Origin of the sequence: Agrococcus jejuensis (assembly GCF_007679035.1) — a bacterium.
GTDB lineage: Bacteria > Actinomycetota > Actinomycetes > Actinomycetales > Microbacteriaceae > Agrococcus > Agrococcus jejuensis_A.
This window is the reverse complement of the sequence record NZ_VEFR01000006.1, coordinates 1-167,400: the sequence shown is the minus strand read 5'-3', so window position 1 is coordinate 167,400 and position 167,400 is coordinate 1. Positions and strand designations below refer to the sequence as shown.

The 167,400-nt window shown below is 72.1% G+C and carries 167 protein-coding genes and 3 tRNA genes; 83 read left to right on the top strand and 87 right to left on the bottom strand.

The genetic code is table 11. The features are described from left to right. Positions 1–473: 473 nt before the first annotated feature. The 5 genes from FS793_RS15590 (at position 474) to hemG (ending at position 4,836) form a co-directional block, all read left to right on the top strand. The gene (locus FS793_RS15590; protein WP_144721996.1) at positions 474–1,025 is read left to right on the top strand and encodes an RNA polymerase sigma factor; all 552 of its coding nucleotides are present in this window, start codon (positions 474–476) and stop codon (positions 1,023–1,025) included. A 2-nt stretch (positions 1,026–1,027) separates the two neighbouring features. After that, entirely contained in the window at positions 1,028–1,852 is an 825-nt protein-coding gene (locus FS793_RS15585) for a hypothetical protein (RefSeq protein ID WP_144721994.1), read from the top strand. Then, positions 1,849–2,148 (top strand): hypothetical protein, encoded by a 300-nt coding sequence (locus FS793_RS15580; protein WP_144721992.1) that lies wholly within the window; start codon positions 1,849–1,851, stop codon positions 2,146–2,148. Before FS793_RS15585 ends, FS793_RS15580 begins: the two co-directional genes overlap by 4 nt. Positions 2,149–2,221: 73 nt before the next feature. Beyond that, positions 2,222–3,319, top strand: a complete 1,098-nt coding sequence (gene hemE / locus FS793_RS15575) for a uroporphyrinogen decarboxylase (protein ID WP_144721990.1) — start codon at positions 2,222–2,224, stop codon at positions 3,317–3,319. Further along, positions 3,316–4,836, top strand: coding sequence for a protoporphyrinogen oxidase (gene hemG, locus FS793_RS15570; RefSeq protein WP_144721988.1), 1,521 nt, complete (start codon positions 3,316–3,318; stop codon positions 4,834–4,836). Before hemE ends, hemG begins: the two co-directional genes overlap by 4 nt. A gap of 4 nt (positions 4,837–4,840) precedes the next feature. Here the strand turns inward: hemG and FS793_RS15565 are convergent, their stop codons facing one another. Both FS793_RS15565 and FS793_RS15560 read right to left on the bottom strand, forming a co-directional pair. Then, a complete protein-coding gene (locus FS793_RS15565; RefSeq protein ID WP_144721986.1) occupies positions 4,841–5,293 on the bottom strand; it encodes a MarR family winged helix-turn-helix transcriptional regulator in 453 nt (150 codons plus the stop codon). 1 nt (position 5,294) lies between these two features. Then, on the bottom strand, positions 5,295–5,588 hold the full coding sequence (locus FS793_RS15560) for a hypothetical protein (protein ID WP_144721983.1): 294 nt from the start codon (positions 5,586–5,588) through the stop codon (positions 5,295–5,297). Positions 5,589–5,717: 129 nt separating this feature from the next. Between FS793_RS15560 and FS793_RS15555 the strand changes: the two genes are divergently transcribed. From FS793_RS15555 to FS793_RS15540, 5 genes are all read left to right on the top strand, one after another. Next, on the top strand, positions 5,718–6,287 hold the full coding sequence (locus FS793_RS15555) for a MarR family winged helix-turn-helix transcriptional regulator (protein ID WP_313959379.1): 570 nt from the start codon (positions 5,718–5,720) through the stop codon (positions 6,285–6,287). A 59-nt stretch (positions 6,288–6,346) separates the two neighbouring features. After that, positions 6,347–7,078 carry a hydrogen peroxide-dependent heme synthase gene (gene hemQ / locus FS793_RS15550; protein ID WP_260980214.1) on the top strand — a complete coding sequence of 244 codons (732 nt, stop codon included), beginning with the start codon at positions 6,347–6,349 and terminating at the stop codon, positions 7,076–7,078. Positions 7,079–7,173: 95 nt separating this feature from the next. Further along, positions 7,174–8,409, top strand: a complete 1,236-nt coding sequence (locus tag FS793_RS16435) for a ferrochelatase (RefSeq protein WP_222123783.1) — start codon at positions 7,174–7,176, stop codon at positions 8,407–8,409. Next, on the top strand, positions 8,406–9,332 hold the full coding sequence (gene hemC / locus FS793_RS16430) for a hydroxymethylbilane synthase (protein ID WP_222123781.1): 927 nt from the start codon (positions 8,406–8,408) through the stop codon (positions 9,330–9,332). Before FS793_RS16435 ends, hemC begins: the two co-directional genes overlap by 4 nt. Next, on the top strand, positions 9,329–10,087 hold the full coding sequence (locus FS793_RS15540; RefSeq protein ID WP_144721980.1) for a uroporphyrinogen-III synthase: 759 nt from the start codon (positions 9,329–9,331) through the stop codon (positions 10,085–10,087). Before hemC ends, FS793_RS15540 begins: the two co-directional genes overlap by 4 nt. A gap of 43 nt (positions 10,088–10,130) precedes the next feature. Here the strand turns inward: FS793_RS15540 and FS793_RS15535 are convergent, their stop codons facing one another. After that, on the bottom strand, positions 10,131–10,622 hold the full coding sequence (locus tag FS793_RS15535) for a MarR family winged helix-turn-helix transcriptional regulator (protein WP_144721978.1): 492 nt from the start codon (positions 10,620–10,622) through the stop codon (positions 10,131–10,133). 148 nt (positions 10,623–10,770) lie between these two features. On the opposite strand from FS793_RS15535, the gene FS793_RS15530 reads away from it, so the two are divergent. Both FS793_RS15530 and FS793_RS15525 read left to right on the top strand, forming a co-directional pair. Next, positions 10,771–11,094, top strand: coding sequence for a DUF7882 family protein (locus FS793_RS15530; RefSeq protein ID WP_144721976.1), 324 nt, complete (start codon positions 10,771–10,773; stop codon positions 11,092–11,094). 103 nt (positions 11,095–11,197) lie between these two features. Then, positions 11,198–11,716: a hypothetical protein gene (locus FS793_RS15525; protein WP_144721974.1), complete on the top strand. Its 519-nt coding sequence runs from the start codon at positions 11,198–11,200 to the stop codon at positions 11,714–11,716. Positions 11,717–11,742: 26 nt separating this feature from the next. Here FS793_RS15525 and FS793_RS15520 read toward each other — a convergent pair whose 3' ends face one another. The 3 genes from FS793_RS15520 to FS793_RS15510 form a co-directional block, all read right to left on the bottom strand. After that, the gene (locus FS793_RS15520; protein ID WP_144721972.1) at positions 11,743–12,009 is read right to left on the bottom strand and encodes a hypothetical protein; all 267 of its coding nucleotides are present in this window, start codon (positions 12,007–12,009) and stop codon (positions 11,743–11,745) included. Positions 12,010–12,198: 189 nt separating this feature from the next. Beyond that, positions 12,199–12,393 (bottom strand): hypothetical protein, encoded by a 195-nt coding sequence (locus FS793_RS15515; RefSeq protein WP_144721970.1) that lies wholly within the window; start codon positions 12,391–12,393, stop codon positions 12,199–12,201. A 125-nt stretch (positions 12,394–12,518) separates the two neighbouring features. Then, positions 12,519–13,559, bottom strand: a complete 1,041-nt coding sequence (locus tag FS793_RS15510; RefSeq protein ID WP_144721968.1) for an Lrp/AsnC family transcriptional regulator — start codon at positions 13,557–13,559, stop codon at positions 12,519–12,521. Positions 13,560–13,727: 168 nt separating this feature from the next. Here FS793_RS15510 and FS793_RS15505 point away from each other — a divergent pair, with 168 nt between their 5' ends. Genes FS793_RS15505 through FS793_RS15485 form a run of 6 tightly spaced genes read left to right on the top strand, consistent with a single transcriptional unit; the run spans position 13,728 to position 19,976 of the window. Then, the gene (locus FS793_RS15505) at positions 13,728–14,627 is read left to right on the top strand and encodes a polysaccharide deacetylase family protein (protein ID WP_144721966.1); all 900 of its coding nucleotides are present in this window, start codon (positions 13,728–13,730) and stop codon (positions 14,625–14,627) included. A 28-nt stretch (positions 14,628–14,655) separates the two neighbouring features. Continuing rightward, positions 14,656–15,969: an MFS transporter gene (locus FS793_RS15500; RefSeq protein ID WP_144721964.1), complete on the top strand. Its 1,314-nt coding sequence runs from the start codon at positions 14,656–14,658 to the stop codon at positions 15,967–15,969. Beyond that, entirely contained in the window at positions 15,969–16,754 is a 786-nt protein-coding gene (locus FS793_RS15495) for an SDR family NAD(P)-dependent oxidoreductase (protein ID WP_144721962.1), read from the top strand. Before FS793_RS15500 ends, FS793_RS15495 begins: the two co-directional genes overlap by 1 nt. Beyond that, complete coding sequence (locus FS793_RS16425) at positions 16,751–17,758, top strand: ketopantoate reductase family protein (RefSeq protein ID WP_222123780.1); 1,008 nt, start codon at positions 16,751–16,753, stop codon at positions 17,756–17,758. Before FS793_RS15495 ends, FS793_RS16425 begins: the two co-directional genes overlap by 4 nt. Further along, positions 17,755–18,912 carry a M20 family metallopeptidase gene (locus tag FS793_RS16420; protein ID WP_222123779.1) on the top strand — a complete coding sequence of 386 codons (1,158 nt, stop codon included), beginning with the start codon at positions 17,755–17,757 and terminating at the stop codon, positions 18,910–18,912. Before FS793_RS16425 ends, FS793_RS16420 begins: the two co-directional genes overlap by 4 nt. Further along, positions 18,909–19,976, top strand: coding sequence for an oxidoreductase (locus FS793_RS15485; protein ID WP_144721960.1), 1,068 nt, complete (start codon positions 18,909–18,911; stop codon positions 19,974–19,976). Before FS793_RS16420 ends, FS793_RS15485 begins: the two co-directional genes overlap by 4 nt. A 68-nt stretch (positions 19,977–20,044) precedes the next feature. Here FS793_RS15485 and FS793_RS15480 read toward each other — a convergent pair whose 3' ends face one another. Then, positions 20,045–20,857, bottom strand: a complete 813-nt coding sequence (locus tag FS793_RS15480) for a hypothetical protein (RefSeq protein WP_144721958.1) — start codon at positions 20,855–20,857, stop codon at positions 20,045–20,047. Further along, positions 20,854–21,411: an RNA polymerase sigma factor gene (locus FS793_RS15475; RefSeq protein WP_144721956.1), complete on the bottom strand. Its 558-nt coding sequence runs from the start codon at positions 21,409–21,411 to the stop codon at positions 20,854–20,856. Before FS793_RS15475 ends, FS793_RS15480 begins: the two co-directional genes overlap by 4 nt. A gap of 142 nt (positions 21,412–21,553) precedes the next feature. On the opposite strand from FS793_RS15475, the gene FS793_RS15470 reads away from it, so the two are divergent. The 9 genes from FS793_RS15470 (at position 21,554) to FS793_RS15430 (ending at position 32,407) form a co-directional block, all read left to right on the top strand. Beyond that, entirely contained in the window at positions 21,554–21,958 is a 405-nt protein-coding gene (locus tag FS793_RS15470; RefSeq protein ID WP_144721954.1) for an arsenate reductase ArsC, read from the top strand. A 300-nt stretch (positions 21,959–22,258) separates the two neighbouring features. Continuing rightward, positions 22,259–23,848, top strand: coding sequence for a peptide ABC transporter substrate-binding protein (locus tag FS793_RS15465; RefSeq protein WP_144721952.1), 1,590 nt, complete (start codon positions 22,259–22,261; stop codon positions 23,846–23,848). A 108-nt stretch (positions 23,849–23,956) separates the two neighbouring features. Continuing rightward, the gene (locus tag FS793_RS15460) at positions 23,957–25,414 is read left to right on the top strand and encodes a M14 family zinc carboxypeptidase (RefSeq protein ID WP_260980213.1); all 1,458 of its coding nucleotides are present in this window, start codon (positions 23,957–23,959) and stop codon (positions 25,412–25,414) included. Beyond that, positions 25,411–26,343, top strand: a complete 933-nt coding sequence (locus FS793_RS15455) for an ABC transporter permease (protein ID WP_144721948.1) — start codon at positions 25,411–25,413, stop codon at positions 26,341–26,343. Before FS793_RS15460 ends, FS793_RS15455 begins: the two co-directional genes overlap by 4 nt. Beyond that, positions 26,340–27,233 carry an ABC transporter permease gene (locus tag FS793_RS15450; protein WP_144721946.1) on the top strand — a complete coding sequence of 298 codons (894 nt, stop codon included), beginning with the start codon at positions 26,340–26,342 and terminating at the stop codon, positions 27,231–27,233. The genes FS793_RS15455 and FS793_RS15450 overlap by 4 nt, the downstream gene beginning before the upstream one ends. Continuing rightward, positions 27,230–28,747, top strand: a complete 1,518-nt coding sequence (locus tag FS793_RS15445) for a serine hydrolase domain-containing protein (RefSeq protein ID WP_222123778.1) — start codon at positions 27,230–27,232, stop codon at positions 28,745–28,747. Before FS793_RS15450 ends, FS793_RS15445 begins: the two co-directional genes overlap by 4 nt. After that, on the top strand, positions 28,744–29,331 hold the full coding sequence (locus tag FS793_RS15440; RefSeq protein WP_144721944.1) for a GbsR/MarR family transcriptional regulator: 588 nt from the start codon (positions 28,744–28,746) through the stop codon (positions 29,329–29,331). The genes FS793_RS15445 and FS793_RS15440 overlap by 4 nt, the downstream gene beginning before the upstream one ends. Next, positions 29,328–30,941: an ABC transporter ATP-binding protein gene (locus FS793_RS15435; RefSeq protein ID WP_144721942.1), complete on the top strand. Its 1,614-nt coding sequence runs from the start codon at positions 29,328–29,330 to the stop codon at positions 30,939–30,941. The genes FS793_RS15440 and FS793_RS15435 overlap by 4 nt, the downstream gene beginning before the upstream one ends. 191 nt (positions 30,942–31,132) lie before the next feature. After that, positions 31,133–32,407 (top strand): D-alanyl-D-alanine carboxypeptidase family protein, encoded by a 1,275-nt coding sequence (locus FS793_RS15430; RefSeq protein ID WP_186329563.1) that lies wholly within the window; start codon positions 31,133–31,135, stop codon positions 32,405–32,407. An 11-nt stretch (positions 32,408–32,418) separates the two neighbouring features. Here FS793_RS15430 and FS793_RS15425 read toward each other — a convergent pair whose 3' ends face one another. Further along, positions 32,419–32,874 (bottom strand): SRPBCC family protein, encoded by a 456-nt coding sequence (locus tag FS793_RS15425; protein WP_144721938.1) that lies wholly within the window; start codon positions 32,872–32,874, stop codon positions 32,419–32,421. A 148-nt stretch (positions 32,875–33,022) separates the two neighbouring features. Here FS793_RS15425 and FS793_RS16345 point away from each other — a divergent pair, with 148 nt between their 5' ends. The 4 genes from FS793_RS16345 to FS793_RS15410 all read left to right on the top strand — a co-directional run bounded on the left by FS793_RS16345 (position 33,023) and on the right by FS793_RS15410 (position 36,221). After that, positions 33,023–33,193, top strand: a complete 171-nt coding sequence (locus FS793_RS16345) for a hypothetical protein (RefSeq protein ID WP_186329562.1) — start codon at positions 33,023–33,025, stop codon at positions 33,191–33,193. A 175-nt stretch (positions 33,194–33,368) separates the two neighbouring features. Continuing rightward, positions 33,369–34,355: a LacI family DNA-binding transcriptional regulator gene (locus FS793_RS15420; protein ID WP_144721936.1), complete on the top strand. Its 987-nt coding sequence runs from the start codon at positions 33,369–33,371 to the stop codon at positions 34,353–34,355. Between the two features lie 28 nt (positions 34,356–34,383). Further along, positions 34,384–34,839, top strand: coding sequence for an RpiB/LacA/LacB family sugar-phosphate isomerase (locus tag FS793_RS15415; protein ID WP_144721934.1), 456 nt, complete (start codon positions 34,384–34,386; stop codon positions 34,837–34,839). 44 nt (positions 34,840–34,883) lie between these two features. Continuing rightward, entirely contained in the window at positions 34,884–36,221 is a 1,338-nt protein-coding gene (locus tag FS793_RS15410) for an MFS transporter (RefSeq protein ID WP_144721932.1), read from the top strand. Between the two features lie 102 nt (positions 36,222–36,323). Here FS793_RS15410 and FS793_RS15405 read toward each other — a convergent pair whose 3' ends face one another. Both FS793_RS15405 and FS793_RS15400 read right to left on the bottom strand, forming a co-directional pair. Further along, positions 36,324–37,241 carry an SRPBCC family protein gene (locus FS793_RS15405; RefSeq protein WP_186329561.1) on the bottom strand — a complete coding sequence of 306 codons (918 nt, stop codon included), beginning with the start codon at positions 37,239–37,241 and terminating at the stop codon, positions 36,324–36,326. Continuing rightward, positions 37,238–37,603, bottom strand: coding sequence for an ArsR/SmtB family transcription factor (locus FS793_RS15400; RefSeq protein ID WP_144721928.1), 366 nt, complete (start codon positions 37,601–37,603; stop codon positions 37,238–37,240). Before FS793_RS15400 ends, FS793_RS15405 begins: the two co-directional genes overlap by 4 nt. A 162-nt stretch (positions 37,604–37,765) precedes the next feature. Between FS793_RS15400 and FS793_RS15395 the strand changes: the two genes are divergently transcribed. Together FS793_RS15395 and FS793_RS15390 are read left to right on the top strand one after the other, a co-directional pair. Continuing rightward, on the top strand, positions 37,766–38,584 hold the full coding sequence (locus FS793_RS15395; RefSeq protein WP_144721926.1) for a DUF4397 domain-containing protein: 819 nt from the start codon (positions 37,766–37,768) through the stop codon (positions 38,582–38,584). A gap of 64 nt (positions 38,585–38,648) precedes the next feature. Continuing rightward, positions 38,649–39,341: a class F sortase gene (locus FS793_RS15390; RefSeq protein WP_144721924.1), complete on the top strand. Its 693-nt coding sequence runs from the start codon at positions 38,649–38,651 to the stop codon at positions 39,339–39,341. A gap of 21 nt (positions 39,342–39,362) precedes the next feature. Here FS793_RS15390 and FS793_RS15385 read toward each other — a convergent pair whose 3' ends face one another. Then, positions 39,363–39,947 carry a TetR/AcrR family transcriptional regulator gene (locus FS793_RS15385; protein WP_260980212.1) on the bottom strand — a complete coding sequence of 195 codons (585 nt, stop codon included), beginning with the start codon at positions 39,945–39,947 and terminating at the stop codon, positions 39,363–39,365. A 58-nt stretch (positions 39,948–40,005) separates the two neighbouring features. Here FS793_RS15385 and FS793_RS15380 point away from each other — a divergent pair, with 58 nt between their 5' ends. Together FS793_RS15380 and FS793_RS15375 are read left to right on the top strand one after the other, a co-directional pair. Beyond that, positions 40,006–41,076, top strand: a complete 1,071-nt coding sequence (locus tag FS793_RS15380; protein WP_144721920.1) for an SDR family NAD(P)-dependent oxidoreductase — start codon at positions 40,006–40,008, stop codon at positions 41,074–41,076. A 909-nt stretch (positions 41,077–41,985) separates the two neighbouring features. Beyond that, positions 41,986–42,990 carry a DUF4062 domain-containing protein gene (locus FS793_RS15375; protein ID WP_186329560.1) on the top strand — a complete coding sequence of 335 codons (1,005 nt, stop codon included), beginning with the start codon at positions 41,986–41,988 and terminating at the stop codon, positions 42,988–42,990. A gap of 331 nt (positions 42,991–43,321) precedes the next feature. Here FS793_RS15375 and FS793_RS15370 read toward each other — a convergent pair whose 3' ends face one another. Both FS793_RS15370 and FS793_RS15365 read right to left on the bottom strand, forming a co-directional pair. Then, positions 43,322–43,960, bottom strand: a complete 639-nt coding sequence (locus tag FS793_RS15370; RefSeq protein WP_144721916.1) for a restriction endonuclease — start codon at positions 43,958–43,960, stop codon at positions 43,322–43,324. Positions 43,961–44,026: 66 nt separating this feature from the next. Beyond that, a complete protein-coding gene (locus FS793_RS15365; protein ID WP_144721914.1) occupies positions 44,027–44,605 on the bottom strand; it encodes an ankyrin repeat domain-containing protein in 579 nt (192 codons plus the stop codon). 467 nt (positions 44,606–45,072) lie between these two features. Here FS793_RS15365 and FS793_RS15360 point away from each other — a divergent pair, with 467 nt between their 5' ends. The 7 genes from FS793_RS15360 to FS793_RS15330 all read left to right on the top strand — a co-directional run bounded on the left by FS793_RS15360 (position 45,073) and on the right by FS793_RS15330 (position 50,507). Further along, positions 45,073–45,924, top strand: coding sequence for a phosphatase PAP2 family protein (locus FS793_RS15360; protein ID WP_144721912.1), 852 nt, complete (start codon positions 45,073–45,075; stop codon positions 45,922–45,924). A gap of 127 nt (positions 45,925–46,051) precedes the next feature. Continuing rightward, positions 46,052–46,870, top strand: coding sequence for a DUF4397 domain-containing protein (locus FS793_RS15355; RefSeq protein ID WP_144721910.1), 819 nt, complete (start codon positions 46,052–46,054; stop codon positions 46,868–46,870). Positions 46,871–46,964: 94 nt separating this feature from the next. Further along, positions 46,965–47,654 (top strand): class F sortase, encoded by a 690-nt coding sequence (locus FS793_RS15350; RefSeq protein WP_144721908.1) that lies wholly within the window; start codon positions 46,965–46,967, stop codon positions 47,652–47,654. Positions 47,655–47,679: 25 nt separating this feature from the next. Then, a complete protein-coding gene (locus FS793_RS15345; protein ID WP_260980211.1) occupies positions 47,680–48,252 on the top strand; it encodes an RNA polymerase sigma factor in 573 nt (190 codons plus the stop codon). Then, positions 48,233–48,967 (top strand): anti-sigma factor, encoded by a 735-nt coding sequence (locus FS793_RS15340; protein ID WP_144721906.1) that lies wholly within the window; start codon positions 48,233–48,235, stop codon positions 48,965–48,967. Before FS793_RS15345 ends, FS793_RS15340 begins: the two co-directional genes overlap by 20 nt. 56 nt (positions 48,968–49,023) lie before the next feature. After that, positions 49,024–49,506: a hypothetical protein gene (locus FS793_RS15335; RefSeq protein ID WP_144721904.1), complete on the top strand. Its 483-nt coding sequence runs from the start codon at positions 49,024–49,026 to the stop codon at positions 49,504–49,506. Between the two features lie 542 nt (positions 49,507–50,048). Beyond that, positions 50,049–50,507 carry an Hsp20/alpha crystallin family protein gene (locus tag FS793_RS15330; RefSeq protein ID WP_144721902.1) on the top strand — a complete coding sequence of 153 codons (459 nt, stop codon included), beginning with the start codon at positions 50,049–50,051 and terminating at the stop codon, positions 50,505–50,507. Between the two features lie 186 nt (positions 50,508–50,693). Here the strand turns inward: FS793_RS15330 and FS793_RS15325 are convergent, their stop codons facing one another. The 5 genes from FS793_RS15325 to FS793_RS15305 form a co-directional block, all read right to left on the bottom strand. Further along, the gene (locus FS793_RS15325) at positions 50,694–51,629 is read right to left on the bottom strand and encodes a diacylglycerol/lipid kinase family protein (protein ID WP_144721900.1); all 936 of its coding nucleotides are present in this window, start codon (positions 51,627–51,629) and stop codon (positions 50,694–50,696) included. Then, positions 51,626–53,683: a glycogen debranching protein GlgX gene (gene glgX, locus FS793_RS15320; RefSeq protein ID WP_144721898.1), complete on the bottom strand. Its 2,058-nt coding sequence runs from the start codon at positions 53,681–53,683 to the stop codon at positions 51,626–51,628. The genes FS793_RS15325 and glgX overlap by 4 nt, the downstream gene beginning before the upstream one ends. Before the next feature lie 334 nt (positions 53,684–54,017). Further along, on the bottom strand, positions 54,018–54,551 hold the full coding sequence (locus FS793_RS15315) for a YbhB/YbcL family Raf kinase inhibitor-like protein (RefSeq protein WP_144721896.1): 534 nt from the start codon (positions 54,549–54,551) through the stop codon (positions 54,018–54,020). Between the two features lie 25 nt (positions 54,552–54,576). Then, complete coding sequence (locus FS793_RS15310; RefSeq protein ID WP_186329559.1) at positions 54,577–55,257, bottom strand: SDR family NAD(P)-dependent oxidoreductase; 681 nt, start codon at positions 55,255–55,257, stop codon at positions 54,577–54,579. Then, positions 55,250–56,683, bottom strand: coding sequence for a sodium:solute symporter family protein (locus FS793_RS15305; protein WP_144721892.1), 1,434 nt, complete (start codon positions 56,681–56,683; stop codon positions 55,250–55,252). The genes FS793_RS15310 and FS793_RS15305 overlap by 8 nt, the downstream gene beginning before the upstream one ends. A gap of 171 nt (positions 56,684–56,854) precedes the next feature. Here FS793_RS15305 and FS793_RS15300 point away from each other — a divergent pair, with 171 nt between their 5' ends. After that, the gene (locus tag FS793_RS15300; RefSeq protein WP_144721891.1) at positions 56,855–57,337 is read left to right on the top strand and encodes an Lrp/AsnC family transcriptional regulator; all 483 of its coding nucleotides are present in this window, start codon (positions 56,855–56,857) and stop codon (positions 57,335–57,337) included. Between the two features lie 13 nt (positions 57,338–57,350). Here FS793_RS15300 and FS793_RS15295 read toward each other — a convergent pair whose 3' ends face one another. The 9 genes from FS793_RS15295 to FS793_RS15255 form a co-directional block, all read right to left on the bottom strand. Further along, the gene (locus FS793_RS15295; RefSeq protein WP_144721889.1) at positions 57,351–58,445 is read right to left on the bottom strand and encodes a C45 family autoproteolytic acyltransferase/hydolase; all 1,095 of its coding nucleotides are present in this window, start codon (positions 58,443–58,445) and stop codon (positions 57,351–57,353) included. 304 nt (positions 58,446–58,749) lie between these two features. Continuing rightward, positions 58,750–59,841, bottom strand: coding sequence for a C45 family autoproteolytic acyltransferase/hydolase (locus FS793_RS15290; RefSeq protein ID WP_144721887.1), 1,092 nt, complete (start codon positions 59,839–59,841; stop codon positions 58,750–58,752). Beyond that, positions 59,838–60,578 (bottom strand): FMN-binding negative transcriptional regulator, encoded by a 741-nt coding sequence (locus tag FS793_RS15285; protein WP_144721885.1) that lies wholly within the window; start codon positions 60,576–60,578, stop codon positions 59,838–59,840. Before FS793_RS15285 ends, FS793_RS15290 begins: the two co-directional genes overlap by 4 nt. Position 60,579: 1 nt before the next feature. After that, entirely contained in the window at positions 60,580–61,644 is a 1,065-nt protein-coding gene (locus FS793_RS15280; RefSeq protein WP_144721883.1) for a P1 family peptidase, read from the bottom strand. Beyond that, positions 61,641–62,372 carry an ABC transporter ATP-binding protein gene (locus FS793_RS15275; RefSeq protein ID WP_144721881.1) on the bottom strand — a complete coding sequence of 244 codons (732 nt, stop codon included), beginning with the start codon at positions 62,370–62,372 and terminating at the stop codon, positions 61,641–61,643. The genes FS793_RS15280 and FS793_RS15275 overlap by 4 nt, the downstream gene beginning before the upstream one ends. Continuing rightward, positions 62,369–63,292, bottom strand: a complete 924-nt coding sequence (locus tag FS793_RS15270; protein WP_144721879.1) for an ABC transporter ATP-binding protein — start codon at positions 63,290–63,292, stop codon at positions 62,369–62,371. Before FS793_RS15270 ends, FS793_RS15275 begins: the two co-directional genes overlap by 4 nt. Next, positions 63,289–64,161 (bottom strand): ABC transporter permease, encoded by an 873-nt coding sequence (locus FS793_RS15265; protein ID WP_144721877.1) that lies wholly within the window; start codon positions 64,159–64,161, stop codon positions 63,289–63,291. Before FS793_RS15265 ends, FS793_RS15270 begins: the two co-directional genes overlap by 4 nt. Continuing rightward, on the bottom strand, positions 64,158–65,105 hold the full coding sequence (locus FS793_RS15260) for an ABC transporter permease (RefSeq protein ID WP_260980210.1): 948 nt from the start codon (positions 65,103–65,105) through the stop codon (positions 64,158–64,160). The genes FS793_RS15265 and FS793_RS15260 overlap by 4 nt, the downstream gene beginning before the upstream one ends. A 19-nt stretch (positions 65,106–65,124) precedes the next feature. Next, positions 65,125–66,729: an ABC transporter substrate-binding protein gene (locus tag FS793_RS15255; protein WP_144721873.1), complete on the bottom strand. Its 1,605-nt coding sequence runs from the start codon at positions 66,727–66,729 to the stop codon at positions 65,125–65,127. 222 nt (positions 66,730–66,951) lie between these two features. Here FS793_RS15255 and FS793_RS15250 point away from each other — a divergent pair, with 222 nt between their 5' ends. Continuing rightward, a complete protein-coding gene (locus FS793_RS15250) occupies positions 66,952–67,962 on the top strand; it encodes a LacI family DNA-binding transcriptional regulator (RefSeq protein ID WP_144721871.1) in 1,011 nt (336 codons plus the stop codon). A gap of 158 nt (positions 67,963–68,120) precedes the next feature. Then, positions 68,121–68,987, top strand: a complete 867-nt coding sequence (locus FS793_RS15245; protein ID WP_186329558.1) for a phosphatase PAP2 family protein — start codon at positions 68,121–68,123, stop codon at positions 68,985–68,987. Between the two features lie 22 nt (positions 68,988–69,009). Here FS793_RS15245 and FS793_RS15240 read toward each other — a convergent pair whose 3' ends face one another. From FS793_RS15240 to FS793_RS15225, 4 genes are all read right to left on the bottom strand, one after another. Next, positions 69,010–70,200, bottom strand: a complete 1,191-nt coding sequence (locus FS793_RS15240; RefSeq protein WP_144721868.1) for an FAD-dependent monooxygenase — start codon at positions 70,198–70,200, stop codon at positions 69,010–69,012. A gap of 152 nt (positions 70,201–70,352) precedes the next feature. Then, positions 70,353–72,833, bottom strand: a complete 2,481-nt coding sequence (locus FS793_RS15235; protein WP_144721866.1) for a glycoside hydrolase family 65 protein — start codon at positions 72,831–72,833, stop codon at positions 70,353–70,355. Then, a complete protein-coding gene (locus FS793_RS15230; RefSeq protein ID WP_144721864.1) occupies positions 72,830–73,585 on the bottom strand; it encodes an HAD family hydrolase in 756 nt (251 codons plus the stop codon). Before FS793_RS15230 ends, FS793_RS15235 begins: the two co-directional genes overlap by 4 nt. Before the next feature lie 265 nt (positions 73,586–73,850). Beyond that, entirely contained in the window at positions 73,851–75,218 is a 1,368-nt protein-coding gene (locus tag FS793_RS15225; protein ID WP_144721861.1) for an aldehyde dehydrogenase family protein, read from the bottom strand. A 121-nt stretch (positions 75,219–75,339) separates the two neighbouring features. On the opposite strand from FS793_RS15225, the gene FS793_RS15220 reads away from it, so the two are divergent. Beyond that, positions 75,340–76,524 carry a CaiB/BaiF CoA transferase family protein gene (locus tag FS793_RS15220; RefSeq protein WP_144721859.1) on the top strand — a complete coding sequence of 395 codons (1,185 nt, stop codon included), beginning with the start codon at positions 75,340–75,342 and terminating at the stop codon, positions 76,522–76,524. Positions 76,525–76,592: 68 nt separating this feature from the next. Continuing rightward, complete coding sequence (locus FS793_RS15215) at positions 76,593–77,750, top strand: acyl-CoA dehydrogenase family protein (protein ID WP_144721857.1); 1,158 nt, start codon at positions 76,593–76,595, stop codon at positions 77,748–77,750. A 123-nt stretch (positions 77,751–77,873) separates the two neighbouring features. Here FS793_RS15215 and FS793_RS15210 read toward each other — a convergent pair whose 3' ends face one another. The 4 genes from FS793_RS15210 to FS793_RS15195 form a co-directional block, all read right to left on the bottom strand. Next, positions 77,874–78,452: a hypothetical protein gene (locus FS793_RS15210; RefSeq protein WP_144721855.1), complete on the bottom strand. Its 579-nt coding sequence runs from the start codon at positions 78,450–78,452 to the stop codon at positions 77,874–77,876. 286 nt (positions 78,453–78,738) lie between these two features. Next, positions 78,739–79,884: an AI-2E family transporter gene (locus FS793_RS15205; protein ID WP_144721853.1), complete on the bottom strand. Its 1,146-nt coding sequence runs from the start codon at positions 79,882–79,884 to the stop codon at positions 78,739–78,741. Between the two features lie 91 nt (positions 79,885–79,975). Beyond that, a complete protein-coding gene (locus FS793_RS15200; RefSeq protein WP_144721851.1) occupies positions 79,976–80,737 on the bottom strand; it encodes a methyltransferase domain-containing protein in 762 nt (253 codons plus the stop codon). 29 nt (positions 80,738–80,766) lie between these two features. Further along, entirely contained in the window at positions 80,767–81,111 is a 345-nt protein-coding gene (locus tag FS793_RS15195) for a YciI family protein (RefSeq protein ID WP_144721849.1), read from the bottom strand. 100 nt (positions 81,112–81,211) lie between these two features. On the opposite strand from FS793_RS15195, the gene FS793_RS15190 reads away from it, so the two are divergent. Together FS793_RS15190 and FS793_RS15185 are read left to right on the top strand one after the other, a co-directional pair. Then, entirely contained in the window at positions 81,212–81,658 is a 447-nt protein-coding gene (locus FS793_RS15190) for a GNAT family N-acetyltransferase (RefSeq protein ID WP_260980209.1), read from the top strand. Positions 81,659–82,055: 397 nt separating this feature from the next. After that, positions 82,056–83,654: an ATP-binding cassette domain-containing protein gene (locus FS793_RS15185; RefSeq protein WP_222123777.1), complete on the top strand. Its 1,599-nt coding sequence runs from the start codon at positions 82,056–82,058 to the stop codon at positions 83,652–83,654. A gap of 90 nt (positions 83,655–83,744) precedes the next feature. Here the strand turns inward: FS793_RS15185 and FS793_RS15180 are convergent, their stop codons facing one another. Beyond that, positions 83,745–84,359: a TetR/AcrR family transcriptional regulator gene (locus tag FS793_RS15180; protein WP_144721845.1), complete on the bottom strand. Its 615-nt coding sequence runs from the start codon at positions 84,357–84,359 to the stop codon at positions 83,745–83,747. A gap of 180 nt (positions 84,360–84,539) precedes the next feature. Between FS793_RS15180 and FS793_RS15175 the strand changes: the two genes are divergently transcribed. After that, positions 84,540–86,024: an MDR family MFS transporter gene (locus FS793_RS15175; RefSeq protein WP_144721843.1), complete on the top strand. Its 1,485-nt coding sequence runs from the start codon at positions 84,540–84,542 to the stop codon at positions 86,022–86,024. A gap of 89 nt (positions 86,025–86,113) precedes the next feature. Here the strand turns inward: FS793_RS15175 and FS793_RS15170 are convergent, their stop codons facing one another. After that, complete coding sequence (locus tag FS793_RS15170) at positions 86,114–86,494, bottom strand: winged helix-turn-helix transcriptional regulator (RefSeq protein WP_260980208.1); 381 nt, start codon at positions 86,492–86,494, stop codon at positions 86,114–86,116. Positions 86,495–86,576: 82 nt separating this feature from the next. On the opposite strand from FS793_RS15170, the gene FS793_RS15165 reads away from it, so the two are divergent. The 3 genes from FS793_RS15165 (at position 86,577) to FS793_RS15155 (ending at position 89,128) form a co-directional block, all read left to right on the top strand. Beyond that, on the top strand, positions 86,577–86,987 hold the full coding sequence (locus tag FS793_RS15165; RefSeq protein WP_144721839.1) for a RidA family protein: 411 nt from the start codon (positions 86,577–86,579) through the stop codon (positions 86,985–86,987). Between the two features lie 131 nt (positions 86,988–87,118). Continuing rightward, positions 87,119–88,180, top strand: coding sequence for a zinc-dependent alcohol dehydrogenase family protein (locus FS793_RS15160; protein WP_144721837.1), 1,062 nt, complete (start codon positions 87,119–87,121; stop codon positions 88,178–88,180). A 69-nt stretch (positions 88,181–88,249) separates the two neighbouring features. Then, on the top strand, positions 88,250–89,128 hold the full coding sequence (locus FS793_RS15155; RefSeq protein ID WP_144721835.1) for a helix-turn-helix transcriptional regulator: 879 nt from the start codon (positions 88,250–88,252) through the stop codon (positions 89,126–89,128). Here the strand turns inward: FS793_RS15155 and FS793_RS15150 are convergent. From FS793_RS15150 to FS793_RS15125, 6 genes are all read right to left on the bottom strand, one after another. Beyond that, a complete protein-coding gene (locus tag FS793_RS15150) occupies positions 89,125–89,730 on the bottom strand; it encodes a DapH/DapD/GlmU-related protein (RefSeq protein WP_144721833.1) in 606 nt (201 codons plus the stop codon). The two genes, FS793_RS15155 and FS793_RS15150, sit on opposite strands and share 4 nt — an antisense overlap. A gap of 82 nt (positions 89,731–89,812) precedes the next feature. Next, positions 89,813–90,220 carry a (R)-mandelonitrile lyase gene (locus tag FS793_RS15145; RefSeq protein ID WP_260980207.1) on the bottom strand — a complete coding sequence of 136 codons (408 nt, stop codon included), beginning with the start codon at positions 90,218–90,220 and terminating at the stop codon, positions 89,813–89,815. Continuing rightward, on the bottom strand, positions 90,217–91,218 hold the full coding sequence (locus tag FS793_RS15140) for an aldo/keto reductase (protein ID WP_144721831.1): 1,002 nt from the start codon (positions 91,216–91,218) through the stop codon (positions 90,217–90,219). Before FS793_RS15140 ends, FS793_RS15145 begins: the two co-directional genes overlap by 4 nt. Positions 91,219–91,581: 363 nt before the next feature. Further along, complete coding sequence (locus tag FS793_RS15135; RefSeq protein WP_260980206.1) at positions 91,582–92,076, bottom strand: GNAT family N-acetyltransferase; 495 nt, start codon at positions 92,074–92,076, stop codon at positions 91,582–91,584. Positions 92,077–92,114: 38 nt separating this feature from the next. Then, positions 92,115–92,792: a GOLPH3/VPS74 family protein gene (locus FS793_RS15130; RefSeq protein ID WP_144721828.1), complete on the bottom strand. Its 678-nt coding sequence runs from the start codon at positions 92,790–92,792 to the stop codon at positions 92,115–92,117. A 176-nt stretch (positions 92,793–92,968) separates the two neighbouring features. After that, positions 92,969–93,052, bottom strand: a tRNA-Leu gene (locus tag FS793_RS15125). 122 nt (positions 93,053–93,174) lie between these two features. On the opposite strand from FS793_RS15125, the gene FS793_RS16340 reads away from it, so the two are divergent. From FS793_RS16340 to pknB, 7 genes are all read left to right on the top strand, one after another. After that, positions 93,175–93,852 (top strand): FhaA domain-containing protein, encoded by a 678-nt coding sequence (locus FS793_RS16340; RefSeq protein WP_186329557.1) that lies wholly within the window; start codon positions 93,175–93,177, stop codon positions 93,850–93,852. After that, positions 93,849–94,412, top strand: a complete 564-nt coding sequence (locus FS793_RS15115) for an FHA domain-containing protein FhaB/FipA (RefSeq protein WP_144721826.1) — start codon at positions 93,849–93,851, stop codon at positions 94,410–94,412. The genes FS793_RS16340 and FS793_RS15115 overlap by 4 nt, the downstream gene beginning before the upstream one ends. 1 nt (position 94,413) lies before the next feature. Continuing rightward, a complete protein-coding gene (locus FS793_RS15110) occupies positions 94,414–95,652 on the top strand; it encodes a PP2C family protein-serine/threonine phosphatase (RefSeq protein WP_144721824.1) in 1,239 nt (412 codons plus the stop codon). Beyond that, entirely contained in the window at positions 95,649–97,268 is a 1,620-nt protein-coding gene (locus tag FS793_RS15105; RefSeq protein ID WP_260980205.1) for an FtsW/RodA/SpoVE family cell cycle protein, read from the top strand. Before FS793_RS15110 ends, FS793_RS15105 begins: the two co-directional genes overlap by 4 nt. Beyond that, the gene (locus FS793_RS15100) at positions 97,265–98,743 is read left to right on the top strand and encodes a peptidoglycan D,D-transpeptidase FtsI family protein (RefSeq protein ID WP_144721822.1); all 1,479 of its coding nucleotides are present in this window, start codon (positions 97,265–97,267) and stop codon (positions 98,741–98,743) included. Before FS793_RS15105 ends, FS793_RS15100 begins: the two co-directional genes overlap by 4 nt. Then, positions 98,740–100,461, top strand: coding sequence for a protein kinase domain-containing protein (locus FS793_RS15095; protein WP_144721820.1), 1,722 nt, complete (start codon positions 98,740–98,742; stop codon positions 100,459–100,461). The genes FS793_RS15100 and FS793_RS15095 overlap by 4 nt, the downstream gene beginning before the upstream one ends. 73 nt (positions 100,462–100,534) lie before the next feature. Then, on the top strand, positions 100,535–102,304 hold the full coding sequence (gene pknB, locus FS793_RS15090) for a Stk1 family PASTA domain-containing Ser/Thr kinase (protein ID WP_144721817.1): 1,770 nt from the start codon (positions 100,535–100,537) through the stop codon (positions 102,302–102,304). 30 nt (positions 102,305–102,334) lie between these two features. Here the strand turns inward: pknB and FS793_RS15085 are convergent, their stop codons facing one another. From FS793_RS15085 to FS793_RS15080, 3 genes are read right to left on the bottom strand one after another with little or no spacing between them, the layout of a single operon-like run. Then, on the bottom strand, positions 102,335–102,976 hold the full coding sequence (locus tag FS793_RS15085) for an anthranilate synthase component II (RefSeq protein ID WP_144721815.1): 642 nt from the start codon (positions 102,974–102,976) through the stop codon (positions 102,335–102,337). Then, positions 102,973–103,131, bottom strand: coding sequence for a hypothetical protein (locus tag FS793_RS16335; RefSeq protein ID WP_186329556.1), 159 nt, complete (start codon positions 103,129–103,131; stop codon positions 102,973–102,975). The genes FS793_RS15085 and FS793_RS16335 overlap by 4 nt, the downstream gene beginning before the upstream one ends. Then, positions 103,131–103,856 carry a class E sortase gene (locus FS793_RS15080; protein WP_144721813.1) on the bottom strand — a complete coding sequence of 242 codons (726 nt, stop codon included), beginning with the start codon at positions 103,854–103,856 and terminating at the stop codon, positions 103,131–103,133. Before FS793_RS15080 ends, FS793_RS16335 begins: the two co-directional genes overlap by 1 nt. Before the next feature lie 41 nt (positions 103,857–103,897). On the opposite strand from FS793_RS15080, the gene FS793_RS15075 reads away from it, so the two are divergent. Further along, positions 103,898–104,131, top strand: a complete 234-nt coding sequence (locus FS793_RS15075) for a cell division protein CrgA (protein ID WP_144721811.1) — start codon at positions 103,898–103,900, stop codon at positions 104,129–104,131. Positions 104,132–104,578: 447 nt separating this feature from the next. On the opposite strand, the gene FS793_RS15070 is transcribed toward FS793_RS15075, so the two are convergent. Together FS793_RS15070 and FS793_RS15065 are read right to left on the bottom strand one after the other, a co-directional pair. Then, positions 104,579–105,430: a rhomboid family intramembrane serine protease gene (locus FS793_RS15070; protein ID WP_260980204.1), complete on the bottom strand. Its 852-nt coding sequence runs from the start codon at positions 105,428–105,430 to the stop codon at positions 104,579–104,581. 40 nt (positions 105,431–105,470) lie between these two features. After that, the gene (locus FS793_RS15065; protein ID WP_144721807.1) at positions 105,471–106,010 is read right to left on the bottom strand and encodes a peptidylprolyl isomerase; all 540 of its coding nucleotides are present in this window, start codon (positions 106,008–106,010) and stop codon (positions 105,471–105,473) included. Positions 106,011–106,141: 131 nt separating this feature from the next. On the opposite strand from FS793_RS15065, the gene FS793_RS15060 reads away from it, so the two are divergent. Next, a complete protein-coding gene (locus FS793_RS15060; protein ID WP_144721805.1) occupies positions 106,142–106,660 on the top strand; it encodes a hypothetical protein in 519 nt (172 codons plus the stop codon). 62 nt (positions 106,661–106,722) lie between these two features. On the opposite strand, the gene FS793_RS15055 is transcribed toward FS793_RS15060, so the two are convergent. Both FS793_RS15055 and FS793_RS15050 read right to left on the bottom strand, forming a co-directional pair. After that, a complete protein-coding gene (locus tag FS793_RS15055) occupies positions 106,723–108,126 on the bottom strand; it encodes a threonine/serine ThrE exporter family protein (protein ID WP_260980203.1) in 1,404 nt (467 codons plus the stop codon). Then, on the bottom strand, positions 108,105–108,551 hold the full coding sequence (locus tag FS793_RS15050; protein ID WP_144721803.1) for an NUDIX hydrolase: 447 nt from the start codon (positions 108,549–108,551) through the stop codon (positions 108,105–108,107). Before FS793_RS15050 ends, FS793_RS15055 begins: the two co-directional genes overlap by 22 nt. A 47-nt stretch (positions 108,552–108,598) precedes the next feature. On the opposite strand from FS793_RS15050, the gene FS793_RS15045 reads away from it, so the two are divergent. Then, a complete protein-coding gene (locus FS793_RS15045) occupies positions 108,599–109,255 on the top strand; it encodes an LON peptidase substrate-binding domain-containing protein (protein WP_144721801.1) in 657 nt (218 codons plus the stop codon). A 21-nt stretch (positions 109,256–109,276) separates the two neighbouring features. Here FS793_RS15045 and FS793_RS15040 read toward each other — a convergent pair whose 3' ends face one another. From FS793_RS15040 to FS793_RS15010, 7 genes are all read right to left on the bottom strand, one after another. Beyond that, positions 109,277–109,831, bottom strand: coding sequence for a histidine phosphatase family protein (locus FS793_RS15040; protein ID WP_144721799.1), 555 nt, complete (start codon positions 109,829–109,831; stop codon positions 109,277–109,279). Beyond that, a complete protein-coding gene (locus FS793_RS15035) occupies positions 109,828–110,895 on the bottom strand; it encodes an ABC transporter ATP-binding protein (RefSeq protein ID WP_144721797.1) in 1,068 nt (355 codons plus the stop codon). Before FS793_RS15035 ends, FS793_RS15040 begins: the two co-directional genes overlap by 4 nt. Positions 110,896–110,897: 2 nt before the next feature. Further along, a complete protein-coding gene (locus FS793_RS15030; RefSeq protein ID WP_260980202.1) occupies positions 110,898–112,589 on the bottom strand; it encodes an ABC transporter permease in 1,692 nt (563 codons plus the stop codon). Position 112,590: 1 nt separating this feature from the next. Next, a complete protein-coding gene (locus FS793_RS15025) occupies positions 112,591–113,607 on the bottom strand; it encodes an ABC transporter substrate-binding protein (protein ID WP_144721795.1) in 1,017 nt (338 codons plus the stop codon). An 8-nt stretch (positions 113,608–113,615) separates the two neighbouring features. Continuing rightward, the gene (locus FS793_RS15020; RefSeq protein ID WP_144721793.1) at positions 113,616–114,419 is read right to left on the bottom strand and encodes a metallophosphoesterase family protein; all 804 of its coding nucleotides are present in this window, start codon (positions 114,417–114,419) and stop codon (positions 113,616–113,618) included. Beyond that, positions 114,416–115,093, bottom strand: a complete 678-nt coding sequence (locus FS793_RS15015; RefSeq protein ID WP_144721791.1) for a tyrosine-protein phosphatase — start codon at positions 115,091–115,093, stop codon at positions 114,416–114,418. Before FS793_RS15015 ends, FS793_RS15020 begins: the two co-directional genes overlap by 4 nt. A 362-nt stretch (positions 115,094–115,455) precedes the next feature. Then, on the bottom strand, positions 115,456–116,274 hold the full coding sequence (locus tag FS793_RS15010) for a MurR/RpiR family transcriptional regulator (RefSeq protein WP_260980201.1): 819 nt from the start codon (positions 116,272–116,274) through the stop codon (positions 115,456–115,458). Between the two features lie 244 nt (positions 116,275–116,518). On the opposite strand from FS793_RS15010, the gene FS793_RS15005 reads away from it, so the two are divergent. Beyond that, a complete protein-coding gene (locus tag FS793_RS15005; protein ID WP_144721789.1) occupies positions 116,519–118,090 on the top strand; it encodes an amino acid permease in 1,572 nt (523 codons plus the stop codon). Between the two features lie 75 nt (positions 118,091–118,165). Here FS793_RS15005 and msrA read toward each other — a convergent pair whose 3' ends face one another. The 17 genes from msrA to dnaA form a co-directional block, all read right to left on the bottom strand. After that, the gene (gene msrA / locus FS793_RS15000; protein WP_144721787.1) at positions 118,166–118,711 is read right to left on the bottom strand and encodes a peptide-methionine (S)-S-oxide reductase MsrA; all 546 of its coding nucleotides are present in this window, start codon (positions 118,709–118,711) and stop codon (positions 118,166–118,168) included. Between the two features lie 345 nt (positions 118,712–119,056). Next, positions 119,057–119,797: a dihydrofolate reductase family protein gene (locus tag FS793_RS14995; protein WP_144721785.1), complete on the bottom strand. Its 741-nt coding sequence runs from the start codon at positions 119,795–119,797 to the stop codon at positions 119,057–119,059. Positions 119,798–119,901: 104 nt separating this feature from the next. Then, positions 119,902–120,834: a dihydropteroate synthase gene (gene folP / locus FS793_RS14990; protein ID WP_186329554.1), complete on the bottom strand. Its 933-nt coding sequence runs from the start codon at positions 120,832–120,834 to the stop codon at positions 119,902–119,904. A gap of 137 nt (positions 120,835–120,971) precedes the next feature. Next, positions 120,972–121,044 (bottom strand) — tRNA-Ala (locus tag FS793_RS14985). Positions 121,045–121,055: 11 nt separating this feature from the next. Beyond that, a tRNA-Ile gene (locus FS793_RS14980) sits at positions 121,056–121,132 on the bottom strand. A gap of 69 nt (positions 121,133–121,201) precedes the next feature. After that, positions 121,202–121,603, bottom strand: coding sequence for a DUF3566 domain-containing protein (locus tag FS793_RS14975; RefSeq protein ID WP_144721781.1), 402 nt, complete (start codon positions 121,601–121,603; stop codon positions 121,202–121,204). Then, on the bottom strand, positions 121,600–124,251 hold the full coding sequence (gyrA, locus tag FS793_RS14970) for a DNA gyrase subunit A (RefSeq protein ID WP_144721779.1): 2,652 nt from the start codon (positions 124,249–124,251) through the stop codon (positions 121,600–121,602). Before gyrA ends, FS793_RS14975 begins: the two co-directional genes overlap by 4 nt. 140 nt (positions 124,252–124,391) lie before the next feature. Further along, on the bottom strand, positions 124,392–126,374 hold the full coding sequence (gyrB, locus tag FS793_RS14965) for a DNA topoisomerase (ATP-hydrolyzing) subunit B (RefSeq protein ID WP_144721777.1): 1,983 nt from the start codon (positions 126,372–126,374) through the stop codon (positions 124,392–124,394). A gap of 216 nt (positions 126,375–126,590) precedes the next feature. Next, a complete protein-coding gene (locus FS793_RS14960; protein ID WP_186329553.1) occupies positions 126,591–128,018 on the bottom strand; it encodes a GntP family transporter in 1,428 nt (475 codons plus the stop codon). A gap of 3 nt (positions 128,019–128,021) precedes the next feature. Continuing rightward, the gene (locus tag FS793_RS14955) at positions 128,022–128,921 is read right to left on the bottom strand and encodes an NAD(P)-dependent oxidoreductase (protein ID WP_144721776.1); all 900 of its coding nucleotides are present in this window, start codon (positions 128,919–128,921) and stop codon (positions 128,022–128,024) included. Further along, a complete protein-coding gene (locus tag FS793_RS14950; protein WP_222123776.1) occupies positions 128,918–130,360 on the bottom strand; it encodes a four-carbon acid sugar kinase family protein in 1,443 nt (480 codons plus the stop codon). Before FS793_RS14950 ends, FS793_RS14955 begins: the two co-directional genes overlap by 4 nt. Before the next feature lie 114 nt (positions 130,361–130,474). After that, positions 130,475–131,176, bottom strand: a complete 702-nt coding sequence (locus FS793_RS14945) for a FadR/GntR family transcriptional regulator (protein ID WP_144721774.1) — start codon at positions 131,174–131,176, stop codon at positions 130,475–130,477. Positions 131,177–131,250: 74 nt separating this feature from the next. Beyond that, the gene (locus tag FS793_RS14940; RefSeq protein WP_260980200.1) at positions 131,251–131,748 is read right to left on the bottom strand and encodes a DUF721 domain-containing protein; all 498 of its coding nucleotides are present in this window, start codon (positions 131,746–131,748) and stop codon (positions 131,251–131,253) included. Next, positions 131,745–132,911 (bottom strand): DNA replication/repair protein RecF, encoded by a 1,167-nt coding sequence (recF, locus tag FS793_RS14935; RefSeq protein ID WP_144721772.1) that lies wholly within the window; start codon positions 132,909–132,911, stop codon positions 131,745–131,747. Before recF ends, FS793_RS14940 begins: the two co-directional genes overlap by 4 nt. 13 nt (positions 132,912–132,924) lie before the next feature. After that, the gene (gene gnd / locus FS793_RS14930) at positions 132,925–133,812 is read right to left on the bottom strand and encodes a phosphogluconate dehydrogenase (NAD(+)-dependent, decarboxylating) (protein WP_144721771.1); all 888 of its coding nucleotides are present in this window, start codon (positions 133,810–133,812) and stop codon (positions 132,925–132,927) included. Between the two features lie 17 nt (positions 133,813–133,829). Next, positions 133,830–134,972 (bottom strand): DNA polymerase III subunit beta, encoded by a 1,143-nt coding sequence (gene dnaN / locus FS793_RS14925; protein WP_144721769.1) that lies wholly within the window; start codon positions 134,970–134,972, stop codon positions 133,830–133,832. A gap of 777 nt (positions 134,973–135,749) precedes the next feature. Further along, positions 135,750–137,159 carry a chromosomal replication initiator protein DnaA gene (gene dnaA, locus FS793_RS14920; protein WP_144721767.1) on the bottom strand — a complete coding sequence of 470 codons (1,410 nt, stop codon included), beginning with the start codon at positions 137,157–137,159 and terminating at the stop codon, positions 135,750–135,752. A gap of 298 nt (positions 137,160–137,457) precedes the next feature. Here dnaA and rpmH point away from each other — a divergent pair, with 298 nt between their 5' ends. The 8 genes from rpmH to FS793_RS14880 all read left to right on the top strand — a co-directional run bounded on the left by rpmH (position 137,458) and on the right by FS793_RS14880 (position 144,312). Then, a complete protein-coding gene (rpmH, locus tag FS793_RS14915; protein WP_092504007.1) occupies positions 137,458–137,595 on the top strand; it encodes a 50S ribosomal protein L34 in 138 nt (45 codons plus the stop codon). 6 nt (positions 137,596–137,601) lie between these two features. Next, a complete protein-coding gene (rnpA, locus tag FS793_RS14910) occupies positions 137,602–137,928 on the top strand; it encodes a ribonuclease P protein component (RefSeq protein ID WP_144721765.1) in 327 nt (108 codons plus the stop codon). Between the two features lie 8 nt (positions 137,929–137,936). Beyond that, positions 137,937–138,218, top strand: a complete 282-nt coding sequence (gene yidD / locus FS793_RS14905) for a membrane protein insertion efficiency factor YidD (protein WP_313959378.1) — start codon at positions 137,937–137,939, stop codon at positions 138,216–138,218. A gap of 16 nt (positions 138,219–138,234) precedes the next feature. Then, positions 138,235–139,215 carry a membrane protein insertase YidC gene (yidC, locus tag FS793_RS14900; protein WP_144721761.1) on the top strand — a complete coding sequence of 327 codons (981 nt, stop codon included), beginning with the start codon at positions 138,235–138,237 and terminating at the stop codon, positions 139,213–139,215. Beyond that, the gene (locus FS793_RS14895; protein WP_144721759.1) at positions 139,212–139,685 is read left to right on the top strand and encodes a Jag family protein; all 474 of its coding nucleotides are present in this window, start codon (positions 139,212–139,214) and stop codon (positions 139,683–139,685) included. Before yidC ends, FS793_RS14895 begins: the two co-directional genes overlap by 4 nt. Before the next feature lie 38 nt (positions 139,686–139,723). After that, positions 139,724–140,353, top strand: coding sequence for a 16S rRNA (guanine(527)-N(7))-methyltransferase RsmG (gene rsmG, locus FS793_RS14890; protein WP_144721757.1), 630 nt, complete (start codon positions 139,724–139,726; stop codon positions 140,351–140,353). A 2,133-nt stretch (positions 140,354–142,486) separates the two neighbouring features. After that, a complete protein-coding gene (locus FS793_RS14885; RefSeq protein WP_144721754.1) occupies positions 142,487–143,329 on the top strand; it encodes a ParA family protein in 843 nt (280 codons plus the stop codon). Next, positions 143,326–144,312: a ParB/RepB/Spo0J family partition protein gene (locus tag FS793_RS14880; protein WP_144721752.1), complete on the top strand. Its 987-nt coding sequence runs from the start codon at positions 143,326–143,328 to the stop codon at positions 144,310–144,312. Before FS793_RS14885 ends, FS793_RS14880 begins: the two co-directional genes overlap by 4 nt. A 67-nt stretch (positions 144,313–144,379) precedes the next feature. Here the strand turns inward: FS793_RS14880 and trxA are convergent, their stop codons facing one another. The 5 genes from trxA to FS793_RS14855 are packed head-to-tail and all read right to left on the bottom strand — an operon-like array spanning position 144,380 to position 149,884. Further along, entirely contained in the window at positions 144,380–144,691 is a 312-nt protein-coding gene (gene trxA / locus FS793_RS14875; RefSeq protein WP_144721750.1) for a thioredoxin, read from the bottom strand. Positions 144,692–144,706: 15 nt separating this feature from the next. Then, entirely contained in the window at positions 144,707–145,645 is a 939-nt protein-coding gene (trxB, locus tag FS793_RS14870) for a thioredoxin-disulfide reductase (RefSeq protein WP_144721748.1), read from the bottom strand. A gap of 52 nt (positions 145,646–145,697) precedes the next feature. Beyond that, positions 145,698–146,081, bottom strand: coding sequence for a hypothetical protein (locus FS793_RS14865; protein ID WP_144721746.1), 384 nt, complete (start codon positions 146,079–146,081; stop codon positions 145,698–145,700). Positions 146,082–146,099: 18 nt separating this feature from the next. Then, positions 146,100–147,863 carry a murein biosynthesis integral membrane protein MurJ gene (murJ, locus tag FS793_RS14860; RefSeq protein WP_144721744.1) on the bottom strand — a complete coding sequence of 588 codons (1,764 nt, stop codon included), beginning with the start codon at positions 147,861–147,863 and terminating at the stop codon, positions 146,100–146,102. Next, entirely contained in the window at positions 147,860–149,884 is a 2,025-nt protein-coding gene (locus tag FS793_RS14855; RefSeq protein WP_144721742.1) for a DUF6049 family protein, read from the bottom strand. Before FS793_RS14855 ends, murJ begins: the two co-directional genes overlap by 4 nt. Positions 149,885–149,957: 73 nt before the next feature. On the opposite strand from FS793_RS14855, the gene FS793_RS14850 reads away from it, so the two are divergent. The 7 genes from FS793_RS14850 to rplI all read left to right on the top strand — a co-directional run bounded on the left by FS793_RS14850 (position 149,958) and on the right by rplI (position 155,468). After that, on the top strand, positions 149,958–151,418 hold the full coding sequence (locus FS793_RS14850; RefSeq protein ID WP_144721740.1) for a CCA tRNA nucleotidyltransferase: 1,461 nt from the start codon (positions 149,958–149,960) through the stop codon (positions 151,416–151,418). A gap of 129 nt (positions 151,419–151,547) precedes the next feature. Further along, positions 151,548–152,588, top strand: coding sequence for a hypothetical protein (locus FS793_RS14845; RefSeq protein ID WP_144721738.1), 1,041 nt, complete (start codon positions 151,548–151,550; stop codon positions 152,586–152,588). 48 nt (positions 152,589–152,636) lie between these two features. Continuing rightward, positions 152,637–153,653: a hypothetical protein gene (locus tag FS793_RS14840; protein WP_144721736.1), complete on the top strand. Its 1,017-nt coding sequence runs from the start codon at positions 152,637–152,639 to the stop codon at positions 153,651–153,653. 143 nt (positions 153,654–153,796) lie between these two features. Next, positions 153,797–154,165, top strand: a complete 369-nt coding sequence (rpsF, locus tag FS793_RS14835) for a 30S ribosomal protein S6 (protein ID WP_144721734.1) — start codon at positions 153,797–153,799, stop codon at positions 154,163–154,165. After that, on the top strand, positions 154,165–154,713 hold the full coding sequence (locus FS793_RS14830; RefSeq protein ID WP_144721732.1) for a single-stranded DNA-binding protein: 549 nt from the start codon (positions 154,165–154,167) through the stop codon (positions 154,711–154,713). Before rpsF ends, FS793_RS14830 begins: the two co-directional genes overlap by 1 nt. A 34-nt stretch (positions 154,714–154,747) precedes the next feature. Then, positions 154,748–155,002 (top strand): 30S ribosomal protein S18, encoded by a 255-nt coding sequence (gene rpsR / locus FS793_RS14825; protein WP_092503972.1) that lies wholly within the window; start codon positions 154,748–154,750, stop codon positions 155,000–155,002. Positions 155,003–155,015: 13 nt separating this feature from the next. Further along, a complete protein-coding gene (gene rplI, locus FS793_RS14820; protein WP_144721730.1) occupies positions 155,016–155,468 on the top strand; it encodes a 50S ribosomal protein L9 in 453 nt (150 codons plus the stop codon). A 342-nt stretch (positions 155,469–155,810) separates the two neighbouring features. On the opposite strand, the gene FS793_RS16415 is transcribed toward rplI, so the two are convergent. Further along, positions 155,811–156,524, bottom strand: coding sequence for a response regulator (locus FS793_RS16415; protein ID WP_144721728.1), 714 nt, complete (start codon positions 156,522–156,524; stop codon positions 155,811–155,813). Continuing rightward, on the bottom strand, positions 156,521–157,792 hold the full coding sequence (locus tag FS793_RS16410; protein WP_222123775.1) for a sensor histidine kinase: 1,272 nt from the start codon (positions 157,790–157,792) through the stop codon (positions 156,521–156,523). Before FS793_RS16410 ends, FS793_RS16415 begins: the two co-directional genes overlap by 4 nt. Before the next feature lie 137 nt (positions 157,793–157,929). Between FS793_RS16410 and FS793_RS14805 the strand changes: the two genes are divergently transcribed. The 3 genes from FS793_RS14805 to FS793_RS14795 are packed head-to-tail and all read left to right on the top strand — an operon-like array spanning position 157,930 to position 161,106. Then, positions 157,930–158,949 (top strand): tripartite tricarboxylate transporter substrate binding protein, encoded by a 1,020-nt coding sequence (locus FS793_RS14805; RefSeq protein WP_144721726.1) that lies wholly within the window; start codon positions 157,930–157,932, stop codon positions 158,947–158,949. Continuing rightward, entirely contained in the window at positions 158,946–159,584 is a 639-nt protein-coding gene (locus FS793_RS14800) for a tripartite tricarboxylate transporter TctB family protein (RefSeq protein ID WP_144721724.1), read from the top strand. Before FS793_RS14805 ends, FS793_RS14800 begins: the two co-directional genes overlap by 4 nt. A 1-nt stretch (position 159,585) precedes the next feature. Next, entirely contained in the window at positions 159,586–161,106 is a 1,521-nt protein-coding gene (locus FS793_RS14795) for a tripartite tricarboxylate transporter permease (protein ID WP_144721721.1), read from the top strand. Positions 161,107–161,414: 308 nt separating this feature from the next. Here FS793_RS14795 and FS793_RS14790 read toward each other — a convergent pair whose 3' ends face one another. From FS793_RS14790 to FS793_RS14770, 5 genes are all read right to left on the bottom strand, one after another. Next, complete coding sequence (locus FS793_RS14790) at positions 161,415–162,335, bottom strand: hypothetical protein (protein ID WP_144721719.1); 921 nt, start codon at positions 162,333–162,335, stop codon at positions 161,415–161,417. A 182-nt stretch (positions 162,336–162,517) separates the two neighbouring features. Next, positions 162,518–162,922: a hypothetical protein gene (locus FS793_RS14785; protein WP_144721717.1), complete on the bottom strand. Its 405-nt coding sequence runs from the start codon at positions 162,920–162,922 to the stop codon at positions 162,518–162,520. Positions 162,923–163,402: 480 nt separating this feature from the next. Further along, complete coding sequence (locus tag FS793_RS14780) at positions 163,403–163,756, bottom strand: iron chaperone (RefSeq protein WP_144721715.1); 354 nt, start codon at positions 163,754–163,756, stop codon at positions 163,403–163,405. A gap of 43 nt (positions 163,757–163,799) precedes the next feature. Next, positions 163,800–165,224, bottom strand: a complete 1,425-nt coding sequence (locus FS793_RS14775; protein ID WP_144721713.1) for an ATP-binding protein — start codon at positions 165,222–165,224, stop codon at positions 163,800–163,802. Positions 165,225–165,232: 8 nt separating this feature from the next. Continuing rightward, positions 165,233–165,961, bottom strand: coding sequence for a response regulator transcription factor (locus FS793_RS14770; RefSeq protein ID WP_260980199.1), 729 nt, complete (start codon positions 165,959–165,961; stop codon positions 165,233–165,235). 160 nt (positions 165,962–166,121) lie between these two features. Here FS793_RS14770 and FS793_RS14765 point away from each other — a divergent pair, with 160 nt between their 5' ends. Then, a complete protein-coding gene (locus tag FS793_RS14765; RefSeq protein ID WP_260980198.1) occupies positions 166,122–167,312 on the top strand; it encodes a DUF3500 domain-containing protein in 1,191 nt (396 codons plus the stop codon). Positions 167,313–167,400: the final 88 nt, after the last annotated feature.

Genomic DNA, 167,400 nt, shown 5'->3' with positions numbered 1-167,400 from the left:
ACGTCAAGGACGCCGCCAAGGACGTCTTCGGCGACAAGCAGTAACGACCCGCACACGGTCGCCGGTCGACGGCCGCGATGCATGCCGAGCAGGCGAGCACCGCGGACGTCGCCGCCATCGCCGCGGCATCCCTCGCGGTTCGGCGGTCGACCCGTCGGCGACGCCATCCCTGCGTCGCCGACGGGCTCGCCCGGATCGCGCGACCGCCGTCCCATCCTCGAAGGAGACACCATGCGCAGCACCCCACCCGTGGCCGGTGGCGCCGCCGTCGGCGTCGTCCTCGGCACGCGGACGACCCGATCGGTCGTCCGCGAGCCCACCCCGTGTCGCGCTCTGCGGCGCGCCGCCCGGCGCAGCTGATCGCCGGCATGCACGATGTCGACGACCAGACCCCACGATCGGCTGGACGTCGACGTCCGAACCCCTCCGGCGGCCCGACACGGGTCACCGGCGAACGACGAGAGGAGGTCCGGATGCGGCTCGAGGATGCACCCGATGCACTGCTCGCGCAACGATCCGCAGACGGTGACGACCGCGCCTTCGCGGTGCTCGTGCGCCGTCACGCCCCCGCGCTGCGAGGCTTCGCGACGCGCTACCTCGGTTCGACCCTCGAGGCGGACGACGTGGTGCAGGAGGCGCTCGTGAACGCGTGGCGCCGCATGGGCGAGCTGCGGGACCCCTCGCAGGTGCGCTCGTGGCTCATGACGGCCGTCGCGCGACGCGCGACCGACGTCATCCGCACCCGGGCGCGCCGACGCACCGACGGCGGCATCGAGGAGCGCGAGATCGAGGACGGCCGCGACGGGCCCGAGCGCACCCTCGAGCGCCGTGAGGCGACTCGCGAGCTGGGTCGCGCCGTCGAGGCGCTGCCCGAGGAGCAGCGCGAGGTGTGGATCCTGCGACAGCTCGGTGGGCTCTCGTACGACGAGATCGCGGAACGGACCGGGTCGACACCCGCGACCGTCCGCGGCAGGCTTGCGCGAGCGCGCCAGAGCGTGCTCGCCACGATGGAACAGTGGAGGTGACCATGCACGACGACCCCACGCCCCGCGACGACGCTCGCGCGGCACCCGATGGAGTGGACGACGCCTCCGCGGCGCCGATCGAGACGATCACCGACGACGTCGTCGCCGAGGTCGAGGCAGAGGTCGCGGCGCAGGATGCCGTGGAGGCGCTGGCGTCCGAGCACGACGAGCTCGCCGCCGGACCCGTCCCCCCGGCCGACGCGACCGAGGACGACGCCGCGACGGCCGCCGACGTCACCGACGACGAGGTGGACGAGCAGGACACGGATGCGCCCGAGACGATCGGCGCCACCGGCGTGACGCTCGAGGAGCTCTCCGCGTACTTCGATCGCGGCCGGACGCCGAGGATCGCCGCGCTCGAGCACGACGCGGAGGCGCGGGCGCTGCTCGACTCGATGGAGCGGCTCGACCGCCTCAGCGCGACGATGGCGAACGAGGATGCCGCCGCGGCAGGCGATCTCGACGAGCAGTGGCTCGACGGGCTGCTCGGCGTCATCCGCTCGGAGGTCCGCGCGGGACGCGACCTGCCGATCGAGGATCCCGACGAGCGCACCTCGACGACGATCACCGAGGGCGCGCTGCGCGAGATCGCGCGCAGCGCGGGCGACGGGATCGAGGGCGTGCTGGTCGGGCGCGTCCACCTGCGCGAGGACGCCGGCGTGCTCGACGTGCGCGTGTCGATCGGCGTGCGCTACGGCAACGCGCTCGTGCCGACCGCCGACGCCGTGCGACTCGCGGTGCACCACGCGCTGCTGACGCATGCGCCGATGACGCTCGGCACGATCGACGTCGTGGTGGAGGACGTGCTGATGGGAGCCACGCGATGACCGATCCCACGCAGGTCGCACGACTCGTCGACCTCGCCGTCGCCACGATCGACGGCGTCGCCGACGTCTACGTCGCCGCGCCGGCGATCGCGCAGATCGCCGAGGCCGGACGCCGAGAGGTGCTCGCCCATGTCACGCCGCTGCCGCAGGCCGTCCGCGTCGCCATCGGCGTGCACGAGTCGGCCGACGTGCGCGCCGTGACGCGAGCCGCGGCGACGGCGGTGCGCGAGGCGCTGCCCGACGACTGGACGGATGCGAGGCTCACGGTGCAGGTGCGACGCATCGAGCGCGGCTGACGGTCGGCGCTGCGGTAGCCGCCCGCCTCCACGCCTGCCGCGCGCCCGCGCGGGGTGGGAGGATGGAGGCACGATGACGACGCTGCCCCAGCACCACCCGCTCCACTCGACGACCGCCGACTCGCGGCTCATCCGGGCCTACCGGGGCGAGCGGCCCGAGGTGACGCCCGTGTGGTTCATGCGGCAGGCGGGCCGATCGCTGCCCGAGTATCGCGAGCTGCGCACGGGCACCGACATGCTCGACTCGTGCCTCGACCCGGCGCTGTCGAGCGAGATCACGCTGCAGCCCGTCCGCCGTCACGGCGTCGACGCGGCGATCTTCTTCTCGGACATCATGGTGCCGCTGCTGCTCGCGGGCGTCGACGTGCGCATCGAGTCGGGCGTCGGCCCCGTCATCGGCACCCCCATCCAGACCCCCGACGACGTCGAGCGGCTCGTCGCGACCGACCCTGCCGTGCTCGACGACGCGCTCGAGCCGGTGCGCGAGGGCGTGCGTCGCACCGTCGCGGGCCTCGCGGGCATCGGCGACGGCTCCACGCCGCTCATCGGCTTCGCGGGCGCCCCCTTCACGCTCGCCGCCTACCTCGTCGCCGGCCGCCCCTCGAAGGATCACCTCGCGGCCCGCACGCTCATGCGCGCGCATCCCGTCGCGTGGGCGCGGCTCACCGACTGGTGCGCCGACGTCACGGGCCGCTTCGTGCGCGCGCAGGTGGATGCGGGCGCCTCGGCGGCGCAGCTGTTCGACTCGTGGGCCGGCTCGCTCCCGCTCGACGCGTACGTGCAGCACGTCGCGCCCGCGTCGTCGCGCGCGCTCGACCACGTGCGCGGGCTCACGGCCTCCGACGGCCGCCCGCTGCCGCTCGTGCACTTCGGCGTCGGCGCCATGGAGCTGTACGGCGCCATGCAGCTCGACGTCGACGCGATCGGCGTCGACTGGCGCACGCCGCTCGACGTCGCGCACGCCCGCATGGGCGGCGACGTGACGGTGCAGGGCAACCTCGACCCCGCGCTGCTCGGCGCCCCGTGGGAGACGATCGCCGCCGCCGCCGACGAGGTGCTGCGCCAGGGCTCGTCGGCACGCGCCCACGTCTTCAACCTCGGCCACGGCGTGCCGCCCGAGACCGACCCGACCGTGCTGACGCGCATCGTCGAGCACGTGCACGCGGCATGAGCGAGCCGACGTCGCCCCAGGGCGGGGATGCGGACGCCGGCCTCGGTCGGCAGCCGACCGCGACCGGACACGAGCCGAGTGCGACCGGTGACGAGCCGGAGGCGCCGCAGCACGAGGTCGTCGTCGTGGGCGCGGGCGTCGCCGGGCTCGTGATCGCGAACGACCTCGCACGGCGCGGCTACGACGTGCTCGTGCTCGAGGCGCGCGATCACGTCGGCGGCATCGTCGCGCGTCACGAGCTCGCAGGGCTCGCGCTCGACGCGGGCGCCGAGTCGTTCGCCGTACGGGGTGGCGCCGTGGCCGAGCTCGCCGAGCAGCTGGGGCTCGGCGACGACCTCGTCGACCCCGAGCCGGGCGGCGCGTGGCTGCGGCTCGCCGACCGCTCGGTGCCGCTGCCGAAGCGCACGCTGCTCGGCATCCCGTCGGTGCCGCTCGCCCAGGACGTCATCGCCGTGCTCGGCTGGCGCGGCGCGCTGCGCGCCTACCTCGACCGCCTCATGCCCGTGCTCAAGGTCGGCAAGGACGAGCGGCTCGGCCCGCTCGTCGAGCGCCGCATGGGCACGGCCGTGCTCGAGCGGCTCGTCGCGCCCATCTCCGGCGGCGTCTACTCGTCGAACGCGCGCGACCTCGACGTCGCCGTCGTCGCGCCCGGCCTCAACGAGGCGATGACGCGCGCCGGCTCGCTGTCGGGCGGCGTCGCGCTGCGCATCGGCGACGGCGCACGCCCGGGCTCGGCCGTGCGCGGCATCCGCGGCGGCATGCACCGCCTGCCGGAGGCGCTCCGCGCCGAGGTCGAGCGGCGCGCGACGATCGTGACGGATGCGACGGTCGACCATCTCGAGCGCACCGACGTCGGCTGGTCGGTGCAGGCGGGCGAACGCCGCTGGACGACGTCGGCGCTCGTCGTCGCGACGCCCGGCGCACCCGCGGCGACGCTGCTCGCGAGCGCCGGCATCGACGTCGAGACGGCGCCGGCGACGACGGTCGAGCTCGTGACGCTCGTGCTGCCGCATCTCGACGGCGCCCCTGCGCGCTCGGGCGCGCTCGTCGCCGAGGACGCCGGCATCGCCGCGAAGGCCCTCACGCACGCGACCGCGAAGTGGGGCTGGCTCGCCGACGCGGCAGCCGACCGCTCCGTCCTGCGCGTCTCCTACGGTCGTGCGGGCGAGGCGCCTGCGACCGCCGAGCTCGCCGACGCCGACGCCATCGCGCTCGCGCGACGCGACGCATCCGCGATCCTCGGCATCGCCGTGCCCGAGCCGATCGCCGCCGATCGCGTGCGATGGGAGCAGGCGCAGCCGTCGTCGTCGGTCGGCGCGCGCGCGCTGCAGCGACGCGTGCGGGATGCGGTCGCGGGCGAGCCGACGCTCGAGGTCGTGGGCGCCTGGATCGCGGGCACCGGGCTCGCGCAGGTCGTGCCCGATGCACGCGAGGCGGCGCTGCGCATCCGCCGCGAGCGCTTCGGCCCACGCGACGAGACCGCGGACGCCGCCGACGAGGACGCGGCCGAGGCGTGACGGCCTAGCGCGCCTCGCGCTCCACGGCCGCCGCGACGCGGTCGAGGAAGCCGACGATGAGCAGCCGCGAGCGGGTCGAGAGCTCGTCGACGAGCTCCTGCACGTGCGTGTCGAGCGCGTCGGCGGCGAGGGCGTCGGCAGTCGGGGCGATGACCTTGCGGCGACGGTCGGTCGGGTGGGGCGTCGTCTCGATGAGCCCGGCCCTGCCGAGGCGGTCGACGAGCGACGTCACGGCCGAGGTGGTGAGCCCCAGGTGCGTCGCGATGTCGGTCGGCGTGACCGGCTCCTCGTCGTGGCGCTCGACGATGAGCCGCAGCGCGGCGCCGTCGGACTCCCCGAGCCCCTGCATCGCCTGGCGTCGCCGCATCATGTGCGACTCGGAGGTGCGCAGCCGCACGAGGGCCTGCACGACGTCGGTCTCGGGTCGCCCGATGAGCGGGTCGATGACGTAGTCCACGTCAGCGCTCTCGCATCCAGATCGACGGCGCGAGGGTCGTGGCGACGGCGAGCGCGACGGCCGACTGCGCGACCGCGAGGTCGTCGAATGCACCGATGCCCGCACCGAGTCCGTCGACCGCGAGGTACCGACCGCCGACGAGATGCACGAATCCCGCTGCGACGTGCCGGTGGGGTCCCGGCTCGGTCGCAGCCCAGACGCCCGCCTCGGCCACCCTCCACTCGAGATCGTGCGCGTCGGACGACGCGGCCGACGATCGACGGTCGGCGGTGAACGTATCGAGGAGCGAGGTCATGGTTGCTAGCCAACCTAGCAACTCGCCCGGCGAGAAGCATGTCGACTTGTCGACATGCTTCCTGGCTGAGTATCCTTCGACGATCGAGGCGTCGAATCGACGCCCGACTCCGGATCCTGGAGGCCCGTCTTGGAGCACTCGCGCATCGCCCTCGCGCACCCGGCGGACGCCACCCCGGGCGGCGACCGTGCGTCCGCGTCCTCGGCGTACTGGTACCCCGACGGCCACACGCCGTCGGCGGTCGACGTGCTCAACCTGCTGCGCCGATATCGCACCGCCGAGACCGCGATGCGCGCACGCACGCGCTCGTCGATGCATATGAACGAGACCGACCTGCTCGCGCTGCGCCACCTGCTGCGTGCGCAGCAGCGCGGCGATCTCGTACGCCAGCGCGACCTGTCGACGCTGCTCGACATCTCCTCCGCGTCCGTGACGGCGCTCGTCGACCGGCTCGAGCAGTCAGGCCACGTCGAGCGGAGGCCGCATCCCTCCGACCGTCGATCCGTCGTCGTCGTGCCCACCGCCGACACCGACCGCGAGGTGCGCCACACCCTCGGCGACATGCACCAGCGGATGATCGCCGTCGTCGACGGCATGACCGGCGAGCAGCTCGTCGCCGTCGGCACGTTCCTCGCCGGCATGGTCGAGGCCGTCGAGGAGTCGAGCACGCCCCCCACCCGCTCGGCGCAGACCCGCTGACGACGGTCGCGGCTCGCCGCGATGTGACCGCAGCACGAGGAACGCGAGAGGATGGTCGGGTGAGCGACGACAAGATGGCACCCGTCGTGCCCATCGGCACGGCACCCGTCGAGATCATCCGGCACCCCAGCGGCCGCGACCTGGAGGAGCCGCAAGGCTTCGCCACGTGGATCGTGCTGCGGCGCACGGAGTCCTCGGGCACCGCGGGCAAGGAGTCGATCGAGGCGGCCGCCGCCGACCTCGGCGACGTCACGCTGCGCGGCATCTACGACCTGACGGGCTTCCGCGGCGACGCCGACCTCATGCTGTGGCTGCACAGCCCCGACGCCGCAGCGCTGCAGCACGCGGTGCGGCGCCTGCGCCGCACCGCCGAGCTCGCAGGCACCGAGCAGACGTGGGCGGCGATGGGCGTGCACCGCGACGCAGAGTTCAACAAGCGCCACGTGCCCGGCTTCCTGCGCGGCGTCGACCCTCGAGCCTGGGTGACCGTGTACCCGTTCAACCGCTCGTACGAGTGGTACCTGCTGCCGGCCGAGGATCGTGCGCGCATGCTCGCCGAGCACGGCCGCAGGGGTGCGGCGTACACGGGCGTCATCGCGAACACCGTGAGCGCGTTCGCGCTCGGCGACTGGGAGTGGATCCTCCCGCTCGAGTCCGACGACCTCGTCGAGCTCGTGGACATGATGCGCGAGCTGCGGGCCGTCGAGGCGCGCATGCACGTGCGTGACGAGATCCCGTTCTTCACGGGACGCAGGATCGAGACGACCGACGTGATGGAGGTGCTGGCGTGAGCTGCTGCGGTGGAGGATGCTGCGGAGGCGGAGCTGCGGAGACGACGCAGGACGTCGTGATCGACGCGCCCGTCGCGCAGCTGCGCGAGCAGGAGATGCAGCAGCAGGCCCAGGCCACCGCTGCCGCACCCGAGCGACGCGAGGTCAAGCCGGCAGCGGCGACGAGCGTGCATCTCGAGCCCGGCGCCGCCGTCGCGAGCGCGACGCCGGCCGCGCAGGCCGGCCCCGCGCACGTCACGGAGCCGACGCGCTACGACGCCGTGCTGCTGTCGGGCTTCGGCGGCCCCGAGGGGCAGGACGACGTCATCCCGTTCCTGCGCAACGTCACGCGCGGCCGAGGCATCCCCGACGAGCGCCTCGAGGAGGTCTCGCACCACTACCGCCACTTCGGCGGCGTGAGCCCGATCAACGACCAGAACCGCGCGCTGCTCGACGCGCTGCGCGCGGCCTTCGCGGCCGCGGGTCTCGACCTGCCGATCTACTGGGGCAACCGCAACTGGGCGCCGTACCTCGACGAGGCGCTGCAGCAGGCCGCCGCCGATGGCGTGCGCACCATGCTGGCGATCCCGACGAGCGCGTACTCGTCGTACTCGTCGTGCCGTCAGTACCGCGAGGACTGGGCGGACGCGCTCGAGGCGACGGGCCTGCAGGGCACGATGCAGATCGACAAGACGCGCCAGTTCTTCGACCACCCCGGCTTCGTGCAGCCGTTCATCGAGGGCGTCGAGGCGGCGGTGGCGGAGGCGCGCGGCGCCGGCCACGCCGACGACGCCATCGAGGTGCTCTTCGCGACCCACTCCATCCCCACGGCCGACGCCGAGCGCTCGGGTGCGCCCGACCTGTTCTCGTGGGGTGCCGGTGGCGGCTACGAGGGCCAGCACCTCGCCGTCGCGGAGCACGTCATGCAGCAGACCGCGCCCGAGGTGGCGTGGCAGCTCGTGTACCAGTCGCGCTCCGGCCCGCCGTCGCAGCCGTGGCTCGAGCCCGACATCAACGACGCCATCGAGGCGCTCGAGGGTCGCACGGCCGTGATCATCGTGCCGCTCGGCTTCGTGAGCGACCACATGGAGGTCATGTGGGATCTCGACGAGGAGGCGCTCGAGACCGCCGAGGAGCACGGCCTGTGGGCGCGGCGCACGCCGACGCCGGGCACGCATCCCGCGTACGTGTCGGCGCTCGTCGACCTCGTGCAGGAGCGCATCGAGGGTCGCCCCGTCGACGAGCGCGGCTCGGTGACGAGCATCGGCCCGTGGTTCGACGTGTGCCGCCCGGGCTGCTGCGAGAACCCGCGCCTCGGCTTCAAGCCCGCCATCGCGGGCCTGCAGCCGTGAGCGTGCTGCGGGTCGGCACGCGCGGCTCGGCGCTCGCGCTCGCGCAGACGACGGCGCTCGCCGCGCGCTTCGCCGGCGAGGTCGAGATCGTCGAGATCACGACGCAGGGCGACGTCGACCGTGCGCCGCTCGCGCAGATCGGCGGCACGGGCGTCTTCACGTCGGCGCTGCGCGAGGCGCTGCTCGCCGACGAGGTCGACGTCATCGTGCACTCGATGAAGGACCTGCCGACGGCACCGCATCCGGGCATCGCGCTCGCGGCGGTCGCAAGGCGCGAGGATGCGCGCGACGCGCTGTGCGCCCGCGACGGCCTGGGCTTCGACGACCTGCCCGAGGGCGCGAAGGTCGGCACGGGATCCCCGCGCCGAGCCGCGCAGCTGCGGCGCGTGCGCCCCGACCTCGACGTCGTCGACATCCGCGGCAACGTCGAGACGCGCCTCGCCCGCGCGCAGGGGCCGGACGCCGACCTCGACGCCGTCGTGCTGGCGCTCGCGGGCCTCACGCGCCTGGGTCGCCAGGACGCCGTCACCGAGGTGCTGAGCCTCGGGCGCTTCCCCACCGCCCCCGCGCAGGGGGCGCTCGCCGTCGAGACGCGCGAGGACGACGCCGCCTCGATCCGCGCCGTCACGAAGGCCGACCATGTCGTCACGCGTGCGTGCGCCGACGCCGAGCGCCTCGTGCTCGCGGGCCTCGAGGCCGGGTGCTCGGCGCCGATCGCCGCGAGCGCCGAGGTCGACGACGGCATGCTCTTCCTCACCGCGACGGTCTACGCGATCGACGGCTCGCGCCACCTCACGGCGAGCCACGCGTACACGCTCGACGGCCAGGGCGCGGCCGAGCTCGCCGCGGCCGCGATGGACGTCGCCGGCCGCGCGGTGCGCGAGCTCGTCGACGCCGGCGCCATGGAGCTGGATCGGGCATGACGCGCGTGCTCATCCCCCGCGGGGGATCATGGGGAGAGCGGGTGTCGTCGCTCGTCGCCGACGCCGGGCTCGAGCCGCTCGTGCTGCCGCTCATCCAGATCGCGGCCGCCCAGGATCAGGATGCGCTGCGCGCCCAGCTCGACGACCTCGGCGCCGGTCGCTTCGACTGGCTCGTCGTGACGTCGCAGTCGACCGTGCGGTACCTGCCGCGCGTGCCCGCGGCCGTGTCCGTCGCCGCGGTCGGCAACGTGACGGCGGCTGCCCTGCGCGAGCGCGGCATCCCCGTCGCCTTCGTGCCGCGCACGCAGTCGGCGGCGGGGCTGGTCGACGAGTGGCCCATCCCGTCGGGCCGCGTGCTGTGGCCGCGATCGGAGGATGCGAAGCCCACGATCGAGACCGGCCTGCGCGCGAAGGGCATGGACGTCGTCGACGTCGTCGCATATCGCACGGTGTCGGTGCTCGACGCCGACGAGCACGAGCTCGACGACCTCGGCGTGCTCTCGGGCGACGACCAGGCGCTGACGGCGTTCGAGCCGCGCGAGACGCCCATCGACGCCGTGCTCGTGACGAGCGGCTCGGTCGCGAAGCAGGTGCTGCGCCTCGGCCTGCCCGAAGGCACGACGGTCGTGGCGATCGGCGAGCAGACCGCGGAGGACTGCCGCCGTGCCGGCCTGCACGTGTCCGCGATCGCGACGACGCCGACGCCCGAGGGCCTCGTCGCCGCGCTCGTCGCGGCGGCACCCGTGCGCAGCTGAGGCGCTGCCGAGAGGCGTCAGGATCGCGCGGGGCTCGCGTCGGCTACGTGCACTCCTCGTCGACGATCGCTCGTACGCGATCGAGGAAGCGCGCGACCGCATCCGCGGATGCGGGATCGAGGTCGGCGGCCGCCTCGACGATGCGGGCATCGAGCGTGGCAGCGAGCTGCGCGTCGCCGAGCTCGGTGGGCAGCACGGTCTTGCTGCGCGCATCCTGCGGCGAGGGCGTGAACGAGACGAGGCCCTCGAGCGCGAGGCGCTTGAGGACGGGGGTGATGCCCGAGCCGGTGAGGCCCGTCTGCCGCGCGATCTCGGTCGGCGTGATGAGCTCGTCGCGACCGGCTGCCTCGACGACGAGGCGCAGCACGTCGAGCGTCGTCTGGCTCGGGCCGCGGTCGTCCTGCGAACGGCGCCGTGCGAGCTGCGCCTCGGCCATGCGCAGGTCCTCGATGGCGCGCACGGCGCGTGCAGCGCCTGCGTCGACGGGCGTCGGGGTCGTCGCAGTCGCGGCCTGCGGCCGCTCGGTCTGCTCCACGCTCACCCCCTACCATCCGTCGGGCGTCTCAGTCCACACCCAACCGTCGTTCCTGTCGTACGCTAGTTTGCTAGATGAACTAACGATGTGCTCGTCTAACGATCAAGCACAGCGTATCCGATCGACCAGCGAGGACGGGAGCCACGACATGGGCACCATGCACTACGGCAACGACGATGCCGGCATCCAGATCGACGACGACGTCCTCGCGCACGTCGCGGCAGTCGTGGTCGCCAAGCTGCGTCGCCGCGAGCCGTTCCTGCTCACGACGCTGTCGGCCGGTGGTCGCGAGTCCGTCTGGATCCACGAGGCGAGCACGCTGCGCTGGGCCTACGAGTCCGGCGACGCGATCGCGCTCGACAAGGGTCGCCTCGAGGCGATGGTGCGGGACACGAACCGCCCGTCGGGCCTGACGGTCGAGTGCCTCGGCCGGCCGCTCGCCGCGGTCGAGCCGCTCGAGGTGGCGGCATGAGACGCCGGTCGGCGCCAGCCAGCAGCCCGTGGAGCGCCGTCGGCGCGACCGTGCTCTACCCGCTGACGCTCGCACAGGCCGATGCCGACGCCGAGGCGTCGTCGTGACGGCCATCGCGCTGCACGGTCCGCTGCGCACGGCGTCTGCGCACCTGGCGACCGACGTCGATCTCATCCAGGGCTCGACGCGACGGCTGCTGCTCGCGCTGCTCGAGCTCGACGAGGCGGACCTGGCGGCTCCCGCCTCGAGCGGCCTCGGCACCAAGCGCCACGTGCTCGCCCGCCTCGTGCGGCAGAGCGACCGCGCGACGGCGGCGCTCGAGCTGCGCACGGCGCCGATCCCCGACGACGCGCTCCTGCGCGCACCGCTGCCGGCCGTCGTCGATGCGGTCACGTCCTCGCTCGGCGCCACGCTCGCGGCGCTGACGACCATGGCACCCGGCTCGCCGATGCACGCTGCGATCGGCATCGCCACCGAGCACCTCGCATGGCTCGAGCTCACGCACGTCGACCTCGCCGACGACTACGCCGTCACGCACATCCCGAACCCGGCGCTCGACGCCGTCGCGGCGCATCTCCACGACGAGCCGAACAGCCCGTTCGCGCCGCTCGTCGCCGCCTGACGCGCCAGACGCCTCGATGGCGTCGCTCAGCCGTGGCCGCGCGCGACCGTGATCGCGACGACGACGGCGGCGGCGCCCATGAGCACGGCGAGGATGATGGGCCGCTGCACGCTAGCCCGCAGGGCGCGGCGATGCCCGCGCTCGGCGGCCGCGTCGCTCTGCTCGTCCCCATCCGCGCGAGGCTGATGCCTGCCGATGCCCCGGAGCCCGTCTGCGAGGGTGTTGCGCTCGGGCGCATCGTCGCCGTGCGCGGTCGTGTCGATGCCGTCGGTGTCGAGGGGGTGCCTCTGCATGGTGTTCCTTCGTCGTGGTCCACGCTCCTCGCATCCGACCGTCGCCGCGACGGGTGGACGCGGCGCGAGGGATGTGCAGCCGCCCCGCGCGGCAGGCCAGGGCGCATCGAAGCCGCACGAGCGCGAGCCGTGGAGTGCAGGGGGCACCTCAGGGTGCCGTGGCGTGCAGATTCGACGGGGCGTGCACCGTCAGCTCGCCGCGCGCTCGTCGACCGGCGGCATCGCGAGGCCCGCGAGCCTCGTGAGCCGGTCGAGCGCATCCTGCGCGGTGCGCACCGATGCGACGTCGCCGCTGCGATAGGCGATCTCGAGCGCCGTCGTCCAGCCGCGCAGCGAGTCGATGACGCCGCGCCGATAGGCCGTGAGTCCGATGGTCGTGTGCATGGTCCACCTCCGTTCGAGGCGGAGCAGCCCAGCTCGGTGCGGAGGTCCGCCCGTGGGCTCCACGCTAGGCGGTCCGCGTTTCCGCGGCGTTGCGGTCGTGAGAACCCTGGGCGTCGAAGCGAGGGTCAGCGGCGCAGCACGTCGGGCACCTGCGCGCCGAGGCGCAGGCCCTCGCGGTCGATCCAGTAGCGGCGCTCGAGCCGGAGGCCCGCGACCGACTGCACCGAGCGCACGCCCGGCATCGAGCCGAGGTCGTCGCGCACGAACGCTGCGAGCGCCGCCGGCCCCTCGAAGACGCCGGCGAGGCTGACGGGCGCCGACCCCGTGACCGTCGACAGCAGGCGCACGCTCGGATGCGCCGCGAGCGCGTCGAGGGTGCCGCGGAGGTCGCGGGGGCGCACGTCGATCGTGACGATGCCGTTGAGCGGGTAGCCCATGAGGTCGGGCTGCATCTCGACGCGCGGCGAGACGGCGCCGGAGTGGATGAGCAGGCGGATGGCGCGCGCGGCGGTCGACGCCGAGACGCCGAGCGTGCGGCCCACCTCCGCGGCGGTCACGCGACCGTTGGCGCCGAGCAGCCGCATGGTCTCGAACTCGAGCTCCGACAGCTGATGCAGATCCTCGATCGGCGCCTCGGTCGCGACCGACGCGTGGGCCTCGAGCGCGGCGGTGCGCTCGGCGTCGAGCCTGCGGTAGCGCCACGACTGGCCGACCTTCGCGGGCTCGAGGATCATGCGGCTGTCGATCGCGCGGATGCCGGGGATCGACGGGATGGTGACGGCGAGCAGCTCCTCGTGGTCGGAGCCGAGCAGCGGGAACAGGTTGACGTAGAGGTCGGCGGCGCCCGAGGTGTGGATGACGAACTGCACGTCGGGGATGCGCAGCAGCTCGGCGAGCACGGCGCGCGACTGCCCGGGCGCCGACGTGATCCACAGCTCGAACGGGTTGCTCGAGGTGATGAGCTCCCACGCGAAGCGGCCGACGACGTGCAGCAGCCGCTCGTCCTGCATGCGCGTGAGGCGCCGCGAGGCGGTGCTCGTGGGGATGCCGAGGATCTCGGCGAGCGCCGCGGTGGGCACGCGGGGCGCGATGTGCAGGGCCGCGACGATGTCGAGGTCGGTCTCGTCGAGGAGGGGCCGACTCGCACGGGGAGCGGGGCGATGCACGGCCTCAATCTACCGACGTGGGGCTGGACGCGTGGGCGTGACGGATTCACCCGTTACAAGACTGAAACGTGACGGATATGCCCATCTCACTTGCGCATGGTTGCGTATCTTCCTACAGTGGCCTGCATCGGTGACGCAGGTGTCACCGATCACGCCGAGAGGGATCGCATGGACCAGCAGCAGCCGTGGCAGTGGACCGAGGACGTATGGCGCGGTCACGTGGAGCACGTGCGCGCCGGACGCCGCCTCGTGCACGACGACCCCTCCCTGCGATGGCCGACCGGCGCCCGCGTCGCCGTGCTGCTGTCGTTCGACTCCGACCATGAGACGCCAGCGCTGCGTGACGGCGAGACCTCGCCCGGCCGGATGGCGCAGGGCGAGTTCGGCGCGCGCTTCGCGGTGCCGCGCATCCTCGACCTGCTCGCCCGTCACGAGGCGCCGTCGTCGTTCTACATGCCCGCCGTCTGCGCGCTGCTGCGTCCCGACGAGGCGCCCGGCTACGTCGCCGCCGGGCACGAGGTCGCCGTGCACGGCTGGATCCACGAGCGCAACACGGCGCTCGGCCACGACGACGAGCTCGAGCTCGTCAGCCGCGCCCTCGACGTGCTCGAGCAGCAGACCGGTCGGCGGCCCACCGGCATCCGCACGCCGTCCTGGGACTTCTCGGGATCGACGCTCGCCGTCATCCGCGAGCTCGGCTTCGCCTACGACTCCTCGCTCATGGCCGACGCCGAGCCCTACGAGCTGCTCGAGCGCGGCGAGCGCACCGGCGTCGTCGAGATCCCCGTCGAGTGGATCCGCGACGACGCCCCGTACCTCATGATGGATCGCTTCGGCGGCCTCCGCCCCCACATGCCGCCGCGCGACCTGCTGCAGATCTGGATCGACGAGTTCGACGCTGCCCGCGAGGAGGGCGGTGTCTTCCAGCTCACGATGCACCCGCACATCATCGGCCACCGGTCGCGCCTGCGGATCCTCGACGACCTCCTCGCCCACATCCGCTCGTTCGACGACGTCTGGATCGGCACGCACGCCGATCTGGCGACCCACGTCCGCACCCTCCTCTGACTCCCCCACCCTCGAGAGAGATACGCACATGACCACCACCGCACCCGAGACCGTCCACCGGACGAAGCTCAGCAGGAAGGGCAAGAAGGCGATCGTCGCCGGCTCGATCGGCAACGCCGTCGAGTTCGTCGACTGGGCCGTCTACTCGACGTTCTCGTCGATCTTCGCCCACCACTTCTTCCCCGCTGGCAACGACATCGCCGCGCTGCTGTCGACGCTCGCGATCTTCGCCGTCGGCTTCATCATGCGACCCATCGGCGCCGCCATCATGGGCTCGTACGCCGACCGCTTCGGCCGCAAGAAGGGCCTGCTCTTCACGATCACGCTCATGGCGGTCGCGACGCTGGTCATCGGCCTCGCACCCACCTACGAGCAGGTCGGCATCGTCGCGCCGCTGCTGCTCGTGCTCGCCCGCCTCGCGCAGGGCTTCGCCGCCGGTGGCGAGTTCGGCTCGGCATCCGCGTTCCTCGTCGAGTCCGCGGCGCCCGAGCGCCGCGGCTTCGCCGGCTCGTGGCAGCAGGTGTCGGTCGCGGCCGGCGTGCTCATCGCGTCGGCGCTCGGATTCACGATCACGACGGCGCTGCCGCCCGAGGCCGTCGACAGCTGGGGCTGGCGCGCCGCGTTCATCTTCGCCGCGTCGCTCGGCTTCGTCGGCCTGTGGCTGCGCCGCGGCATCGAGGAGACCGAGTCGTTCGCGACCGGCAAGCAGCGCGTCGCCGCCGAGGCGACGCCCAAGCAGCGCAACGCCTTCGTGCGCATGGTGCGCGAGCACCCCCGCGCCTCCCTGCGCGTCTTCGGCATCACGATCGCCGGCACGCTGCTGTACTACATGTGGGTCAACTTCATGCCCACGTACGCGGCCGTGACGACGGGCATCCCGCTGAACCAGGCGCTGCTCGCCAACGTCATCGCGATGATCATCTTCATCTGCCTGCTGCCGTTCGGCGGCCTGCTCTCCGACAAGATCGGCCGCAAGCCCACGATGGCGGCCTTCGCCGGCGGCTTCCTCATCTTCGCGTGGCCCGCCTTCCAGCTCATCGGCGGCGGCTTCTGGGCGCTGCTCGCGGTCGAGATCATCGGCAACGTGCTGCTCGTCGGCTACTCGGCCAACTGCGCCGTCATCATGGCCGAGCAGTTCCCGCCCGAGGTGCGCGCCACCGGCATCGGCCTGCCCTACGCGCTCGCCGTCGCCTGCTTCGGCGGCACCGCGCCGTACATCACGACGTGGATGAACACGAACGGGCTGGGCGGCTGGGTGTGGCTGTACGCATCCATCGCCGCCGCGATCGGGCTCGTCGTCTACCTGACGATGCCCGAGACGAAGGGCAAGGAGCTCGACTGATGCGCCACGTGCTCGTGACCGGCGCCGGCTCGGGCATCGGCAGGGAGGTCGCCCTCGCGTTCGCGCGCGGGGGCGACGCCCTGACGATCGCCGACCTGCACGCCGAGCCGCTCGCCGAGGCCGCGACGCTCGCCCTGGAGGCGGGTGCGGCGTCGTGCGCGACGACGACGGTCGACCTGCGCGGCCCCGACGCGCACGAGACGCTCATGGCGGCAGCGTGGGCGACCGCGCCCGTCGACGTGCTCGTGTCGAGCGCCGGCGTCTACCCGGCGACGCCATTCCTCGAGCTCGACGCCGCGACGTGGGACCTCGTGCTCGACGTCAACACCCGGGCCCCCGTGCTGCTGACGGTCGCGCTCGCGCGCCGGGCCATCGCGGCCGGCCGCGGTGCGAGCGTCGTGAGCATCTCGTCGGGCGCCGCCCTGCGGGCGCGCCCCGGTGCCGCGCCGTACTCGACGTCGAAGGCGGCGCTCGAGGCGGCCACGCGCGCATCCGCCCTCGAGCTCGGACGGCACGGCATCCGCGTCAACGCCGTCGCCCCCGGCTTCGTCACCGTCGACTCGACCGTGAACCCCGTGACCGAGGAGTACGCGAACGCCGTCGGCGACACGCCCCTGGGCCGCCGCGGCACCCCCGCCGACATCGCCCGCGCCGTCGTCTGGATCGCCGGCGACGAGGCGGAGTGGATCACCGGGGAGGTGCTGCGCGTCGACGGCGGATCGTCGACGGGTGCCTGGCACCTCCCGCAGCACTGGACCGCCACCACCAAGGAAGAGCAGGCATGACCTCGCAGTACACGATCGTCGGCGCAGGAGCGATCGGCGGCACCCTCGCCGTGCACCTGCACCTCGCAGGTGCCGACGTGCACCTCGTCGACGCCGACCCCGAGCACGTCGCCGCCATCGCCGAGCACGGGTTGCGCATCGAGCACCCGGCCGGCGAGCTCACGGCACGACTGCCGATCTCGACGCCCGACGAGGCACCCGCCGACCTCGGCGCCGTGCTGCTCGCCGTCAAGGCGCAGGCGACCGATGGCGTCGCGGCCTGGATCGCGCCTCGCCTCGCCGCCGATGGCTGGGTCGCGTCGATGCAGAACGGCCTCAACGAGGCGACGATCGCGCGCCACGTCGGCGTCGACCGCACCGTCGCCGCGTTCGTCGACCTGTTCGCCGACGTCATGGCGCCCGGCGTCGTGAAGGACGGCGGCATCGGCGACATCGCGCTCGGCGAGCACGCCGGCGGCGCGAGCGATCGCGTGCGCACCCTCGCGCACGACCTGCGCCACTGGGGCGAGCCCATCGTGTCCGAGAACGTGCCCGGCTTCCTCTGGTCGAAGCTCGGCTTCGGCGCGATGCTCGTCGCATCCGCCCTCGCCGACGACGACATGGGCGACCTCATCGACCGCCACCGCGTCGGCATGCACGCGCTCGTGCGCGAGGTGCTCACGGTCGCGACCGCCGAGGGCATCGCGCTCGAGGGCTTCGACGCCTTCGCGCCGAACGACTACCTCGGCGACGCGGCCACGGCCGACGCCGCGACCGACGGCCTCGTCGCGTGGCTCGGCAGGCAGACGAAGAAGCGCTCGGGCATCTGGCGCGACATCGCCGTGCGCGGCCGCCGCACCGAGGTGCCGACGCAGTACGGCCCCGTGCTCGAGGCCGCCGCACGCCACGGCATCCCCACGCCGCTCGTGCGATGGATGGTGGATGCGATCGTCGCGCTCGAGACCCACGAGACCGCGATGGACGAGGCGCACCTGGCCGAGCTCGACCGGCTGGCGACCGCATGAGCGCGCTCGTGCAGGCGGCGGAGGCCGCCAGGGAGGCGCTCGTCGCCGACGTGACGGCCTACGCGGAGCAGGAGACCCCCTCCGACGACCTCGCCGCCCTCGCAGCCGGGCTCGCCTGGGTGCGAGCGTACGTCGAGCGGCACCTCGGCGCCCCTGCCGCGGAGCGCACCGTCGCAGGCGGCACGCAGGGCGACATCGCGGTGCTCGACTGGCCGGCCGCGAACGGCGGCACGGGATCCATCGCCATCCTCTGCCACTACGACACCGTCTGGCCGCTCGGCACCCTCGCCGACTGGCCCGTGACGATCGACGGCGACCGGCTCACGGGTCCCGGCGTCTTCGACATGAAGGCCGGTCTCGTGCAGGCCACGCACGCCATCGCGATCGCCCGTGCCGAGGGGCTGCCGCTGCCGGCCATCCGCCTCGTGCTCAACGGCGACGAGGAGATCGGCTCGCTCGCATCGCGTCCCGTCATCGAGGAGGCCGTCGCCGGTCGCGACGCCGTGCTCGTGTTCGAGGCGAGCGCCGAGGGCGCCCTGAAGACGGCGCGCAAGGGCGTCGGCATCTTCTCGGTCACGACGCGCGGCATCGAGGGCCACGCGGGCCTCGACCCCGAGCGCGGCGTGAGCGCCATCGACGAGATGGCCCGTGCGGTGCTGACCCTGCACGCCTCCGCGGACCTCTCGGCGGGCACGAGCGTCAACGTCGGCACGATCACCGGCGGCTCGCGCTCGAACGTGACGGCGGGCCGCGCGCACGCGCTCGTCGACGTGCGCGTGGCCGACGCCGCCGAGATGGATCGCATCGACGCCGCCCTCGCCGCCATGCGGCCGCACCGCGACGGCGCCGGCCTCGAGGTCGACGGCGGCTGGAACCGACCCGTCATGCCGCGCAGCGAGGTCACGGCAGCGCTGTTCGCGACCGCGCGCGCGGTGTCGGTCGAGCAGGGCTGGACCGTCGAGGAGATCTCGGTGGGCGGCGCGAGCGACGGCAACTTCGCCGCAGCGCTGGGCCTGCCGGTGCTCGACGGCCTCGGGGCCGTCGGCGATGGCGCGCATGCACGCCACGAGTGGATCTCGATCGACGGCATGGTGCAGCGCACCGCGCTCGCGGCGGGCCTCATCGCGCGCCTCGGCGGCGGAGCCGCGGCATGACCTCCGTCGTCGACGGCATGCGCCTGCGCGGCCTCGAGCTGCGCAATCGCATCTGGATCGCGCCCATGTGCCAGTACTCCGTCGACGCGTACGACGGCGTGCCCACCGACTGGCATCGCGTGCACTACGGCGCCCTCGCCGCGGGTGGCACGGGCCTGCTCGTCGTCGAGGCGACGGCGATCGAGCCCGACGGACGCATCACGCGCCAGGACACCGGCATCTGGAGCGACGCGCAGGTGGAGGCGTGGCGCCCCATCGTCGACTTCGCGCACGCCCAGGGCGCCGCGATCGGCGTGCAGCTGAACCATGCGGGCGCGAAGGCCAGCACGTACGCGGGCTTCGGCCGCGACGGGTCGGCACGCGGCTCGGTGCCGGTGGATGCCGGCGGCTGGCAGACGGTGTCGGCCTCCAACGTGCAGATCCTCGGGCTCGCGCAGCCGCGTGCGGCGTCGACGGCCGAGCTGGAGGAGATCGCGGATGCGTTCGTCGCCGCCGCGCACCGCGCGGTCGCGGCGGGATTCGACGTCGTCGAGGTGCACGCCGCGCACGGCTACCTGCTGCACCAGCTGCTCTCGCCCATCACGAATCGGCGCGCCGACCGCTTCGGCGGCGACCTCGCCGGCCGGGCCGCGCTGCTGCTCGACGTCGTGCGCCGCATCCGCGACGCGCTGCCCGAGCTGCCGATCGTCGTGCGCCTCTCGGCGACGGACTGGACCGACGGCGGCGTCACGCCCGACGACGCCGCGCAGGTCGCGACGTGGGCGATCGCCGCGGGCGCCGATGCCGTCGACGCGTCGTCGGGAGGGCTCGTGCTCGCCGACATCCCCGTCGGCCCCGGCTACCAGGTGCACCTCGCGGAGCGCATCGCCGCCGAGGGCGTCGTGACCTCGGCCGTGGGGCTCGTCGAGACCGCGGCGCAGGCGGACGCGATCGTCGCGTCGGGCGTCGCGGCCGTGCGCATCGGCCGCGCGGCGCTGCGCGACGCGTCGACGCCGATCCGCTGGGCGCGCGAGCTCGGCGCCGACGTCGACTGGGTGCCGCCCCAGCGGCTGCGCGCCTACTGACTCGAGGCGGTCGCCGCATCCACCCGGTCAGGGGATGCGGCGACCGCCTCGATCGCGCGCAGCGCTGGTCAGTCGGGCAGGACCGAGGTGGCGTCGGCGACGACCGAGCCGTCGGCGAGCACGAGGTCGTAGCGCACGATGCTCTCCGGGCCGCCCTCCCCCGACGGCTCGTCGTCGGACGTCAGCGCAGCGCCCGGCCACCAGGCGACGTAGCGACCGTCAGCCACCGTCGCCTCCGTGGTGATGCCGTCGGCGTGGAGCCGCACCGCGACGACTCCCTGTCCCACGGAACCGGACGTCATCGAGACGTCGCCGCCATCGACGGCGAACTGGGCGATGCCACCCTCTGCGAAGGCACCCGCCGGGGCCTGGAGCGCAGGTCCGGACTGTCCGGACTCGGCGCTGCGCACCGCGGTCGCCGACGAGGAACCCGGCGGCAGCTCGACGATGCAGGACGTCTGCCGCTCGGGCTCGGCCTGCCACAGCACGACCCCCACGACGTCGCCGCGCCGCTCGGCGAGCAGCACCGACGCATCGCGCATGGCAGGCGACCAGGGCCAAGGCGAGGCGGAGGCACGGCACGCGTCGGCAGCGACCTGGAGGTCTGCGCTCGAGACGGCGCTCGGATCCGCCGTCCACGACGCGACGGCGGGCTGCGCGGGGCTCAGCGCGCTCGGCAGCAGCACGCCTCCTGCTGCCAGGAGCGCGCCGGCAGCGGCGACGCCCGCGACGCGCCAGACGACGCGCCGTCGAGCTGCGCTCGTCGTCGACGACTCGTCGTGCACGATGCGCTCGACGAGCGAGGCGCCGCGTGCTCGCCTGCGGGCGTCGGGCTGCCCCTCGGCGACGTCGAGGGAACGGAGCTGGGAATCGAGCGTCATGATGCCTCCTGGGCGATGCGGGATGCAGTGTGTGCGGCTGCCGACGACCGCTCGTCGAGCGCGACTCGCAATGCATCGCGCGCCCTCGACAGTCGGACGCGGTAGGTACCGGGCAGGATGCCCAGCGCCTTGGCAGCATGGGACGCGTCGAGCTGCTCGAACACCGCGAGGCCGAGCGCCTCCTGCTGCTGCGCCGAGAGCGTCGACCACGCCGCCTCGAGGTCGGCCCGGAGGTCGACGGCGGAGTGATCGTCGCGGTGCACGAGCTCGGCGTGGCTCGCGACGCGCACCTCGAGGGCCGCCCGCCTCGCGCGGCCTCGACGCTCGTTGAGCAGCGTCTTGCGCACGATGCCGAAGACCCATGCGCGCCGCGCGTCGAGCGTGGCCGGTGCGCGATCGAAGCGTCGCCATGCGATGGTCATCGCCGTGGCCACCGCCTCGTCGGCATCGGTCGGATCCGCCCTGCGCATGGCGAACCGCACCGCGTCGTTGTAGACGTCGCGGAACAGCCCTCTGTACTCGTCGGCGCGAGTCGCGTCGTGTCCCATGCCCATGACGTGTCCAGCATGACGGCGCGCGTTACATCGTCGCCATCTGCTGCATCGGGGAGGCACGTGCTGCTGGCCCGTCGTGTGCGCAGCGCTCGGCGACGCAGCGGGATCGCGGAGCCGGCGCTGCGTGCGGGAGGATGGACCCGTGACCACTCCCTCCGTCCTGTTCGTCTGCGTGCACAACGCCGGCCGCTCGCAGATGGCTGCTGGATTCGTGCGCGCGCTCGCCGGAGACCGCATCGAGGTGCGCTCGGCCGGCTCGATGCCCGCCGAGCAGATCAACCCCGTCGCCGTCGCGGCGATGGCCGAGGTCGGCATCGACATCACGGCCGAGCAGCCGAAGGTGCTCACGACCGAGGTCGTGCAGGCGTCGGACGCCGTCATCACGATGGGCTGCGGCGACGCGTGCCCGTTCTTCCCCGGCAAGCGCTACGAGGACTGGGTGCTCGACGACCCTGCCGGCCAGGGCATCGAGGCCGTGCGGCCCATCCGCGACGACATCCGCGCCCGCGTCGAGGCGCTGATCGCGGAGCTCGCGCCGACGCGCTGATCCGTGCGTCGACGCCGTGCGCACGGGTCGACCGGACGGCCGCGCGCAGCAGCGCCGGTTCGTGCGCACGTCGCACGACACCCTCAGCTGCCTCGCGCATCTCGCGCAGCGGAGTCTCGGCCGCGCCATCGCTCGCAACGCATCGTGTTTCCGTCGTGTAAAGGTTTCATCACTTTGTGAAACTTCTGAAGGAAACGCTTGACCAGCATCCGGTGCGCGGCGTTCACTGACTCTCCAACGGCCCTCGGCACCAGCACTCCGCCGAGCGTCGCCGCATCCCCCGGCACCAGGAGAGACATCATGCAGCGCTCACGCCTCGCGCTCGTGGGGGCCATCGCGGCCTCCGCGCTCGCCATCACCGCCTGCTCGGGAGGTGGCGGCGACACCGACGCCGCCGCATCCGAGAACGCCATCAGCTACGGCACCACCGACCCGCAGCTGCTCATCCCCGGCCGCCAGTCGGTCGCGTTCGACTTCAACATGGCCGTCTGGTCGCCGCTGACGTTCCTCAACAACGACGGCTCGCTCGACTACGTCGCCGCCGAGTCGGTCGAGACCGACGACGCCACGACGTACACGATCACGCTCCGCGACGGATGGACCTTCCACGACGGCACCCCCGTGACCGCGCAGTCGTACGTCGACTCGTGGAACGCCGTCGCGTACGGCCCCAACGCCATGGAGAACTCCGGCCAGCTCGCGAACATCGTCGGCTACGCCGACCTCAACCCCGCCGAGGGCGAGCCCACCACGACCGAGATGTCGGGCCTCACGGTCGTCGACGACACCACCTTCACCGTGGAGCTCTCGGGCCCCGACGGGCAGTTCCCGCTGCAGGTCTCGCAGGCGATGACGGCGTTCTACCCGATGCCCGAGACCGCCATGGACGACCTCGACGCCTACAACGTGCACCCGATCGGCAACGGTCCGTTCGAGATCGTCGACGACTACGTCGAGAACGAGACGATCGTCGTCACCGCGTACGAGGACTTCGCCGGCGACGAGCCGACGATCGACCAGATCTCGTTCGTGCCCTACACCGACGAGGCCACGGCGTACACCGACGTGCTCGCCGGCAACCTCGACGTCAACGGCGTGCCCGCCAACCGCCTCACGCAGGCGGAGGGCGACTTCGGCGACCGCCTGTACTCGTTCGAGGCGCCCGGCATCTCGTTCCTCGGCCTGCCGCTGTGGGACGAGCGCTACCAGGACGTGCGCGTGCGCCAGGCGATCTCGATGGCCATCGACCGCGAGACCATCATCGACGTCGTCTACGGCGGCACCTACGAGCCGGCCACGGCGTGGACGCCCACGATCGAGCCCGGCACGCCCGAGGGCATCTGCGGCGAGTACTGCGAGTACGACCCCGAGGCCGCTGCGGCGCTGCTCGAGGAGGCCGGCGGCTTCGAGGGCACGATGGAGATCTACTTCCCCGGCGGCGGCGGGCTCGACCCGCTGTACGAGGCGATCGCCAACCAGCTGCGTCAGAACCTCGGCATCGAGGCGACGATCGACCCCTCGGCCGACTGGGCGGAGTTCCTCGCCACTCGCACCGCGGGCGACATCGACTCGCCGTACTTCAGCCGCTGGGGCGCGCTGTACCCGAGCCAGCAGGCGACGCTGCGCGTGTTCTTCATCCAGGGCGGCGGATGCGACAACTGCATCCCGTTCTACTCGGACGAGGTCGCAGCAGCCATGGCGACGGCCGACGCCGACCCGTCGGGCGACGGCACCGCGTACGCGGACGTGCAGGAGCTCATCCAGGCCGAGTTCCCCGCCGTGCCGCTCTTCAACGAGACGTACTCGTACGTCACGAGCGAGCGCATCGCCGAGCTCGTCACCTCGCCCGTCGGCAACCCGACCCTGCGGGAGATCGTGCTCGCCGACTGATCGACGAGCAGCCCCACCGGCGGGGCGACCCCACGAGGGTCGCCCCGCCGGCACCCCGCCCGGCGGATGCACCACCCGTCGAGCGCCGCAGCAGCAGGAGAGACCCTCGTGACCGACACCGTCACCCCCAGCCCCGAGCAGCCCGTGCCCGGCACCCTCGCCGACGCCATCGCGCGGGCACAGCGCGTGCCCGAGACCCACGACTTCCCCACGGTCGACGCCCTGCTCGCCGACTTCGCCGAGCTCGCCGCGACGCATCCGCACCTCGTGCGCGAGCAGCGCATCGGCACCTCGCGCCTCGGCGAGCCCATCCACTCGTACGCGATCGGCTCGGGCGCACGCGACGTCGTGCTCGTCGGCGGCGTGCACCCCAACGAGCCCATCGGGTTCCGCACTCTGCAGCACCTGGCCCGCGAGCTCGTCGCCGACGACGACCTCCGCGCCGCCCACGACGCCACCTGGCACCTCGTGCCCTGCATCGACCCCGACGGCACGCGTCTCAACGAGGGCTGGTTCGCCGCCCCGAGCGACCGGGTCGCCTACTCGCGCCGCTTCTACCGCCCCGCTCCCGACGAGCAGGTGGAGTGGTCGTTCCCCTTCGCGCACAAGGACGCCTGGTTCGACCGGGTCATGCCCGAGACGCAGGCCCTCATGCGCCTCATCGACCAGACGACGCCCGAGCTCATGGTCGGCCTGCACAACGCCGAGCTCGGCGGCGTCTACTACTACGTCACGCGCGACCTCGACGGGATCGTGGATGCGCTGCACGCCATCCCGGCAGCGCTCGACCTGCCCCTCGACGCCGGCGAGCCCGAGTCGCCCGACCTCGAGCCGCTCGCGCAGGCCGTGTACCGCTCGCCGCTGTCGAGCGAGCACTACGACTACCTCGAGTCGCTCGGCCTCGACCCGTCGACCGAGGTGGGCGGCGGCGGATCCGCCGACTACATCGCTCGCCACGGCACGTTCGGCCTCGTCGCCGAGCTCCCGTACTGGTCGCACGCCGACTCCACCGACACCTCGGGGTCCGGTCGGCGCTACCGCGACGTCATCGCCGAGAAGGCGGCTGCGCTCACCGAGCTCGGCGCCGTGCTGCAGGCGGCGCTCGACGCCGCCGAGCCCGACCTGCCCGTCGCCACGCCCTTCCTGCGCGCATCCCGCGCGTTCGTGCCCGCCATGGGGCACATCGGCACGTCGGAGGCTGCGCGCCTCGACCGGATCGATCCCGAGCGGGAGGCGACCGTCGCGGAGGTCTTCTCGAACGCCGACATGGTGCGCATGTTCCAGCTGCGCTTCGGCGGCATCCTGCTGCGCGCGATCGACGCCGAGGTGCAGGCCGGCACGGCGCCCGTGGGCCTGCGCCGCGTGCGCGAGCGGCTCGGCGCGCAGTACGACGCATGGTGCGCGGCGGCGGATGCCGTCGAGGGGCTGACGCCGCTGCCGATCGCGAACCTCGTCGGCGTGCAGGTGGCGTCGACGCTCGCCGCGTCGTCGCTGCTGCTCGACGCATCGCGAGCGCAGGCACCGTCCGACGACGTCGCCGCCCTCGCCTCCGGGGTCACGGCATGACCGGCACCGCCCGCGCGATCGGCTCGCGCCTGCTCGAGCTCGCCATCGTCTTCGTCGGCGTGACGTTCATCATCTACGCCATGGTGTTCTCGCTGCCCGGCGACCCCATCGCGGCGCTCGGCGGCGACCGCCCGCTGCCCGACAACGTCGTGGCGCAGATCCGTGCGCAGTACCACCTCGACGACCCGCTGTGGCTGCAGTACCTGCGCTACCTCGGCAACCTCTTCACGGGCGACCTCGGCACGACCTTCCAGGGCGCATCGGTCGCGGCCCGCATGGAGGCGCGCTGGCCCGTCACCATCACCCTCGCGCTCACGGCGTGGGCGATCGAGGTCGTCGTGGGCGTGCTGCTCGGCCTCGTCGCCGGCCTGCGCAAGGGCTCGATGCTCGACCGCACCGTGCTGGTCGGCACCATCCTCGCCACGTCGATCCCCGTCTTCGTCGTCGGCTCCGCCGCGCAGCTCATCTTCGGGCTCCGGCTGGGATGGTTCCCCATCGCCGGCACGGGCGACGGCTGGCCGACGTCGTACATCCTCCCAGCCATCGTCATCGCGCTCTTCGGCCTCGCCGCGACCGCACGACTGACGCGCGGCTCGGTCATCGACACGATGCAGTCGGACTTCGTGCGCACGCTCGTCGCGAAGGGGCTGCGCCAGCGCGACATCGTGGGCGTGCACGTGCTGCGCAACTCCGTCGCCCCCGTGCTGACGTTCCTCGCGATCGACCTGGGCTTCCTGCTCGGCGGCACCGTCGTGATCGAGGCCATCTTCAACCTGCCGGGCATCGGCCAGATGCTGTTCGAGGGCATCCGCACGCATGAGGGACCGACGGTCGTGGGCGTCTCGACGGCGCTCATCCTGATCTTCCTCGTGACGAGCGTCGTCGTCGACCTCATCAACTCCGCACTCGACCCGAGGATCCGCGCATGACCGGCGCCGTCGCCCCCGTCGACCTCCCCACCACCACGATGGGCCAGCGCGGCGTGTGGGCGAGCCTGCGCAAGCGTCCCGTGTTCTGGATCTGCTCGGCGGTGCTCGCGCTGCTCGTGGTCGTCGCGCTCGTGCCGCAGCTCTTCGCGGGCCTGTTCGGCCAGCCCGATCCGCGCGCATGCCAGCTCGGCGACTCGTCGCAGCCGCCGTCGGCGACGCACGTGTTCGGCACCGACCTGCAGGGCTGCGACATCTACGCGAACGTCATCTACGGCACGAGCACCTCGATCTTCATCGGCGTGCTCACGACCGTGCTGTGCCTCGCGATCGCGATCGTGCTCGGCACGATCGCCGGCTACGTCGGCGGCGTGCTCGACCGGCTCATCTCGCGCCTCACCGACGTGTTCCTCGGCTTCCCGTTCCTGCTCGGCGCCATCGTCGTGCTGAACTCGGTCGGCGGCCGCTCGCCCGTCATGGTCGCCCTCGTGCTCGCGTTCTTCTCGTGGCCGACGATGGCGCGCCTCGTGCGCGGCGCCGTGCGCGGCGTCAAGGGCACCGAGTACGTGCAGGCCGCGCAGGCGATGGGCATCCCCGACTCCCGCATCCTGGCTCGTCATGTCGTGCCGAACTCCATCGGCCCCGTCATGGCGATCGCGGCGACGATGGTCGGCTCCGTCATCGTGGCCGAGTCGACGCTGACCTTCCTCGGCGTCGGCTTGCAGTCGCCGTCGATCTCGTGGGGCCTGCAGCTGTCGAACGCGCAGTCCTACTTCTCCTCCGCTCCCCACATGCTGCTCTTCCCGAGCCTCTTCCTCTCCGTCACGGTGCTCGCCCTCATCACCCTGGGCGACATCCTCCGCGACACCCTCGACCCGAAGGGACGACGATGACCTCCACCGAGGACATGACCACCACCGCCACGCTCGACCAGGCCGTCGAGTCGACCGCCGACCACACGCCGACGGGCGCGGCCAAGGCCGCAGCGATGCGGGATGCGCTCGCCTACGTGGAGCGCTGGGTCGCGTTCCAGGGCGAGCTGCTGGGCACGCCCGGCATCCAGGTGGCCGTGCGCCACAAGGGCGAGCTGCTGCTGGACCTCGCGTGGGGCGTCGCCGACGTCGAGACGCAGGCGCCGCTCACGACCGACCACCTCTTCCGCATCGCGTCGCACTCGAAGACGTTCACGGCCACGGCGGCGCTGCAGCTCGTCGAGGCCGGCGAGCTGCGCCTCGACGACACGGTCGAGCAGTGGGTGCCGGCGCTCGCCGGCTCGGGCGTCGCGACCGTGACGGTGCGCGAGCTGCTCGGTCACCAGGGCGGCGTCATCCGCGATGGCTCCGACGCGAACTACTGGCAGCGCGGCGGCGGCGTCTTCCCCGACCGCGACGCCATCATCGCCATGGCGAAGGCCGAGGGCGTCGTCTACGCCACGAACGAGCACTTCAAGTACTCGAACATCGGCTACTCGCTGCTGGGCCTCGTGCTCGAGGGCGCGTCGGGCATGTCGTACGCCGAGCTCGTCGCCGAGCGCATCACCGGACCGCTCGGCACCACCGCCATGGGTCCCGAGTGGCTCGCCGAGCGCGACGGCGAGTTCGCAGCCGGCCACACGGGTCGCACGCGCGCGGGCGAGGCCCGGCACCGCATCCGCCACGTCGACACCGCCGCCATGGCGCCGGCGACCGGCTGGTTCGCGACCGCCGCCGACCTCACCGTCTACGGCTCGGCGCACGCCTTCGGCAACGAGACGCTCGTCACCGATGCGTCGAAGCGTCTGCTGCAGCGCCCCGAGTCGCCCGTGACGCACGCGGGCGTCACGCGCCACTACGGCCTCGGCTTCGACGTCGAGACCATCGGCTCGCGCGCCGTCGTCGGCCACTCGGGCGGCTACCCCGGCCACATCACGCGCACGTGGATCGATCCGAAGGACGACCTCGTCGTCTCGGCGCTCACCAACGCCATCGACGGCCCCGCCGGCACGATCGCGGGCGGCGTGCTCGCGATCATCGACCTGGCGCTCGCGCTCGCCGAGGAGGTGGAGGCGGATGCGTCGGTCGCGGTGCCCGCGTCGATCGCCGCCGAGCTCGAAGGCCGCTTCGCCAACCTGTGGAGCGTCGAGGACGTCGTGTCGCTGGGCGGTCGCCTCGTGATCCTCGCGCCGAAGGCGCCCGAGCCCGCCGGCTTCGTCGTGCGCCTGCGCGTCACCGACACCGCCGACTCGCTCGCGACCGACGACGTCGCCGGCTTCTGGGCGACGGGCGAGCCCGCCGTGTTCGGCCGCGACGCCGACGGCGCCGTCGAGACGCTCACCACCAGCGGCATGACGAGCTGGCGCATCGACGCGTGGCGCGCCGCGCTCGAGTCGGGCGACCTCGCGGGCGCGCTGCCTAGGGTGTCGCTGTGACCGACGACGCAGCCGCCACCGCATCCGCACCCTCCCCCGCCGAGGGCGAGGCCGCGGCCGCGCTCGAGCAGCGCGACCTCATGCCGACGGAGCTCGACGAGGCGACGCGCGCGTTCATCGAGGACTTCGCCTACGCATGGGGCACGGCGGGCAACCCGCGCATGGACGGCCGAGTGCTGGGACTGCTGCTCGTCGTCGACGCGCCGTACCTGTCGTCGGCGCGCATCGCCGACCTGCTGCGCGCCTCCGCCGGCGCCGTGTCGATGTCGACGCGGTCGCTCATGAACGTGGGCTTCCTCAAGCCCGTGTCCATCCCGGGCGACCGCAGCCACTACTTCCGGGCCGAGGACGACGTGTGGGGCGGGTTCCTCGCCGGCGAGCGGGAGTACCTGCGCCGCATCGAGACGGCCATCGCCTACGGGCTCGACATCGTGCCCGAGGGCGCGACCGGGCCCCGCACGCGTCTCGAGAACGCCGAGCGCTACATGTCGTGGCTCGCCGGGTATCACGCGAAGATGCTCGCCGATTGGCAGCGCTTCCGCGACGAGGTCGACGCCGAGGCGTCCGAGGAGGGTCGGGGATGAGCGAGCCGCTGCTGCAGGTCGACGACCTGAAGGTCGAGTTCCGGGTCGGCGCCGACGTCGTGCCCGCCGTGCGCGGGGCGTCGTTCACGCTGCACCGGGGCGAGGTGCTCGCGCTCGTCGGCGAGTCGGGCTCGGGCAAGAGCGTCTCGGCGCTGTCGCTCGTGGGGCTGCTGCCCGACACCGCATCGGTCTCGGGGTCCGCACGGCTCGACGGCGACGAGCTCATCGGGATGCCCGAGTCGCGGATGCGCCACGTGCGCGGCGACCGCATCGCCGTCGTCTTCCAGGACCCGACGAACGCGCTCGATCCCGTCTTCACGATCGGCTTCCAGATCGGCGAGATGCTGCGCAGGCACCGCCCGTCGATGTCGAAGGCCGAGCGGCAGGAGCGCACGCTCGAGCTGCTCCGCATGGTCGAGCTGCCCGATCCCGAGCAGCGCATCCGCTCGTACCCGCACCAGCTCTCCGGCGGGCAGGCGCAGCGCGTCATGATCGCGATGGCGCTGTCGTGCGACCCCGAGCTGCTCATCGCCGACGAGCCCACGACGGCGCTCGACGTGACGGTGCAGCGCGAGGTGCTCGACGTCATGCGTCGCCTGCAGCAGCGCACGGGCACGTCGATCCTGCTCATCACGCACGACATGGGCGTCGTCGCCGACATGGCCGACCGCGTCGTCGTGCTGCGCCGCGGACTCGTGGAGGAGACGGCCGAGGTGCAGGCGCTGTTCGACGCGCCGCAGGCCGCGTACACGCAGGAGCTGCTCGCCGCGGTGCCGCAGCTCGGCTCGCCCGAGCGCCCGGTGCCCGAGGCGTCGGAGCCCGTGCTGCGCGTGCAGGACCTCGTGGTCGAGTACAAGGTGCGCCGCGGCGTCGTGCGCGCCGTCGACGGCGTCTCGCTCGAGATCGGCGAGGGCGAGATGCTCGCGCTCGTCGGCGAGTCGGGCTCGGGCAAGTCGACGATCGGCAAGAGCATCCTCGGCCTCGCGCCCCTGACCGAGGGCTCGGTGACCATCGGCGGCCTCGACCTCGCGACCGCGTCGCGACGGCAGGTGCGGGAGGTGAAGCGGTCGATCGGCGTCGTGTTCCAGAACCCCACGGCCGCGTTGAACCCGCGCGCCACGATCGGCGACTCGATCGGCGAGCCGCTGCACGTGCACGAGCGGATGCGCGGCGCGGCCCTGTCGTCGCGCGTCGGCGAGCTGCTCGAGCGCGTCGAGCTGCCCGCATCCTGGGCAGCCCGCTATCCGCACGAGCTGTCGGGCGGCCAGCGCCAGCGCGTCGCGATCGCCCGCGCGCTCGCGCTCGAGCCGACGCTGCTGATCGCCGACGAGCCCACCTCGGCGCTGGACGTGTCGGTGCAGGCGACGGTGCTCGAGCTGCTGCGCGAGCTGCAGCGCGACCTGCGGTTCGCGTGCCTCTTCGTGAGCCACGACCTCGCCGTCGTCGACGCCCTGTGCGACCGCGTCGCCGTGCTGCACCGCGGCAGGGTCGTCGAGCTCGGCTCGCGGCGACGCGTGCTCATGGCTCCCGAGCACGAGTACACGCAGCGCCTGCTCGAGGCGGCGCCGCTGCCCGATCCGCGCGCGCAGCGGGCGCGGCGGGCGGCGTAGGGCGTTCCCGCACGAGGTGATGCTGAGCGGTCCTTCGTCTGCGATGTGCGGATGAGGATCCGCTCAGCATCGCTCGGCGCGATGCGACGCGGGCCGCTCGCGCCTCGCGAGATCCACAGGCTCGACACAGCCGCGTCGCGGGTACTCGCAGGCACTCCCTCGCGACTCGGCGTCGGCGCACCATGGTGCGCATGGACCGATCGAGCGCGCTCGCGCTCCGGGCGCGTGCGCGCGTGCTCGGCTCGCTCGCGGCGCTCGCGGCGCTGACCGTCGCGGGCTGCGCACCCGCGGCGGCGCCGGCGTCAGCGTCTGCGTCTACGTCCGACGACCTCGTGACCACCGGCACGCCGCAGCCTGCGACGATCGACGCCGCGACGATCGCCGGCGAGCGAGCGGACATCGCCTGGCCCGACGGGGTGCAGGCTGCCGCCTTCGAGGTCGAGGGCCTCGACGGCGCGATCGACGCGAGCGGCGACGACGGTCGCCTGCCGATGGCGAGCATCGCGAAGCTCGTGCTCGTGCTGACCGTGCTCGAGCGGATGCCGTTGGAGTCCGGGCAGCCGGGGCCGACGCTCACGGTCACCGAGACCGACCTCGCGCTGCGCTCGCAGGCGGCGCGCCGCGGCGCAGCCGTCATGCCGATGCAGCTCGGGCAGCAGCTCACGCAGCGGCAGCTGCTCGACGCCGCGATGCTGCAGTCGTCCGCCAACGCCGCGACGTCGCTCGCGCAGTGGGCGTTCGGCAGCCAGGAGGCCTACGTCGCCGAGGCGAACGCCTGGCTCGACGAGCACGACCTCGCCGACGTGGAGGTCGTCGATGCGACGGGCCTCAGCCGGCGCAACGTGGCACGCGCCTCCGATCTCGTCCAGCTCATGGACCACGTGGATCGCCAGCCGCTCGTGCGCGAGATCACCGGTCAGTGGCAGGCGGACATCCCTGGGCTCGGCGTCGTCGCGAACACGAACCGTGCACTCGGGCACGCAGGCATCGACTCCGGCAAGACGGGCAGCCTGAACGCGTCGGGGCAGACGGTGCTCGTGGGCGCGACGGCGGTGGTCGGCGGGCAGGCGGTGCGCATCCACGCGGCGCTCCTCGGCGTGCGCGGCGTCTCGCGCGACGCTGCGGTCGCGAGCCTCGTGGCGAGCGTCGTCGCGCAGGTCGTGGAGCGCGAGGTGCTCGCGGTCGGCGATCCCGTGCCCGTGTTCGACGTGACGGGGTCGACCGCATCGCAGCTGCACGCAGCGACCGCCGTGACGACCGTGGCCTGGCGCGAGACCGACCTCGAGGTCGCGGTCGCGCTCACAGGGCAGGTGGACTCGGCGACGCCGGATGCAGCGATCGCCGTGCGCGTTCGCGGACCCTCGGGGGAGATGGCGACGAGCGTCGCTCCGGCGGGCCCGATGGCATGGGAGTGGCGCATCGTGCACGTGCGGCGCGTCACGCAGGGCGTGCCGGAGGCGGTCTGACGCGAGCGGCGTCAGCCCTTCGCGGCCTCCGCGAGACGCGCGAGACCCCGCTCGAAGTCCTTGCCGATGAGCGTGTCCATGGACATGAAGCGGAAGAAGAGCGCGGCCAATCCCGTGTGCTCGCCCGACATCGTCCAGGTCACCTCGGTGCCGCCCGCGACGGGCTTCAGGATGAACGCGGTCGGGTTGGAGGCCTTGAACGGCTTCTCGAAGTCGACGACGAGGTCGACGCGCTCCGGCGCCGAACCCGTGATGCGCATCGAGCCCGTGCCGGCCTTGCGGTTGCCCGACCACGCGTAGCGCGCGCCGATGCCGTTGGCGGCGCCCTCGTACGAGCGGGTCATGCCGGGATCGACGTCCTCCCAAGGCGACCACGCCGTCCACTCGTGGAAGTCGTCGATGAGCGCGTGCACCGTCGCCTGGTCGGCGGGGACGACTGCGGTCCTGTGCACCTCATATGCGGTCATGCGCCGATCATGGCACCGGGCGGGTCCGCTGACGAGGTCGGGTCACCCACTCGCGACGGCACGGGGCCGTGTCAACGGCCTCGTGCCGTGGGCGCCGCACCGCGTAGCGTCCGGACTCCAGCGAAGGCATCCGACGGAGGGGGCCGCCATGAGCGACCAGCAGCAGCACGACGCACGCGACGAGGACGGGACGCAGAAGCCCGACGGCGTCGGCGAGGACGGCACGATCCCGAACGAGCCCGACGGCGTCGCCGCCGGCCATACGGGCGAGCAGTCGACGTTCGAGCCCGAGGAGGACGCGCAGGCGCCGGGAGACTGACGCTGGGGCGACGGGCGCGCGCGCAAGCATCGAGGGGGCGACGACCGACGAGGTCGTCGCCCCCCTTCGTCGCGTCGTCGGCTCGCGACGTCGCTTGCGCGCACCCGTCCCGCCGTGTGACGATGGAGTCGTTTCCGTCATGGAAACGTTTCCACGCGACGAGGCAGGAGCAGCGATGGCGACCATCAAGGACGTCGCGGCACGCGCAGGGGTCGGGCTCGGCACCGCATCCCGCGTGCTGAACGGCAGCGCGCAGACCTCCCCCTCGTCGCGCGAGCGCGTGCTCGCCGCCGCCGCCGAGCTCGGCTACGTCGCCCACGGCCCGGCCCGAGCGCTGCGCCGCACCCGCACCGACGCGCTCGGGCTGCTGGTCTCCGACATCCGCAACCCGTTCTTCTCCGAGCTCGCGCACGCCGCCGAGCAGGAGGCCCGCGCCCACGGCTACGCCGTGCTGCTCGCGAACGCCAACGAGGACGAGCGCCAGGCCGACGACGTGCTGCGCACCTTCGCCTCGCAGCGCATCGACGGCCTCATGCTGTCGCCGCAGGGGCCCGCGACGCCGCAGCTCGCGTCGCTGCTCGAGCGCGACGTGCCGATCGTGCTGCTCAACCGCCGCATCGAGGGCGTCGACCTGCCGTTCTTCGGCACCGACAACGAGCAGGGCGTCGGCCTCGTGCTCGAGCACCTGCAGCGCCGCGGCCACCGCGACGTCGCCTACGTCGGCGGCACGCCCACGATGTCGACGGGCGTCGAGCGCGCCCGCACCTACCTCGGCGGTCGTGCCGCGCACGGCATCAGCACCGACGACGCGTTCGTCGAGGCCGGCGACTTCCAGACCGAGGGCGCCGCGGCCGCGATGCTGCGCATCCTCGACCGCGGCGTGCAGCCCACCGCCGTGTTCGGCGCCAACGGCGCCACGACCGTCGGCGTGCTGCGCGCGCTGCGCGAGCGCCTCGGATCGGATGCCGCGGCCGCGATCGAGGTCGTGTCGTTCGACGACTTCGACTGGTTCGCCTACGCCTCCCCCGCCATCACCGCCGTGCGCAACGACGCCTCCGCCATCGGGCGCGCCGCCGTGCAGGGCGTGCTCGCGCTGCTGCGCGGCGAGCCGGCCGAGTCGGTGCGCGTCGCCACGACGCTCATCGACCGCTCGGGCCGCTGACCCACGACCACCCTCACGAAGGAGCACCATGCGCATCGCCCTCGGCGCCGACCATGCCGGCTACCCGCTCAAGGACGCCGTCCGCACCGCCATCGAGGCCCTCGGCCACGAGGTCGTCGACTGCGGCACGCACTCGACCGACCCCGTCGACTTCCCCGACATCACGCAGGCCACGTGCGCGCCCGTCACCGCGGGCGAGGCCGACCGCGCCATCCTCGTGTGCGGCACCGGCCAAGGCGCCATCATGGCCGCCAACAAGCTGCCCGGCATCCGCTGCGGCCTCGCCCACGAGCCGTACTCCGCGCACCAGGCCGTGGAGCACGACGACGCCAACGTCATCGCGATGGGCGCCTGGCTCGTGCCGCACGCGCTCGTGCCGTCGATCGTCGCCGAGTTCCTCGCCGCCACGTTCGACGACGACGAGGACACCCACCGCCGCGTCGACAAGCTCAACGCCCTCGACCACCTGACCCCCACGCACTGACCCACCCCGCGCCTCGGCGCGACCGGGATCGAAGGAGATCCAGCATGACCACCGCATCCGAGCCCATCGCGGCGCCGCAGACCAGCCCGAGCCCGCGCGGCTCGAAGGACCGCGTCAAGACCGCCATCGCCGCCGGCGTCGGCACGAGCGTCGAGAACTACGACTTCGTCTCGTACGGCACCGCCGCGGCGCTGTACTTCGGCGTCGTGTTCTTCCCGGCCGACGACCCGCTCGTGCGCAACCTGCTCGCGTTCTCGACGCTCGCGGTCGGCTTCCTCATGCGCCCGCTCGGCGGCGCGATCGGCGGCTACCTCGCCGACCGCTTCGGCCGGAAGCCCGTGCTCGTCGCCGCGATGATCGTCATGGGCGGTGCGACGTTCGTCATCGGCCTGCTGCCGACGTTCGACCAGATCGGCATCGCCGCGCCCATCATCCTCACCGTCATCCGCATGGTGCAGGGCCTCGCGTTCGGCGCCGAGTGGGGCGGCGCCATCACGATGGCGTACGAGCACGCGCCCTGGCACCGGCGAGGGATGTTCGCCGCGATCCCGCAGTCGGGCAACCCCCTCGGCATCGCGCTCGCGACGGCGATGTTCGCCTGGTCGTCGACGCTCGAGGGCGACTGGCAGTGGCGCACGCCCTTCCTCTTCTCGTCGGTGCTCGTCATCGTGGCGCTCGTCGTGCGCTCGAAGCTGTCGGAGTCGCCGGAGTTCCAGGAGGCGCAGGCGACCGGCAAGACCGTGAAGAACCCGCTGCTCACGACGCTGCGCGAGGACTGGCGCTCGATCCTGCGCGTCATCGCGCTGCGCGTCGTCGAGTCGTTCGCCTACTACTCGACCGCGACGTACCTGCTGAACCACATCGCCGAGCGCAACCCCGAGCTGCGCCCCCTCGCCCTCGGCGCCATCACCGTCGCGAGCGTCATCGCGATCGGCATGACCTTCCTCATGGGATCGCTCACCGACCGCATCGGACGCAAGCCCATCTACGTCGGGGCGTCGATCGCCGTCATCCTGTTCGCGTTCCCGCTGTACCTGCTCACGAACGACGGCATCCCCGCGCTCGTCGTCGCGACGTTCATCATCGGCATCGGCATCATCCACGCGTCGCTCACGGGCGTGCAGGGATCGCTGCTCACCGAGCAGTTCCAGACCGCGACGCGCACGTCGGGCGCCTCGCTCGGCTACCAGCTGGCTGCGGCGATCGGCGGCTTCGCGCCGCTGCTCGCGACGGCGCTCGTGGGCGTCTTCGGCTGGCCGGGCGCGTCGATCCTCTACATGCTCGCCGGCGTGATCGGGCTCGTCGGCATCCTCGTCACGCGCGAGACGTTCGGCCGCGCCGAGCGCGCCCGGGTGCAGGCGCTCGTGGATGCGGCGCGCTAGTCGACGCCACGGAGCGCTGACTGGTCGCAGTCGCACCGGACTGGTCGCAGTCTCGGTGCAGCTGCGACCAGTCACCGGGGGAGCTGCGACCAGCTCGGAGGCTCAGCCGGCGGCGACCGCCGCGAGCTCGCCGAGCACGAACGCCCAGCCCTGCCGGTAGGACGCGGCCGGCGCGTCGTCGGCCCACGGGCCCGAGTGGCGCACCGTCACGTGCGTGCCGTCGCCGACCGCGGTCAGGCGCACGTCGAACGCCTCGTCGACGCTCGTGCCATCGGCGTCGCTCCACGTCCAGGTCGCTGCGAGGTGGTGCTCGGCGGCATCCGCCGTCAGCACCTCGCCCGTGAGCACGATGCCGGCCGCGGGTGCCACGATGCGCAGCGCGCCGCCGGGTCGCACGTCGGCCTCGATGGTGGTGTCGGCCCAGTGCCGCCACCACCACGTGCGCAGCCCCTCGGCCGACGCGAACGCCGCCCACACCGCATCGATCGGCGCCGTCACCTCACGCTCGACCTGCAGCACGCCGCCGGCCATGCGCGTCCACGTCTCGTGCGCCAACATCGCGAACGGCCGCGGCGCGAGGCCGGCGAGGTCGTCGCCCAGACCGTCGAGATGCGCCTCCCACCCGGCGCCGTAGTCGGGCACGGGCTGCGACGCGACGAGCTCGTGCCGCAGGCGCAGCACCGTGCCGCCGTCGATGGGCTCGAGCGCGACCCGCACGATCGAGTCGGGCTCGCCCGTCCACGCCCACGCGATCGTGAGGCTCCGCTCGGCGTCGCACGCGAGCAGCCGGCAGTCGGCGCGGTCGTCCGGCTCGTCGCCGAGCCGCAGGCCGAAGGCGTCGCCGACGCGAGGGCGCTCGCCCGACTCGATCGTGCCGAGCCAGCGCGCGAGGCGCTCGGGCTGCACGAGCGCATCCCACACCTCGGCGGGCGTGAGGGCGAGGCGTCGTACGACGTCGACGACGGGGCGATCGGGCGAGCCGGTGAGGGCGCGGGCGAAGCCGCTGATCGTGACGGTCATGCCGATGCCTCCGCGGGCGTCGATGCGGGTGGTGCGGATGCGCGCACGTGCCTGCCCCGGGCGAGCTCGGTCTCGAGGGCGTCGAGTCGCTGAGGCCATAGTGCCGCGTAGCGCTCGACCCACGCGGTGGCGTCGTCGAGCGCGCCGGGCACGAGCGAGTAGATGCGCTGCGTGCCGCGCGGCTCCACCGCGACGACCCCGGCCTCGCGCAGCGCGCGCAGCTGGTTCGAGACCGCGGGCTGCGAGATGCCGAACTCGCCCTGCACGACCGCGCCGAGCGCACCGGCCGCCTGTGCGCCGTCGGCGAGCACCTCGACGATGCGACGCCGCACGGGGTCGGCGAGGGTGGCGAAGGAGTTCATGACTCATGAATATCACGCTTGACTGAAGCAAGGAAGCATTGCGACGCATGCCGCCTCCCGCATGCCCGTACCCCGATCGACTCCGTGCACCCGATCCGCGCTCGACTCCGCTACAAGGGGTGCAGGGCTGCACCTGCGGCCCGACGAGAGTCAGGAGGAGCGATGAGGGGCAAGATCGCGATCGGCAGCGCTGCCGTGCTCGCCATGTCCGTGCTCGGCGCGGCACCCGCGCTCGCCGCCGAGGGTGACGCGACCGTGTCGGTGCTGCACGCGGTGCCGGGCATCGCCGTCGACGTCTACGTGGACGGTGCGGAGACCGTGCCCGACCTGCAGCCGGGCACCCTCACCGAGCCGCTCGCGCTCGCGCCGGGCGCCCACGACATCCAGGTGTTCGCCGACGGCGACGATCCCGCCACCGCCGCCCCCACGATCGAGGCGAGGGGCGTGGAGGTGCCCGCCGATGCGGACGTGACGCTCGTCGCCTACCTCGACGCGTCGGGCGCGCCGGCGCTCGGCGCCTTCGTGAACGACACGTCGCCCGTGCCCGCCGGCCAGGCGCGCCTCACGGTGCGGCACCTCGCCGCGGCCCCGGCAGTCGACGTGCGCGCCGATGGCACGGTCGTGGTCGAGGGCATCGAGAACCCCGAGGAGGCGTCGCTGCTGACGACGCCGGGGATGATCACGGCCGACGTGGTGCTCGCCGGCACCGACGACGTCGTCATCGGCCCTGCCGACCTCACGCTCGCCGAGGGCACGACGACCATCGTGACCGCGTGGGGCAGCGCAGCGGACGGCACGCTCGGGGTCGGCGTGCAGACCGTCGGCTCGTCCAGCGCCCCGACGGGCATGCCGTCGGGGCTCGGCGGCACGTTCGACGGCGCCACGGGTCCGGGCATCGTGCTCGCGATCGCGGCCATGCTCGGCGCGGTCGCCCTCGTCGTCTGGCGGCGCGCGGCGGTCGTCGGGGCACGGGAGCGCTGATCCATCCGTGGCGCACGGTCGCCACGCCCGCCGCCCGGCTCCCGTCGCCCCCGGTGGGAGTCGGGTGCGACATGCGCGCTCGGCACGCCGCGCGGCCGCGATCGTCGCGTGCGTCGCCGTCGCGCTCGGCATCGTCGGGGGCGTCTGGCTCGTGCGCAGCGCAGGCGCGCTCGAGGCGTCGACCGCCGGGTCGGCACCGCCGGCCTCGGCGCCCGCGGCGTCCTCTGGACCATCCGCGCCCGTCGGCGCACCGCCGCCCGTCGACCGCTCCGACTTCGGCATCGATGCGCAGCCGAGCGTCGCCCAGGACGTCCCGGTCGCCGTCGCGATCGCCGACGTGGGGCTCGACCTCGCCGTCGTGCCCGTGGGCGTGCGCGCCGACGGGCAGATGGAGATCCCGACCCTCGTCACGGAGGTCGGCTGGTACGAGTACGGCCCCGCGCCCGGGAGCCCGGAGGGGTCGGCGGTGCTGTCGGCGCACGTCGACTCCGAGCTCGGCCGCGCACCCATGGCTGCGCTCTTCGACGTCGAGCCCGGCGCGATCGTCGAGGTCACCACCGCCAGCGGCGCCGTGCTCGCCTACCGCGTCGACCGGATCGAGCAGCTCGGCAAGCAGCAGCTGCCCCTCGACGCGCTCTTCGCCCGCGACGGCCCAGCCCTGCTGCGCCTCGTCACGTGCGCGGGCGACTGGGATCCGATCGCCGGCGCCTACGAGGACAACCTCATCGTCACCGCGTCTCCCGTCGATCGCGGCTGACCGAGGAAAGCAGGCCGGCCGTCACCGACCCGGCAGCGAGCCGAGGGCTGCGTCGATGAGGCGGCGAGCCCGTCGACGCTGGTCGTCGAGGTCGAGGCTCGACGCGTTCGGCGAGCTCGCGCGCGCGGTGAGGTCGGCGAGCATCGAGATCGCGGCCAGCACGTCGGCCGCCTCCACATGCTCGCCGACGAGCCCGGCTGCGCGGTCGCGCGCGACCACGACCTCGGCGATCGCACGGACGCGCTCGCCGAGCGGCGCCACCCGCGCGTCGCGCTGGTGCTGCCACATGAGGTCGACGAGCGCGGGAGCCAGCACGGCCTGCTGCTCGACGAGGTCGAGCAGGTCGGCCACGGTCGTCGAGTCCTCGGCCACGACGACCTCGACGGCGTCGAGATTCTCGTCGAAGACCGCGACGGCCAACGCGAGGCGATCGGGGAAGTGGCGGTAGAGGCTGCCCTGGCCGACGCCGGCATCCTTCGCGATCGCGCTGAGCGGCACCGCGAGCCCGTCGCGCGCGAAGCGCTCGCGCGCGGCAGCGAGGATCGCGAGCCGATTCCCCGGGCCGGCACTCGGCCCACGATTGGCCCTGCCCCGCGCATCGGTCACCGTGCTAGCGTACCCGACAACCGGACAGGGATGTCCGGTATCGACGAAGGAGGCGCGCATGAGCGCAGAGCGACTGACCGGCGACGACAGCATCAAGACCTGGCTCGCGCACCCCACGGGTGGCCCCGTGCTGCGCGAGCTGCTCGCGCAGGGCGGGCAGAGCGCCGACGCGCTGCGCCCCGTGGGCCGGCTCGCCATCAAGCGCCTCGTCGGCCTCAGCAAGGGCGCGTTCTCACAGGAGGCGCTCGACGCGGTCATCGCGCGAGCGAACGCGACGTCGACGGAGCACGCCGACGGGGCATCGTCGGACGGCCCGGAGGCCGGCGCCGGCGCCGAGACGCCGGCGGCCGCGGTGGTCGAGCAGCAGCCCTGGGTCGAGCGCGTCTCGCAGGGGCGCTTCGCCGATCGCACCGTCGTCGTGACGGGCGCGGGCTCGGGCATCGGCCGCGCCACCGCATCGCGCATCCTCCGCGAGGGCGGCAGGGTCGTGGCGGTCGACGTGTCGCAGGAGCGTCTGGATGCGCTCGCAGCCGAGCACGACGGCGCGGACGTCGTGACGCTCGTCGCCGACATCACCGATCCCGCCCGCGTCGACGACATCGTCGCGGCAGCGGGCGGCCGCATCGACGGCCTCGCGAACGTCGCGGGGATCATGGACGACATGAGCCCGATCGGCGAGGTCAGCGACGCGACCTGGCAGCGGGTGATGCGCGTCAACGTCGACGGCACGATGCTGCTGACGCGTGCCGTCGTGCCGACGATGCTCGCGCAGGGCTCGGGCTCGATCGTGAACGTCGCCTCCGAGGCCGCGCTGCGCGGCTCGGCGGCCGGCGTGGCCTACACGGCGTCGAAGCACGCCGTCGTGGGCATCACGAAGTCGACGGCCTTCATGTACGCCGGTCGCGGCATCCGCTGCAACGCGGTCGCCCCGGGTCCCGTCATCACGAACATCGAGGCGTCGTTCGCATCCGAGCTCGGCGCGGAGCGCGTGCAGCTGGCGATGACGGTGCTGCCCGACGCGGCCGAGGCCGAGCAGCTCGCGGCGTCGATCACCTTCCTGCTGAGCGACGACGGCGTGAACGTGACGGGCGTCGTGCTGCCGAGCGACGGGGGCTGGTCGGCCACCTGAGCCGGGCCTGGGCGGATCGGAGCGCGCGCCAATTACCGCGGGGGCGCACGCGAGTTCGTGCGGCTCGGGCGACGGGACTGCCGCGACATGCTGCGCGAGGACTACTCAATAGTCGCCGACCGGTACTCGGCTCGATCCAGTCGTCTGAGAAGCAGAGCGGGGGCACCGATGGCACCTCGCTGTAGGTGGCCGCGTGGCTGACCGACTCACGCGTCCTGCCGTGGGTGACGCCGCGAGCACGGTTCCGCTCCCTCCACGGTCGGGAGACGGAATCTCCGTCACTTGGTGAAGACGGAGCTGGCGGCCGCGCCGGGCGCGGCCGCCACATCGTCTCGGCTCAACAGCTCGTCTTGGTCATCGAGAACCCTCAGCCACGCTCGCGTGGTGCCAGTTGCGACGTGGCAGGTGTACTCGTCGGAGCGCCGAGCGCCGCCGTCCCAGCTTGTCGAGTACTGGCGGCACCTGCTGACCGCACCGGGAGCGCAGCACTCGATGCACAGGTGCGGCGTGATCGGGCAGGCGACCCACTCGCCCTGCATGTCGGAGCGGTGGGCTACTCGCACGCCTGGCACTCGGTGACGGTGGCGGCCTCGGTGATGGTGGTTATGGTCGCTCTCCTCACCCCTCATGTTTTCTTGCCGTGAAGGCGTCTTTGACGCCGCTAGGGCGGATGCCCGGAGTGCCAGCGACCGTGGAACACCGGAGTGAGCGCAGCGAGGGAAGATATGCCGCGAAAGCGCTGGCGCGGCGGGTGGCCGACCGTATGCTGCCGCAGGCTTCACGTCGAGACAGCGCGCGCCACTCGGCGAACTGCCTCCCACGACGCAAGCTGAAGTTAAGATTCAGGTCTACGCACAGGAGAGTCACTTGCCACCAGACGGGAAGATGGACCGCCGTTATCAAGTCTTCGTGAGCTCAACCTTCACCGACTTGAAGGACGAGCGGCGAGAGGTCATGCAGGCGCTGCTTGAGATGGACTGCCTCCCCGCTGGTATGGAGATGTTCCCCGCTGCGGACGACGACCAATGGACTCTGATTCAGGGCCAGATTGATGAAAGCGACTACTACGTCGTCATCGTCGGCGGCCGATACGGCAGCACCACTCCTGAGGGGATCAGCTACACCGAGAAGGAGTACGACTACGCGGTAGAGACCGGCGTCCCCGTGCTCGGCTTCGTCCACTCAAGTCCCAACGACAGCCCAAGAGGGAAGTCCGAACTCGACACGGTCGCGATCGAGAAACTCGATGCCTTCCGCGCGAAGGTGAAGACACGACTGGTGAAGCCGTACTCGAATCCAGCAGAGCTCGGGTCCGTCGTATCTCGCAGCCTCATGCGGGCCATGAAATCGTCTCCTCGCGAAGGATGGGTACGAGGACGATTTGCGATGGCACCAGAAACACGCGCCGAGATTGCGGAACTGCGAGCGGCGCTCTCTGATCAAAAGCGAGCAGCCGCCGAAGAGGCTGCCCACCCAGCCGCCGTCGCCCTGAACCCCGACTACGAGCAAGGATCGGACAAAGTTGCCATCGAGCTATCCATCTCTTGGTACTTCGGGGGTCATCGCGAAGCCGAGTACACGCTCGCTTACACGTGGGACAGCCTGATCGAACTTCTTGGGCCGCTCATGATTGATGAAGCTTCCGAGCAGTCCCTTCGCCGCACTCTTGCACAGGACATGATCGACTCGGCAAAGCGGGAGCACAGCGAACTTGCTGGCAGGCCCAATCTTGAAATCGACGTGAAGGACTCTTCCTGGGGCCAGGTCATCGTTCAACTGAGGGCTCTGGGCGCAATCGCCACGAGCACCAAGTCCCACGGAGTCACGAACAAGACGATCTACTGGTCGCTGACACCGGCCGGGGACCAACATCTAATGAAGCTCCGCGCCACGAGGCGTCAGGTAGCGGTCTAGAGGTCACCGGCCCCGGCGGAGCGCGAGGGGGACGCGTCCCGTCGCCTCGGTGGCCCGCACCCGAAACAGACGGGCGCGGACCACCTGGGCTGAGGCTATGCCTCGGTCGGCTGGTCGGCCTCGATGCATGCGGCGATGTTCTCGACGCCGCTGAGCTCGTAGCCCCATGCGGCGATCTGCGTCAGCTACGTCACGACCGGTCCCTCGCTGCCGCGACGCTTCCACGTGTACACGTCGGTACCGCGCTCGGATGCGAACGCGAGGGCGACGAGCGCGTACACGGGCTTGTTCAGCTCGGGCGTCAGCCGTGCGCCGGAGTCGCGACTGTTCGCTATCTCAGGAGCGCGTGCGCCTGGGCGTTCGCCGCGCGCACGTCGCTTCCGTCGAGGTCATAGCGGAAAAGCGCGATGCCGCCGGCTGCGGCGGCGGCCACCGCGCCGGAGGAGTAGGTACCTGACGTGAAGAAGGCCCCGGTGCGGTTCCCGGCGTCCATTTGGATCACGCCGACGAGCTCGCGCACCGGCGCGGGGCCTACAGTGCCGATGTAATGCTTCACCTGCGCGAGGACCGTGCTCGATCTGACATCGATTCCTCCATCGTTGGTGAGTCGAGTCGCGATCGCATCATGCACGCCGTGCTGGCGCATCCACGCTGCGATGTGTTCCTCAGCCTCTCGCGGCGTAAGGGACGTCCTGTGCTGCGACGACGTGAGTGCAGGCGTGGGCGCATTCGGCTGCCAGGGCTCGGAGCTGCGGATCCGCTCGAGGCTCTGCCGCAGTTGAGCTGCTTCCTCATCGGAGAGGTGGTCGCCGTCGCCACTGCGGCTCAGGATCGCGGCGACTCGGGCTCGGTCCGTCGACGCGCTAGCGGTCTTCGCGCCCGTGGCGGATCGGATCGCGACCACGGCGACGACGAGGAAGCCTGCGACGCCGAGGAGTCCGAGAACCCACGACAGAGAGGCGACGTCCATGCCGTGATCGTAGGTCTTGCCCTCGTCGAGGAGGGTGGAAACACGCCTCGAGCAGTTTCGCTCGCGTCAGCCGAGCAGACGTCGGAACCGAACCAGATCCTGGCGATCCCGCTCACGATATTCGGGCGGCGAGGCGGGGCTGTCCGCCGTTCTCTCGGCGCTCTCCAAGAAGTCTTCGAACGGCGTCTTCCCACTGTGATCGCGAATGTTGCGATCGGCTCCGTGACTCACGAGCAGTTCGGCCATCTGGCTGTCTCGCGCTGCGTGGCTGATCAGAGCGCTGTGAAGAGCCGTGCTCCCGACATTGCTGACGGCATTCACGTCGGCACCGGCAACGAGCAAAAGGCGTGCGGCGTCCCGATAGCCGTTGATCGTGGCGATGTGCAGCGGATTGTCGGACTTGAGCACGTTCCCGTCGGGGAACGCACCGAGTTGGAGCATGGTCCGCATGACCGGCACGTTGTCCACGATGGTCGCCATGCTCAGCGGCGAACGACCATCCGGAGGCGTGATGGAGTTGAGTTTGGCGCCCTTCGCAACCAACTCACGCACCCGGTCGGCAGTGACTGGCGCCCTCCCGCGGAGTTCGGCGTCGAGTTCGACAATGAGTGCCCGCAGCGCCAGTGTCTTGCGGAAGAAAACCATCGCGCCTCCAGATGGAACCGAGTGAGGCAATCGCCTGAGCCTGAGAGTAGAACTCTTTCCTCGACAGCAATCTGTTAGAGCCCCGCCGCTCGCAGACCGTTGTCCGACTCAGTCTCGCGACCGATGCACCAGTCCAGACGTCAGGCGGCGAGGCGCTGGGCAGCTAGGTCGAACAGGGCGCGGTGGGGAGGCCCGCGGCGGCTTGCGCTCGAGCGAGGTGAAAGCGGATGCGGCCGGCGATGCGGGGCATCGCGGGGTAGTGGTCGCCGGGCTTCTCACTCCACAGCCCGGGCGCGATCGAGCGACGCGCGTGCGTAGACGTTCCCAGAGTGGAGGCCGAGAGCCCCGTAGGTGAATACGTCGAGCGCGCTATTTCGTACGCGGGAGCAGAGGACTTCGAGGAGGTGCCCGCGCAACCCCGGACCCGCGGATGGCGTCGCCGCGCCGCGATGCAGCATCCTTGCTCGATGAGCGACGGATCCGTCACGCGGCCCACCCCCGACGAGATCGGCGCGGTCGGCGAGCGCGAGCACGATCGCACGATCGGCACCGTCGACCTCACACGCTGGCACGGGCCGCTCGGCGAGGCGACCGCGGCGGGCGCGCGCACGATCGCCCGCCGGTCCGGCCCGTACGCGGCGCTCGCGGCGGCCCTCACGGTCGCGATCGTCGTGCTCGTGGTCGCGACGGCGCTCGTGATCGGCATCTACGGCTCCATCACCACGAGCCGAGGCGTCGCGGGCGTCGACCGCCCGCTGCTCGACGACCTGCTCACGCTCCGCTCCCCCGCGCTCGACGCGACCCTCACGGCCGTCACGTTCACGGCGGGCACCATCGGCATGCCGATCATCGCCCTCACGGCGATGATCTTGCTCGCCGTGCGGCGCCGCTCGTGGACGCCGGTCGTGCTCATCGCCACGACCGGTGCGGTGTCCGTGCTGCTCACGATCGTCGGCAAGCGCTTCATCGATCGCGTGCGCCCTCCGCACTCGGATGCCGTGCCGCCGATCGAGCTGTCGGAGTCGTTCCCCAGCGGTCACACGCTCAACGCCGTCGCCATCGTCGGCATCATCGCGTACCTGCTGATCCTGCGCCGATCGAGCGCACGCATCCGGGTCGCGATCGCCACGGCCGCCGCCGTCTACGTCGTCGTCATCGGCTTCACCAGGGTGTTCCTCGGCCACCACTGGTTCACCGACGTGCTGGCGGGCCTCGTGCTCGGCGTCGCCTGGCTCGCGCTCGTCATCACCGCGCATCGCTTCTACCTCACGGCGCGCACGGAGAGGGAGGCGCGCGAGCAGGTCGCGCCGTCGCGCTGATCGCACGCACCATCTCCGCGACACGCCCGGGCGTGCACCGACCCGGCGCCGCTGCAACCGATGCGCCCCCACCTCCCGATACGAGGGTGAGGGACGCACTCGGCGGCCCCGAGAGTCAGGAGAAGCGATGAAGGGCAAGATCGCGATCGGCGGCGCAGCCGCACTCGCCATGGCAGCGCTCGGCGCAGCACCGGCGTTCGCCGCAGAGGGTGACGCATCCGTGTCGGTGCTGCACGCCGTGCCCGGCCTCACGGTCGACGTGTACGTGAACGGCACCGAGACCATCCCGGACTTCCAGCCGGGCACCCTCACCGACCCGCTCACGCTCGCGCCGGGCGCCTACGACATCCAGGTGTACGCCGACGGCGACGACCCCGCCACGGCCGAGCCCGCCATCGAGGCGACGGGCGTGCAGGTGCCGGCGAACGGCAACGTCACGCTCGTCGCCCACCTCGACGCGAGCGGCGCCCCCACCCTCGGCGCGTTCGTCAACGACACCGAGCCCGTGCCCGCCGGCCAGGCTCGCCTCACGGTCCGCCACCTCGCCGCAGCACCCGCGGTGGACGTCCGGGCAGGCGGCACGCCCGTCGTCGAGGGCATCGAGAACCCGAACGAGGCCTCGCTCGTGACGGCAGCGGGCACGGTGTCCGCCGACGTCGTGCTCGCCGGTACCGAGGATGTCGTGATCGGCCCGGCCGATCTGACGCTCGCCGAGGGCACGAACACCATCGTCACCGCATGGGGCAGCGCCGACGACGGCACGCTGCAGCTCGCGGTGCAGACGGTCCAGGCTCACAGCGCACCGACCGGAGTGCCCTCGGGCCTCGGCGGCGCGGCCGACGACGGCACCGCGCCGACGATCGTGCTCGCCCTCGCCGGCGTGCTCGGCCTCGCCGCAGCCGTGCTGTGGCGCCGCTCGCGTCTCGTCGAGGCGCGCGAGCACTGATCGACGAGCGGCGGTCGACGACCGCCGCGCACACCACCCGAGTCTCCGCCGCCCCCGGCGGGGGCTCGGGTGCTCGACCGAGGGGAGCGAGGGGATGCCGAGGCCTCGCACAGCACGCCGCGTCGCCGTGGTGGCGGCCGTGACCGCGGTGGCGCTCGCCGTCGTCGGCGGCGTGTGGCTCGCGACGCGCGACGGGTTCGACGTGCGGGAGACCGCATCGAGCCCGACCCCTGCTCCCTCCGTGGCGGCGGTGCCGACGGCGACGCCCTCGCCGTCGGCGCCCCCGACCGTCGATCGCAGCGATGCCGGCATCGGCGCGCAGCAGCCGACCGTGCAGGATGCGCCGGTGGCCGTGCGCGTCGACGCCGTGGGACTCGACCTCCCGGTCGTGCCGGTCGGGGTCCGCGACGACGGCCAGATGGACGTGCCGCTGTACGTCAGCGAGGTCGGCTGGTACGAGTACGGCCCGGCGCCGGGCGCGGATGCGGGATCGGCGGTGCTGTCCGCCCACGTCGACTCGGAGCTCGGCGCGGCTCCCATGGCCGCGTTGTTCGAGGTCGAGCCGGGCGCCATCGTCGAGGTCACGACCCAGAGCGGCGCGGTGCTCGAGTTCCGCGTCGAGCAGGTCGAGCAGCTCGGCAAGGCGCAGCTGCCGCTCGACGATCTCTTCGCGCGCGACGGCCCGCCGGTGCTGCAGCTCGTCACGTGCGCCGGGGACTTCGATCCCGTCGCCGGAGCCTACGAGGACAACCTCATCGTCACGGCGACCCCCGTGGCCCCGTGACGCGGTGCCCGGCTACGGTGAGCGGGTGACCGCGGAGGAGCTGGACGACGACGCGATCGCCGCCGCCTTCGTGGCCGGTCCGAGCGACGTCGGCCTGCGGCTCGCGTACGAGCGGTGGGGTGGACTCGTGCTGGCGCTCGCGCTGCGGGCCATGGATCGTGCGGATGCGGAGGACGTCGTGCAGCAGACCTTCGTGTCGGCGTGGCGGTCGCGCGACCGCTACGACGCCGACGCCGGGCCGTTGGGCGCGTGGATCGTGCGCATCGCCCGCCGCCGCATCGCCGACCACTTCCGCGTGGCCTCCGTGACGCGGGAGCGGGCGGTGGATCCGACCGACGCCCTCGACCGCGCCGAGCGCGCGCACCCCATCGACGTGCCCGACGCCGTCGCGGGCAGCATCCTCGTCGAGGAGACCCTCGCGGGCATGGATGAGCCGCAGCGCACGATCGTGCGACTCGCCGTGCTGGAGGATCTTCCGGCATCCGTGATCGCCGACCGCCTCGAACTCCCCGTAGGCACCGTCAAGAGCCACCTGTCGCGCACGCTGCGCCGACTTCGAGACCGATGGGAGGGAGCCCATGCCGCACATCCCGCATGACGACCTCGCCTGGCGCGCCGCCGAGGGTCCCGAGCCGGGCAGCGCCCTCGACGCGCACCTGCGCGACTGCCCGCAGTGCGCGGACGAGATGCACGCCCTCGAGCGCACGGTGCGGCGCATCCGCGAGGACGCCGTGATCGCCGAGCCGCTGCCGGCAGCGCTGTGGGATCGGATCGCGGCGGAGGTCGACGATGCCGACGCGCCTCGTGCGGACGAGCAGGCCGCGACCGGCACGCCGCCCCGCGTGCGCGACCGCCGCACCCGCCGGCCGGCCCGACGTCGCTTCTCGACCCGCGCCGTCGTCGCCGCCTGCGTCGCGACCGCGCTCGTCGTCGGTGGCGGCATCGGGGCAGGCGCATGGATCGCCCAGCGCCCGCCTGCCGAGACCGTCGTCGCGACGATCGACCTCGAGCCGCTCGCGAGCGGCCTCGACGACGCGTCGGCATCCATCGTCGAGCGCGACGGCCACCGCGTGCTCGTGATCGACGCGCGAGACCTGCCCTCCACCGACGGCGGCACCCTCGACGTCTGGCTCATCGACCCCGACGTCGTCGGCATGGTCAACGTCGGCGTGCTCGACGCCGACCACACGGAGTACGTGCTGCCCGACGACCTCGACCTGGGCGAGTTCCCGATCGTCGACGTGTCGATCGAGCCGCTCGACGGCGACCCCACGCACAGCGGCGACAGCATCTGGCGCGGCTCGCTCGCCTGACTCGCGCGACGCGCAAGCCCGGTGCGCATGGCGCCGTGATGCGATGGGCTGAAGGCATGCGAGCATCACGACCCATCGCCGTCTACCTGCGCGACCACGAGACCGCGGCCCAGGCCGGCGTGCGCGCGTTCCGCCGCGTCGCTGGCAGCCACCGGTCTCGGCCATGGGGCTCGGACCTCGTGCATCTCGCGAGCCAGGTGCGCGACGACCTGCGCACCGAGCAGCGCATCCTGCGCGCTCGGCGCGTGCGTCGGCGGCGACTCGCGGGCCCGATCGCGAGCATCGGGGAGCGCGTCGGACGACTCAAGGGCAACGGCGCCGTCGTGCGCCGGTCGCCGACGACCGACGTCGTCGAGCTGGAGGCGCTCATCGCCATCGTCGCCATGAAGCGGGCGCACTGGCGCACGCTCGAGCTCGCGAGCATCGGCGACGTCGTCGACGCGACGGCGCTCGTGGCCCGCGCCGATGCGCAGCTGCGCAGGCTCGCGAGCGCGCACGAGCAGGCCGCGGCGGCATTGCACGGCGCGACGCGACGCTGAGGGGCGTCGCCCGCTCCTGGTCTACTCGTCGAGCGAGGAGGCCAGGCGCTCGAGCTCGTCCCAGATCGCATCGATCTGCTCGCGCCACTGCAGGTCCTCGGCATCGCTGCGCTCGCTCTGCGTCGTCATCGAGGCCTACCTCGCGTCATGGTCCGGGTCGCTCGGCTCGTCCGCGACTCACGAGGTCGAGCACGGCACGCAGAGCGACAGCTGCAGAGCGGGGTCCGGGCTCTCGGCCCAGGATCCCACACCCCCCCGAGCAGCGGTCGACCGGCTCGCTGCCCCCATTCGCGAGGAGCGGCCCTGCCAGGCGGCGGACGACGGACGCCCACCCTGCGACGAGGTCGCGCGTCCCGCGCCTCCACCTCTGGACTCAGCCGCCGTCCAGCATCTTCATCGCCGTGTCGAATGGGCGAGGCTGGCACTCTCCGATGCCGAGTGCTAACTTCGATCTCGCCTTCGGGGCGACCGCCTCGCAAGGTACGCCAAGACACCAGGCTCGGCGCACGAGGCGTCGGGCTGACGTGAAGGAGGTGGTTGTCATGGCACTGACCTTCGACCCCTTTCGCGAGATGGATCGCTTCGCCGCTCGCCTGCTGACGGATGGTGGCGCGCAGCGATCGTCGAGCTGGATGCCGATGGACCTGCATCGCGTCGGCGATCGCTACGTCGTGCACGTCGATCTGCCGGGCGTCGACCCGGGATCGATCGACCTCGACGTCGACGCCGGCACGCTGACGATCCAGGCCGAGCGAACGCTCGGGGCAGCCGAGGGCGCGCGCTGGATCGCTCGCGAGCGACCGGCCGGCCGATTCACGCGACAGCTGAGCCTCGGACCCGACGTGGACCTCGACGCGATCCACGCGTCGTACGAGCACGGCGTGCTGTCGCTCACGATCCCGGTCGCCGAGCGCGCGCGTCCGCGCAAGATCGCGGTCGAGCAGCGCTCCGACGCGTCGGCGCTCACCGACGGCGCGCTCGAGCCCGAGGGGGCCCGCTGATGGCAGCGCTCGCCCGCTCCCTCCGCGAGCAGCCGTCGCCGGCGACCCTCGAGGACGACGTCGAGGAGCCGCGCTTCGGCACCTGGCTCGCGATGATCAACCAGGCGACGTAGACGCGGCTGAGGGGCCCGCCCACCGGGCGGGCCCCTCTCGTCTGCGACGCGACGTTGCTCGCGTGTGCGCTCGTCAGCGCACGCGGATGCCGGAGGGCTGGATGGTGACGTCGAAGCGGTGGGCGTCGCCGAGGAACTCGCCGTCGATCTCGAACGCATGCGGTTGCGGGAGGTCGACGTGGAGTGCCCGTGCACGACCGTAGGTGACGGTGTCGGAGCTGACGGACTCGTCGGAGCGAGCGGCCATCTTGGCGATGCCGTTGTCCCACACCATCGTCTTGAGGCTGCCGACCCACTGCGGCAGCGACGCGGCGCTCAGGAGCAGGTAGTCGAGCTCGCCGTCGGCGACGTCGGCGTCGGGCAGCAGCGTCAGTCCGGCCGGCAACGTGCCGCAGTTCGCGATGAGGAGGGTGTGGCCCTCCTCGTCCTTGCCGGGCTGGCCATCGACGGACAGGTGGAAGGGCACCACATCGCTTGCCGCGAAGGCGCGGCCCAGGGACTCGACGTAGGCGAGCCAGCCGGCCTTGGACTTCAGGTCGTCGTCGGTCTCGTCGATCATGTGCGCGTCGATGCCGAAGCCGACCATGACGACGAAGGCATGCCGTTCGTGGCCGCTGGCGAGGTCGACGTCGACCCATCCGACGTCGACGGCTCGTGCGTTGCCATCGGCGGCTCGACGGATCGCGGCGGGCAGGTCGTCGACGGGGACGTCGAGATTGCGAGCGAGGAGGTTGCCGGTGCCGAGGGGCAGGATGCCGAGGTCGACCTCCGCCTGCACGTCGGCGAGATGCTCGATGACGGCACGGACCGTGCCATCGCCGCCCGCGACCAGCAGCAGCTCCGGCTCGGATCGCAGCGCCTCCGCAGCGACGCCCTGACCCGCGTCGTCCTCGCTGGTCTCGAACCACGACACGGATGCGCCGGCGTCCAGCGCCTCGACGAGGTGGGTCTCGATGGCGTCCCGATCGGTCTTCGTCGGGTTCAGGATGACCGCGACGCGGGCGCTCATGCCGATGCCCCCTCGACGGTCGCGGATCGGAGCAACGTGAAGGAGCCCTCCTTCACGATCGCGGTCGATGCGCCTGGCTCGATCCCCTGCTCCGCATCGCTCGACGACGCCAGCTGCCACGCCTCGCCGGGGGCGTCCGGCAGGGTGAAGTCGACGGCGTTCTCGGCGGCGTTCAGCAGCAACGCGAACGCGTCGCCGCCGGGTGCGGTGAGCACGAAGGCGATCGATCGTGCGTCGGCGTTGTCCCAGTCCGCGTCGTCGAAGCCCTGCGCGTCGGAGCGTAGGACGTCGACCGTGTCGACGGCGTCATCGCCGGGAGCCTGACGGAACCACGACGGGCGCAGCGCAGGGTGGGCGGCGCGGAGCGCGATCAGCTCGCTCGTGAAGGCGAGCAGGTCCTGGTCGACGGCGTCCCAGTCGAACCAGGAGATCTCGTTGTCCTGGCAGTAGGCGTTGTTGTTGCCTCCCTGGGTGCGACCGAGCTCGTCGCCGCCGAGGATCATGGGCACGCCGGCGGACAGCAGCAGCGTCGCGAGGAGGTTGCGCTGCTTGCGAGCTCGGCGCGCGTTGACGCCTTCGTCGTCCGTGGGTCCCTCCGCTCCGCCGTTCGACGACCGGTTGTCGCTCTCGCCGTCCTGGTTGTCCTCGCCGTTCGCTGCGTTGTGCTTGTCGGCGTACGACGTGAGGTCGGCGAGGGTGAAGCCGTCGTGCGCGGTGATGAAGTTCACGCTCGACAGCGGCGAGCGACGGCTGGCCTCGTAGACGTCGGGCGAGCCGAGGATGCGCTGGGCGGTGGTGCCGAGCGTCGCATCGCTGCCGTTCCAGAAGTCGCGCACGTCGTCGCGGAACTTGCCGTTCCACTCCGACCAGTCGGCGGGGAACCCGCCGACCTGGTAGCCGGCGGTGTCCCACGGCTCGGCGATCATCTTGACCGGCGCGAGCACCGGATCCTGCGCGATCAGGGTGAGGAAGGCGCTGTGCAGCTCCGCGTCTCCGCCTTGCCTGGTGAGCGTCGTGGCGAGGTCGAAGCGGAAGCCGTCGACGTGCATCTCGGTGACCCAGTAGCGCAGCGAGTCCATGATGAGGCCGAGCGCCGCCGGGTGGCTGACGTTGAGGCTGTTACCCGTCCCCGTGGTGTCGAAGTAGCTCGACTCCTCCCCCTCCACGAGGCGGTAGTACGCGGCGTTGTCGATGCCCTTGAACGACAGCGTGGGGCCGAGATGGTTGCCCTCGGCCGTGTGGTTGTAGACGACGTCGAGGATGACCTCGAGGCCGGCTGCGTGCAGCGCACGCACGAGCGCCTTGAACTCGTCGACCTGCCCGCCGCCATCGCCCGCTGCGGCGTAGTCGCCGTGCGGGGCGAAGAAGCCGATGGAGTTGTAGCCCCAGTAGTTGCGCAGGCCCTTCTCCTCCAGATGGCTGTCCTGCACGAACTGCTGCACCGGCAGCAGCTCGACGGCCGTGATGCCGAGATCCACGAGGTGCTGGATGGCCGCCGGGTGTGCGAGACCCGCGTACGTGCCGCGGAGCTCCTCCGGCACATCCGGGTGCGTCTGCGTGAAGCCCTTCACGTGCACCTCGTAGACGACGGTCTGGGCGAGCGGGGTGCGCGGAGCGCGGTCGTCCCCCCAGTCGAACGAGGGCTCCGTCACGATGCAGCGAGGCGTCGAGGCAGCCGAGTCGGTCGGATCGAGGCGGTCGGGCTCGTCCATGTCGTGGCCGAACACGGCCTGCGACCAGTCGTAGCCGCCCTCGATCGCGGTCGCGTGCGGGTCGAGCAGGAGCTTGCTCGCGTTGTGTCGCAGACCGGCCGACGGATCCCACGGTCCGTGCACCCGGAACCCGTAGCGGGAGCCGACCTCGAGGCCGTCGACGATGCCGTGGAAGACGTGGCCCGTGCGTTCGGCGAGCGTCGAGCGGGTCTCCGTGCCCGCGTCGTCGAAGATGCAGCACTCGATGCGGTCGGCGGTCTCGGAGTAGACGGCGACGTTCCAGGCGCCGTCGACGAGGCTGACGCCCAGCGGGTACGGGAGGGAGGTCGGGGAGTCAGACATGCTGTCCTTCGCGTCGTGCGCATGCGCCTGAGTGCCGCATCTGTGCCGACGGTAGACGACTGCAGCCCACCGGTCGCATCGGTGTCGACGAGCGGCGACGGGCGACTACAGTGGTCCGCCGGCCTCGTCCGCCGGCCCGGCCATCACCGAGCGCGATCAGCGCGACTCGGCGTCCACCTCTCGACGGCTGCGCTCGAGCGCGGTGGTGAGCCACGCGTCGGCACGTGGCTCGCGATGATCGACCAGGCGACGTGGTCGCCACGAGGGGCCCGCTCGACGAGCGAGCCCCTCGACGTCTGCGCGCATCCCGATCGCCGGGACCTGCTCGACGGCCTCAGTGTCCGAAGACGCCCGTCAGGCGGGCTCGGCCGAGCGTGTGGCCGAACAGCTGGAAGCCCAGCAGCCCCGGCGACGCCGACTCGTCGATCTCGAGCTCAGCGACGTCGAGCGCGTGCACGACGAACATGTAGCGGTGCACGCCGTGCCCGGGCGGCGGGGCAGCGCCGACGAAGCCGCGGACGCCGCCGTCGTTGCGCAGCACGTGCGCACCCTCGAGTGCGGCGTCGGTGATGCGATCGAGCACCACCGCACCCTCCGAGAGCTCCGTGACGGATGCGGGGATGCCGAACACGGCGAGGTGCCAGAAGCCGCTGCCGGTGGGGGCGTCGGGGTCGAGGCACGTCAGCGCATAGCCCTGCGTGCCCTCGGGGGCGCCGCTCCACGACAGCTGCGGCGTCGCGTCCCCGCCATCCGGCGATGCCATCGCGGAGATCTGCGGCATCGGCAGCGTGTCGCCGTCGCCGAACGCGCTCGACGTGAGCGCGAACGACGGGACGGACGGCAGTGCCGCGTAGGGGTCGAAGGTCATTCGATGGTCCTCTCTGTTGGTGGTCTCATGCGGTCCAGCCGCCGTCGACGGGCCAGACCGATCCGGTCACGTACGACGCCGCGTCGCCGAGCAGGACCTCGACGATCGCAGCGACCTCGTCGACGCGACCCGGCCGGCCCGCCGGGATCTCGGCGCGCATGCGGGCAGCGTGCTCGTCGTCGCCCCATCCTGCGGCGGTCATCGGGGTCACGATCGACCCGGGCGCCACCGCGTTCACCCGCACGCCGACGGGCGCGAGCTCGATCGCGGCCGTGCGGGTGAGCGCACCGACGGCGGACTTCGAGGCGTTGTACGCCGCCTGGCCCTCGACCGTGCGCGAGGCGACGGCCGACGACAGCGTCACCACCGAGCGCAGCACGCCGTGCGACGACGCAGCCCGCGCGGCCCAACGCAGAGCCAGGAACGTGCCTGCGACGTTGACGTCGAGCACCTCGCGGAACGTCGCGAGCGTCGTGTCCGCGATGGGGGCGCGGCGACGGATGCCCGCGGCGTGCACGAGGCCCACGACGCCGTCGGCCGGCAGCGAATCCCACGCGCTCTCGTCGGCCACGTCGAATCCCTCGTCCGACGGACCGTGACGATCGAGCCGCACGACTCGGTCGCCAGCGTCCTCGAGATGGTCGGCGATCGCGGCGCCGATGCCGGACGCGGCGCCCGTGACCACGATGGAGCGCGGCTCAGGCACGAGCGACCTGCGCCTCCTCGACCGGGGCAGTCGTCGGCAGCACCCTGCGCTCGCCGGCGACGAGCGCCACCACGACGTAGGCGACGAGCGAGGCGGCGACGGCCACGACGATGGTCGGCACCCCCGCCGCCACCACGACGCCCGTGAGCCCCAGCAACGCGGTGGCGGAGCCGACGAGCATCGACGCCAGCGCCGCTCGTCGCCCGCCGAAGCGGGTGAAGAGGCCGAGCATGAACGACACGAACACGCCCGAACCGTACATGGTGAACGCCATGGTGAGGATCTGGATGATGCCGGGCACCAGCAGCGAGAAGCCGAGCGCGAGGACGCCGAGCACGATCGTCAGCACGCGCGACCAGCGCAGCCGCAGCACGTCGTCCTCCCGGATGCGCCGCATGCGCATGAGGAAGTCGTTCGTGATGTTGCTCACGGCCGCCAGCAGCAGCGCGTCGGCGGTGGAGATGACGGCCGAGATGATCGCCGCGACGAGGATGCCCGCTGCCCAGACCGGCAGCACGCCCTCGATGAGCGCGGGGATGACGCCGACGCTGGGATCGAGCTCGGGGAAGATCGTGCGCGCCGCCATGCCGGCGATCGCTGGCACGACCGCGAACAGCGCCGTCAGGACGCCCGCGATGCCCGCGCCGAGCGCGGCGGCGCGCGCGGACCGCGCCGCGAAGACGCGCTGCATCACGTCCTGCCCGACGAGCTTGTGCACGACGACCGGCAGCGCAGCACCGAGGAGGAACGACCAGCCCTGCGAGAGCGGGTTGAACGGCTCGTCGACCCCGGCCTGCGCGAACGTCGCCGCGATCGCCTCGAAGCCACCCGCCTCCTGCACGGCCATGACCGCCACGAGGACGAGGCCGCCGACGATGACGACGAACTGGATGACGTCGGTGACCGCGACCCCCCACATGCCCGAGAGCACCGTGAAGGCCACGATGAGCGCGGTGCCGATCACCGCTCCCCACGTCGTCGACAGTCCCAGGGCGGTCATCGACTGCGCGACCGCCCCCACCTGGCCGGCGAGGATGCCCGTGAGGGCGACGATCGAGAGCGCCGAGGCGATGAGCCGCACGGGCGTGCTCGAGAATCGATGCTGCAGCAGGTCGGGCACGGTCACGAAGTCGCCGCCGCGCACGCGCTTCGCGACGAACAGCGCCAGCACGACGAGTCCGGCGCAGATGCCGATGGCGAACGAGATCGCCGCGAATCCCACCGAGTAGGCGTCCTGGCTCGTGCCGAGCACGAAGGCGCCACCGAAGTTGGTCGCGAGCAGCATGATCGCGATGATCGTGGGCCCCATCCGCCTGCCCGCCAGCAGGAAGTCGGTGTCGTCCTTGACGCGCCGTCGCAGCCATGCCGCGACGAGGAACATCGCGACGAGGTAGGCGACGATCACGGCGGTGATGGCGACGTTCATGGGACTCCTGACAACGAATGGGGAGACTGCTTGCGTTAGTGCAGTCAAACTATGACTGGACTTTCCACATTGCAAGAGTCAGCCGCATTGCGTTTCTGTTTCGTGATGCGGGACGCGTGGTGGAGGTAGCATCGGGGAGCGCCTGACTGGCGACCTGCACGAGAGGCACGCATGCGCGACACCCGCCGCGAGATCGATGCGCTCGATCGACGGCTCCTGCGCGCATTGCGCGACGAGCCGCGCGCGACCCTCGTCGAGCTCGCGGAGCTCGTGGGCGCCTCCCGGCCGACGGTCAAGAGCCGCATCGACCGCCTCTGGGACAGCGGCATCATCATCGGCCGCGAGACCCAGCTCGACCTGGCCTCGATGGGCTTCGCGGTGCAGGCGCTCGTCCACCTGCAGGTGCAGCAGGGCGAGCTCGCGCAGGTGCGAGAGCACCTGGCGGCGATGCCCGAGGTCATCGAGGCCTTCTCCACCACCGGCGACGCCGACGTCCAGTGCCGCGTCGTGGCGCGGTCGACGAAGGACCTCCAGGATGTGCTGCTGCGCGTCTCGTCGTGCACGGCGGTCACGCGCACGCGCAGCGCGGTCATCCTCGACTCCCTCGTGAGCCACCGCAAGGTGCAGGCGCTCGACCTGCTCGACGACCTCTGACGTCCGCGCGCGATCAGCGCAGCGGCACCCGCAGCCGGGCGCCCGGCGCGTCGAGCGGCGAGCCCTCCAGGATCGTGAGCCCCGCCGCGTCGATCGCGACCGTCGCGAGCGTCTGCCACGCGCGGCCGAGCGGCTGCTCGGGGCGGGCGACGCAGCAGATGTCGCCGAGCTCCTCGCCGGGCGCCGTGCGCAGCATCGGCACGAGGTCCGTCGCCTTCGTCACGGGCGTCGGCCGCGCGGCGATGCGGCGGCGCAGCAGCGTGAGGCGATCGGGCGAGTCGGGATCGCCCCGGAACGTGCGCGATCCCGATGCGAGCCGCTCGGACAGGAAGTGGTTCGACCGCGGCAGCCACTGCGCATCGTGCAGGTCGACGACGGGCTCGACGATCTCGGAGCCCACGGGGCTGAGCTCGATCGCCGTGGCCGTGCGGCCGCCGTCGGCCGTCGGGCCGACGATCGTCACGACGCTCGACGACGTCACGGCCGCCGACCGCGCGATCGCGAGCGCCGCCTCCACCGTCGTCGCCTCGGCGAGGATGCGGTGCAGCACCGAGTGGATGGGCACGCCGCCCGGGCGGTCGTCGACGTGGGAGAGGATCGCGAGCAGCACGCCGACGCCCGCATCGTTCATGCCGACCTTCGCGCAGATGCCGTGCTCGGTGACGCCCGCGTAGCCGAGCGCTCCACCGCGCACCTGCTGCGCATGCCACGCGTCACCGAGCTCGCGGTGCCAGTCCCACACCTGCGCGGCCGCGGCCGGCGAGACGGTGGCGAGGATCGTGCACTCGCGGCCCGGAGGCACGGATGCGTCGGGACCGCCGCGTGCGACGAGCAGCTCGGTGCGGGCGGCGAGGGCTGCGGCGATCCACTCGGGCAGCTCGGCGCCCGCGGCGACCCCGAGCACCTCGTCGCGGCCGTCGGGCCACCACGCGCCGAGCGCGTCGAGGGAGGCGAGCGCGTGGTCGCGCACCTCGGCCTGGGACCATCCCGCGATGGCGAACAGGTCGAGGTAGACGCGCCAGTGGGCGCGCACGACGCCGCCCACCTGCCGACCGCGGTCGACGCCGCGGGCGTGCGGCGTGGCGCCGGCGATCTCGAGGACGCGCATCAGGGGTGCCTCTCGTGGGGCTCGCTTCGAGGCTCGCGGCGCGGGTCCTGAGGAGGCCGCGAGCGCAGCGAGCTGCCGTCTCGAAGGGCGCACCTCACCGAGCGGTCCTGGGGGTGGTCCCCATCAGCTGGTCGAGGAGCGCGCGAGCCCTCGGGCGAGCACGCGTCACGAGACCTCGCGACCGCCGCTCCCGCCAAGGCACGCGCCGGGTCGCGTCGAGCGGGCACGTCGCGTGGTCTCGTGACGCGGAGGCGCTGCGCGCCTGCGCTCCTCGACCAGTTGGTGGATGCGAGAGCCACCGAGCTCACCCGAATCGGCGCACCGTCGCGGCGTCGAGGCCGCTCGGCGGGCCCGCGAACCAGTCGATCGCGCCCGCCTCGACGTCGAGCGACGCCGTGAGCAGCGTCTCCCACCGATCCGCGAGGTCGGCGGCGGGGCGCACGCGCACGCACACCGGCGCATCCGCGCCGGCGGCACCGCACATGCCCGCGGCCATCGTCACGGCATCCGTCGCCGCCGTCGCGCCGTCGCGCTGCGCGAGCGCGTGCTCGAGCCTCGGCCCGGTGGTCGACGTGTCGCTCGTCGCCTCGCCCTCGGCGAGCCCGGGGTCGAGGAAGTGGTTCGTGTGCGCGAGGTACCCGTCGACCGGCTCGACGACCGCGACGCGCGCAGGCGACAGCTCGATGCACGCCGCCCTCGCCGGCCCGGCATCCGACGCCGCCTCCACCACCGTCAGCACGGTCGACGCCCCCACGACCGCGTCGCGAGCGAGCGCGATCGCCTCGTCGAGCGTCGACGCCTCGTCGAGGATGCGGCGCGCGACGACGTGCACCGGCACGCCCACGGCGGTGCGGTCGGAGACGTGATGGAGGATGTTGAAGTGCACCCCGAGGCCGCGGCCGGATGCGGTGCGGGCGACGCCGATCTTGCCGACCATGCCGGTCTCGGTGAACGTGCGCACGACGCGGTCGCCCAGCGGCACCTCCAGCAGCACGCCCGTGGGGGCGAGCTCGCCGTGCCAGTCCCACGTCTGCATCGTCATCGGCCGCCGGTCGTCGTGCACGGCGACGATCGTGGAGCACTCGAGCGCCTTCGCCGTGGGTGCGTGGGCGAGGATCTCGGTGCGCGCCGTGAGCAGCATGAGGTCGGCGAGCGCGACGTCGGCGCCGTGCGCGACGCCGTCGAGCTCGGCGGCGATCGCGGGCGCCCATGCGCGCACGGCGTCGATCGACCCCTCGACGACGGCTGCGGCGACGCCGGCGGGCACCCCCATGACGTCGTACGCGTCGCGGTAGAGCGCGATCGTGTCGCGGATGGGCTCGGCGAGCGCCGACCCGTAGGCGACGCCGCGCGAGACGGGGTCGGTGGCGGGCAGGCGCAGCTCGGCGACCTTCATCGGGGATCCTCTCCGTCGACCGTCGTCGACAGCGGTGGCAGGTGACCGCGGCGCACGTGCTCGGCGGGGAGCGCATCCATGAGCCCGGCGATGTCGGCGTGGGGGCAGCCGGCGATGGCTCCGGCGCCGGCGAAGGAGCCCTGGCCGGCGAACTCGTCGCGCACGCGGCCGCGGATCTCGGCGGGCTTGTCCTGGCTGAGCTTGAAGACGGCCTGCTCGCTCGTGACCTCGATCGCGAACGCCGTGACGCCCGTGATGATGTCGCGGAACACGTCCATCGACCCCGACATGTCCCACGTGGGGCCGCCGGCGGCGCCGCGCTGCCCCTCGAGCTGGGCGACGGTCTGCACGACGACGTCGAGCGCCTCGTCGTCGTCCATGAGCCGCACGGTGCCCGTGAGGTGCACGGCGGCGTAGTCGACGGTGGGCACGGCGCCGGGGGTGCCGTACAGCGACGGCGACACGTACCCGTGGGTCGAGGTGTGGATGAGCAGCACCTCGGGATGCCGGCGCATCGCGCGCCAGTGCCGGTTCGCACGACCCATGTGCGACCACAGCGTCTGACCCACGAGGGTGTCGACGGATGCGGCGTCGAGGGTCGGCGGCAGCACGACGGGCAGGTGCGTCGCGATCGGCGCGCCCGTCTGCGACGTCACCGCGAGCGCGAACGGCGTGCGTGCCACGAGGTCGACCAGCGCGCGCCCGTCGGGTGCGTGGTACGCGGGGAAGGTGTGCACGTCAGCGCACGCTCTCGATCACGGCATCCCACATGACCTCCGACGCGATGGCGCCGAACGACGCGACCGACGGCCCGAGGCCCTGGCGCGCGTCGTAGGAGGGCAGGTCGACCTCGTCGGTCGTGAGCAGGAAGAGCGTGTCGCCGTCGAGCGCCGTGTGGAACGGCTGGATGCCGCGGTGCATCGAGGAGTGGATCTGCGTGGCGAGCTGTCGCAGGTCGATCTCCTCGAGCCGCGCGTTCGTGACGACGACCGACAGCGTCGTGTTGCCGCGCTGGATGCCCTCGGCCCCGCCCGCACCCGCCTCGGCGAATGCCATCGCGCCGTCGATCGACGGATGCCGGCGCGTGCCGTCCTCCTGCACGTTGCCGCGCAGCACGGAGCCGTCGCGATCCATGACCGCGCCGACGGCGTTGACGACCGTGAGGGCGAGGATCTTGAGGTCGCCCACCTGCCGGAAGGCCGCGCCCTGCCCCGCCCACTCGGTCGAGGTCGGGCGCATCTTGCCGCACGATCCGCCGACGCCCGCGCCCACGCGGCCCACCTCGACGACGCCCTCGCGGGCGCGGTCGAAGGCGGCACGGCCGAGGGCGTTGTCGGGGGTGATGGCGTTGTCGCGCACGGCGAAGTCGTAGATGACGGCGCCCGAGACCACGGCGAGGTCGGCGAACCCCGTGCGGCGTCCGCCGCGCTCGAGCAGCGCATCCGTCACGCCCGACGCTGCCGCGGTGCCGTGCACCGAGCCGCCCGCGAGGCAGATGGCGTGGTTGAAGGGGTAGCGGCCCGTGATGCCCACGGCGCCGCCGCGGTCGTCGATCGCCGTGCGCGCGCCGCCCTCGACCTCGATGACGGTGACGCCCGTGGGGCCCTCGTCGTACTGCGCCGTGCCGATGCGCACGCGGGGGAAGTCGAAGGTCACCTCCGCGCGGCCCGCGCCGGGCACCGCGACGAGGTCGACGTCGTCGTTCGTCGTGAGGCCCGCGAACGTCGAGCGCGTCGTGCGTCGCGGCTCGGCATCCCAGTCGGTCTGCGGGGCGAACGCGGGCTGGGTCGACGTGGTGGTCATCGCTCCTCCAGGAGGGCTCGGGAGTACGGGTGGGTGAAGCCGGCCGCGACGTCGGCGGCACCGGCGTCCTCGACGACCTCGCCGCCGCGCATGACGACGACGCGGTCGGCGAGGTAGCGCACGACGGCCATGTCGTGGGAGATGAAGAGCGCGCCGAAGCCGTGCTCGGCCTGCAGGCGCTGGATGAGCTGCAGGATCTGCGCCTGCACCGACACGTCGAGGGCGCTGACGGCCTCGTCGAACACGATGAACCGCGGGCTCGTGATGAGGGCGCGGGCGATGGCGACGCGCTGCCGCTGGCCGCCGGAGAGCTCGTGGGGATGCCGTGCGCCGAGCTCGGGCGCGAGGGCGACCTGGTCGAGCATCTCGGCGACGCGGGCGCGCACTGCGCCGCGGTCGCGGGTGCGCACCTGCAGCGGCTCGGCGATCGACGCCGCGACCGACATCCGCGGGTTGAGCGCCCACATGGGGTGCTGCAGCACGGCCTGCATCTCGCCGGCCATGCGGCGGCGGCGCAGGGGCTGCCCGTCGAAGAGCACGGCGCCCGTCGTGGGTGCGCGCAGGCCGAGCGCGACGGATGCCGCGGTCGACTTGCCCGAGCCGGACTCGCCGACGAGCCCCACCGTCTGCCCCTCGTCGACCGAGAACGACACCTCGCGCATCGCGTGCACCGCGCGCGGCCCGGTGCCGAAGCGCACCGTCACGGCGTCGAGCTCGACCAGGGTCATGCGCGGGCCTCCTCGTCGGCGGATGCGGGTGCGGGGTCCGACGCGCGTGCACGGTCGGGCGCGGGCGCGGACGGCAGGGGCGCCGCCGCCTCCGCGCCCTGCGCCGCGAGCAGCTCCGTGTACGTGCGCACGGGCACGTCCTGCTGCAGCCTCGACGGCATGGCGGCGATGAGCGACTGCGTGTACGGATGCTCGGGCCGCTGCAGCACGACGCCCGGCGGGCCCACCTCCACGACCTTCCCGCGGTACATCACGGCGACGCGGCGGCACCAGCGCGCGACGGCCTCGAGGTCGTGGCTCAGCCAGATCACCGTCGCGCCGGTCTGCTCGGCGGCCTCGAAGATGAGGCGCAGCACCTCGCGGCGCACGTTGGCGTCGAGCGCCGCGGTGGGCTCGTCGGCCACGAGGATGCGCGGCCGGCGTGCCATCGCGATCGCGATGGCGACGCGCTGCGCCATGCCGCCCGAGAGCTCGTGGGGGTAGCGGCGCAGCACGTCGGCGGAGTCGGCGATGCGCACCTCGTCGAGCATCTGCGCGAGCGCGGCCCGCGACGCATCGCGTCCGAGCGCTCGCACGACGAGCGCGAGCTGCCTGCCGACGCGCTGCGTCGGGTCGAGCGTCGCGATGGGATCCTGCGGGATGAAGCCGAGCGCGTCGCGGCGCAGCGCACGCAGCCCCTGCCGGTCGAGCGCGCCGACGTCGACGCCGTCGACGCGCACCGAGCCGCTCGCGAAGCGTCCGTTCGCCGGCAGCAGCGCACCGATGGCGGTGCCGAGCGTCGACTTGCCCGAGCCCGACTCCCCCACGATCGCGAGCGCCTCGCCCGCATCCGCCGACAGCGTCGCGCCGTCGAGCGCGCGCACGGTGCCGCGCGACGTCTGGAACTCGACGACCAGGTCGTCGATCTCGATGAGGGTCATGTGAGGTCCACCGCCTGACGGGGCTCGAGGCGGTCGCGCAGGCTGTCGCCCACGAGCGTCACGGCGAGGATCGCGAGCACCATGGCCCCGCCGGAGGAGATGAGGATCCATGGCGCCGTGAGCAGGTAGAGGTTGCCCTCGCTCGCGAGCAGACCGAGCGACGACGCCGGCAGCTGCACGCCGTAGCCGAGGAACGACAGGCCGCCCTCGACGAGGATCGCGACCGACAGCGCGTACGTCGCCTGGATGACGACGGTGCCCGACACGTTCGTGAGCAGGTGGCGCGCCATGATGACGGGCGCCGAGACGCCCGAGATGCGGGCCGAGGTGACGAAGTCGCGCCTGGCGACCTGCGCGGCCGCGGCGGCGACCTGCCTCGTCATGAGCGGCACGGTGATGAGCACGATCGCCGCGAGCGACGCCGTGATGCCGGCGCCGAACGCCGCCGCGACGAGCAGGGCGAGCAGGATCGACGGGAAGGCGTAGAGCACGTCGCCGATGCGCATGACGACCTCGCGCACCCAGCCGCCGAGGTAGGCGGCGAGGATGCCGAGCGCCGTCGCGATCACCGCGGTGCACACCACGGCGACGGCCGAGAGCAGGAAGGTGGTGCCGATGCCCTCGAGCAGGCGCGCGAGCAGCGAGCGGCCGAGGGAGTCGGTGCCGAGCGGATGCGCGAGGCTCGGTGCCTCGAAGCGGCCGCCGACGGTCGTCGTGCCGTCGTTCAGCCCCGGCACGACGCGGCCGGCGAGCGACGCGACGACGAGCAGCGCGAGCACCACGAGGGCTGCCGTGAGCACGGCATCCTTCGTGCGCAGCGCCTGCAGGCGACCCGGCGCGGCGGCGAGCCCCGCGGCGACGCCCGTCATGCCCGCGCCCCGATCGTCGAGACGCGCGGGTCGACGAGGCTCGAGACGAGCTCGACGAGCACGCTCGTCGCCACGAACACGACGGCGGCGAGCATCACGCCCGCCTGCACGACGGCGTAGTCGCGGCGGTCCATCGCGAGCAGCAGGTACGAGCCGACGCCCGGCACGTTGAAGAGGCCCTCGACGATGACGGCGCCGCCCAGCAGGTACGCGAGCAGAGTGGCGGCGAGCGTCAGGATGGGGATGGTCGCGTTGCGCAGCACGTGGTGCCGCACGATCGACCACGGCGTCTCGCCGCGCGCGACGGCGGCCTGCACGTACGGCTCCACGAGCACGCCGAGCACGGCATCCCTCGTGGTGCGCGCCGTGGCGGCGGCGCAGAAGACCGACAGCACGAGCGCGGGCAGCAGCGACGACAGCAGCCCCTGCCCGACGTCCTCGGCGACGGGCGTGAACGCGCCGATCGTGATGCCGAGCGGCACCGACGAGAACAGCAGCACCACGAGAGCACCGAGCACGAACTCGGGGATCGAGATGCCGAGGCCGCCGACGACGCGGCTCACGACCGCGCCGCCGCGACGGCGGGCGCGCAGCGCCTGCAGCACGCCGACGGGGATGCCGACGCCGAGCGCGATCACGAGGGCCATGATCGCGATCGTCGCCGTCACGGGCAGCCGCATGGCGAGCTCGTCGAGCACGGGCTGTCGCGACACGATCGACGTGCCGAGGTCGCCCGTGAGCACCTTGCCCATCCAGATGCCGAACTGCGTGACGAGGTCGCGGTCGAGCCCGAGCTCGGCGACGAGCGCCGCGCGCTGCTCGTCGGTCGCGAGCGGGCCGAGCAGCACGCGCTCCGCCTGCCCCGGCACCACTCGCACCGCGGCGAAGACGAGCAGCGCGATGCCGAGCAGCGTCACGAGACCCGTGAGGACTCGACCACCCACCCATCGCGCTGCTCGCATCTCAGCCCCCGATCGTGCGGAAGTCGGCCACGAGGCGCAGGAAGTCGCCGTAGCCCTCGTCGGACAGGATCGACGGCGACAGCTGGTCGCTCGCGAACCCGACCACCTGGGGGCGGGTGGCGAGCGGCAGCATCTCGGCGTACTCGTCGGCGAGGTCGCACACCGTCTGCAGCGCCTCGGCGCGCTCGGCGCCGGGCTCGAGCTGCTGCGCGGCGACGATGGCCTCCGACAGGTCGTCGTGCGACTGCGTGAAGCCGACGTTGAAGAACGCCGTGTCGGGGTTCCACCAGCTCGTCACGATCGACGCGTCGCCGTAGCCGGCGAACCAGCTGAGGGCGATGTCGAAGTCGCCGGGCTGCGACACGTAGACGCGCTCGCCGAACGTGCCGTCGTCGACCGACTCGAGCTCGATCTCGGCACCGGCTGCCTCGAGCTGCTGCTGCATGAGCTGCGCGATCGCCGCGAGCGCCGGGTCGGAGTTGTAGATGAGGATGCTGGCCTCGACGCCCGCGAGCGCATCCGCGTCCACCTCGGCGGATGCCGACGGCACGGAGTCGGGCGCGCACGCGTCGGGCAGGTTGGCGGGCGTCACGGCCGTCGGCTCGGCGGCGCCGGCGAGGGCGACGTCGACGAGCGCCTGGCGGTCGATGAGGGCGTTGACCGTCTGGCGCACCTCGGGGTCGGCGAAGGGCGAGTCCGGGTTCACCGAGTTGAGCATCGCGTAGAAGAAGTCGCTCTGCGTCTGGCTCACGGCCGTGACGTTCGGCGCCGACTGCAGCAGCTGCAGCGCGTCGGGGTTCGAGAAGTTCGCCAGCTGCGTCGACCCGTCGCGCAGGCCGGCGAGGCGCGTCTGCTCGTCGCCGGCGATCACGAGCTCGAGCGTGTCGATGCCGAGCGCGTCGGCATCCCACCAGCCGGGGTTGGCCTCGAACGTCCACGACTCGTCCTGCCGGTGCTCGGCGACGGTGAAGGCGCCCGTGCCGAGCATGTCCGTCACGGGGTCGAAGGTGCCGGCGGTCAGCTCCTCCATGGGCAGGATCGCCGCGGGCGTGTTCGCGAGCGCGGCGAGGAACGGCGTGTACGGGCTGTCGAGCGTGACGGTGACCTGCTGCGTCTCGCCGCTCGTGTCCTCGATGGATGCGACGGGGCCGAGCTGGCCCGACCAGACGGAGCCGGAGTCGGCGAGGCGCTGCAGCGAGCCGACGACGTCGGCGGCCGTGACGGCGCGGCCGTTCGAGAACGTCGCGTCGGGCTGCAGGGTGAACACGTAGGTCGTGGCGTCGGGCTGCTCCCACTCGGAGGCGAGCTCGGGCTGGATCTCGAAGCCGGGACCGACCGTCACGAGCGACTCGTACACGAGCCCCATGATCGACCACGAGCGGGCGACCTCGGCGAAGGCGGGGTCGAGGCCCTGCGCCTCGGCGGTGTCGTAGTCGACCTGCACCTGCAGGCTGCCGCCCGCGCTGTCGATCGAGTCGTCGGCGATGGCGACGTAGCCGTCGGGCACGTCGGACTGGCCCTCGGACGGCGTCGAGCCGCCCGAGCATCCTGCGAGCGCGAGCGCCGCGATGGCGGCCGCGACGGCTGCGGTGGAGGTGGTGCGCACGGGAGCCTCCCGGTCGATGGGGCCGACGTCGAGAGCGGGTGCTGGATGCTCCGAGCCGGATGCCGGATCGTTCCGGCATTGCCGGGAATCTACGCGCGGCGACGGCGGCGGTCAAGCGCCGGATCCCCATCCGGCCCGATTCGTCACGTACTCGTAACACCGGATGACGGATCGATCCGGCCCCAGCGTTTCCGGGGGACGCCCCTGTGGTAGACACGGGGCATGCCCGACCGCGCCAGCACCCGCGCCGCGACGATCGTCGACGTCGCCCGCGCCGCCGGCGTCTCGCGCACCACGGCATCCGACGCCCTGCGCGGGCACGGCCGCGTCTCGCAGGAGACGCGCACCGCGGTCGAGGCCGCCGCGTCGACGCTCGGCTACCGCCCGAACTCGGCCGCCCGGTCGCTGCGCGCCGCGACGACCGGCACCCTCGGCATCCACCTGCCCGAGGCGATGACGCGCATCGAGTACTACCTGCAGACCGTCTACGGCGCCCTCGAGCAGGCTGCTGCCGACGAGATCGACGTCACGCTCATCACGTCGCGCCGGCTCGCAGGCGGTCAGGCGCCGCCGGCCGTCGACGGCGTCATCCTGCTCGACCCGCTCGCCGACGACCCCGTCGCCGAGCGCCTCCTCGCGCTCGAGCAGCCCCTCGTGACGCTCGAGGGCGCGCCGGCCTCGCGCTCGGTGGGCGTCGTGTCCGCCGACCACGAGGCCGCCGTGCGCGAGCTGCTCGACCACCTCGCCGACCGCGGCGCCGTCGCGCCGGCGCTGCTGGCCTCCCCCGCCGTCACCGACTGGGGCGGCCGCGTGCAGGCCGCGTACCGCGCGTGGTGCGCCGAGCGCGGCATCGAGCCCGCCATGGTCGAGCGGCCGTTCGGCTCCGAGTCGGGCGCATACGCGGCAGCGGCGCGCGAGCTGCTCGTGGCCCGCCCCGAGGTCGACGCCTTCCTCTGCGGCCCCGACGGCTCGGCGATCGTCGTCGTCGACGTGCTGCAGGACCTCGGCCGCGAGGTCGGCGACGACGTGCTCGTCGCGGCGCTCGTCGACAACCCCGCCTACGTCTACACCGACCCGCCCGTCACGGCCATCGACCTCACGCCGCGCGCCGCGGGGGCCGCGTGCATCCGCCTGCTGCTCGACATCGTGCGCGGCGACGCGGCAGCCGACGCCGAGGTGCCGCTGCCGATCGCGGTGCGCTACCGGGCGAGCACGCTCGGCGCCGCCGGCTGACGGCGACGAGCGCTCGGCGGCGGCGGCCGACCGTCGAGCGCGCTCGGGAGCCGCGCCCATCCCGCCATCCGACCCGCGCCGAACCTCGAGGGACCGACGCGGCACGCGCTAGCCTGCCGGGTGGTCTTCGTGGCCGGGACGACGGGATGGTGCAGGTGGTGGCCGAGCGAGCGCGCGCGACGCGGTGGCGTGGTCTCGCGCTCCCCGCGCTGCCTCGCGCGAGCGCCCGCGCGGAGCGCATCGGCATCGCGGTGCTCGCGGCCGTCGCGTTCGGCGTCGTCTTCGCCGTCGCGGTGTGGACCGAGCACGGCAGGCTCGCGGAGGGCGCCGTGCTCGACGCGTCGACGTTCGCGACCGACTCGTCGCTGCTCGGCGTCGTCGGGGTCGCGAGCCTCGCCGCCGCGTGCGTCGGCCTCGTCGCGATCGGCCTCGTGCGACGCCGCGGCGACCTCGCGCTCGTCGCCGTCGGCGTGGTCGCGGCCAGCACCGGCGTCGGGCAGCTGCTCAAGCACCTCGTGCTGTCGCGCCCCACGCTGGTGGCCGAGCAGGGCAACTCGTTCCCGAGCGGGCACATGATCGCGTTCGCAGGCGTCGCCGCCGGCCTGCTCGTCGTGCTCCCGGTCGCGCTGCGCCTCGTGGCAGCGCCCGTGGCATCCGTGGTGCTGTCGCTCGTCGCCGTGCGCCTCGTGCACGACGGATGGCATCGGCCGAGCGACGTCGTCGGGTCGCTGCTGCTCGTCGTGTGCCTCACGGCCGTCGGCACGCTGTGGCGGCCGCCGGCGCCGCCGACGCGGCGCGCGCCGCATCGCATCGTCGAGCTCGCGCACCTCGGCGGCGCGGCCGTCGCTGGCGTCGTGGCGATCGTCGCGGCGCTCGTGGCGACGTCGTCCCGAGCCTCGGGCGAGCCGCTGCTCGTGGCCGCGTCGGCAGCGCTCGTCGCCGCCGTGCTCGGCGCCGTCGCGACCCTGTCGTGGCTCCTGCGCCGACCGCGCGCATCCGAGCCCGGCGTCCGTCACCTGCGCTGACGCCGGCGACGGGCCGGACCCGTCAGCCGTCGGTCCGGATGCTCGGCAGGGGGCGCTCGTCCGTGGCGGCGCCGCCGAACGCCTTCGCCGCGATGCGACGCACCGGCGCGCTGGCCGCAACGCGGATGCCCGCACGCAGCGCGCTCACGCCGAGCCTCGAGGTCGGATACGCGATCCCCGGCACGCCCGGCGGCAGATCCTGGGTCTCCTCGACCAGCGGCCGCATCCACGACTCGAAGGCCGCGAGCCCCGCGTCGACGTCGGCGTCCTGCAGCGAGGCGGCGAGCACGTACGGCCCGATCAGGGCGAGCGACGAGCCCCCGCCCGCGAGCGGCGTCACGCACCAGGCCGCGTCGCCGACGACGCAGACGCGACCCGCCGACCATGCGGGCATGCGCACCTGGGCGAGGTCGTCGGCGTAGACGTCCGACGACGTGGCGAGCCCGTCGAGCACGCGTCGCGCCTCCCATCCCGCGTCGGCGAAGATGCCGTCGAGCAGGGACTCGCGCGCCTCGCGCTCGACGCCCGTCACCTCGTCGCGCTCGCATCGGTAGGCGAGCGTGGCGCGGATGGTGCCCATCGCGTCGGGTCGGAGGGTGACGTGCCGCTCGCCCGTCGCGACGTACCACCGCCACCAGTCGTCGTCGGCGTCCGTGCGCTCGATCGTGCCGTAGACGATGGCGAGGCCGAGCCGGTCGAGCTCCGCGGCATCGCCGAACACGAGCGAGCGCGTGCGCGAGCGGACGCCCTCGGCGACCACCACGAGGTCGACCTCGACCTCCGTGCCCGAGGTCAGCCGCACCCGGGCGGACCCCTCCGCGTCGTGGATGCGCTCGATCGCGTCGCCGTAGACGATGTCCACGCCGTCGGGCAGCGCCTCGAGGATCGTCCTGGCGAGGTCGCCGCGAAGGATCTCGAGCTCCGCCGTCGGCCCGTCGACGCCCGCCTCGGCAGGGAACTCGCCGATCGTCCTGCCGTCGCGGCCGACGAAGCGCGTGCCCTGCTCCGTCGTGGTGCGGTCGCGGATCACCGCCGTGATCCCCATGCGATCGGCGACCTCGCGCGCGACGCCGCGCACGTCGACGTTCTGGCCGCCGTCGCGGAACGCGTCCGCGCGCTCGACGACCTGCACCTCCCAGCCGGTGCGCGAGAGCCAGAAGGCGGATGCGAGGCCGGCGATGCTGGCACCGCTGACGAGGGCGCGACGAGTCATGGTGCGATCATCCGCTCCGCCGTCGCCCGCGCACCAGGGGTGGACGCGCCCGCCGTCGCGCGTCCGTCATCACCGCGTCGACACCGCACGCCACAGGGCCCTCGCCTGCGCGATGCAGACGAGGGCCCCGAGCGGTGCGGATTCGACGAGCGTCAGCTGCCGTCGTCGTGCGCGAACGTCGGCAGGGACGCCGTGATGAGCGTGCCGTCGGCGCGACGGAAGCCCTCGAGGTCGTCGGTCGACGGGGCGTCCTCGTCGACGAGCGGCCCCTGCCCGTCGAGCTCGACGGTGACGGGCGAGCCGTCGCGCACGTGCACGCGCTCCCCGCGCACCCTGACGACCGCATCCGAGCCGTCCTCGACCGTGAACGTCATCGCGTCCTGCTGCACGCGGATGCGCAGGCGGGTGCCGCGCAGCGTCATGCGGAACGTGATGCCCTCCCAGCCCTCGGGCAGGCGCGGGTCGAACGAGATCTCGCCGTCGTGGTCGCGCATGCCGCCGAAGCCGGCCGCGTACGCGAGCCAGATGCCGCCCGTCGACGCCACGTGCACGCCGTCGGGGGTGTTGCCGTGCAGGTTCGCGAGGTCGACGTACAGCGCGTCGAGGTGGTACTCGAGCGCGAGGTCGCGGTAGCCCACCTCGGCGGCGATGATCGACTGCACGACCGCCGACAGCGTCGAGTCGCCCGTCGTGAGCGCGTCGTAGTACTCGAAGTCGCGGCGCTTCTCCTCGGGCGTGAAGTGCTGCCCCTGCAGCAGCAGCGCCAGCACGACGTCGGCCTGCTTCAGCACCTGGAAGCGGTAGATCACCAACGGGTGGAAGTGCAGCAGCAGCGGGCGGTGCTCGGCCGGCGTGTTCGCCAGGTCCCACACCTCGCGCTCGAGGAACTGCGCATCCTGCGGGTGCACCCGCAGCTCGGCGTCGAACGGGATGTGCATGCCGTCGGCGGCGCGCACCCACTCCGCCACCTCCTGGGGCGTCACGCCCACGCGCGACACCATGCGCTCGTGCGCCGCGGGGTCCTCCTCGCGCAGCCGCTCGACCGCCCGGGCCGCAGCGCGAAGGTTCGCCCGTGCCATGACGTTCGTGTAGAGGTTGTCGTTCACGACGGTCGTGTACTCGTCGGGGCCCGTGACGCCGTGGATGTGGAACACGGGCTTGCCGTTCGTGCGCCAGAACCCGAGGTCTTCCCACATGCGGGCGGTCTCGACGAGCACGTCGATCGCGCCGCGCGCGAGCAGCTCCGCGTCGCCCGTGGCCTCGACGTACTGCACGATCGCATGCACGATGTCGGCGTCGATGTGGTACTGCGCCGTCGAGGCCGCGTAGTACGCGCTCGACTCCTGGCCGTTGATCGTGCGCCACGGATAGAGGGCGCCGAGCTGGTTCATCTCGGAGGCGCGGTCGCGGGCCGCGTCGAGCATGTCCTCGCGGAAGCGCAGCGCGTTGCGCGCGACGCCGGGCGACGTGTACGTGAGGAACGGCATCACGTACACCTCGGTGTCCCAGAAGTAGTGGCCGCCGTAGCCCGATCCCGAGACGCCCTTCGCGGCGATGCCGCCGCCGTCGGTGCGGGCGGATGCCTGCGCGAGCGCGAAGAGGTTCCAGCGCACGGCCTGCTGCACGGCCGCCTGACCCTCGACCTGCACGTCGGACCGTGCCCAGAAGTCGTCGAGCCACTCGCGCTGCGACGCCTTCACGGCGTCCACCCCGAGGCGCTTCGCGCGGTCGAGCGTGCGCTTCGTGCGGTCGACGAGCTCGCGCACGGGCACGTGACGGGCCGTGTGGTAGCTCGCCCACTTCGTGAGGCGGATGCGGTTGCCCGCCTTCGCCTCGATGCGGAAGACGTGCTTGGCGAGGTCCTCCTCGACGTGGCTGACGCACGAGACCTCGTCGACGGACTCGATGGCGTGCTCGATGCCCACGGCGATCGTCATGCCCGAGTTCACCGCGCGGTAGCCGAGGATCGCCCGGGGCTCGCGATCGTGCTGCGCCTTCGGCTCGAGCACGCGACCCTCGACGATCTCCGCCTTGCGGGGGTCGAAGCCCTCCGCCTCGGGCTTCGCGTGCAGGTCGTCGCGCAGGTCCTGCCGGTTCATGAGCTGGCTGGAGATGATGATCGACGCGTCGTCGAGCGGCGTCACCTCGTACTCGAGCAGCGCAAGGTGGCGCTCGGTGAACGACACGAGCCGCGACGTGCGGATGTGGATGCGCTTGCCGCTGGGCATGCGCCACTCGCACTCGCGCTCGAGCACGCCGCGCTGGAAGTCGAGGCGGCGCGAGTACGACGTGAGGTCGGCGTCGGCGAGCACGAACGGCTCGTCGTCGACGTAGAGGCGGATGATCTTCGCGTCGGGTGCGTCGATGATCGTCTGGCCGACGCGCGCGAAGCCGAAGGCCTCCTCCGCGTGCCGGATCGGCCACGTCTCGTGGAAGCCGTTCACGTACGTGCCGAAGACGTGGCCGTGGCGCGCCTCCTCGACGTTGCCGCGCAGGCCCAGGTAGCCGTTGCCGACGGCGAACAGCGTCTCGGCGGTGCCCTGGCCGTGCTGGTCGAGCTCGGTCTCGACGAGCGCCCACTCGTCGATGGGGAACCGCTGCCGGTCGAGCGGGTCGGCTGCGTCGCGCCTCATGCGGCACCTCCGGGAAGCGAGTCGATGAGCTCGTCGAGGTCGTCGACCACGAGGTCGGCCCCGTGCTCGAGCAGGGAGTCGGCGCCCGCGCCGCGGTCGACGCCGACCGTGAGCAGGAATCCGCCGGCGTGGCCGGCAGCGACGCCCGAGTGGGCGTCCTCGACGACGACGCAGTCGGTCGGCGTCAGGCCCAGCAGGCGGGCGCCCTCGACGTAGGTCGCCGGCGACGGCTTGCCCGCGAGGCCGTGCGTGGCGGCGTGGATGCCGTCGACGACCACCTCGAAGCGGTCGCGCAGGCCGGCGGCGGACAGCACGCGCTGGCCGTTGCGGCTGCTCGTGACCACGGCGACCTGCAGGCCGGCGGCCTCGGCGGCGTCGAGGAATGCGAGCGACCCCGGGTACGGCTGCACGCCGTGCTCGTCGATCTCGGCGTTGAACGCCACGTCCTTGCGGTTGCCGAGGCCGTGCACCGTGTCGGCGTCGGCGCTGTCGTTCGGCGCACCCTCGGGCAGCTCGATGCCGCGGGCGGCGAGCATGGTGCGCACGCCGTCGTAGCGGGGCTTGCCGTCGATGTGCGCGAAGTAGTCGTCGTCGGTGTACAGCGCGGCGCCGTGCGCCTCGAGCACGGGGCCGAACAGGCGCGCCCACGCGCGCATGTGCACCTCGGCCGTGGGCGTGAGCACGCCGTCGAGGTCGAACAGGATTGCGCGTGCGTCAGCGAGCGCGCTCGCGTCGCGGGAGCCGTGGATCATGCGTGCTGCGACCTCTCGGAGCCGGTGTCGTTCCTTGCATGGCGACCCGGTTCTTCCCCTGCCGCGCTCGCGAGCGACGCTACCGCAGCCCCCGCGCGCCCCGCATCTCGGCGCGATCCGTGCGATGGGCGCAGCTACGCCGCCGCGTCGATCGACGATGCATCCCTCGATTGGTCACTTCTGGCGCCCGATTGGGCAGTCGTGGTCGACGACACGCCGCAGCACGGACCACTACTGCCCAATCGATGACCCAGAGGAGCGCGGCTCACGCGGGCTGCGTCACCAGCCGCCGGTTCGCGAACTCCAGCACGGCGTCGGGGCCGAGCTCGCGGCCGAAGCCCGAGCGCTTCACGCCGCCGAACGGCAGCTCGGGTCGCGAGACGCCGAACGCGCCGATCGACACCATGCCCGCCTCGAGCCGCTCGGCGACCCACTCGGCCCGCGCCGGGTCGGCGTCGTCGAACACGTTCGCGCCGAGGCCGAAGGGCGAGTCGTTCGCCACGCGCACGGCCTCCTCCGCATCCGCCACCGGCACGACCATCGCGACGGGGCCGAAGAGCTCCTCGTGCCACACGCGCATCGCCGGCGTGACGCCCGTGAGGATGCCCGGCTCGACGAACGCGCCGGCGCCCGGGATGCGGATGCCGCCGGTCACGAGCGTCGCGCCCTCGGCGACGGCGGAGGCGACCTGCGTCACGAGGTCGGCGGCTGCCGCCTCGCTCGACATGGGGCCGAGGTCGACGCCCTCGTCGAGCGGCGAGCCGATGCGCAGCGCGCGCATGCCCTCGGCGAGGCGCTCGACGAACGCGTCGTGCAGCGACTCGTGCACGATGAACCGCTTCGCCGAGGTGCATGCCTGCCCGCAGTTGCGCGTGCGCGCCGCGATCGCGGTCTCGACGAGGCGGTCGAGGTCGTCGGTCGACAGCACGATGAACGGGTCGGAGCCGCCGAGCTCGAGCACGCACCGCGTGAGCGACCGCCCCGCGACCTCCGCCACGGCCGCGCCCGCACGCTCGGACCCGGTGAGCGAGACGCCTTGGATGCGCGGGTCGGCGATCATCGTCGCGATCTGCGCGTTGGACGCGAGCACCGTCTGGTAGGCGCCGGCGGGCAGGTCCGTCGCATCCGCCATCGCCTGCATCGCGAGCGCAGCGCCCGTGCACGAGCCCGCGTGCTTGATGATCACGGGGTTGCCGAGCAGCAGGTTCGGCGCCGCGAGGCGAGCGACCTGGTAGTACGGGAAGTTCCACGGCATGACGCCGACGATCGGCCCCGTCGGGCGCAGCTCGACGCGCGCGGCGCGGCCGCGCCAGTCGGTCTGCAGCTCGCGGTCGGCGAGCAGCTCGGGCCGATCGGCGTACCAGTCCCAGATCGAGGCCACGAGCCGCACCTCGCCGATGCCCTGCGGCAGCGGCTTGCCCATCTCGCGCGCGATCGTGGTCGCGAGCTCGACCTCCCGCTCGCGGAACGCCGCGGCGATCGACCGCATGGCGGCGATGCGCTCCTCGAGCGGGGGCATGGATGCGTGCGCCTCGGCCGCAGCGGCGAGCGCGGCCTCGATCTCGGCCTCGGTCGCCTCCGCGTGGTCGGCGAGCACCTCGCCCGTGGCTGGATCGACGGATCGGTAGGCCATGCTCGCGCTCCTCTCGCGCCGCGGTCGTCGGCGGCGCCGTGCCTGGCACGATACCCCGGGATTGCCTGGTGACGGAACGATCCGGCATGCTGGGCTTCGGACGGCACGACGAAGGAGCGGCATGAGCGAGGCCCCGCTGGCAGGGATGCTCGTCGCCGACCTCTCGCGCGTGCTCGCCGGTCCGCTCGTCGGCCAGACGCTCGCCGACCTCGGCGCGCGCGTCGTGAAGGTCGAGCGCACCGGTGCGGGCGACGACACCCGAGGGTGGGCGCCGCCGCGCTCCGCGACGGGCTCGACGTACTTCGACAGCGCCAACCGCGGCAAGGAGTCGCTGCAGCTCGACCTCGTCGATCCCGCCGACCAGGCCCTCGCGCGCGAGCTCGTCGCCCGCGCCGACGTCGTGATCGAGAACTTCAAGCCCGGCACGACCGCGCGCCTCGGCCTCGACCGCGATGCGCTGCTCGCCGCGCATCCGCGCCTGGTCTGGTGCTCGATCAGCGGCTACGGCGCCGCGCCCGGCGGCGCCGACCGCGCCGGGTACGACTTCGTGATCCAGGCGACCAGCGGCCTCATGCACGTGACCGGCGAGGCCGACGGGCCGCCGACGAAGGCGGGCGTCGCGCTTGTGGACGTGCTCACGGGCAAGGACGCGACGGCCGGCATCCTCGCGGCGCTCCTGCGCCGCGAGCGCACGGGCGTCGGCGGGCTCGTGGAGGTCGCGCTGCTGTCGAGCGCGCAGGCGGCGCTCGTGAACCAGCTGCAGGCGGTGCTCGGATCGCCGACGCTCGAGCCGCGCGTCGTCGACCCGCGCCCGTCGTCCGAGCCCATGCGGGCCGGCAGCGCGCATCCCTCGATCGTGCCGTACCAGCTGCTCGCGACCGCGGACGCGCCGCTCGCCGTCGCGGTCGGCAACGACGCGCAGTTCCGCGCGCTCTGCCGCGAGCTCGACGTCGCTGCGCTCGCCGACGATGCGCGGTTCGCGACGAACGCCGACCGCGTCGCGCACCGGGACGCGCTCGTGCCGCTGCTCGAGGAGGCGCTGGCGCACGCGCCGGCCGCCGACTGGGAGCAGCGCCTGCTCTCCGCGGGACTCGTCGCCGGGCGCGTGCGCACGATCTCCGAGGGCCTCGCGCTCGCTCGCGAGGTCGGCCTCGACCCCACACGCGAGCTGCACGGCCCCGCCGGCCGCGGCACCACCCTCGCGTCGCCCATCCGCATCGACGGCGACGCCCGCACCTCCCCCATCCCCCCACCCCTGCTCGGCCAGCACGACGCTGCGCTGCGCGTCTGGCTCACCACCAATTGAGGTTTTCGGCCGCTTTTGACATCGAAAGTGGCCGAAAACCTCCACAAGATCCGACCGACTGGAGCACCGTGACCACCGACCTGCTCGACATCGAGGCGCTGCTCAGCGACGAGGAGCGCGCGACCCGCGCCCGTGTGCGCGCGCTCGTCGACCGCGAGATCCGCCCGCACATCGCCGGCTGGTTCGACGCCGCGCACTTCCCGACCGAGATCGTGCCGGCCCTCGCCGCCGAGGGCCTGCTGGGCATGCACCTGCACGGGCACGGATGCGCGGGTCGCTCGGCCGTCGAGTACGGCATCGCGATGCAGGAGCTCGAGGCGGGCGACAGCGGCATCCGCACGTTCGTCTCGGTGCAGGGCTCGCTCGCGATGAGCGCGATCGCGAAGCACGGCAGCGACGAGCAGCAGGCCGAGTGGCTGCCGCGCATGGCGCGCGGCGAGGCGATCGGCTGCTTCGGCCTCACCGAGCCGAACGCCGGCAGCGACCCCGGCGCCATGCAGACCTTCGCGCGCCGCGACGGCGACGACTGGATCCTCGACGGCGCCAAGCGCTGGATCGGCCTCGCGTCGATCGCCGACGTCGCCGTGATCTGGGCGCAGACCGACGACGGCATCCGCGGCTTCCTCGTCGACACCGCGAGCGCCGGCTTCACCGCGACGCCCATCGCGCAGAAGCTGTCGATGCGCGCGAGCATCCAGTGCGACATCGCCCTCGACGGCGTGCGCGTGCCCGAGCGGATGCGCCTGCCGAACGCCCGCGGCCTGCGGGCTCCGTTCGAGTGCCTCAACGAGGCGCGCTTCGGCATCGCGTGGGGTGCGCTCGGCGCCGCGCGCGACTCCCTCGAGGTCGCGCTCGCCTATGCGGGCGAGCGCCAGGTCTTCGGCCGCCCGTTGTCGGGCATGCAGCTGACGCAAGCCCGCCTCGCCGAGATGGCCCTCGAGCTGCAGCAGTGCCAGCTGCTCGCCCTGCACCTCGGGCGGCGCAAGGATGCGGGCGTGCTCGAGCCGCACCAGATCTCGATGGGCAAGCTCGCGTCGTGCCGCGCCGCGATCCGCATCGCCCGCGAGGCGCGCGGCATCCTCGGTGGCAACGGCGTCACGCTCGACCTCTCGCCGATGCGGCACGCGGCGAACCTCGAGAGCGTGCGCACGTACGAGGGCACCGACGAGGTGCACACGCTCGTCATCGGGCAGGCGCTGACGGGCATCCCGGCCTTCCGCGGCTGAGTGGTCACGACTGGCGCTCGATTGGGCAGCAGTGGTCGACGACACGCCGCGAGGCGAACCACTCCTGCCCGACCGGGACGACGCGACGACCGCCGTCTCGAGCGCGACGGCGGTCGAGACGGGTCAGCGCTGCGGCGGCTGCACGTCGCGTGCGAAGAGCAGCGCGAAGGGGCTGTTGCCGGCGATCGTGGCGGTCGCATCCGGCGTCGTCCACCGCTCGAGGTGCGCGGCGATGGCCGGCAGCGCGGCCTCGGGGATGTCGTGCATCTCGAACCCGACGCCGAGGTCGACGTGCGTCAACTCGAGCCAGGCGAGGTGGTCGCGAGCGCACAGCTCGTCGCCGTCGTCGGCGGGGATCCGGGCGCCCGGCTGGTCGTCGAGTCGTCGCACCACCATGGCGAGCGTCGTCGAGAGCGCGTCGATGAGCTCGGATGCGGGTGCCTTGAGCAACGAGTCGCTCGCGAGGCCGCGCGACGGGTCGTCGGGCGCCGCGGTGATGCGTCGCGCGTGGCGGATGAGGCGGGCGATGACGTGCCTGCGGGTGCCGAGCCCGCTCGCGGCGGGGTGCAGCAGCTCGACGTCGCCCAGGCGCATCGTCGCGCCGAGGAGCCGATGGGTCGACAGGCGGACCTGCTGCTGGAAGAGGGCCGCGTCGGGGTCGGCGCGGTGGATCGGTCCTCGTTGCGGTGCCGTCGTCGTCATGTCGCATCCCCTCGCTTCGTGCACGCGCGTCGAGTGCGACGCATCATGCCGGTGCCTGGCGACCGCGGGATCGGAGTGGGGGTCTCGACGAGCGCGGCGCTGCTGCCGATCCATAGCCAATCGCGAGCCTCCGACAGACGCCAGCCGTTGACAGGCTCGGCCTCGCATGCATCACGGCATCGCGCACTGGATGGTTCGCCGACCGAACCATCTGGTCGCTCGTCGTCTGTCTCCGAGCCATGCGCGGGCAATCACTTCGCGCCCGGCCCGCCGCGGCCGCGACGGGCTATGCGATCTCGGGACGCTTCTGCCGGAACATGCGCGCCGGGGTGTCCGGACCGTCCCAGACCTGGATGATGCCCCACGCGACCGCGGCGATCGGCACGGACAGCACCGCGCCCACGATGCCGCCGAGCACGGTGCCGACGGTGAGGGCGATGAGGATGACGAGGGCGTGCAGCTTCAGCGAACGGCCCATGACGACGGGCTGCAGGAAGTTGCCCTCGAGCTGGTTCACGAGGATGACCGCGCCGAGCACGATGAGCGCCGTGACGAGGTCGTTCGCGACGAGGGCGACGAGCGTGGCGAGCGCGCCCGCGACCGTCGCGCCGACGAGCGGGATGAAGGCGAGCAGGAACACGAGCACCGCGAGCGGCAGCGCCAGCGGCACCTGCAGGATCGCGAGCGCGAGGCCGATGCCGATCGCGTCGACCGCGGCGACCGTCGCGGTACCGCGCACGTAGCCGCCGAGCGTGCCGACGGTCTTGTCGCCGATGCGCTGCGCGCGGGCGTACGACTGGCCCTCGAAGGGGCGCAGCAGGAACTCCCAGATGCGCGGACCGTCCTTGAGGAAGAAGAACAGCACGACGATCATGAGCACGAGGCCCGTGAGGAAGTTCGCGGCCGCGCTGACGCCCGCGAGCGCGCCCGAGCCGAACTGGGCGCTCGTGACGAAGTCGATGACGGTGTCGCGGAACTCGGTGATCTGGTCCTCGGTGGGCGCGAACGGCAGCGTCGAGACCCACTCGACCACCTGGTCGAAGCCCGCGACGGCCTGGTCGCGCAGCTCGCCGAACTGGTTGCGCACCGCGTTGACGATGAGCGTGACGACGCCGCCGAGCACGACGACGATCGCGAGGAGGGCGAGGATCGTCGCGACGATCGACGGCACGCCCTTGCGTCGCAGCCAGGTCATCGCCGGGGCGAACGCCGACGCGAGGATGAGGGCGAGCACCACCGGGATGATCACGAGCGTCAGCTGCGTCATCGCGAAGACGAGCCCTGCGACGACGATCACCACGAGGATGAGCTGCAGCGACCGCGTCGCGAGCCTGCCGAACGCGTCGCGCCAGAGCGGCGACGCGGATGCCGCGGCTGCGGCGTCGGGTCGCACGGCCTCGGCGGCCGGCCGGTGCTTGTGGAACAGTCCCATCGCATCCCCCTCGTGGAATGCGTCCACGCTAGCCGCGGCTGCTGGTCGCGAGCCGCAGGCGTGCGGCAGTGGCGGCGGATGCGGGGATGCGCTACGCGTCGAGGGGGCGCCTCGCGCGCAGGAGATGGCGCGTGGCATGCGCGACGAGCTCGCGGCCGCCGCGCAGCTCCTCGTCGATGGCCCGCAGCGCCGCGTCGTCGCGAAGGACGTCGAAGCCCGGCACCCACCAGACGCACTTCCGCAGGATCCATACGACGGCCCCGACGTCGGCGAAGGTCATGCGCAGCCGAGCGGTGAGCAGGTCGTCGACCTCGAGGCCCGCCGCGCGCGCGTCGTCGGCCTCGCGCTGCGGATCGCGGCCCGCGCGCTGCTCGGGCGTGGGCTCGACGAAGCGCTCGATGAGCTCGAAGGCGGACTCGCGACCGACGTGCTGGCCGAGATAGGTGCCGCCCGGCTCGAGCACGCGCCGGATCTCGGCCCAGTCGGGAGCGACGGGATGCCGCGACGAGACGAGCGCGAAGGATGCGTCGGCGAACGGCAGGGGCCGGCCGGGCTCGGCGTGCACCACCTCGACGCCCCGGACGCCGAGGCGGGCGCGAGCCCTCGCGAGGTTCGGCGGCCATCCCTCGGTCGCCGCCATGCGGCGCGGCAGCACGGGCGCCTCGTCGACGACCTCGCCGCCGCCGGTGTCGAGGTCGAGCGCGGCGTCGACGCGGCCGAGCTCGCCGGCGAGCAGCCGCGCGTAGCCCCACGGCGGCCGCTCCTCGGTCGCACGGCCGTCGAGGAAGCCGAAGCCCCAGCCGTCGACGTCGGCGGCGAGCGCCTCGGCGACGAGGTCGTCGTACGGTCGCATGCCTCGAGTCTCGCAGGCGCCGCACGGCCTCACACCGCGGGTGGCTCGCCCGTCCTCCTGACCTCCACCGCGCCGGCCCAGTCGGCGAGCTCGCGAGCGATCTCGACGGCGCGTTCCTCGCTCACGACGTCCACGAGCCAGAAGCCGATGAGCGGCGAGCCGTCGGCCAACGGCTCCTGGTGGCGCTCGGTGCTCGTCACCCTGAATCCGGGCTCGCTGAAGCCGGCGTCGGCGACGAGCTCGCCCGACGCGCGCAGGTCGTCGTCGATCCGCGTCATGAAGGCGATCATGTCGCGCATCCAGTCGGTGCTCTCGGCCTGCCTCGGCGGTCGCGGCACCCGTGGCGACGCGTACATCGTGAGCATGAAGCGCATGCCGCGACGGTAGCCACGCGTGGCTGCGATGGCAATGGCCGTCGGCGGCGTCGCGCACGGACGGCCCTCGGGCGTCGGCGGTCGCGGCTACCGTGGCGGCGTGACCGACGCATCCCTCGCCCCCGGCTACCGCATGCTGCTCGAGCCGCCCACCGTCGACGAGTACCGCAGGCTGCGCGCCGTGTCGGGCCTGTCGCCGAAGTCCGAGGGGCAGGCCGAGGGTGCGATCGCGGGCACGTGGACGTGGCGCACCGTGCGGCTCGAGGCGTCGGCCGGCTCGAATGCGGGCGAGGCCGTCGCGATGGGCCGCGTCATCGGCGACGGCGGGTGGTACTTCCTCATCGCCGACATGGCCACGCTGCCCGAGCATCAGGGTCGCGGCCTCGGCAGGGCCGTGCTGCGATCGCTGCTCGCCGAGATCCGCGAGCGCGCCGAGCCCGGCGCCTACGTCACGCTCACGGCCGACCCTCCGGGCCGCCGCCTCTACGAGGCGCACGGCTTCGACGACGTCGCGCCCGCCCGCACGGGCATGTCGCTGCTGACCTGACGCGCCCGCGCCTGCAGCCGACCGGTGATCCGTCGCGCCGACCGATCGCTCCTCGCAACGGCTGGTCGCTCATGGTCGTGACTGGTCACTCGTGCACCCGGACTGGTCAGAGATGCACGGGGACTGGTCGCAGTTGCGCCGAAGCTGCGACCAGTCGGGTGCAACTGCGACCAGTCCTCGTGCATTCGCGACCAGTCACCGGCGCCCCGATGCTGGCGTCCGTCGCGCCCAGCGGGTATCGTCGCCACCCGATCGGTCCGCGGTGAGAGCGCGGACGCAGCACGAGACGAAGACGAGAGCATGACGGAGATCCTCCGCGCCGCGACCATCGCGCGCTGAGAGCGGCCCACGCACCGCATCGGTCCTCAGCGCGCCATCCGCGCCCATGGAGGACACCGTGTCTTCGACCATCCAGCTCACCCACGTCTCCGTCGTCTGGCCAGACGGCACCGTCGCGCTCGACGACGTCTCCGGCACGTTCGGGTCCGGCGCCACCGGCCTCGTCGGCCGCAACGGCACCGGCAAGACGACCCTGCTCCGCCTCATCGCCGGCGACCTCGAGCCCACGTCGGGCACCGTCATCCGCACCGGCCAGGCGGCCACGCTGCCGCAGTCGCTGCCGTCGCATCCCGGCACCGTCGCGCAGGCGCTCGGCATCGCCGGCATCCGCGCCGCCATCGCCGCGATCGAGGGCGGCGACGTCGACCCCGCCCGCTTCGACGCCGTCGGCGATCGCTGGGGCGTGGATGCCGAGGCGCTCGCCGCGCTCGCTGCGGCGGGCGTGGACGGCGACGAGGCGCTGCTCGACCGGCCGATGCGGTCGCTGTCGGGCGGCGAGGCGATCCGCGTCGGCCTCGCGGGCATCCGCCTGTCGGGTGCACCGATCGCGTTGCTCGACGAGCCGTCGAACAACCTCGACGCCGACGCGCGCGCCGACCTGATCGCGGCGATCCGCGACTGGCCGGGCACGCTCGTCGTCGCGAGCCACGACCGAGCGCTGCTCGAGCACGTCGACCGCATCGCCGAGGTGCACGGACGCGAGCTGCGCACGTTCGACGGCCCGTGGTCGACGTACGAGCAGGCGATCGCCGCCGAGCAGGTCGCCGCGCGCCGACGGCTGCAGGATGCCGAGTCGCTGCACCGCCGCGAGCGCGCCGACCGCATCGAGGCGCACGAGCGGCGACAGCAGGCCGAGGCCGCCGGCCGTCGCAAGCAGGCCGCCGGCGGCATCCCGCGCATTATGGTGAACGCGCTGCGGAACCAGTCGGAGGCCTCGACCGCCGCGAGCCGACGACTGCACCAGAGCCGCGAGGCGAGCGCGCTCGCCGCGATCGCGACGGCCGAGGAGTCGGTGCGCGACGACCGGTCGATCCGCGTGCCGATGCCCGAGACGCGCGTGCCCAACGGCACGACGGTGCTCGAGCTCGGCGGCCCGGACGGTCGCATCGTCGTGCGCGGCCCCGAGCGCATCGCGCTCGCCGGCCGCAACGGCTCGGGCAAGACGACGCTGCTGCGCGCGATCCAGGCATGGCCGGCGACGCCCGACCGCGCAGCCGTCGCACCCGTGCTGCACCGCATCCCCGAGGTCGGCGTGCTCGCGCAGCGCACCGACGTCGACGCGTCGGCGACCCTCGTGGAGGTGCTGCGGCAGGCGAACCCGGATGCGACGCCGCACGCGGCGCGGGCGATGCTCGCGCGGTTCCTGTTCCGCGGCGACGACGGGGATCGCCTCGCGGCGGGCCTCTCGGGCGGCGAGCGCCTGCGCCTCGCGCTCGCCCGGCTGCTGCTGGCCGACCCGGCGCCGCGGCTGCTGCTGCTCGACGAGCCGACGAACGACCTCGACGTCGACGCCATCGGGCACCTCGTCGAGGCGCTCGCCGGCTTCGAGGGTGCGCTCGTCGTCGTGAGCCACGACGAGCGGTTCCTCGCCGACGTCGGCGTCACGCGCCGGTGGACCGTGGAGGAGGGGATGCTGCGCGACCGACCGGTGCGGTGACGAGCAGCGCTGCGGTCCGAGCGACCCCGGAGGCGCGATGCGTCGTCGTGGCCCCGCTCGGACCGCATCCGCGCAGCCGCGGCCACGGCCTCAGACCGTCTCGCACCCCTCGAGCGCGCCGAGCGCGCGGTCGTAGATCGCCTGCAGGCGCACGTCGTCGCCGTCGGCCGACGCGCGCACCCACTCCTCGATGGCGAGGCGGATGAGCACCGACTGCCATTCGACGAGCGCGCGCACATGCAGCTCGTCGCGGCCCGTCGCCTCCACGAGCGACGCCACGAAGCGCTCGTCGCGCTCGTGCTCCTGCCGCAGCGCGGCGGCGAGCAGCGTGGGCTCGTCGCCGATGAGCCTGCGGATGCGCAGGTGGCGGCGGTGGCCCTCGAGGTCGGCCTCGAGGTCGGCCATCTGCTCGCGCCAGAACGCGACGAGCTGCGGTCGCAGGGGCTGGGAGGCGTCGAGCATCGCGACGGCGTCCTGCATGGCGCCGGCGATCTCCTCGTCGTCGAGCACCGCCTGCTCCTTCGTGCCGCACAGGCGGTAGAAGGTGCGCGGCGAGATGCCCGCCGCGGCGGCGATGTCCTCGACCGTGGTCGCCGCGACGCCCTGCCGCTCGAAGAGGTCGATCGCGGCCTCGGCGATCTCGGCGCGCGTCTGCGACCGACGACGTTCGCGCAGGCCGACGCCTGCTGGCTGCTCGCTGGTCATGCGTCCATGCTACGGTAGTACGCGCCAATGTGGCAGTCACTGCCAGCATGGCGCGGATGCGCAGATCGACGGAGCTCGGCGCCGGGCCCGGGTGCGCGTGCACCCTTCGAGGCTCGCTCCGCTCGCACCTCAGGGAGCGGGGACCAGCAGACGAGACGCAGCAGCGCAGACGAGGACGACATGACCACCACCACCGCATCCACCCCCACGATCGAGCGGGTGCCGCCCCGCCCCGGCCCCGTGCTGGCGCTGCTCGTCGCGAGCGCCTTCGTCGTCATCCTCAACGAGACGATCATGGGCGTCGCGATCCCGCAGCTCACGGTCGACCTCGGCATCACGACGAGCACGGCGCAGTGGCTCACGACCGGCTTCCTGCTCACGATGGCCGTCGTCATCCCCACGACCGGCTTCCTGCTGCAGCGCTTCCCGCTGCGCTCCCTCTTCTTCGTGGCGATGGGCCTCTTCACCGCGGGCACGCTCGTCGCAGCGCTCGCGCCGGGCTTCGGCATGCTGCTCGTCGGCCGCGTCGTGCAGGCCGCGGGCACGGCGATCATGATGCCGCTGCTGTTCACGACCGTGCTGTCGGTCATCCCGCCCGAGCGTCGCGGCCGCTTCATGGGCGTCGTCTCGGTCGTCATCGCCGTCGCACCCGCGGTCGGCCCCACGGTGTCCGGCCTCATCCTGTCGACGTTCGAGTGGCGCTGGCTGTTCATCTTCGTGCTGCCGATCGCGGTGCTGTCGCTCGTGCTCGGCTCGGTGTTCGTGAAGAACCTCACCGAGACGCAGCCGAGCCACCTCGACGTCGTCTCGATCCCGCTCGCGGCGATCGGCTTCGGCGGCCTCGTCTACGGCCTCTCGTCGATCGGCGAGTCGGCGGAGGGCCACTCGGGCGTGCCGCTGTGGATCCCCCTCGGCATCGGCGTCGCCGCCCTCGCCGCCTTCGTGTGGCGCCAGCTGGCGCTCGGCAGCACCGACCGCGTGCTGCTGAACCTCTCGGTGTTCCGCACCCGCTCGTTCGCCCTCGCGGTCGCGCTCGTGATCGTCGTGTTCGCGGTGCTGCTCGGCACGCTCATCCTGCTGCCGCTCTACCTGCAGAACGTGCTGGGCCTCGACACGCTCGCGACGGGCCTCATGCTGCTGCCCGGCGGCGTGCTCATGGGCGTGCTCGCGCCCATCGTCGGCAACCTCTTCGACCGCTTCGGCCCGCGGCCGCTCGTGCTGCCCGCCGCGATCGTCACGAGCGGCGCCCTGTGGTGGATGACGACGCTCGACGCCGACTCGACGGTGCCGACGATCATCGCGATGCATCTCGTGCTCAACGCGGGCCTCGCGTTCATGTTCACGCCGCTGCTCACGTCGGCGCTCGGCTCGCTGCCGCGCCGCCTGTACTCGCACGGCTCGGCGATCATGTCGACGCTGCAGCAGGTCGCGGGCGCGGCGGGCACGGCGCTGTTCGTGACGCTCATGGCCGTCGGTGCCTCCGCTGCCGCCGCGGAGGGCGTGACGGATGCGGCCGCCGCGACGAGCGCCGGCGTGCACACCGCGTTCCTCGTGGGCGCATGCCTGTCGCTCGCCGCCGTCGTGCTCGCCGTGTTCGTGCGCGGCGGCTCGGCGAAGGACGAGGCGCGGGCCGACGCCGACGGCGCGGTGCAGCCCGTCCACTGACGCTCGTCGGATCCGCACGCCAGCGGGCTCTCAGGTGCAGGATGCACCTCGAGGCCCGCTGACGTGCGGATTCGACGCGATCGGCGCCGCTACTCCCGCGCCGCCTCCGCCTCGTCGTAGCGCTCGCGAGCGGCCTCGACGTCGGCCATGTGCCGCGTCGACCACTGCAGCAGCGCGTCGATGAGGTCCTGCAGCCCCTGCCCGACCGGCGCGATGCGGTACTCGACCGCGACGGGCCGGTCGCTGAGCACGACGCGCTCGACCATGCCGTTGCGCTCGAGCCTGCGCAGCGTCGCCGTGAGCGACTTCTGCGTGATGGCGGGGATGGATCGGCGCAGGCCGTTGAAGCGCAGGGCGCCGTGCTCGCAGAGCCGGTCGAGCACCTCGAGCGACCAGCGGTCGAGCAGCTGGTCGAGCAGCTCGCGGTGCGCGCCGGTGATGGTCGTGGGCTCGGTCGTGGTCTCGTGCACGACACCTAGTCTCGTTGCGGTGCCTGTGGGGTACCAGGGTTCGATGGGATACCTCCAACCGACTTCGACAGGAAGGCATCCCATGAGCGTCGAGCTGCTGAGCCCCGAGGGCCTGTTCCAGCCCGTCCCCTACCACCACGTCGCGATCGGCACGGGCTCGCGGCACGTGCACGTCGCCGGGCAGATCGACCGCGACGGCGAGGGTCGCGCACGCTCCGGCGGCGATCTGCGCGGCCAGGTCGCCGAGGTGCTGCGCAACGCGCACCGAGCGCTCGCCGGCGCCGGTGCGACGTTCGACGACGTCGTGCGCCTGCGCTTCTTCGCGGCCCGCTGGCAGCCCGAGCACATGGACGCCTTCCTCGCGGGCGTCGCCGACGTCGCCGACGAGCTCGGGCTGCCGAGCCCGCTGCCGCCGGCCTCGCTCATCGGCGTCGACATCCTCTTCGAGCCCGACGTGCGCATCGAGCTCGAGGTCGAGGCGATCGTCGACTGACGTCGTCCGCGCGTGACGCCCAGCGGGCCGTCGAGGCAACCCCCTCCACGGCCCGCCGGGCGCCACGCGCGACCGTGCCAGGCTGAGGAGCAGCGGCATCCGCGACCCACGACGACGCGAGGAGCACCATCATGCGAGCGACGATCATCCACGGCGAGCGCGACGTGCGCGTGGAGGACGTGCCGGATCCGGTGCTCGCCACGGGGCCGGAGGCGAGCGGCCGCGACGCGATCGTGCGCGTCGTCGCCGCCTGCGTGTGCGGCTCGGACCTGTGGCCGTATCGCGGCGTGCGTCCCACCGAGGAGCCGCGCCGCATCGGCCACGAGTTCGTCGGCGTCGTCGAGGAGGTCGGCGCGGCCGTGCGCACGATGCAGCCGGGCGACTTCGTCATCGCGCCGTTCGTCATCTCGTGCGGCGAGTGCATCAACTGCGTCAACGGCATCACGACGTCGTGCCTGCACGGCGGCGGCTGGGGCTCGGAGGGCGAGGAGGGCTTCGCGGATGCGGGACAGGGCGAGCGCGTGCGCGTGCCCCTCGCCGACGGCACGCTCGTGGTCGTGCCCGGCACCCCGGCAGCCGAGCTCATCCCCAGCCTGCTCGCGCTCTCCGACGTCATGCCGACGGGGCACCATGCGGCGGTGTCGGGCGGCGTGCGCGAAGGCTCGACGGTCGCGGTCGTCGGCGACGGCGCCGTGGGCCTGAGCGCCGTCCTGGCCGCGAAGCGGCTGGGCGCCTCGCGGATCGTGGCCATGTCGCGGCACGAGGATCGGCAGCGGCTCGCCCGCGAGCTCGGCGCGACCGACGTCGTGCCCGAGCGCGGCGACGAGGGCGTCGAGCGCCTGCACGCCATGTTCGACGGCATCGGCCCCGACGTCGTGCTGGAGTGCGTCGGCACCGAGGAGTCGATGGACCAGGCGCTGCGGTCGGCACGGCCGGGCGGCCAGGTCGGCTTCGTCGGCGTGCCCGCCGGCGGCCCCGAGCTGCCCATCCGGCAGCTGTTCTCCACGAACGTCGGCGTGCGCGGCGGCGTCGCCCCCGTGCGCACGTACATCGACGAGCTGCTCGCCGAGGTGCTCGACGGCAGCCTGGACCCCGGCCGCGTCTTCGACATGGAGGTGCCGCTCGACGACGTCGCCGAGGCGTACCGCGCGATGGACGAGCGGCGTGCGATCAAGGTGATCGTCCGGCCCTGACGTCGCGATCGGCGGCGGGTACAGGCAGGCCCTCCCTGTGCCGCGCGCGCCCGGCGTACCGTGACCTCCATGGGAGACATGCGCAAGGAGATCCGGGAGTTCCTCACGTCCCGGCGCGCTCGCATCACCCCCGAGCAGGCCGGCCTGCCGGCGTACGGCGGCAACCGCCGCGTCGCGGGGCTGCGTCGCGAGGAGGTCGCGATGCTCACGGGCGTCTCGGTCGACTACTACGTGCGGCTCGAGCGCGGCAGCCTCGGCGGCGCATCCGAGTCGGTGCTCGACGCCCTGGCGCGCACGCTGCAGCTCGACGAGGCCGAGCGCCTCTACCTCCACGACCTCGCGCGGTCGGTCGCGCCCTCGCGCAAGGCTCCGCAGCCGACCGCGACGAGCGTGCGCCCTGCCGTGCTGCAGGTGCTCGACGCCATCACCGGGCCGGCGTGGGTGCGCAACGGCAGGCACGACATCATCGCCGCGAACGCCATGGGCAGGGCGCTCTACCAGCCGGTCTTCGACGATCCGCATCGCCCCGTGAACACGACGCGCTTCATCTACATGAACCCCGCGGCGCGGGAGTTCTGGCGCGACTACGACCGCATCGCCAACGACGCCGCCGCGATGCTGCGCATGGAGGCGGGCCGCGCGCCGCACGACCCCGACCTCATCCGCCTCGTCGGCGAGCTGTCGACGTGCAGCGAGCTGTTCCGCGAGCGCTGGGCGTCGCGCGACGTGCACCTGCACCGCTCGGGTCGCAAGCGCCTGCACCACCCGATCGTCGGCGACCTCGACCTCGACTACGAGTCGATGGAGCTGCCCAGCGAGCCGGGCCTCGTGCTCAACGTGTACACGGCCCCGGCGGACACGCCGTCGGCGGACGGGCTGCGCGTGCTCGCGTCGTGGGTCGCGACGCACGACGCGAGCTCGGCGCTGCCGACGACCGTCGAGGGCTAGCGGGGCTCGACGCGATCGGACCCGTCGACGGCGCGGATGACGCGTGCCGGCGAGCCGATGGCGACGGTGCCCGCGGGGACGTCGCGCGTGACGATCGAGCCCGCGCCGATCACGGCGTCGTCGCCGATCGTCACGCCCGGCAGCACCGTCACGCGCGCGCCGAGCCAGACGTTGCGGCCGAGCACGACGGGCGCGGGCACGAGGTCGGCGCGACGATCGGGTGCCATGCCGTGCTGCAGCGTCGCGATGATGACGTCGTGGCCGATGAGGCAGTCGTCGCCGATCGTGATGCCGCCCTGATCCTGGAATCGGCAGCCGGCGTTGATGAAGACGCGTCGCCCGATCCTCGTGCTCCTGCCGAAGTCGGTCGTGAACGGCGGGAACAACGTCACGGAGTCGTCGATGGGTGCGCCGGTGAGCGCCGAGAGCAGCTCCCGCACGCGTGCGGGCTCGTGGTAGCGACCGTTGAGCTCGCCCGTGACGCGCAGCGCCTCCTGGCTCGTGGCGTGCATGACGGCGTGCAACGGCGATCCTCCTGGGATCGTCTCGCCGGCATCGAGGGCGGCGAGCAGGTCGTCGAGGGTCGGTGCGGACTCGGTCATGGGTGCTCCTTCTCGGTGGATGGTCGGCGCAGGCGGATGCGGGGCGAGCGCGACGCCGCGTCCCGCATCCATGCGTGCGGGCTCAGCCCGGGTACTCCCCGTCGGCGAGATGCGCGCCCCACGTCGCCTCGGGCTCGTCGGCGGCCGGGTCGGGCGCCTCGGTGAGGGTGAGGTGCGTCATGGCGTGGTCGGCGCTCGCACCGTGCCAGTGCCATTCGCCAGGCGGGGTGCGCACGGTGTCGCCGGCGCGCAGCTCGATGAGCTCGCCGCCGCGCGACTGCACGTAGCCGACGCCCGCCGTCACGTGCAGCGTCTGCCCGACGGCGTGGCAGTGCCACGCCGTGTGCGCGCCCGGCGCGAAGCGCACGGATGCGAGGCGAGCGCGAGACGGCTCCTCGCCGCTGTAGAGCATGTCGACCTGCACGTGCCCGACGAACATCTCGGCCGCACCCGTGGCGGTCGGCCGCTGCGGCAGCCGCTCGGTGCTCACAGCCCGACCCGCTGGAGACCGACCTCGTCGTAGCGCGCGCCGGTGACGGGGATGCGCTCGACGAGCGCGTCGAGGTCGGCGACGTCGGCGTCCGAGAGGGCGATGGATGCGGCTTCGACGTTCTCGTCGACCCGCTCGCGACGGCGGGTGCCGGGGATCGGCACGATCCACGGCTGCTGCGCGAGCAGCCACGCGAGCGCGACCTGGCCGGGCGTCGCGCCGCGAGCGGCGGCGAGCGACCGCACGTGGTCGACGAGCGCCTGGTTCGCCGCGAGGCTCTCGGGGGCGAAGCGCGGCGTCGTGGCGCGGAACTCGCCCTGCGTGAACGTCGCATCCGCGCCGATGGTGCCGGTCAGGAATCCCTTGCCGAGCGGGCTGAACGGCACGAAGCCGATGCCGAGCTCCGCGAGCGTCGGCAGGATCTCGGCCTCGGGGTCGCGCGTCCACAGCGAGTACTCGCTCTGCAGCGCCGTCACGGGGAAGACGGCGTGCGCACGGCGGATGGTCGCGGCGCCTGCCTCCGACATGCCGAAGTGGCGCACCTTGCCCTCGGCGACGAGGTCGGCGACGGTGCCGGCGACGTCCTCGATGGGCACGCCGGGATCCACGCGGTGCTGGTAGAAGAGGTCGATCGCGTCGATGCCGAGACGCTGCAGCGACGCGTCGGCGACTCGCCGGATCTGCTCGGGGCGCGAGTTCGTGCCGACCATGCGCCCGTCGACGATGTCCCAGCCGAACTTCGTCGCCACCGTCACGCGGTCGCGGATGGGCGCGATCGCCTCGCCGACGAGCCGCTCGTTGTCGTACGGGCCGTAGACCTCGGCGGTGTCGATGAGCGTGACGCCGCGGTCGACGGCGTGACGGATGACGCCGATCATGTCGTCGCGATCGCCGGGGTTGGGGCCGTAGCTCATCGACATGCCCATGGCGCCGAATCCGACGGCGCCGACCGTCAGGCCCTCGCCGGTCGCGCCGTGGCCGAGTGTCCTCTGGTGCATCGTGTGCTCCCGTCGAGAGAAGGATGGATGCGTCCATCCCACGCCTTCGGGCTCGGATGCGGGAGTGCGGCCCGAGACGGGTACCGGCAGTGCCTCCCTCGGCTCCAACCCGTCCGACGCTCCCCACCAGCTGGTCGAGGAGCGCGCGAGCCCTCGGCGAGCACGCGTCACGAGACCACGTGACCGCGTCTCGTGTCCAGCCATGCGGGTGCTCGCGTCGAGCGGGCACGTCACGCGGTCTCGTGGCGGCTCCTCGCTGCGCTCGGGGCCTCCTCGACCAGCTGGGAGGAGACCGCTCCTCATCCCCAGGACCGCTCCCCGAGGTGCGAGCGAAGCGAGCCTCGAAGGGAGCCCACCGGGGACTCAGCCCACCGCGCTCCGCCGCTCCATGAGCACCGTGTCCCGCCACGTGCCGTCGGGCATCTGCGCGATGCGCTCGCGCGTGCCGACGACGCGGAACCCGGCGCGCTCGTGCAGGCGGATGCTGCCGACGTTCTCGGGGAAGATCGCCGACTGGATGGTCCAGATGCCGAGCGCGTCGGCGTCCGCGATCAGCCGCCGCAGCAGCATCCCGCCGATGCCGCGCCCGTGCTCGCCCTGGGCCACGTAGACGGAGTGCTCGACGACGCCGCGGTAGACGGCGCGCGCCGACACCTGCGACGCGGCGACCCAGCCGACGATCGCGCCGTCGTCGTCGACGGCGACGCTGCTCAGCCCTGCGACCCGCGACGCGAGGAACGCGTCACGATCGGGCGTCGCGGCCTCGAAGGTCGCGAGGCCGGAGGCGATGCCGTCGGCGTAGATGCGCTCGACGGCGGCCCAGTCGCTGGGGTCCATGGGTCGCAGCACGATCGTCACGCGTCGAGCCTGGCACCTCCGCGCGTCTGGGGGCCGACCTACGACGACGCGGTGCCCGACGCGGCCGCCGCCGCGACCGCCGTCGACACCGACACCGTCGCCGCCAGCACGCCCGCGACGTACACGTCGACGGCCGACGCACCCCAGTCGCCCTGCTGCAGCGCGAGCGCGCGCGAGGCGACGTCGTTCGTCCACGGGATGCGCGCGTGCAGCGCCGGCAGCTGATCGCTCGCCCACAGCAGCGCCGCGAGCGCCGCCGTGCGCGCGTCGGGCTGCTCGCCGTCGACGAGCACGGCGCGCAGGCGCGCGACGACGGCATCCTCGTGCGTCGAGTCGAGCGTGCGCAGGCGCGTGACGGGGATGAACCCCAGCACGCGCTCCCGCGAGCGGGCCACGAGGCCGCGCTCCTCGAGCCGGTCGAGCACGTCCTCCCGCAGCGAGGGGCCGATCTCGGCGATGCGCGTGAGCACGAGGCGTCGCTTGGTCGCGATGGTGTCGAACGCCGCACGCAGCAGCGGGTCGGCGGGCGGCGTCGCGCCCGGCACGACCTCGACGGTCTGGCCCGAGTCGGTGCGCACGAGGCCGCGCTGCGCGAGCTCGACGATCACGGCGCCGCCGAGGATCGCGTACAGCATCCCCTCGCCGTGGATGTGGCCGCCGTCGTCGTCGAGCAGCACGAGCAGCAGGTCCTCGACGAGCAGCAGGTCGTCGTCCATGGATGTCCCCTCCCGGCCGAGCGAGCCCCGACCCGATGCATCCAGTACGCACCGTGCCCTCGGGGCCGAGTCAACCCCGAGCCCGGGACGTCGACCGTCCCTGACGTCCCCCGCGCACGACGAAGGCCCCGGATCCTATGAATCCGGGGCCTTCGCGTCTGCTCCGTGGAGCACCGTGCGCGAGGGGGGACTTGAACCCCCACGCCCTTGCGGGCACTGGCACCTGAAGCCAGCGCGTCTGCCAATTCCGCCACTCGCGCGTGCGGCCGCATCGCTGCAGGCCAACCCCGCGATCCTATCAGGTCCGAAGGGCCTTGCGACGCGGTCGCCACGTTCATCCCGTACCCTGAGGGGCGCACGAGACGAGAGGCACGACAAGACGGTGGGATTCCTCGACAGCTTCGAGCGTGGGCTCGAGCGGGTCGTCAATGGCGCGTTCGCCAAGACGTTCCGCAGCGGCGTCGAGCCGTTGGAGATCGCGGCTGCGCTCAAGCGGGAGCTCGACACCAACGCGTCCGTCGTCTCGCGCGACCGCATCCTCGTGCCCAATCGCCTCACCGTGCGCCTGTCGCCCGAGGACCACGGGCGCATGCAGCGCCTGGGCGAGTCGCTCACCGACGAGCTGCGCTCGGCGATCCAGAAGCACGCCGCCGAGAACCAGTACTCGTTCGCGGGCGGCATCGACCTGACGCTCGAGCGCGACGACGCCCTCGCGACGGGCATCCTCGCCGTGGATGCGGAGCTCGCGAAGGGCGAGGTCGCGTGGCGCGCGGTCGTCGACATCAAGGGCAACCGCGTCTCGCTGCGCAAGGGCCGCACGATCATCGGGCGCGGCTCGGATGCCGACATCACGGTCGACGACGCGGGCGCCTCGCGTGCGCACGCCGAGATCGTCTGGGACGGCTCGCGCGCCCAGATCTCGGATCTCGGCTCGACGAACGGCACGCTGCTCAACGGCCGCACGCTGAAGAAGTCGCTGCTCGAGCCCGACTCGATCATCGACATCGGCTCGACGCGGCTCGTCTACCGCGTGCTGGCGGAGTCGAGGGGCGACCGATGACCGCACTGACGCTGCTGCTGCTGCGCGTGGCCTTCCTCGTGCTCCTGTGGGTCTTCATCTTCATCGTCGTGTACTCGCTGCGCAGCGACCTGTTCGGATCGCGCATCACGCGGCTGCAGCAGCCCGGCACGCCGACGCCGAGCCCGAGCCCTGCGCCGTCGACGCCGCCGCGCGCATCCGCACCGGTCGCCTCCTCCGACGCCGCCACGACGGTCACGAACATGGGTCGCGGCTCGCGCAGCGCCAGCACCGCGGCCCCCGTGGCTCGTCCGGCGAGCCGACTCGTCGTCACGGGCGGCCCGCGCGCCGGGCTCGAGATCGACCTCCCCACGACGGGACTCACGATCGGTCGCTCGAGCGGCTCCGGGCTGCAGGTGAAGGACGACTACACGTCGTCGAACCACGCCCGCCTCGTGCTGCGCGGCGACGAGTGGCGCATCGAGGACCTCGGCTCGACGAACGGCACGTTCGTCGCCGGGCGTCGCGTGCAGGGATCCGCGGCCGCAGCCACGGGCGTGGAGCTGCGCATCGGCACCACCACGTTCGAGCTGAGGCGGTGACGTGGCCCTCGCGGCAGCACGCAGCCACGTCGGCAGGGTTCGGAGCGACAACCAGGACTCCGGCTATGCGGGCGCGCACCTGTTCGTCGTCGCCGACGGCATGGGCGGCCACGCGGGCGGCGACGTCGCCTCGGCGCTGACGATCCGCAGGCTGCGCGACGCCGACCACGAGCACGCCACCCCCGAGGAGGCGCTCGACGACCTCAAGGGCATGATCCAGGCCGCGGGCGAGACGCTGCAGTCGACGATGCGCGAGCATCCCGAGCTCGTCGGCATGGGCACGACGGTGTCGGGCATCGTGCGCGTCGGCGACCGCATGGCGATCGCGCACATCGGCGACTCGCGCATCTACCGCTACCGCGTGGGCGCGCTGACGCAGGTGACGACCGACCACACGTTCGTGCAGAAGCTCGTCGAGGCGGGCCGCATCACGCGCGAGGAGGCCGAGACGCATCCGCGACGCAACGTCGTCATGCGCGTGCTCGGCAACATCGAGACGCACCCCGAGGTCGACGGCCTCATCGAGGACGCGCAGCCCGGCGACCGCTGGCTCGTGTGCTCCGACGGGCTCTCGGGCGTCGTGGGCGAGGCGCGGCTCGCGCAGCTGCTGGGGCAGCGACGCGATGCCGCCGCCACCGCCGATCGCCTCGTGCAGGAGGCGCTGAGCCACGGCGCCCCCGACAACGTGACCGTCGTGATCGTCGACGTCGACGAGTCGCCCGTGTCGAGCGTCGAGCCGCAGACGGTCGGCAGCGCGGCGAGCGAGATCGACTACGAGGCCGCCGAGCCCGAGGCGACCCCCATGAGCCTCACGCAGCTGCTGCTGCATCCCGTGCAGGCGAGGCAGCAGCCGGCGTACGAGCACTTCGAGCCCGAGAGCGAGGAGTACCTCGCCGAGCTGCTCGCGGAGCATCGCAGGTGGAAGCTGCGTCGCCGCATCACCTGGACGGTGGGCGTCGCCCTCGCGGTCATCGCCGTCGTCGCGGGCGCGCTCGGCTTCTACGCGTGGACGCAGACGCACTACTTCGTCGGCGCGAACGACGCGGGCTACGTCACGATCTACCAGGGCGTGCAGAGCGACGTCGGGCCCATCGTGCTGTCGTCGGAGGTGCAGGTCACGAGCATCGAGCTGTCCGACCTCACGGAGTTCGAGCAGCAGCGCATCGAGCAGACGATCAACGCCGACAGCCTCGATGCCGCGAACCGGATCGTCGACCGACTGGAGGTGTCGTCGCCATGACGAGCGCGCTCCAGACCGGCATGATCCAGATCCGCGACGCCACCGAGGCGATCCGCGTGCGCATCCGCAACCCGCAGAAGATGCGGGCCCTCGAGCTGTTCCTGCTCGTCATCGCCTGGGCCATCGCGGGCGCGGCGATGCTGCTCGTGCAGATCGGCGCGCTCGAGGCCATCGACCTCACGCTGCTGTACCTGTTCGGCGGGCTCGCGGCGATGACGCTCGTGATGCACGTCGTGCTGCGCTTCGTCGCGCGCGACGCCGACCCGTTCCTGCTGCCCATCGCGACGGCGCTCAACGGCATCGGCATCGCGATGATCTACCGCATCGACATCGCGCGCGGCGACCTCGGCTGGGATGCCGCCGGCATCCGCCAGATCGTCTGGGCCGCGGTGGCGATGACGGCGGCGATCGTCGTGCTGCTCGTCATCCGCAACCACCGCGTGCTGCTGCGCTACCGCTTCACGGCGATGGCCATCGCGTTCGTGCTGCTGCTGCTGCCGATGATCCCCGGCATCGGCGCGACCATCAACGGCGCGCAGGTGTGGATCTCGGTGGGCGGCTTCTCGTTCCAGCCGGGCGAGATCGCGAAGATCGCGTTGGCGATCTTCTTCGCCGGCTACCTCGTGACGGCGCGCGACTCGCTGTCGATCGCGGGCCGCAAGGTGCTGGGCCTGCAGCTGCCGCGTCTGCGCGACCTCGGCCCGATCGCCGTCGTCTGGGCGATGTGCATGATGGTGCTCGTCGTGCAGGGCGACCTCGGCACGGGCCTGCTCTACTTCGGCCTCTTCACGGTCATGCTCTACGTCGCGACGGGCCGACGGTCGTGGATCGTCATCGGCCTGGCGCTCGTCGTGCTCGCCGGTGCGCTGCTGTGGCTGCTGACGCGCGGCGAGTCGGAGTGGATGCAGCGCGTCGGCATCGGCGTGATCGTGCTGTCGGTGCTCGGCATCCTCGGTGCGTTCGCCGTCATGGCCGTGCTGCGGTGGCGGGCCGACGGCGGCATCGGATGGCTCGTCTCGAGCGTGCTCGCCGCGGGCCTCGGCATCGTCGTGGCGTTCGTGCTGCTGCGCCTCGACCCCGCGTCGCTCGAGGGCCTCGGCATCGGCCGCGTCGAGTCGCGCGTCGAGGGTTGGCTGCGCGCGTTCGACCAGGACGTCTTCGCCCGCCCCTCCGGCAGCTCGTACCAGCTCGTGACCGGCATCTTCGGCATGGCGGCCGGCGGGCTCATCGGCACGGGCCTCGGCCTCGGCCGCCCCGACCTCGTGCCGCACGCCGAGTCGGACTTCATCATGGCGTCGATCGGCGAGGAGCTCGGCATGGTCGGCATGTTCGCCGTCCTCGCCCTGTTCATGGTGCTCGTCTCGCGCGGCATCCGCATCGGCTACCTCGGCTCCGACGACTTCACGAAGCTGCTCGCCGTCGGACTCGCGTTCGTGATCGCGCTGCAGGTCTTCATCGTCGTCGGTGGCGTGACCCGCGTCATCCCGCTCACGGGCCTCACGACGCCGTTCATGGCGGCGGGCGGCTCGTCGCTCGTGGCGAACTGGATCATCGTGGCGCTGCTGCTGCGACTGTCCGACACCGTACGACTGCAACGAAGGGTGGTGACTCCATGAACCGCGAGCTCTCGAGAGTGAGCCTGCTGCTCGTGTGCATGTTCGTGGCCCTGTTCGGCTCCTCGTCGATCATCCAGTGGGCGCAGGCGGATGCGCTGCGCGACGACCCGCGCAACTCGCGCACGATCCTCGCGTCGTTCGCCGCCGAGCGCGGCGCGATCCTCGTCGACGGCGTGCCGATCGCGCAGAGCGTCGAGTCCGGCGACCAGTACGAGTGGCAGCGCGTGTATCCGCAGGGTGCGCTCTACGCTCCTGTCACGGGCTACTACTCGCTCGGTCAGGGCAACAGCGGCATCGAGGGCGCGATGAACGACGAGCTGACGGGACAGGCGTCGAGCCAGTTCTTCCAGCAGGTCGAGCAGCTCATCACGGGCCAGGATCCGTCGGGCTCGTCGGTCGAGCTCACGATCGACCCGGCGGCGCAGCAGGCGGCGACGGATGCGCTCGCGGGCGTGAGCGGCGCGACGGGCGCCGCGGTGGCGATCGACCCGGCGACGGGCGACATCCTCGCGCTCGCCTCCACGCCCACCTACGACCCCAACGTGTACGCGAGCCACGACACCGACTCGGTGATCGCGGCGTACGACCAGATGCTCGCCGACCCGACGCAGCCCCTGCAGAACCGTGCGATCGGCGGCGACCTCTACTTCCCCGGCTCCGTGTTCAAGCTCGTCGTCACGGCCGCGGCGATCGAGTCGGGCGAGTACACGCCCGGCTCGACGTTCGGCAACCCGGCGCAGCTGAACCTCACCGGCACGTCGACGCCGATCTACAACTCGACGCGCCAGGAGTGCCGCGGCGGCGAGGGCGACCAGGTGTCGCTCACGAACGCGCTCATCTACTCGTGCAACATCCCGTTCGCCGAGCTCGGCGAGCAGCTGGGCGAGGATGCGATCGCCGAGCAGGCTGCAGCGTTCGGCTACGGCGAGCCGCTGCAGATCCCCATGTCGGTGACGCCGTCGACGTACCCGGAGGGCATGGCGCCGTCGGAGCTGCAGCTGTCGGCGTTCGGCCAGTACGACGTGCGCGTGACCCCGCTGCAGGTGGCGATGACGACGGCGGCGATCGCGAACGACGGAGAGCTCATGCAGCCGCAGCTGGTCGACGAGGTCATCGACACCGAGTCGCTCGACGTCATCGCCGAGCCCGCGCCCCAGTCGATGGGGCAGGCGGTCAGCGAGTCCACGGCACAGACCATGCAGGATCTGATGGTGCAGGGCGTCGAGCAGGGACTCGCATCGAACGCGGCGATCCCGGGCGTGACGGTCGGTGGCAAGACCGGCACGGCCGAGAACGACGAGTCGGGCGACCGACCCTTCAACCTCTGGTTCACGGGCTTCGCGGAGGGGGCGGACGGCAGCCAGGTCGCCGTCGCCGTCGTCGTCGTCCCGGAGCAGAACATCGCGGCAGACACCTCGAACGAGGTGGCCGCACCCATCGGCAGAGCGATCATCGAGGCGGTGCTGAACTCATGAGACCAACGAGCGGACTCACCTTCGGTGGGCGGTACCAGCTCACGTCGAGGATCGCCATCGGCGGCATGGGCGAGGTCTGGCAGGCCAGCGACCTCGTCATCGGCCGCACGGTGGCGTTGAAGATCCTCAAGGACGAGTACATGGGGGACCCCGGGTTCCTCGAGCGGTTCCGCGCGGAGGCGCGGCACGCTGCACTCGTCAACCACGAGGGCATCGCGAACGTCTTCGACTACGGCGAGGAGGAGGGCAGCGCCTTCCTCGTGATGGAGCTCGTCCCCGGCGAGCCCCTGAGCGCCATCCTCGACCGCGATCGCACGCTGCCCGCCGACAAGGTGCTCGACATCGTCGCGCAGACGTCGGCGGCGCTGCACGCCGCCCACCAGGCCGGCCTCGTGCACCGCGACATCAAGCCGGGCAACCTGCTCATCACGCCCGAGGGGCGCGTGAAGATCACCGACTTCGGCATCGCGCGCATCGCCGACCAGGTGCCGCTCACGGCCACGGGTCAGGTCATGGGCACCGTGCAGTACCTGTCGCCCGAGCAGGCGAGCGGCCAGCCCGCGGCGCCCGCGACCGACATCTACTCGCTCGGCATCGTCGCGTACGAGGCCCTCGCGGGTCGTCGTCCGTTCACGGGCGAGTCGCAGGTGGCGATCGCGATGGCGCACATCAACGACGCGCCGCCCGAGCTGCCCGGCACCGTGCCGGAGCCCGTGCGCAACCTCGTGCTGTCGTGCATCGCGAAGAAGCCGGCAGACCGGCCGACGTCGGCGGCGCACCTGTCGCGCGCGGCCACGATGCTGCGTCGCGGCGACATCGCCGGCGCCGCGGCCATCGTGCCCGGCATCGCCTCCACCGACTCCTTCGCGACGATCGACGCCCCCACGCAGGCGACGACGCGCGTCATCGGCACGCAGTCCGCGCCGGCGACGGCCGCGTTCCCCGTGGCGGTCGAGGACGAGACGCGTCAGGATGCGGAGCGCAAGCGCCGTCCGTGGCTCATCCCCGTCATCGTGATCGGCGCGATCCTGCTCATCGCGGGTCTCGTGGCGCTCGTGTGGGCGATGCTCGGCATGGGCGGCGACGACCCCGAGCCGTCGACGAGCCCCTCGCCGACGCCGTCGGAGACGGCCGAGGACGTCACGATCGACGAGGCGGACTACGTCGGCATGACGGAGTCGGAGTTCCGCGACGCCATGGCCGACCTCGGGCTCGTCGCCGACGTGCAGACGGGCACCGAGAACGCTCCGACCGCTGCGCAGGCCGGCACGGTCTACGCCGTGAACCCCACGGGTCCGGTCGCCCCCGGCACGATGATCTCGGCGACGATCTACGCGGGCCTGCCGACCCTCGACGAGCCGGCGGCGGCGACCGTGCAGGACGGCGGGTCGACCGACGTCGAGCCCGGCGACGCCGTGACGGTCGTGTGGGACACGTACACGTGCCCCGCGGGCTACTCGGCCGCCTACCAGGCCCTCGTGCAGGGTCCCGGCGGCGTGGGCAACGTCTCGGGGGCGAGCGCGCAGGTCACCTTCACGAGCGAGGGCACGGTCACGTTCACCTACGTCGTCACCTGCTCCGCCGACGGCCGAGACCCGCTCACGAGCCCCACCTCGCAGCCGCTGACGTTCACAGTGACGGCGCCGGTGGAGACCACGCCGCCGTCGACGGAGCCGCCGGCCGACCCGGAGCCCTCGATCCCGGTGCCGACGCCCTGACGCACGACACCGGCGCCACAGGTTCGCACCCCCTTCCGACCGCTAGACTCGTGCGGTCCGGAAGGGGGTGCGCATGACCGACGTCATCGCCTCCCTCGACGTCCTCGGAGATCGCTACGAGATCGGCGAGCTCATCGGCCGCGGCGGCATGGCCGAGGTGCATCGCGGTCGCGATCGACGCCTCGACCGCCTCGTCGCCATCAAGCTGCTGAAGCCCGAGCTCGGCGAGGACGACGACTTCCGCGTGCGCTTCCGTCAGGAGGCGCAGTCGGCGGCGCGCATGTCGCATCCGACCGTCGTGCGCGTCTTCGACGCGGGCGAGCAGGTCGCGAAGGACGCCCACGGGCGCTCGCACTCGGTGCCGTACATCGTCATGGAGTACGTCGACGGCCGCATGGTGAAGGACATCATCGCCGAGTCGCCGCTGACGGAGTCCGAGGCGGTGCGCATCACGAAGGGCATCCTGACGGCCCTCGACTACTCGCACCGCGCCGGCGTCGTGCACCGCGACATGAAGCCGGGCAACGTCATGGTGACGCCCGGCGGCCAGATCAAGGTCATGGACTTCGGCATCGCCCGTGCCGTGAGCGAGACGTCGACGTCGGTGGCGCAGACGGGCATGATCCTCGGCACCGCGCAGTACTTCTCGCCCGAGCAGGCGCGCGGCGAGGTCGTGGACGCGCGCACCGACCTGTACTCGACGGGCGTGATGCTCTTCGAGATGCTCACGGGCCGCGCACCGTTCCGGGGCGACACCGCCGTGGCGGTCGCATACCAGCACGTGTCCGAGCAGCCCGTCGCGCCGTCGTCGCTGCGCGAGGGCATCTCGCCGGCGATGGACTCGGTCGTGCTCAAGGCGCTCACGAAGCGCAAGGAGGAGCGGTTCCAGTCGGCGGACGAGTTCCGCGACGCGCTCGAGGCTGCGCTCGTGGGCGAGTCCGTCGACGTCGACGACGACGAGGCCGCGATCTTCACCACCGGCGTGCAGGGCGGCGCCGCCACGACGATGTTCCAGGTGCTCGACGTCGACGACTACCGGCCCGCGCCGCAGTCGCGGCCGCCGGTCGCCTGGCTGTGGGGCGGCATCGCGCTCATCGGCGTGCTCGTGATCGCGATCGTGTTCTGGGCGGCGAGCCAGGGACCGAACCTGCCGATCGCGGGGCTCTCCGCGACCGTGCCCTCGGTGGCGGGCATGACGCAGGACGAGGCATCGGCAGCGCTCGAGGAGGCGGGGCTCACGGCGAGCGTGCGCACGGTCGTCGACGAGGAGTCGAACGCGGGCGACGCGCTGCGCACCGATCCGCCGGAGGGCACGACGGTGTCGCCGAACACGCCCGTGACGCTGTTCATCTCGAGCGGGCCGCCGCCGTTCGCGCTCGTGAACGTGCAGGGCAACACCGTCATCCAGGCGACGCAGACGCTCGAGGGCGACGGCCTCGTCGTGGCGGAGTCCATCGTGACGAACGACCACCCGTCGCTGCCGGAGGGCACGGTGCTCGGCACCGAGCCCGCTGCGGGCACGAACGTGTCGCAGGGCGACAGCATCCAGCTCATCGTCTCGAGCGGTCAGGTCACGATCCCCGACGTCGTGGGGCAGCCCATCGCGCAGGCCGTCGCGGCCATGCAGGCGCCCGAGGTCGGCTACCAGGTGCGGCAGATGTTCGTCACGTCGTGCCGGGGCGGCGCCGTCGTGCAGCAGAGCCTGACGCCGGGCTCGCAGGCGCAGGGCGGCACGATCACGCTCACCTACTGCAACGGCCAGGCGCCGACGACGCCACCGACGACGCCGCCGACCGAGACCACGCCGCCCGAGGGTGGCGACGGCGGCGACGGCAACGGCTGATCCCGCTCGCCCCGCCGCGACGGCGACGCGTCAGTCGCCGAACGTCACCAACGGCGCCTTCGACGCCGCCCGCTCGGCAGCACCGCTGAGGCCCGCACGCTCGAGCCAGTTGCCCAGCATGCGGTAGCCGCCCTCGGTGAGCACCGACTCCGGGTGGAACTGCACGCCCCAGACGGGCTGCGTGCGGTGCTCGAGCGCCATGATGACGCCGCGGCCGTCCGCCTGCTCGGTGCGCGCCGTCACGACGAGGTCGTCGGGCACGGTGCCGTCGACGACGGCGAGCGAGTGGTAGCGCGTGGCCGTGAACGGCGACGGCACGCCCACGAAGACCGACGTATCGTCGTGGACGACCTGCGACGTCTTGCCGTGCATGAGCTGCTCGGCGTGCGTCACGACGCCGCCGAGCGCCTCGGCGATCGCCTGGTGCCCGAGGCACACGCCCAGCAGCGGCACGCCGTGGGCGATGGCTGCGTGCACGAAGTCGATGGATGCGCCGGCGTCGGCGGGCGTGCCGGGGCCGGGCGACAGCAGCACGGCATCCCAGTCGACGATGGAGCCGGGCTCGACGACGTCGTTGCGCACGACGTGCACGTCGGCGCCGAGCTCGGAGAGGTAGCCGGCGAGCGTGTAGACGAAGCTGTCGAAGTTGTCGACGACGAGGATGCGGGTCATTCGACGGTCGCATCCGGCGTCGGGAAGAAGGTCTGCATGACCCACGGGTACACGTGCCAGATCAGCGCGTAGGCGATGCCGGCGGCGAGCGCCAGCATCACGAGGGCCTTCACGGGCCACGGGCCCGGGATGATCCGCCACAGCGCGCCGTACATCAGGCACCTTCCTGGATGGCTGCGAGCTCGGCGGGCATGGTCTCGGACCAGCCGACGAACACGGAGTAGGTGATGAGTCGCGAGGCCGCCGACCACTCGGGGTGGCACGTCGTCATCGTCATGATGCGGTCGGTGGGTGCGACGCCCGGCTGGTTCGGCACGGGGGCGACGACGTCGACCGACGTCGGCAGCACGTACTCGCTGTCGCGGTACTCGTAGACGTACCAGACGTCCTGCATCTGCACGTAGATGCGGTCGCCGACCACGAGCTCGTCGAGGCGCGTGAAGGGGCCGCCCTGGCCGTTGCGGTGGCCCGCGATGGCGAAGTTGCCGACGTCGCCGGGCATCGCCGACGTGTCGTAGTGCGCGAGGCCGAGGTCGAGCGAGTCGAGCACGAACCTGCTCGTGCCCTGCCCGACGGTGCGCACGAAGTCCGGCCCGAAGCGCGGGATGTGCACGACGGCGAAGGACTCGCGGTCGCCGGGGGCCTCGGCGATCGGCGGGGCGTCGGTGCGCAGCTCGGCCGCGGGCTCGGCGTCGGGCGTCGTCGTGAGCGACTGCGCGTACGTCTGCGCCGCCTGCTGCTGCTGGCCGCCCATGATCTCGTCGCTCAGCCACACCTGCCAGCCGACGAAGCCGAGCACGAGCACGCCCACGGTCACGAGCAGCTCGCCGAGCACGCCGCCGACGGTCGTGCGACGACGAGGGCGGGGAGTCGGGGGCACCCGAGCAGTCTACGCGGGAGGCTGAGGTAGACTCGCGGTCTATGGCCAGGAACAGCATCGCCAAGTCGCGCGCCTCCCGCGACCACGAGGAGTCCCGCAACCCGTCGTGGTACGTGCCGGTGATGCTCGGCTTCATCGTCGTCGGCCTGCTGTGGGTCGTCGTCTTCTACATCTCGGGCTCGATGCTGCCCATCGCGTCGATCGGCGCGTGGAACATCGCCATCGGCTTCGGCATCATGTTCGTCGGCTTCATCATGACCACGAAGTGGCGGTAGCCGACCCGGCTCCACGCCTCGACTCGAAGGCCCGCACCGTCTCGGTGCGGGCCTTCGTCGTCCGCGACCCCCACCCGGCCGCGCACGCATAGCGAACGTTCGAACGAGTCGAATCACACCGGTGTCAGTTGTGCACAGGTGTGGAGAACCTTGTGGAGAACTCTCGTCCGCGTCGATCCCGTCGAGGGTGTTCGTCGCACGAGACGCCTCGGATGGGTCGGCGACCCATCGAGAGTGCGCGCACACACCAGCTGGTCGAGGAGGCCCCGAGCGCAGCGAGGAGCCGTCACGAGACCACGCGACGGCCCCGCTCGACGCGACCACGCGCGTGGCTGGATGGGAGCGACGGTCGCGTGGTCTCGTGACGCGTGCTCGCCCGAGGGCTCGCGCGCTCCTCGACCAGCTGGTGGGAGGACGCCCGACGCGACCGTCGAGAGCGAGCCGACGTCAGACCAGGAAGCCCACGGCGACGCACAGCGCCACGACGACGCCGCCGACGACGCCGATGGGCGTCCACACGGCGCGCTTCGTCTCGGCACCCCGCAGGTTTCGGCCCATCCAGAAGCCGAGGGCGAGGCCGGCGAGCAGACCGCCGACGTGCGCCTGCCAGGAGACGCCCGAGAGCACGAACCCGATGAGCAGGTTGATGCCGACGATGATGAGGATCTGCGGATCGAAGCGGCCGCCGAGCATGCGCTGCAGGCCGATGTAGATGCCGAAGAGGCCGAAGATCGCGCCGCTCGCGCCGATGACGAGCGTGCCCGGCGACAGCAGCGAGACCGCCACGCTGCCGCCCGCCGCCATGACGAGGTACGCCGCGAGGTACGGCAGCGCGCCGATGCGCCGCTCGATGTTCGGGCCCATCATGAACAGCACGAGCATGTTGAAGACGAAGTGCAGGATGCCGCCGTGCACGAGCACGGCCGTCACGAAGCGCCACGGCTCCGCGAGCGCGAGCGGGGCGTAGAAGCCCAGCGAGTACGTGACGACGTCGCCGAGCAGCAGCTGCGCCGCGCCCACGACGGCCGTGAGCGCCATGATCGCGGTCGTGACCGGCGCCGGCATGCCGAGCCAGCGGCGCACGCCGCGCTTGACCGGGCCGCCGTAGGAGAGGCGGCGCTGCTCACGATGCGACGCCATCGACGTCACCTTCGCCTCGCGCACGCACTCCGGGCACTGCACGCCCACGGGCGCCTGGATCTGGCACTGCCCGCAGATGGTGCGTCCGCACCGCTGGCACAGCGTCCAGCTCTCGCGGCTCGGGTGCCGGTAGCACGTCTCGACGCCGGGAGCGCTCATGCGAGGCTCCCGGCGTCGAGACGATGCAGGTGGATCACGGTCAGACGGGCGTGACCGTGACGCCCGTGATGACGACGTCCTCGAGCGGCTTGTCGCGGCCATCGGTGGCGACGGCCTGGATGGCGTCGACGACGGCGCGGCTGTCCGCGTCCTCGACGAGGCCGAAGATCGAGTGCTTGCCGCGCAGCCACGGCGTGGGCACGGTCGTGATGAAGAACTGCGAGCCGTTGGTGCCGCGGCCCATCTGGATGCCGGCGTTCGCCATCGCGAGCACGTACGGAGCGTCGAAGGAGAGCTCCGGGTGGATCTCGTCGTCGAACTGGTAGCCGGGGCCGCCGATGCCCTGACCGAGCGGGTCGCCGCCCTGGATCATGAAGTCGGGGATGATGCGGTGGAAGATCGTGCCGTCGTAGAGCGGCGACGTCGAGGTCTCGCCCGTGCCGGGGTGCTTCCACTCCTTGGAGCCCGTCGCGAGCCCCTCGAAGTTCGCGACCGTCTTCGGTGCGTGGTTGCCGAGCAGGTTGACCTTGATGTCGCCGAGCGAGGTGGTGATCGTCGCGACTGCGGTGTGGAGCGCCATGTCCCCGATCCTGCCATGCGACGGCTCGCGACTAGCATCCGTTCGACCTCAGCGAAACCCATGGGATCCCCCCATGCGTCGGTCAGGAGTCCATGCCAGGATGCTGAGCAGACACGACCCGGGAGGCAATCATGTCGCTGACGCTCACTCGCAAGCGCGAGAAGGAGATCAAGAAGCTGCGCAAGCAGGCAGAGAAGCTGTGGTCGGTGCAGCGCGACGTCGGCGAGCGCGCCGGCCTCCTCGCGCAGCAGGCCGCGGACCAGGCGAAGGCCTACGGCAACGAGACGCTCGTGCCCGAGGCGCGCCGCTACGCCAAGAAGGGCGTCGACAAGGGGCGCGACGCCGTCTCCGGCGTCACGCACGGCTGGAACGACAAGGTGCTGCCGTCCGTCGCGTCGGGCCTCGGCTCGTTCGCCGCGTACGCGCAGATCGCCAAGGACCAGCGCGTCAAGGACGCGATCGCCAACGTGCAGCGCCTGCGCCTGCCCGAGGTGGCCCCCGCGAAGAAGAGCGGCCCGTCCGCCCTGCAGTGGGTGCTCATCGGCGTCGGCACGGTCGCGGTCGCGGGTGCCGCGTACGCCGCGTGGCAGACGCTGCGCGCCGACGACGACCTGTGGATCCCCGACTCCGACGAGGTCGACCCCCGCTGACGCGCGTCGCGCGATGAAGGCCCCCGCCGGCAGGCGGGGGCCTTCGTGCGTGCGCCGCCGGCTCAGCGCAGGCGGGCGCGACCGCGCACGACCGACTCCACGCGATCCCGCACGGGAGCGCCGCCGAGCAGGCCGAGGGAGGCCCCGGCAGCGAGCGCGAGACCGATCGCGGCCGCACCGGCGAGCTGCACGACTCCAGCCACGAGGCTCGCGGTCGACTCGGAGTCGACGAGCGCGACGAGGCCGCTGAACACGGCGTAGCCGGGCACGAGCGGCACGATCGCCGCGGTCGTGACGGCGATCGACGGCACGTGCAGTCGATGGGCGACGAGGATGCCGGCGAAGCTCGTCACGAGCGCGCCGAGGGCGCTCGAGACCGGCGCGCCGAGCCCGGCGGCGATGCCGAGCGACCACCCGAACCACGCGAGCGCACCCAGCGCGGCGCTCAGCAGCATGGTGCGCAGCGTCGACCCGAACACCGCCGCGACCGCGACGGCGATGAGCACCGACCCGACGACCTGCTGCCAGACGGCGCCGAGCGGGAACGCCGTGGCGATGGGGATCGCGATGCCCGCGAGCGACGCGAGATGCAGGCCGCCGAGCACGCCCGCTGCGACGCCGACGGTCGACAGCACGATCTCCATGACGCGACCCTGCGCGGTGAGCGAGAAGCCGTCGATCGCATCCTGCGCCGCCGCGACGACCGACATGCCCGAGAGCATGAGCACGATCGAGCCGGCGACGATGAGCGACGCCCGCATCTCGACGAAGGGACCGATCCCCAGGTCGCCCGCGGCGGCGGTCGCGGCAGCAGCGGCGGTGACGACGAGCGCGCCGATCACCTGCGAGAAGAAGAACGGCACGCGGATGCGCGCCATGCCGCGCTGCGTCACGGCGGCGAGCACCGCCGCGACGAAGGCGATGATCGTGAGCAGCCAGCTCGCACCCATGAAGATGCAGACGCCGACCGTCACGAGGCCCTGCGCCGCCACGACGAGCACGGGTCGATACGTGAACGCCGTGCGTCGGATGCGGTCGAACTGCGCGAGGGCGGCTTCGAGCGAGAGCCCCGCCTCGATGTCGACGAGCAGCGCCTGCAGGCGCTGGAGCTTCGCGTGATCGGGCACGGGCGCGCGCACGACGCGCAGCAGCGTCGTGGGCTCGCGGTCGACGGTGCGCTGCCACGAGATCGTGATCGAGTTGTAGGTCACGTCGACGTGCAGCGGGCGCACGCCGTACGCCGACGCGATGCGCGTGCAGGCGAGGGTCACGTCGTTCGCCGACGCGCCGGTCGTGAGCATCGACTCGGCGACGCGCACGGCGAGGTCGAGCACGCGCAGCGCCATCTCGCGGTCGACGACCATGAGCATCTCGGTATGCGGCAGCTCGGGGTCGGCACGCACGACCCCGAGGATGCGGTCGACGATGCCGCGGCGACGTTCGATCATGCGGTCGCGGGCGCCCATCCGTCGCGCATGCCGAGGGCGACGTCGACGAGGCTCACGCGGCGCAGGCCCGCGACGTCGGCGAGGCGATGCCACCCGGCGTCGTCCGACGAGCCGTCGACCTCGATCGTGAGCTCGCCGCCGGTGATCTCGGCCGAGTAGACGACGCGCAGCGCCTGCAGCGGCTCGCCCTCGTTGCGCAGGCGGTCGGTGGCGGGGATGACGATCGAGTCGACGCCGAGCAGGCCCGTGAGGCGCGCGTGGTAGCCGGTCTCCTCGAAGACCTCGCGCACGGCCGCGGCCTCGGGATGCTCGCCCGGGTCGATGCCGCCGCCGGGCAGCGTCCAGCCGTGGCGGCTGCCGTCGCGCCAGTGCGACAGCAGCAGCTCCTCGTCGGCGCCGGCACCTCTCGTGATGACGCAGTACGCGGCGGCTCGGATGCGCATCCGCACAGCCTAGCCGCGCCGCCCCGACCCCTGATTGACTGACGACCATGGACGCCGTCGCGATGTTCCCGCTCGGCAGCCCGCTCTTCCCGCACACGCCGCTGGCGCTGCGCATCTTCGAGCCGCGCTACCTCACGATGATGGGCCGTCTGCTCGACGCCGAGGATCCCGTGTTCGGCGTCGTGCTCATCGAGCGCGGCCACGAGGCCGGCGGCGGCGACCAGCGCGCATCGATCGGCACCCTCGCGCGCATCCTCCGCATCGAGGTGGGCGCCGACGACCTGCACGTGCTGGCGCTCGGCGGCGAGCGCGTGACCGTCGACCGCTGGGGCGACGACGACCCGCATCCGGTCGCGGACGTGACGCCCATCCCGGCCCTCGTGTGGCACGACGAGCTCGAGCCGCTGCGGCGGGAGGCCGAGCGCGTCGTGAGGCGCGTCGCGACCCTCGCGTCGACGATCGGCTCCGCCCGATGGGATCCGGGCGCCGCCATCGCGGAGGATCCGCTCGAGGCCTGCTGGCAGATCGCCGCCATGGCGCCCGTTGGCGCCTACGACCAGTTCCGCCTGCTCCAGGCCACGACCGTCGGCGGACTCCTGCGCTCCGTCATCGACCTGTGCCTCGAGGAGGAGCCGGTGCTCGTCGCTCGCGCATCCGACGCGCGCGACGACGACGATCGAGACGACGACGATCGCGACGAGTGATCGCCCCGGGCGCGTCGGGCCCTAGGGGCGGCCGGCTCGACCCGAGGCGTCGGCCACGGAGGCCGGCCGCTCGAGCCGGCCGTCGGCGTGCAGCAGCAGCGGCTCGCCGTTGCGGATCCTGGCGACGGGAGCACCCGTGATGCGCTCGAGGGTCGCGCGCAGCAGCACGCCGTGCGCGACGACGATCGCATCCTCGCCGCGCCAGCGTGCGAGCGCACGCGCGCCGCGCTCGGCGACGGCCGCGAGCGGCTCCGCACCGGGGTAGTCGCCGTCCGGCCACCGCTCGGCCACGCGCGCGACCGGCATGCCCTCGGCGTCGCCGAAGTCGCGCTCCAGCAGATCCCCGTCGATGACGACGTCGACGAGGCCGAGGTGCGCGGCGACGACGCCCGCCGTCTGCCGCGCCCGCACGAGCGACGACGCGACGACCCGATCGGCGACGACGCCCTCGAGCGCGATCGCGACCTCGCGCGCCTGCGCTCGACCGGTGGCGTTGAGCGGGTTGTCGGTGCGTCCCTGCATGCGGCGCTCGGCGTTCCACGCCGTCTCGCCGTGGCGCACGAGCACGAGCGTCACGCGGCCGCCTCCGTCGGCTCGGCCACGGCATCCGCCGCGAACGCGAGCGCACGCCGCACCGACACGGCCACGCGCTCGCCGACCACCGGTCGCCACGGCGCGGTGCAGCGCACCTCGACGCCGTGCCAGTCGAGCACGACGTCGCTGCCGTCGCGCGCGAAGAGCGCCGACGTGACGGTGGCATCCCCGTGGTCGTCGGCGACGATCGCGACGTCGCCGGGCAGCACCGCGAGCGCCGCCGCACCGTCGACGCGTCTCTCGATCGCCGCGTCGGCGATGCGGATGCCGCCGCCGTCGGCGACGAAGCCGGCGGTCGTGCGCGTGCCCGCGAGCACCGTCGCGTCGGAGAGGAAGCGGGCGACGAACGGCGACGTCGGCGCATGCAGCAGCGTCTCGGGCGTCGCGACCTGCTGGATGCGGCCGCCGTCGAGCACGACGACGCGGTCGGCGATCGCGAGCGCCTCGGCGCGGTCGTGCGTCACGTGCACGACCGTGAGGCCGAGGGAGCGCACGAGCCCTCGCAGCTCGAGGCGCAGCCGGTCGCGCAGCGGCTCGTCGAGCGCCGACAGCGCCTCGTCGAGCAGCAGCACGCGCGGGCGGGCGACCAGCGCTCGGGCGAGGGCCACGCGCTGCCGCTGACCGCCCGAGAGCGTCGCGGGGTCGCGTCGCTCGGCGCCGGGCAGGCCCACGAGCTCGAGCGCCTCGGCGACGCGCGCAGCCCGCTCGAGCCGCGGCACGCGCGCGAGCCGCAGCGGGTAGGCGACGTTGCGCCCCACGTCCCAGTGCGGCCAGACCGCGTGGCTCTGGAACACCATCCCGAGCCTGCGTCGCTCGGGCGGCACGTTCGCGCCGTCGCCCGCCACGTGCTCGCCCGCGATCGCGACGGTGCCCGACGTCGGGGCGAGGAAGCCCGCGATCGTGCGCAGCAGCGTCGTCTTGCCCGAGCCCGACGGGCCCACGAGCGCGACGAGCTCGCCGTCGGCGACCTGCAGGTCGACGTCGGCGAGTCCCGCCGTGCCGTCGGGGAAGCGCACCGACAGCGATCGGATGTCGACGGATGCCATGGTCAGGACCTCTCCTGTGGGGTGCGAGCGGCGAGCCCGAGGCCGGCGAGGCCCACGAGTGCCACCACGAGGGACAGCGCGGAGGCGGCGTTGTAGTCGCCCGCCTGCTGCAGGTTGAAGATCGCGACGCCGAGCGTCTGGGCGCCGGGCGACAGCAGCAGCGCCGACAGCGTGAGCTCGCGCGCGGCGGTGAGCAGCACGAGCACGCCGCCGGCGATCGCCGCGGGCGTCGCCATGCGCCACGACACGTCGACGAGCGCCCGCAGCGGGCTGGCGCCTGCGACGCGCGCCGCCTCCTCCGCGGTCGTCGACGTGGCCGACAGCGGGGCGTGCACCGCCTGCACCACGAGGCCGAGGAAGGCGGTGACGTAGGCGACGAGGATGATCCAGGGCGTGTCGAAGAGGCCGATGCGCGGCGCGATCACGAGCCAGGCGACGGCGATGACGAGCCCGGGGATGGCCTGCGGCACGATCGCGGCGGCATGCAGCGCGCGGTTGTCGCGGGAGCGCGTGCGGGTGACGAGCGCGCCCACGACGAGGCCCAGCACGGTGCAGACGACGGCGGCGAGCACCGCGAGCATGATCGACGTGCGCATGCCGGCGAGCGCGTGCTCGCTCGTGACCGCCCGCACGAGGTTGTCGAGCGTCACGGTCTCCCATGTGAGCGGCACGCCCGCGGCGGGCACGAGCGACTGCGTCGCGAGCGCCACGATCGGCAGCACCGTGAGCGCCGCGACCACGATCCACGAGCCGGCGGCGATCGGGAGGCGCCAGGCACCGAGCGGGGTGCGCGCGGGAGCCGATGCGCCCGCATCCAGCTCGACGCGGCGGCGGCCGATGAGCGCATCCGCCACGAGCCCCGCGAGGGCGACGGCGAGCAGCACCGAGCCGATCGTCGCGACGGCGCCGAGCGGATCGTCGACGGTCGCCGACTGCAGGTACCGGTAGACGAGCGTCGACAGGGTCGTGAAGCGCTCGGGCAGGCCGACGATCGACGGGATGCCGAAGTCGGCGAGGTTCGAGACCGCGAGGAGCGTGGCCGACGAGAGCAGCGCGGGCCGCAGCAGCGGCACGACCACGGCAGCGAAGGCGCGCAGCGTCGAGGCGCCGGCGATGCGCGCCGCCTGCTCGAGATCGGCGGGCAGCCGGCGCAGCGCGGCGCCGACGATGAGCATGGCGACGGGGTACCCGTGCACGACGAGCAGGAAGACGACGCCGTCGCCGCCGTAGATGCTCCACAGCGGGCCACCGAACGTCTCGGTCCACCAGCGGTTCACGGGGCTCATCGGCCCGGCCACGCCGATCCATGCGATCGCGCCGACGAACGGCGGCATGAGCAGCGGGCTGCACGCGAGCAGGCGCAGCGCGGCCCGGCCGGGCACGTCGGTGCGCTCGAGCACGATGGCGAGGGCACCGCCGAGCACGACGGCGCCCGCGGCGCCGAGCACCGACGAGACCGCCGAGTGCCACGCGGCGACGGCCACGTCCTCCGACGCGAGGATGCCGATCTGGCCGCTGGCGATGGCGAGCGACAGCACCGCCACGAGCGGCACGCCCACGAGCGCGGCGACCGCGACCCACGCGACGACGCGCACGGGAACCGTGCCGCGCAGCAGGTCGCGGACGCGACCCACGCGCAGTGCGCCGGGCGCGGCGACGCGGGCCCGGCGTGCTGCCGGGCCCGCGTCGATCACGTCACTGGAAGAGGGCATTGAAGCGGCTGACCGCCTCGTCCTGCGTCGCGAGGATCGTGTCGAGCTCGGGCGCGAGGATCGCGATCTCGTCCATCGACGGGGCGCCCTCGGGCGTGCCCACGTCGCCGCGCACGGGCAGGTACGCCTGCTCGACCGCGAGCTCCTGGCCCTCGACGCTCACGAGGAAGTCGACGAACGCCTGCGAGGCCTCCGGCGCATCCGTGGACGCGAAGATGCCCGCGGGCTGCGACACGAACGGCACGCCCTCCTCCGGGTACGACACCGCGACGGGCGAGCCGGCGGCGGCGAGGTCGCGCACGAGGTAGTCGACGACGATGCCGATCGGCTGCGTGCCGGTGGCGACCGCCTGCGACACGGGGCCGTTCGAGTCGGCGATGACGGGCTCGTTGGCGGCGAGGGCCTCGAGCCAGGCGTCGCCGAGCTGCGGCTCGTCGAGCCACACGGCCGCGTTGTAGGCGGCGGCGCCCGACACGTCGGGGTTCGGCATCACGATCTGGTTCGCGTACTCGGCCTCCGTGAGTTGCTCCCACGAGGTCGGCGGCTCCTCGACGAGGGACGTGTTGTAGGCGATGACGGTGGGGATGATGCGCGTGCCCACGTAGAACGACTCGGGGTCGACGACGGCGGGGTCGAGCGCGTCGACGTCGGCCGTGTCGAGCTCGAGCAGCAGGTCGTCGGCGGCGTAGCCCTCGAACGTCGCGGCGTCGGCCGCGAGCAGCACGTCGGCCTGCACCTCGCCCGACTGCTGCTCGGCGGCGATGCGGGCGGTGAGGTCGCCCGTGCCCGCACGGAACACCTCGACCGTGATGCCGGGGTTCGCGGCCTCGAACGCGGCGACGATCTCGTCGATCTTCTCCTGCGGCTCCGACGTGTAGACGGTGATGGTCTGCTCCTCGGCCGCGCCCGACGCGGCGGGCTCGGCGTCGGCCGACGTGCAGCCGGCGAGCAGCGCGACGCCGAGACCGGCGGCGAGCAGCGTGGTGGTGGTGGAACGCATGGTGTCCTTCAGTGCTTGAGCGTGGATGACGGGATGGGGATGGTGAAGATCGGCGCGGGCTCGGTGAGGCTCACCGAGGCGGTCTGCACGCCGTCGTGCAGCAGGTGGACGAGCGAGAACATCGACGTGTCGTGGCCGGCGATGCCGTCGAGCCCCGCGTGCATGCGCTGGTGGTAGGCCAGGCTCGGCGCGACGGAGACCGTCAGGCCCCGCACGGTCGCGGACGCGGGGTGGTGGTAGTGCCCCGCGAGCACGGCGCGCACGTCGGTGCCCTCGAGCAGCTCGAGCAGCGCATCCGCATCCGCGAGGTGCTGGCCGGCGAGGCCGGGCAACGGGGATGCGATGGGCGGATGGTGCAGCGCCACGACGGTGCCGAGCGGTGCCGCGGTCGCCAGGACCTCGCGCAGCCAGTCGAGCTGCGCCGCGCCGAGCGCGCCCGAACGGGAGTCGAGGCGCACGATGCGCAGGCCGTCGGCATCGACGACGCCGTGGTGCGACGCCTCGTGGCCGGGCAGCACGCGCGACGCCTCGGCGTCGTCGTGGTTGCCGAGCGTCGTCACGACGGGGGCGCCGAGCCGCTCGCCGAGCCGCTCGAGCGCGGCGGCGACCGCCGGGTAGGCGCCCGCGTGCCCGCGATGGGCGAGGTCGCCCGTGACGACGATCGCCTCGGGCGTGACGTGCGCGAGCTCCAGGTGGTCGGCGAGCCGGGCCAGCCGGTCGAGCGGGTCGACGGCGCCGAACAGCAGGCCGTGCTCGACGCCGTGCACGTCGCTCACGTGCACGATCGTCAGGCGGCCCGACGCGACGCTCATGCCGCAGCCTTCGCGCGCAGGCGGGCGAGCGCATCCTGCGTCAGCCCGTTGGCGAGCAGGTAGGCGACGGCGCCGCCGTGCGCATCGATGCGATCGAGCGCGGCCTCGAGGGCGCTCGCGGGGCTCTGCAGGTGGAGGCGCTCGGATGCGGCGACCTCGGCGTCGTCGAGGTCGAGCGTGCGCAGCATCGCGCGCACCGCGTCGCCCTTCGCGGCCGCGACGTTCGCGCCGCTCAGCGCGTAGTCGGCGACGACGGCCGCGCGGTCGGCGCCGGCGGCGAGCAGCGCGAGCGCGACCACGAGGCCCGTGCGGTCCTTGCCGACGGCGCAGTGCACGAGCGCGGCGCCCTCGGCGTCGGCGATCGCGGCCACCGCGGTGGCGATCTGCCCGCCGCGCTGCTCGACGAGGCCCGCGTAGACGTCGTCGATCGCGCCGTGCGCGGGAGCGATGCCGTCGTAGAGCGGCACCGACACGATGCGGGCGTCGACGTGGGGATCCTGTCGCTCGCCCTCCGACCGCAGGTCGACGACCGTCGTCACGCCGAGGTCGCGCAGCGTCGCGGCGCCGTCGGCCGCGATGGCGTCGAGGTTCGACGAGCGCACGAGCCAGGTCGTGACGCCTCCGAAGGCGCGGGCGTTGAAGGCCCCTGCGATCTCGACCGCTGTGGCGCGCATCCGACTGCTCCTCTGGTGATCCTCGGTGTTCCAACGTTTCGAGCCCGTTGGAATCTCGTTCCAGGCTCGATCGTGGAGGGCGAGGGTGAACGGCGGGTGACGCGAGCGCGACGCTGGCGCGAACCCTGCCCGGCGCGCAGGGCCGCGCACGCCGGACCTCCCGGATCAGCCACCTCCAGCTGGTCGAGGAGGCCCCGAGCGCAGCGAGGAGCCGTCACGAGACCGCGCGATACGCCCGCTCGGCGCGGCCATGCGCGTGGCTCGGCAGGAGAGGCGGTCGCGTGGTCTCGTGACGCGTGCTCGCTGCGCTCGCGCGCTCCTCGACCAGCGGTGCAGGCGGCGACCAGAGGACGCGCAGCGGCCTAGTCGTCGGCCAGCGCGTCCGCCACGACGTGGCGCATGTCGGCCGTCGAGCCGCGACCGAGCCGCTGCGCGAGCCCGTCGTGCACGCCCTGCAGCACCACCTGGTGCGCGAGGCGCGAGAGGAACGGATCGACCTCATGGCCGCCCGGTGCCGTCGCGGTCGTGATCGCGAGGGTCGCGGCGCGGGCGATGGGCGACGAGCCGAAGCTCGTCACCGCCACGACCCTCGCCCCGCGCTCGACGGCGGCACGGCAGGCGGCGAGCGTCTGCGCGTTCGCGCCCGAGTACGACACCGCGAGCACCGCATCCGCCGGTCCGAGCCCGTGGGTCGTGAACTGCTGCGCGAGCGCGTCGATCGGCGCCTCGACCGAGCGGCCGAGCGTCGCGATGCGCAGCGCGGCGTCCTGCAGCGGCGGCCCGGAGAAGCCGTTGCCCACGAGCACGAGCCGCCGAGCGCCCGAGAGCAGGTCGACGGCGCGCTCGATCGCCGCGGGGTCGACGCTGTCGCGCGCGAGCCGCAGCGCGTCGATCGCCTCGTCGAAGAGCATCCCCACCGCGTGCGGCTCGGCCGACTCCTGCTCGGGCGTCGCGCGCGCGAGCTCGAGCCGCAGGTGCTGGAAGCCGCGGAAGCCGAGGCTCTGGCACGCGCGGATGACCGTCGCCGGCGACGTCTGCGACGCGACGGCGAGCTCCGACGTCGACCAGCCCGACACCTCCGCGGGGCGGGCGAGCAGCACCTGCGCGACGCGGCGCTCGCTGGGACCGAGCATCGGCTCGCTCGCGCGCAGGCGAGCCATGACGGCGCCGGTTCGCTCCACGATGCTCCCTCGTCGGCGGATGGGTGCGAGGGAGCCTAGTCGACGCGATCGACGCGGCGGTGAAGCATCGGTGACTCCCCTCCCGCACGTGCGAATCCGTGACGGATCCTCGCAACTACCTATGGATGGGCTGACAGGCGTACGCTCGTCCCCCGGCACGACGCGGTGCACCGTCCGTGATCCACATGGTGGACCGCCCGACCTGGGTCGGGTCCGCCTCCGTGTGCACAGGGTTGGAGGAACGATGACCCATCAGGAGGAGCGGCCCACGCCGCAGGATGCCGAGACCTACCTCGAGCGCGTGGGCGACGAGCTGTCGGCGGCGCAGGAGTACGACGCGGAGCAGGCGGGCTACCACAAGACCCTCAAGCCTCGGCAGATCCAGATGATCGCCATCGGCGGCGCCATCGGCACGGGCCTGTTCATGGGTGCGGGCGGGCGGCTCGCATCGTCGGGTCCGAGCCTCATGCTCGTCTACCTCGTGTGCGGCATCTTCGCCTTCCTCATCCTCCGCGCGCTCGGCGAGCTCGTGCTGCACCGGCCGTCGTCGGGCTCGTTCGTGTCGTACGCGCGCGAGTTCTACGGCGAGCGCATGGCCTACGGCGCCGGATGGATGTACTTCCTCAACTGGGCGTTCACGTCGATCGTCGACGTCACCGCCGCCGCGCTCTACATCAAGACGTTCGGCACGCTCTTCGGCGTGCAGTGGCTCGAGGATGCGCCGCAGTGGATCCCCGCGCTCATCGCCCTCGTCGTCGTGCTCGCCCTCAACCTCGTCTCCGTCAAGGTGTTCGGCGAGATGGAGTTCTGGTTCGCGCTCATCAAGGTCGCGGCGCTCGTGCTGTTCCTCATCATCGGCATCGGCTTCATCGTCTTCGGCGGCCGCACCGACGTCGGCGCCACCGGATTCTCGGTCATCGGCGACAACGGCGGCATGTTCCCGAGCGGCGTCGTCGCACCCGTGCTCGCGATCGCGGGCGTCGTGTTCGCGTATGCGGCGATCGAGCTCGTCGGCACCGCCGCCGGCGAGACGAAGGAGCCGCACAAGGTCATGCCTCGCGCGGTGAACACGGTGATCGTCCGCATCGCGATCTTCTACGTCGGCTCGGTGCTGCTGCTGTCGCTGCTGCTGCCGTTCACGTCGTACGAGGCGGGCGTGAGCCCGTTCGTGACGTTCTTCTCGCACATCGGCGACCCGCAGCTCGGGCAGACGAGCGCGGCGATCATGAACTTCGTCGTGCTCACCGCCGCGCTGTCGAGCCTCAACGCCGGCCTCTACTCGACCGGCCGCATCCTGCGCTCGATGGCGGTCAACGGATCCGCCCCTGCGTTCACCGGGCGGATGTCGTCGCACGGCGTGCCGTACGGCGGCATCATGCTCACCGCCGTCATCACGCTGCTCGGCGTCGGCCTCAACGCGCTGTTCCCGTCGGAGGCGTTCGAGATCGTGCTCGAGGTGTCGGCGCTCGGCATCATCGGCGGCTGGGCCACGATCATGCTCTGCCACATCCAGTTCGTGCGCTGGGCGAGGCAGGGCAAGGTCGAGCGGCCGCACTTCCGCCTCTGGGGTGCGCCGTACACGGGCTACCTGACGTTGGCGTTCCTGCTGTTCGTGCTCGTGACGATGGGCTTCTCGGACACCGGACGCTGGGTGCTGCTGTCGCTCGTCGTGCTCATCCCGGTGCTCATCGCGGGATGGTTCGCCGCGAAGCCGCGCATCCTCGCCGCCGCGCAGGCGCGCGAGGGCGTGACGGGCCACGCGCCGGTGCTCGCCCCGCGTCCGAAGCTCCCGGGCGAGGAGCCGTCGACCGACTGACCGCGAGCCGGTCGCCGAGGACCGACGACGAGGGCCGCACCCATCCGGGTGCGGCCCTCGCCATCTCAGGCGAACCTACGCCGTCGCATCCGCCCCGCGTCGCGGCAGCACCCAGTCGGGCCGTGCGAAGTGGCACGTGTAGCCGTTGGGGATGCGCTCGAGGTAGTCCTGGTGCTCGGGCTCGGCCTCCCAGAAGGCACCGAGCGGCTCGAGGGTCGTGACGACCTTGCCGGGCCAGCGACCGGAGGCCTCGACGTCGGCGATGGTGTCGCGAGCCTCGCGCTCCTGCTCGGGGCTCGTGGGGAAGATCGCCGAGCGGTAGCTCGTGCCGATGTCGTTGCCCTGCCGGTTGATCGTGGTGGGGTCGTGGATCTGGAAGAAGAGCTCGAGCTGCTCGCGGAACGACGTCTTCGTCGGGTCGAAGACGATCTCGATCGCCTCGGCGTGGCCCGGGTGGTTGCGGTAGGTCGCGTTGGCGTTGTCGCCGCCGGTGTAGCCGACGCGGGTCTGCAGCACGCCGGGGCGCTTGCGGATGAGGTCCTGCATGCCCCAGAAGCAGCCGCCTGCGAGCACGGCGGTCTCGGTGCCGGGGATCTGGGTGACGGTGCCGGTGTCGGCCATGTCGTGTCTCCTTCGCGGTCGGTGGCGATGCTACGCGCGGCAGCCGCCTCGCGTCACACCATGGACAACGCGTTCGACGCCGGTTTTGGTCCCGGATGGCCTCCCGAGGTCGCGGAACGCGCTCCCACTCCCAGCTGGTCGAGGAGCGCGCGAGCCCGAAGGGCGAGCGCGCGTCACGAGACCACGCGACCGCCGCTCCTGCCCAGGCACGCGCATGGTCGCGCCGAGCGGGCACGTCACGAGGTCTCGTGACGTGCCCTCGCTGCGCGGTTCCTGAGGAGGCCGCGAGCGCAGCGAGCAGCCGTCACGAAGGGCGGGGCGTCCTCGACCAGCTGGTGGCGAGCGCTACCGGTCCCGCACCGACCGCACCACGAGGGTGTCGCCCGCACGCAGCAGCGCGTGCAGGCGCATCGGGTGCGCGATCGTGTCGTCGGAGGCACCGATGCGATGGCTCGGCCCACCCTCGATGCGCGAGGCGAGCGTGAGGCACGTCTCGTCGACGAGATCGGCGGCGAGCATCGCGGTCGCCCACGCCGGCCCGCCCTCGCACTGGATGCGCAGCAGGTCGCGATCGTGCAGCACGATGCGCGCGCGATGCGGCTCGACGTGCTCCTCCCCCGCGCCGACGACGTCGGCGACGGCGGTGAGCGCCGCATCCGCGGTGCGCGCGGCGGCGTCCGTCGTCAGCACGATCGGTCGCCTCGGCGCATCCCGCAGCATCGGATGCGCGGGGTCGAGGTCGAGGCTGCCGGAGACGAGCGCGAGCACGGGATGCGCAGGCAGCTCGCGCTCGCGCCGCCACGCGACCGACGCCCCGTCGAGCTCGAGCTGCTCGTAGCCCTCCGATCGCGCCGTGCCGGCACCGACGAGCACGACGTCGGCCACGCGGCGTGCGGCGGCGAGCACGCGCACGTCCGAGTCGTCGCCGAGCCCGCCCGAGCGTCCGTCGTGCGCCGTCGCCCCGTCGAGCGAGGCGATCATCGTGAGGCGCGTCCATCGGTCGGGCACGTCGGCGAGGTCGTCGGCGAGCGCGTCGTCGTCGAGGTCGGTCGCGGTGGTCGGCAGGATGCGGTCGATGCCCGTCATGCCTCAAGCCTCTCTGCTGCGACGCGCACGCGCGAGGTGTCGCTCAGAGGACGCGCATGTGCGATGCGCACGTGCCACCCCTCTGACCAGCACTCCGTGCACGGTCACACGTTGAACGCCGACATGTTGTGGATCGGGTCGGCCGGCTCGCGCCATCCCATGAACGCCTCGGCCATGCGCACGGCGTCGCGGGTGCGCGCCGTCTCGTGCACGCGCACGATGCGCGCGCCGCGGGTGATGGCGAAGACCGCAGCGGCGAGCGACCCGTCGACGCGCTCGGCCTTGGGCGCATCGAGCACCTCGCCGATGAAGTCCTTGTTCGACATGGCCGCGAGCACGGGGAAGCCGAGGTCGCACACGACCGGCAGGCGCCGGGCGAGGCGCAGGGAGTCCGCGGTGTTCTTGTTGAGGTCGAAGCCGGGGTCGAGCACGATGCGGTCGTCGCGCACGCCGTCGTCGACCGCGCGCGCGACGCGGGTGCGCAGCAGGGCGGCGACGTCGTCCTCGACGGCGAGGTACGTCGGCGACCCGTACTGCGTGCGCGGGCCCGCGCTGTCGGCGGCGAGCGAGTGCGTGATGACGAGCGTCGCATCGGACCCGGCGACGACGCGCGCCATCTCGGCGTCGTGCAGCGCGGTCGTGTCGTTGATGACGTCGGCGCCGGCCTCGATCGCCGCGGCGGCGACGGCGGCGTGGAAGGTGTCGACCGAGATGACGACGTCGGATGCCGCGCGCAGCTCGCGCACGACGGGCACGATGCGCTCGATCTCCTCGTCGACCGGCAGCGCCTCGCCGGGCGCGAACGGCACCCCACCGATGTCGACCCAGTCGGCGCCGGCGGCGACGGCGTCGATCGATGCGGTCACGGCGGCCTCGAGCCCGAACGTGCGGCCCTGGTCGTAGAACGAGTCGGGCGTGCGGTTGACGATCGCCATGATCGCGACCTGGCGGCCGAAGTCGAACGTGTGCGTGCCGATCGCCCGCAGCGGGTGCGCGATCGGTGGCAGGTAGGGCTCGTCGGCGTCGTGCTCGGGCATGCGATCTCCTCGTGCCGGAGGCTTCAGGCGACGCCGACGTGTCGATCCTGGCCGTTCGCGTCGCATTCGCGCAATCGGTGCGACGCGCGACGCCGTGAGACGCGAAGAACCCCGTCCGTCCGGACGGGGTTCGGGGGTGGAGCCTGGGAGAATCGAACTCCCGACATCCTGCTTGCAAAGCAGGCGCTCTACCAACTGAGCTAAGGCCCCAGTGTGGCGCGTGGTGGGGCTACATGGACTCGAACCATGGACCTCTTCGTTATCAGCGAAGCGCTCTAACCGCCTGAGCTATAGCCCCGCGCGCACGATCAACGACATTACCATGCGTCGAGCGCGCTCATGCACACCTGGGTGCGCCCCTGCCGACCTACTGGTTCGAGAAGCCCACGAGCAGGCCGCCCGTGAACCGCACCGACAGGTTGTACAGCGTGGCGAACACGGCACCGAGCACCGTGATCACGACGAAGTTCAGCAGCGCCACGATCACCGAGAACAGCAGCACCTGCGGCAGCGACAGGAAGCTCATGACGGTGAACGAGTCGCCGAGGATGTCCGAGAGGGTGTCGTCGATGCGGCCGAACAGACCCAGCAGGTTCAGCAGCGTCCACAGCACGAAGGACACGACGATCAGCACGATGCCCGCGATGACGCCGACGATCGCCGACAGCTTCAGGGCCGACCAGAAGTCGATCCAGACGAGTCGCAGGCGCACCTGCTTGCCGCCCGACCGTCGCGGGCCCTTGCCCTGCAGTCGCTCCGCGATGCTCATGCTTCCTCCGTGTCACCCTCGTCGTCGGGTGCATCCGTGGTCTCGGACCCGTCCACGATAGTGGCATCGTCGATGGATGCCGCATCGGCGGCCGCCTCGGGCGCGACGCCGGCGGCTGCGAGCGACGCGGCGGGCACGCCACCCTCGACGGCCTCCTCGACCGCCTCGACGGCCTCCTCGATCTGCTCCTCGGCGTTGCGCGCGATCGACAGGATGGGGTCGGCGTCGCTGATCGACGCGAACTGCACGCCCATCGCGCCCCGGCCCGAGGGCGTGACCTCGCTGGCCGCCGAGCGGATGACCTTGCCGCTCGCGCGGATCATGAGCACCTCGTCGGTCTCCGACACGATGATCGCGCCGGCGAGGGCGCCACGGTCGTGCTCGCCGCGCTTGTACGTCATGACGCCCTGCGTGCCGCGACCCTTCGACGGGTACTGCGAGACGTGCGTCTTCTTCGCGTAGCCCTTGTCGGTCGCGACGAACACGTAGCCCTCGTCGCTGACGACCATGGCGTTGAGCACCGAGTCGCCCTCGAGCAGGGTGATGCCCTTCACGCCGGCCGTCGAGCGGCCCATGGGCCGCAGCGTGTCGTTCGCGGCGCTGAAGCGTGCCGCCTTGCCGTCGCGCGAGACCACGAGGATGTCGTCGGACTCGTTCACGAGCATCGCCGAGACGAGCTCGTCGCCGTCGCGCAGGTCGACGGCGATGATGCCGCCGGTGCGGTTCGTGTCGTACAGCTCGAGGCGCGTCTTCTTCACCTGACCGTCGCGCGTCGCGAGCACGAGGAACTCGGCCGCCTGGTAGTCGCGCACCGCGAGCACCTGCTGCACCGACTCGTCGGGCTGCATCGCCAGCAGGTTCGCCACGTGCAGGCCCTTGGCGTCGCGGCCGGCCTCGACGATCTCGTACGCCTTCGCCCGGTAGACGCGGCCGAGGTTCGTGAAGAACAGCAGCCAGTGGTGCGTCGACGTGACCTCGAAGTGCTGCACGAGGTCCTCGCCGCGCAGCTGCGCGCCGCGCACGCCCTTGCCGCCGCGGTGCTGCGCTCGGTAGTTGTCGATCCGGGTGCGCTTCACGTAGCCGCCGCGCGTCAGCGAGACGACCATCTGCTCCTCGGGGATGAGGTCCTCCATCGACACGTCGCCATCGCCGCCGGGGACGATGTGCGTGCGACGGTCGTCGCCGTGCTTGTCGACGATCTCCGTGAGCTCGGTGACGATGATCGAGCGCTGGCGATCCTCGTCGCCGAGGATGTCCTCGTAGTCGGCGATGCGCTTGCCGAGCTCCTCGGCCTCGTCGTGGATGCGCTGGCGCTCGAGCGCCGCGAGGCGGCGCAGCTGCAGCTCGAGGATCGCGGTCGACTGCACCTCGTCGATCGAGAGCAGCTCCATGAGGCCCGTGCGCGCCTCCTCGGCGTTCGGCGAGCGACGGATGAGCGCGATGACCTCGTCGAGGGCGTCGAGCGCGGCGAGGTAGCCGCGCAGGATGTGCATGCGCTCCTCGGCCTTGCGCAGGCGGTACTGCGTGCGGCGCACGATGACCTCGACCTGGTGCGCCGCCCAGTGCGTGATGAAGCCGTCGATCGGCAGCGTGCGCGGCACGCCGTCGACGATCGCGAGCATGTTCGCCGAGAAGTTGTCCTGCAGCTGCGTGTGCTTGTACAGGTTGTTGAGCACGACCTTCGCGACGGCGTCGCGCTTGAGCGTGATCACGAGGCGCTGGCCCGTACGGCCCGACGTCTCGTCCTTGAGGTCGGCGATGCCCGAGAGCTTGCCGTCCTTCACGAGGTCCGCGATCTTGATCGCGAGGTTGTCGGGGTTCACCTGGTACGGCAGGGAGGTGACGACGAGCGACGTGCGGCCGTGGATCTCCTCCACCGCGACGTCGGCGCGCATGCGGATCGAGCCGCGGCCGGTGCGGTACGCCTCCTGGATGCCGCGCGTGCCGAGGATCTGCGCACCCGTCGGGAAGTCGGGGCCCTTGATGCGCGCGATGAGCGCATCCTGCAGCTCCTCCTGCGTCGCATCCGGGTGCTCGAGGTGCCAGATGGCGCCCTCGGCGACCTCGCGCAGGTTGTGCGGCGGGATGTTCGTCGCCATGCCGACGGCGATGCCGACGGAGCCGTTGACGAGCAGGTTCGGGAATCGCGCGGGCAGCACGACGGGCTCCTGCGTGGAGCCGTCGTAGTTGTCCTGGAAGTCGACGGTCTCCTCGTCGATGTCGCGCACCATCTCCATCGAGATGGGCGACATCTTCGTCTCGGTGTATCGAGGGGCCGCGGCCTCGTCGTTGCCTGCCGAGCCGAAGTTGCCCTGGCCGAGCGCGAGCGGGTGGCGCATCGACCACGGCTGCACGAGGCGGACGAGGGTGTCGTAGATCGGCGAGTCGCCGTGCGGGTGGTACTGCCCCATGACGTCGCCGACGACGCGGGCGCACTTCGAGAACGCCTTGTCGGGGCGGAAGCCGCCGTCGTACATCGCGTAGATCACGCGGCGGTGCACGGGCTTGAGCCCGTCGCGCACCTCGGGCAGCGCGCGCCCGATGATGACGCTCATCGCGTAGTCGAGGTACGACCGCTGCATCTCGAGCTGCAGGTCGACCTGCTCGATGCGGCCGTGGTTCGGCTCGTTGGTGGTGGTGTCCGTCATCGGGTGTCAGCTCTCGTCATTCGGATGCTGGATGTTCTGGTGTGGTGGGGTCTCGAGACGCGTGCTCGCTGCGCTCGCGCGCTCCTCGACCTTGAGCCCTCCGGCGTCAACGCTCCTTCGTCGCATTGACCCCTCCGGGCTCAAATGTCGAGGAATCTCACGTCCTTCGCGTTGCGCTGGATGAACGTGCGGCGCGACTCCACGTCCTCGCCCATCAGGGTCGAGAAGACGGTGTCGGCGACGGCGGCGTCCTCGAGGGTCACCTGCTTCAGCACGCGCGTGTCGGGATCCATCGTGGTCTCCCACAGCTCCGAGAAGTTCATCTCGCCGAGACCCTTGTAGCGCTGCAGTCCGCCGTCGTTCGCCTTCGGCAGCTTGCGGCCGGCCTCGCGGCCGATGCGGATGAGCTCGTCGCGCTCCCGGTCGGAGAACGCGTAGTCGGGGTCGCCCTGCGTCCACTTGATCTTGTAGAGCGGCGGCGCAGCGAGGTACACCCAGCCCTGGTCGATGAGCGGTCGCATGTAGCGGAACAGCAGCGTGAGCAGCAGCGTCGTGATGTGCTGGCCGTCGACGTCGGCATCGGCCATGAGCACGATCTTGTGGTACCGCACCTTGTCGGGGTCGAAGTCCTCGCCGAGGCCGGCGCCGAACGCCGTGATCATCGACTGGATCTCGACGTTCTGCAGCGCACGGTCGAGGCGCGCCTTCTCGACGTTGAGCACCTTGCCGCGCAGCGGCAGGATCGCCTGCGTGCGCGGGTCGCGACCCTGCACGGCCGAGCCGCCTGCCGAGTTGCCCTCGACGAGGAAGATCTCGCACTCCGACGGGTTCCGCGACTGGCAGTCCTTGAGCTTGCCGGGCATGCCGCCCGACTCGAGCAGGCCCTTGCGGCGCGTCTGCTCGCGCGCCTTGCGCGCGGCGAGGCGCGCGGTGGCGGCCTGGATCGCCTTGCGCACGATCTCCTTCGCCGACGTCGGGTTGCGCTCGAACCAGTCGCCGAGCTGCTCGTTGACGACCTTCTGCACGAACGACTTCGCCTCGGTGTTGCCGAGCTTCGTCTTCGTCTGGCCCTCGAACTGCGGCTCGCCGAGCTTCACCGAGATGATCGCGGTGAGACCCTCGCGCACGTCGTCGCCCGTGAGGTTCTCGTCCTTCTCGCGCAGCTGGTTCGTGCCGCGTGCGTAGCGGTTCACGAGGCTCGTCAGCGCTGCGCGGAAGCCCTCCTCGTGCGTGCCGCCCTCGTGCGTGTTGATGACGTTCGCGTAGGTGTAGACGGCCTCCTGGTAGCCGTTCGTCCACTGCATCGCGATCTCGACCGACATGCGCCGCTCGACGTCCTCCGACTCGAAGTCGATGATCTCGTCGTGCACGAGGTCGACCTTCTTCGTGCGGTTCAGCTGCTCGACGTAGTCGCGCAGGCCGTTCTCGTAGTAGAACTCCTCGGTGCGCGGCGCACCGGCCTCGTCGCCCTCGACGTCGGAGTCGACGCGCTCGTCGGTGACGTGGATGCGCAGGCCCTTGTTGAGGAACGCGCGCTGCTGGAAGCTCTTCGCGAGGGTGTCGTAGTCGAACTCGGTCGTCTCGAAGATGTCGGCGCTCGGCCAGAACGTGATCGTCGTGCCGGTCTCGTCGGTGTCCTCGCCCTGCACGATGGGGCCCTGCGGCTCGCCCACGGCGTACGACTGGCGCCAGACCGAGCCCTGTCGACGGATCTCGACGTCGAGGCGCGACGACAGCGCGTTCACGACCGACGAGCCGACGCCGTGGAGGCCACCGGAGACGGCGTAGCCGCCGCCGCCGAACTTGCCACCCGCGTGCAGCACGGTGAGCACGACCTCGAGGGTCGACTTCGTGGGGTCGGACGAGTGCGGGTCGACGGGGATGCCGCGGCCGTTGTCGCGCACGCGCAGCCCGCCATCGGCCCGGATCGTGACGTCGATGCGGTCGCAGTACCCGGCGAGCGCCTCGTCGACGGAGTTGTCGACGATCTCGTGCACGAGGTGGTGCAGGCCGCGCGGACCCGTCGATCCGATGTACATGCCGGGACGCTTCCTGACGGCCTCGAGGCCCTCCAGGATCTGGATCTGATCGGCCCCGTACTCGTTCTGCGTCTCGTCCGCCATGCGTCGTGCAGCTCCCTGAAGATCCTCCGTGCGTGCGCGCGCGCGCAACTCCCTGATTCTACCTTGTATCTATGCGTCTGCTGCGGTCGACGGGCCGCGCCACCAGCGAACGCGCGCAGGCCGCGACGCCGTGCCGCTCCGGACGGACGCTCGGGACGCGGGTACGCCGACGAGCGGGACCGGCCGCAGCCGATCCCGCACGTCGAGCACGGGGCGTCAGGCGGTGGAGGGCAGCACCACCGACACGGCCACGACCAGCAGGAATCCGACGATGCCGAGTACCGTCGTGAGCGGGGTCCACGTGCGCAGGCCGTCCTTGACCGACAGCCCCAGGTAGCGCGTGACGATCCAGAAGCCCGAGTCGTTCACGTGGCTGAGGCCGAGGGAGCCGTAGCCGATCGCGAGGGCCACGAGGGCGAGCTGGATGGGGCCGAGGTCGAACGCCGCGACCGTCGGCAGCAGCAGGCCGGCGGCCGTCGTGATCGCGACCGTGGCCGAGCCCTGCGCCGCGCGCATGATGAGCGAGATGAGGAAGGCGGCGAGCAGGATCGGCATGCCGGTGCCCGCGAGCACCTCGGCGACGGCGCCGCCGATGCCGGTCTCGGTGAGGATGCGGCCGAAGGCGCCACCGGCACCCGTGACGAGGATGATGACGGCGGCTGCGGGCAGCGCCGACTCCATGACCTCGCCGAGCTTCTCGCGCGACCACCCGCGGCGCAGGCCGAGGGCGACCATGGCGACGCCGATCGCGACCATGAGCGCGAAGATCGGCTGGCCGATCATCGACAGCAGGCCGCGCTCGAAGGAGCCCTCGGGCAGCGCGGGCGCGACGGCGGTGCCGACCATGATGAGCGCGAGGGGCAGCACGATGATCGCGAGGATCGTCCAGGCGCTCGGCGCCCGCTCGCCCTCGCCGAGCGTGCCGCTGCGGGGGCCGGAGTCCGTGCCGAACTCGTCGAACATCGCCTTCGTGGCGGCGAGCATCGCGTACTCGCGTCGGTTGAGCACCTTCGCGACGAGGTACGAGACGACGCCGAGCGGGATCGAGATCGCGAGCGACAGGATCGTGATCCAGCCGACGTCGGCGCCGAGGATCGTCGCGCCGCCGACGATGCCGGGATGCGGCGGCACCGCGACGTGCACCGCGAGCATGAGCCCGGCGATCGGCAGGCCGAACTTCAGCGGGCTCAGCCCCGCGGCCTTCGAGAACGCGTAGATGATCGGGATGAGGATGATGAAGCCCGCGTCGAAGAAGACGGGGATCGCCAGGATGCCTGCGGCGGCCGTGAGGGCGACGCCCACCCGCTTGGGGCCGAGCCAGCTGGTGAACTTCCCCGCCAGCGCGTCCGCGCCGCCGGAGATCTCGATGATCTTGCCGAGCATCGAGCCGAGCGCCACGAGCACGGCGACCGAGCCGAGCGTGCCGCCGACGCCGGCGATGATCGCCTGGATGACGCCGAGCCGCTCGGGCTCCGTCTCGGTCGCGGGAATCGTGGTGAGGGGCAGGCCCGCGGCGATGCCGACGACGATGGCGGTGAGGATGAGGGCGTAGAACGCCTGCATCTTGAAGCGGATCACGAGCACCAGCAGCAGGCCGATGCCCGCGAGGCCGATCGCGATGAGTGCCGGGAGGGGCAGGTCCATGGGTCAGCGCTCCTTCGCGCGTCGGGTGGGTGCGACGACGCGGATGACCGCCGAGTCGTCGCGGTCGCCGAGGCCGGCGGCCTCGCCGAGGAGGAACAGCTGCTCGGCGGCGGCCGCGACCGGGGTCGCGAGGTGCGCGGCGCGCGCGGCGTCGCCGACGATGCCGAGGTCCTTCACGAAGATGTCGAGGCGGCTGAGCACCTCGGCGCCCTCGTCGTCGTAGGCCTGCAGGGCGCGCGGGCCGCGATTGCCGAGCATGAACGAGCCGGCGGCGCCGGCCTGCAGCGCCTCGAGCGTGCGCTCCCGGTCGAGGCCGAGGGCGTCCGCGAGGGCGAGGGCCTCGGCGGCGGCCGCGATGTGCACGCCGCACAGCAGCTGGTTGACGGTCTTGAGCGCCTGGCCGTCGCCCGGCCGGTCGCCGACGACCGTGAGCGTCGACGCGAGTCGCTCGAGCACGGGACGCGCGACGGCGAGGGCCATGTCGCTCGCGCCGACGACGATGAGCAGGTCTCCCTCGCCCGCGCGCACAGGTCCGCCCGACAGGGGCGCGTCGACGAGGTGCGCGCCGATCGCCTCGAGTCGCGCGGCGACCTCTGCGATGCCCGCGGTGCCCACGGTGCTCGTCAGCAGCACGACGGCGCCGGGGCGCAGGTGCTCGCTCAGCGGCTGCTCGCCGAAGAGCAGCGACTCGAGTTGCTCTCCCGTGCGCACGGCCACGAGCACGACCTCGGCGTCGGCGACGGCGTCGGCCGCGCTCGTCGCGGCGCGCACGCCCTGCCCGGCGGCGAGGTCGAGGCGCGGCTGGGCGATGTCGAACCCGGAGACGTCGAACGTGCCCGCGAGCCTCGTGGCCATGGGCAGTCCCATGGCGCCGAGCCCGATGACGGCGACGGTGCTGGTCATGCGGTTCCTGCTTCCTTCGTAGGGGATCGGCGGTCGTCGCCGGCGAGCGTCTGCACGACGGCGGCGAGGGAGTCCGTGTCGCCGACGTTGCCTGCGAACACGACGTAGGGGATGCCGACGGCCGGGCCGACCTCGGGCTGCCAGAGCGAGACGATGCCGGGCAGCATGGGGCCGACCACGGTGGCGCGGCGGATGCGGAGCGCCTCGGAGGCGACGTCGCTCGAGGTGATGCCGCCCTTCGCGATGACGAAGCGCGGCGGCGCGAGCTCCAGCACGCGGGCCACGAGCGCGACGATGCCGCTCGAGACGCGACGTGCGATGTCGAGGCTCTCGTCGCCGTCCTTGCCCGTCACGAGCTCGCGGCTCGTGTGCACGATGACCGTGCCGTGCTCGATGGCCTCGGCGACGGCGCGCGCCTGCGCGTCGAGGTGCGCCTCGCGGCGGTCGTCGATGAGCGCGCGCACGTCGAGCTCGATGGTCGCGGTGTCGGGACGGGCCTCGCGCAGCGCTGCGAGCTGCGCGGTCGTCAGCGGCACGTGGCTGCCCACGACCACGAGACCGCCGCGGTCGTTCGCGAGCTCGAGGTCGGCGGGCTGCACGACGGCGGGGATGTCCTGGCCCACGTGGGCGCGGGGGTAGGGCGGTCCGACGCGCAGCAGGGCCGACATGCCCTCGCGCTCGAGGCGGTGGAGCGCGATCGCGACGGCGCGCATGTCGGACTCGTCGACGGCGTCGACCACGACGACCGTGCCTGCCGGTCGCGTGCGCAGCTCGTCGGCGATCGCCTCTGCGCCTCGACGGATGGTCCCGAGCGTGAGTGCGTGCACGTCGTCGCGAGCGATGCGGCCGTGCGTCTTCTCCTCGACCCAGTCGCGCAGGTCGCTGGAGCGGAAGCCGAACGTCGCATCCTGTGCGAACGGCGTCTCGCCCACCGGCGTCGCCTCGCCGTCGACCACCCAGTGGTGCACGGCGTCGACCGTGATGCGGCCGGCGTCGGGGAAGGCGGGCACGAGCACCACGAGGTGCGGTGCGGCGTGGCCGCGCTGCGCGATGGCGTCGGCGAGCACGTCGGTCTCGAGCGGGAAGTGCCCCCGCAGCGTCGAGTCGCTGCGCGACACGAACGTGACGCGTCGGCCGACGGCCTCGGCCGCGTCGAGCGCGACGGCGACGACCTCGCGGTTGCGCTGCTCGGCGGCGGCCTCGTCGAGCGAGCGGGTGTTCGTGAGCACGTAGACGGCGGGCGCCGACTGCGCCATCGCCCAGTCGAGGTCCTCGCGCTCCCATCGCGTGAGCACGGGCAGGCCGGCGACCGACTGCGTGCCGGTGGGGTCGTCGTCGAGCACGACGAGCACCGTCTCGGGGTCCATGGCCTCGCGGACGGCGTCTGCAGCGACGTCGATCGGGCTCGGGGCCGTGGCCAGCAGGGCGTCGACGTGCACGCAGAACTCCTTCGTCCGTGTCGGAGCGAGCACCGATCGTGCTCGCTATCCGATATCAGACATCGTGAGGGATGCGATCGAGGCTGTCAAGCCTGCACGGGGTCGTCGCGAACGTCAGCGGGCGTGCACGAGCGCGACGAGGTCGTCGCGCGTCTGCTGCATGTGGCTCGCCATCGCATCGCGCGACGCGAGCTCGTCGCCGCTGCGCACCGCCTCGAGGACGGCGCGATGCTCGACGATCGCGTGCTCGCGGATCGTGGCGATCGCGCTCGTCTCGCTGCGCGTCTCGGCGAGCATCGCCGTGAGCGGCAGCAGCGCGGCGACGAGGATGCGGTTGTCGGCGGCCCGCAGCACGACGTCGTGGAACTCGAGGTCCGCGGCGACGAAGCCGTCGACGTCGCCGGCCGCATGGCGCTCGACCATGCGCGCGAGCGCGGACTCGAGCAGCGCGACGTCGTCGTCGGAGCGACGCGTCGCCGCGAGCTGCGCAGCGCCGGTCTCGATCATCATGCGCACCTCGAGCAGCTCGAGCGACGAGCGCGCACGCTGGCCGACGCTGCGGGCATGCCGCACCACGGCGTCCATGCCCGTCCACTCCTCGACGCGCGCGATGCGATGCCTGCTGCCCCGCACCTGCACGATGACGCCCTGCGCCTGCAGCAGCCGCACCGCCTCCCGCAGCGTGAGGCGCGAGACGCCGAACTCGACGGCGAGGTCGCCCTCGGGCGGCAGCGGCTCGCCCGCCGCGATCGTGCCCTGGATGATGGCGTCGAGCAGACGGTCGAACGTCTCCTCGGTGCGCGAGGGCCTGCGCATCCATCCTCCTCGCGGCTCGCCATCCGCGGTGGATGGTCGACCGTCAGCGTATCGGCGCGCCGTCGGGCGGCGGCTCAGCCCCAGGTGTCGCGCGGACCGCGGCCGCGCACCGTGCGCGGGCCGCGCAGGAACGAGTGCTGCTGCGGTCCCACGAAGCGGATGCCCACGATGCCCGCCTGCGGGAACGCCTCGATGATGCGGGTCGTGATGTCGGCGCGCATGAGCCGCATCTGCTGCTCCCACGCCGTCGACACGCAGCGCACGACGAGCAGTCCCTCGGCGATGCCCTCGGGTGCCGTCTTGTCGGCGATCTCGGGGCCGACGATGCGCGGCCACTCGGCGAGCACCCCGCCCTGCGCCATCTCGCCCTGCCATCCGGCGTCGGCGACGAGGCCGTCGAGCACGCCGCCGAGGCCCAGGGGATCGCGACCGGCCGTGAACGGCTCCGATGCCGCCGCGCGGCGCGTGCGCCGGCGGCCGTCCTTCGTCGTGATCGACGGATCGCCGAAGCGGGCGCGGATGCGCATCCACACGCGCTCCGGCTCGTCGCGCTCCGCGTCGAGGTCCTTCACGATGCCTCCTCGCTCGCAGGAGCATCGCTCGGCGACGCGGCGGCGGGCACGACGGTGGCCGCGCTCGCGCCGCTGTCCTCCACGACGACGCCCGCGGCGATGCGGATGCGGCGCCCGGCGAGCACGTCGGGCACGTCGTCGTCGACCGCTGCCGTGATGAGCACCTGCTCGAACGACGACACCGCCGTCGCGAGCCGCTCGCGGCGGCCGGCGTCGAGCTCGGCGAACACGTCGTCGAGGATCACGACGGGGTCGCCGGCAGCGTCGTGACGGATGAGCTCCGCCGCGGCGAGTCGCAGCGCGAGCGCGTACGACCACGACTCGCCGTGGCTCGCATAGTGCCGCGCGAGCAGGCCGCCGAGGTCGAGGTCGAGGTCGTCGCGGTGCGGTCCGAGCAGGCTCACGCCGCGGTCGAGCTCCTCGCGACGCTTGGTGCGCAGCGCCTCCGCGTACGCCGCCTCATCATCCGGCACCTCGCTCACGAGTCGGATCTCGGTGACGTGCTCGTCGCCCGCGACGGTGCGGTACGCCTCGGCGACGTGCGGCTGCAGCTCCGCGACGAGCGATGCGCGGGCCCGCTCGACCTCGAGGCCGAGTGCGACGAGCCGCTCGTCCCACACGTCGAGGGTCGTGAGGTCGTCGGGCCTCATGCGCGTCGCGCGAGCCGACTTCAGCAGGCTCGAGCGCTGCCGCAGCACGCGCTCGAGGTCGCTCATCACCGAGCCCATGCGAGGGCTGCGCTGCACGATGAGCTGATCGAGCATGCGCCGTCGGCCGCCGGGATCGCCGCGCACGAGCGCGAGGTCCTCGGGGCTGAAGAGCACGGTGCGCAGGTAGCGCGGCAGCTCGCTCATGCGCACGGGGTGGCCGGATGCCTGCGCCTTGTTCGATCCCTTCGCCTGGATCTGCAGGTCGACCCCGATCGTGCGCTCGCCGTTCGTGAGGCTCGTGCGCACGAACGCCTGCTCGTGCCCGGCACGCACGAGCGCTGCATCGTGGCTCACGCGATGGCTCGATCCCGTCGCCACGACGACGAGCGCCTCGACCAGGTTCGTCTTGCCCTGGCCGTTGCGGCCGATGAGCAGCGTGACGCCGGGCTCGAGCTCGACGACGGCGCGCTCGTAGTTGCGGAAGTCCTTCAGCTCGAGGCGGCTCACGTGCATGGCGCCGCCATGCTCACTCCGCCGACTTGACCGCGTGGCCGCCGAACTGGTTGCGCAACGCCGCGACGGCCTTCATCGCCGGGCTGTCGTCCTGGCGCGACTCGAAGCGTGCGAAGAGCGCGGCCGAGATCACCGGCAGCGGCACGGCGTTGGCGATCGCCTCCTCGACGGTCCAGCGGCCCTCGCCCGAGTCCTCGACGTAGCCCTCGATGTCCGACAGGTCGTCGTCGGCGTCGAGCGCCCGCACCATGAGGTCGAGCAGCCACGAGCGGATGACGGTGCCCCGCTGCCATGCCTTGAACGACCCGGCGACGTCGGAGACGATCGGCGACTTCTCGAGCAGCTCGAAGCCCTCGGCGTAGGCCTGCATGAGGCCGTACTCGATGCCGTTGTGCACCATCTTCACGTAGTGGCCCGCGCCGACGCCGCCCGCGTGCACGAAGCCCTCCTCGCGCGGACCCTCAGGCCGCAGCGCGTCGAAGACCGGCATGGTGCGCTCGACGTCGGCCGTGTCGCCGCCGACCATGAGGCCGTAGCCGTTCTCGAGACCCCAGACGCCGCCCGAGACGCCCACGTCGAGGAAGCGGATGCCGCGCTCGGCGAGCAGCGCCGCGTGGGTCGCATCCTCGGTGAAGCGCGAGTTGCCGCCGTCGATCACGAGGTCGCCCGGCTCGAGGCGCTCGGCCAGGTCGGCCACGACCGAGGCCGTGATCTCGCCAGCGGGCACCATGACCCAGATCGTGCGCGGCGCGGCGAGCGAGGCGACGAGCTGCTCGACGCTCGTCACGTCGGTGACCTCGGGGTTGCGGTCGTAGCCGACGACCTCGATGCCGGCGGCACGCACGCGCTCGCGCATGTTGCCGCCCATCTTGCCGAGGCCGATGAGACCGAGCTGCGTCATGGGTGGCTCCTCGACGATCAGCGCAGCAGCAGGTTGGGCTGCAGCAGGTACTGGAAGCTCGTGGCCTCGGCGTCGTCGCGCGACGTCTGGCCGGTGATGAGCATTGGGCCCGGCTTGTTCGTGGTCTCCGAGCGCGTGAAGGCGACGCGCACGAACTCGGAGTGCGTCGCGCCCAGGCCGTCGAGCAGGAACTGCGGCTTGATCGACAGCACGATGTCGTCGCCGGCGAGCACGGCATCCACCGACTCCTGCGCCTGCGCCTGCTCGGAGCCGATCGCCTCGAGCGTGACCTGCCCCTCCTCGAAGGTGCAGCGCAGCGCGGCCTCGCGCTCGAGCACGAGCTGCACGCGGCGCGTGGCCTCGACGAGCTCGGCGGTGTTGAGCACGGCGTGGTGCGGGGTCTCGGTGGGGAAGAGTCGACGCACGGGCGGGTAGTTGCCCTTGATGAGCAGGCTCGTGACCGTCTTGTCGCCTGCCGAGAACGCGATCTGCTGGCGCTCGCCCTGCTCGGACATCGTGATCGAGATCTGCGCGGCCGAGCCGAAGGTGCGACCGACCTCCGAGATGGTGCGCGCCGGCACGAGCGCCGTCAGCACGTCGGTGTCGTCGCCCGCATCCCACGGGATGCTGCGCACCGAGACGCGGTAGCGGTCGGTGGCGATGAGCGAGAGCCTCGTGTCGGAGGCCTCGAGCTGCACGCCGGTGATGACCGGGGTGACGTCCTCGCGCGACGCGGCGACGGCGACCTGGGCGACGGCCTCCGCGAAGTCGGAGCCGGGGACGACGCCCGTGCGACCGGCGACCTCGGGCAGCGTCGGGTACTCCTCGATCGGCATCTTCAGCAGCGTGAACTTCGCCGAGCCGCAGGTCACCTTGACGATGCCGTCGGTCTCCTCGACCACGATCTCGCGCTGCGGCAGACGACCGGCGATGTCGCTGAGCAGTCGGCCCGAGACGAGCACGGTGCCCTCGGTCTCGACGTCCGCGTCGACCGAGGTCGTGGCCGAGACCTCGTAGTCGAACGTCGACAGCGTGACCTTGCCTGCGGCGGCCTCGATGCGCACACCCGTGAGGATGGGCAGCGTCGAGCGCTGCGGCAGCAGCTTCACCGCGAACGACACGGCCTCTGCGAAGACATCCCTGTGGATGACGAACCTCACGGCGCACTCCTTCGATCCAGCCCGGTCATTGTGTCATAGCGAGAGGGCGTCCCCGTGGCGGCGTCGAGCCGGCCGGCGACGGTCATCGGGCGGTGGAATGACATCTCTCTCTGTAATGGGAATAACGGGTGTGGAGGGTGTGGACGGATGACAGGATTCCTGTCATCCCATGGGAACTACACCGTTGTGAGATGTGGAGCGCCTGTGCGCGGATCGGGGCCCGCTGTGCGGAGTCGATCGAATGACAGGAATGTCATTCCACAGGCACCCCTCGGGTTGTCCACACCCCGACCGGCGAGCCGCACATGCTCGCCAACACGAATTCCACACCCTGCGGATTCGTGTCGTTCGTCGCCCTCAGCTGGTCGAGGAGGCCCCGAGCGCAGCGAGGAGCCGTCACGAGACCTCGCGACGTGCCCGCCCGACGCGACGATCCGCGTGACTGGGCGGGAGCGGCGGTCGCGTGGTCTCGTGACGCGTGCTCGCCAGGGGCTCGCGCGCTCCTCGACCAGCTGGTGGGGAGCTGCCCCCTCGCGCCTTCGTCGACCGCCCCTGGTTCGGGGTCGTCCTCAGCTGGTCGAGGAGGCCCCGACCGCGAGGAGCCGTCACGAGACCTCGCGACGTGCCCGCCCGACGCGACCATGCGCATCGCTCGGGAGGAGACCGAGTGCGCGGCGGTCCGGAGCATGCCGGCGGCGCAGCCAGCCGCCGCAGTCGCGCCGGGTGGCGTGCGGGACATCGATCGCGCCGGCAGGGTGACCCCGCGGCGCGACCGCATCAGCGGGCCGGCGCCTGCTTGATGCGCGCGGTGAGCTCCGTCACCTGCGTGTAGACCGAGCGCTTCTCCTTCATGAGCTTCTCGATCTTCTTGTTCGCGTACATCACCGTGGTGTGGTCGCGGTTGCCGAACAGCTGACCGATCTTCGGCAGCGACAGGCTCGTCATCTCACGGCACAGGTACATCGCGATCTGCCTCGCGAGCGCCACGGTCTGCGACCGCGACGACCCGTACAGGTCCTCCTCGGTCAGCTGGAAGTAGCCGGCCGTGTGGGTGATGATGTCGCTCGGCCCGATCACGACCTCGCTCGACTGCGCGAACAGGTCCTTCAGCACCGTCTGCGCCAGGTCCATCGTCACCGGCAGGCGGTTGAGGCTCGCGAACGCCGTGACGCGGATGAGGGTGCCCTCGAGCTCGCGGATGTTCGTCGTCACGCGCTCGGCGATCTGCTCGAGGATGTCGTCGGGCGCATCCATGCGCTCGGCCTGCGCCTTCTTGCGCAGGATGGCGATGCGCGTCTCGAGCTCGGGCGCCGTGACGTCGGTGATGAGGCCCCACTCGAACCGCGACACCATGCGCGCCTCGAAGCCCGTGAGGTGCTTCGGCGCCACATCCGACGTGATCACGACCTGCTTGTCGTGGTCGTGGAGCGTGTTGAAGGTGTGGAAGAACGCCTCCTGCGTCGACTCCTTGCCCTGCAGGAACTGGATGTCGTCGATGAGCAGCACGTCGACCTCGCGGTACCTGGCCTGGAACGCCTGGCCCTGGTTGTTCGCGATCGAGTTGATGAAGTCGTTCGTGAACTCCTCGCTCGACACGTACCGCACGCGGATGCCCGGGTACATGTTCTCGGCGTAGTGGCCGATGGCGTGGAGCAGGTGGGTCTTGCCGAGGCCGGACTCGCCGTAGATGAAGAGCGGGTTGTAGGCCTTCGCAGGGGCCTCGGCCACGGCGAGCGCCGCGGCGTGCGCGAAGCGGTTCGAGCCGCCGATGACGAAGTTGTCGAAGACGTACTTCGGATTCAGGCGCGATTCGACACGCTGTCCCGCGACCGGTCGCATGGCGTCCGTCGGCGCCGAGATGACCTCGTGCTGCACGTACGGCGTCGCGGTCTCGGGGGTCTCGTCGAGGGCTGCGCCGAGCTCGAGCTCGGGGTTCACGACGATCTTGAACGAGAGGATGTCCACAGCGTTGTCCACAATCGCCTCGGTCACCGGGATGCGGAGCCGCTGCTCGATCATGTCGCGCGTCAGGTCGTTCGGAACGTCGAGGTAGAGCACCGATCCCATCGATCCCTGAGGCTCGACGAGATCGAGGAACCCCCGGACAGAGGGCGGTATGCGCAGATCTCCTGCGAGGGTCGCCATCACGGCTGCCCAGAGCTGGTGGGCGTCGCCACCATCGCTCATGCGCAGGCTCCGATACGTGGGGTGCGGGGGTCTCTCCACACCGTTCTCCACAGGTGGAGAGAGAGGTGCAGGGTCTCCGCTGGGGCCGTGTCGCAGACGGTTCCGCCGGGAGGATTCACTGAGTCTGCACGCATAGCGCACTCCTTGCAAGTCGCTGCAGAATGGCAGCGGCGTGGCGTGCGACACGGTTCGACCATCGGTTGAACATGGGGCCCGGCATCGCGTATGATCGCCAGGTTGCCTCTCGCGAGGCGCCACGACTTCCGGCCGCATCGGCCGACACCCAGGAGACATTCTCATGAGCAAGCGCACGTTCCAGCCGAACAACCGCCGCCGCGCCAAGAAGCACGGCTTCCGCCTCCGCATGCGTACGCGTGCGGGCCGCGCCATCCTCGCGGCTCGTCGCCGCAAGGGGCGCGTCGAGCTCTCCGCCTGAGTCGCGGTGCTGCCGAAGCCGAACCGCGTCGTGCACGCGGCCGACTTCCGGCGCATCGTCCGCAAGGGGCGCAGGATCTCCTCCCCCATCGCGGTGCTCCACGTCACCGAAGCCGAAGCGGCAGTCAGCCGCTTCGGCTTCGTCGTGTCCAAGAAGGTCGGCAACGCCGTCGTGCGCAACCGCGTGCGGAGGCGCATGTCGGAGCACGTGCGACAGCACCTGCTGCCGATCGATCCGCCGGTCGACGTCGTCGTGCGGGCGCTGCCTGGGGCCGGCATAGCCGACTGCGGTACGCTGACCGCTGCATTCGAACCATTGCTGAGGTCACGATGAGCGCGCTCATGCTGATCCCCCGCAACGTGTGCGTCGCGATCCTCGTCGCGTATCGCACCATCGTCTCCCCGCTCTACGGCGATGTGTGCCGGTACTACCCGAGCTGCTCGTCGTACACGCTGCAGGCCATCCAGCAGCACGGCGCCGTGCGAGGGATCTGGATGGGGGCGCGACGCATCCTGCGCTGTCACCCCTGGGCAGCGGGAGGCGTCGACGACATCCCGGTGCCACGACGAGCGATGGCGCTCACGAGACTCGGCTTCGTCACCGAAAGCCGCCTAGACCGATGAAGAAGAGGAACAGCTGATGCCCGACATCCTCGGCTTGCTGATGTGGCCCATCAAGTGGGTCCTCGAGGCGATCCTGGCCGGCGCCCACTTCGGGCTCGAGGCGCTCGGCATGGACCCGGCCTCGGGCCTCGTGTGGGTGCTGTCGATCGCGTCGCTGACCCTCGTGGTGCGCACGGCGATGATCCCGCTCACCGTGCGGCAGATCCTGTCGTCGCGCAAGGCGCTCGAGGTCGCGCCCGAGATCAAGAAGATCCAGGACAAGTACCGCGGCAAGAAGGATCAGTTCTCTCGCGAGGCGATGCAGCGCGAGACGATGGAGGCCTACCGCAAGGCCGGCACGAACCCCCTCGCGTCCTGCCTGCCGCTGCTCGTGCAGATGCCGATCTTCTTCGGCCTCGTCACCGTGCTGCAGACGGCCAACCGCGGCGACGCGGGCGTGGGCTTCATGGGCGTCTCGCTCGCCGAGCAGTTCCAGCAGGCGTCGCTCTTCGACGCGGTGCCGCTGAACATGACGATGCAGCACGGCTTCGAGCAGGGCAACATCGCCGTGATCGCCACGTCGATCGTGATGACGCTCATCATGGTCGCGACGCAGTTCTACACGCAGCTGCAGATCATGTCGAAGAACCAGACGCCGGCGATGAAGGAATCGCCGATGTACAAGCAGCAGCGCATCATCCTGTACGTCATCCCGGTGTTCCTGCTCATCTCGGCGTGGGCCTTCCCCATCGCCACGATGTTCTACTGGCTCGTGTCGAACATCTACACGCTCATCCAGCAGCTCATCATCATCTCGAAGCTGCCGAACCCGGGCTCGGACGCGGCGCTGGCACGCGAGGCACGCATGGCACGCAAGCGCCAGCGCCAGGGCCTGCCCGCCGAGTCGTCGGAGACCACGACGACGGCCGTCGAGGAGACGCCGGTGATCGTGAACACGCAGCGGCAGCAGCCCAAGCGCAAGAGCACGAAGGCGCAGCGCGACGGAGGACCCAAGTGACCGACGAGCAGCAGACGCAGGACCTCGACGAGGGCGAGATCGCGGCGGACTACCTCGAGGGACTCCTCGACATCGCCGACGTCGACGGTGACATCGAGATCGAGGAGACCGGCACGCGCACGACGCTGAAGGTCGGCGAGTCGGGCGACGAGTCGCTCGCGATGCTCTCCGCACCGGAGGTCGTCGCTGCGCTGCAGGACCTCACGCGCCTCGCGGTGCAGTCGCAGACGGGCGAGTTCTCGCGCGTCGTGCTGGACGTCGCCGGCTCGCAGGACGCGCGCACCGTCGAGCTGCGCGCGCTCGTCGACGATGCCGTCTCGCGCATCGAGGGCGGATCGGATCGGGTGGCGCTGCCCTCGATGTCGTCGTACGAGCGCAAGCTCGTGCACGACCTCGTGGCCGAGGCCGGCTACCACTCGGAGTCCGAGGGCGAGGGCCGCGACCGTCACGCGGTCGTCGTGCCCAAGTGACCTCGAGCCGCTGAGACGACCGGGTGGATGACGCTGCCGTGACGACGTACGAGGCCGAGCCGGCTGTGGCCGCGGCGATGTTCGGCGACCGCATCGAGCTGGCGCGGTCGTACACGGCGTCGCTGGCGGAGCACGGCGAGACGCTCGGCCTCATCGGGCCTCGTGAGCTCGATCAGCTGTGGAGTCGACACATCCTCAACTCTGCGGTGCTCGCTCCCCTGCTGCAGGCCGACGCGCTCGTCGCCGACGTCGGCTCTGGCGCGGGCCTGCCCGGCCTGGTGCTGGCGATCGCGCGTCCCGACGTCTCGATGGCGCTCATCGAGCCGATGGAGCGCCGGTGCGACTGGCTGCGGTCCGAGACCGAGCGCATGGGGTTGACGAACGTCGAGGTGGTGCGAGCCCGCGCCGAGGAGGTGCACGGCACGCGCGCCTTCCACCAGGTGACGGCCCGCGCGGTGTCGGCGCTGCGCACGCTGGTGCCGTGGACGGCGCCGCTGGTCGCCGACGGTGGCGAGCTCGTGCTGCTCAAGGGTGCTCGCGTGCACGACGAGATCGTCGCGGCAGAGAAGGCGTTGCGCAAGCACAAGGTCGGCACCCCCGAGGTGCTCGAGCTCGATGCCGGCGACGGCGACGTGACCCGCGTCTTCCGAGCGGTCGTTCGCGGCTGAGGTCCCGACGCGACGGGGCTGCGTGCAGAGCGTCGTCGAGCACGCTCGGCCCGCACGCCTGGTGTGACGCACGCATATCGTCGTCGTGACGGCGGAGCGACCGCCCTCGATGCGTCGCTGATCGCGCGCAGGCCGTCGCAGTCGCAGCTCGGTCCGGGGCTGTGCGCGGCCCGCCGATGACGCACATGTGCCTGGGACGCACGTGGAGACGTGCGTCAGGAGCGATCGTACGGTCGATCTCGGGGAGGTCGGAGGGCCGTCGAACGGCACGATTCGACTCGTGGACGCCCGTTCCGACGCCGAATCGCGGCTGCGCGGCGTCGGTGTCCAGGTGGGTCGCGCGATCCTTCGAGCCATCGCGATGAGCGCATGCACCTGACCTCGTCGTGACGTCGGCGTCCGCGTCTCTGAGATCGTCGACAGCGACGCATCGCTGGCGACTGCCCTGCTGCATCGTCGCGTGGGCTCGCCGCGGTCTCCTCGTAGAAGGTCGTCGGTCGGAGCCCCGCTCGAGGGTGGGTTCCCACACTCGATGCTCCACGTGAAGCGCGGCGCACGGTACGCGGCGGGATCGACGCCGGTCTCAGCGCCGCCCGCTCGTTCGACGCGCAGCCGCACCGAGGAGCTGGTTGGCCCGGTCGTCATCGCACCTGCGCGACTGTCGGGAAGCGGGGCTACGGCACTCCGGGGTCCGGCCTCGGAAGTCAGCGGAGCCTCAAGCCCGGCCGACGTCATCCCTGACCCAGTCGGCGCCATCCATTACCGTCGTGCTCGCCTCCATGAGGCGGGTCCACCAACGATGTTCCACGTGAAACATCGACGCCGACCCGCGCGCTCGACGCATAGCCCGCGACGGGGCGGGTGAGGGCCGCTGGCCGCTGGAACCGAAGCCCGTGCTTGCGTCTCCATGCATTCGGTGCGCGTCAGCACCGCGACGAACGAGCCGACATTGCACGACCGGGGGCGAGGCGAACGGTCCGTAGGCCGCGAGATCGAACCGACAAGGGGAGCCTGTTGGCGTCGCGAGGATCGTGCCGACGGAGTCATGACCCGCGAGATCGCTGCATCCCAGTTCGCACCCGGAGAGGTTCGACCGGGTCACCAGACCCATGTTCCACGTGAAACATCCGTGCGCGAGGCTGTCGCCCCGGGCCGCGGCGCGGCGCGGGTTCGGCTGACCATGGCGTCTCAGGCGAGTCCGCCTGACTGGGAGGCTCGCCGAGCACGAGCCACTCGTCGTGTGGGACGCTGCTCGTTCATCGAGCGCCCGATGGCGGTCGCTTCGAGTCCTCGCGGCGGCGCGACACCGGTCTCGCGAAGATCGGCTGCGGATGACTCTCGTGACCTGCAGCAGCCGCGGCAGGCGGTGACACTTCTGCGAGGTGGATGATGTTCCACGTGAAACATTGCCGATCGCGACGGTCACGCCCCGACGTCGAGGTCGTTCGCGCCTCTCAAGCACGGCAGTGATGTTTCACGTGGAACATCGACGCGTTCGTCGCTGCCTCCTGCAAGGGAGGATCACGAACGACAGCAGGCCAAGACAGTCGAGGCAGCCAGGGGGCGACGGTTGCTGCCAGCGAGGCGTCGCGACTTACCCTGACGTCGAGCACCCAGTGCGCAGAGCCGGGTCGCGGAGTCATCGCAGATCCGCTCGCGCAGACCGTCGATCGCCGCAGCGCCGCAGCGTCGAGATCACGGCGTCTGGGCTCGCCGCGCTGGGCGTCGGTGGGTGTCACAGGGGGACGATCCTGTGGAGTACTGCCGTGGCTCCCGCTCGGGCGACCTGTGGAAAGCTGTGGACAACTGAGGTGGCGCGACGTGCACGCGCGCCGGCCCCACAGGTCTCAGGTGCGGCGACTGCCCAGTCGTGGCGCGGCAGAAGGGGCTTCGCCCGCGCGCTCCGGGGCCGCTGAGTGCTTCCTGGTGACCGGCGCCAGTTGTCCACAGGTCTCCACAGGACGCCCTGTGCACAGACTCGCCGACGGAGTTGGCGCATCGCTCATCCATGCCGCAAGATGGCAGGGGGACAACGGACGAACGCGTGATGTTTCACGTGAAACACGACCGGGAGAGGACGGGGTTCCAGTGCAGACGACGGGTCGATTCGACACCACACCGATCGCACGGGAGATGGCTGATCTCGCGAAGCGACGGACTGCACTCGCGAACGCGGCGCATCCCCTTCCCACCACGACGCGCGTCATCGCGGTCGTGAACCAGAAGGGCGGCGTCGGCAAGACGACGTCTGCCGTCAACCTCGCCGCCTCGCTCGTGCGCGCGGGCGCGCGGGCGATGGTCATCGACCTCGACCCCCAGGGCAACGCGTCGACCGCGCTCGGCATCCCGCATCACGCGGACATCGTCAGCACCTACGACGTGCTCGTCGACGAGGTCCCGCTCGCGGACGCCGTGCAGCCCAGCCAGGACTCCGACGCGCTGTCGGGAGTCCCCTCCACGATCCACCTCGCCGGCGCCGACCTCGAGCTCGCGCCCCTCGAGCGTCGCGAGTTCCGCCTTCGCGAGGCTCTCGAGCGGTACCTCGCCACGCAGGACGAGCCGGTGCACTACGTGTTCATCGACTGCCCGCCGTCGCTCGGGCTGCTCACCATCAACGCCTTCGCGGCCGCGACCGAGGTGCTGCTCCCCATCCAGTGCGAGTACTACGCGCTCGAGGGCGTGACCCAGCTGCTCGACACCATCCAGCGCATCACGCAGCACCTCAACCCGGCGCTGTCGCTGTCGACGGTGCTGCTCACGATGTACGACGGCCGCACGTTGCTGTCGAAGCAGGTCGTCGACGAGGTGCGTGCGCACTTCGGCGACGTGGCGCTGCAGACGATCATCCCCAGGACCGTCAGGATCTCGGAGGCCCCGGGCTTCGGGCAGACAGTGCTGGCCTACGACCCCAACTCTCCCGGCGCGCTCGCCTACCGCGAGGCGGCTGCGGAGATCGCACAGCGAGGAGCCGCATGAGCAAGCGGACCGGGCTCGGCCGAGGCATCGGCGCCCTCATCCCCACGGCACCGGCAGAGCCCGACAGGGCCGCCACAGCATCGCCGGCCAAGGATCGACCGGTCGACGTGTTCTTCCCCGCCGCGCGAGCCACCGACGGTGCCGAGCTCGCGAGCGTGCCTGGTGCTCGCCTCGCGCAGCTGCCGCTCGACGCGATCGTGCCGAACCACGTGCAGCCGCGCGACGTCTTCGACGAGGACGACCTCACCGAGCTCGAGCACTCCATCCGCGAGTTCGGCGTGCTCCAGCCCATCGTCGTCCGCCCGATGCCCGGTGAGACCGACAAGTTCGAGCTCATCATGGGTGAGCGCCGCTGGCGAGCATCGCGACGCGCGGGCAAGGACTCCGTCCCTGCGCTCATCAAGGACACGCCCGACGACGCGATGCTGCGCGACGCGCTGCTCGAGAACCTGCACCGCGCCGACCTGAACCCGCTCGAGGAGGCGTCGGCATACCAGCAGCTCATGGCCGACTTCTCGATCACGCAGGACGAGCTCTCGAAGCGCATCGGGCGGAGCCGGCCGCAGATCTCGAACACCATCCGCCTCCTCCGTCTGCCCGAGCCCATCCAGACCCGCGTCGCCTCGGGTGTGCTCAGTGCCGGTCACGCCCGCGCGATCCTCTCGGTCGAGGCGGAGGACGCCATGCTGCGCCTCGCAGACCGCATCGTCAATGAGGAATTGTCAGTTCGTGCAGCAGAGCATGCGGCGAGCGTCGCGCAGGTGACGACGACGCGGCGCACGCCGCAGCGCGGTGGCGTGCAGCGCGGCCTCGACGAGGTCGCCGAGCGCCTCACCGACCGACTCGACACGCGCGTGCGCGTGAGCCTCGGGCGCACGAAGGGGCAGATCGTCGTCGACTTCGCGACGGTCGCCGACCTCAACCGCATCCTCTCCGAGCTCGGCGAGCCGCCCTTCGGCGACGCCGTCAGCCTCTCCGAGTAGCCAGCACCACGACGAAGGGCCCCGGCGCGATGCCGGGGCCCTTCGTGCGCCCGAGGGCGCGTGACGATCAGAGGAAGGCTGCGAGGTCCGCCTCGAGGGCGGCCTTCGGCTTGGCGCCGATGAGCTCCTTCTTGACCTCGCCGCCGACGAACACCTTCATCGCGGGGATGGAGGTGATGCCGTAGCGCATCGCGAGGTCGGGGTTCTCGTCGACGTTGACCTTCACGACGTCGAGCTTCTCGGTCTCGCCATCGATCTGCTCGAGGATGGGGCCGACGGCGCGGCACGGGCCGCACCACTCCGCCCAGAAGTCGACGAGGATCGCCTTGTCGGCGTCGAGCACATCGGCCTGGAACGAGTCGGTGGTGACGTTCTTCATGATGGTTTCCTCCTGTCAGGCGGAGACGGCCGCTGCGGGCGTCTCGGCCAGGTAGTGCTGGGCATCGAGCGCCGCGACGGTGCCCGAGCCGGCGGCCGTGATGGCCTGTCGGTAGGTGGGGTCGATGACGTCGCCGGCGGCGAAGACGCCGGGCACGCTCGTCAGGGACGAACGGCCTGCGACGGCGATGGTGCCGTCGGCCGTGATGTCGAGCTTGCCGTGCACGAGGTGCGTGCGCGGGTCGGAGCCGATCGCCACGAACACGCCGTCGACCGGCAGCTCGCGGGTCTCGCCCGTGACGGCGTCGCGCAGACGCACGCCCTCGACGGCCGACTCGCCCAGGATGTCCTCGACGATGGCGTTCGTGACGAACGAGATCTTCGGGTCGGCCTGCGCACGGTCGAGCATGGCGGCGCTCGCGCGGAACGTCTCGGAGCGGTGCACGATCGTCACGGTCGCGGCGAACTTCGTGAGGAAGGTCGCCTCCTCCATCGCCGAGTCGCCGCCGCCGACGACGACGAGGTGCTTCTCCTTGAAGAAGAAGCCGTCGCACGTGGCGCACCACGAGACGCCGTGGCCCGAGAGGCGGTCCTCGCCGGGCAGGCCCAGACGACGGTACGCCGAGCCGGTGGCGAAGATCACGGTGCGGGCCTCGAGGACCTCTGCGCCGACGTGCACGCGCTTCACGGGACCGTCGAGCTCGAGCTCCGTCACGTCCTCCAGCCGAACGTCGGCGCCGAAGCGCTCGGCCTGCTGCTGCATGTTGAACATGAGGTCGGGTCCCATGACGCCCTCGGGGAAGCCGGGGAAGTTGTCGACCTCGGTCGTCGTCATGAGGTCGCCGCCCGCCTCGACGCTCGACGCGAGCACGATGGGTGCCAGGTTCGCGCGAGCGGCGTAGATCGCCGCGGTGTATCCGGCGGGGCCGGATCCGATGATGATGACGTCGTGCACGGGTGCCTTTCGCTCTCGCGCCGCGATGGCGCTCACTGCTCGTCAACCGATGCTAGCCCCGCGCCATTCCCTCCACGGGCAGGGTCTGGAGCACGTCGCCGGTGGTCGCGTCGAGCACCGAGATGCCACCGATCGACAGGTGTTCGGAGCCGACGACCCGAGGGTTCGGCACGCGCGTTCGCGTGCGGCGATCCCACGAGTCGACGACCGTGCGCGTGGCGCCGTCCACGAACAGCACGGCAGGGTGCGCGTAGGCCATGGGGGAGGAGGCGTCGGACGACCACCAGCCCTGGAACGGCAGAGGCCGCTCGGGCGCCCCGAGCGACGGCTGCGCGGGCGCGCGTCGCACGAGCACCGACTGCGCGACGACCGCGCCGATGCCGGCGGCGACGCCCACGATGACGGGCGCGACGAGCCTGGCGAGCGGATGCGGCATGGCGGCTCCTGACGGTCTTCAGTCCTTGGCTGCTCCACCCACGCTACGACCGCGCCCTGTGAAGCGTGCCAGCACCATGTCGAGCGTCGACCGGAAGTCGGGGTTCTTCGTGAGGAAGAGCAGGCCGAAGTACACGACGGCCATCGCGCCGCCCGCGAGCGTGGAGGCGATGAGCGCGGGTGCCGTGGCTGCGGACGCCCAACCCCCGTCACGGAAGCCGCCGAGACCCCAGACGATGAGGACGCCGGGGATGGCCGCGACGACGGCGTACGCGAGGTACTGCACGTGCCGCTTGGCGACGAGGCGGAAGCCGAACGCGCCGATCTTGCGGCGCACGAGCCAGATCCACACGGAGCACGAGACGAGGTTCGCGATCGTGACGGCCAGCGATGCGCCCGCGACGATCCACATGCCCGGCAGCAGCGTGCACGCCCACAGCAGCGCGAACGTCACGAGCATGCCGAACAGCGCGTACAGGAAGGGCGTACGCGTGTCCTCGAGCGCGAAGTACACGCGCTGCAGCACGTACTCGGCGCTGAAGGCCACGAGCCCGATGAGCATCGCCCACAGCACGAAGGACGACTGCAGCATCTCCCCGAACGACTCGTCGAAGTAGCGCCAGAAGGGCACGGCGACGACGGCGAGCACGATGGCGCTGATGGTCGTGAGCATGCCCACGCCGCGCAGGGCGCCGCTGACGTCGGACCGGATCCCGGCGAGGTCGCCGCGCGACGCGTGATGCGACATGCGCGTGAAGTAGGCGATGGCGATGGACACGGCGATGACGGAGTGGGGGAGCGAGAACACGAACCAGGCGTTCTGCATCGTGAACAGGTTCGCGCCGTCGGGATCGGCGAGCGTGACGACGCGCGACTGCACGAGGCCCTTGATCTGGCCGATGATCACGACTCCGAACAGCCATCCGGCGCGCTGACCCGTCGCACGCAGTCCGACGCCGCGCCACCCGAAGTCCAGCTTGAAGGTCATGCCGGTGCGGCGGAAGAGCAGCACGAGCACGAGGGCCTGCACCGCGACGCCGGCGGTCGTGACGCCGCCGAGCAGTGCGACGCGATCGGGCGTCCACGCGGCCGGGTCGATCGTGCGGTTGCCGACCAGCAGCAGCACGAGCACGAGGCCGGCGATCGAGACGACGTTGTTGACGACGGGTGCCCACGTGTAGGGGCCGAACTGCCCTCGCGCGTTGAAGATCTCGCCCAGCAACGTGTACAGGGCGTAGAAGAAGATCTGCGGCAGGCACCAGTACGCGAGCGCGACCGCCAGCCCCATCTGCTCGGCGGTGAATCCGCGCCCGTCGTCGCCGCTCGACGCGTAGAGGTTCACGAGGACGGGCGCCGCGACGGTCGCGATGAGCGCGAGCAGCAGGAAGATCGTGCCGCCGAGCGTGAGCAGCTTGCGCACGAACGCCTGGCCACCGTCGTCGCCGAGGCTCGCCTTGACGATCGCAGGCACGAGCACGGCGGACATGACGCCGCCGGCGACGAGGATGTACACGTTGTTGGGCAGCTGGTTGGCGAGTCCGAACGCTGCAGCAGCCTGCGAGCCCGTGTTGCCGATGACGACGGCGAGCAGACCGGCCTTCACGAATCCCAGCACGCGCGACACCAGCGTGCCGGCGGCGAGGATGGCGCTCGAGCGCTGCACGCTCGCGGCCTTCGGCTGACCGGGGGCCACGGATGCCGCTGCGGCAGGGGCTCCCGCGGGCGCCGCTGCCGCGGCCTCCTGCGGATCGTTCGCGGGCCCCTGAGGCGTGCGGTCGGTCATCCACGTGCTCCTGGGTCGTCCGGGGGTCGCTGCACGCTCGCTCGGCGTGCGGCAGCGGCGTCGCGCGCGTCGGCGACGGCGATCTGCTCGGTGCGGGGGTCGATGTCGCCGCGCGACGTGCCCGCGCGACGATTGCGCACGGAGCGCAGGATGCCGAAGCCGAGCAGCAGCGCTGCGGCGAGGCAGACGATGACGAGCAGGATCGTCTCGAACGCCGGTTGCGCGTTGATGCGCAGCACGGCGGTGTCGAGCGAGACCCCTGCGGGCGTCGAGACGTCGAGGCGCACGACGCCGCTGCCTGCGGCGACGACGTCGACGGGCATCGGCACGCGCACGCGGCCCGCCGCCGGCACGACGATCTCGATGGGCTCGTCGGGCAGCGAGACCGCGTTGGTGCCGGTGCGTGCCGTGAGCTGCACGGTGACGTCGACGTCGAGGGCGTTGTCGAGGGTGACCTGCAGCTCGGTGGGGCTGCCGAGGAGGGCGGTCTCGCCACCCTCGACGATCGTGACGGGCGAGCGCAGCGGGGCGACGAGCTCGGCGAACCTGGCGACGGCGTCGGCATCGTCGGCACGGGAGGTCGCCGCGATCGCGGCGCGGAGCTGGAGGCGCACGGGCGCCACGAGGGCGGCCGGGTCCTCGAGCGTGGTCGCGATGGCCTCGGCGGCGGTCGCGGTGCCGACGAGCGACGCGATGCGGGCTGCGGCGTCGCGCTCCGCCTGGGTCGCCTCCGACGCGACGAGCTCGGCGGTGCGCGCCGGCTCGGCGAGCGCCGAGGCGACGCCCGACTGCTGCAGCCAGTCGACCGATCCGATCGCATCCTGCAGCGCGCGCGCAGCGGCGGGATCGGCGTCGACGGGCAGCGCTGCGACCAGGGTGCGCTGCAGCGACGGGGCCTCGCGGGTGATGGTCGCCAGGAGCGCGAGGGTGCGTGCGATGCCATCGGAGGACGCGACGCCGCCTGCCGTGACGGCGTCGCGCACGAGGCGCTGCAGCTCGGCGTCGGCGGCGAGCACCGAGACGCCGCCGATGACGGCGTGCGCGCCGGGCGTGCGGCTGTCGAGCGTCTCGTCGAGGTCGTCGGTGTCGACGACGACGGTCGAGGCCGCGCCGAGCTCGCCGAGCAGCGTCGCGCCGAACGACGACTGCGTCGCGTCGACGATGGGCGCGATCGACGTGGGCACCTCGGCGAGCGTGTCGGGCAGCAGGGCGCCGTCGGGGCCGGGGATGCCCTCGAGGCCGGGCACGGCGACGCCCGCGCGCGCGATCGCCACGGGGTCGGCGCCGCCGTACGGCAGCGCGAAGGTCTGGGGCAGCGCCGTCGCGGCCTCGAGCCATGCGACGGCCTCGTCGGGGGCGTCCTCGCCGAGCGCTGCGATGCTCGCGGGCACGATGGGGTCGATGCCGAGCGCGGCGCCCGCCCTGCCGACGTCGAGCTGCTGCGCGAGCGTGCCGCCGTCGCTGACGGCGGCCTCGAGCTCGTCGGCGGTCAGGAGCCCCGTGTCGGTCTCGGGCGTCGTCGTCTGCATCGTGAGCGCGATGCCCGTGGGTCCGCCGTCGGGCAGGTCGAGCGTGACGAGCGAGCGGATGCGGTCGTCGATCCCGTCGACGTCGGCGGCGAGCAGCATCGCGCCGCTCGTGGCCGACGACCAGGGCAGCTCCGCCGCGGGCACCGTGACGTCGACGCTCGACGAGCCTGCGGGGATCGTCGCGGTCGCGACGCCCGTGAGCGCGGGGGATCCCTCGCCATCGATCCACTGCGTCAGCGCCGACCGCGTCGCGACGGCGCGCGATCCCACGAGCACGTCGACGCCGAGGTCGGTCTCCGCGTCGGTGCCGACGCTCACGCGCACGACGAGGTCCTGTCCCGCCGACAGCACGGGATCGACGGCGGCGACGGCCGGATCGGGATCGGCTGCAGCGGTCGCCGCGGCTGGCGCGAGGGCAAGGGTGCCGAGCGCGCCGATCGTGGCGATCGTGATCGCCAGTGCGCGCCGCACGCGCCCACCCGCCGCGAGCATGACCGACAGTCTACGAGCGCGCGGCTGCGCGCCCGTGACGCGCTCCCTGCGAGCCCTGGCAGGATTGCTGACCGTGACGAGCATGGCCGAGGCGACCGCACGCCTGCAGCAGGTGGCGGGTTCCGGACCGACGGCGGTGCTCGCCGACGCGTTCGCGGCGGCCGGGTTCGAGCTGTCGCTCGTCGGCGGGCCGGTGCGCGACGCCCTGCTGGGTCGCGCGACGACCGACCTCGACTACACGACGGATGCCCGCGCCGACGACATCCTGGCCATCGTGCGGCCGCTGTCGGATGCGCAGTGGGACGTGGGTCGCGAGTTCGGCACGATCGCCTGCCGCATCGACGGTCAGACCGTCGAGGTGACGACGTACCGCGCCGACGTGTACGACGGCGTGACGCGCAAGCCGGAGGTGACGTTCGGCGACGAGCTGGCCGACGACCTCGTGCGCCGGGACTTCACGGTCAACGCGATGGCGCTCCAGCTCGTGGCGCGCGCGGATGCGGGCGTCGAGCGCATCCCGCCGCGTCTGGTCGACGTCGGCGGCGGCCTCGAGCATCTGCTCGCTCGCACGATCGACACCCCGCAGGCGCCGGAGGTGTCGTTCCGCGACGATCCGCTGCGCATGCTCCGGGCCGCGCGCTTCGAGGCGCAGCTGGGGTTCCACGTGGCCGACCGCGTGCGCGCCGCGATGGCCGATGCCGCCGCGACCATCCTCAACATCTCGGCGGAGCGCGTGCGCGACGAGCTCGTGAAGCTGCTGTCGACGCCCGACCCGACGGGCGGCCTGCGCCTGCTGACCGACTCGGGCATCCTCGACCACGTGCTGCCCGAGGTGCCGGCGCTGCGCCTGGAGGTCGACGAGCACGCGCACCACAAGGACGTGTACGAGCACTCGCTCACGGTGCTGCTGCAGGGCATCGCGCTCGAGTCGACGCGCAACCCCGGTGCCGCGCCCGACGTCGTCTCGCGCCTCGCGGGCCTGCTGCACGACATCGGCAAGCCGGCGACGCGCCGCGTCGAGGGCAATGCGGTGACCTTCTACAACCACGACGTCATCGGCTCCCGCCTCGCGGCGAAGCGGCTCAAGGCGCTGCGGTTCGACAACGACACCGTGAAGGCGGTCGCGCGCCTCGTCGAGCTGCATCTGCGCTTCTACGGCTACATGGATGCGTCGTGGACGGATGCCGCGGTGCGCCGCTACGTCCGCGACGCGGGCCCGCTGCTGGAGCGTCTGCACATCCTCACGCGCTCCGACGTGACGACCCGCAACCGTCGCAAGGCCGAGCGCCTCGACTTCGCGTACGACGACCTCGAGCACCGCATCGCCGAGCTCGCCGAGCAGGAGCAGCTCGACGCCATGCGGCCCGACCTCGACGGCGAGCAGATCATGGCCATCCTCGGCATCGGTCCGTCGCGCGCCGTCGGCGAGGCGTATCGGATGCTGCTCGACGCCCGCATCGAGCACGGCCCGCTCGAGCCCGAGCGCGCCGAGACGATGCTGCGCGAGTGGTGGGCGGCGCGCCCCGCCGACTGACGTCGCGGCGCGGGCCGCAAGGGCACTTCTGCCCTCCTGGACGTCGGCCGGGTGCGCCCGGCGCATCCGACGGCGACACTGAGGGCACCGAGCGGTGCGATCGCTCGGCGTCTCGAGCGAGGAGCGCCCGTGTCCGATCCCGCAGCATCCGCGGCCCCAGCGCGCCAGCTGTCGACGCGCCGACTCGCGCTCACGCTCGTCGGCGGCGTCGCGCTCGTCGGGCTCATCGTCGTGGGCGCGGTCGCCTTCGAGACGACCGGCCCGGACCCGCGGGCCGCGGTCGTGGAGTACGTCGAGGCGATCCGCGACGGCGACGTCGAGACCGCGAATGCGCTGACGTCCGGGTACGACGTGCCCGTGGGCTCCCTCGACGACGCCGAGCGCATCACCGACGTGACGGTGTCGACCGAGAGCGTCCGGAGCGAGGAGGAGGCACCGCGGCGCGAGACGTACGCCGTGACCTACGTCCTCGCTGGCGAGTCGGTCGAGACGGAGCTGACGGTGACCCAGGTCGGCGGCTCGGAGCCGCGATGGTCGCTCGACGACTCGCTCGAGCGGCAGGTCGACGTTGCTCTCGAGGAGACCGGCGGCGACGTGCTCGTGAGCGTCGATGCCGTCGTCGCAGGCCAGAGGCTGGGCCTGGGGCCGTCCCGCACCGGCGAGCTGCATCTCCTTCCCGGCGTCTACGCCGTGGAGCCCTCGGCCGGCAGCGTGACCGCCGCCGAGGGGTTCGAGGTCGTCATCGTCGGCGACCGCGACGTCGCCGTCGAGGTGCCGGTGACGCCGACGGATGCGCTGGCGACGTTGGTCGAGAACGAGTCGCTCGCCGCGCTCGCCGACTGCGTCGACGCGGGCGTCTCCGTGAACCTGCGGTGCGGCACCCTGCTGCTCGGTCTCGACTACGCGATCGTGCAGACCCTCGGCATCCAGACGGCGTCCGATGCCGACGCGTACGAGGGCGTCGTGTGGACGGTCGAGTCGTCGACCGTGGAGCAGCCTGCGGGCGACGCGTGGGCGGTCGAGGTGTCGGCGGTCGTCCGCGCGACCTACCCGAGCGGCGGGGCGAGCTCGTCCGTCGACTTCCCGGTGCAGGCGTCGTGGTCCGTCGTCGACGCCGTCGACGAGGAGCCCGCCGTCACGGTGAGCTGGTACGACCCGACCGACGGGTAGCCCGCGCCGCTCGGCAGGGTGAGCATCGCTCACCCCTATGCTCCGAGCATGCCGTCGAACGATCCGATCGCCGCCTCCACCATGGACGGCACCGAGCTGCGGCTCCGCTCGGCCGACGGTCCGCTCGCGTTCTGGAACGTCTACCTCGGCGAGGTGGAGTCCCACGGCGACGAGCGGGGCATCGCCGCGGCGCACCGAGCACGAGTGCTCGATGCCTTCCGGTCGGAGGGGTTGCTCGGCCTCGTCCGGCCAAACCTGACGAACGAATGGCACGGGCTCGTCTCGGGGTCGCTCTCCCTCGCCGGCGATCGTCGCGCACTCGTCGCGAGCGGCGGCGGACCCGTGCCGGGCCTCGACCTGCAGAGGTTGACGAGCCGACTCGCGATCGCGGTGCAGGCGACGGTGTCCGCATACGTCGATGGCATGTCGGAGCCCTGGCTCGCGTCGCCGTTGGGCGACGCCCCGTTCGAGGCGTTCGATCGTCGACTCATGTCGATGGAGGCGGTGGCGGCGGGTCGCCTGCTCGTCTCGGCCGGCGATGCACGCACGGCCCGATCGCTGCGCCGAGAGCTGGAGGCCAGAGGACTGGGATCGCAGGTCGTGGAGGCCGATGGTCGCGTCGGCCTCTCCTACGCCGGCGAGGTCGAGCTGGCCGACCAGCTGCGGACGCGTCCGCTCGTCACGCTCTCGGTGGACGACGACCGCATCGACCTCAGCCTCCACCGGCGTCGACGACTGCTGTCGCAGCAGCAGCCCCTCTGGATCATGAGCTGGCTCTCGACCGACGTCGGCATCCTCGACCCCTCGTCGACGCCGCTCACCGGCGATGCGCTCGAGGCGTGTCTCGCAGCCCAGCGACGCACGTGGACGCGGCCCGAGACTCCGCTCCCGCCCGACGTCGCGCTCGCGCTCGGCCTCGACGAGGCGGGTGCCGCCCGCGTGCAGGCGCTGCTCGACGCGGACCGCCCCGCGGTCGACGCCGAGCCGGTCGTCGCCGCGACGGGACTCCCGCGGGCGTTCGGCGACGCGCTGCACCGAGCGATCGCGGGCCTGCCAGGACGGTGATCGCGTCGCGATCGCCCGCGTGTGGCGCGACACGCCGCGCATCCGGTAGTCTTGCCAGGTTGTCCGGCCACGCCGGGCACCATGCATACCCTCCTGCTGCAGATCGTCTGCAGCCGTTCGAGTCCGAAGGAGGTGGGTGAAGCATGCATCCCTACGAGCTGATGGTCATCCTCGACCCGGCCCTCGACGAGCGCACCGTCGCCCCGTCGCTTGACAAGTTCCTCGGTGTCATCCGCACCGCAGAGGGCGAGATCGAGAACGTGGACATCTGGGGCCGCCGTCGTTTCGCATACGAGATCGACAAGAAGACCGAGGGCATCTACGCCGTCGTGGACTTCGTCGCGACCCCCGAGGCCACGAGCGAGCTCGACCGACAGCTGAACCTGTCCGAGGCCGTCATCCGCACCAAGGTGCTCCGTCGTGACGAGGTCATCGCCCAGCGCGCCGTCAAGGCCGCGAAGGACGAGGCCAAGGCCGCACGCGCAGCAGCGAAGGCGACCGAGGCAGCCTGATGGCCGGCGAGACGATCATCACGGTCGTCGGCAACCTCACCGCCGACCCCGAGCTGCGCTACACGCAGAACGGTCTCGCAGTCGCCAACTTCACGATCGCATCCACGCCCCGCACGTTCGACCGTCAGGCGAACGAGTGGAAGGACGGCGAGGCGCTGTTCCTCCGCGCGTCGGTGTGGCGCGAGTTCGCCGAGCACGTCTCGCAGAGCCTGACGAAGGGCAGCCGCGTCATCGCGCAGGGCCGCCTGAAGCAGCGCTCGTTCGAGACGCAGCAGGGCGAGAAGCGCACCGTCATCGAGCTGGAGGTCGACGAGATCGGCCCGAGCCTCCGCTACGCGACCGCGCAGGTCACCCGTTCGCAGGGTGGCGGCGGCGGTGGTGGTGGCCGCGGCCAGTTCGGCGGCGGTCAGCAGGGCCAGGGCGCAGTCGCCGACGAGCCGTGGGGTCAGCCCGCAGGCCAGCAGTCGGGCGGCAACCAGGGCGCGACGCAGGGCGGCGACGTCTGGGGCGCCCCGGGCACCTCCTACAACGACGAGACGCCCTTCTAGGGCCGTCTAGCAAGACAAGAGAGCAGGAAGCACTATGGCTGGAAAGCCGCAGGGCCGCCGGGGTCGTGGACCCAAGGGCGGGAAGCCGGTCGCACCGGCGAAGGCAATCACCGTCGGCGTCATCGACTGGAAGGACGTCGCGACGCTGAAGAAGTTCATCTCGGAGCGCGGCAAGATCCGTGCCCGTCGCATCACCGGTGCATCGGTGCAGGAGCAGCGTCTCATCGCGAAGGCGATCAAGAACGCCCGCGAGATGGCGCTCCTGCCGTACTCCGGCGCCGGGCGCTGAGGAAGGATCTGACATGGCGAAGGTCATTCTCACGAACGAGGTCTCGGGCCTCGGCATCGCCGGCGACGTCGTCGAGGTGAAGAACGGGTACGCCCGCAACTACCTCGTGCCGCAGGGCTTCGCGACGCCGTGGACCCGCGGTGGCGAGAAGCAGGTCGAGCAGATCAAGGCAGCCCGCGCAGCGCGCGAGCACGCCACGATCGAGGAGGCGCAGGACCTCAAGCTGAAGCTCGAGGCCAACCCGCTCCGCGTGTCGGTCAAGGCCGGCAAGGAGGGCCGTCTCTTCGGCTCGGTGCAGACGCAGGACATCGCGGATGCCGTCTCGTCGCAGGGCCTCGGCTCGCTCGACAAGCGCGTCATCACGATCCCGACGGCGATCAAGTCGACGGGCAAGCACCAGGCCACCGCGCGCCTGCGTGACGAGCTCATCGCGAACATCACCATCGAGGTCGTCGCAGCCAAGTAGGCAGCGACCCACGAACGAGGGCCGCACTCCCGGATGGGGGTGCGGCCCTCGTCGTTCGTCCGGGGGCCTTCGGGGACGGTCCCAGCAGCTGGTCGAGGAGCGCAGGCGCGCAGCGCCTCCGCGTCACGAGACCTCGTGACGTGCCTGCCCGACGCGACCATGCGCGTAGCTGGGCAGGAGCCGCGGTCGCGTGGTCTCGTGACGCGGGCTCGCCCAAGGGGCTCGCGCGCTCCTCGACCAGCTGGTGCGGCCAGCGCCCCCGACGGTTGGTGCTCATGGACCGATCCGTGAGGTGCGAGCGAAGCGAGCCTCGAAGGGATCCCACCATCGACGTCGGGGCGGTCAGTGCGCCGGCGCCAGCCGGTAGAGCACCTGCGGGCGACCGCGGCGGCCGTAGCGGTGCGCGAGGTCGATGGCGCCGACCGCGACGAGGTGGTCGAGGTAGCGCCGAGCGGTGGCGCGCGAGACGCCCGCCGAGGCGGCGACCTCGTCGACCGACACGGGCGTCACCGGTCCGAGCGCCTCGAGCACGCGGTCCAGCGTGACCGCGCTGAGCCCCTTCGGCAGCGGCGCGGGCGCTGCGGCCGCGGGCCCGACGGTGCGCAGCGATCCCGTGGTGAGCAGCCGATCCACCTCGCCCTGCGCCAGCGGCACGTCGCGATCGGTCGCGTCCCGCTCCTGTCGCTCGGCCGCGTACGCGAGCAGCCGATCCCGCAGCACCTCGCGGTCGAACGGCTTGATGAGGTAGCCGACGACCTGGGCGGCGAGCGCCTGCCGCACGGTGACCTGGTCGCGCGACGAGCTGACGACGAGCACGTCGGTGCCGGTCGCGCCGGCGATGCGCATGCGGTGCAGCACCTCGATGCCGCTGATGTCTGGCAGGCGCATGTCGAGCAGCACGAGGTCGACGCCGTGCTCGACGAACCCTAGCGCCGCGCGGCCCGACGCTGCCGAGCCGACGACCGTGAACCCGTCGGTCGCCGACACCCATCGGGCATGGAGCGCGCGAGCGCCCGCGTCGTCGTCGACGACGAGCACGCGGATGCCGCCGCTCACGACGGCACCGCCATGTCGACGTCGAAGCGTGCGCCGCCGAGCGCCGAGCGCCCGACGACGACGGAGCCGCCGCGATCCGCGACCGTGCGCCGCACGACGTCGAGGCCGACGCCCCTCCCGACGCCGGAAGCGTCGGAGCGCGTCGACCACCCGCGGGCGAAGATGCGATGCGCGTCGCCGGGGTCGACGCCGGGGCCATCGTCCTCGACCATCATCGTCATGACGCCGTCGTGCGCGTCGAGCGTGCAGCGCACGATCGTCGCGCCGGCCTCGGCGGCGTTGCGGCAGAGGTTCGCCAGCACGAGCAGCACGTCGTCGTCGAGCGCGACCTGCTCGTCGACGTGCAGCTCGAGCGACGTGCCGTGCGCGTCGAGCTCGCCCCGCACCGCCTCGAGCGTCGCCATCGCCACGGCGCCGCGCCGCGGAGGCTCGCCCGGCGTGCGACCGAGCCCGGGTGCGACGGCATCGATGTAGGCGACGGCGTCGTCGCCCTGATCCTGCGCCACGAGGCCGCGCACGACGTGCAGCCGCGTGCCGAACTCGTGCGCCTGCTCGCGCAGCGCATCCGTGGTGCGTCGCATCTGCGTGCTCTCGGCGTCGACGGCATCCGCACGTCGCAGCCTGCGGGCGATCGCGACCGACAGCGTCACGCTCGCGAGCGTCGCGACGAGCAGCGCCCCGATGCTCCAGGGCAGCAGCCCGCCGAGCGCTCGCTCGCGGTCGGCCGCGATGGTCGACTCGAGCACGCCGACCGCGACCATGCCGATGACCTCGCCGGATGCGTCGACGATCGGCACCTTCGCGCGCAACGTGGGCCCCGACGGTCCCGTCTCGGTGCCGACGAACTCCTGGCCCTCGAGCACCTGCGTCGTCGTGGTCTCCACGAGCTCGCCGCGCTCGTCGGGGTCGGGATGCGTGATGCGCACGCCCTCGTCGTCGGTCACCACGACGTACGAGACGCCCGACGCGTCCTCGACGAGCGAAGCGATCGGCTGCAGCGCCGCCGTCGCGTCTGCCAGGTCGACGGCATCGGCGAGGTCGCCGTCGGTGCCGGCGGCGAGCACCGACGCGACCGCATCCTGCACCTCGGGCAGGTCGGCGAGGCTCGACGCGACGCCGTGCACCTGCTCGGCGACGCCCGCGCGGATGCTCTGCTCCTGCACCGCGGCGGCGACGCCCGTCGTGATGCCCGTCGCGGCGAGGACGATGACGCTCGGCAGCGCGAGCACGGCGATGCGACCCAGTCGGGCGGCTCGCGGCCTCGTCACCGTGGCGCACCTCTCGAGTCGACGACGCCGTGAGCGTCAATGAGCACAAATTCGCGCGGAGCCCAGGCGCCCACGCGGTGGCTGCCATCGTACTTCTCGACCTGCGCCACGACGATGTGCGCAGGAGGGAGCGAGCAATGTCAGACCAGCCAGCGACGACGCCGGGCGAGCAGCCGCGCGGGCGTCGCCCGATCGCCCGCATCGTCGGCGCCGCCGTCGCCGTGGCGGCCATCGGCGTCGCCGCCTACGGCTCCGTCACGTCGGCCGCAGCAGGCGGCGACCCCACGACCTCGGTCACGATCGTCGCGCCCGCCGCGGCGGGCGGCGGCTGGGACGGCGTCGCCCGCGCGATGCAGCAGGCGCAGCGCGCCAACGGCATCGTGAACTCGGTGCAGGTCGTGAACATGCCCGGCGCGGGCGGCACGATCGCGATGGGCAACGTCGCGCGCCTCGAGGGGCAGGCGGACACGCTGCTCGTCGGCGGCACGGGCCTGCTCGCCGCCGAGATCCAGTACGGCTCGGCCGTCACGCACGACGACATCACGCCGCTGGCCGTCACGGTCGAGGAGTACGACGTCATCGTCGTGCCCGCCGACTCGCCGTACGAGACGCTCGACGACCTCGTCGCGGCGTGGGGCGAGAACCCCGGATCCGTGCCCTGGACGGGCGGCGGCTCGTTCGACCAGCTCGTCGTCACCGACCTCGCCGTGTCGGCGGGGCTCGAGCCGACCGACACGAACTACATCCCCTCCGACGGCGGCGGCGAGGCCATCCAGGCCCTGCTGAACGGCACCGCTGCAGCGGCAGCGGGCGGCTACCCCGACAACATCGACCAGATCGAGTCGGGCCGCCTGCGCGCCCTCGCGCTCGTCGCGGCCGAGCCCGTCGACGGCATCGACATCCCCACGGCAGTCGAGCAGGGCTACGACGTCACGCTCACGAACTGGCGCATGGTCGCAGCCCCCGGCGGGCTCGACGACGCGCAGACGCAGCAGCTCACCGACATCGTGCTCGAGACCCTCGAGACCCCCGAGTGGGCCGAGGCGATGGAGCGGTACCACTGGACGGAGCGCATCATCACGGGCGACGAGCTCGACGCGTTCCTCGTCGACGAACGCGAGCGCATCGAGTCGCTCTACGAGGAGCTGGGCCGATGATGCATCCGAGCAATCCCACGTCGTCGTCGGCCGTCGTCGGCCAGCGGCTGTCGATCCGCGCCGACACCCGCCGCATCGCCGAGGTCGCGAAGGAGCTCACCGTGCCGGTGCTGCTCGCGGCGTTCGCGATCTACCTCATCGTCGGCATCGTGACGATGGAGGTGCCGGCGGGCACGTCGTTCCCCGGGCCGGAGTTCTTCCCCGGCCTCATCGCCGCGGCGCTGCTGCTGCTCGCGGGGCTGCTCGTCGTGCGATTCGTGCGTCAGCAGCGCGCCGGCGCCCGGACCGCCACGAACGAGGATGCGCCCACCACCGCGTCCGTCGCCGTGCTCGACGCCACGGGCGCCGAGGTCGACGAGCTCGAGGTCGCGGTGCCGCAGCGCGCCGTGCGCGTCGACTGGCGATCGATGGCGTGGGTCGTGCTGTCGTTCGCGGCGTTCGCGCTGCTGCTGAACGTGCTGGGCTGGATCGTCGGCGCCGGTCTGCTGTTCCTCGGCGTCGCCAAGGGCCTCGGCGCCGCCGGCTGGCTGCGCCCGCTCGTGATCGGGCTCACCGTGTCGTCGATCAGCTACATCGCCTTCGACATGCTGCTCGAGCTGTCGCTGCCCTCGGGCATCGTCGGATGGGGGTTCTGACATGGACGTGCTCGCACTCCTCGCCGACGGGTTCGCCGGCGCGCTGACGCCCGGCAACCTGCTGTGGGTCGTCGTCGGCTGCCTCCTCGGCACCGCCGTCGGCGTGCTGCCGGGCCTGGGCTCGTCGATGGCGGTGGCGCTGCTGCTGCCCGTCACGTTCTCGCTCGACCCGACGGCGGCGTTCATCATGTTCGCCGGCGTCTACTTCGGCGGTCTGTTCGGCGACTCGACCATGGGCATCCTCATGAACACGCCTGGGCAGGCGTCGGCGATCGCGTCGACGTTCGAGGGCCACAAGATGGCGCTCAACGGGCGTGCGGCGCAGGCGCTCGCGACCGCCGCGATCGGAGCGTTCGTCGGCGGCATGATCGCGTCGATCCTCGTCGTGTTCCTCGCCCCGGCGCTCGCATCGTTCTCGTCGAGCTTCGGGCCGGCCGAGTTCTTCGCCCTGGCGCTGTTCGCTTTCGTGACGACGTCGTCGGTCGTGACCGACGACGCGCTCAAGGGCCTCGGCTCGCTGTGCCTCGGCCTCGGCATCGCGGTGATCGGCGTCGACGGCATCTCGGGCGCCCCGCGCTTCACGATGGGCGTGCCCGAGCTGTTCGACGGCATCTCGCTCGTCACGGTGACGGTCGCGATCCTCGCGCTCGGCGAGGTGATCTACGTCGCGTGCCTCGCCCGTCACCTCAAGGACGGCAAGATCGTGCGCCCCAAGGGTCGACCGTGGCTGTCGAAGCGCGAGCTGCGCGAGGCGGCGCCCGCATGGCTGCGCGGCACCGCGATCGGCCTGCCGTTCGGCGTCGTGCCCGCCGGCGGCTCCGAGATCCCCACGTTCCTCGCCTACGGCCTCGAGAAGCGGCTGGATGCGCGGCGCAAGGATCCGCAGTTCGGCAAGGGCGCCATCCGAGGCCTCGCCGCACCCGAGGCAGCCGGCAACTCGACGACGGGCATGGCGATGGGCGCGCTGCTGTCGCTCGGCCTGCCGATCTCGGCGACCGCCGCGATCATGCTCGCCGCGTTCCGCCAGTACGGCCTGCAGCCGGGCCCGCTGCTGTTCGACCGTGCACCCGACCTCGTGTGGGCGCTGCTCGCGTCGTTCTTCATCGCCATGGTGGTGCTGCTCATCATCAACCTGCCGTTCGCGATGGTGTGGGCGAGGCTGCTGCGCATCCCCCGCGCGTACCTCTACGCGGGCATCGCGGTGTTCTGCGGCCTCGGCATCTACGCCACGAGCGGCTCGGTGTTCGACCTGCTCATGCTGCTCGGCATCGGCATCGTCGGCTTCCTCATGCGGGCGCTCGACGTGCCGCTCGCGCCGCTCATCATCGGCATGGTGCTCGGCCCGCTCGCCGAGACGAGCCTGCGCGACGCGGCGCTGAGCGCCGACGGCGACTTCTCGGTGCTCGTGTCGGGTCCGATCCCGATAGTGCTCTACGCGGTGCTGGCGATCGTGCTGGCGATCACGGTGCGCAGCAAGGTCGTGGCGCGGAAGGCCCGGAGGCGGGAGCTGGTGGACGCGTAGGGGAGCCGCGACCGCTCGACACCCATGACCCACTCGTTGAGGTGCGAGAGCAGCGAGCCTCGAACGGTCCCACCGAAGACTGTGGTGCTCCTTTCGAGGCTCGCTGCGCTCACCTCTGTGGCAAGTCTTCGCGGGAATGATCCGCAGCTTCGGCGTTCAGGTCGCCGCCATCGTTGGCGTCGGTCTGACCTGTGACCGCGGAGAGAACGCAACTCGTGCCGGCTGCACATTCGGTAGGCGCCGTAGAGCGTTCGTAGGCGGCGGAGACGACAGAGGCTCGCACCCCGGGGGTGCGAGCCTCTGATTACTCAGGCGGCGACGAGGTCGTCGTCGTCGTCGGGTCGGTCGAACTTCGCGTCGACGAAGGCCTTGAAGTAGGCGACGAGGTTCTCGTCCTGGGTGAGTGCCTGCAGCGTGAGACGGATGTTGGTGCTGCGACCGGGACCGAGACCCTTCTGCTTCCCCAGCAGCTCCTTGGGGGTCTTGATGAGGGTGCCGTTGCTCGCCCGCACGGCGCGCTCGATCTGGGCGAAGTCGAGAATCGTCTTCTCGTAGAAGCGGGTCGCCGACATCAGGAGCGTGGGTCGTGCCCATCCGTTCGGCACGAGCAGCAGCGGTCGACCGTCAGCGCTCGGCAGGTCGAACGTTGCCTCGTCCCAGTCGGCGGTGGTCGGGTTCCAGACAGGGCGGGTCACTCGCTTGGTGCCGTTCCCGTTGGTGGTGAACTCGGGGTACTGGCGCACCATCGCCTCGGTGAACCGCCCCAGCGGCTCGAACATGAGACGGGTGGTGAGGTCCGAGGTGATGTCGCGGTCGACTCCCTCCACGAACATCGGCAGTTCGTCGAGCTGCCTCAGAATGCCCACGTGAACCAGGGCGATCAGATCCTCCGTCAGCGCCTTCCAGATGGCCGATCCGATGTCCTCGGCACCGCCGTGACCACGGAAGCCGCGCTTGGACATGCCCATGCGGGTCTCCCACGGCTCCTTGAAGTGCTGCAGGAGGTCTTCTCCGCGACGGAGGTCAGCAGGGTTGCCACTGGTGATGCAGCGCACGATCTCGGTGAGGAAGGTGTCAATGCAGTGGACCGCATCGTCGGCGTAGGGCTTGGGCGTCTTCATGAGTCGCACGGCGTGCGGGTCGACGAACAGGCGGTTGTCGATCGCGACGTCGAGGTCGATGAAGGGCACGGGGCCCGGGATGTTGAAGTGTTCGGTGATGGTCGACATGTGCCGGCTCGTTTCTTCTTGGGTTGCGGAAGACGGGCGTCTTCGCTTTTGCAAGGCCCAAGGAGATTCGGTAGCGGCGCCACCGGACCCGATACGCTGGGGTGGACTCGTCCAAAGTCACCTCCGCGCCCTTGGGCCGGGACTGGCCTGGGGCCGCTAGGCGGTTCCAGGCCAGAGTCTTTTCAGCTGTCGTCAGCAGGATCCTTCTGCTTGGTGCGGTTTCCCTTCACCGCGACGCTCGGTCCTCGCAGGTCGATGCAGAGCATGCCGTCCTGCTCATAGGGCTTGTAGCGTCGGCTCACCTCGGTGTCCACGTCGTAGAACTGGGTGAACGCCGAAGCCGAGAGGATCATCTGGCCGTTCTCGCTCGACGATGCCTGCGGACGGATGTTGTAGGCGTGCGACTCGCTTGACGGCTTCATCGCGATGATCTTCGCGTCCTTGTCGAACAGAAGCTCGACCGTCTCGGGCTCACCGATCAACTTGTGAGCGGCACGGTTGATGGAGAAGATGCCCTTCTTCTGGATTGTGATGCTCGGCGCCTTTGCGAGCGGCGCCATGCGCTTGTCGAAGACCTCGAATCCCATCGTGACCTCCTGTCCGATTCTCGTTCCTCACTCAACTATACACGCTCTACGACATTTCCAACGTGTCTAACGCTGGCAACCGATGTTTCCGCTCTTGACGGTCTCTAGCGAGAGACCTCACGAACTTCCAACAGCAGCACTGGGGTTGGATAGAACCGACGGATCGTAAGCTGCACCACCGACATCGTTCGCAAAGCTGTCGTCGGTGTTGTGCACAGTGTTGTGCACAGTTCTCCGCACAGTTTTCTGCCCTCGCTGGGTTCGCGGGAACTTGGCTGCGTTAACCGTCCGCGACGCGAGCGCGGGGACGCGGCTGGAGAAATCGACCCCGGGACCGCGCCGTCCTCGCAGTCCATGGTCCGGCCCTCCGCCTGCTCTCATAAACACGATGCCGGTCCCGCAACTGTTCAGTGCCTCAGGCTCGCGCGATCGTGTCCATCTGGCGGCGCGCAACGGCGTGCCGCCGGCGGGATGGCGGCGCTACGACGCCGCCGCCCGCAGCGCCACGATCGCCGTCGCCACCCGCTCCACGAGATCGACGGGCAGCGGCACGCGGTGCTTCAGCACGACCGAGTCCTTGCCGGAGCGCAGCGGCGCGACCTCCTCCTCGAGGTCGTCGTCGAGCACGGGCACGGGATAGAGGCCCACGTGCTGGCGCCAGCCGGCGTAGTGGATGGCGTACCTGCCGCCGAGCATCACGGCGGCGATGTCGTAGCGGATCACCTCGTCGGCACCCGGCACGGCCCGCAGCAGCGCCTCGCGCACGCGCGTGAGGCGCTCGGCGATCTCGGGCGGGAAGCCCGCGATGTACGCGTCGACGTCGGCTGCGCTCATGGACCGAGCGTGGCACGCGACCGCAACGCGGTCCAGGGTCGGCTCAGCCGACCTCGACGACGACCGGCAGGCGCAGCGCGAACGCCGTGCGACCCGGCACGCTCTCGACCGTGAGCGTGCCGCCGTGCGCCTCGACGATCGCCCGCGAGATCGACAGTCCGAGCCCCGTCGACCCCTCGGTGCGCGTGCGAGCGTCGTCGCCGCGTGCGAAGCGGTCGAACAGGCGAGGCAGCAGCGCGGGGTCGATGCCCGGTCCGTCGTCGACGACCGTCACGACCGCATCCGCGCCCTCGACGACGATCGACGTCCGCACCGTCGTGCCGGCGGGCGTGTGGATGCGGGCGTTCGCGAGCAGGTTCGCGAGCACCTGCCGCAGCCTCGCCTCGTCGCCGTGCACCTGCACGGGGTCGCCGACGTCGACGAGCCATGCATGCTCGGGGTCGACCGCGTGCGCATCGCCGACCGCGTCGACGACGAGCAGCGGCAGGTCGACGGGCTCGACGCGCAGCGACTGGCCGGCGTCGAGCCGGGCGAGCAGCAGCAGGTCGTCGACGAGCACGCCCATGCGCGACGCCTCCGACTCGATGCGGTCGAGCGCGCGCTCCTGCGTGGGCGTGCGCGGCGCATCCTCCGCACGAGCGAGCTGCGCGTACCCGCGCACCGACGCGAGCGGCGTGCGCAGCTCATGGCTCGCATCCGCGACGAACCTGCGCAGCCGCTCCTCGCTCGCGTGCCGCGCGACGAGCGACGTCTCGACGTGATCGAGCAGCCGGTCGAGCGAGGCGCCGACGCGGCCGACCTCGGTGCGCGGGTCCTCGTCGACGTCGGCGCGCTCGGGCACCGACACGACGCCCTCGGCGAGCGGGCGCGCCGCGACGCGCTCGGCGGTGGCGGCGACGCGCTCGAGCGGCTGCAGCGAGCGGCGCACGAGCCAGCCGATCGCGAGGGCGAGCAGCACGAGCGTGCCGCCCATGACGGCGACGAGGATGCCCACGAGCGCGCCGCTGGTCGCGTCGAGATCGTCCATCGACTGGCCGGCGACGATCGTCGCACCGCCCTGCTCGGCGGCCGCGACGCGCATGCTGCCGAGCGTGCCGCCGAGGTCGACCGTCACGGGATCGGCGTCGGGTGCGACGGCGAGCAGCCGCTCGATCTGGGTCTGCGTGAGCGACGACGTCGTGCCGTCGTCGGCGACGTACGTCGCACTCGTGGGGGTGCCGCTGGCATCGACCACGAGCTGCAGCGTGCCGATGCGCTGCTCGGGGCCCTGGCCCGGTCCCTGCGCCGGGCCCTGCTGCCCCGGCCCACCGGCGAGCTCGACCCCCATCCGCACGTCCTCGTCGAGCCGCTCGAGCAGCGACGCCCGCAGCGCGAGCACCGTGCCGATGCCGGCGACGACGAACGCGACGAGCGCGAGCAGCGCGACGCCCACGACGAGCCGGCGCCGCAGCGTCCACGAGCGCAGCATGCCGCGCCTCACGCCGGCTTGATCGTGTAGCCCACCGACCGCACGGTGTGGATGAGCGGGTCGCCCACGGCGTCGAGCTTCTTGCGCAGGTACGAGATGTAGATCTCGACGACGCCCGAGCGACCGCCGAAGTCGTACGACCACACGTTCTCGAGGATCTGCGCCCGCGTGAGCACGCGGCGCTGGTTGCGCATGAGGTAGCGCAGCAGCTCGAACTCCTTCGCCGTGAGGCGGATGGCCTCGCCGGCACGCGCCACCTCGTACGTCTCCTCGTCGAGCGTGAGGTCGCCGACACGAAGCACCGAGTCGTGCTCGGGCTCGCCCACCCGTCGCTTCACCATGCCGCGCAGGCGTGCGACGACCTCGCGCAGGTCGAACGGCTTCGTGACGTAGTCGTCGCTGCCTGCCGTGATGCCGGCGATGCGGTCGTCGACGCCGTCCTTGGCCGTGAGGAACAGCACGGGCACGTCGTTGCCGCCGTCGCGCAGGCGTCGCAGCACCTCCATGCCGTCGAGGCCCGGCATCATCCAGTCGAGCACGACGACGTCGGGCTCGAGCTCGCGCACGACGTTGAGCGCCTCCTGCCCGTTCGACGCGACGCGCGCATCCCATCCCTCGGTGCCCAGCGCCATGCGCAGCAGGTCGGCGAGGTTCGGCTCGTCGTCGACGACGAGGGCGCGGATGGGGGACCCGTCGGCGCGGGTGAGGCGCTGCGGGGGCGTCGTGGGATCGGTCACGTCGCCAGTCTGACGCGCGGCGCGCGTGCGCACCACGCCATCCGGCCCTTCCGAATGGACTCCGAATCGGGCTCTTGTCATCCGTGAATGTGCGGCCGTTGCACTGGTCGCAGACGACCCGGAGATGTCCCGGAGCAGACGAGACCATGGAGATGCGGACATGATGCAGCGGATTCGACGAACGGCCTGGGTGGCCTCCTCGATGCTGGTGGCGGGCCTCGTGCTCGCGGGATGCTCGACGGCGCAGGTCGCCGCGACCACGAGCACGAGCGCGACGGGCTCGAGCGAGACGACGACCACGACGACCGACGCGAGCACGACGGGTGCGACGACGACGGCCGAGACGATCGCCGACACGTCGGCGGCGGTGGAGGCGTTCCTCGCGACGCTCACCGACGAGCAGCGCGAGACAGTGCTGCACGACTACGACGACGAGACGAAGACGACCTCGTGGTCGAACTTCCCCGTGACGTTCGTCGAGCGCGCCGGCCTCAACCTCAGCGACCTCACCGAGGAGCAGCGGGCCGCGGCGATGGGCGTGCTCGAGGCGCTGCTGAGCGACGAGGCGTACGCGACCGTCACGGGCATCATGGGCGGCGACGAGTACCTGCTGGCGAACAGCTCGAGCACCGAGACGTCGCTGGGCCAGTACTTCATCGCGCTCTTCGGCGACGCGTCGAGCGGCTCGGCGTACGAGGTGCAGTTCGGCGGCCACCACCTCGGCATCAACGCGACGCTCGACGCCTCCACCGATGCGATCACCTTCGCGCCCACCCACCTGGGCGTGCAGCCCGCGGTCTACGCCGCGGCCGACGGCACCGAGGTGCATCCGTTCGACGGCATCTACGCCGATGCGTTCGCGTTCTTCGACAGCCTGACGGCCGAGCAGCAGGCGACGCTGACGTCAGGCGACGTCACGATGTGCGCACCCGGCGACGACTGCGCGTTCGAGACCGGTTCCGGTCTCACGGGCGCCGACCTCACCGACGAGCAGCGCACGCTGCTGCTCGACCTGCTCGCGAACTGGGTCGGCATGGCCGACGAGCAGACGACGGCGGATGCGCTCGCCGCGATCGAGGCGACGCTCGACGACACGGTGATCGCGTGGTCGGGCGAGACGACGTACGACATGACCCAGGGCGACGGCATCTCGTTCTCGATCTCCGGGCCGAACGTCTACGTCGCGTTCCAGGCGCAGCAGGGCTCGGCCGGCGCGGACGTCGACGGCGTGACGACCTCGGGCTGGGGCCACGTGCACACGATCTACCGCGACCCGACGAACGACTACGCGGGCAGCGTGACGCAGCAGGCGGCGTCGGGCGGCATGGGTGGCGGGCCGAGCGCGCCGTAGCCCTGCTCGTCGAGGCGCCTCCCCTCCAGCTGGTCGAGGAGCGCGCGAGCGCAGCGAGCACGCGTCACGAGACCACGCGACCGCCGCT

Bases quoted from the DNA above. Each gene is read 5' to 3' on its own strand.
- FS793_RS15590 (WP_144721996.1), top strand. From the start codon at position 474: ATGCGGCTCGAGGATGCACCCGATGCACTGCTCGCGCAACGATCCGCA.
- FS793_RS15585 (WP_144721994.1), top strand. From the start codon at position 1,028: ATGCACGACGACCCCACGCCCCGCGACGACGCTCGCGCGGCACCCGAT.
- FS793_RS15580 (WP_144721992.1), top strand. From the start codon at position 1,849: ATGACCGATCCCACGCAGGTCGCACGACTCGTCGACCTCGCCGTCGCC.
- hemE (WP_144721990.1), top strand. From the start codon at position 2,222: ATGACGACGCTGCCCCAGCACCACCCGCTCCACTCGACGACCGCCGAC.
- hemG (WP_144721988.1), top strand. From the start codon at position 3,316: ATGAGCGAGCCGACGTCGCCCCAGGGCGGGGATGCGGACGCCGGCCTC.
- FS793_RS15560 (WP_144721983.1), bottom strand. From the start codon at position 5,588: ATGACCTCGCTCCTCGATACGTTCACCGCCGACCGTCGATCGTCGGCC.
- FS793_RS16435 (WP_222123783.1), top strand. From the start codon at position 7,174: ATGCAGCAGCAGGCCCAGGCCACCGCTGCCGCACCCGAGCGACGCGAG.
- FS793_RS15540 (WP_144721980.1), top strand. From the start codon at position 9,329: ATGACGCGCGTGCTCATCCCCCGCGGGGGATCATGGGGAGAGCGGGTG.
- FS793_RS15530 (WP_144721976.1), top strand. From the start codon at position 10,771: ATGGGCACCATGCACTACGGCAACGACGATGCCGGCATCCAGATCGAC.
- FS793_RS15520 (WP_144721972.1), bottom strand. From the start codon at position 12,009: ATGCAGAGGCACCCCCTCGACACCGACGGCATCGACACGACCGCGCAC.
- FS793_RS15515 (WP_144721970.1), bottom strand. From the start codon at position 12,393: ATGCACACGACCATCGGACTCACGGCCTATCGGCGCGGCGTCATCGAC.
- FS793_RS15505 (WP_144721966.1), top strand. From the start codon at position 13,728: ATGGACCAGCAGCAGCCGTGGCAGTGGACCGAGGACGTATGGCGCGGT.
- FS793_RS15500 (WP_144721964.1), top strand. From the start codon at position 14,656: ATGACCACCACCGCACCCGAGACCGTCCACCGGACGAAGCTCAGCAGG.
- FS793_RS15495 (WP_144721962.1), top strand. From the start codon at position 15,969: ATGCGCCACGTGCTCGTGACCGGCGCCGGCTCGGGCATCGGCAGGGAG.
- FS793_RS16425 (WP_222123780.1), top strand. From the start codon at position 16,751: ATGACCTCGCAGTACACGATCGTCGGCGCAGGAGCGATCGGCGGCACC.
- FS793_RS16420 (WP_222123779.1), top strand. From the start codon at position 17,755: ATGAGCGCGCTCGTGCAGGCGGCGGAGGCCGCCAGGGAGGCGCTCGTC.
- FS793_RS15485 (WP_144721960.1), top strand. From the start codon at position 18,909: ATGACCTCCGTCGTCGACGGCATGCGCCTGCGCGGCCTCGAGCTGCGC.
- FS793_RS15480 (WP_144721958.1), bottom strand. From the start codon at position 20,857: ATGACGCTCGATTCCCAGCTCCGTTCCCTCGACGTCGCCGAGGGGCAG.
- FS793_RS15475 (WP_144721956.1), bottom strand. From the start codon at position 21,411: ATGGGCATGGGACACGACGCGACTCGCGCCGACGAGTACAGAGGGCTG.
- FS793_RS15465 (WP_144721952.1), top strand. From the start codon at position 22,259: ATGCAGCGCTCACGCCTCGCGCTCGTGGGGGCCATCGCGGCCTCCGCG.
- FS793_RS15455 (WP_144721948.1), top strand. From the start codon at position 25,411: ATGACCGGCACCGCCCGCGCGATCGGCTCGCGCCTGCTCGAGCTCGCC.
- FS793_RS15450 (WP_144721946.1), top strand. From the start codon at position 26,340: ATGACCGGCGCCGTCGCCCCCGTCGACCTCCCCACCACCACGATGGGC.
- FS793_RS15445 (WP_222123778.1), top strand. From the start codon at position 27,230: ATGACCTCCACCGAGGACATGACCACCACCGCCACGCTCGACCAGGCC.
- FS793_RS15435 (WP_144721942.1), top strand. From the start codon at position 29,328: ATGAGCGAGCCGCTGCTGCAGGTCGACGACCTGAAGGTCGAGTTCCGG.
- FS793_RS15430 (WP_186329563.1), top strand. From the start codon at position 31,133: ATGGACCGATCGAGCGCGCTCGCGCTCCGGGCGCGTGCGCGCGTGCTC.
- FS793_RS15425 (WP_144721938.1), bottom strand. From the start codon at position 32,874: ATGACCGCATATGAGGTGCACAGGACCGCAGTCGTCCCCGCCGACCAG.
- FS793_RS16345 (WP_186329562.1), top strand. From the start codon at position 33,023: ATGAGCGACCAGCAGCAGCACGACGCACGCGACGAGGACGGGACGCAG.
- FS793_RS15420 (WP_144721936.1), top strand. From the start codon at position 33,369: ATGGCGACCATCAAGGACGTCGCGGCACGCGCAGGGGTCGGGCTCGGC.
- FS793_RS15415 (WP_144721934.1), top strand. From the start codon at position 34,384: ATGCGCATCGCCCTCGGCGCCGACCATGCCGGCTACCCGCTCAAGGAC.
- FS793_RS15410 (WP_144721932.1), top strand. From the start codon at position 34,884: ATGACCACCGCATCCGAGCCCATCGCGGCGCCGCAGACCAGCCCGAGC.
- FS793_RS15405 (WP_186329561.1), bottom strand. From the start codon at position 37,241: ATGACCGTCACGATCAGCGGCTTCGCCCGCGCCCTCACCGGCTCGCCC.
- FS793_RS15400 (WP_144721928.1), bottom strand. From the start codon at position 37,603: ATGAACTCCTTCGCCACCCTCGCCGACCCCGTGCGGCGTCGCATCGTC.
- FS793_RS15395 (WP_144721926.1), top strand. From the start codon at position 37,766: ATGAGGGGCAAGATCGCGATCGGCAGCGCTGCCGTGCTCGCCATGTCC.
- FS793_RS15380 (WP_144721920.1), top strand. From the start codon at position 40,006: ATGAGCGCAGAGCGACTGACCGGCGACGACAGCATCAAGACCTGGCTC.
- FS793_RS15370 (WP_144721916.1), bottom strand. From the start codon at position 43,960: ATGGACGTCGCCTCTCTGTCGTGGGTTCTCGGACTCCTCGGCGTCGCA.
- FS793_RS15365 (WP_144721914.1), bottom strand. From the start codon at position 44,605: ATGGTTTTCTTCCGCAAGACACTGGCGCTGCGGGCACTCATTGTCGAA.
- FS793_RS15360 (WP_144721912.1), top strand. From the start codon at position 45,073: ATGAGCGACGGATCCGTCACGCGGCCCACCCCCGACGAGATCGGCGCG.
- FS793_RS15355 (WP_144721910.1), top strand. From the start codon at position 46,052: ATGAAGGGCAAGATCGCGATCGGCGGCGCAGCCGCACTCGCCATGGCA.
- FS793_RS15350 (WP_144721908.1), top strand. From the start codon at position 46,965: ATGCCGAGGCCTCGCACAGCACGCCGCGTCGCCGTGGTGGCGGCCGTG.
- FS793_RS15340 (WP_144721906.1), top strand. From the start codon at position 48,233: ATGCCGCACATCCCGCATGACGACCTCGCCTGGCGCGCCGCCGAGGGT.
- FS793_RS15335 (WP_144721904.1), top strand. From the start codon at position 49,024: ATGCGAGCATCACGACCCATCGCCGTCTACCTGCGCGACCACGAGACC.
- FS793_RS15330 (WP_144721902.1), top strand. From the start codon at position 50,049: ATGGCACTGACCTTCGACCCCTTTCGCGAGATGGATCGCTTCGCCGCT.
- FS793_RS15325 (WP_144721900.1), bottom strand. From the start codon at position 51,629: ATGAGCGCCCGCGTCGCGGTCATCCTGAACCCGACGAAGACCGATCGG.
- glgX (WP_144721898.1), bottom strand. From the start codon at position 53,683: ATGTCTGACTCCCCGACCTCCCTCCCGTACCCGCTGGGCGTCAGCCTC.
- FS793_RS15315 (WP_144721896.1), bottom strand. From the start codon at position 54,551: ATGACCTTCGACCCCTACGCGGCACTGCCGTCCGTCCCGTCGTTCGCG.
- FS793_RS15305 (WP_144721892.1), bottom strand. From the start codon at position 56,683: ATGAACGTCGCCATCACCGCCGTGATCGTCGCCTACCTCGTCGCGATG.
- FS793_RS15300 (WP_144721891.1), top strand. From the start codon at position 56,855: ATGCGCGACACCCGCCGCGAGATCGATGCGCTCGATCGACGGCTCCTG.
- FS793_RS15295 (WP_144721889.1), bottom strand. From the start codon at position 58,445: ATGCGCGTCCTCGAGATCGCCGGCGCCACGCCGCACGCCCGCGGCGTC.
- FS793_RS15290 (WP_144721887.1), bottom strand. From the start codon at position 59,841: ATGAAGGTCGCCGAGCTGCGCCTGCCCGCCACCGACCCCGTCTCGCGC.
- FS793_RS15280 (WP_144721883.1), bottom strand. From the start codon at position 61,644: ATGACCACCACGTCGACCCAGCCCGCGTTCGCCCCGCAGACCGACTGG.
- FS793_RS15275 (WP_144721881.1), bottom strand. From the start codon at position 62,372: ATGACCCTGGTCGAGCTCGACGCCGTGACGGTGCGCTTCGGCACCGGG.
- FS793_RS15270 (WP_144721879.1), bottom strand. From the start codon at position 63,292: ATGACCCTCATCGAGATCGACGACCTGGTCGTCGAGTTCCAGACGTCG.
- FS793_RS15265 (WP_144721877.1), bottom strand. From the start codon at position 64,161: ATGACGGGCGTCGCCGCGGGGCTCGCCGCCGCGCCGGGTCGCCTGCAG.
- FS793_RS15250 (WP_144721871.1), top strand. From the start codon at position 66,952: ATGCCCGACCGCGCCAGCACCCGCGCCGCGACGATCGTCGACGTCGCC.
- FS793_RS15240 (WP_144721868.1), bottom strand. From the start codon at position 70,200: ATGACTCGTCGCGCCCTCGTCAGCGGTGCCAGCATCGCCGGCCTCGCA.
- FS793_RS15235 (WP_144721866.1), bottom strand. From the start codon at position 72,833: ATGAGGCGCGACGCAGCCGACCCGCTCGACCGGCAGCGGTTCCCCATC.
- FS793_RS15230 (WP_144721864.1), bottom strand. From the start codon at position 73,585: ATGATCCACGGCTCCCGCGACGCGAGCGCGCTCGCTGACGCACGCGCA.
- FS793_RS15225 (WP_144721861.1), bottom strand. From the start codon at position 75,218: ATGGCCTACCGATCCGTCGATCCAGCCACGGGCGAGGTGCTCGCCGAC.
- FS793_RS15220 (WP_144721859.1), top strand. From the start codon at position 75,340: ATGAGCGAGGCCCCGCTGGCAGGGATGCTCGTCGCCGACCTCTCGCGC.
- FS793_RS15210 (WP_144721855.1), bottom strand. From the start codon at position 78,452: ATGACGACGACGGCACCGCAACGAGGACCGATCCACCGCGCCGACCCC.
- FS793_RS15205 (WP_144721853.1), bottom strand. From the start codon at position 79,884: ATGGGACTGTTCCACAAGCACCGGCCGGCCGCCGAGGCCGTGCGACCC.
- FS793_RS15200 (WP_144721851.1), bottom strand. From the start codon at position 80,737: ATGCGACCGTACGACGACCTCGTCGCCGAGGCGCTCGCCGCCGACGTC.
- FS793_RS15195 (WP_144721849.1), bottom strand. From the start codon at position 81,111: ATGCGCTTCATGCTCACGATGTACGCGTCGCCACGGGTGCCGCGACCG.
- FS793_RS15180 (WP_144721845.1), bottom strand. From the start codon at position 84,359: ATGACCAGCGAGCAGCCAGCAGGCGTCGGCCTGCGCGAACGTCGTCGG.
- FS793_RS15175 (WP_144721843.1), top strand. From the start codon at position 84,540: ATGACCACCACCACCGCATCCACCCCCACGATCGAGCGGGTGCCGCCC.
- FS793_RS15165 (WP_144721839.1), top strand. From the start codon at position 86,577: ATGAGCGTCGAGCTGCTGAGCCCCGAGGGCCTGTTCCAGCCCGTCCCC.
- FS793_RS15160 (WP_144721837.1), top strand. From the start codon at position 87,119: ATGCGAGCGACGATCATCCACGGCGAGCGCGACGTGCGCGTGGAGGAC.
- FS793_RS15155 (WP_144721835.1), top strand. From the start codon at position 88,250: ATGGGAGACATGCGCAAGGAGATCCGGGAGTTCCTCACGTCCCGGCGC.
- FS793_RS15150 (WP_144721833.1), bottom strand. From the start codon at position 89,730: ATGACCGAGTCCGCACCGACCCTCGACGACCTGCTCGCCGCCCTCGAT.
- FS793_RS15140 (WP_144721831.1), bottom strand. From the start codon at position 91,218: ATGCACCAGAGGACACTCGGCCACGGCGCGACCGGCGAGGGCCTGACG.
- FS793_RS15130 (WP_144721828.1), bottom strand. From the start codon at position 92,792: ATGGACGACGACCTGCTGCTCGTCGAGGACCTGCTGCTCGTGCTGCTC.
- FS793_RS15115 (WP_144721826.1), top strand. From the start codon at position 93,849: ATGACCGCACTGACGCTGCTGCTGCTGCGCGTGGCCTTCCTCGTGCTC.
- FS793_RS15105 (WP_260980205.1), top strand. From the start codon at position 95,649: ATGACGAGCGCGCTCCAGACCGGCATGATCCAGATCCGCGACGCCACC.
- FS793_RS15100 (WP_144721822.1), top strand. From the start codon at position 97,265: ATGAACCGCGAGCTCTCGAGAGTGAGCCTGCTGCTCGTGTGCATGTTC.
- FS793_RS15095 (WP_144721820.1), top strand. From the start codon at position 98,740: ATGAGACCAACGAGCGGACTCACCTTCGGTGGGCGGTACCAGCTCACG.
- pknB (WP_144721817.1), top strand. From the start codon at position 100,535: ATGACCGACGTCATCGCCTCCCTCGACGTCCTCGGAGATCGCTACGAG.
- FS793_RS15085 (WP_144721815.1), bottom strand. From the start codon at position 102,976: ATGACCCGCATCCTCGTCGTCGACAACTTCGACAGCTTCGTCTACACG.
- FS793_RS16335 (WP_186329556.1), bottom strand. From the start codon at position 103,131: ATGTACGGCGCGCTGTGGCGGATCATCCCGGGCCCGTGGCCCGTGAAG.
- FS793_RS15075 (WP_144721811.1), top strand. From the start codon at position 103,898: ATGGCCAGGAACAGCATCGCCAAGTCGCGCGCCTCCCGCGACCACGAG.
- FS793_RS15070 (WP_260980204.1), bottom strand. From the start codon at position 105,430: ATGAGCGCTCCCGGCGTCGAGACGTGCTACCGGCACCCGAGCCGCGAG.
- FS793_RS15065 (WP_144721807.1), bottom strand. From the start codon at position 106,010: ATGGCGCTCCACACCGCAGTCGCGACGATCACCACCTCGCTCGGCGAC.
- FS793_RS15060 (WP_144721805.1), top strand. From the start codon at position 106,142: ATGTCGCTGACGCTCACTCGCAAGCGCGAGAAGGAGATCAAGAAGCTG.
- FS793_RS15055 (WP_260980203.1), bottom strand. From the start codon at position 108,126: ATGGGCGCCCGCGACCGCATGATCGAACGTCGCCGCGGCATCGTCGAC.
- FS793_RS15050 (WP_144721803.1), bottom strand. From the start codon at position 108,551: ATGCGCATCCGAGCCGCCGCGTACTGCGTCATCACGAGAGGTGCCGGC.
- FS793_RS15045 (WP_144721801.1), top strand. From the start codon at position 108,599: ATGGACGCCGTCGCGATGTTCCCGCTCGGCAGCCCGCTCTTCCCGCAC.
- FS793_RS15035 (WP_144721797.1), bottom strand. From the start codon at position 110,895: ATGGCATCCGTCGACATCCGATCGCTGTCGGTGCGCTTCCCCGACGGC.
- FS793_RS15025 (WP_144721795.1), bottom strand. From the start codon at position 113,607: ATGCGTTCCACCACCACCACGCTGCTCGCCGCCGGTCTCGGCGTCGCG.
- FS793_RS15020 (WP_144721793.1), bottom strand. From the start codon at position 114,419: ATGAGCGTCGCGTCGGGCCGCCTGACGATCGTGCACGTGAGCGACGTG.
- FS793_RS15015 (WP_144721791.1), bottom strand. From the start codon at position 115,093: ATGCGCGCCACAGCGGTCGAGATCGCAGGGGCCTTCAACGCCCGCGCC.
- FS793_RS15005 (WP_144721789.1), top strand. From the start codon at position 116,519: ATGACCCATCAGGAGGAGCGGCCCACGCCGCAGGATGCCGAGACCTAC.
- msrA (WP_144721787.1), bottom strand. From the start codon at position 118,711: ATGGCCGACACCGGCACCGTCACCCAGATCCCCGGCACCGAGACCGCC.
- FS793_RS14995 (WP_144721785.1), bottom strand. From the start codon at position 119,797: ATGACGGGCATCGACCGCATCCTGCCGACCACCGCGACCGACCTCGAC.
- folP (WP_186329554.1), bottom strand. From the start codon at position 120,834: ATGCCCGAGCACGACGCCGACGAGCCCTACCTGCCACCGATCGCGCAC.
- FS793_RS14975 (WP_144721781.1), bottom strand. From the start codon at position 121,603: ATGAGCATCGCGGAGCGACTGCAGGGCAAGGGCCCGCGACGGTCGGGC.
- gyrA (WP_144721779.1), bottom strand. From the start codon at position 124,251: ATGACGGACACCACCACCAACGAGCCGAACCACGGCCGCATCGAGCAG.
- gyrB (WP_144721777.1), bottom strand. From the start codon at position 126,374: ATGGCGGACGAGACGCAGAACGAGTACGGGGCCGATCAGATCCAGATC.
- FS793_RS14960 (WP_186329553.1), bottom strand. From the start codon at position 128,018: ATGGACCTGCCCCTCCCGGCACTCATCGCGATCGGCCTCGCGGGCATC.
- FS793_RS14955 (WP_144721776.1), bottom strand. From the start codon at position 128,921: ATGACCAGCACCGTCGCCGTCATCGGGCTCGGCGCCATGGGACTGCCC.
- FS793_RS14945 (WP_144721774.1), bottom strand. From the start codon at position 131,176: ATGCGCAGGCCCTCGCGCACCGAGGAGACGTTCGACCGTCTGCTCGAC.
- recF (WP_144721772.1), bottom strand. From the start codon at position 132,911: ATGCACGTGAGCCGCCTCGAGCTGAAGGACTTCCGCAACTACGAGCGC.
- gnd (WP_144721771.1), bottom strand. From the start codon at position 133,812: ATGACGCAGCTCGGTCTCATCGGCCTCGGCAAGATGGGCGGCAACATG.
- dnaA (WP_144721767.1), bottom strand. From the start codon at position 137,159: ATGAGCGATGGTGGCGACGCCCACCAGCTCTGGGCAGCCGTGATGGCG.
- rpmH (WP_092504007.1), top strand. From the start codon at position 137,458: ATGAGCAAGCGCACGTTCCAGCCGAACAACCGCCGCCGCGCCAAGAAG.
- yidD (WP_313959378.1), top strand. From the start codon at position 137,937: ATGCTGATCCCCCGCAACGTGTGCGTCGCGATCCTCGTCGCGTATCGC.
- yidC (WP_144721761.1), top strand. From the start codon at position 138,235: ATGCCCGACATCCTCGGCTTGCTGATGTGGCCCATCAAGTGGGTCCTC.
- FS793_RS14885 (WP_144721754.1), top strand. From the start codon at position 142,487: ATGGCTGATCTCGCGAAGCGACGGACTGCACTCGCGAACGCGGCGCAT.
- FS793_RS14880 (WP_144721752.1), top strand. From the start codon at position 143,326: ATGAGCAAGCGGACCGGGCTCGGCCGAGGCATCGGCGCCCTCATCCCC.
- trxA (WP_144721750.1), bottom strand. From the start codon at position 144,691: ATGAAGAACGTCACCACCGACTCGTTCCAGGCCGATGTGCTCGACGCC.
- FS793_RS14865 (WP_144721746.1), bottom strand. From the start codon at position 146,081: ATGCCGCATCCGCTCGCCAGGCTCGTCGCGCCCGTCATCGTGGGCGTC.
- murJ (WP_144721744.1), bottom strand. From the start codon at position 147,863: ATGACCGACCGCACGCCTCAGGGGCCCGCGAACGATCCGCAGGAGGCC.
- FS793_RS14855 (WP_144721742.1), bottom strand. From the start codon at position 149,884: ATGCTCGCGGCGGGTGGGCGCGTGCGGCGCGCACTGGCGATCACGATC.
- FS793_RS14840 (WP_144721736.1), top strand. From the start codon at position 152,637: ATGCCGTCGAACGATCCGATCGCCGCCTCCACCATGGACGGCACCGAG.
- rpsF (WP_144721734.1), top strand. From the start codon at position 153,797: ATGCATCCCTACGAGCTGATGGTCATCCTCGACCCGGCCCTCGACGAG.
- FS793_RS14830 (WP_144721732.1), top strand. From the start codon at position 154,165: ATGGCCGGCGAGACGATCATCACGGTCGTCGGCAACCTCACCGCCGAC.
- rpsR (WP_092503972.1), top strand. From the start codon at position 154,748: ATGGCTGGAAAGCCGCAGGGCCGCCGGGGTCGTGGACCCAAGGGCGGG.
- rplI (WP_144721730.1), top strand. From the start codon at position 155,016: ATGGCGAAGGTCATTCTCACGAACGAGGTCTCGGGCCTCGGCATCGCC.
- FS793_RS14805 (WP_144721726.1), top strand. From the start codon at position 157,930: ATGTCAGACCAGCCAGCGACGACGCCGGGCGAGCAGCCGCGCGGGCGT.
- FS793_RS14800 (WP_144721724.1), top strand. From the start codon at position 158,946: ATGATGCATCCGAGCAATCCCACGTCGTCGTCGGCCGTCGTCGGCCAG.
- FS793_RS14795 (WP_144721721.1), top strand. From the start codon at position 159,586: ATGGACGTGCTCGCACTCCTCGCCGACGGGTTCGCCGGCGCGCTGACG.
- FS793_RS14790 (WP_144721719.1), bottom strand. From the start codon at position 162,335: ATGTCGACCATCACCGAACACTTCAACATCCCGGGCCCCGTGCCCTTC.
- FS793_RS14785 (WP_144721717.1), bottom strand. From the start codon at position 162,922: ATGGGATTCGAGGTCTTCGACAAGCGCATGGCGCCGCTCGCAAAGGCG.
- FS793_RS14780 (WP_144721715.1), bottom strand. From the start codon at position 163,756: ATGAGCGCAGCCGACGTCGACGCGTACATCGCGGGCTTCCCGCCCGAG.
- FS793_RS14775 (WP_144721713.1), bottom strand. From the start codon at position 165,224: ATGCTGCGCTCGTGGACGCTGCGGCGCCGGCTCGTCGTGGGCGTCGCG.
- FS793_RS14765 (WP_260980198.1), top strand. From the start codon at position 166,122: ATGATGCAGCGGATTCGACGAACGGCCTGGGTGGCCTCCTCGATGCTG.